The sequence below is a fragment of the Streptococcus troglodytae genome, assembly GCF_002355215.1.
Classification (GTDB): domain Bacteria; phylum Bacillota; class Bacilli; order Lactobacillales; family Streptococcaceae; genus Streptococcus; species Streptococcus troglodytae.
The window spans coordinates 1,845,483-2,076,168 of sequence record NZ_AP014612.1 but is presented as its reverse complement, the minus strand read 5'-3'; the positions used below and the strand labels follow the sequence as shown (position 1 = coordinate 2,076,168).

At 36.8% G+C, this 230,686-nt stretch carries 187 protein-coding genes, 15 tRNA genes, 3 rRNA genes, 1 other RNA gene and 35 pseudogenes (2 of these 241 only partly in view); 200 read left to right on the top strand and 41 right to left on the bottom strand.

All coding sequences use genetic code 11. The annotated features are described in order from the left end of the window. The 10 genes and pseudogenes from apf to rpsD form a co-directional block, all read left to right on the top strand. On the top strand, positions 1-600 hold the 3' portion of the coding sequence (apf, locus tag SRT_RS10155; protein WP_128833979.1) for an aggregation-promoting factor. It extends 273 nt beyond the left edge of the window; only the last 600 of its 873 coding nucleotides appear in the window; its start codon lies beyond the left edge, outside the window; its stop codon occupies positions 598-600. 157 nt (positions 601-757) lie between these two features. Next, positions 758-1,361: pseudogene (locus SRT_RS10150) on the top strand (transglycosylase SLT domain-containing protein). A gap of 372 nt (positions 1,362-1,733) precedes the next feature. Then, complete coding sequence (gene mnmA, locus SRT_RS10145) at positions 1,734-2,855, top strand: tRNA 2-thiouridine(34) synthase MnmA (protein WP_128833978.1); 1,122 nt, start codon at positions 1,734-1,736, stop codon at positions 2,853-2,855. A gap of 61 nt (positions 2,856-2,916) precedes the next feature. Beyond that, positions 2,917-3,549, top strand: coding sequence for an RpiB/LacA/LacB family sugar-phosphate isomerase (locus SRT_RS10140; RefSeq protein ID WP_128833977.1), 633 nt, complete (start codon positions 2,917-2,919; stop codon positions 3,547-3,549). A 126-nt stretch (positions 3,550-3,675) separates the two neighbouring features. After that, a complete protein-coding gene (mnmG, locus tag SRT_RS10135; RefSeq protein ID WP_128833976.1) occupies positions 3,676-5,571 on the top strand; it encodes a tRNA uridine-5-carboxymethylaminomethyl(34) synthesis enzyme MnmG in 1,896 nt (631 codons plus the stop codon). 79 nt (positions 5,572-5,650) lie between these two features. Beyond that, positions 5,651-7,624: a DHH family phosphoesterase gene (locus SRT_RS10130; RefSeq protein WP_128833975.1), complete on the top strand. Its 1,974-nt coding sequence runs from the start codon at positions 5,651-5,653 to the stop codon at positions 7,622-7,624. A 1-nt stretch (position 7,625) separates the two neighbouring features. Next, positions 7,626-8,078, top strand: coding sequence for a 50S ribosomal protein L9 (gene rplI, locus SRT_RS10125; RefSeq protein WP_128833974.1), 453 nt, complete (start codon positions 7,626-7,628; stop codon positions 8,076-8,078). A 32-nt stretch (positions 8,079-8,110) separates the two neighbouring features. Then, the gene (dnaB, locus tag SRT_RS10120) at positions 8,111-9,475 is read left to right on the top strand and encodes a replicative DNA helicase (RefSeq protein WP_128833973.1); all 1,365 of its coding nucleotides are present in this window, start codon (positions 8,111-8,113) and stop codon (positions 9,473-9,475) included. A 13-nt stretch (positions 9,476-9,488) separates the two neighbouring features. Continuing rightward, a pseudogene (sprV, locus tag SRT_RS10115) lies at positions 9,489-9,760 on the top strand (transcriptional regulator SprV). Between the two features lie 294 nt (positions 9,761-10,054). Continuing rightward, the gene (gene rpsD / locus SRT_RS10110; protein WP_128833972.1) at positions 10,055-10,666 is read left to right on the top strand and encodes a 30S ribosomal protein S4; all 612 of its coding nucleotides are present in this window, start codon (positions 10,055-10,057) and stop codon (positions 10,664-10,666) included. 40 nt (positions 10,667-10,706) lie between these two features. Here rpsD and SRT_RS10105 read toward each other — a convergent pair whose 3' ends face one another. Next, on the bottom strand, positions 10,707-11,213 hold the full coding sequence (locus SRT_RS10105; protein ID WP_128833971.1) for a TetR/AcrR family transcriptional regulator: 507 nt from the start codon (positions 11,211-11,213) through the stop codon (positions 10,707-10,709). Between the two features lie 177 nt (positions 11,214-11,390). On the opposite strand from SRT_RS10105, the gene SRT_RS10100 reads away from it, so the two are divergent. Together SRT_RS10100 and SRT_RS10090 are read left to right on the top strand one after the other, a co-directional pair. Then, complete coding sequence (locus tag SRT_RS10100; RefSeq protein WP_128833970.1) at positions 11,391-13,901, top strand: YhgE/Pip domain-containing protein; 2,511 nt, start codon at positions 11,391-11,393, stop codon at positions 13,899-13,901. Between the two features lie 319 nt (positions 13,902-14,220). Beyond that, positions 14,221-14,562, top strand: a complete 342-nt coding sequence (locus SRT_RS10090) for a metal-sulfur cluster assembly factor (RefSeq protein WP_002262432.1) — start codon at positions 14,221-14,223, stop codon at positions 14,560-14,562. Positions 14,563-14,679: 117 nt separating this feature from the next. Here SRT_RS10090 and ilvD read toward each other — a convergent pair whose 3' ends face one another. Then, positions 14,680-16,395: a dihydroxy-acid dehydratase gene (gene ilvD, locus SRT_RS10085; protein WP_128833968.1), complete on the bottom strand. Its 1,716-nt coding sequence runs from the start codon at positions 16,393-16,395 to the stop codon at positions 14,680-14,682. Positions 16,396-16,606: 211 nt separating this feature from the next. Next, positions 16,607-17,983, bottom strand: coding sequence for an NAD-dependent succinate-semialdehyde dehydrogenase (locus tag SRT_RS10080; protein ID WP_128833967.1), 1,377 nt, complete (start codon positions 17,981-17,983; stop codon positions 16,607-16,609). 184 nt (positions 17,984-18,167) lie between these two features. Between SRT_RS10080 and SRT_RS10075 the strand changes: the two genes are divergently transcribed. Next, positions 18,168-18,929, top strand: coding sequence for a nucleoside phosphorylase (locus tag SRT_RS10075; protein WP_128833966.1), 762 nt, complete (start codon positions 18,168-18,170; stop codon positions 18,927-18,929). A gap of 30 nt (positions 18,930-18,959) precedes the next feature. Here the strand turns inward: SRT_RS10075 and SRT_RS10070 are convergent. After that, positions 18,960-19,186: pseudogene (locus tag SRT_RS10070) on the bottom strand (winged helix-turn-helix transcriptional regulator). 290 nt (positions 19,187-19,476) lie between these two features. On the opposite strand from SRT_RS10070, the gene SRT_RS10065 reads away from it, so the two are divergent. Continuing rightward, positions 19,477-19,764: a YciI family protein gene (locus tag SRT_RS10065; RefSeq protein ID WP_128833965.1), complete on the top strand. Its 288-nt coding sequence runs from the start codon at positions 19,477-19,479 to the stop codon at positions 19,762-19,764. Positions 19,765-19,789: 25 nt separating this feature from the next. Further along, on the top strand, positions 19,790-20,368 hold the full coding sequence (locus tag SRT_RS10060; RefSeq protein WP_128833964.1) for a DNA-3-methyladenine glycosylase: 579 nt from the start codon (positions 19,790-19,792) through the stop codon (positions 20,366-20,368). An 80-nt stretch (positions 20,369-20,448) separates the two neighbouring features. On the opposite strand, the gene SRT_RS10055 is transcribed toward SRT_RS10060, so the two are convergent. The 5 genes from SRT_RS10055 to SRT_RS10035 form a co-directional block, all read right to left on the bottom strand. Further along, complete coding sequence (locus SRT_RS10055; RefSeq protein WP_161940057.1) at positions 20,449-21,114, bottom strand: ABC transporter permease; 666 nt, start codon at positions 21,112-21,114, stop codon at positions 20,449-20,451. Beyond that, a complete protein-coding gene (locus SRT_RS10050) occupies positions 21,114-22,049 on the bottom strand; it encodes an osmoprotectant ABC transporter substrate-binding protein (protein WP_128833963.1) in 936 nt (311 codons plus the stop codon). The genes SRT_RS10055 and SRT_RS10050 overlap by 1 nt, the downstream gene beginning before the upstream one ends. Position 22,050: 1 nt before the next feature. After that, positions 22,051-22,683, bottom strand: a complete 633-nt coding sequence (locus SRT_RS10045; RefSeq protein WP_128833962.1) for an ABC transporter permease — start codon at positions 22,681-22,683, stop codon at positions 22,051-22,053. After that, complete coding sequence (locus SRT_RS10040) at positions 22,680-23,831, bottom strand: betaine/proline/choline family ABC transporter ATP-binding protein (RefSeq protein WP_128833961.1); 1,152 nt, start codon at positions 23,829-23,831, stop codon at positions 22,680-22,682. The genes SRT_RS10045 and SRT_RS10040 overlap by 4 nt, the downstream gene beginning before the upstream one ends. A 461-nt stretch (positions 23,832-24,292) precedes the next feature. Beyond that, a complete protein-coding gene (locus SRT_RS10035) occupies positions 24,293-25,048 on the bottom strand; it encodes an SDR family NAD(P)-dependent oxidoreductase (protein ID WP_128833960.1) in 756 nt (251 codons plus the stop codon). Between the two features lie 78 nt (positions 25,049-25,126). On the opposite strand from SRT_RS10035, the gene SRT_RS10030 reads away from it, so the two are divergent. The 5 genes from SRT_RS10030 (at position 25,127) to SRT_RS10010 (ending at position 28,268) form a co-directional block, all read left to right on the top strand. Further along, positions 25,127-25,501, top strand: coding sequence for a MerR family transcriptional regulator (locus tag SRT_RS10030; RefSeq protein WP_128833959.1), 375 nt, complete (start codon positions 25,127-25,129; stop codon positions 25,499-25,501). Positions 25,502-25,601: 100 nt separating this feature from the next. Then, positions 25,602-26,132, top strand: coding sequence for a histidine phosphatase family protein (locus SRT_RS10025; RefSeq protein ID WP_128833958.1), 531 nt, complete (start codon positions 25,602-25,604; stop codon positions 26,130-26,132). Between the two features lie 324 nt (positions 26,133-26,456). Further along, a complete protein-coding gene (locus SRT_RS10020; protein WP_002270357.1) occupies positions 26,457-26,639 on the top strand; it encodes a hypothetical protein in 183 nt (60 codons plus the stop codon). 25 nt (positions 26,640-26,664) lie between these two features. Further along, the gene (locus SRT_RS10015; RefSeq protein ID WP_128833957.1) at positions 26,665-26,964 is read left to right on the top strand and encodes a DUF3884 family protein; all 300 of its coding nucleotides are present in this window, start codon (positions 26,665-26,667) and stop codon (positions 26,962-26,964) included. Between the two features lie 2 nt (positions 26,965-26,966). Continuing rightward, entirely contained in the window at positions 26,967-28,268 is a 1,302-nt protein-coding gene (locus SRT_RS10010) for a glycosyltransferase family 2 protein (protein ID WP_128833956.1), read from the top strand. Between the two features lie 117 nt (positions 28,269-28,385). Here the strand turns inward: SRT_RS10010 and SRT_RS11415 are convergent. Beyond that, positions 28,386-29,287 (bottom strand): annotated as a pseudogene (locus SRT_RS11415) (transposase). A 185-nt stretch (positions 29,288-29,472) separates the two neighbouring features. Here SRT_RS11415 and gbpA point away from each other — a divergent pair. From gbpA to SRT_RS09990, 3 genes are all read left to right on the top strand, one after another. Further along, the gene (gene gbpA, locus SRT_RS10000) at positions 29,473-31,212 is read left to right on the top strand and encodes a glucan-binding protein GbpA (protein WP_161940075.1); all 1,740 of its coding nucleotides are present in this window, start codon (positions 29,473-29,475) and stop codon (positions 31,210-31,212) included. Between the two features lie 367 nt (positions 31,213-31,579). Next, the gene (locus SRT_RS09995; RefSeq protein ID WP_193432419.1) at positions 31,580-32,143 is read left to right on the top strand and encodes a TetR/AcrR family transcriptional regulator; all 564 of its coding nucleotides are present in this window, start codon (positions 31,580-31,582) and stop codon (positions 32,141-32,143) included. A 122-nt stretch (positions 32,144-32,265) separates the two neighbouring features. Continuing rightward, positions 32,266-32,613 (top strand): hypothetical protein, encoded by a 348-nt coding sequence (locus tag SRT_RS09990; protein ID WP_128833954.1) that lies wholly within the window; start codon positions 32,266-32,268, stop codon positions 32,611-32,613. A 141-nt stretch (positions 32,614-32,754) separates the two neighbouring features. On the opposite strand, the pseudogene SRT_RS09980 reads toward SRT_RS09990, so the two are convergent. Further along, positions 32,755-34,114: pseudogene (locus SRT_RS09980) on the bottom strand (MFS transporter). A 93-nt stretch (positions 34,115-34,207) separates the two neighbouring features. Here SRT_RS09980 and SRT_RS09975 point away from each other — a divergent pair. The 3 genes and pseudogenes from SRT_RS09975 to SRT_RS09965 all read left to right on the top strand — a co-directional run bounded on the left by SRT_RS09975 (position 34,208) and on the right by SRT_RS09965 (position 35,922). Continuing rightward, positions 34,208-35,305: an ArsR/SmtB family transcription factor gene (locus tag SRT_RS09975; RefSeq protein ID WP_128833953.1), complete on the top strand. Its 1,098-nt coding sequence runs from the start codon at positions 34,208-34,210 to the stop codon at positions 35,303-35,305. A gap of 32 nt (positions 35,306-35,337) precedes the next feature. Next, positions 35,338-35,642, top strand: a pseudogene (locus SRT_RS09970) (hypothetical protein). Between the two features lie 22 nt (positions 35,643-35,664). Further along, positions 35,665-35,922, top strand: coding sequence for a transcriptional regulator (locus SRT_RS09965; protein ID WP_128833952.1), 258 nt, complete (start codon positions 35,665-35,667; stop codon positions 35,920-35,922). Between the two features lie 264 nt (positions 35,923-36,186). On the opposite strand, the pseudogene rpmG reads toward SRT_RS09965, so the two are convergent. From rpmG to kimA, 3 pseudogenes are all read right to left on the bottom strand, one after another. Then, positions 36,187-36,334: pseudogene (gene rpmG / locus SRT_RS09960) on the bottom strand (50S ribosomal protein L33). A 15-nt stretch (positions 36,335-36,349) separates the two neighbouring features. Further along, positions 36,350-36,531: pseudogene (gene rpmF / locus SRT_RS09955) on the bottom strand (50S ribosomal protein L32). A 125-nt stretch (positions 36,532-36,656) separates the two neighbouring features. Beyond that, positions 36,657-38,499 (bottom strand): annotated as a pseudogene (gene kimA, locus SRT_RS09950) (potassium transporter KimA). Positions 38,500-38,791: 292 nt separating this feature from the next. Here kimA and hisS point away from each other — a divergent pair. From hisS to SRT_RS09930, 4 genes and pseudogenes are all read left to right on the top strand, one after another. Next, complete coding sequence (hisS, locus tag SRT_RS09945; protein WP_128833951.1) at positions 38,792-40,102, top strand: histidine--tRNA ligase; 1,311 nt, start codon at positions 38,792-38,794, stop codon at positions 40,100-40,102. A 284-nt stretch (positions 40,103-40,386) separates the two neighbouring features. Further along, positions 40,387-42,156 (top strand): aspartate--tRNA ligase, encoded by a 1,770-nt coding sequence (gene aspS / locus SRT_RS09940; protein ID WP_128833950.1) that lies wholly within the window; start codon positions 40,387-40,389, stop codon positions 42,154-42,156. Continuing rightward, a complete protein-coding gene (locus SRT_RS09935; RefSeq protein ID WP_128833949.1) occupies positions 42,143-43,081 on the top strand; it encodes a YitT family protein in 939 nt (312 codons plus the stop codon). Before aspS ends, SRT_RS09935 begins: the two co-directional genes overlap by 14 nt. Before the next feature lie 30 nt (positions 43,082-43,111). Further along, a pseudogene (locus tag SRT_RS09930) lies at positions 43,112-43,992 on the top strand (YitT family protein). 48 nt (positions 43,993-44,040) lie between these two features. Here the strand turns inward: SRT_RS09930 and argS are convergent. Next, on the bottom strand, positions 44,041-45,732 hold the full coding sequence (argS, locus tag SRT_RS09925; protein WP_128833948.1) for an arginine--tRNA ligase: 1,692 nt from the start codon (positions 45,730-45,732) through the stop codon (positions 44,041-44,043). A gap of 171 nt (positions 45,733-45,903) precedes the next feature. On the opposite strand from argS, the gene argR reads away from it, so the two are divergent. The 11 genes and pseudogenes from argR to SRT_RS11295 all read left to right on the top strand — a co-directional run bounded on the left by argR (position 45,904) and on the right by SRT_RS11295 (position 56,765). Next, a complete protein-coding gene (gene argR / locus SRT_RS09920) occupies positions 45,904-46,341 on the top strand; it encodes an arginine repressor (protein ID WP_128833947.1) in 438 nt (145 codons plus the stop codon). Continuing rightward, positions 46,338-46,685: a YlbF family regulator gene (locus tag SRT_RS09915; protein ID WP_128833946.1), complete on the top strand. Its 348-nt coding sequence runs from the start codon at positions 46,338-46,340 to the stop codon at positions 46,683-46,685. Before argR ends, SRT_RS09915 begins: the two co-directional genes overlap by 4 nt. Further along, positions 46,678-49,227, top strand: coding sequence for a DNA mismatch repair protein MutS (gene mutS / locus SRT_RS09910; RefSeq protein WP_128833945.1), 2,550 nt, complete (start codon positions 46,678-46,680; stop codon positions 49,225-49,227). The genes SRT_RS09915 and mutS overlap by 8 nt, the downstream gene beginning before the upstream one ends. Before the next feature lie 73 nt (positions 49,228-49,300). Then, positions 49,301-51,256 carry a DNA mismatch repair endonuclease MutL gene (mutL, locus tag SRT_RS09905; protein ID WP_128833944.1) on the top strand — a complete coding sequence of 652 codons (1,956 nt, stop codon included), beginning with the start codon at positions 49,301-49,303 and terminating at the stop codon, positions 51,254-51,256. A 182-nt stretch (positions 51,257-51,438) separates the two neighbouring features. After that, positions 51,439-52,032: a Holliday junction branch migration protein RuvA gene (gene ruvA / locus SRT_RS09900; protein ID WP_128834076.1), complete on the top strand. Its 594-nt coding sequence runs from the start codon at positions 51,439-51,441 to the stop codon at positions 52,030-52,032. Between the two features lie 81 nt (positions 52,033-52,113). Continuing rightward, a complete protein-coding gene (locus SRT_RS09895; protein WP_128833943.1) occupies positions 52,114-52,674 on the top strand; it encodes a DNA-3-methyladenine glycosylase I in 561 nt (186 codons plus the stop codon). Positions 52,675-52,822: 148 nt separating this feature from the next. After that, entirely contained in the window at positions 52,823-54,079 is a 1,257-nt protein-coding gene (locus tag SRT_RS09890) for a competence/damage-inducible protein A (RefSeq protein WP_128833942.1), read from the top strand. A gap of 39 nt (positions 54,080-54,118) precedes the next feature. Then, positions 54,119-55,270 (top strand): recombinase RecA, encoded by a 1,152-nt coding sequence (gene recA, locus SRT_RS09885; RefSeq protein WP_128833941.1) that lies wholly within the window; start codon positions 54,119-54,121, stop codon positions 55,268-55,270. An 84-nt stretch (positions 55,271-55,354) separates the two neighbouring features. Further along, complete coding sequence (spx, locus tag SRT_RS09880; RefSeq protein WP_128833940.1) at positions 55,355-55,753, top strand: transcriptional regulator Spx; 399 nt, start codon at positions 55,355-55,357, stop codon at positions 55,751-55,753. A gap of 251 nt (positions 55,754-56,004) precedes the next feature. Continuing rightward, positions 56,005-56,430 carry a hypothetical protein gene (locus SRT_RS09875; RefSeq protein ID WP_128833939.1) on the top strand — a complete coding sequence of 142 codons (426 nt, stop codon included), beginning with the start codon at positions 56,005-56,007 and terminating at the stop codon, positions 56,428-56,430. 141 nt (positions 56,431-56,571) lie between these two features. Continuing rightward, positions 56,572-56,765 (top strand): annotated as a pseudogene (locus SRT_RS11295) (hypothetical protein). On the opposite strand, the gene brsM reads toward SRT_RS11295, so the two are convergent. After that, on the bottom strand, positions 56,756-57,202 hold the full coding sequence (gene brsM, locus SRT_RS09865; protein WP_128833938.1) for a bacteriocin genes regulator BrsM: 447 nt from the start codon (positions 57,200-57,202) through the stop codon (positions 56,756-56,758). The pseudogene SRT_RS11295 and the gene brsM sit on opposite strands and share 10 nt — an antisense overlap. A gap of 12 nt (positions 57,203-57,214) precedes the next feature. Beyond that, positions 57,215-57,650 (bottom strand): annotated as a pseudogene (gene brsR / locus SRT_RS09860) (bacteriocin genes transcriptional regulator BrsR). Between the two features lie 167 nt (positions 57,651-57,817). Here brsR and SRT_RS09855 point away from each other — a divergent pair. The 9 genes from SRT_RS09855 to nrdG all read left to right on the top strand — a co-directional run bounded on the left by SRT_RS09855 (position 57,818) and on the right by nrdG (position 64,361). Continuing rightward, positions 57,818-58,087, top strand: coding sequence for an IreB family regulatory phosphoprotein (locus SRT_RS09855; RefSeq protein ID WP_128833937.1), 270 nt, complete (start codon positions 57,818-57,820; stop codon positions 58,085-58,087). Beyond that, positions 58,084-58,503: a Holliday junction resolvase RuvX gene (gene ruvX, locus SRT_RS09850; protein WP_128833936.1), complete on the top strand. Its 420-nt coding sequence runs from the start codon at positions 58,084-58,086 to the stop codon at positions 58,501-58,503. Before SRT_RS09855 ends, ruvX begins: the two co-directional genes overlap by 4 nt. Before the next feature lie 80 nt (positions 58,504-58,583). Then, positions 58,584-58,883, top strand: a complete 300-nt coding sequence (locus tag SRT_RS09845; protein WP_128833935.1) for a DUF1292 domain-containing protein — start codon at positions 58,584-58,586, stop codon at positions 58,881-58,883. Positions 58,884-58,950: 67 nt separating this feature from the next. Further along, on the top strand, positions 58,951-59,079 hold the full coding sequence (locus SRT_RS11190) for a hypothetical protein (RefSeq protein WP_128833934.1): 129 nt from the start codon (positions 58,951-58,953) through the stop codon (positions 59,077-59,079). Between the two features lie 36 nt (positions 59,080-59,115). Beyond that, on the top strand, positions 59,116-60,687 hold the full coding sequence (locus tag SRT_RS09835) for a glycosyltransferase family protein (protein WP_128833933.1): 1,572 nt from the start codon (positions 59,116-59,118) through the stop codon (positions 60,685-60,687). A 98-nt stretch (positions 60,688-60,785) separates the two neighbouring features. Next, on the top strand, positions 60,786-62,990 hold the full coding sequence (nrdD, locus tag SRT_RS09830) for an anaerobic ribonucleoside-triphosphate reductase (RefSeq protein ID WP_128833932.1): 2,205 nt from the start codon (positions 60,786-60,788) through the stop codon (positions 62,988-62,990). A gap of 92 nt (positions 62,991-63,082) precedes the next feature. Next, positions 63,083-63,214: a hypothetical protein gene (locus tag SRT_RS11185; RefSeq protein ID WP_128833931.1), complete on the top strand. Its 132-nt coding sequence runs from the start codon at positions 63,083-63,085 to the stop codon at positions 63,212-63,214. A gap of 33 nt (positions 63,215-63,247) precedes the next feature. Further along, positions 63,248-63,796, top strand: coding sequence for a GNAT family N-acetyltransferase (locus SRT_RS09820; RefSeq protein ID WP_128833930.1), 549 nt, complete (start codon positions 63,248-63,250; stop codon positions 63,794-63,796). Beyond that, positions 63,756-64,361: an anaerobic ribonucleoside-triphosphate reductase activating protein gene (gene nrdG / locus SRT_RS09815; RefSeq protein WP_128833929.1), complete on the top strand. Its 606-nt coding sequence runs from the start codon at positions 63,756-63,758 to the stop codon at positions 64,359-64,361. The genes SRT_RS09820 and nrdG overlap by 41 nt, the downstream gene beginning before the upstream one ends. 97 nt (positions 64,362-64,458) lie before the next feature. On the opposite strand, the gene yaaA is transcribed toward nrdG, so the two are convergent. Next, entirely contained in the window at positions 64,459-65,187 is a 729-nt protein-coding gene (gene yaaA / locus SRT_RS09810; RefSeq protein ID WP_128834075.1) for a peroxide stress protein YaaA, read from the bottom strand. Positions 65,188-65,213: 26 nt separating this feature from the next. Then, on the bottom strand, positions 65,214-66,008 hold the full coding sequence (zupT, locus tag SRT_RS09805) for a zinc transporter ZupT (protein WP_128833928.1): 795 nt from the start codon (positions 66,006-66,008) through the stop codon (positions 65,214-65,216). A 605-nt stretch (positions 66,009-66,613) separates the two neighbouring features. Between zupT and pgfS the strand changes: the two genes are divergently transcribed. The 6 genes from pgfS to SRT_RS09775 all read left to right on the top strand — a co-directional run bounded on the left by pgfS (position 66,614) and on the right by SRT_RS09775 (position 76,771). After that, positions 66,614-67,573, top strand: a complete 960-nt coding sequence (gene pgfS / locus SRT_RS09800) for a glycosyltransferase PgfS (RefSeq protein WP_128833927.1) — start codon at positions 66,614-66,616, stop codon at positions 67,571-67,573. Next, positions 67,570-70,494 carry a glycosyltransferase PgfM1 gene (gene pgfM1, locus SRT_RS09795; protein WP_128833926.1) on the top strand — a complete coding sequence of 975 codons (2,925 nt, stop codon included), beginning with the start codon at positions 67,570-67,572 and terminating at the stop codon, positions 70,492-70,494. Before pgfS ends, pgfM1 begins: the two co-directional genes overlap by 4 nt. A 34-nt stretch (positions 70,495-70,528) precedes the next feature. Next, on the top strand, positions 70,529-71,545 hold the full coding sequence (pgfE, locus tag SRT_RS09790) for a UDP-4-glucose epimerase PgfE (RefSeq protein WP_128833925.1): 1,017 nt from the start codon (positions 70,529-70,531) through the stop codon (positions 71,543-71,545). A gap of 142 nt (positions 71,546-71,687) precedes the next feature. Beyond that, positions 71,688-74,498, top strand: a complete 2,811-nt coding sequence (pgfM2, locus tag SRT_RS09785) for a glycosyltransferase PgfM2 (protein ID WP_128833924.1) — start codon at positions 71,688-71,690, stop codon at positions 74,496-74,498. A 59-nt stretch (positions 74,499-74,557) separates the two neighbouring features. After that, positions 74,558-75,517 (top strand): ferrochelatase, encoded by a 960-nt coding sequence (gene hemH / locus SRT_RS09780; protein ID WP_128833923.1) that lies wholly within the window; start codon positions 74,558-74,560, stop codon positions 75,515-75,517. A gap of 228 nt (positions 75,518-75,745) precedes the next feature. Next, entirely contained in the window at positions 75,746-76,771 is a 1,026-nt protein-coding gene (locus SRT_RS09775; RefSeq protein ID WP_128833922.1) for a YeiH family protein, read from the top strand. A 169-nt stretch (positions 76,772-76,940) separates the two neighbouring features. Here the strand turns inward: SRT_RS09775 and SRT_RS09770 are convergent, their stop codons facing one another. Beyond that, positions 76,941-77,735 carry a MerR family transcriptional regulator gene (locus SRT_RS09770; RefSeq protein ID WP_128833921.1) on the bottom strand — a complete coding sequence of 265 codons (795 nt, stop codon included), beginning with the start codon at positions 77,733-77,735 and terminating at the stop codon, positions 76,941-76,943. Positions 77,736-78,426: 691 nt separating this feature from the next. On the opposite strand from SRT_RS09770, the gene SRT_RS09765 reads away from it, so the two are divergent. The 11 genes and pseudogenes from SRT_RS09765 to SRT_RS09715 all read left to right on the top strand — a co-directional run bounded on the left by SRT_RS09765 (position 78,427) and on the right by SRT_RS09715 (position 90,868). Beyond that, positions 78,427-79,185, top strand: coding sequence for an ABC transporter ATP-binding protein (locus SRT_RS09765; RefSeq protein WP_128833920.1), 759 nt, complete (start codon positions 78,427-78,429; stop codon positions 79,183-79,185). 1 nt (position 79,186) lies between these two features. Further along, positions 79,187-81,485: pseudogene (locus SRT_RS09760) on the top strand (ABC transporter permease). Positions 81,486-81,519: 34 nt separating this feature from the next. Next, positions 81,520-82,050: a thioesterase II family protein gene (locus SRT_RS09755; protein WP_223213956.1), complete on the top strand. Its 531-nt coding sequence runs from the start codon at positions 81,520-81,522 to the stop codon at positions 82,048-82,050. Beyond that, the gene (locus SRT_RS09750) at positions 82,040-83,344 is read left to right on the top strand and encodes an MFS transporter (RefSeq protein ID WP_128833919.1); all 1,305 of its coding nucleotides are present in this window, start codon (positions 82,040-82,042) and stop codon (positions 83,342-83,344) included. The genes SRT_RS09755 and SRT_RS09750 overlap by 11 nt, the downstream gene beginning before the upstream one ends. Positions 83,345-83,351: 7 nt before the next feature. Beyond that, a pseudogene (locus tag SRT_RS09745) lies at positions 83,352-85,666 on the top strand (FtsX-like permease family protein). 18 nt (positions 85,667-85,684) lie between these two features. After that, a pseudogene (locus tag SRT_RS09740) lies at positions 85,685-86,450 on the top strand (ABC transporter ATP-binding protein). A 21-nt stretch (positions 86,451-86,471) separates the two neighbouring features. Then, positions 86,472-86,786, top strand: a complete 315-nt coding sequence (locus SRT_RS09735; RefSeq protein ID WP_128833918.1) for a 3-hydroxyacyl-CoA dehydrogenase NAD-binding domain-containing protein — start codon at positions 86,472-86,474, stop codon at positions 86,784-86,786. Between the two features lie 108 nt (positions 86,787-86,894). Beyond that, positions 86,895-86,999 (top strand): annotated as a pseudogene (locus SRT_RS10960) (Rgg/GadR/MutR family transcriptional regulator); the annotation flags it as partial. Positions 87,000-87,622: 623 nt separating this feature from the next. Next, on the top strand, positions 87,623-88,324 hold the full coding sequence (locus tag SRT_RS09725; protein WP_002280270.1) for an ABC transporter ATP-binding protein: 702 nt from the start codon (positions 87,623-87,625) through the stop codon (positions 88,322-88,324). Between the two features lies 1 nt (position 88,325). Then, positions 88,326-90,032, top strand: coding sequence for an FtsX-like permease family protein (locus tag SRT_RS09720; protein ID WP_128833917.1), 1,707 nt, complete (start codon positions 88,326-88,328; stop codon positions 90,030-90,032). Positions 90,033-90,181: 149 nt separating this feature from the next. After that, entirely contained in the window at positions 90,182-90,868 is a 687-nt protein-coding gene (locus SRT_RS09715) for a 4'-phosphopantetheinyl transferase family protein (RefSeq protein ID WP_128833916.1), read from the top strand. A 721-nt stretch (positions 90,869-91,589) separates the two neighbouring features. Here the strand turns inward: SRT_RS09715 and SRT_RS09710 are convergent. Next, a pseudogene (locus SRT_RS09710) lies at positions 91,590-91,796 on the bottom strand (MerR family DNA-binding transcriptional regulator); the annotation flags it as partial. A 97-nt stretch (positions 91,797-91,893) separates the two neighbouring features. Here SRT_RS09710 and SRT_RS09705 point away from each other — a divergent pair. Then, positions 91,894-93,808 (top strand): annotated as a pseudogene (locus SRT_RS09705) (heavy metal translocating P-type ATPase). A 69-nt stretch (positions 93,809-93,877) separates the two neighbouring features. Here the strand turns inward: SRT_RS09705 and SRT_RS09700 are convergent. The 4 genes from SRT_RS09700 to SRT_RS09685 all read right to left on the bottom strand — a co-directional run bounded on the left by SRT_RS09700 (position 93,878) and on the right by SRT_RS09685 (position 95,959). Continuing rightward, a tRNA-Lys gene (locus SRT_RS09700) sits at positions 93,878-93,950 on the bottom strand. After that, a non-coding RNA gene (gene ssrS / locus SRT_RS09695) (6S RNA) lies at positions 93,950-94,143 on the bottom strand. The genes SRT_RS09700 and ssrS overlap by 1 nt, the downstream gene beginning before the upstream one ends. Positions 94,144-94,209: 66 nt before the next feature. Continuing rightward, positions 94,210-95,478 (bottom strand): replication-associated recombination protein A, encoded by a 1,269-nt coding sequence (locus SRT_RS09690; protein WP_161940056.1) that lies wholly within the window; start codon positions 95,476-95,478, stop codon positions 94,210-94,212. Then, entirely contained in the window at positions 95,468-95,959 is a 492-nt protein-coding gene (locus SRT_RS09685; protein ID WP_128833914.1) for a GNAT family N-acetyltransferase, read from the bottom strand. Before SRT_RS09685 ends, SRT_RS09690 begins: the two co-directional genes overlap by 11 nt. Before the next feature lie 147 nt (positions 95,960-96,106). On the opposite strand from SRT_RS09685, the gene SRT_RS09680 reads away from it, so the two are divergent. The 11 genes and pseudogenes from SRT_RS09680 to SRT_RS09635 all read left to right on the top strand — a co-directional run bounded on the left by SRT_RS09680 (position 96,107) and on the right by SRT_RS09635 (position 109,184). Further along, positions 96,107-96,577: a DUF3013 family protein gene (locus SRT_RS09680; RefSeq protein WP_128833913.1), complete on the top strand. Its 471-nt coding sequence runs from the start codon at positions 96,107-96,109 to the stop codon at positions 96,575-96,577. 71 nt (positions 96,578-96,648) lie between these two features. Further along, on the top strand, positions 96,649-97,140 hold the full coding sequence (locus tag SRT_RS11135; protein ID WP_252120206.1) for an Abi family protein: 492 nt from the start codon (positions 96,649-96,651) through the stop codon (positions 97,138-97,140). Further along, positions 97,137-97,547, top strand: a complete 411-nt coding sequence (locus SRT_RS11130) for a hypothetical protein (protein ID WP_465245928.1) — start codon at positions 97,137-97,139, stop codon at positions 97,545-97,547. Before SRT_RS11135 ends, SRT_RS11130 begins: the two co-directional genes overlap by 4 nt. 153 nt (positions 97,548-97,700) lie before the next feature. Beyond that, positions 97,701-98,654, top strand: coding sequence for a 50S ribosomal protein L11 methyltransferase (gene prmA, locus SRT_RS09670; RefSeq protein ID WP_128833912.1), 954 nt, complete (start codon positions 97,701-97,703; stop codon positions 98,652-98,654). Continuing rightward, positions 98,655-99,398, top strand: a complete 744-nt coding sequence (locus SRT_RS09665; RefSeq protein WP_128833911.1) for a 16S rRNA (uracil(1498)-N(3))-methyltransferase — start codon at positions 98,655-98,657, stop codon at positions 99,396-99,398. 61 nt (positions 99,399-99,459) lie between these two features. Continuing rightward, positions 99,460-99,534, top strand: coding sequence for a LacI family DNA-binding transcriptional regulator (locus SRT_RS11410; RefSeq protein WP_223214006.1), 75 nt, complete (start codon positions 99,460-99,462; stop codon positions 99,532-99,534). Positions 99,535-100,221: 687 nt separating this feature from the next. Next, positions 100,222-102,410: pseudogene (locus tag SRT_RS09655) on the top strand (PTS transporter subunit IIBC). 90 nt (positions 102,411-102,500) lie between these two features. Continuing rightward, positions 102,501-103,322: an endonuclease/exonuclease/phosphatase family protein gene (locus SRT_RS09650; protein WP_128833910.1), complete on the top strand. Its 822-nt coding sequence runs from the start codon at positions 102,501-102,503 to the stop codon at positions 103,320-103,322. 150 nt (positions 103,323-103,472) lie between these two features. Continuing rightward, a complete protein-coding gene (locus SRT_RS09645; RefSeq protein ID WP_128833909.1) occupies positions 103,473-105,695 on the top strand; it encodes a RelA/SpoT family protein in 2,223 nt (740 codons plus the stop codon). A gap of 6 nt (positions 105,696-105,701) precedes the next feature. Continuing rightward, positions 105,702-106,157 (top strand): D-aminoacyl-tRNA deacylase, encoded by a 456-nt coding sequence (gene dtd / locus SRT_RS09640; RefSeq protein WP_128833908.1) that lies wholly within the window; start codon positions 105,702-105,704, stop codon positions 106,155-106,157. A 321-nt stretch (positions 106,158-106,478) separates the two neighbouring features. Next, positions 106,479-109,184 (top strand): glycoside hydrolase family 66 protein, encoded by a 2,706-nt coding sequence (locus SRT_RS09635; protein WP_161940055.1) that lies wholly within the window; start codon positions 106,479-106,481, stop codon positions 109,182-109,184. 346 nt (positions 109,185-109,530) lie between these two features. Here the strand turns inward: SRT_RS09635 and treR are convergent. Then, positions 109,531-110,242: pseudogene (treR, locus tag SRT_RS09630) on the bottom strand (trehalose operon repressor). Between the two features lie 173 nt (positions 110,243-110,415). Between treR and treP the strand changes: the two are divergent. The 23 genes and pseudogenes from treP to SRT_RS09525 all read left to right on the top strand — a co-directional run bounded on the left by treP (position 110,416) and on the right by SRT_RS09525 (position 132,127). After that, complete coding sequence (gene treP / locus SRT_RS09625; protein WP_128833907.1) at positions 110,416-112,383, top strand: PTS system trehalose-specific EIIBC component; 1,968 nt, start codon at positions 110,416-110,418, stop codon at positions 112,381-112,383. A 25-nt stretch (positions 112,384-112,408) separates the two neighbouring features. Next, positions 112,409-114,037, top strand: coding sequence for an alpha,alpha-phosphotrehalase (gene treC / locus SRT_RS09620; RefSeq protein WP_128833906.1), 1,629 nt, complete (start codon positions 112,409-112,411; stop codon positions 114,035-114,037). 261 nt (positions 114,038-114,298) lie between these two features. Then, positions 114,299-115,177 (top strand): annotated as a pseudogene (locus tag SRT_RS09615) (XRE/MutR family transcriptional regulator). A gap of 382 nt (positions 115,178-115,559) precedes the next feature. After that, a complete protein-coding gene (locus tag SRT_RS09610) occupies positions 115,560-116,774 on the top strand; it encodes an ABC transporter transmembrane domain-containing protein (RefSeq protein ID WP_308417634.1) in 1,215 nt (404 codons plus the stop codon). Further along, positions 116,771-117,723: pseudogene (locus tag SRT_RS09605) on the top strand (DDE-type integrase/transposase/recombinase). Before SRT_RS09610 ends, SRT_RS09605 begins: the two are co-directional and overlap by 4 nt. Positions 117,724-117,772: 49 nt before the next feature. Further along, positions 117,773-118,204, top strand: a complete 432-nt coding sequence (locus tag SRT_RS09600) for an ATP-binding cassette domain-containing protein (RefSeq protein WP_223213955.1) — start codon at positions 117,773-117,775, stop codon at positions 118,202-118,204. 94 nt (positions 118,205-118,298) lie between these two features. Beyond that, positions 118,299-118,958 (top strand): ABC transporter ATP-binding protein, encoded by a 660-nt coding sequence (locus SRT_RS09595; RefSeq protein ID WP_223213954.1) that lies wholly within the window; start codon positions 118,299-118,301, stop codon positions 118,956-118,958. A gap of 14 nt (positions 118,959-118,972) precedes the next feature. After that, positions 118,973-119,185, top strand: a complete 213-nt coding sequence (locus SRT_RS09590) for a hypothetical protein (protein WP_128833902.1) — start codon at positions 118,973-118,975, stop codon at positions 119,183-119,185. After that, positions 119,182-120,312, top strand: coding sequence for an FtsX-like permease family protein (locus SRT_RS09585; RefSeq protein ID WP_145977439.1), 1,131 nt, complete (start codon positions 119,182-119,184; stop codon positions 120,310-120,312). Before SRT_RS09590 ends, SRT_RS09585 begins: the two co-directional genes overlap by 4 nt. 330 nt (positions 120,313-120,642) lie before the next feature. Next, a complete protein-coding gene (locus SRT_RS11180; protein ID WP_256376015.1) occupies positions 120,643-120,774 on the top strand; it encodes a hypothetical protein in 132 nt (43 codons plus the stop codon). A gap of 17 nt (positions 120,775-120,791) precedes the next feature. After that, positions 120,792-121,754 carry an FtsX-like permease family protein gene (locus SRT_RS09575; protein ID WP_223213953.1) on the top strand — a complete coding sequence of 321 codons (963 nt, stop codon included), beginning with the start codon at positions 120,792-120,794 and terminating at the stop codon, positions 121,752-121,754. 20 nt (positions 121,755-121,774) lie between these two features. Further along, positions 121,775-122,152, top strand: coding sequence for a hypothetical protein (locus SRT_RS10950; protein ID WP_223213952.1), 378 nt, complete (start codon positions 121,775-121,777; stop codon positions 122,150-122,152). A 371-nt stretch (positions 122,153-122,523) separates the two neighbouring features. Further along, positions 122,524-122,742: a hypothetical protein gene (locus SRT_RS10375; RefSeq protein WP_128833900.1), complete on the top strand. Its 219-nt coding sequence runs from the start codon at positions 122,524-122,526 to the stop codon at positions 122,740-122,742. Between the two features lie 213 nt (positions 122,743-122,955). Further along, the gene (locus SRT_RS09565; RefSeq protein ID WP_223213951.1) at positions 122,956-123,165 is read left to right on the top strand and encodes a hypothetical protein; all 210 of its coding nucleotides are present in this window, start codon (positions 122,956-122,958) and stop codon (positions 123,163-123,165) included. A 333-nt stretch (positions 123,166-123,498) separates the two neighbouring features. Further along, positions 123,499-124,182: an ATP-binding cassette domain-containing protein gene (locus tag SRT_RS09560; protein WP_128833899.1), complete on the top strand. Its 684-nt coding sequence runs from the start codon at positions 123,499-123,501 to the stop codon at positions 124,180-124,182. A gap of 347 nt (positions 124,183-124,529) precedes the next feature. After that, complete coding sequence (locus SRT_RS10945; RefSeq protein WP_223213950.1) at positions 124,530-124,901, top strand: hypothetical protein; 372 nt, start codon at positions 124,530-124,532, stop codon at positions 124,899-124,901. Then, a complete protein-coding gene (locus SRT_RS09550; protein WP_128833898.1) occupies positions 124,891-125,757 on the top strand; it encodes a DUF6895 family protein in 867 nt (288 codons plus the stop codon). The genes SRT_RS10945 and SRT_RS09550 overlap by 11 nt, the downstream gene beginning before the upstream one ends. Positions 125,758-125,764: 7 nt before the next feature. Beyond that, complete coding sequence (locus SRT_RS09545) at positions 125,765-126,334, top strand: hypothetical protein (protein WP_223213949.1); 570 nt, start codon at positions 125,765-125,767, stop codon at positions 126,332-126,334. Further along, positions 126,321-126,584: a hypothetical protein gene (locus SRT_RS10940; protein WP_223213948.1), complete on the top strand. Its 264-nt coding sequence runs from the start codon at positions 126,321-126,323 to the stop codon at positions 126,582-126,584. The genes SRT_RS09545 and SRT_RS10940 overlap by 14 nt, the downstream gene beginning before the upstream one ends. Then, a complete protein-coding gene (locus SRT_RS10935) occupies positions 126,581-126,994 on the top strand; it encodes a hypothetical protein (RefSeq protein WP_223213947.1) in 414 nt (137 codons plus the stop codon). The genes SRT_RS10940 and SRT_RS10935 overlap by 4 nt, the downstream gene beginning before the upstream one ends. 14 nt (positions 126,995-127,008) lie before the next feature. Beyond that, on the top strand, positions 127,009-128,484 hold the full coding sequence (locus tag SRT_RS09535; RefSeq protein ID WP_223213946.1) for an ABC transporter ATP-binding protein: 1,476 nt from the start codon (positions 127,009-127,011) through the stop codon (positions 128,482-128,484). A gap of 272 nt (positions 128,485-128,756) precedes the next feature. After that, entirely contained in the window at positions 128,757-130,145 is a 1,389-nt protein-coding gene (locus SRT_RS09530; protein ID WP_128833897.1) for a YqiA/YcfP family alpha/beta fold hydrolase, read from the top strand. A gap of 86 nt (positions 130,146-130,231) precedes the next feature. Next, on the top strand, positions 130,232-132,127 hold the full coding sequence (locus SRT_RS09525; protein WP_128833896.1) for a M13 family metallopeptidase: 1,896 nt from the start codon (positions 130,232-130,234) through the stop codon (positions 132,125-132,127). Between the two features lie 144 nt (positions 132,128-132,271). Here the strand turns inward: SRT_RS09525 and SRT_RS09520 are convergent, their stop codons facing one another. Both SRT_RS09520 and SRT_RS09515 read right to left on the bottom strand, forming a co-directional pair. After that, complete coding sequence (locus tag SRT_RS09520; RefSeq protein WP_128833895.1) at positions 132,272-133,228, bottom strand: S66 family peptidase; 957 nt, start codon at positions 133,226-133,228, stop codon at positions 132,272-132,274. A gap of 315 nt (positions 133,229-133,543) precedes the next feature. Beyond that, positions 133,544-133,614: transfer RNA gene (locus SRT_RS09515), tRNA-Cys, on the bottom strand. Positions 133,615-133,890: 276 nt separating this feature from the next. Between SRT_RS09515 and SRT_RS09510 the strand changes: the two genes are divergently transcribed. The 8 genes from SRT_RS09510 (at position 133,891) to SRT_RS09475 (ending at position 146,926) form a co-directional block, all read left to right on the top strand. Beyond that, positions 133,891-135,732, top strand: coding sequence for a putative glycosyltransferase family protein (locus SRT_RS09510; RefSeq protein ID WP_128833894.1), 1,842 nt, complete (start codon positions 133,891-133,893; stop codon positions 135,730-135,732). Between the two features lie 188 nt (positions 135,733-135,920). Beyond that, complete coding sequence (gene rpsB, locus SRT_RS09505; protein WP_002262347.1) at positions 135,921-136,706, top strand: 30S ribosomal protein S2; 786 nt, start codon at positions 135,921-135,923, stop codon at positions 136,704-136,706. Between the two features lie 66 nt (positions 136,707-136,772). After that, positions 136,773-137,819, top strand: a complete 1,047-nt coding sequence (gene tsf, locus SRT_RS09500; RefSeq protein ID WP_128833893.1) for a translation elongation factor Ts — start codon at positions 136,773-136,775, stop codon at positions 137,817-137,819. Between the two features lie 705 nt (positions 137,820-138,524). Continuing rightward, entirely contained in the window at positions 138,525-139,427 is a 903-nt protein-coding gene (locus tag SRT_RS09495) for a 3-oxoacyl-[acyl-carrier-protein] synthase III C-terminal domain-containing protein (protein WP_223213945.1), read from the top strand. Between the two features lie 14 nt (positions 139,428-139,441). Next, complete coding sequence (locus SRT_RS09490; RefSeq protein ID WP_128833892.1) at positions 139,442-140,653, top strand: thiolase family protein; 1,212 nt, start codon at positions 139,442-139,444, stop codon at positions 140,651-140,653. After that, positions 140,654-141,100, top strand: a complete 447-nt coding sequence (locus tag SRT_RS09485; RefSeq protein ID WP_002277496.1) for a Zn-ribbon domain-containing OB-fold protein — start codon at positions 140,654-140,656, stop codon at positions 141,098-141,100. Between the two features lie 6 nt (positions 141,101-141,106). Further along, on the top strand, positions 141,107-144,181 hold the full coding sequence (locus SRT_RS09480; protein WP_128833891.1) for a non-ribosomal peptide synthetase: 3,075 nt from the start codon (positions 141,107-141,109) through the stop codon (positions 144,179-144,181). Between the two features lie 3 nt (positions 144,182-144,184). Then, entirely contained in the window at positions 144,185-146,926 is a 2,742-nt protein-coding gene (locus tag SRT_RS09475) for a beta-ketoacyl synthase N-terminal-like domain-containing protein (protein WP_002283498.1), read from the top strand. A 188-nt stretch (positions 146,927-147,114) separates the two neighbouring features. Here the strand turns inward: SRT_RS09475 and SRT_RS09470 are convergent, their stop codons facing one another. Next, positions 147,115-147,618, bottom strand: coding sequence for an HXXEE domain-containing protein (locus tag SRT_RS09470; protein ID WP_003079801.1), 504 nt, complete (start codon positions 147,616-147,618; stop codon positions 147,115-147,117). A 129-nt stretch (positions 147,619-147,747) separates the two neighbouring features. Here SRT_RS09470 and SRT_RS09465 point away from each other — a divergent pair, with 129 nt between their 5' ends. Continuing rightward, the gene (locus tag SRT_RS09465) at positions 147,748-148,290 is read left to right on the top strand and encodes a TetR/AcrR family transcriptional regulator (RefSeq protein ID WP_128833890.1); all 543 of its coding nucleotides are present in this window, start codon (positions 147,748-147,750) and stop codon (positions 148,288-148,290) included. Between the two features lie 141 nt (positions 148,291-148,431). Here SRT_RS09465 and SRT_RS09460 read toward each other — a convergent pair whose 3' ends face one another. Further along, entirely contained in the window at positions 148,432-148,974 is a 543-nt protein-coding gene (locus tag SRT_RS09460) for a TetR/AcrR family transcriptional regulator (protein WP_002277501.1), read from the bottom strand. A gap of 178 nt (positions 148,975-149,152) precedes the next feature. Here SRT_RS09460 and SRT_RS09455 point away from each other — a divergent pair, with 178 nt between their 5' ends. After that, positions 149,153-150,949: a DHA2 family efflux MFS transporter permease subunit gene (locus SRT_RS09455; protein ID WP_128833889.1), complete on the top strand. Its 1,797-nt coding sequence runs from the start codon at positions 149,153-149,155 to the stop codon at positions 150,947-150,949. Between the two features lie 205 nt (positions 150,950-151,154). Here the strand turns inward: SRT_RS09455 and SRT_RS09450 are convergent. After that, a pseudogene (locus SRT_RS09450) lies at positions 151,155-151,614 on the bottom strand (COG2426 family protein). Between the two features lie 171 nt (positions 151,615-151,785). On the opposite strand from SRT_RS09450, the gene ctsR reads away from it, so the two are divergent. The 4 genes and pseudogenes from ctsR to SRT_RS09435 form a co-directional block, all read left to right on the top strand. Then, positions 151,786-152,250 carry a transcriptional regulator CtsR gene (gene ctsR / locus SRT_RS09445; RefSeq protein WP_128833888.1) on the top strand — a complete coding sequence of 155 codons (465 nt, stop codon included), beginning with the start codon at positions 151,786-151,788 and terminating at the stop codon, positions 152,248-152,250. Continuing rightward, complete coding sequence (locus SRT_RS09440; RefSeq protein ID WP_128833887.1) at positions 152,247-154,670, top strand: ATP-dependent Clp protease ATP-binding subunit; 2,424 nt, start codon at positions 152,247-152,249, stop codon at positions 154,668-154,670. The genes ctsR and SRT_RS09440 overlap by 4 nt, the downstream gene beginning before the upstream one ends. Positions 154,671-154,974: 304 nt before the next feature. After that, positions 154,975-155,022 (top strand): annotated as a pseudogene (locus SRT_RS11405) (KxYKxGKxW signal peptide domain-containing protein); the annotation flags it as partial. A gap of 9 nt (positions 155,023-155,031) precedes the next feature. Continuing rightward, positions 155,032-157,389, top strand: a pseudogene (locus SRT_RS09435) (glycoside hydrolase family 68 protein); the annotation flags it as partial. A 199-nt stretch (positions 157,390-157,588) separates the two neighbouring features. On the opposite strand, the pseudogene SRT_RS09430 reads toward SRT_RS09435, so the two are convergent. Beyond that, positions 157,589-158,274: pseudogene (locus tag SRT_RS09430) on the bottom strand (helix-turn-helix domain-containing protein). Positions 158,275-158,589: 315 nt separating this feature from the next. On the opposite strand from SRT_RS09430, the gene rpsJ reads away from it, so the two are divergent. The 47 genes and pseudogenes from rpsJ to SRT_RS11400 all read left to right on the top strand — a co-directional run. Then, positions 158,590-158,898: a 30S ribosomal protein S10 gene (rpsJ, locus tag SRT_RS09425; RefSeq protein ID WP_002262341.1), complete on the top strand. Its 309-nt coding sequence runs from the start codon at positions 158,590-158,592 to the stop codon at positions 158,896-158,898. Positions 158,899-159,128: 230 nt separating this feature from the next. Then, positions 159,129-159,753 (top strand): annotated as a pseudogene (gene rplC, locus SRT_RS09420) (50S ribosomal protein L3). 24 nt (positions 159,754-159,777) lie between these two features. Continuing rightward, the gene (gene rplD / locus SRT_RS09415) at positions 159,778-160,401 is read left to right on the top strand and encodes a 50S ribosomal protein L4 (protein WP_002262339.1); all 624 of its coding nucleotides are present in this window, start codon (positions 159,778-159,780) and stop codon (positions 160,399-160,401) included. After that, positions 160,401-160,700, top strand: a complete 300-nt coding sequence (locus SRT_RS09410; protein WP_002262338.1) for a 50S ribosomal protein L23 — start codon at positions 160,401-160,403, stop codon at positions 160,698-160,700. The genes rplD and SRT_RS09410 overlap by 1 nt, the downstream gene beginning before the upstream one ends. A 17-nt stretch (positions 160,701-160,717) precedes the next feature. After that, the gene (gene rplB / locus SRT_RS09405; RefSeq protein WP_128833885.1) at positions 160,718-161,551 is read left to right on the top strand and encodes a 50S ribosomal protein L2; all 834 of its coding nucleotides are present in this window, start codon (positions 160,718-160,720) and stop codon (positions 161,549-161,551) included. A gap of 100 nt (positions 161,552-161,651) precedes the next feature. Then, positions 161,652-161,930, top strand: coding sequence for a 30S ribosomal protein S19 (rpsS, locus tag SRT_RS09400; RefSeq protein WP_002262336.1), 279 nt, complete (start codon positions 161,652-161,654; stop codon positions 161,928-161,930). 16 nt (positions 161,931-161,946) lie between these two features. After that, a complete protein-coding gene (gene rplV / locus SRT_RS09395; RefSeq protein WP_002262335.1) occupies positions 161,947-162,291 on the top strand; it encodes a 50S ribosomal protein L22 in 345 nt (114 codons plus the stop codon). 12 nt (positions 162,292-162,303) lie between these two features. Next, positions 162,304-162,957 (top strand): 30S ribosomal protein S3, encoded by a 654-nt coding sequence (gene rpsC, locus SRT_RS09390; RefSeq protein ID WP_128833884.1) that lies wholly within the window; start codon positions 162,304-162,306, stop codon positions 162,955-162,957. Positions 162,958-162,960: 3 nt separating this feature from the next. Beyond that, complete coding sequence (gene rplP / locus SRT_RS09385; protein WP_002266285.1) at positions 162,961-163,374, top strand: 50S ribosomal protein L16; 414 nt, start codon at positions 162,961-162,963, stop codon at positions 163,372-163,374. A gap of 9 nt (positions 163,375-163,383) precedes the next feature. Further along, entirely contained in the window at positions 163,384-163,593 is a 210-nt protein-coding gene (rpmC, locus tag SRT_RS09380; protein WP_128833883.1) for a 50S ribosomal protein L29, read from the top strand. Between the two features lie 20 nt (positions 163,594-163,613). Continuing rightward, positions 163,614-163,874, top strand: a complete 261-nt coding sequence (gene rpsQ, locus SRT_RS09375; RefSeq protein ID WP_002266286.1) for a 30S ribosomal protein S17 — start codon at positions 163,614-163,616, stop codon at positions 163,872-163,874. A gap of 26 nt (positions 163,875-163,900) precedes the next feature. After that, positions 163,901-164,269 carry a 50S ribosomal protein L14 gene (gene rplN / locus SRT_RS09370; RefSeq protein ID WP_002262330.1) on the top strand — a complete coding sequence of 123 codons (369 nt, stop codon included), beginning with the start codon at positions 163,901-163,903 and terminating at the stop codon, positions 164,267-164,269. 136 nt (positions 164,270-164,405) lie between these two features. Next, positions 164,406-164,710, top strand: a pseudogene (rplX, locus tag SRT_RS09365) (50S ribosomal protein L24). Positions 164,711-164,733: 23 nt separating this feature from the next. After that, a complete protein-coding gene (rplE, locus tag SRT_RS09360) occupies positions 164,734-165,276 on the top strand; it encodes a 50S ribosomal protein L5 (RefSeq protein ID WP_002262328.1) in 543 nt (180 codons plus the stop codon). Between the two features lie 15 nt (positions 165,277-165,291). Further along, the gene (locus SRT_RS09355) at positions 165,292-165,477 is read left to right on the top strand and encodes a type Z 30S ribosomal protein S14 (protein WP_002262327.1); all 186 of its coding nucleotides are present in this window, start codon (positions 165,292-165,294) and stop codon (positions 165,475-165,477) included. 256 nt (positions 165,478-165,733) lie between these two features. Further along, positions 165,734-166,131: pseudogene (gene rpsH, locus SRT_RS09350) on the top strand (30S ribosomal protein S8). 296 nt (positions 166,132-166,427) lie between these two features. Beyond that, a complete protein-coding gene (rplF, locus tag SRT_RS09345; RefSeq protein WP_128833882.1) occupies positions 166,428-166,964 on the top strand; it encodes a 50S ribosomal protein L6 in 537 nt (178 codons plus the stop codon). An 89-nt stretch (positions 166,965-167,053) separates the two neighbouring features. Then, positions 167,054-167,410 carry a 50S ribosomal protein L18 gene (gene rplR / locus SRT_RS09340; protein ID WP_002262324.1) on the top strand — a complete coding sequence of 119 codons (357 nt, stop codon included), beginning with the start codon at positions 167,054-167,056 and terminating at the stop codon, positions 167,408-167,410. Positions 167,411-167,428: 18 nt separating this feature from the next. Further along, complete coding sequence (rpsE, locus tag SRT_RS09335) at positions 167,429-167,923, top strand: 30S ribosomal protein S5 (protein ID WP_002262323.1); 495 nt, start codon at positions 167,429-167,431, stop codon at positions 167,921-167,923. A gap of 13 nt (positions 167,924-167,936) precedes the next feature. After that, positions 167,937-168,119: a 50S ribosomal protein L30 gene (gene rpmD, locus SRT_RS09330; RefSeq protein WP_002262322.1), complete on the top strand. Its 183-nt coding sequence runs from the start codon at positions 167,937-167,939 to the stop codon at positions 168,117-168,119. A gap of 292 nt (positions 168,120-168,411) precedes the next feature. Continuing rightward, entirely contained in the window at positions 168,412-168,852 is a 441-nt protein-coding gene (gene rplO, locus SRT_RS09325; RefSeq protein WP_128833881.1) for a 50S ribosomal protein L15, read from the top strand. After that, positions 168,852-170,155, top strand: a pseudogene (gene secY, locus SRT_RS09320) (preprotein translocase subunit SecY). Before rplO ends, secY begins: the two are co-directional and overlap by 1 nt. Before the next feature lie 229 nt (positions 170,156-170,384). Beyond that, complete coding sequence (locus tag SRT_RS09315) at positions 170,385-171,023, top strand: adenylate kinase (RefSeq protein ID WP_128833880.1); 639 nt, start codon at positions 170,385-170,387, stop codon at positions 171,021-171,023. A gap of 118 nt (positions 171,024-171,141) precedes the next feature. Then, on the top strand, positions 171,142-171,360 hold the full coding sequence (gene infA / locus SRT_RS09310) for a translation initiation factor IF-1 (protein ID WP_002262318.1): 219 nt from the start codon (positions 171,142-171,144) through the stop codon (positions 171,358-171,360). 25 nt (positions 171,361-171,385) lie between these two features. Continuing rightward, entirely contained in the window at positions 171,386-171,502 is a 117-nt protein-coding gene (rpmJ, locus tag SRT_RS09305) for a 50S ribosomal protein L36 (protein ID WP_000868345.1), read from the top strand. Between the two features lie 17 nt (positions 171,503-171,519). Next, on the top strand, positions 171,520-171,888 hold the full coding sequence (gene rpsM, locus SRT_RS09300; RefSeq protein WP_128833879.1) for a 30S ribosomal protein S13: 369 nt from the start codon (positions 171,520-171,522) through the stop codon (positions 171,886-171,888). 12 nt (positions 171,889-171,900) lie between these two features. Further along, positions 171,901-172,284 carry a 30S ribosomal protein S11 gene (gene rpsK, locus SRT_RS09295; protein WP_002262316.1) on the top strand — a complete coding sequence of 128 codons (384 nt, stop codon included), beginning with the start codon at positions 171,901-171,903 and terminating at the stop codon, positions 172,282-172,284. Positions 172,285-172,329: 45 nt separating this feature from the next. Continuing rightward, a pseudogene (locus SRT_RS09290) lies at positions 172,330-173,267 on the top strand (DNA-directed RNA polymerase subunit alpha). An 18-nt stretch (positions 173,268-173,285) separates the two neighbouring features. Next, positions 173,286-173,672, top strand: coding sequence for a 50S ribosomal protein L17 (gene rplQ / locus SRT_RS09285; protein WP_128833878.1), 387 nt, complete (start codon positions 173,286-173,288; stop codon positions 173,670-173,672). Between the two features lie 225 nt (positions 173,673-173,897). Beyond that, positions 173,898-175,160 (top strand): glutamate-cysteine ligase family protein, encoded by a 1,263-nt coding sequence (locus tag SRT_RS09280; protein WP_128833877.1) that lies wholly within the window; start codon positions 173,898-173,900, stop codon positions 175,158-175,160. A 184-nt stretch (positions 175,161-175,344) separates the two neighbouring features. After that, positions 175,345-176,900, top strand: a 16S ribosomal RNA gene (locus SRT_RS09275). 58 nt (positions 176,901-176,958) lie between these two features. Continuing rightward, positions 176,959-177,031 (top strand) — tRNA-Ala (locus SRT_RS09270). Between the two features lie 183 nt (positions 177,032-177,214). Then, positions 177,215-180,116 (top strand): 23S ribosomal RNA (locus SRT_RS09265). A 186-nt stretch (positions 180,117-180,302) separates the two neighbouring features. Next, a 5S ribosomal RNA gene (gene rrf, locus SRT_RS09260) occupies positions 180,303-180,418 on the top strand. The 16S, 23S and 5S rRNA genes sit together here with 13 tRNA genes alongside, the layout of an rRNA operon. A 4-nt stretch (positions 180,419-180,422) precedes the next feature. Then, positions 180,423-180,495: transfer RNA gene (locus SRT_RS09255), tRNA-Val, on the top strand. Positions 180,496-180,500: 5 nt separating this feature from the next. After that, a tRNA-Gly gene (locus tag SRT_RS09250) sits at positions 180,501-180,571 on the top strand. 34 nt (positions 180,572-180,605) lie between these two features. Beyond that, positions 180,606-180,679, top strand: a tRNA-Ile gene (locus SRT_RS09245). A gap of 11 nt (positions 180,680-180,690) precedes the next feature. Beyond that, positions 180,691-180,762 (top strand) — tRNA-Glu (locus tag SRT_RS09240). A gap of 11 nt (positions 180,763-180,773) precedes the next feature. Then, positions 180,774-180,863: transfer RNA gene (locus tag SRT_RS09235), tRNA-Ser, on the top strand. A 12-nt stretch (positions 180,864-180,875) separates the two neighbouring features. Beyond that, a tRNA-Met gene (locus tag SRT_RS09230) sits at positions 180,876-180,949 on the top strand. Positions 180,950-180,960: 11 nt separating this feature from the next. Beyond that, positions 180,961-181,033 (top strand) — tRNA-Phe (locus SRT_RS09225). Positions 181,034-181,046: 13 nt separating this feature from the next. Further along, positions 181,047-181,127 (top strand) — tRNA-Tyr (locus SRT_RS09220). A gap of 6 nt (positions 181,128-181,133) precedes the next feature. Then, positions 181,134-181,204: transfer RNA gene (locus tag SRT_RS09215), tRNA-Trp, on the top strand. A 13-nt stretch (positions 181,205-181,217) separates the two neighbouring features. Beyond that, a tRNA-His gene (locus SRT_RS09210) sits at positions 181,218-181,290 on the top strand. An 11-nt stretch (positions 181,291-181,301) separates the two neighbouring features. After that, positions 181,302-181,373 (top strand) — tRNA-Gln (locus tag SRT_RS09205). 14 nt (positions 181,374-181,387) lie between these two features. Next, positions 181,388-181,471 (top strand) — tRNA-Leu (locus tag SRT_RS09200). A gap of 499 nt (positions 181,472-181,970) precedes the next feature. Further along, a pseudogene (locus tag SRT_RS11400) lies at positions 181,971-182,259 on the top strand (transposase); the annotation flags it as partial. Between the two features lie 278 nt (positions 182,260-182,537). On the opposite strand, the gene SRT_RS09190 reads toward SRT_RS11400, so the two are convergent. Further along, positions 182,538-183,101, bottom strand: coding sequence for a methyltransferase family protein (locus SRT_RS09190; protein ID WP_128833876.1), 564 nt, complete (start codon positions 183,099-183,101; stop codon positions 182,538-182,540). A gap of 395 nt (positions 183,102-183,496) precedes the next feature. Here SRT_RS09190 and SRT_RS09185 point away from each other — a divergent pair, with 395 nt between their 5' ends. From SRT_RS09185 to SRT_RS09155, 7 genes are all read left to right on the top strand, one after another. Next, complete coding sequence (locus SRT_RS09185; RefSeq protein ID WP_128833875.1) at positions 183,497-183,862, top strand: Asp23/Gls24 family envelope stress response protein; 366 nt, start codon at positions 183,497-183,499, stop codon at positions 183,860-183,862. Beyond that, the gene (gene fakA, locus SRT_RS09180; protein ID WP_128833874.1) at positions 183,862-185,529 is read left to right on the top strand and encodes a fatty acid kinase ATP-binding subunit FakA; all 1,668 of its coding nucleotides are present in this window, start codon (positions 183,862-183,864) and stop codon (positions 185,527-185,529) included. The genes SRT_RS09185 and fakA overlap by 1 nt, the downstream gene beginning before the upstream one ends. Before the next feature lie 165 nt (positions 185,530-185,694). Beyond that, the gene (locus SRT_RS09175; protein ID WP_128833873.1) at positions 185,695-187,398 is read left to right on the top strand and encodes an acetolactate synthase large subunit; all 1,704 of its coding nucleotides are present in this window, start codon (positions 185,695-185,697) and stop codon (positions 187,396-187,398) included. Beyond that, positions 187,391-187,873: an acetolactate synthase small subunit gene (gene ilvN, locus SRT_RS09170; RefSeq protein ID WP_002262761.1), complete on the top strand. Its 483-nt coding sequence runs from the start codon at positions 187,391-187,393 to the stop codon at positions 187,871-187,873. The genes SRT_RS09175 and ilvN overlap by 8 nt, the downstream gene beginning before the upstream one ends. Before the next feature lie 66 nt (positions 187,874-187,939). Then, a complete protein-coding gene (ilvC, locus tag SRT_RS09165; protein WP_128833872.1) occupies positions 187,940-188,962 on the top strand; it encodes a ketol-acid reductoisomerase in 1,023 nt (340 codons plus the stop codon). A gap of 240 nt (positions 188,963-189,202) precedes the next feature. Next, on the top strand, positions 189,203-190,453 hold the full coding sequence (ilvA, locus tag SRT_RS09160) for a threonine ammonia-lyase IlvA (RefSeq protein ID WP_128833871.1): 1,251 nt from the start codon (positions 189,203-189,205) through the stop codon (positions 190,451-190,453). 54 nt (positions 190,454-190,507) lie between these two features. Continuing rightward, positions 190,508-191,398, top strand: coding sequence for an SPFH domain-containing protein (locus tag SRT_RS09155; protein WP_128833870.1), 891 nt, complete (start codon positions 190,508-190,510; stop codon positions 191,396-191,398). 116 nt (positions 191,399-191,514) lie between these two features. On the opposite strand, the gene SRT_RS09150 is transcribed toward SRT_RS09155, so the two are convergent. The 6 genes and pseudogenes from SRT_RS09150 to SRT_RS09125 form a co-directional block, all read right to left on the bottom strand. After that, positions 191,515-192,150 (bottom strand): TetR/AcrR family transcriptional regulator, encoded by a 636-nt coding sequence (locus SRT_RS09150; protein ID WP_128833869.1) that lies wholly within the window; start codon positions 192,148-192,150, stop codon positions 191,515-191,517. 25 nt (positions 192,151-192,175) lie between these two features. Further along, on the bottom strand, positions 192,176-193,363 hold the full coding sequence (locus SRT_RS09145) for an ABC transporter permease (RefSeq protein ID WP_128833868.1): 1,188 nt from the start codon (positions 193,361-193,363) through the stop codon (positions 192,176-192,178). Continuing rightward, positions 193,360-194,082 (bottom strand): ABC transporter ATP-binding protein, encoded by a 723-nt coding sequence (locus SRT_RS09140; RefSeq protein WP_128833867.1) that lies wholly within the window; start codon positions 194,080-194,082, stop codon positions 193,360-193,362. Before SRT_RS09140 ends, SRT_RS09145 begins: the two co-directional genes overlap by 4 nt. Positions 194,083-194,277: 195 nt before the next feature. Further along, positions 194,278-194,867: pseudogene (locus tag SRT_RS09135) on the bottom strand (VanZ family protein). 300 nt (positions 194,868-195,167) lie between these two features. After that, the gene (locus SRT_RS09130) at positions 195,168-195,908 is read right to left on the bottom strand and encodes an amino acid ABC transporter ATP-binding protein (protein ID WP_128833866.1); all 741 of its coding nucleotides are present in this window, start codon (positions 195,906-195,908) and stop codon (positions 195,168-195,170) included. Next, positions 195,908-197,461, bottom strand: a complete 1,554-nt coding sequence (locus SRT_RS09125) for an ABC transporter substrate-binding protein/permease (protein ID WP_128833865.1) — start codon at positions 197,459-197,461, stop codon at positions 195,908-195,910. The genes SRT_RS09130 and SRT_RS09125 overlap by 1 nt, the downstream gene beginning before the upstream one ends. A 153-nt stretch (positions 197,462-197,614) precedes the next feature. On the opposite strand from SRT_RS09125, the gene SRT_RS09120 reads away from it, so the two are divergent. The 10 genes from SRT_RS09120 to SRT_RS09075 all read left to right on the top strand — a co-directional run bounded on the left by SRT_RS09120 (position 197,615) and on the right by SRT_RS09075 (position 208,700). Then, positions 197,615-199,516 (top strand): DUF2207 domain-containing protein, encoded by a 1,902-nt coding sequence (locus SRT_RS09120; protein ID WP_161940053.1) that lies wholly within the window; start codon positions 197,615-197,617, stop codon positions 199,514-199,516. 63 nt (positions 199,517-199,579) lie between these two features. Continuing rightward, on the top strand, positions 199,580-200,425 hold the full coding sequence (locus SRT_RS09115) for an undecaprenyl-diphosphate phosphatase (RefSeq protein WP_002262750.1): 846 nt from the start codon (positions 199,580-199,582) through the stop codon (positions 200,423-200,425). Between the two features lie 90 nt (positions 200,426-200,515). Continuing rightward, complete coding sequence (gene mecA / locus SRT_RS09110) at positions 200,516-201,238, top strand: adaptor protein MecA (RefSeq protein ID WP_128833864.1); 723 nt, start codon at positions 200,516-200,518, stop codon at positions 201,236-201,238. A gap of 5 nt (positions 201,239-201,243) precedes the next feature. Continuing rightward, the gene (rgpG, locus tag SRT_RS09105) at positions 201,244-202,404 is read left to right on the top strand and encodes a rhamnose-glucose polysaccharide biosynthesis protein RgpB (RefSeq protein WP_128833863.1); all 1,161 of its coding nucleotides are present in this window, start codon (positions 201,244-201,246) and stop codon (positions 202,402-202,404) included. A gap of 74 nt (positions 202,405-202,478) precedes the next feature. Beyond that, on the top strand, positions 202,479-203,249 hold the full coding sequence (gene sufC / locus SRT_RS09100; protein ID WP_128833862.1) for a Fe-S cluster assembly ATPase SufC: 771 nt from the start codon (positions 202,479-202,481) through the stop codon (positions 203,247-203,249). A gap of 37 nt (positions 203,250-203,286) precedes the next feature. After that, positions 203,287-204,549, top strand: coding sequence for a Fe-S cluster assembly protein SufD (sufD, locus tag SRT_RS09095; protein ID WP_128833861.1), 1,263 nt, complete (start codon positions 203,287-203,289; stop codon positions 204,547-204,549). A gap of 4 nt (positions 204,550-204,553) precedes the next feature. Next, a complete protein-coding gene (locus tag SRT_RS09090) occupies positions 204,554-205,783 on the top strand; it encodes a cysteine desulfurase (protein ID WP_128833860.1) in 1,230 nt (409 codons plus the stop codon). Next, a complete protein-coding gene (sufU, locus tag SRT_RS09085) occupies positions 205,770-206,213 on the top strand; it encodes a Fe-S cluster assembly sulfur transfer protein SufU (protein ID WP_128833859.1) in 444 nt (147 codons plus the stop codon). Before SRT_RS09090 ends, sufU begins: the two co-directional genes overlap by 14 nt. Positions 206,214-206,224: 11 nt before the next feature. Then, the gene (gene sufB, locus SRT_RS09080) at positions 206,225-207,640 is read left to right on the top strand and encodes a Fe-S cluster assembly protein SufB (protein WP_128833858.1); all 1,416 of its coding nucleotides are present in this window, start codon (positions 206,225-206,227) and stop codon (positions 207,638-207,640) included. Between the two features lie 286 nt (positions 207,641-207,926). Then, positions 207,927-208,700, top strand: a complete 774-nt coding sequence (locus tag SRT_RS09075; RefSeq protein WP_128833857.1) for a DUF6612 family protein — start codon at positions 207,927-207,929, stop codon at positions 208,698-208,700. A gap of 183 nt (positions 208,701-208,883) precedes the next feature. Here the strand turns inward: SRT_RS09075 and pbp3 are convergent, their stop codons facing one another. Beyond that, positions 208,884-210,125 (bottom strand): D-alanyl-D-alanine carboxypeptidase PBP3, encoded by a 1,242-nt coding sequence (gene pbp3 / locus SRT_RS09070; protein WP_167373735.1) that lies wholly within the window; start codon positions 210,123-210,125, stop codon positions 208,884-208,886. A gap of 290 nt (positions 210,126-210,415) precedes the next feature. On the opposite strand from pbp3, the gene SRT_RS09065 reads away from it, so the two are divergent. From SRT_RS09065 to SRT_RS09040, 6 genes are all read left to right on the top strand, one after another. After that, entirely contained in the window at positions 210,416-212,065 is a 1,650-nt protein-coding gene (locus tag SRT_RS09065; protein ID WP_128833855.1) for a peptide ABC transporter substrate-binding protein, read from the top strand. Positions 212,066-212,170: 105 nt separating this feature from the next. Further along, positions 212,171-213,085: an ABC transporter permease gene (locus SRT_RS09060; protein ID WP_128833854.1), complete on the top strand. Its 915-nt coding sequence runs from the start codon at positions 212,171-212,173 to the stop codon at positions 213,083-213,085. A 10-nt stretch (positions 213,086-213,095) separates the two neighbouring features. Next, entirely contained in the window at positions 213,096-214,127 is a 1,032-nt protein-coding gene (locus tag SRT_RS09055) for an ABC transporter permease (protein ID WP_128833853.1), read from the top strand. A gap of 9 nt (positions 214,128-214,136) precedes the next feature. After that, positions 214,137-215,189 carry an ABC transporter ATP-binding protein gene (locus tag SRT_RS09050; protein WP_128833852.1) on the top strand — a complete coding sequence of 351 codons (1,053 nt, stop codon included), beginning with the start codon at positions 214,137-214,139 and terminating at the stop codon, positions 215,187-215,189. Then, entirely contained in the window at positions 215,182-216,108 is a 927-nt protein-coding gene (locus SRT_RS09045) for an ABC transporter ATP-binding protein (protein WP_128834071.1), read from the top strand. Before SRT_RS09050 ends, SRT_RS09045 begins: the two co-directional genes overlap by 8 nt. Positions 216,109-216,757: 649 nt before the next feature. After that, a complete protein-coding gene (locus tag SRT_RS09040; protein WP_128833851.1) occupies positions 216,758-217,360 on the top strand; it encodes a nitroreductase family protein in 603 nt (200 codons plus the stop codon). A gap of 78 nt (positions 217,361-217,438) precedes the next feature. On the opposite strand, the gene gshAB is transcribed toward SRT_RS09040, so the two are convergent. After that, the gene (gene gshAB, locus SRT_RS09035; protein WP_193432418.1) at positions 217,439-219,760 is read right to left on the bottom strand and encodes a bifunctional glutamate--cysteine ligase GshA/glutathione synthetase GshB; all 2,322 of its coding nucleotides are present in this window, start codon (positions 219,758-219,760) and stop codon (positions 217,439-217,441) included. A 158-nt stretch (positions 219,761-219,918) separates the two neighbouring features. Here gshAB and SRT_RS09030 point away from each other — a divergent pair, with 158 nt between their 5' ends. The 14 genes and pseudogenes from SRT_RS09030 to SRT_RS08965 all read left to right on the top strand — a co-directional run. Continuing rightward, positions 219,919-221,208, top strand: a complete 1,290-nt coding sequence (locus SRT_RS09030) for an adenylosuccinate synthase (RefSeq protein ID WP_128833850.1) — start codon at positions 219,919-219,921, stop codon at positions 221,206-221,208. 339 nt (positions 221,209-221,547) lie between these two features. Then, a complete protein-coding gene (gene ulaA, locus SRT_RS09025) occupies positions 221,548-223,005 on the top strand; it encodes a PTS ascorbate transporter subunit IIC (protein ID WP_128833849.1) in 1,458 nt (485 codons plus the stop codon). 67 nt (positions 223,006-223,072) lie between these two features. Next, positions 223,073-223,354: a PTS sugar transporter subunit IIB gene (locus SRT_RS09020; RefSeq protein ID WP_002262726.1), complete on the top strand. Its 282-nt coding sequence runs from the start codon at positions 223,073-223,075 to the stop codon at positions 223,352-223,354. Positions 223,355-223,419: 65 nt separating this feature from the next. Continuing rightward, positions 223,420-223,905 (top strand): PTS sugar transporter subunit IIA, encoded by a 486-nt coding sequence (locus SRT_RS09015; protein WP_128833848.1) that lies wholly within the window; start codon positions 223,420-223,422, stop codon positions 223,903-223,905. Positions 223,906-223,943: 38 nt separating this feature from the next. After that, entirely contained in the window at positions 223,944-224,609 is a 666-nt protein-coding gene (locus SRT_RS09010) for a 3-keto-L-gulonate-6-phosphate decarboxylase UlaD (RefSeq protein WP_128833847.1), read from the top strand. 5 nt (positions 224,610-224,614) lie between these two features. Beyond that, on the top strand, positions 224,615-225,478 hold the full coding sequence (locus tag SRT_RS09005) for an L-ribulose-5-phosphate 3-epimerase (RefSeq protein WP_128833846.1): 864 nt from the start codon (positions 224,615-224,617) through the stop codon (positions 225,476-225,478). A 2-nt stretch (positions 225,479-225,480) separates the two neighbouring features. Further along, positions 225,481-226,191, top strand: coding sequence for an L-ribulose-5-phosphate 4-epimerase (locus tag SRT_RS09000; RefSeq protein WP_128833845.1), 711 nt, complete (start codon positions 225,481-225,483; stop codon positions 226,189-226,191). Between the two features lie 426 nt (positions 226,192-226,617). Continuing rightward, positions 226,618-226,752 (top strand): annotated as a pseudogene (locus tag SRT_RS11285) (bacteriocin); the annotation flags it as partial. A 471-nt stretch (positions 226,753-227,223) separates the two neighbouring features. After that, on the top strand, positions 227,224-227,433 hold the full coding sequence (locus tag SRT_RS08990) for a hypothetical protein (RefSeq protein ID WP_128833844.1): 210 nt from the start codon (positions 227,224-227,226) through the stop codon (positions 227,431-227,433). 715 nt (positions 227,434-228,148) lie between these two features. Then, positions 228,149-228,409, top strand: a complete 261-nt coding sequence (locus SRT_RS08985) for a hypothetical protein (RefSeq protein WP_128833843.1) — start codon at positions 228,149-228,151, stop codon at positions 228,407-228,409. Positions 228,410-228,814: 405 nt separating this feature from the next. Beyond that, entirely contained in the window at positions 228,815-228,961 is a 147-nt protein-coding gene (locus SRT_RS10365; protein WP_162604151.1) for a hypothetical protein, read from the top strand. A 24-nt stretch (positions 228,962-228,985) separates the two neighbouring features. Next, positions 228,986-229,416 (top strand): annotated as a pseudogene (locus SRT_RS08980) (hypothetical protein). A 426-nt stretch (positions 229,417-229,842) separates the two neighbouring features. Beyond that, positions 229,843-229,986, top strand: coding sequence for a hypothetical protein (locus SRT_RS10450; RefSeq protein ID WP_167373732.1), 144 nt, complete (start codon positions 229,843-229,845; stop codon positions 229,984-229,986). Positions 229,987-230,266: 280 nt separating this feature from the next. After that, positions 230,267-230,686, top strand: the beginning of a protein-coding gene (locus SRT_RS08965; protein WP_128833841.1) for a peptide cleavage/export ABC transporter. 1,860 nt of this gene lie beyond the right edge of the window; 420 of the gene's 2,280 nt are visible here — the first part of the coding sequence; its start codon is at positions 230,267-230,269; the stop codon falls past the right edge of the window.

Below are 230,686 nucleotides of genomic sequence, written 5' to 3'. Positions count from 1 at the left end.
GCAACGCCAGTACAAGAAAGTCAAATAAATGAAGCTGAAGCAGCAGCCCCAGTATCTGCTGAAACTAGTCAAGCGAGCGAAGTGACGACAACAGCCCCAGTACAAGAAAGCCAAACAAGTGAAGTTATAACTTCAGCGCCAGCTGAAACCAGTCAGGCAAGCGAAGTACCAACTGAAACCAACCAAAAAAATGAAGTAAGTTCAGCAGTATCGGTTGAAACCAGTCAAACGAGTGAGGCGACGACTTCAGCTCCAGCGGAGACTAGTCAAATAAGCGAAGCAACGACAGCGGAACCAACTGAGACCAGCCAAAAAAATGAAGTAGCAGCTTCAGCTGAAGAAAACCAAACAACAATGAATACTAGCGATTTAAGCACATCTGATGCAGCTGCAAAAGAATTCATCGCTCAAAAAGAATCAGGTGGTAATTATAATGCTAAAAATGGTCAATATTATGGACGTTATCAATTGAGTGATTCTTACTTGAATGGTGATTTATCAGAAGAAAATCAAGAACGTGTAGCAGATGCTTATGTATCAAGTCGCTACGGCTCATGGACTGCAGCTCAAGCTTTCTGGAATGCTAATGGTTGGTATTAAATTTTATAGATATAGATGCAAAATACTCAAAATTTTAATATTTTGGGTATTTTTATTTAATCTAAATGTAATTGTAATATTTTTAACATAAAAACAAAATCAAAGTAATATTTAATCGATATTATAGAAATCGAGGTAATGAAAGGAATTAAGTTTTATGTATAGTAGAGTCAAAAAATCGAAATTCAGAAAAATGCTGAAAAGTCAATTTTGGGTTTTACCATTTTTGTAGGGTTTGCCTCCTTTTTACAGGTGAATCAGTCAATACAGAAGCACATATTAAAAAATCAGAATCTGTTCTTGCTCACACTGCACAGGCTCAAGAAGTGAGCCAAGATCAACAGATAACTTCCGCTGAACTAACTTCCTCTCCTTCAGAAGAAGCCTCTTCAGAAGCAATAACAGAGGTTGCAGCAACTGAACCAACTGATAATGCGAATTATAATACTGCTTATGCCTCTCAGGCAGCTCAAGCAGCTAATGTCAATCATAATGGTAATCTTACTAATGGCAACACTGCTGGTGCAGCTGGTTCAGAAGCAGCGGCTCAAATGGCAGCAGCAACTGGAGTTTCTCAGTCAACTTGGGAATATATTATTGCACGAGAATCAAATGGCCAAGTCACTGCAGCTAATGGTTCAGGAGCTTCAGGTCTCTTTCAAACTATGCCTGGTTGGGGTTCAACTGCAACAGTTCAAGATCAGGTTAATTCAGCTATCAATGCTTATAAGGCCCAAGGTTTATCAGCTTGGGGTATGTAATTTAGAAAAAACACTTATTATCCTCTGCACCTCAAAAGTTAGATATAAAATCTGGCGAATGAGGTGCTTTTCTTATGGATAGATGATATTTGATTTTCATGAGGTGAAGACTAATATTATTTTTATTAAATGCTTGTTATACTTATGGCATTTTATTTTATGTTATAATATGATTTGCGCTGATGCGCATTCAAAATCGACCTTCAAATCGATATTTGAATAACTAGACCCTTCAAGTCTATGTTAAAAAATAATTGAGCTTGAGCTAAGTCTTCAGAAAAAAAGTCTAGAAAATCCTGATTTTTTGGTATTTTCCTATTTTTTTGTTGGATTTTATGCACAAGTATCTTACATTTGATGGGAGGATTATCAATGACAGATAATTCAAAAACACGTGTCGTTGTTGGCATGAGTGGTGGCGTTGATTCGTCGGTGACAGCTCTGCTTTTAAAAGAGCAAGGTTATGACGTGATTGGCGTTTTCATGAAAAACTGGGACGATACAGATGAATTTGGCGTTTGTACAGCTACTGAAGATTACAAAGATGTGGCTGCGGTAGCAGATCAGATTGGCATTCCTTACTACTCTGTCAACTTTGAAAAAGAGTATTGGGATCGTGTCTTTCAGTATTTCTTAGCGGAATATCGTGCAGGACGCACACCCAATCCAGATGTCATGTGTAACAAGGAAATCAAATTTAAAGCCTTTCTTGATTATGCTATGACCCTTGGTGCGGATTATGTGGCGACTGGACATTATGCGCAAGTGTCACGTGATGCAGATGGGACTGTCCATATGTTGCGCGGAGCGGATAACAACAAGGATCAAACTTACTTTTTGAGTCAGTTATCACAAGAACAGCTGCAAAAGGTAATGTTTCCTTTAGGACATTTGCAAAAGCCACAAGTTCGTGAAATTGCAGAAAAGGCAGGATTGGCAACAGCTAAGAAAAAAGACTCGACAGGAATATGCTTTATTGGTGAAAAGAATTTTAAAGAGTTTTTGAGTAACTATTTGCCAGCTCAAAAAGGTCGTATGATGACTATTGATGGTCGTGATATGGGAGAACATAATGGCTTAATGTACTATACCATTGGTCAACGTGGCGGCATGGGAATTGGTGGGCAAAAAGGTGGAGATAATGCACCTTGGTTTGTTGTAGGGAAAGATTTGTCTCAAAATATTCTCTACGTTGGGCAAGGTTTCTATCATGACGCACTTATGTCAACTAGCTTGACAGCTAGTCAGGTTCATTTTACACGAAATATGCCAGATAAGTTTACATTAAATTGCACAGCTAAGTTTCGTTATCGTCAACCAGATAGTAAAGTAACTGTCAAGGTAAACGGTGACAAAGCAGAAGTTTTTTTCGATGAACCCCAACGTGCTGTTACACCTGGTCAAGCAGTTGTTTTCTATAATGAAGATGAATGTCTTGGCGGTGGACTTATTGACAATGCCTATCAAGAAGAAAAAGTTTGCCAGTATATCTAATTTGACAATCTTGTCAATATGCTAAAAGTAGAGCTTATAAACAGATTGCTAGGAGTTTGAAATGAAAATTGGTGTTATTCAAGCGAGTACAAGGACAGACCTCAATCAACTTCTTTTTGAGGCGGTCAAACAGGCAGCTGGAAATCAGCATGAAATTGTCAATTTTGGAGTCTTTCCGCAAGAAACTGAAAATTATTCCTATGTTGAAGTGGCTATCATGATTAGTCTACTTATTGAAACTGGGGCTATTGATTTTATGGTTTCTGGTTGCTCGTCTGGTCAAGGAATGATGATGGCATGTAATAGTTTGCCTGGTTTACGAGCTGGTTTTGTTCAGACACCGCAGGATGCTTTTCTCTTTGGTCGTATCAATAATGGAAATGTTGCTTCACTTTCTCTGGGTTTAAATTTTGGTTGGGCTGGGGAGTTGAATTTGCAATATGTCTTAAATGAGTTATTTCATGGGGAATTCGGTATTGGTTATCCACCAGAAGTAGCTGAGCGAAAACGTGAAGAAGCACAACTTCTACTTACTTTAAATGATATAACTAAAAAATCATTTTTAGAAATTATTGATCAACTTGACGAAGCATTGCTTTTTAAGATTTTAAAAAGAAAAGATTTGACAGCTTATCTTTTTGAGCACGGGAGCAACTCTCTGCTATTAGAACGATTACAATTTTTTAGAAATTGATTTTTAAGATGAATTTGATAAAATAAATATAACAATAATCATGATGGTCAAAGCTCATGAGAATTGTTGGTCTTTTGACCTACAATTTTCGAGGGTTTTGACTATTTTTGTGTTTGGGAGATAGAAATGACACACGAATTTACTGAAAACTATGATGTTATTGTCATCGGCGCTGGTCATGCTGGTGTGGAAGCCAGTCTTGCTACTAGTCGTATGGGCTGTAAGACTTTACTGGCCACTATTAATTTGGAAATGTTGGCTTTTATGCCTTGTAATCCTTCAATTGGTGGTTCTGCTAAGGGGATTGTCGTTCGTGAGATTGATGCTCTTGGCGGTGAGATGGGAAAGAATATTGATAAGTCCTATATTCAAATGCGAATGCTCAATACGGGTAAGGGTCCGGCAGTACGTGCTCTACGTGCACAGGCTGATAAGGCACTTTATGCTCGCAACATGAAACATACGGTTGAACAACAGGAAAACTTAACCTTACGTCAATCTATGATTGATGAAATTTTGGTTGAAGATGGTAAAGTTATTGGTGTTAGGACGGCGACGAATCAGAAATACAGCGCTCAGGCTGTCATTGTGACAACTGGTACAGCATTGCGCGGTGAGATCATTTTAGGCGAATTAAAATATTCATCTGGTCCTAATAATAGTCTCGCTTCGGTAACTTTGGCAGATAATTTGAGAGATTTAGGTCTGGAAATTGGCCGCTTTAAAACGGGAACACCGCCACGAGTTAAGGCTAATTCTATTCATTATGATGAAACTGAAATTCAGCCCGGAGATGAGAAACCGAATCACTTCTCGTTTATGTCCAAAGATGAAGATTACCTTAAAGATCAGATTCCTTGTTGGCTGACCTATACCAATCAAAGTAGTCATGATATTATTAATAAAAATCTTTACAGAGCACCTATGTTTTCAGGTATTGTCAAGGGTGTGGGACCACGTTATTGTCCTTCTATTGAGGATAAGATTGTCCGTTTTGCTGACAAAGATCGTCATCAGCTTTTTTTAGAGCCTGAAGGACGTGAAACAGAAGAAGTCTACATTCAAGGTCTGTCAACGAGTTTGCCAGAAGATGTTCAAAAAGATTTGGTCCATTCGATTAAAGGACTGGAGAATGCTGAAATGATGCGGACTGGCTATGCTATTGAATATGATATTGTTCTGCCTCATCAATTGCGGGCAACTCTGGAAACCAAGAAAATCTCAGGGCTATTTACGGCTGGTCAAACAAATGGGACGTCTGGTTATGAAGAAGCCGCTGGTCAAGGAATTATCGCTGGTATCAATGCTGCCCTTAAAATTCAAGGAAAACCAGAATTGATCCTCAAGCGTAGCGATGCTTATATTGGTGTTATGATTGATGACTTGGTTACTAAAGGAACCCTTGAACCTTATCGTTTACTAACATCGCGTGCGGAGTATCGTCTGATCTTACGTCATGACAATGCAGATTTACGCTTGACAGAAATTGGCCATCAGATTGGTCTAGTGAATGATGAACACTATATGCGGTTCCAAATCCGTAAAAATCAATTTGACAATGAGTTGACAAGGTTGTCAAGTATAAAACTAAAACCAGTCGCTAAAACAAATAAACGTATTGAAGAACTTGGTTTTAAGCCCTTGACAGATGCTTTGACAGCAAAAGAATTTATGCGTCGACCAGAAATCAATTATGCCATTGCAACAAGTTTTGTCGGCCCTGCAGCGGAAAACTTAGATGATAAGGTCATTGAACTTCTAGAAACCGAAATCAAATACGAGGGCTACATTAACAAAGCCCTTGATCAAGTTGCAAAAATGAAGCGAATGGAAGAAAAGCGAATTCCTAAAAATATTGACTGGGACGCTGTTGATTCTATCGCGACAGAGGCTCGTCAGAAATTTAAGAAAATTAATCCAGAAACTATTGGTCAGGCCAGTCGCATTTCTGGAGTGAATCCAGCCGATATATCAATCCTTATGGTCTATCTTGAAGGAAAGAATAGAAGTCGTACAAGATAAAATGAAAGGAATTCCTCTTTGTCCCTTCTATATTTTATAAGAGTTTTATGATATAATTAGGGCTTAAGAGGTTTAGATAATGAAAAGATTTCGTTTTGCCACTAGCCATTTAATCATGATTGGAATGATTTTGTTTGGAATTTTGGCTATTAGTGCGCGTGTTTTTCCAGATTCACCACTGTTAATGTTTATTATTTTTTTGACCTGTGTAGCTGTAATCATACTGCTTTACTATCAAAAGAATATTTATGAAATTTCTGAATTAGAGCAGATTGAACTCTTAAATAGCCAAACTGAAGGTAAGCTGATTACTATGCTTGATCAGATGCCGGTAGGTGTTATTCAATTTGATCCTGAAACAGATAAAATTGAGTGGTTTAATCCTTTTGCAGAGTTAATTTTCACGAAGGAAGACGGTGAATTTGACGGTGAATTTATCAGCAGTGTCATTAAAAATAGAAAAGAAGGTTCTGTTGATCAAACGATGGAAGTTGGGGATAATAAATATTCTGTTGATATAGATTTAGACAATGGTATTTTTTATTTTTTCAATTTATCCAGAGAAAGTGAGGATCAAAGGCAAGGATTAGATTTACAACCTGTCATTGGTATTATATCTATTGATAATTATGATGATACGATTGAGTCTTTAGCAGATGCAGATGTTTCTCAAATTAATGGCTTTATTGCTAATTTTATTTCTGAATTTGCTCAAAGTAAGGAAATTTTTTATCGCCGTGTCAATATGGATCGTTTTTATTTCTTTACAGATTATAGTGTCTTAGATCAACTCATTCAAGATAAATTTGAGGTATTAGAGCAATTTAGAAAGGGGGCTCAAGAGCGCCAGCTTCCGTTAACTTTAAGTATGGGGATTTCCTATGGCAATGCAAATCATAGTCAAATTGGACAAATTGCTTTGAAGAATCTGAATATTGCTCTTGTCCGTGGTGGCGACCAAGCTGTTATCCGTGAAAATGACGAACATAAGAAACTGCTTTATTTTGGTGGAGGGACAGTCTCAACTATTAAGCGTTCACGTACTAGGACACGCGCTATGATGACTGCTATTTCTGATAAAATTAAAACAGTGGATAGTGTCTTTGTTGTAGGGCATAAAAATCTTGACATGGATGCTTTGGGAGCTTCTGTTGGAATGCAGGCTTTCGCAAACAATATCATTGAACATGCTGCTTATGCTGTCTATGATGAAGATAGTATGAGTCATGATGTAGCAAGAGCTGTCAATCGTTTAAAGGAAGATGGACATACTCAACTTTTAACAGTCAAAGAGGCTATAGAACAAGTAAGTGATAATTCTCTTCTTGTCATGGTGGATCATTCTAAATTGCAACTAACGTTGTCAAGAGAGCTTTACAATAAGTTTACAGAAGTTATTGTGATTGATCACCACAGAAGAGATGATGATTTTCCAGAAAATGCTATTTTAACCTTTATTGAAAGTGGAGCAAGCAGTGCTAGTGAATTAGTAACAGAGCTCTTACAGTTCCAAAATGGGAAATACCATCTCAGTAAAATTCAAGCTAGTATTGTTATGGCTGGGATTATGCTTGATACAAAAAGTTTCTCGACTCGTGTAACAAGCCGGACCTTTGATGTAGCCAGCTATTTACGTACGCTTGGCAGTGACAATGTTGAAATTCAAAATATTTCAGCTCTTGATTTTGATGAATACCGTTTAATTAATGAACTTATTTTACGTGGCGATCGTATTTTACCAAATTTTGTTGTTGCTACTGGAGAAGATGACATCAGTTATTCCAATGTTATTGCTAGCAAGGCTGCTGATACTATGTTAAATATGGCTGGGATTGAGGCTACCTTTGTTATTACTAGAAATGACGAAAGAACAGTTTGTATATCCGCGCGGAGCCGCAATAAAATTAATGTTCAACGGATTATGGAAGAAATGGGTGGCGGTGGCCATTTCAACTTAGCAGCCTGTCAATTAAAAGGTACAAGTGTTAAAGAAGCCCGCAAACTCTTATTAGAAAAGATAAAAGAAGAATTTACAGGAAACGAGGAAGCTTAAGATGAAAGTTATTTTTTTAACAGATGTCAAAGGTAAAGGTAAGAGAGGGGAAGTAAAAGAAGTTCCTACAGGCTATGCTCAGAATTTTTTAATTAAGAAAAATTTGGCTAAGGAAGCCACAAAGCAAGCTATTAATGAGTTAAAAGGAAAGCAAAAATCTGAAGAAAAAGCTCAAGCCGAACTTTTAGCTGAGGCTAAAGCCGTTAAAATTAAACTTGAACAAGAATCAACGCTTGTTCAATTCAGTGAAAAGGTTGGTCCAGACGGTCGTACTTTCGGTTCTATTACAGCCAAAAAAATTTCTGAAGAATTAAACAAACAATTTGGGATCAAACTGGATAAACGTCATATTAAATTAGATCATCCGATTCGAGCAATTGGTTTAATTGAAATTCCTGTAAAACTTCACAAAGATATTAATGGCATCATTAAACTTCAAATTAAAGAAGCTTAAATGAGAATGTAAATGGGTTAGGAGGTGAAATTGTGCCAGAGACTCCAGAATTACGAGTACAGCCTCAAGATTTAGTTGCGGAACAATCTGTTCTAGGTTCTGTTTTTATATCGCCAGAGAAATTGATTGCTGTTCGGGAATATATTGATCCTGAAGATTTTTACAAATATGCTCATCGTGTTATTTTTAAAGCGATGATTAGTCTTAGTGATCAAAACGATGCCATTGATGCGACAACCGTTCGTGCTATTCTTGATAATCAAGGAGATCTTCAGAATATTGGTGGGATTTCCTATCTGGTTGAATTGGTTAATAGTGTGCCAACCAGTGCTAATGCTGAGTATTATGCTAAAATTGTAGCTGAGAAAGCTATGCTTCGGCGGATTATTTCACGCTTGACAGAAGCTGTTAATCAAGCTTACGAAGGTGCAATAAACTCTGAAGATATTGTTTCAGGTGCGGAAAAAGCCCTGATTGATGTTAATGAGCGCAGTAATCGTAGTGGATTTCGTAAAATTTCAGATGTGCTTGCTGTCAACTATGAAAATTTAGAAGTTCGTTCTCAACAAACAACAGATGTTACAGGACTTGCTACTGGTTTTCGGGATCTTGATAAGATTACAACAGGTTTACACCCAGATCAACTTATTATTTTAGCTGCTAGGCCAGCGGTAGGTAAGACGGCTTTTGTTCTTAATATTGCCCAAAATGTTGGCACTAAAATGAATCGTCCAGTTGCTATTTTTTCTCTAGAAATGGGAGCTGAAAGTCTGGTTGATCGTATGCTGGCTTCAGAAGGAATGGTTGATGCCCATAATTTACGAACAGGTCAGTTAACCGAACAGGATTGGCAAAATATAACGCTTGCACAAGGGACTCTAGCTGATGCACCAATTTATATTGATGACACTCCGGGAATCAAGGTTACAGAGATTAAGGCACGTGCTCGAAAATTAGATCAGGAACTAGAGGAAGGATTAGGATTAATTGTCATTGACTACTTGCAATTAATCACAGGTACACGACCTGAAAATCGCCAACAAGAAGTTTCTGATATTTCGCGCCAGTTAAAAATTCTTGCTAAGGAACTTGGGGTTCCTGTCATTGCTCTTAGTCAGCTATCTCGTGGTGTTGAGCAGCGTCAAGATAAAAGACCTGTTCTTTCTGATATCCGTGAGTCGGGGTCTATAGAACAAGATGCTGATATTGTAGCCTTTCTTTATCGTGATGATTATTACGATAGAGGAGACAAGGATGAAGGGCAAGAACAATTGGTAGATAATACAATAGAGGTTATCTTGGAAAAAAATCGTGCTGGTGCTCGAGGAACAGTAAAATTAATGTTCCAAAAAGAATATAATAAATTTTCTAGTATTGCCCAATTTGAAGAGAGATAGGAGAAATGAAACAATGAGTGACGCATTTGCAGATGTTGCCAAAATGAAAAAAATAAAAGAAGAAATTAAGGCTCATGAAGGTCAAGAAGTTGAATTGACTCTTGAAAATGGTCGTAAGCGTGAAAAAATAAAATTGGTCGTTTAATTGAAGTCTATTCATCTTTATTTATTGTAGAATATAAGGATAAAGCTTCTGTTCCGGGTGAAATTGATAATACTTATGTAGAATCATACACTTATTCAGATATTCTGACTGAGAAAACATTAATACGTTATTTTGATTAATTCCAATAAATGAATAAAGTGTCTGACTTTGAAAAAGGAACAAGGAATAATGTATGACTATGTCTCGTTCTCAAAAACTGAGACACATACCGATGAAAAGTTTGGCTTTACAAAGCCTTTTTTCTATGTTACAATACTTTTTGTGTGAAATAGCAGCAGAAGAATATGGAGCTCGTCAACAGGTGTCTTAGGATAAAGTAACCTTAGCTGTTTAGGCGAAAGGCATCTGCACGAATCAGGATTCTTCAAGTGACTATTTCCTCAATTATATTATTTTTTATAGGAGGACATGATATGTCACGTTATACAGGACCATCATGGAAAAAATCACGTCGCCTTGGCTTGTCTCTTACAGGCACAGGTAAAGAATTAGCACGTCGTAACTATGTGCCAGGTCAACATGGACCAAATAACCGTAGCAAACTTTCAGAATATGGTTTGCAATTGGCTGAAAAACAAAAACTTCGTTTCTCATACGGTTTAGGTGAAAAACAATTCCGTAATCTCTTCGTTCAAGCAACTAAAATTAAAGGTGGAATCCTTGGTTACAACTTTATGCTTCTTCTTGAACGCCGTCTTGACAATGTTGTTTACCGTCTTGGTTTAGCAACAACTCGTCGTCAAGCTCGTCAATTTGTAAATCATGGTCACATCCTTGTTGATGGTAAACGTGTTGATATTCCATCATACCGCGTTGAAGTTGGTCAAGTGATTTCAGTTCGTGAAAAATCATCTAAAGTACCCGCCATTCTTGAAGCTGTTGAATCTGTAGTAGGACGTCCAGCATTCGTATCATTTGATGCTGATAAACTTGAAGGTTCATTGACACGTCTTCCAGAACGTGATGAAATCAACCCAGAAATTAACGAAGCACTTGTCGTTGAATTCTATAACAAGATGCTTTAATTCATTTATTTTATTCAAGAAGCCATTTCAAATGGCTTTTTTAATGCATCATTTTAATAATGAAATTGGTCATTTGTCTAGGACTTTCTATCTTTCCTCGAGCAATCCACATTTGGCAGACACCAAATAAAGCGTTAGTAACATACATCGTTCCATATTCTTTTTCGACATCTGTCAGTTTTTTATTGTGAAAGCTATTTTGAATAGTAATAGAAAGACCATATTGTAAATCTTGCGTAATTAGGATTTTAAATTTATTTTTAAGAAATTCTTGAATTTCTTTAGTGCCATTTTCTGAAAGTAAAGCAGCAAATAAGGGCTCTCGGTTAAGGAATTCAAATACTTCTAAAATAGCGCCTTCTTGGTTAGCTGAATTCTTATCAAAAATATATTCTAATTTACTAAAGAGTGTTTGTTGATAGATATCGATCATCTCATATTTATCTTTATAATGAGTATAAAAACCACTGCGACTGATATGAGCTGCTTTTGCTAGTTCAGTCGTTGTGATAGCATTAAAATTTTCTCTTTCTAATAAATGTGCCATGGCTTTTTCAAGAGCTTGCTTTGTTTTTCTTTTTTTGTGTTTTTCATCTCAAGGTCTCCTTTTGCACAAAATTATACACAGTGTCTAAAAATAGTTTTTTAATCTTGTCAAATAGATAATAACTAGTATAATTTATTATATCAAATATTTAGACAGAATGTATAAAAAAGGAGAAAAATGTTAACGGAATTAAAAGCGGTTTTAAAAAAGCCTATGCTTTGGATTACGATGGTAGGAGTAGCCCTTGTCCCTGCCTTATATAATATTATCTTTTTGAGCTCTATGTGGGATCCTTATGGCAAAGTATCAGATTTACCTGTTGCAGTTGTTAATAAAGATAAAACGGCAACTTATGAAGGAAAGAAGATGACTATCGGTAAAGATATGACTGATAATATGGTCCGTAATAAAAGTTTGGACTATCATTTTGTTGATAGCGAAAAAGCTCAAAAGGGACTTGAAAAAGGTGATTACTATATGATCATTACTTTACCAGAAGATCTTTCTCAAAATGCGGCTAGTGTTTTAACAGATGAACCTAAAAAGCTAACGATTCCTTACCAAACGTCTAAAGGACATAGTTTTGTTGCCTCTAAAATGAGTGAAACTGCTGCTAAGACTTTAAAAGAGTCTGTATCGAAAAACATTACAAGTTCTTACACCAAATCACTTTTTAAGAGTATGTCAACCTTAAAAACAGGTCTTGGCAGTGCGGCTAATGCTAGTCAAAAAATAGCGACTGGTTCAAAACAGTTAGCAAATGGCAGTCAAGTGATGACTGATAATCTGAATGTACTTTCAAATTCAAGTCAAACATTTGCTCAAGGGGCTAATACCTTATATTCGGGCTTAACAGCTTATACGGGAGGTGTCGGTCAGCTTTCTGCAGGTTTAAATAATTTAAACAATGGTTTGATAGCTTATACAAATGGGGTTGGTCAGTTAGCAAATGGCAGCAGCCAACTGAGCAATCAATCTCAGAAGCTTCTAGGAGGTGTTGCGCAATTAGCGAATGGTTCTGCTTCTATTCAACAATTGGTTAATGCTAGTAGTCAGTTGAATCAAGGACTTATTAAGCTGTCAACAGCAACAGGTCTTTCTGAAGAACAAGTTCAACAGTTTAGCTCATTGATTAATCAGTTGGGAACTTTGAATCAAAGTATTCAAAATTACAGTGATAATGGGACAGCAACGACTGCAAACAGTCCTGATCTTAGTACGTATTTATCTGCCATTACAACAGCAGCTCAAGCAATTGTTAATTCAGGAAATACGTCTCAGCAAACAACAACTAATCAGTCTAATGCATTGGCCGCAGTCCAAGCTACAGGTGCTTATCAAAGATTATCCGCTGAGGATCAATCAGAGATTGCTGCAGCTTTGGCCAACACTGGCAGTTCAACAACAACGACAACTACAGGTGCTGATGCAAATGCAGTGTCACAAGCCCAAGCTATCCTAAACAATGTCCAAAGTATTCAAAGTGCCTTATCTACTGTACAGACAACAACTGCTAATACGCCAACAAGTCCATCAGCCAGCTTGGCTCAAATTAAAAATATAGCTAATTCTGTATTACCTAGTGCGGCAACTTCTTTGACAACCTTGTCAAGTGGTTTGACACAAGCAAAAACAGTTCTTGATTCGCAAGTAGTCCCTGTCAGCACAGCTCTTGCTAATGGTACGGCTCAATTAGGCTCTACTTTTTCAACAGGCGCCAATTCCTTGATGACAGGAGTAGGCCAATACACTAATGCAGTTGATACTCTTAGTTCAGGAGCTAATACTTTGGCCGCTAAAAATAACCAGTTAACAGATGGTACAAGTCAATTGGTAAATGGTGCTGATCAATTAAATAGCAACTCTGGACAATTAACGAAAGGGACTGCACAGTTAGCAAATGGTGCTAATCAAATAGCGACAGGAGCTGGCAAATTGGCCTCAGGTGGGGAAAGTTTAACAGAGAGCTTGACAACTTTGTCAAGTGGTAGTGGAGAACTGTCGAAAGCTTTGTCAGGTGCTAAAAATAAATTATCATTAGTAGCAGTTGCCAATGATAATGCTAAGGCTTTGTCAAGCCCTGTCACTATCAAGCATACAGATAAAGATAATGTCAAAACAAATGGTGTTGGAATGGCTCCTTATATGATGTCAGCAGCTTTAATGGTCATGGCAATTTCAACCAATACTATCTTTAGAGCAGCACTTTCTGGTAAGCAAGCTAAAACCTTACGAGAATGGATAGATCAAAAGTTAGCAGTCAATGGCTTGATTGCTGTGGCTGGAGCTATTATTCTCTATTTTGGTGTTCATATTATTGGTTTATCGGCTAATTTTGAACTAAAAACCTTAGGATTAGTCATTCTTACCAGTATCACTTTTATGGCCTTAGTGACAACTTTGGTAACTTGGCATGATAAATTCGGCTCTTTTGCTGCTTTAATTTTACTTTTACTACAATTAGGGTCCAGTGCAGGAACCTATCCCTTAGCTGTTACAGATAAGTTTTTCCAAGTTGTCAATCCGTATTTACCAATGAGTTATTCGGTTTCTGGTTTACGAGAAACCATTTCTATGGCTGGTACAATTGGTAATCAACTACTAGCGCTGAGCTTATTTTTCCTTACTTTTGCTGCTTTAGGACTGTTAACCGCTCGAAGGAGGATTAGGTCTGTCAAAGTATCCTAAAAACTATTTTCTATTACTTTTGTTTTATTGGAGTCCTTCATCTCTATAGTAGGCAATATCTGCTGCAAAGATGATAGGACTTTTTCTTTCGTTTCTAACTAACACTAAGAAAAGAATCACAAAAAAGTTTATGCTTGGTTTGAGTTTAGGAGATTTTTCAGATTTTAAATGAAATGTCATTTTAATTTGAAAGAAGGTCCTCTTGTTTACGTAAAAAGAAACCATTTTTATAAAAATGATAATTATCGAGTATTAGGCATTGAAAAAAATGTCTATTTATGGGAAAATATAGCAAATGACTTTAGTAAAGGAGCAGGCAATGCGAGATGATATTAAAATAAATGACCGAGCAGCAGCGATTGGCGACCAACTGATCGAAAAACTTGAAAAAATTTATGATCCAGAGATTGAATTGGATATTTACAATCTTGGTTTGATTTATGAAATTGATTTAGATGAAGAAGGCTTCTGCAAGCTAGTTATTACATTTACTGAAGTCAATTGCGGTTGTGTTGATACCCTGCCTGCGGAAATTATTGATTCCCTGTCAGAGATTGAAGGGATTAATAAGGTTGGTGTTGAGGTTGTTTGGTCACCAGCTTGGAAGATGACACGGATTAGTCGATTTGGCAGAATAGCATTGGGAATCAGCCCTAAATAATAAATAAAAACTCTCAAAAAAACTGCAATATGCAATAACTGTTTTTTGAGAGCTTTTATTTTATCAAGCGAAAGAAAAAGATCGATTTAAGCGATCTTTTTAATATTTGAATTGATTTCATTTTTTGCCAGTTTCTTCAGGCTTCCAAAAGTCTGTTACGGCTCCCCTAGAAGCAGATGAAACGATGTGAGCGTATTTACCAAGGACACCGCGTGAATAGAGCGGTGGTAATTCAATGATCTCTTGGCGATGTTTTAATTCTTCATCGGAGATATCAAAGTGTAATTCCTTAGTGTCTTGGTCAATAGTGACTATGTCTCCTGTTTGCAGGTAGGCGATTGGACCGCCATCTTGTGCTTCAGGAGCGATATGACCAACGACAAGACCATAAGTACCACCTGAGAAGCGGCCATCTGTCAGAAGGGCAACTTTTTCACCTTGCCCTTTACCAACAATCATTGATGAAAGGGAAAGCATTTCAGGCATACCAGGACCGCCCTTTGGTCCTACAAAACGTACGACGACAACATCGCCATCAACAATATCATCATTCAAGACAGCTTCAATGGCTTCTTCTTCAGAATTAAAGACCTTAGCAGGACCGACATGACGACGCACCTTTACACCAGAAACTTTGGCAACGGCACCGTCTGGAGCCAAATTACCATGGAGAATAATGAGCGGACCATCTTCACGTTTAGGATTTTCAAGCGGCATAATAACCTTTTGACCAGGTGTTAAATCATCAAAAGCCTTCAAGTTTTCAGCGACTGTTTTGCCAGTACAAGTGATACGGTCACCATGAAGGAAGCCGTTTTTAAGGAGATATTTCATAACTGCTGGTACCCCTCCGACCTTGTAAAGGTCTTGGAAGACATATTGACCAGATGGTTTCAAATCAGCCAAATGAGGAACTTTTTCTTGGAAAGTATTAAAATCATCAAGTGTCAATTCCACATTAGCAGCATGGGCAATAGCTAAGAGGTGAAGGGTTGAGTTGGTTGAACCTCCTAGAGCCATGGTTACAGTAATGGCATCTTCAAAAGCTTCACGTGTTAAAATATCAGAAGGTTTTAAGCCCATTTTAAGCATTTTGACAACGGCGCGGCCAGCTTCTTCAATATCTGCTTTCTTTTCTGCGGATTCAGCAGGGTGAGAAGATGAGCCCGGAAGGCTAAGTCCTAAAACTTCAATAGCTGTCGCCATTGTGTTAGCCGTATACATACCACCGCAACCTCCAGGCCCGGGACAAGCATTACATTCTAAAGCTTTAACTTCTTCTTTGGTCATATCACCGTGGTTCCAATGGCCGACGCCTTCAAAGACAGAGACTAAATCGATATCTTTGCCATCTAAATTACCGGGTGCAATGGTTCCGCCGTAAGCAAAAATGGCTGGAATATCCATGTTAGCCATAGCGATAACAGAACCGGGCATATTTTTATCACAACCGCCAATAGCTACAAAAGCATCCGCATTATGACCTCCCATAGCTGCCTCAATAGAATCTGCAATGATATCACGAGATGTTAAGGAAAAACGCATTCCTTGGGTTCCCATGGCGATTCCATCAGAAACCGTGATTGTTCCAAACTGAACTGGCCAAGCACCAGCGTCCTTAACACCGACTTTGGCGAGTTTACCAAAGTCATGTAAGTGGATATTACAAGGTGTGTTTTCAGCCCAAGTTGAAATGACACCGACGATAGGTTTTTCAAAGTCTTCATCTTGCATACCAGTTGCACGCAGCATAGCACGATTAGGTGATTTAACCATTGAATCGTAGACAGAACTGCGATTTCTTAAGTCTTTAAGAGTTTTTTTGTCAGTCATTTGACCGCTTCCTTTCATCACATCATATAGTCATTCAATGTAGAAATTTTACACACCATCATTATAGCACAAATAATCGTTGTCATCATTATAATTATTGTAAAATTCTATCAATTTCTAATCATGATGGGAAATACCTATCAATGATAGCAAAATCTCCTAGACTCAATCAGAGTCTAGGAGATTAACAACTTAAAACTTTTTGATTAATTTATTGTTTGGGAATGAAAACTAAATGTTCATTGACAAAAGCATCAAATCCGAGATTGCTGAGTTCACGTCCGTAACCTGAGTTTTTGATACCCCCGAATGGAATTTCTGGGTGAGAAGTCCAGCCAGAATTAATAAAGGACATTCCTGTTTCGATTTTAGCAGCAACAGCTTTTGCGTGTTCAAGGTCTTTAGAGAAAACCGTTCCGCCAAGTCCGTAACTAGAATCATTGGCTAAGGCAATAGCTTCTTCTTCTGTATCAACTTTGTAAATGGAAGCTACTGGGCCAAAAATTTCTTGATTGTAGATTGGGTTTTTCTTAGTAATATCGGTCAAGACAGTTGGGAAAACAAAGTTTCCTGGATGGTTAATTGCTTCATTGCCATAAACCACACGAGCTCCGTTATCAGCAGCTAACTTGATTTGACCAAGAACTTCTTCCTTAGCTTCAACTGATGACAAAGGCGCAAGCGTTGTTTCAGGATCCATCGGGTCACCCCACTTGGCTGTTTTGAAGGTTTCAACAACCATATCAAGAAATTTCTTGTAGTTTTCTTCACCAACAACAATGAAACGTTTGGATGATGTACAAACTTGACCTGCATTGTAAAGGCGTGCAAAGAAAATAGTATCTTTTAAGAGATCAAAATCAGCATCTTCTAAAATGAGAAAGGCATCATTACCACCGAGTTCAAGAGCAGATTTCTTAAGGTTTGCTCCCGCTTCGGCAGCAATAGAAGCACCACCACGTTCAGAACCGGTTAAGGCTACCCCTTGAATACGAGGGTCAGCAATAGCCTTGTTAACTTGGTCATAAGTAAGGAAAAGATTCTTAAATGAACCTTCAGGAGCGCCTGCTTCTTTAACCAAATCTTCAAAAGCCTGAGCAGAAGCAGGACAGATAGAAGCATGTTTCAAAATAGTTGGGTTGCCAATCATAAAATTAGGAGCAAAAACACGCATAATTTGATAGAATGGGAAGTTCCATGGTTCAACCATAAAGAGCACACCAACTGCTTGCTTGATGTAGTAGGCATCACCATGAATAGGTTCAAATGCTTTTGGTTCTAAAAATTCTTCAGCCTTATCAGCAAAATAGTCAGCGATTTCTGCACACAGTTCAACCTCGCCTTTAGCTTCTGTAAAAAGTTTTCCCATGTCCTTGGTCATGACTTCGGCGTATTTATCCACATCGCGGCGAAGGATATCCGCAACTTTATGCAACTGAGCTTTACGTTCTGCTAAGCCACCTTCAGCACGCCATTTTTTGTAAAGCGCATGTCCAGTCGCCAATGCTTTTTCCAAATCGGCATCGCTATTATTCGCAAATTCCTTTAAAACTTCATTAGTATAGGGATAAGTTGTCTTATAAGCCATAATTTTTCCTCCATTTTTCAGTTAAATTAATTATAGCATTTTTGAAACCGATTTCAAGGATTAAACTTATTTCATCCCCTTTGCTTGCTTTGTTAAAGAGCTGTTTAACACTATTTATGCCATTGTAGCTAGTTATTAAGGCTATTTTATGATAGGATATTAAAAAGCCAGAATGGAGAAAACAATGATTTTAAGTAACTTTGATAATGCGAAAAAAGCGATTATTAATCCAGAAGATTTAATCGCAGCCATTCCGGATTTCCCTGAAATAGTAGTGTCTTGCTTTGCTAGAGCGACCTTCAAGCGCATGTTAAAACGTTATAAACATCGCCTATTGACAAAAACTTCTGTAGCTAATCTTGATATTCCTATCTATGAACTTGATTATCATGGTCGTAAATTAGCTGTTTTTAATGCTTATGTTGGTGCTGCTGGCTGTGTCGCCGTTTTGGAGGATCTAGTTGCCATGGGAATGAGGACACTGATTCTTTTTGGGACATGTGGCATTTTAGAGGAACAGGTTAAAGAAACGTCTATTATTGTTCCGACAGCTGCTGTACGCGATGAAGGAACCAGTTTTCATTATGCCCCAGCACAAAATGAAATTTCAGTTAATGATAAAACTTTAGCAAAATTTTTGACCTATTTACAAGCTGAAAATATCTCTTTTTCAAAGGGAAAAGTTTGGACAACCGATGGCATTTATCGTGAAACAGTTACTAAAATGAAGGCTCGTAAACAAGAAGGTTGTCTAGCAGTTGACATGGAATGTTCGGCTATTGCTGCTTGGGGACAATTTAGAAAAATTGCTGTCTGTCAATTCTTTTATGCTGCAGATCATCTATCAGAAGAAAGGTGGCATCCGAGGTCTTTAGGCAATGAAGCTGATTTAGATGAGAAAGATAAAATTGCTGAAATTGCTTTAAATTTTTCAACTTATCTTTGAGAAGTTTGAATTTTAAAGGAAGGATATGACCTATAAATAAAGCTTTCCCAACTGATTAAGTTGTTTTAAAGGGGCATGAGACTTTTGCCCTTGCTTGAGAGTTGATATTCGACATGTAGTGGTAGGGTTTGAAAATCTACTTTTTCAATTAGCTCGTTTGCGATTAAAATATCTAAGGAACGTGTTAGCATAATGATAGTGATTCCATTAACTTCCCTTTTTAATTGGTTAAAGCAAATGGCCTGGTATTTGTTAATAACTCAGAGAACATTTAAGCGCCACTTACCACCAACAACATTTATAACCTGTGACATTTTACAATTCCATCCTTTATTTGTGTTCTTTTTTTCTCCTTTGTCAGCTTTATCGTTGCTATATCATCTAAAATGTTAATTGACTAGTTACAAAAATGTGCCTACTATACAAGTCATTTTGTTAGTATTATACTATATATAATCGCTGGAATAAAATTTCAAGAATGTTGTGGAAGTCAAGTTTTCTCGTCTCAATTTTTTCAAGCAATTTTTATTTGTAAAAGGAGAAAATTATGTTTGTCATCAATCTTACCTATCAAAAGAATTTATCAGAAGTTGAAAAACACCTTGAAGCTCATATTCAATTTTTGGATAAATATTATGCTTCTGGTCATTTCATCGCTTCGGGAAGAAAAAATCCTCGAACAGGCGGTATCATCTTAGCAAAAGCTGCTGATTTGGCAGAAATTGAGAGAATTATTAGTGAAGATCCTTTTAAGATCAATGAGATTGCAAGCTATGATATCATAGAATTTTATCCGACGAAATTGTCAAAAGCTTTTGAAAAAGTCTTAAAGTAACCATATTCATGTTATAATAAAGATTATGCTATCAAAAGAATTTAAACAAGTTATGGAAACAGATACCATTGCAACAGCCAAGGCTTTATTAGGAATGCAATTGTGCTTGGATGGTAAGCCTTTAGGGAGAATTGTTGAAACAGAAGCCTATTTAGGGAGCAAAGACAGTGCTTGTCATAGCGCAAATGATCGCAGAACTCCTAAAAATGAAGCCATGTATTTAGCGGCAGGGCACTGGTATGTTTACCAAATTTATGGGCATCAGATGCTGAATTTAGTGACTAAGCCTCAAAATGTAGCAGAAGCCGTTTTGATTCGAGCCCTTGAAACAACTGACGGTCATTTACTGGCCAATGGACCTGGTAAATTGACTAAATTTGCGGGCATTGATAAAAGCTTTAATGGTGATTCTTTACAAGACTCTAGACTGACTTTACAAGAGGATTTATCACCACAGCGTATTGAAAAACGTTCTCGCATTGGTGTGACTTGTACTGATGAGTGGAAAGATGCGATGCTTTGTTTTTATGTTACAGGAAATCAACATGTTTCAAAGATAGCTAAAAAAAGCCTCTTAACGGATAAAGAGACTTGGAAATTTTAATAAGATTTAGTGGTTAGTTTTTAAAAATTGCCTGCAAAAATCTTCTGTCTCTTAAAAGGCAGAAGTTTTTAATATCCCTTTTATTGGTTAGTTGATATGCCTTTGGGTTCTAAATAGCGTTGGATAACACCAAGAATCAAATCAGAGACAACAGCCATAAAAGCAGTTGGTATAGAACCAGCCAAAATAATAGCACCACCGTTAGTGGCATTGGTACCACGGATAATGATATCTCCAAGACCACCACCACCAACAAAGGCGCCAATGGCTGTTATTCCTACAGCAACGACCAGAGCATTGCGAATGCCGGCCATAATAACTGACAAGGATAAAGGCAGCTCAACCATCAGTAATTGCTGTCTATTAGTCATTCCCATTCCTTTAGCAGCATCAACGAGATCACCATCAACACTTTTAATACCAGTATAGGTATTACCGATAATAGGAAGTAGAGAATACAAAAAGACCGTCGCAATCACTGTCTTAGTTCCTAAACCGAGACCAAGCATGATAATAGAAATCATGGCCAGAGAAGGAATCGTTTGAATGACATTAGCGGCTCCCATGACAGCCCCTTTGAGTTTTCCCCTTTTAGCGATTAGTATGCCCATTGGAATACCAATAAGAGCAGCAAGGAGGACACCATAAATGGATATTAAGAAATGCCGTAAAAATTGTGCCAAGACATAGGTACTGTTATGGTTGAAATAATAAATTAATTGCTGTGTCATACTCATATGACTCATTAGTTATCACCCTTTCGGAAATAATCATGTTTTTTCAGAAATTGATGAGCAACTACTGATGGTTCAAGTAATTGGTCATCAACTTGGTAGTTCAGTTTTTGCATGGTCTTAAGGTCAATCTTACCATCTAAACGGTGTAATAAGGTCTTTAGTTTTGGATATTTTCTTAAGATACGATTATTAACCACCATTGAGGCATCATAAGGAGGGAAGAAATGTTTATTATCTTCCAGTATCCTAAGATCGTAACTCTGAATACGACCATCTGTAGAATAGCCTAAAACGACCTGCATTTTATTATTTTCAACAGCATCATAGACAAGACCAATCTGCATGGGATAAATATGCTTAAATGAAAAACCATAAGTACGGCTGAAATCTTTATAACCATCACCGACACGTTTCATCCAAGTGCTGTCAACACCGGCTTTAGCTGTTGTTGATATCTTTTGTAAATCGGAAAAAGTCTTGAGGTGGTTTTGTTGAGCAAATTTGCTGGTGACCATGAAAGCATAGGTATCAGCAAAGCCATAACTTGGGAACCAAGTTTGGTTAAAGCGTTTGGCAAATGCCTTTTTGACAATTTTGGCAGCTTTAGTGTGATCCTTTTCAGCAGGTAAATTGAGCGTCCCTGTTAAATCAGTTCCTGTATAACGAGTAGCTGCAATGTCTGCATCATTTCGTATCAGAGCTTGATGCACAACATTTGTAGAACCCAGATTAGATACCAAGGTTGTTTTATAACCTAATTCGTGGTTGATTAATTCACTGATCATATTGGCCATAATACTGGATTCTGTTGTACTCATGGCCGCAATTTTAATGTTGCCTGAAGTATTAGTGTTAGTTTTGGCCTTATTATTAGAATGACAACTTGTGAGCATAAGTATAGGAATCATCAAAGTAATGATTAAAAAATAAGTTATTTTTTTCATCTTATAAACTCCTCTTTTGTCGTGGTGTTAAATAATTTTCAAGGCGTCCTAGAAAATAATCAACGATGAGAGAAAGGAGGATAACTGGAATTGTTCCACCGATAATAAGAGACGGTTGGAACAAGCTTAAGCCGCTAAAAATCAAGTCTCCAAGCCCACCTGCTCCAATATAAGAAGCCAAAGTTGCCCAAGCAATGACATAGATAGCTGATAATCTAATCCCTGTCATAATAACAGGTACTGCTAAGGGAAGCTCAACTTGAAAAATAGATTGGATTGGTTTCATTCCCATTCCCTTGGCACTGTCTTTTAAGATAGGATCCACATTGTTCATTCCGATATAGGTATTTCTCATGATTGGCAATAAAGAATAAACAAACAAAGCAATAATGGCTGGGGTTCTTCCGATGCCAAAAAAAGGAATCATGATAGCTAACAGAGCCAAACTAGGAATTGTCTGCAAGATACTGGCGATACCAATGAAAATTTTTGCTAATTTAGGGAATCTTGTCAAAGCCACTCCTATTGGAACAGCAACAATGATTCCCAGACAAAGTGCAATGGCGGAGATATAAATTTGCTCCCATGTTTTTATGAGCAGCTCACCACCATATTGTGCTAGAAATTCGCTCATAATGTTTCCTCCGTATCTTGGTTGCCCCAGATAATATCATAGAGCATATCTACCAGAGATGATCGCGTCACGATTCCCTTTAAATGCCATTCTTCATCAATAACCGGTACATATTTAAGTCCGCGTTTTAAGATACGATGGGCTGTATCGCGCAGCAGTTGATCTTCTTCCAAGTAGAAACTGACTTTATTTAAGATATCGGCAACGACAAGATTTTGTTTGTAGTTATTATTTAAGGATTCAACATCAATCATGCCGAGTAGTTTATTGTCCTTATCTGTAACTAAAAGAGAGTCAACACGTTTTTGACGCATGAGTGAGATAGCCTCATTGAGTGATTTATCAGGTGCAATGGAAACGGGATCTTTTAGCATAATAGTTTTAACCGGTGTTACATCAGCGCGTGCTTGAATGAGTCGGTCTTCACCAATCATCTTTTTAACAAATGCGGTTGCGGGGTGACGTAACAATTCGGTAGGACTGGCCTGTTGAACCATACGGCCTTTATCCATAACGACAATCTTAGTTGCTAACTTTAGAGCCTCGTCCATATCATGAGTGACCAGAACAATAGTTTTTCCTGTCTTTTCTTGTAAAGATTTCACTAAATCTTGAAGCCCCTCGCGGGTGATAGGATCTAAAGCACCAAAAGGTTCATCCATCAAAATAATGTCTTGATCAGCAGCTAGAGCTCTGACAACACCAATACGCTGTTGTTGGCCACCTGACAATTCGTAAGGGTAGCGATCCAAGAAATCTTCAGGCAATTCAACAAGCTTTATAAGCTCCTTGGCTTTCGCTTTTTTCTTATCTTCTGACCATTTTAATAACCTTGGAACCAGAGTAATATTCTCATAAATTGTCATATGTGGCATAAGACCAATATTTTGAATAACATAACCGATCTTACGTCTGAGCTGAACGGGGTTGAGATCAGAAATTTCTTCTCCTTTGATAAAAATTTGCCCATTGCTTGGTCTTAACATACGGTTGATCATGCGTAGAATTGTTGTTTTACCGGACCCGCTGGTACCAATCAAACAGACAAATTCACCTGCCGTAATTTTTAAATTAATATGCTTAACAGCAACATCATCCCCATAAATTTTGTTAACCTCTTTAAATTCGATAACTGGATCTTTATCCATACTTTCCTCCTCAACAAGCATTCAAGTCTATTTTAATCTAAATAATATATAAAACTTAGAAAATTCTCTATTGCTTAATAGTATATCAAGTTTATATTACAAAAATAAGACAACCGTAATCTTATCAAACAACAGACAGCTAGAAAGTGTACAAAAAAGCAATTATTATATTTAGCAAAGAGTTTCAGAAGTACTGGAGTACGGCAAAGCAGAGTCAACAACGTATAATCAAGAAAAGGCTGTCCGACTTTTTCCTATGGCAGACTCAAAGGGACTTTTTTTTGTGAAAAGACTGCTTTGATAAAACAACAGTAAATCATCAAGAAGAAAGCCTCACTAAGATGTTAGGTCGGATCCTAATGAGGGCTTTAAATGTTTGTTTTCATAGACACTGTCAAGCAAGGTAAGTGTAGGCTTATTTTGGACTGTCCGCAGATCAAACGCAGCTGTCGAAAAAAGAATCAGTGCTTAAAAAGCGGCTCACTCAATTTAAAGTTGAAATCATTGACATCCACTAATCCAACAATTTTATCACTATAGTATAATTCGATTAGAAAATCAGCCATTTCTTTACTAGTGTGATAGATGGTAAAATGTTTGTCATAATCATAACTATCTGTATCAGCGGCAACCTGTCCAAATTCGCTTTTTGTTGCAGCAGGAGCCAAAACTTTGGCTTTTAAAGGACAGTGATTGGCTGCCAATTCTAGAGCCAGTCCTTCTGTGAAGGCACTAACGTAGAATTTGCTGGCACAGTAAGTCACAGCATTTTCAACTAACATATAACCGCCTCTAGAAGAAAGATTAATTAACTGAGTACCTTCTACATTTTTATAGTCCTTTACATAAAGACTGGATAAAATGGTCAAGGCCTCGATATTGAGATGAAGCATTTTAGTGATTTTATCAAGGTTTTGATGATCCACACTATCATAATTACCAAAACCAGCATTATTAATCCAAGTTAAGATCTGGTAAGATTTTAACTCTTGATATAATTTAAAGACATTCTCGGAAATAGAAAGGTCAACTGATTTGACAACAATATCCAGCTTTGGGAAACTGGTAAGAAGCTCCTCTTTGAGTTTCTCTAATCGCTCCTGACGTCTGGCAATCAAAATAAGATTGCTTCCTAAACTTGCAAATGCTTTTGCAGTTTCTAAGCCAATACCAGAGCTCGCTCCAGTAATACAAACGTAATTTTTGTAATGCATCATATGTTCAAATACCTCCTTTTAAGATATAATGACTATAACATCTAGAGCAAACTAGAAGTCAAGCTTAAAGGAGAAAGTATGCATTATTCCATTGGAAAATTTTCAAAATTAACGCGTCTTAGCGTTCATACCTTGAGGTACTATGAAAATGAAGGCTTATTGAGACCTCAAAGAGATGGCAGCAATAGGAGATATTACAATGAAAATGATTATCAATGGCTGCTCTTCATCTTACGTTTGAAAGCTGTTGGTATGCCCATAAAAGAAATAAAACATTATTCAGATCTTCGAGAAAAAGGGGAAAGTACTTATTTGGAGAGACTAATCCTTTTAGAGCATCATTTGCAGGTTTTAGATAATAATATTGCTGATTTATTGGACAACAGAGAAAAATTAATTGAAAAGATACATTTTTACCAAGAGAAGTTATCTTTGAAAAAAGACTTAAATTGATACATATAATCAATTTGGGTCCATAAATTTTCAGTACATCGCAGTTTAAAAAGCTTGTATGTTATAATACATCATAAATAAAGTGTAAGGATATAATGCTATGAAATTCTATATCATTCGCCATGCAAAAGTTAATATGCAGTGGCCCAAAAGGTGTACTTCGGATGAATTTAATCAGGCCTGTAAAAAATATGATGAAGCAGATATTGTTGTTTTTCAAGGTACCTTGGGCTTCCCTGTCTCTAATATGTATACCAGTGAACTTATCCGAACCAAGCAAACAGCTCAGCAACTGTTTCCCTTGCAGTCTTATCAGATAGATAAAAGGCTCAATGAAGTTCCTTTAAAAGCAGCCTTTTCTTCTAAGATAAAGCTGCCCTTGATCTTTTGGAATGTCCTAGGAAGATTGCAGTGGCTCTTTAATTCTAGTAAACAAGAGGGAATCAAAGCCAGCAAGGAAAGAGCAGACGATTTTTGTGACGATTTAATTTATAAAGGTGAAGATGCTATCCTTATCACTCACGGCTTTTTTATGTTAACGTTATTAAAAGCATTGAAAAAGAGAGGGTTCATTGGAAAAGATAATGGCTTCAATTTTGACAATTTGCAAGTAATAGAAGTTGAAAAGTAATTGACAATTTGTTGGAATAGGAGTCAACTGACTAATCTTTTGTGACAAACTCATCTAATGTTGGACTGAGTCTGCTTAACCTTAAAATAAAGTCGAAAGGATATGGAAAGAGATTTCATGTCTTTTATTCTTGAGTGATAATTTGACGATTGAATATTTTATGAGTTTAAGCTTAATCAGCTTAGCACAATTATTGAAGTCAATTTGGATATTTTAATATACCAATAAAATTGGTAAAATTTGCTATTTCAAGTTAAATGACTTTACTAAATTAAAGAAAAGGCTTACAATGGTATTATCAAAATAAAAATTGGAGGTACTTATATGCAAAAAGCAACTGATTTTAAGGAGTTGTCAAAAGAATTGTTAGCAACGTATGAAGGTGGAGCTAGTACAGCTTGTAAGTGGGCTACTTTAACTTGTGCGCATGATATTGCTCTAGCTGGATATGGAACATCTGATCCTGGTAGTGCTTGTGCTTATATGAGAAGAGTTTGTAAAAAATGATTTACAAGCGAAAGTTGGTGAGAATATGTCTATATTTGGAGCTAAAAATTTTGTCAAAAAAATTATTTTTCCAGAAAACACTCATGAACAGGTCTATGTCGTTAATTTGGATAATCTTTCAAAAGAATTATCCTTTGTTAAGGGTTTGAAGCCATTAGGGAAATGGTATATTACAAATGGTAAACATTGGATTTGCCATTCAGAATTATCTTTTGAGGATTTTCAAGGAAATTTTTTAAACATATTAGGATTCAGTAAAGAAGATGCACAATCTATTGAATTCACTATTGATTATTTACCATTTTGTGAAATATTGGGATTATAGACATGAAAATTAATCCGATATTAAAAAAAGAATGGCTTGTAGAAAATCAAAAATACATCCAACAATCAAAAGCAGATTTTAAACTAATCTTAAAGCTTATAGAACTTATTAGCTCAAACGACTGGGAAATGTTTTATCCTGAAAGTTCTAATTTGTTGCATTGTAAACAAACGATAGAGTGTATCAATAAAGTTAACTTCAATAATCAGTCTACTGTCTCAGCGGTTTATATCGTTAAAAATGAAAGAGATACGCTTTTAAAAAGTTTAGAGAGTTTAAATGGTTTAGCTGATGAAATTATTATTGTTGATACGGGATCAACTGACGGAACACTTGAAATGTTAGCTACTCTTTCAAAGAATGATGATTCAATTAGTTTATACTCTTTTGAGTGGTGTGATGATTTTTCAAAAGCTAGAAATTTCGCAAATAGTAAAGCTAATGGTGATTGGATTATTTCTTTCGATGCTGATGAGAAAATTACTGATTTTGAATCTTTAAAGTTATTGCTAACCTATTTGAAAATTTTTGATGATTATCCTAAAACTGTATTTAATTTAAATATAGTTCGAGATGAAATTACTTATAAGACTGGAAAAATTATTCAAAATTTACCTTGTTTTTCATATAAAGGTAGAGTCCATGAAACATATTTTTCAGTTGTAGGTGATATTCATTATGCTAATATCAATATAGATATTATTAGTCAGAATAGGACGACTTCAGAGAAAGTTGAATATTATAATAGATTGCTTTTGTTGACTATTAAAGATGAGCCTTTGAATTTGAGGTGGCTCTATCTCTATTTGAGAGATAATTTTGACAGTATAAAGTATACACAAATGAAAGAATTAAGTCACAATTATTTTTTTAGTAACTCTTCAAATAGAAATAAAGAAAACTTTAAAGAGAATTATTATAATGTAAGAGTTATTCTTTTGCATATGTATAAGGCGCTTCAAAATGGAGAAATATCTGATTTTGAAAAATATCAACAAATGATAAGTGATGTTGCTTATAATCAAACTGATTATATTTTTTTGAAATTTACTCTCAAGCTATTAAGAATTCAAGAAAGAATAAGTAATGATTTAGAGGAAATGCTAATTGATTGTTGTGAAATTGAAACTGATGATAGCATTTTCTCTGTTAGTTACTTGAATTCTGTTTTGGCAACTTATTTATTACTAGATGGAAATCCTCAAAAGAGTAAAGAAATGTTTAGAAAATTATTTGGTGACAATAGCGATTTTCCTTGTTTTTTGACAAGTTCTATGAAAGAATTTTTACTTGGGAATAAGTAATAAGTTAAAGTCACATAGTCAAAAAGACAGGGATGAATTGAACTGCACCTCATAAGTTAGACGAAAAATTTAACGATTGGGTTTGGACTTGTCAAGAAAAAGTAGACAGAAAGTGAATTAGTGATTATTTTTTTCAAACTCTATTGGTGATTGATAACCCAAGGCCGAGTGGATACGTTTCGGATTGTAATAGGTTTCAATATATTTAAATATTTCAAGTTGGGCTTGTTCAATGGATGCAAAATATGCATCATCGTTGACAAGCTCTCTTTTTAAGGTCTTGTAAAGGGATTCCATGAGTGCATTATATGGATTACCTTAGGTATTTCTCTGTGATAAGCTTGATTAAAAGCATCTGTTACTAATTGTTTGAAAACACGGATTAATCAAATTTAGACGTCTCAATGAGAAACGCCGACGGTTATAGTGCTTGGGCTTCCTTTAGCATAGAGACAAAAATCACGAAGTAGTCTAGCAACACGTTTGCGATTGACCCTTATTCCCGTTGATAGCGTTCTTGAGTGATTCGGACGCTACCATAGTGTTCTTTATGTTCATAGAAAATAGTCTTAATGATTTCCTTTAACGTTTCATTGTCTATCTGTTTTGAAGATAGCTTACGCTTTAGATAGGCGTAGAAGCCAGAACGGGATACTTGAAGTGTTCGACAAGCATGATTAATAGTCAGGCTAGAACTGTTTTCCTTTAAAAATTGGAATTTTATTTTCAGTTTGGCTTCAAGAAGATCTGGAACCTTTTAGGAGAGCTAACTCTTCTTGTAATATCTTATTTTCTTTTTCGAGTTTTTAAACTCAAATTGGGCATGACGAAGAGCGTTCTCCTGTCTTGGGAACGCTCTTTCTCCATATTTTTCGTCTTCTTGAATCCAGCGATATAAACGATTTGGATGAGCCTCTAATCTCTAAAGTTGAACTAACCATCTTTACAGACTGTCCTTCCTCTAGAATGAGTTTAACTGCAGCTATTTTGAATGCTTTATCAAATACCTTTCTTGGCATCATTTTTTTCCTCGTTTTCACTTCACTTCCTGTCCACTTTGTTATACCAAGTCCAGTCCCAATTATGCCTTCCATATTTTAATTCTTGTCACTCATACCATCAACTTAAGTTAGCGTTTACATTGTTTTTAAAAAGTGCTATAGTGACAGTGTGGCCAATTAATACTTATTTAAGGAGGAAAATGATGAAAGAGAAAACAAGTTTTAAATTGCATAAGGTCAAAAAACATTGGGTGACTATTATTGGAACCGTTATTGCAGGACTTTCGCTGGTCAGTGCAGGGCAGGTATTGGCTGAAGAACAGGCTGGCAGTGCTGAAAGTGAGACAAGTCTGGCCTTAACTACAGAGACCGGCTCAGAACAGACAGATACGAAAGCTCCAGCAGCTGATTCATCTATAGAAAACAGCAGTGCTGACGCTGTTAAAAGTTCTGAAACAGCAGAGGCAGCTGAAGCATCCAATGGAGGCAGAGCCAGCCAATCTGATGCGCCATCAGACCAAGTAAAAGCTAAAGACAAACGGTCAGAGCAGCCGGTAGCAGCAACAGCAGCTTCTGATTCTAATGAGGCAGAAAAACAAGAGCAAAATGCTCCATCAGAAAATGCTGCCCATCAGAAAACGGCTAAAACCGAGCAAGCGACGCCTAATGCTAACAAAGCGGACAAACAGCTAGTGCCTGCTGAAGAAAATAATGACGCTGCCCTAACCAATAGCTTCTTTGAAAAAGATGGTAAATGGTACTACAAAAAGGCCGATGGACAGCTGGCAACTGGTTGGCAGACCATTGATGGGAAACAGCTCTATTTCAACCAAGACGGTAGTCAGGTCAAAGGAGAAATGCATGTGGAGACAGGGGATCAAATCATCTATCACCCTGTTTTCATAAGTGATTCACCTTCGGTTTTGAAAGTCAATAAGATTTACTACTTTGATCCTGATAGTGGTGAACTCTGGAAGGATTGTTTTGTCTATTCCAGTTATGCAGATCCCCTCCGTTATGACAATATGAAACGTGAAGGCTGGTTCTATCTTGGAGAAGATGGAAAGGCTGCTATCGGCTGGAGAACTATTGGCGGCAAAAAATACTATTTTGACACTAATGGTGTTCAAGTCAAAGGAAAGCTAATCAGTACAGATGGTAATTATAATCTAACTAGCCAGAAGTACGGTAAGAAATCTTTCCTAGATCCTGATACCGGTGAAGCTTGGACTAATCGTTTTGTCAATGCAAAGTATTATTTCTACAACTTTGCAGGATACGTCTCTACAACAGACTGGTTCTATATGGGAGCCGATGGTATCGGTGTGACCGGCTGGCAAAAGATCGACGGTATGGATTATTATTTCGAACCTTCCAGTGGTATTCAGGTTAAAGGCGACATTGCTGAGCGTGATGGCAAGGTCTATTATTTAGATGAAGACAGTGGACAAATTGTTAAGAATCGTTTTGGCACAACAACTGCTGAGCGTATCAGTACAGTTGAGGCCCGTTTTCCTAAAACCTATTATTTTGGAGCGGACGGCAGTCGCAAAGATCTGACTGGCTGGCAGATTATTGATGGTAAAACTTATTACTTTAAGGATGATCACAGCATAAAAGCAAAGTCAGGGTATAGTCAAATTGGTGGTTCTGTGCCTGATGACGGTTTTGCAGAGATTGATGGTGATGGTTACTTTTTTGATACTCAAGGTCAATTCGTAACGAATAGATTTGTCAGAAAATATGACTACAGTAATATTTGGTATTATTATGGAAGCGATGGCAAACGTGTATCAGGCTGGCAAACTATCGACGGTAAGCGCTACTACTTTAGCCAAGATGAAAAGACAAAGGGCCGTCAAATTAAAGGACAAACCATCACTATCGATGGTAAAGAATATACTTTTGACAAAGACAGCGGTGAAGTTATCAATAGTAACTAGTTGGTAAATCCCATGGCACACAAAAACGAGCAGATTTCATACTCTGTTCGTTTTTTTCAGCCTTAAACTCTATATTTATAAATCGCCAATAAAGTATTTACTTGAAAACGGTAAATATGTCAAGAGTTTGACTGTTATTCATTAATGGGAAAGTCTAACTCTTTTTAAGATTCAATAAATTTCTTAATTTTTATTGTATGTCATCGTATGGCACCTTATTTAACAATCAAAAAACGATTGCCTTCAAAGTTCCTCCACTGCAGATGTGCTAATATTTTTTCTTGACACCATTTAGAAAAAGGCATACAATATGAATGAATGCAAAATTACGTTCATTCATATTGTGAAAGTGAGGAGGTTGATCGCATTGGATAAAAAGCAGGCATTAAAGACAGCTGCCTATGATATCTTCTCTAAAAAAGGTTATAAGGCGACAGGAATTTCAGAAATTGCGAAGCAGGCTGGTGTGGCGGTTGGTTCTTTTTATAACTATTATGACAGTAAAGAAGCGATTTTTCTGGATGTTTATGTCGATGAAAATAACCATGTGCGTCAGTCTATGATGGATGAAATTGATTGGGAAGGAGACGCAGTTGAACTCATCGGGCAAATTTTTGAACGGTCACGTAGTCTCGTTTCGTCCAATAAAATTCTGACAGAATGGTATAACCCAGCCATTTCTGAGATGTTGCACAGCTATTATTCCTCGGAAAAAGGCAAAGTTGCCAATCCCTTTCATCAGTTTTTAGTGGAGACCTTTACCAATCGTATGCTGGCAGAAGGCTATTCTCAAGGAAAAATCCAAGAAGTGCTGCAGGTTTATCAGCTATTCTACTATATGGATACGCATATTACTGAAACGGATCTCCCTAATGTCAGTCAAACAATCGAAACCTTGGCAACTTATTTTGTCAAAGGACTTTTCAAATAAAGAATTGCTATTCTTTATTTTTTGAAAAAAATGAATGAATATAATTATTTGTTCATTCAAGAGTTTTTTCTGAATTGACTATTACACAATCACTCAAATTTTAAAATAAAAGGAGGAAAGGCATGAATACGAACGGAGGAAAACAAATGAACGGATTAACCATTAGTGGTCTTAGCCTAGCGGTAATCGGTATTTTAGTGATTATTTGGGGAATTACCAAAGTGTCTGTTAGTCTAGCAAATCCTGATTTTATGTCATTTGCGACTGGTGGTCTGATTTTGCTTGCAATAGGTCTCTGTCTGGTGCCTCAATTATCATTTATTTATCAAATTGTAGGAATTTGGTTGGCGGCAGTAGCTGTTATGGTTTACATTTACAGCCTGCCTAATATGGATTTTATTGTGATGGCAATAAGCTTCCTTGTGACTATTGCGCTAGCACTATGGATATCATTTAAATTTTGGAAATAAAAATCAAAGTTTTAAGGAGAAATCATGAAAGGACCTTCTAAAATGTTAATGATTATTGTATCAATCCTTGCTGTGGGCCTTCTTGGCTGTCTCATTACTTGGGGTGCAGTTCACATAAGTTTAACTGAAATCCCTTTTATTTTATTGTTTATTAGTCATTTTAAACGGCATTAGCTCTTTTAAGCTTAAGATAACTAAAACAAGTGTAATAAACCATCCAATACGAGTAGCTAGCAGTAGATTGCTTGACCAAAGATTTAAACAGGTAGACCCAACTGCTGAACCAGCTGAAATAGCAACATTTTGCACCATTCGCTGTAAAGCCCCCGTGCTTCCTTGCATTTCCATGGGACTTGCTTGCATAATACTAGCAATGTTAGCAGGCTGAAAGTATCCTCCGCCAATACCATAAATAAATAATCCTAAAGTTAAGAATAGATAAGGCCAGCTAGGAGTGAGAAGTAGGAGAAAAATTAAAGATAAAATAATAATACCTAAACCAAAATGGCTAAATGATTTATTTTTACTGCCATCATTGATTTTACCAGATATTCTTGAAAAAAGGACCAGACCTGCAGGTGCTCCTAGTACAAGAAAGCCTGTCTTCCCTACTCCTAAATGATATAATTGTTCAAAAATGAAAGGTGGAAGTAAGAATATCATTGCAGAGGCAAAACCAAAAGCGACTGTTTGAAAAAGATAGGAAATTACTCGTGGATTATTCTTTAAACCCTCAACATCAACGAGCGCATGTTTATTACTAAATTCAACATGGTAAAATATAATTCCGAGGAACAGGCTGGATATTATCAAAATAAGACTAACTACTAATAGATGAGATTTGCTTAGTAAGGACAGACCTAATAAAAGACAAACCAACATCAGAGCGTTTATAGTGATTCCAAGATTATCCAATGTTCGTTTGCTAGTCTCTTCGGAGAGCTTACTAAGAAGATAATGATTACATATTACTCCGAGGATTGTAAAGGGAACGTTTATCCAGAAAATGAAGCGCCAGAGATTTAAAGAAAGTAATATACCTCCTAAGGAAGGACCGTAGGACAGGTCCTAAGCCAATCATAACTCCTAAACTACTAATAGCACTGTTTTTCCGGTCTTCAGAAACTAAAGTAGTAATCAGAGCTGCTGAAGTGGCTTGCAAAGCTGCCGCTCCTATTCCTTGAATAATCCGGCCAGTAATGAGCCAACCAATACTATTAGCAAATCCACAAAATAAGGAGCTCAGTCCAAAAAGTATAAATCCTAAGTAAGAAATCTTTAACTTCCCAAATTTATCGCTTAATACACCTAAAGGTAAGATAGAGATAGCTAATGCTAAAGTATATCCAGTTATTGTAAAAGAAGCAATGTTAGTTGTGGTTTGAAATTGTCCCCTCAAAAAGGATAATGCCACATTGATAATACCTGTATCAAGAGTGGATAACAACATTCCCATACCTGAGATAATTGTTATTAAAAAATCTTGTAAATGTTTCGTCATTTTTATCCCTTCTTTCATTCATATTATGATACAATGAAAGGAATCAATAATCAATCAATCCTAAAAATATCGAATCGTTTGGAGGAATAATATTTGGCGATTACCATTCAATTTAGCAACTATGCTCTGAAAACAGATGAAACGTTGACGCAAAGAATACAGTTTGTATATTCTCCGTTAAATGAACTTTTTAGAAGCTTACATGTCTTATTGAACCCGCGTCATCATGGTACAAATATTGATTGGGGCATTGAGATACAAGACAGATTGACAGATGATTTCTATGAGAAACTTCACTATTTTCAACTTTTTTATGAGCTTGGTGTTTCTCCTATTTTACTTTGTAATTTTCGCTATCATGCGACAACGATTGAAGAAGAGATACAAAATCTAAAGAAATTTCTTGATGAGTTACCTACTACTCAGTTAATTGAGCATTTGGAAAAAGTGACCAGTGATCGAGAAAACTCTTTTATTCCAACATTAGCAAAAGGATTAGAATGGAAGGATTTTTCTTTGAATGAGGATAATCAGTTACTTATAGACTTGAGGAAGAATGCCTCTAGTGTTTATCAACATCTTTTTTCTTTTATTGATTGGTACCGCCAAGAAATATTTGATGAAACTTGGAAAAATAAAGGTATTCAACGAAAGCTCTTAACAGAAATCCAACATCAAGCTTCTTTTTTAAGGGAGAGTGGTTTTAAAGAGATGTTTAACCATCTGCAAATTGATCGCATTCATTGGCAAAAGGACAAGCTAGCCATCATTAAACCTTTTGACCAAGAAATCCAACTGCAAGATAGTGATTCTATTATGTTATTACCAAGTTATTTTATTTGGCCTCATCTGTTTGTTGAATCTTTCAACCAAGGAATTGCTATTACCTATGATATTACAGAGCAGCCAAGTTACTATAACGCCACACCGGAAAATTTGATTACTATTTTTAAAGCTTTGAGTGACCCTGTTCGTTTGCAAATTATGAATTATGTTATTGATAAACCCAGTACAACACAATCTTTGGCTCAAATTTTAATGATGAGTAACTCCAGTGTATCCAGACATCTGCAAATTTTAAAGGAAGCTAATTTATTAGCGACAACAAAAGCTAAAAAATTCGTTCTTTATGAGCCAACACAGCTCATTACACAACTTATGCCGAATTTCTACCATTTCTTTAAAAATTGAGGCTTTAGTCATTAAAAAGGTGGTGAACTACTATGTCAACGTCACAAATTATCACGGTTTTATCAGCTAACCGTTTTCTCACTCAAAATGAGATTGAAAGAACTTTAGGGTACTCCTTATCAAAAAGTGAAATTACTTTTTTAAAAACTAGTCCTGAAATAGTCTTATTTAACTTTTACGGGCGAATTTACTATAAATTAAATGATAATGTCCCCATCACAGCGCAAGGAAGACTAGCCATTGAAAAACTGTCTAGCCGCCTTCAAACAATTAAGCTTGGTGAAGCACGGACATGTTTGCACCATTTAGCAGGAAAAGCAGGAGTTTCAATATTTGAGTGGTTTATTCAAAATAAATTAATGAAACAAGAATCCCCTATCAACTACTCTTTAACTCAAGCGGGAAGTAATGCTATGCAGCAATGGTTGGGTTATCAGCCTAATCCTAATATCAAATTATGTTTAGATTTTTCTGAAAGAAAGTTTCATATTGGTGGGGTATTAGGAGAAAAGATATTAGAAAAGCTAATCCATGAGAGAAAATGTCAGTTAACTCAAGATAGGCAGGTTATTTTAAAAACGGATTTAAATAACTTAATGAAGGATTTTTGTAAGTAAATCTCAATCAATTTCTATTTGAATTTATAACCTATTGTGAAGGTATCGTGTTGTGCCAAGAAGTTATTCTTTGATTTTTAATCAGTAAAAAAACGCTCTAGTCAACCATAAAAACTAGAGCGTTTTATATTTGATTATCCGATTCAATTTTCTATCCTAAAAGGTAGAGATTCAATTGATTTTTACTGCAATCTACTGAAAGTTCTTTTTTCAGATATCGCAGTAAATCAAGGTTTTTCGTCTTAACTGACGTATATTGAATGCCTACTTTACTTCAGTAAAAATCACGTGTTTACGCAATTTTGGTGAGTATTTTTTAATTGAAGACGGTCTGGAGTGTTGCGTTTGTTTTTGAAGTAAGGTACAAGCGTTCACCAGATTCTTTATGTTCAAGTGTAATATTTACGCGCATGGTATCTCCCTTCTGTTATTTCGCAGCGTTAGCTTTGGCGATTTTACGTCCTTTATAGTATCCTTTGAGGGATACGCGGTGAGAACGTGAGTAATCTCCGGTGGTTTCGTCAAATTTCACAGTTGGAGCTGTCAAATTATAGTGTGTGCGACGTTTGTTTTTTTCGCTTTTGAAGTGCGACGTGCAGGTACTGCCATTTTTCTTTCCTCCGTAAGATATAAAGGGCTTTTTAGCCCGTATTCATTTTTGGGTTAATATGACTTGCGTCAACTTTAACAGTATATCAAAAGATTCTTGTAAAGTAAAGTTACTTGACAGATTTTTATTTCTTAAGATGGAAGGAATAGCTGGAAATGATGATATCTTGGTTCCATCTGAGATAATATTTGAGACGGAGATTCATTTGATTATGCAGCAGAGTTTGCCAAGGCTTACGCGGAACGAATTGTGGTATTAGCACGGTTAGAGTGCTGTTATGAGCTTTGGCTTTCTGACTGGCTGCATTAACATAATTAACTGTTGGCTTGATGATATCACGGTAATCAGAGTAAACATTGACAAAGGTGATATCTGGGAAAAACTGTTTAAACTCTTCTTCAACTTCATGATCTTTGCTAAGTGTTTCTGTTGTTGAGACATGCAAAGCGATAACATCTTTACTGAGGGAATGTGCATAATTAACAGCTCCGATAGTAGCCTGTGTCATATTGCCGACAAGCACTAGGACTTTATTGCCAGAATAGCAGACGGCTTTATTGTTATCAGTAATACGCAGCTGCTCTGCGACACTATTGTAATGGTTTTTTATTTTGTGGAACATGGCAATTAAAATGGCAATAATCGGGAAGAAAGGCCAAATATCATGCAGACGGAAGATCAAGAGAATCAAAATAATAGCATAGCAAATGATGGCACCAACGACATTTGCCAAAGCCTGTTTGAAAAAGTTTTTTCTTTAAGGTGTTTCCAATAAATGATCATTCCTGTCTGTGCTAATGCAAAAGGGATAAAAACTCCGATAGTATAAAGTGGTATCAAACGTTCAGTGGAACCGTTAAAATAAAGAGTAAGCAAATAGCACCAATAGCTAATGTTAAAATACCATTAGAATACCCTAGACGAGCTCCCTTTTCCAAATAAAGGTGAGGCATGTATTTGTTCTTTGCCATATTATAAGAAAGAATCGGAAAAGCTGAAAATCCAGTATTAGCAGCAACTGCTAAGATAAGGGCTGTTGCAATTTGGAAAAGATAAAAGAGTACTTGTCCGATAAAGCTATGGCCGAAAACTTTTTGAGCTATTTGTGCTAAGATAGTTACGTTATGATTAGGGATAATACCGAGCCAATAGTTGAGAAAAGTGATCCCGATAAACATAGCTCCGAGAATAGCAGACATCATGGTTAACGTTTTAACCGCATTTTTCGCTTTTGGTTTTTTAAAAAAAGGAACGGCATTTGAAATGGCTTCAACTCCGGTCAAAGAAGCAGAACCGCTAGTAAAAGCGCGCAGCAGCAAGACTAAAGTCAGGCCTGATATAGGCTGTCCAATATGAGCTGTTGCGGTATAAGTGAGATTTCCAGTAACGATTTGGAAAAGTCCACAGATCAGTAAAAAGAGAATGGATATAATGAAAAAATAAACAGGGACAAAAAGTGCTGTAGCTGATTCACGCAGACCGCGTAGATTCATAAGCATTAAAATAAGAACCAAAACAATTGAAATTTCAAGATTGCTATCTTTAAATGCTGGGAAGGCTGATGTGATAGCATCTGCTCCAGATGAGACTGACACGGCAACTGTCAGCATATAATCAATCAGCAGACTCCCGCCTGCCAAAAGCCCCATAGAAGGAGACAGATTGTCTGATGATACCATGTAAGCACCACCGCCATTAGGGTAGGCGTGAATAATCTGACTGTAAGAAATTGTTAAACTAATCAATAAAACAAGCACTCCAATGCCAATTGGCAAGGACCACCAAATAGCTCCTTCTGATAAAGCTATCAAAACTAAAATAACTTGCTCGGGTCCGTAAGCGATAGATGATAAAGCATCGCTTGACAGCATAGCCAATGCTTGCAATTTTGTTAATGCATGACTGTCCCCTTCTAATTCAGATTTTAAGGGTTCCCCTAGTAGAAAAGTTTTTAAAGTTTTAAACACTTTTTTCCTCCTGAAATTTTATCAATAAGGCATTATAGCTCTATTTCTAAGGAAAATCAATACATTAATTTATTTTTAATAGACATTTTATAAAAAAGAAAGTAAATCATTTTGGCTATCTGCTCTGTTGTTTTTGTGGTAAAATAGAACAGAAATAGAAGTCAGGAATATAAGAAAGGAATCAATTTGGCTTGAGATCTGTGCAAAAGGGTTCATTACTTTGTATATTAAAGATTATATAATTGTAATGATACCTTTGCTTTGACCATTAATAGCCTTTTTATATCATAATATGACATTACAAAAACCAAAAGGAACACAAGATATTCTGCCTCAAGAAACAGTTAAATGGCAGTATGTCGAAAACGTTGCGCGTAAAACTTTTAAAAAATATCATTACGGTGAAATTAGAACGCCCATGTTTGAACACTATGAGGTCATTAGTCGTTCTGTTGGTGATACGACAGATATTGTCACAAAGGAAATGTATGATTTCCATGATAAAGGAGACCGTCACATCACACTGCGCCCAGAAGGAACAGCTCCTGTTGTTCGTTCTTATGTGGAAAACAAACTTTTTGCGCCCGAAGTACAAAAACCTGTCAAAGTTTTTTATATTGGTTCTATGTTTCGCTATGAGCGGCCTCAAGCAGGGCGTTTACGTGAATTTCATCAGTTAGGAGTTGAATGTTTTGGCTCTAACAATCCTGCTATTGATGCAGAAACCATTGCCATGGCTTATCAGCTTTTCAATGAGCTAGGTATCAAAGATGTCACTTTGCATCTTAATAGTTTAGGAAATAAAGAGAGTCGCAAGGCTTATCGTCAGGCTTTGATTGATTACCTGACCCCCATGAAAGATAAACTATCCAAAGATTCACAGCGCCGCTTAGAAGAAAACCCTTTACGGGTACTAGATTCTAAAGAAAAAGAAGATAAAGCAGCTGTTGAAAATGCACCGTCTATCTTAGATTATTTGGATGATGACTCACAAGCGCATTTTCAGGCTGTACGTGATATGTTAGAGGCACTTGATATTCCTTATGTCATTGATACCAATATGGTTCGTGGTCTTGATTATTATAACCACACGATTTTTGAATTTATTACTCAAGTTGATAAAAGTGAATTAACGCTCTGTGCTGGCGGTCGGTATGACAGCCTTGTCGAATACTTTGGTGGTCCGGCGACAGCTGGATTCGGATTTGGTCTTGGTTTGGAGCGACTTTTATTAGTTATTGACAAGCAAAAGATTAATCTGCCAGTAGATAACAGTTTAGATGTCTATATAGCTGTACTTGGAGCAGCCACTAATAGTACGGCTTTAGAACTTATTCAAGCTATTCGTAAACAAGGTTTTTCAGCAGAACGTGATTATCTTGGTCGTAAAATTAAAGCACAATTTAAATCAGCAGATGCTTTTAACACTAAATTGATCATGACTTTAGGTGAGAGTGAAGTTGAAACTGGACAAGTTGCAGTTAAAAATAACTTCACACGCCAAGAAATTCTTGTTAGTTTTGAGGAACTTAAAACAGATTTTGCTAGAGTTTTTAAACAATTAGGTTCAGACAGACCATTGAGCAGTCCTGATCAACCTTAAAACGGACAGCTGAGGCTAGAATATAATATTGATAAACTCTTAAACTTGCTGTTGGGTCAGTATTTTTAAGAGTTTTTATTTTAGCTAGTTAAAAAGGTTGAAAATATACTTTAAGATGATCTGCTTCTGATTGGATACTGCACAGATTCTATGAGATTGTTTGGTTAAGGAAAAAAGCTTGAAATCCTTTAATTACGCTTACTATTTTTCAGTGAAGCCACTTTTATTTAATGGTTTTTGTGCTAAAATAGATAGGGAAATAAAGTTAGAGAAAGGGAGTTATTATGAAACGTTCTATGTATGCTGGTGCTGTACGTTCAGAACACATCGGACAAGAGTTAACCCTTAAAGGCTGGGTGGCTCGCCGGCGTGATTTAGGAGGTCTTATTTTTATTGATTTGCGCGATCGCGAAGGTATTGTGCAACTAGTCATTAATCCTAAAACTGCCAGTAATACTGTTGTTAAAAGTGCTGAAAGCCTGCGAAGTGAGTATGTTATTGAAGTGACAGGTCTGATTGTGGAGCGTGATCAAGCTAATGATAATTTACCAACGGGTCAGGTCGAAATGCAGGTGACGCAGTTAACGATTTTAAATGCTTCACAAACACCGCCCTTTGAAATCAAGGATAAAATTGAAGTCAATGATGACACACGTTTGCGCTATCGTTACCTCGATCTTCGTCGCCCGGAAATGCTGGAAAATTTTAAATTACGTGCTAAGGTAACACATACTATCCGCAATTATCTGGATGACTTGGATTTCATAGATGTTGAGACACCTATGCTTGCTAAGTCAACACCAGAAGGAGCGCGTGATTATTTAGTACCAAGCCGTATGAGTCAAGGGCATTTCTATGCTCTTCCTCAAAGTCCGCAGATTACTAAACAACTTTTAATGAATGCAGGTTTTGATCGTTATTACCAAATTGTCAAATGTTTTCGTGATGAAGACTTACGTGGAGATCGTCAACCTGAATTTACACAAGTTGATTTGGAAACGTCCTTTTTATCTGAACAAGAAATTCAAGAAATCACAGAAGGATTGATTGCATGTGTCATGAAGGAAGTCATGGGCATAGAGTTGCAATTACCACTTCCCCAAATATCTTATGATACAGCAATGAACAATTATGGTTCTGATAAACCAGATACACGTTTTGAAATGACTTTACAGGACTTGACAGATCTTGTAAAAAACACTGATTTTAAAGTATTTTCACAAGCTCCTGCTGTAAAAGCTATTGTTGCTAAAAATGCTGCAGATAGCTATTCTCGCAAAGCAATTGATAACTTGACAGATATTGTAAAGCCATTTGGTGCAAAAGGGCTTGCTTGGGTTAAATATAATGATGGCAAAATAGGTGGTCCTATTGCTAAGTTTTTGACAACTATTGAGGATGAGTTGACAGAACGTTTACAGCTTGAAGCAAATGATTTAGTATTTTTCGTAGCAGATGATCTTAAGATAGCAAATAGTAGTCTTGGTGCTCTGCGTAACCACTTGGCCAAAGAACTAAACCTTATAGACCATTCGAAATTTAATTTCTTATGGGTTGTGGATTGGCCAATGTTTGAATGGTCTGAAGAAGAAAATCGCTATATAAGTGCTCACCATCCTTTCACTTTACCGCAAGAAGATACGGTTGCTGAACTTGAAGGTGATCTCAGAAAAGTTCGTGCTGTTGCATATGACATTGTTCTTAATGGTTATGAACTTGGCGGAGGCAGTCTTCGTATCAATCAGAGAGAGATACAAGAACGTATGTTTAAGGCACTTGGATTTACAAAAGAAAGCGCTCGAAAACAATTTGGCTTCTTACTGGAAGCTATGGATTATGGTTTTCCGCCTCATGGAGGATTAGCGCTTGGATTGGATCGATTCATTATGCTTTTAGCAGGAAAAGAAAATATTCGTGAAGTGATTGCCTTTCCTAAGAATAATAAAGCTTCAGATCCAATGACACAAGCCCCAAGTTTAGTTTCTGATAAACAACTTGATGAGCTTTATTTGCAAGTAAACATGAATGCAGTAAAGAACAATGAACAAGAATAAATTTACCCTCATTTTTAAACATCGTATCAAGAATTTAGCGAAGCGCTATCAGGTCATTAATGTCCTGTCCTCTATTTCAAGAGAGAAATATGGTGAGCGTATTTCTGGTTCTATTATTTATGCTTTGTTGTCATCTATTGCTGTTAATTTTTCTTTTCAGCCTGGGAATGTCTATGCCAGTGGTGCTACAGGTTTAGCTCAGATTGTCTCGACTCTGTCTGTTAAGTATTTTGGTTTGACTATTCCTGTTTCGGTGACTTTTTATGCTATCAATATACCGCTTTTGATTATAGCTTGGTATATGATTGGTCATAAATTTACTGTTTTTACTTTTATTACAGTGACTTTGAGCTCTCTCTTTATTCAGTTTATTCCTCAAATGACTTTAACACCCGATCCGATGATGAATGCCATTTTTGGTGGTTTAGTTATGGGAACGGGAATAGGTTTTGCCCTTCGCAATAATGTGTCTAGTGGTGGTACTGATATTATCAGTCTTTTGGTTCGTAAGAAAACAGGCCGTAAAGTTGGCACAGTTTCTCTGATTGTCAATATTTTGATTATGATAATTGCAGGAATGACTTTTGGTTGGCAGTATGCTCTTTATTCTATGGTGACCATTTTTGTATCCAGTCAGATGACTGATGCTGTTTTTGTTAAACAAAAGAAAATGCAGGCAATGATTGTCACTAGCAGGCCTGATCGAGTGATTCGGATGATTCATCATAAATTACACCGTGGCGTTACCATTATCAATGATGCTGAAGGAACTTACAATCATGAACATAAAGCTATTCTTGTTACTATTATTACACGGGCTGAATTTAATGACTTCAAATATATTATGAAAAAGACGGATAAAAATGCTTTTGTTTCTGTAGCAGATAATGTTAATATTATTGGCCGTTTTGTTGAAGAAGATTAAATATTAATGTTGATAAGTTAAGGAGATACAATGAAAATAGATTATACTATTCGTCTAAAAAATTTTATTTTTATTGCCTTAGGTGTAGCCATTTATGCTTTTGGTTTTGTCAATTTTAATATGGCAAATCATATTGCTGAGGGAGGTATGGCCGGTTTAACTTTAGTTTTTCATGCCCTTTTTGGTATCAATCCAACTTATACTGGCTATCTATTTAACTTACCCTTACTGTTGTTTGGAATTTATTTTTTTGGTCGCAAAATGATGGTTTACACCATTTATGGAACAACGTTGATGTACTTTTTTGTTCTATATCTTTCAAAAATTCCCTCCTTTATATTGATTTACAGCATGATTATCTAGTCGTCGCTTTAGTAGCTGGTATCTGTGCAGGTATTGGTAATGGAATTGTCTTTCGTTATGGAGGAACTACCGGCGGTTCAGATATTATTGCTCGTGTTATGGAGGATAGGTATGGTATTCAATTGGGTCAGGCTTTATTAATTTTTGATATTTTTGTTATGCTCTTATCTTTGACTTATGTCTCCATTCCACAAATGATGTATGCTCTGATTGCTAGCTTTATGTTCAGTCAAGTGGTTATTTTAGTCCAAAATGGAGGTTATTCTGTTCGAGGTGTCTTGATCATTACTGATAAGCATGAAGAAGTGGCTGAAGCCATTCTTGAGGAACTCAATCGAGGCGTCACTTATTTAAAAGGTCAAGGTGCTTACTCAGGTAAAGAAAAAATAGTTCTATATGTTGCTTTAAATCCTACAGATGTCAGGTTATTAAAGGAAATGATGGAAAAACTTGATCCAGATGCCTTCATTTCAATTTTAAATGTTGAAGAAGTTATTAGTCCTGACTTTATTGTTAGTAAGCGTGAACGCAAACTAGCCTATAAATAGGGAAAAATAAGCTGTTGGATATGTATTCCAACAGCTTATTATAATTGCTTACATTTCATTAGGCGCCTCAACACCCAGAAGGGCTAAGGCTTCTTTAAGAACGGTTGCGGTGGCATAACTGAGTGCAAGACGACTTTCATGTTCAGGGCTGTCGTCAAGAATGCGTGTGTGTGCATAATATTTGTTAAAGCTTTGTGCTAAGTGAATAGCAAATCTAGCGATAAGGGAGGGCTCAAAATTATCAGCTGCTCTAACGATGGTATTTGGAAAGTCCTGAATGAGTTTAATAATTTCCCAACTTTCAGTGTCATTTAACTGATAGTTTTTTGTTGCTTGAGGCTGAAAATTAGCTTTTCTAAGGATAGATTGAATACGAGCATGGGCATATTGAACATAAGGACCTGTTTCCCCTTCAAAAGAGACCATAGCTTCAAGATCAAAATCATAGCCATTTGTTCGGTCTGTTTTAAGGTCATAGAATTTTATAGCTCCGACACCAACAGCATGGGCAACGGCTTCTTTATTAGCTAAATCAGGGTTTTTAGCATCAATTTGTGCTAAGGAGCGTTTGACAGCTTCAGCAATTGTTGGCTCAAGTAAGATAACATTTCCTTTGCGGGTAGATAATTTTTGTCCATTTTTAGTAACGAGGCCAAAAGAGACATGCTGGATATCTTTGCTCCAAGCATAGCCCATTTCAGCTAATACAGCTTTTAATTGCTTGAAATGAGCAGTTTGTTCCTGACCGACAACATAGATAGCTTTAGCAAAGTTATAGGTACGTTTGCGATAAATGGCTGCTGCCAAATCGCGGGTAATATAGAGAGTAGCACCATCAGATTTCTTAATAAGGGCAGGGTGTTCAATGTCATATTTTTCAAGGTTAACAACTTGAGCTCCCTTAGACTCTTCTAAAAGTCCCTTCTCGGCTAGTAATTGGACAACCTCTTCCATTTTATTATTGTAAAAAGCTTCACCATTGTAGCTATCAAAATTTACATCAAGCTCAGCATAAAGACGATTGAATTCCATTAAGCTTTCATCGCGGAACCATTGCCAGAGTGCAAGAGCTTCCTCATCATTGTTTTCAAGTTTGCGGAACCATTCGCGAGCTTCTTTATCAATTTCTGGATTTTTTTCGGCTTCAGCATTAATGCGGACATAGAGCTTTAAAAGTTCATCAATAGGATGGGTTCTAACCGCTTCTTCACTGCCCCATTTTTTATAGGCAACAATAAGCATGCCAAACTGTTTGCCCCAGTCACCCAAGTGATTGATTTTAACGGTTTCATAGCCTAATTTTTGGAAAATATTAGATAAAGCATCACCGATAACAGTGGAGCGTAGATGTCCAATAGAAAAAGGCTTAGCAATATTAGGACTAGAAAGATCAATAGCAATATTGCGGCCTTGGCCAATGGCTGCTTGAGCATAATCTTCCCTTTTTTCAATAACCTCTTTTAATACTTGAGCTGAGATTTCTGACTTATTAAGAAAAAAATTAATATAAGGGCCGACAGCTTCGATCTTCTCAAAATAGCTATTATCAATTTGACTGACAAGTTCACTGGCAATGATTTGTGGCGCCTTATGCATAATTTTAGCTAAAGTGAATGTAGGAAAGGCTAAGTCCCCCATATTAGATTTCTTAGGTTTTTCCAACAGATTCGCAATGCTATCGTTATCTAAATCGGGAATAACTTGAGCGAGTTTTTCTGTAACTAATTGTTTATTATCCATTTATATCTCCTCAAAAGTAATCATTCTATTTTAACATAAATTACTAGGCTTTTGCTGAAAATTGATAAAAATCTAAAATTGTTTTTAAACAATACCCGCTAAATTTGAAAAGATGAAAAAACTCTTAATTTTTGATATAATTTTAAAGATAATTAGACAACGAGGAAACGAATGAATAAGAAAAATCGTCAACAACAAATCAAACGTATTATTCAAACACATCATATTGGCACTCAGGAAGACATAAAAACCCAACTTCAAAAAGAAGGCATTTCAGTCACTCAAGCAACTCTTTCACGGGACCTGCGTGAAATCGGCTTGCTTAAATTACGAGATGATGCGGGAAAGTTGTATTACAGTCTTTCGGAAAGAAATTCTTCTTACTTCACTCCAGTTATTCTGAGTTATATTTTAAAAGTTACCCGTGCAGAATTTATGCTTGTTCTTCACACCAATTTAGGAGAGGCAGATGTTTTAGCCAATCTAATTGATGAGACTGACAGTTCTGAAATTCTTGGGACAGTTGCTGGTGCGGATACTCTTTTGGTTGTCTGTAAGAATGAAGAAATTGCTAGTCAGTTAGAAAATGATGTTTTATTAAGTCTATGAGTTCATTTGAAGAAGCCTTAAATCATTTAATAGAACTTATAGGAGAACATGACAGTGTGCGAGATTATCAAGCTATTGAAAAGAAAATTAAGTCTTTGCCAGAATTAAGTAAGCTAGCACATGATATGAAGGCTTATCAGCAAGATGCTGTCCTTTTTCAAAAGATTGAAAAGAAAAGGGCTCAAAAAGAAGCAGATCAAAAGGCGCAGCAAATGGGAGAAGATTTGGATAAGCTCCCCATTGTTCAAGATTATCGGGCTAAAATGCAGGATGCTAGTGATCTTTTACAATATGTAACCAAAACTCTGGAAGAGAAAATAAATGAGGCGTTAGGAAATGACTAAGGAAAAACTATCTCCAGCAATGCAGCAGTATTTGGATATCAAAGAAGATTATCCAGATGCTTTTTTGCTTTTCCGTATGGGAGATTTTTATGAACTGTTTTATGACGATGCTGTTAAGGCTGCTCAGATTTTAGAAATTAGTCTAACCAGTCGCAATAAAAATGCCGACAATCCTATTCCTATGGCTGGGGTTCCTTATCATTCGGCTCAACAGTATATTGATGTTTTAATTGATCTAGGTTATAAAGTTGCCATTGCGGAACAAATGGAAGATCCCAAAAAAGCTATCGGTGTTGTTAAACGTGAAGTGGTTCAAGTAATTACACCGGGTACCGTTGTTGACTCAACTAAACCAGACAGTGCCAATAACTTTTTGGTGGCTTTAGATACTGATGGTAATCAGTTCGGTCTTTCTTACATGGATTTATCTACTGGGGAATTTTATGCGACAACCTTAGCAGATTTGACAGCAGTGAGAAGCGAAGTCCTCAATCTCAAAGCACGTGAATTGGTCATTGGCTTTGATCTCAATGAGGATGAAGAACAACTTTTTCGTAAGCAAATGAATCTGCTCTTGTCTTTCGAAAAAACGGTTTATGATGATGTTCACTTGCTGGATAATCAACTAGAAATGATAGAACTGACTGCAGCTGGTAAACTTTTGCAATATGTGCATCAAACTCAAAAACGTGAGTTGAGTCACTTGCAAAAATTGGTGCATTATGAAATTAAAGATTACTTGCAGATGGCTTATGCTACAAAATCTAGTTTGGATCTGTTAGAAAATGCCAGAAGCGGGAAAAAACACGGCAGTCTCTACTGGCTGTTAGATGAGACAAAAACAGCTATGGGAACACGTCTTTTGCGAAATTGGATTGATCGTCCTTTAGTCAGTTCAAGCCTTATCAGTAAACGTCAAGATATTATTCAGACTTTTCTAGAACACTTTTTTGAGCGCAGCGATCTTAGTGACAGCCTAAAAGGTGTTTATGATATAGAACGCTTAGCTAGTCGTGTTTCATTTGGGAAAGCCAATCCTAAGGATTTATTGCAATTAGGTCAAACCTTGGCGCAAGTTCCTGTCATCAAGGTTATTCTTGAAAGCTTTGACAGTCCAAGTTTAGAAAAACTGATTCATCAGATTGACACTCTTCCAGAATTAGAAGAGCTGATTCGTTCGGCTATAGATCCTAATGCCCCCATGACCATTACGGAAGGTAATATAATTCGAGAAGGTTTTGATGATACCTTAGATAAATATCGGACGGTGATGCGTGAAGGAACAAGTTGGATTGCTGACATTGAGACTAAGGAACGTCAGAAAAGCGGCATCTCAACCTTGAAGATTGATTATAACAAAAAAGACGGTTATTATTTTCATGTCACCAACTCTAATTTGTCTTTAGTACCAGATCATTTCTTTAGAAAGGCGACACTCAAAAATTCTGAACGTTTTGGAACAGCAGAGCTTGCCAAAATTGAAGGTGAAATGTTAGAAGCGCGTGAAGAATCTGCCAATTTAGAATATGATATTTTCATGCGTATCAGAGCACAGGTTGAATCTTATATTGAGCGTCTTCAAAATCTGGCCAAGAGCCTAGCGACTGTTGATGTTTTGCAAAGTTTAGCAGTAGTGGCTGAGAATAATCATTATGTCAGACCGACTTTTAATCATCAGCAGGAAGTCAGTATTGAAAATGGCCGCCATGCTGTTGTTGAAAAAGTTATGGGAACTCAAGAATACATTCCTAATACTATCAATTTTGACCAAAAGACAAGTATTCAACTGATTACTGGGCCTAATATGAGCGGTAAGTCAACTTATATGCGGCAATTAGCTTTGACGGTTATTATGGCGCAATTAGGCTCTTTTGTAGCAGCTGATTCGGCTAATTTGCCGATTTTTGATGCCATTTTCACTCGTATCGGAGCAGCAGATGATTTAATTTCAGGGCAGTCAACCTTTATGGTAGAGATGATGGAAGCTAATCATGCTATCAAGGCAGCGACACCTGATTCGCTCATTTTATTTGATGAGTTAGGTCGTGGAACTGCAACTTATGATGGAATGGCTTTAGCACAGGCTATTATTGAGTATATTCATAATAAAGTTGGGGCTAAAACACTATTTGCTACCCATTATCATGAGTTGACAGAACTGTCAACTAGCTTGACAAGTCTTGTCAATGTACATGTTGCTACTCTTGAAAAAGATGGAGAAGTCACTTTTCTTCATAAAATTGCTGCTGGACCAGCTGATAAATCTTATGGAATCCATGTTGCTAAAATTGCCGGCCTGCCTAAAGATTTACTTGATCGCGCTGACTGCATATTAGTTGATTTAGAAAAGATGAGTGCAGCTGTCTCAGTTAATCTTAAAAATGAGACCAAGGAAAGCCAGCCTGTGGAAGAGCAGTTGTCACTTTTTGCTATTGATAATAATTATGAAGAATTAATCAAAAAATTAAAACAACTAGACGTTACCAATTTAACACCAAGGGAAGCCATGAATGCCTTATTTGATTTGAAGGATCTACTATAACTCAAGAGCAATCTCAATTAAGATTGCTCTTTTAATTTATGGTATAATAAACACAATTTTAGTGAGGTGACTTATGTCAAAAATTATTGAACTGCCAGAAGTTTTAGCCAATCAAATTGCTGCTGGAGAGGTTATTGAAAGACCAGCTAGTGTTGTAAAAGAACTAGTTGAGAATGCTATTGACGCTGATAGCAGCCAAATTACAATAGAAATTGAAGAATCAGGACTGAAAAAAATTCAAGTAACTGACAATGGTCAAGGAATAGCACAAGCGGATGTAATGATGAGCTTACGTCGCCATGCGACTAGTAAAATTAAAAACAAATCCGATCTTTTTAGAATTAGGACCTTAGGTTTTAGAGGTGAGGCCCTTCCATCAATTGCTTCTATTAGCAGACTAACATTAAAAACAGCAACAAAAGGGGAAATACACGGTACTTTATTAATCGCAAATGGTGGTAAAATTGAAAAAGAAGAAGCCATTAGTACCCCTATTGGAACCAAAGTCAGTGTTGAAAATCTTTTCTTCAATACCCCTGCTCGCCTTAAATATATGAAAAGTTTGCAGGCAGAGCTCGCTCATATTATTGATGTCATTAATCGTCTTAGCTTGGCGCATCCCGAAATTGCTTTCACGCTTATTAATGATGGTCGTGAATTAACAAAAACGGCAGGTAAAGGCGATTTGCGTCAAGCTTTAGCAGGTATTTATGGGGTAACCACTGCTAAAAAAATGGTCGAAATTTCAAATGCAGATCTTGATTTTGAGGTATCTGGTTATATTAGTTTGCCTGAATTAACGCGAGCTAATCGCAATTATATTACCATTCTTATTAACGGGCGTTATATAAAAAATTTTTTGCTCAATCGCGCTATTCTTGATGGTTATGGTTCAAAATTAATGGTGGGACGTTTTCCAATTGCTGTTATAGACATTCAAATTGACCCTTATTTAGCAGATGTTAATGTTCATCCAACTAAGCAGGAAGTTCGTATTTCTAAAGAAAAAGAGTTGATGAATCTCATTAGTTCGGCAATTGCAGACAGTTTAAGAGAACAAGACTTGATTCCTGATGCTTTGGAAAATCTTGCTAAAACTAGCACAAACAAGAAACAAAAGTTTGAACAAACACAGCTTCCTCTTAAACAATCAAATCTTTACTATGATAAGACTCAAAATGACTTCTTTCTCAAAGAAACAACAGTTTCAGAAGCATCAAGCGAGTTTACAAAGGTTGGCGAGGTTGTAAATAATGCTGATGAAACGCCAGAACATAATAGTGTAAAATATGCTGAGCGGCACACTCTGTCTTCTGAAAACAAAGTGCATCCAAGTATTACCATGACAGACAAAAAACAACAGCGTCAGCTTGATAAAATTGTTGAAAGTCTAGAAAATGAAGAAAAGTCAACTTTTCCTGAGTTAGAATATTTTGGTCAAATGCATGGGACTTACCTCTTTGCTCAAGGTGAAGGTGGGCTTTATATCATAGATCAACATGCTGCTCAAGAACGTGTTAAATATGAATACTATCGTGATAAAATTGGAGAAGTAGATAATAGTTTACAGCAGCTTTTAGTACCTTATCTTTTTGAATTTCCTGCTAACGATTTTATGACCTTACAAGAAAAAATGAGCATTCTAAATGAGGTGGGGATTCACTTAGAGAACTATGGAGAGAATACTTTCATTTTGAGAGAACATCCTATTTGGTTACAGGAAAAAGAAATTGAATCAGCCGTCTATGAGATGTGTGACATGTTGTTGTTGACAAATGAAGTCTCCATTAAGAAATATCGAGCAGAATTAGCTATTATGATGTCTTGCAAGCGCTCTATCAAGGCTAATCATACTTTGGATGATTATTCTGCCAGAAATCTCTTAATTCAATTATCACAGTGCAAAAATCCTTACAATTGTCCTCATGGACGTCCTGTGCTTGTGAATTTTACAAAAGCTGATATGGAAAAGATGTTTCGTCGCATTCAAGAAAACCATACTAGTTTGAGAGAATTAGGGAAATACTAAGATAAAGCTAAATTACTTATTTATGCTGTAAAGAATGTGTCAATATATTGTAAACTTTTTTGGGGGGGAGGTAATGGCAAGTTCTTTTTATTTTATTAGTAGACCAGCAAGTCAATATTTGTAACTGATTTTTCCTTTCGTTTTAATTTATGCTATACTATTATGCAATAAAAGGAGAAATGATGTACGATTATATTAAGGGTAATTTAACCAAAATTACAGCTAAATATATTGTTTTAGAAGCTGGCGGACTAGGTTATATAATTAATGTTGCCAATCCCTATAGTTTTTCTGAACAGATAAATCAAGCTATTCAAATTTATGTTCACCATGTTGTCCGTGAAGATGCCCATCTTCTTTATGGTTTTCACACTGAGGATGAAAAAGCGGTTTTTCTTAATCTTATCTCTGTTTCAGGAATCGGTCCAACTTCAGCACTAGCTATTATTGCGGCTGACGATAATGAAGGTTTGGTTAAAGCCATTGACCACAGTGATGTGAAATATTTGATGAAATTCCCTAAAATTGGGAAGAAAACAGCTCAACAAATGGTGCTTGATTTAGCAGGTAAATTTGTAGATATTAATGAAGTCTCAACTGATAAAAGCAAAGCGAGTATTACTAATAATAATCAAGAACTTGAAGAGGCAGTTGAAGCACTTTTGGCTCTCGGTTACAAAGCAAATGAACTTAAGAAGATTAAAAAATTTTTTGAAGGAACGACTGATACGGCAGAAAATTATATTAAATCTGCTCTAAAAATGTTGATGAAATAGTAGTTTTAAAGTACCTGTGTCAATATGCTCGTTTGAGAATAGGTAATTTATAAAAACTCTATGTATATGAAAGGAATAGTAATGAAGCGTTGCAGTTGGGTAAAAGAAAGCAATCCTTTGTATGTTATTTATCATGATAAAGAATGGGGGCAGCCATTGCATGATGAGCAAAGATTATTTGAATTACTGTGTTTAGAAACTTATCAAGCTGGACTTTCCTGGGAAACTATTCTCAACAAACGTGAGGCTTTTGAATCTGTTTTTCATCATTATGAAATTGATAAAGTAGCCGCTATGTCTGATGAAGCATTGGAAGAGATTTTGAAAAATCCGAAGGTTGTTCGTAATCGCAGAAAAATTTATGCAACGCGCCATAACGCACAAGCGTTTTTGGCTATACAGAAAACATTTGGAAGTTTTGATCATTATCTTTGGTCTTGGGTGAACTTTACACCAATTGACAATTTTGTCAAGGACTATCAAAGTATACCTGCTCAAACGAGTTTATCAGAAAGGATTGCTAAGGATTTAAAAAAGAAGGGCTTTAAGTTTGTTGGTCCTGTTTGCATTTATTCTTATTTACAGGCAGCAGGTTTAATTAATGATCACGAAGTTGATTGCGATTTTAACCCTAAAAAATAAGACATTTTCACTAAGAGGTTTAATTAGCTCAATTTATTTGTCAAACCAGTTCTGCTGTTCATTATTTGAAAACCCCTCTAAAAAATTTAGAGGGATTTGTGCTATAATATGGTCAATCTTTTACGAATATAATATTGAGGAGGTTAGAATGAAATCTGAGATCATTGCTGTTGGAACGGAAATTTTAACAGGACAAATTGTTAATACTAATAGCCAATTTTTATCAGAAAAATTCGCAGAATTAGGAATTGATGTTTATTTTCAAACAGCGGTTGGTGATAATGAAGAACGCCTTTTATCTGTTTTGAAAATTGCAAAGGAACGTAGTGATTTAATCGTACTTTGTGGTGGTTTGGGACCAACAGAAGATGATTTAACAAAACAAACCCTAGCAAAATTTTTGAAAAGAGAATTGGTGTTTGATAAAACAGCTCAGGAACGTCTAGATGAATTTTTTGCATCACGTCCGACATCTGCGCGTACGCCAAATAATGAATGTCAGGCGCAGATTATAGCAGGAAGCCAGCCTTTATCTAATGAAACAGGCTTAGCAGTTGGGGGGTTTTTGGAGGCAGATGGAGTGACTTATGTTGTGTTACCTGGTCCGCCTAGTGAATTGAAGCCGATGGTTAACAAAGAGTTACTCCCTTATTTATCAAAAACTTCTGAGAAGCTTTATTCTCGTGTCTTACGCTTTTTTGGCATTGGTGAGAGTCGTTTGGTGACCTTGTTGCATGACTTAATAGCGAAGCAAACAGATCCCACAATTGCTCCTTATGCTAAGACAGGTGAGGTAACAATACGTTTATCAACAAAAGCCCATAGGCAGAAAGAAGCAGATAGTAAGTTAGATAAGTTGGAAAAGAAAATTGTAGCTATTGATAACTTGGTTGATTATTTTTATGGTTATGGTGAAGAAAACTCATTACCACAGGTTGTATTTGATCTGCTTAAGGAAAGAGGTAAAACTATTACAGCAGCTGAAAGTTTAACAGCAGGCCTTTTTCAGGCAAGATTAGCAGATTTTGCAGGAGCATCTGATATCTTTAAGGGAGGTTTTATAACTTACAGTATAGAAGAGAAGGCTAGAATGCTAGGTATTCCTCTTGAAGCTCTCCAACTTCATGGTGTTGTTAGTGCTTTTACTGCTGAAAAGATGGCAGAGCGCTCGCGTCGGCTGACTCAATCAGATTTAGCTGTTTCTTTAACAGGAGTTGCAGGCCCGGATAGCTTAGAAAGTCAGCCGGCAGGGACAGTTTTTATCGGTTTGTCAAGTTCCAAAAGAACAATGGCAATCAAAGTGTTAATTGGCGGACGCAGTCGGTCTGATGTGCGTTATATCGCTGTTTTACATGCTTTTAATTTAGTACGTCAAACTTTATTATCTCATAAAAATTTAGTATAATAAAAAGACGGATTTAAAACATAGAATAGGAGAAAAAGATTGGCCAAAAGAACAAAAAAGACAGAAGAAATAACGAAAAAATTTGGTGATGAGCGTAAGAAAGCTCTTGATGATGCTTTGAAAAATATCGAAAAAGATTTTGGTAAAGGTGCAGTTATGCGCCTGGGTGAGCGTGCTGAACAAAAGGTTCAGGTTATGAGTTCAGGAAGTCTAGCCCTTGATATTGCTCTTGGAGCAGGCGGCTATCCAAAAGGACGTATCGTTGAGATTTACGGACCAGAATCTTCTGGTAAGACAACTGTTGCTCTTCATGCTGTTGCTCAGGCACAAAAAGATGGCGGTATTGCTGCTTTTATTGATGCAGAACATGCCCTTGATCCAGCCTATGCTGCTGCTCTTGGCGTTAATATTGATGAGCTTTTGCTTTCACAACCAGATTCAGGAGAACAGGGTCTTGAAATTGCAGGGAAATTGATTGATTCTGGTGCTGTTGATTTAGTTGTTGTTGACTCAGTAGCAGCTTTAGTACCACGTGCGGAGATTGACGGAGATATTGGTGATAGTCATGTTGGCTTACAAGCACGCATGATGAGTCAAGCTATGCGCAAATTATCAGCTTCAATCAATAAAACAAAAACCATTGCTATTTTTATTAATCAATTGCGGGAAAAAGTTGGTATTATGTTTGGTAATCCAGAAACAACTCCTGGCGGGCGTGCTTTGAAGTTTTATTCTTCTGTGCGTCTTGATGTCCGTGGCAATACTCAAATTAAAGGAACCGGGGAACAAAAAGACAGCAATATTGGTAAAGAGACCAAAATTAAAGTTGTTAAAAATAAAGTTGCTCCACCATTTAAAGAAGCTTTTGTAGAAATTATGTATGGTGAAGGCATTTCCCGTACAGGTGAATTAGTTAAGATTGCTAGTGATTTGGGAATTATCCAAAAAGCTGGAGCTTGGTACTCTTATAATGGTGAAAAAATTGGGCAAGGTTCTGAAAATGCTAAAAAATTCCTAGCTAATAATCCAGAAATTTTTGATGACATCGATCATAAAGTGCGTGTTCAATATGGTTTAATTGAGGAAGATAATACTGAAGAAAGACAGTCTTCTAAAGGAAAAGAAATTGATGAAAAAGCTGACCAAAACCTTGTTTTAGAGCTGGATGATGCAATTGAGCTTGAAGATTAAATAAAAATAGGTCCCAAGACCGACTCTTTATTTAATGACCTATGCTAAGATAATATTATCCTGTAAGGAAAGAGAGATTTAAACATGATTAAAATTTATACAATTTCAAGCTGTACAAGCTGTAAGAAAGCGAAAACATGGCTTAATGCTCATCAACTCCCTTATAAAGAACAAAACTTAGCAAAAGATCCTTTAAGTAAAGAAGAAATTTTAAATATCCTTTCAAAAACAGAAAATGGAATTGAGAGCATTGTATCCTCTAAAAACCGCTATGCTAAGGCTCTCCATTGCAATATTGATGATTTGAGTGTCAATGAAGTCATTGATCTCATCAAAGAAAATCCACGAATTTTAAAAAGTCCGATTTTAATTGATGACAAACGTCTTCAGATAGGTTATAAGGAAGATGATATTCGAGCTTTTTTACCGCGTTCTATTCGTAATGTTGAAAATACAGCAGCTCGTTTAAGGGCAGCTTTATAAGAATGTTTAAAGCAATGAAAAGTCATTTGTTTAACATCAAAATATTTCATTCGAAAAACTCTATGGATATTGCCATATTCCCCAATCGTTGTTAGATAGCTAAATCAGCAATTGGAGAATATGGCAATTTTATTGTTGCCGCATTTTGAGATGTTATGTGATGGCTAGACGTTTATCCTGTGATTAAGTTTTTCATTCCTTGCTTAGTTTTCCTTTAATATGCTATACTGAATAATAAGGAGAATAAGAATATGAAAAGAAGTGATAAGACAAAGATAGAAAAAAGGTTGGCTCCATTTTGGCTATATTTTAAACTTATAACAGCTTTAGGACTGATAATCTCTTTGATTGTGCTTTATCTGCATTCATCTCAATGGTTGTTCATTGTTCCCGTTGCTTATTTGTTTGGCCTTTTACTGTTGCTTTCACGAACAAAATTAGAGGGTTGGCCCTTGGTCTTACTCAGCTTTGTTAGATATGCTATTATCTTTTTTACTTTTACTTATGGTGCTTTTGTTATTCTAGATGTTAAACAAGGCGTTGGTATAAAAGAAGCATTAACGGCTCCTTATCGTTTGTCTCTTCTCGTTTTTGAACCTACGATGCCTTTTTCAGGTATTTTAGTTGGAATAGTTATACTTTTGCTCTTCCTTTTTGCTTATAGAAAAAGAAAGTAACTTAAACTTGTACTATAGTATGATGTTGAAAGAGGCTTGTCAGTCTGAATATGCAGATTCCTTAACTTACTAAGTTAAGGTGAGTAATTTTTTACGATTAACACGATAATCATTTAATCTTATGTTAAGCAGCGAAAGAGAGTGAAACGTTTTAATTTAAGGGAAGTCAAAGAGTTTAATCACCAAATAGATAATAATCCTGATATTCACAAACTAATAATACAATGCTTAGAAAAAATTCTGTGGGATTTCTCTTTGCTTAATGAGGAAACTGTTTGCCATCAAACTTGCCTCTACCTATATTAAAACTAAAACGATTCAAAGGTTATACTTGATGCAGCTTCTTGTTGATTTTTTGAATGTTTTTTTTATTTTCAAAATAGCAGAACAAGTAAATGAGGATATAAATAATAGAAACTAAAAGGAGGAAAAAAACTAAATATTTCCGAGTCATGTAAAACCAATGTAAATAAGATCCAGCTAAGATAAGTGGTAGGACAATGAATAAATAGTGAATCAAACTTGTAGTTAGTAGACTGAGTTTTTCATTTTTAAAGAGGCTGCTAGCCAATCCTTGTAAAACACCTAGAAGAGCAAAAATGAAAAGTTGAACTGCTGTTGCTTGTGAAACTGATGAAAAAAGTTTAACAAAGCTTGGAACGCCAAGTGGGCTACTATTTGGGAAAAAGAAGATGGCTATGAAATAATTCATTAAAGAACCGATTCCTATACCAATAAAACTGTAAGTAATAATCTGTTTGAGTATTTTCATGATATGCCTCCATTAAAGATTTAATTGTTCTTTGAAGCGTTTCAAACTTCGCCTAGCCACAAAACTGACTGTTCCATTTTTGAAAGTCACTTCAATGCTGCCTCGGATGGTCAAATTCAATTGTTTAATATATTTGATATTGATGATTTCACCTTGGGAAATACGAATAAAAGGTGTTCCTAATTCTTGCTCAAAAAAGTAGAGTCTTTGTTTAGCCAAATAGGTATCGGTTGGTGTTTGAATTAAGACCTGTTTGTTTTCCGTGAAAATACGAATCACTTTTTCTAGTGGGATAAACTCTAATCGTTTATTTTTGTAACCATAAATGATATTAGGCCTTGTTGAATAAAATCAATCACACCTTTTGCGTTTGTTTATCAATATGACGTGTATAGATTTGGAGTAAGGGTTTCTTAAAGTTTGAATCCTTGATAATTTCTAATTTCATCAGCAATCACCCTTTCTTGATTTTAGTATATAGAATTTTGTGGGGAGTAGCCAGACTTTTTGGATAAGTGGTGTTTAATTTAAGATAAGTAGTTCTTCTTCTTGTGAAAATACTTAAAATAAGATATAATGTAACATGATATTCCCTATGAGAAAGAAGGTGTTATTATGGGATTTACAGATGAAACGGTCCGTTTTAACCTTGACGATGGCAATAAGAAGGAAATTAGTGAAACCTTGACTCATGTCTATCGTTCTTTGGAAGAAAAAGGTTATAATCCAATCAATCAAATTGTAGGTTATGTCTTAAGTGGGGATCCTGCTTATGTGCCTCGCTATAATGACGCTCGAAATCAAATTCGAAAATATGAACGTGACGAAATTGTTGAAGAATTAGTGCGTTACTATTTGCAAGGGAATGGGATTGATTTAAGATGAGAATAATGGGACTGGATGTTGGTTCAAAAACAGTTGGTGTTGCTGTTAGTGACCCACTGGGGTTTACAGCACAGGGTCTTGAAATTATTCCTATTAATGAAGCTAAAGGAGAGTTTGGCTTTAATCGTCTGGCTGATTTGGTTAAGGACTACAAGGTTGAAAAGTTTGTAGTTGGTTTACCTAAAAATATGAATAATACAAGTGGTCCGCGTGTTGAGGCTAGTCAGGCTTATGGTGAGAAAATCAAAGAATTTTTCAATTTACCTGTTGAATATCAGGATGAACGTTTGACAACTGTTCAAGCTGAACGAATGCTAGTTGAGCAGGCTGATGTTAGTCGTGGTAAGCGAAAAAAGGTTATTGATAAGTTGGCTGCTCAGCTGATTTTACAAAATTATTTGGATCGTATGTTTTAAAGGGCTTTAAGTTATAAATTGTTGTATCTTATTGTCATAATTTTGAATATCCTATTAGAAAGTGCAAACAGGAGGCAACTATGTCACATAATCATGAACAAGAGCATGATCTTATCACGCTTGTTGATGAACAAGGAAATGAAGCTTTGTTCGAAGTTCTTTTGACTATTGATGGTAAAGAGGAATTTGGAAAAAATTATGTTCTCTTGGTCCCAGCGGGTGCTGAAGAAGATGCTGATGGTCAAATTGAAATTCAAGCCTATTCATTTACTGAAAATGAAGATGGAACAGAAGGGGATCTTCAACCTATTCCAGAAGATGCTGATGCTGAATGGATTATGATCGAAGAAGTCTTTAATAGTTTTTTAGATGAAGACTGATAGAAATGTCTGATAATCAGGCTTTTTCTTTTTGCCTTATTTACGAATAAATAAATGAGGTGATATCATGAAAACGAAAGAAAGCTTAACACAGCAAGAAAAGAAGTTTTTGAAAGCCTATGATAGGAAGACTTTGCATCATTTTAGAGACATTTTAACTTATTGCTTTATCTTGGATAAATTGACTAATAAGTAGATTTTGTTATACTTTTAATAGGAAATTTCAAGGAGAATGGGTTTGGATAAGAGACAAAACAATTATCGGAGAGAAACAACTAGAAAAATAAATGCGAATACTCACTTGAGTGCTAACCAACGCGAAGCTGAAGTGAGTTCTTTACATCGTTTTTATATCGTCATGTTTAGTATTTTTGTCAGTTTTTTTAGTGTGGCTATGCCCTTTTTTACTGATTTTAGCAATGCTGTTCAATCTCAAAATCTTTATACAGGTTTTATGATGACGCAAAATCATTTGCCCTATAGTGATATTTTTTCAACAGGCGGCTTTCTTTACTATGCGGTAATTGCACTTAGTTATCGTTTAGGAGGCAGTATTTGGCTGGTTTTAGTCCAGTTTGCTAGTTTTTACTTTTCGGGTATCTATCTTTATAAGATTGTTTATCATATGACTGGCAAAGAAGAGGTGACGATTAATACTATATTGCTCTTTTATTTGGCTAATTTTTCTCTGGGTTTTGGGGGGCTGTATCCTGTTCAATTTGCTATGCCTTTTGTGTTATTGTCCCTTTGGTTTTTAACTAAATATTTTGCAGGTTTGACAAGAGATGAAGGATTTATTGTTTATGGCTTGACAGGAGCATTAGCTTATTTAATCGAGCCACGGACTCTTTTCTTTTGGCTGGTGTCTTTAGTAATTATCTGTATCTATAATGTGAAGCATCATCAGCATGCTCGTGGATTCTATCAGTTTCTTTGTATTGTTTTTGGTGGTATCCTAGTATTTTATATTTTGGGCTATTTTATTTTAAATATGCAAATTCTGTCATCTTATATCGCCCAAGCTGGGACTTACTACTTTACTCATTTTGCTCTTGGGAAAGATGATATTTTACTGACAATTCTCTTTCAAATTTTTGTTCTCTTTGCTTCAGGCTTACTGATGGGTGCTTTAACTTTTTTCAATCATATCAAGCGTGAAAATGATCGTGATGACTTGATTAAATCTATTGTCTTTTTAAGTTTTGTTTTAAGTTTGATTTTTATTTTATTATCACAGAGTTTTGCAACTTATCAATTTTTGCTGCTTTTACCTTTTGGTCTTGTCTTGACTGGCCTTTATCTTGATGATGAATATAAGGAATCTTTAAAGCGTAAATCACGTCGGCGAAAACAACATAGACGTCTATCGCATAAAGTCTTTGATCTTTTTTTACTTAGGCATTTCTATCTTCCCTGTCTTTTATTTGCTTATGGTTTAGCTCAGCCTATTATTCACTACATTTCTTCTTATCACTTAAATCAGGAACGTGCTCAGATTGCAGATTATATTAGAGAAAATACAGATGAAAAAACAAGAATTTATTCATGGGATTCCAGTGCAAAAATTTACTTTGACGCTAATCGGCGCTCTAGTGCACAATTCCCTTTACCAATGGTTAATACGGCTAAACAATCAAATCGTAAAGCATTAGAAGATGAACTTTTGCAAAATGAAGCTACTTATGTTGCTGTTAATGAGAAATCGAAGCGATTGCCATCGGTTTTAAAACAGAATTTTTCAAATAATTATAAAGTTGTTTCCTTAAAGAATCGTTCAGATTTTACAGTTTATCAGAGAAAATAGGTTTTATATCAATATATTGTGTCTAAATTTTTTTTATCCACAATATATTGATTTTTTTCTTTCTTGTGTTATAATAGCTTCTGTAAGGAGAAAGACGTATGATTGCACTCGAGAAAGAAAATATTTTTGTAAAACCAGATGTCATCGTGATTAAACGTGATGGACGTCAAGTTGCCTTTGATAAGGATAAAATTTATCAGGCTATTGTCAGGGCAAGTAATCAAGTGACAGAATTAACACCCTTTATTGAAGCAAAATTATCAGGTATTGCTGATCGTGTTGTTGCTGAGATTTATGAACGTTTTACTGAAAATATTAAAATTTATGAAATTCAAAATATTGTAGAGCATGAGCTGCTGCAGGCTGGAGAGTACGTTATCGCTCAGGAGTATATTAATTACCGTGCGAAACGTGATTTTGAGCGCTCTCAGGCAACAGATATCAACTTTACCATTGATAAATTAATTAACAAGGATCAAGCTGTTGTTAACGAGAACGCCAACAAAGACAGTGATGTTTTCAATACACAGCGTGATTTAACGGCTGGTATTGTTGGGAAATCAATTGGGCTTAAAATGCTGCCAGAACATGTTGCCAATGCTCATCTTAAAGGAGATATTCATTTTCATGATTTGGACTACAGTCCTTATACACCAATGACTAACTGTTGCTTGATTGATTTTAAAGGTATGCTGCATTCGGGCTTTAAGATTGGTAATGCTGAGGTTGAAAGTCCTAAATCTATTCAAACAGCGACAGCTCAAATTTCACAAATTATTGCGAATGTCGCTTCCAGTCAGTATGGTGGCTGTTCAGCAGACCGTATTGATGAAACTTTAGCTCCTTATGCAGAATTAAATTATCAAAAGCATTTAAGGGATGCTGAAAAATGGGTCAGTGAAGATAAGCGTGAAGATTATGCGCGTGAAAAGACGAAAAAAGACATTTACGATGCTATGCAAAGTCTAGAGTATGAAATTAACACACTCTTCACATCAAATGGTCAAACACCTTTTACATCGCTTGGTTTTGGTCTTGGTAAGGATTGGTTTGAACGCGAGATTCAAAAAGCGATTCTTAACATCCGTATTACAGGATTGGGCAGTGAACATCGTACCGCAATTTTTCCTAAATTGATTTTTACGTTAAAGCGCGGATTGAACTTAGAGCCAGGAACGCCCAACTATGATATTAAGAAACTAGCGCTTGAATGTGCTACTAAGCGTATGTATCCTGACATGCTGTCTTACGAAAAAATTATTGAATTAACAGGGTCGTTCAAGGTTCCTATGGGTTGCCGTTCTTTCCTTCAAGGCTGGAAGGATGAAAATGGCGTTGAAGTTAATTCAGGTCGTATGAATCTTGGAGTTGTTACGGTTAACTTACCGCGTATTGCTCTTGAATCAAATGGTAATATTGAAAAGTTTTGGGATATCTTTAAGGAAAAAATGGCTATTGCTAAAGATGCCCTAGTTTATCGTGTTGAACGTGTCAAGGAAGCAACACCGGCTAATGCTCCAATTCTTTATCAGTATGGAGCTTTTGGTAAGCGTCTTGGCAAGGATGATTCTGTTGATGAACTCTTTAAAGAACGTCGTGCCACTGTTTCACTTGGATACATTGGACTTTATGAAGTAGCAACAGTTTTCTATGGCGGTGACTGGGAATCAAATCCTGTTGCTAAGGACTTTACTATTGATATTGTTCGTCAGATGAAAGATCTTTGTGGCAAGTGGTCAAATGAATACGATTATCATTTTTCGGTTTATTCAACACCATCTGAAAGTTTAACGGATCGTTTCTGCCGTTTAGATACTGAAAAGTTTGGTATCATCAAAGATATCACTGATAAAGAATATTATACGAATTCTTTCCACTATGATGTTCGCAAAAACCCAACACCGTTTGAAAAGTTAGATTTTGAAAAAGACTATCCGGATGCAGGTGCTACAGGTGGTTTCATTCATTACTGTGAATACCCTGTGCTTCAACAAAATCCAAAAGCACTTGAAGCGGTGTGGGATTATGCTTATGATCGTGTTGGTTATCTAGGAACAAATACACCAATTGATCATTGCTATAAGTGTGATTTCGAAGGCGATTTTACACCGACAGAACGTGGTTTTATGTGCCCAAATTGTGGCAATACAGACCCTAAGACTGCTGATGTTGTTAAGAGAACGTGTGGTTATCTTGGCAACCCACAGGCTCGTCCAATGGTGAATGGTCGCCATAAGGAAATCTCAGCACGTGTCAAACATATGAATGGGTCAACCATTAAAAATCCAGGGCACAAGGCATAATTGTCCTGAAGATAGCATTATCTTTTGAAGCGAAGTCCGGTTGCATTTCAACTGGACTTTTATCTCACTTACGTTTTTCAGAAGGAGCAACCATGGGAAAATATCAATTAGATTATAAGGGAATGCAGCAAATAGAAAGATTTCATGAGAAGCATTCTAATGTTAAGGATGATAAAAAAGCACGTATGCAGGCTTTGTTGAAAAAAGCTAGAAAGAAAAAATAGATTTTTCAACATAAAGAATTGAAAGGGATTCTTATGTTAACATTACGTAGACCAACTTTAGGAGATAAAAAAGCCATTTTAGGTATGATGGTGGAGTTTGAACAATTGCAATCAGCTCATGATGGTAGTTTTTGGAAAGGGACTAACTTTGATTATGATGAATGGTTGCAAGACAACCTAGATAAGGAGATGGGACTTCAGCTGCCTAAAAATTTTGTACCTGCGATTCAATTCGTGTCATTTGATGATAGTGGCAGGGCAATAGGTTTTTTGCATGTTCGTTTGCGTCTCAACAATTTTTTACTTAGTCAGGGTGGTCACATTGGTTATTCTATTCGTCCTTCGGCGCGTGGTAAAGGTTATGCTAAAGAACAGTTGTGCTTGGGCTTATTGGAAGCTAAAGCTAAGAATATTAAAAAAGTACTGATCACTTGTCATGATGATAATGCAGCTAGTCGCGCAGTTATTTTGGCTAATGGTGGTGTTTTAGAAGATATCAGAAATCAGATAGAGCGTTATTGGATAGATTTGGAGGAGAAGGATGACTTGGAACACACCGAAACCAGGAGAGTGGAAGAGTGAAGAACTAAGTAAGGGGCGTATTATTGATTATAAGGCCTTTAATTTTGTTGATGGAGAAGGCGTGCGTAATTCTCTTTATGTAGCAGGTTGCATGTTTCATTGTGAAGGCTGTTATAATGTTGCAACTTGGTCTTTTGATGCAGGAATTCCTTATACGCAGGAATTGGAAAAGCAGATTATGGAAGATTTAGCACAGCCTTATGTTCAAGGTTTAACGCTTTTAGGCGGAGAGCCCTTTTTGAATACGGGTATTCTTTTGCCTTTACTCAAAAGGATTCGTAAAGAGCTTCCGGAGAAAGATATTTGGTCTTGGACAGGCTATACTTGGGAAGAATTAATGCTGGAAACCCCTGATAAATTGGAAATGCTTAATTTGCTTGATATTTTGGTGGATGGGCGTTTTGATAAATCTAAGAAAAATCTAATGCTGCAATTCCGCGGTTCTTCCAATCAACGTATCATTGATGTGCCAAAATCGCTAGCTTCAGGTCAAGTTGTGATTTGGGATAAACTCAATGATGGGAAACAAACTTATGAACAAATTGATAGAGATGGACTGATATAGAAAGAAAAAGCCTTGCTGAACTAAGATTCCTTTTTGATCAAAGGAGTTGCAGTTTAGGAGGGCTTTATTTTGCTTATATGATGCTAGAATTTGACATTCATTTACTCTGTTTTATAAAAATCAATTTTAAGGGTCCTGATAGATTATCCTGATAATTAAAACCGTTAAAACTGATTTTTTTCAGATCATCTATTGTTTGTGTTTGTTGCTGAATGACTTGTGTTAAAAAGGCTCCACGTGCTTTTTTAGAAATAGTGGAATGGGATTTCAACTGACCGTTTTGATTTTCCAAAAATCTAAGAGTTATTAATTGATTTCGTACTTTTGGTGAAAAAACAGTTTCAAATTCACTAGATAACAGTGACACAGTACTAGGATTGTCTAAAGCAAAGTTATCATAAGTTTTACGCCAGTAGTTCTTTAGCGTTTCTCCTTTGATTTTTATTTTAGTATTGAAGTCAAGGCGATGGGGAACAAGGGGTTCCAAGGCAGGAATGATACCATAAAGTGCTGATGTGATAAAAACTTTCTCTTTAAGAAAGGTTTCTTCTTCTACAGTCAAATACCGGCGCTTGATGTGCCGATACATGAGTCCGTTAAATAAGTGAAGAGCAGGGTAGGCAAGAGCCTCCCCGTTTTTTATGTCTTGCCATTTTTGTAGCTCTGTTCGGGCTATTTGCGGACTGACCTTGTAACTCTTTTTGAGCTCTTCAATAGACAAGGCGTTCATATGATTAACAAGAATTTGACTTTTTCGAGATAAGTGCTGGGGATAAGGTTTGCTATCCTCTTTTATTTCTTTAGCAGTGGGAATTAAAAATTTCATCATTAAATGTCCTTATAAACGGTGTGTTAAATAAAAAGTAAAAGGCTAACAGCCATGATAAGCATACCAGAAATAACCCCATAGATTGCAAGGTGATGTTTACCATATTCTTCTGCTGCAGGCAATAACTCGTCTAGAGAAATAAAGACCATAATACCGGCAACAGCAGAAAAGATAGCCCCATAGACAATATTATTCATAATAGGCATAAGGAGAAACCAGCCAATAATAGCTCCTAAGGGTTCAGCTAGACCAGATAGAAAAGAATAAGTAAAGGCTTTTTTCTTAGAACCTGTTGCTTGATAAATCGGAACGGATACGGCAATTCCTTCAGGAATATTATGAATAGCAATGGCGATGACAATTGGAACAGCAACACTGGCATCTTGCAAACCAGAAATGAAAGTCGCCAGTCCTTCTGGAAAATTATGAATACCAATAGCAATGGCTGTCATCAGTCCCATACGCATTAGCTTAGCCGGCTTTTGGTCTTCTTCTTCAACAGTTTTAATCTCGTGAGGATTCTCTTCAGATGGAATCAATTTATCAATAATAGCAATTAAAAGCATACCTCCAAAAAAAGCTAAAACAGTTAACCAAGAGCCACTTTTTTTATCCAAGGCTTTAGTCAAAATGGTTTGAGCTGTTGGAAAAATCTCAATCATAGAAACATAAATCATGACACCGGCAGAAAATCCCAAACTAATAGCTAAAAAAGTTTTATTCGTATGTTTGGCAACAAAAGCAATTAAACTACCAATACCGGTTGAGAGACCAGCAAGAGCAGTAAGTATAAAGGCAGTAAATAAATGTTGAGACATCAATAATGGTTCCTTCTGATTTGTATTAATGTTTTTATTATAGTATGAATGCCCTTATTCATCAATGAAAATTATTGTTTGTATAAAGATAACCTTTAAGGTGCTGACTGACAAAGAGCTAAACGTTATTAATACTTTTCAGAAATCAAAGTGATAGGTTGTTGTACTGATGATACTAGCTTTGCTGCTTTTATTTCTAGCTCAAAAGTATGGGAGAGTTTTTGAGATTGCCTTGCCCCAATATGTCTGTAAGCGGTTGTGACGTGAGGAGGTGAAAGCGATATGTATTTTGTCAACGTACTAGTGTAAGGTCTTTAACCAAGTCTTCTTAGAATGTGATACAGAAAATTCAGTGTTGGCAGATTTTCTTAAGCTATTGCCTAATCTATTTTTGAGTATAAGAATGAACACTATTGTTAGCTTGTAAGTTCGTTAGTGATATTTGTGTTTGTAAATAGTCTAAAAGGTAGGTGAGAGATAGGTATTTTAAGGCAGAATTTTAAAAGCCTCGAAAAGTCTTTTAAATTGTGGTAAAATACAGTTGATTGCTGTCATTTTTGGCTTTAAGATAATTAATAAGCAGATAATTATTGGGAAGGATTTGTATGAAACTGTCAATCGTCGTCGCTTTTTATAATGAAGAAAAAATGATTGAGAAGACCCACAGTGAAATTTCCAAACAGCTGCAGTTAATGCAGCCAGATACTATTGATGATTATGAGTTGGTTTATATCAATGATGGTAGTAAGGATAAAACGTTAAGTTTAATGAAACAAATGGCTCAAAACGATCATCATATACGGTTCATCAGTTTTAGTCGTAACTTTGGACGTGAAGGAGCTATTTTATCAGGATTAAAGTATGCAACTGGTGATGCTGTTATGTTGATGGATGGCGATTTGCAGCATCCTCCTGCTCTCATTCCAAACTTTGTTGCAGCTTTTAAGGAAGGTTATGATGTTGTCAGCGGTCAGCGTGATCGTCAGGGAGAACCTAAGCAAAGCACTTTTTTTGCAAGACTATTTTACCGTTTTGCTAACCATTTGATGGACGTGCAGTTAACAGATGGTATTTCTGAGTTCAAGCTTTTTAGCCGTAAGGCGGTTGATACTATTTTGGCTTTACCTGAGTATAATCGTTTTTCTAAAGGAATTTTTTCATGGATTGGTTTCAAAGAAAAGATTATTCCTTATCAAAATCAAGTTCGTGAAGCAGGTGAAAGTAAATTTGGTTTTAGGCGTTCCATGAATTATGCTTTTCAAGGAATCATTTCTTTCAATGATAAACCTTTACGTATTTGTATTCAGTTTGGGCTGGCCTGTGTTGGTTTTGCCCTCTTATATCTTTTAGTGATGTTTATTGCTTATTTTGTGAAGCCAGAAATTTTAGTCAGTGGTTATTTTACAACTTTAGCAGCTATTATTCTTTTTAGTGGCGTACAGTTGATTTCCATAGGTGTTTTGGGTGAATATATTGGGAAAATTTATTATGAAGTGAAACGGCGGCCGCATTATATTGTGGATGAAACAAATATTAAGAAAGCGAAAGAGGATTTAGTGGGATGAGACATTCGAGAAAACAAGAAAACCAAAGATCATCTTTTAAGAAAACTGGAAAAGTTCAGGTTCTTCTAGCCAGTACCTTGCTTCCAATGTTGATTATGTTGGTTGTCTGGTATTTTATGGATACTTTTCCTTTTGGAAGAAATACTTTAATGGCAGTTGACTTTGGACAGCAGTATATCGGTCTTTATGGCTTTTTGAAAACAACGGTTTTAACAGGTGATTGGTCAGGACTCTTTTATTCTTTTTCTAAGTCTATTGGCGGTGCTATGATTGGGATTTGGGGTTTCAATTTAATTAGTCCTTTTAATCTTTTTTATATTTTACTTCCTTTGACGCAGTTTAAATGGGCAGTCTTTTTAACCATTTGGTTACGCTATGGAGCGATGGGGTTGAGTTTTGCTTACCTACTCGTAAAACGTTACAAGGCGCTCTCTTATAATCCTTGGTTAGTTCCTCTTATGGCAACGGCCTATGCTCTTTCAGGTATGATTGTCTCTTATCAGATGAATCCTATCTTTTATGATGCGATGATCATGCTTCCTTTAGTCATTCTTAATCTTGAAGAGCTGATAGATGGTAGGAAACCGTTTAAATACATTATAGTGTTGGCTCTGACCATGCTTTTGCATTTTTATATGGGCTACATGATTTGTTTGTTCGTTGCCCTTTATACTTGTTATTATGCAGCACCGAAGTTGGCAGAAACCGGTGATTGGAAGATCAAAATAACTGCTTTCTTTAAACCTGTTTTACGTGTGATCTGCTATTCTATTTTGGCAATCACTTCAGTGTTCTTCCTGCTCTATCCTATCTTTTTAAATCTGTTACGCAGTAAAGGTGCTTACGATAGTCCTTTAACTTTTAGCTTTGCTCTCCAAATTAATCCTTTTGACATCTTATCAAAATTGATGATAGGTGGTTTTGACAATGAATCCTCTTGGTCAGCGGGACCCAATTTACCTAATATTTATGTTGGGGCGCTTGCTTTGATCGGCTTTTTCCTTTATTTTGTTCAGGCTAAAGCGCACAAATACAGCAAGGTTGTTGCAGCTTTTATCAGTCTTCTTTTCTTTGTTTCTATTGTTAATGAATTTGCTAATAAAATTTGGCATATGGGACAAAATCCAGCAGGTTTCTTCTATCGTTTTTCATGGATTTTATCTTTCTTTATGGTTCTTTTGGCTTATCAAGCTCTGAGAGAAAGGAAGTATCTGGGCTGGAAGGGCCTTATAGTAGGGATTATCTTGAGCTTTGCTTCAGCTTATTATGTTATCAGTCATGATTATACCTATATCGCGAAAAAACAACCTAAGATAGTGACAGATTTTGTGACTTCACATGAAGTTTTCATACTTCTTTTAGTCTTTGTCTTTTTCGCTGGTCTCGCTGTTTATGCTTGGAAGCGGCTTGACCAATACAAAGAAGCTCGTTTGTGTGCGATTGCTGCTAGTTTATTAGCTATTCCAGTCTCGCTTTATTTGTTAAATAAGGGTCTCTTATTGACACAAGTTTGTCTTACTCTCTTAACTTGGCTTTTTGTTTTGATTTATCTGGCTCTTCGTCCTAAAAGCAAGTTTGTCTGGTCTCTTCTAGCCCTTGTGACAGTGCTTGAGTTGGGCTACAATGCCTACCTTTCTCAAGTGACTCTGGGCTATGCTGATGCTTATAAATTTACGGATGTGACCAAGAGTATGAAAGAATTATCAGATGTCATCAAGAAGAAAAATAAGGCGGGATTTTACCGTGTAGGCTCTAGTTTTCTCTATTCTAAAAACGATCCTTTCTTGGTTTCCTATCCCGGTTTAAGTACCTTTAGCTCCAATATGGAAAAATCAACCATTAATCTCTTTAACTCGATGGGAGATGTCGGTGGTAATGCAGCAACCTTTTATGCCAACGGAACGGCCTTAACAGATGCTCTTTACAGCGTTCGTTACTATATTGATCGTAAAGATTACAGTGCAACGGACATAGAAAAACACCCTAACTGGCAGTTCTTTAATCGAAATGCGACACGTTCAGACCTTAAAGAGTATTACAAACCTATTTATGAGAATAAACGCTTTATCATTTATGAAAATCCTGATGTCCTCTCACCAGCTTTTGGAACAAATACCTTGACACATAATATTAAGTTCGGGCTTAATAATCCTGTTTCTAATCAAAATATTATTCTCTCTTCAATGTCTGGCAAGAAGCAAAAGTATTTTGAATATGTTGGTATTCCTAAAATTGAGTTGATTAATATGCAGGAAGTGAATGAAAATGGGCACCGCATTTTCAAACGAATTGATAAAAAACAAGCCGGTACGATTAGGATTACCTTTACACCGCAAACGGATGATACTTATTATTTCCAAGCTCCTTATAGCTTACGCAAGTCAATGGGAAATGTTTCCATTATGCTCAATAATCAATGGTATCATTACTCACAAAGCTATGATCAAGTACAGCTTTGGAATTTAACCAGTAAGACACCAAATCAAGAAATGGTTTTACAGCTGCAAACTTCGCAAGATGATCAGCTTGACTTGACTAACATGGCTCTTGTCAGAGCTAATCAGACAGCTATTAAAAAAGTTATTGATGACCGCTTAAAACAAGATATGACAGTGACTAAGTGGACGAATACCTTAATTAAAGGACATGTTCGAATTACAGATGAAAGCAATGTCATGATGACCAGTATTCCTTATAATCCGGGTTGGACAGTGAAAGTGGACGGTGAAAAGGTCAAGACTGATGAGGCCTGGGGAAGTTTATTATCTTTCCCAATTACAAGCGGCAAACACCGTATTGAAATGTCCTTTATGCCCCAAGGTTTTGTTGTGGGAATTGCTGTTTCAGTGATTTCTATTGCCTTTATTATTTTGTTAAAGTGGCAGGATTCTAGGTCAGAAAAAAGAAGTTCTATTTCTTAAGAAGGGTTTTTACTAGAAAAGAGGAACTATTGTAATGACGAAAATTCTAGTAACAGGGGGAGCTGGCTATCTGGGTTCTCATACTTGTGTTGAATTATTAAACCAAGATTATCAGCTTGTTGTTGTGGATAATTTGCTGCATTCTAGTTTCAAAAGTTTAACAGCTATTAAAGAGATCACTGGCAAAGACTTTACTTTTTATCAGACAGATATTAGAGATAAGAAAAGTCTTGAAGCCATTTTTGAAAAGGAAGCCATTGCTGCGGTCATCCATTTCGCAGGACTTAAAATCGTGAATGAATCTACTTCTATTCCGCTTGATTATTATGCCAACAATCTTTCGGGAACCATTACACTCTTACAGGTTATGCAGCAGTTTTCCTGTAAAAATTTTATCTTTTCATCCTCAGCCAGCGTTTATGGAAACAAAGCACCTGCTCCAGTTTCAGAAGAGGCACCGCGCTCGGTGATGACCCCTTATGGTCGTACAAAAATGATGATTGAAGATGTGCTAATGGATGTGTCTGTTTCAGATAGTGCTTGGAATATCGTCATTTTGCGCTATTTTAATCCCATTGGTGCTCACAGTTCAGGTGAGTTAGGCGAAGATCCTCAAGGTTTGTCAACTAATCTTTTGCCTTATATAAGCCAAGTTGCTCTTGGAAAATTGGATAAGGTGCGCATTTTTGGCGGTGATTATGATACCAAAGATGGGACTGGTATTCGTGATTATATTCATGTTGTCGATCTTGCTAGAGGCCATGTTGCAGCTTTACAAAAACTAATTGCTGGTTCGGATCTTTCAATTTATAATCTAGGAACTGGAAAGGGAACTTCTGTTTTAGAGCTTATTCACGAAATGGAAGGAATTGTTGGGCATTCCATCCCTTATCAAATCGTTGGCAGGCGTGCAGGCGATATTGCTGTTTCTTATGCTGATGTTTCTAAAGCTAAGAAAGAGCTGAATTGGCAGGCGCAATATGATTTAAAACGGATGTGCCAAGACTCTTGGCGCTGGCAAGAAAAGCACCCTAATGGATTTAGAGAGTAAAAGAGTCGGGATAGGTAATGCTGATTTATCGGTAGCTATCCCGATTTTATGATATACAGAAACAGAGGTATTTTGTAACATTAACAAAGCTTTTGAATTATGTTACAATGAAAACGATTAGTGAAAGTAAACTGGAGATGTGATGGTATCAAGAGAAGAAAAAGAAAACAAGGCAGTAAATGAAGGAACTCAAGATATGAGGCAGGAACCTTTGGAACATTTAAGTCGCAGTCGTGCGCATCGTTCACAAATGCGTCATCGGGAGACTGTTGCTTCTGAAAAAGAAGAGGAGCAAAAGAATACAGAAAAAGCATCTTTTAAGAATGCCTTAGGATTTTTGGCTGCTTTCTGCCTGCCTATGTTAGTGATGGCAGTCGTTTTTGCTATCATGAAGCTTTATCCTTTTGGTAAGGAAACTTTGATGAGCGGTGATTATACTTTACAATACATCCCTCTTTATCGTGCTTTAGGACATGCTTTTAGACATATGGACATTGGTGCTCTCTTTTGGTCTTGGCACAAGGGGATTGGTGGTGTGATGCCATCTGTTTGGGGCTTCAACAGTCTCAGCCCCCTTAGTCTAGCTATTGGTTTGACACCTGCTAAATCTCTTAATTTCTCAGTTTTTCTGGTAACCTTGCTGCGTCAAGGTTTTTCAGGTCTTAGCTTCTATTATTTCCTTCACAAACGTTATGCAGCCCATCGTCACCGTTTATTGGCTGTCTGTACGGCTGCTATTTATGGCTTAAGTGGTTTTCTTATTGTTAATCAGGTCAATCCTAATTTCTTAGATAATATTATTCTTTTACCGCTTTTGCTGATTGGTGTGGAAAAAATTCTAGATGGCAAAGGCAGTATCAAGTATGCCTTGGTTTTGGCTCTTATGTTTGTGGTTCAATTTTACACGGCTTATATGGCCTGTATCTTTGTTATTTTCTACAGCTTTTATTATATCCTAGCTCAAAAATCAGCTTTTCTTTTTAAAGCAAAGCAGTTGCTGCGTTTGCTGCTCTATTCTCTTTTGGGAATAGGTTTGAGTGCGATTTGGCTTTTGCCGGTTTTTTATTCTCTCTTAGATACAAAGGCTGCAGGTGGAGAGGCTGATCCTTGGGCTTTTACGTTTCTTTATAATCCCATCAGACTTTTAATTAAGTTCTTTCCCGGTGCGGCCAGTGGTGAAGAATGGGGAGATTTTAATGCTCTGCCTAACTTTTATGTTGGCGTTCTTGGTTTTATTGGCTTGTTTAATTTCTTTTTTACTAAAGGTATCGCCTTACGTAAGAAAATCAGTGGTTTTTTATTATTAATCTTTCTCGTTTTAGCTTTTTCAAATGCAGCTGTTATCCGTTTTTGGCATATGGGACAAATGCCAGTTGGTTTTTACTATCGTAATGCTTGGCTGTTGAGTCCTGTTTTATTACTCTTGACCTATCAAGCTTTGCAAAAAGTCAAGTCATGGAGTCGTCTGCAAATGATTGCAACTTTCGTTCTAGCTCTTTTAGCCAATGTTTATGTTTATTTTGCTGTCAAGGAGAAAACTTACACTTTGGTCACCGTTTGGCAGGAATTGGCTATGCTTGTATTGCTAATCTTACTCTTGTTCTTGATTTGGTTCCAATTGTCTAAGTCCTGGCAGCTTGCTTTTGTTATTTTCGTAAGCATGGTTGATATGGGGATCAATGCTAAGATAACGATTGACAGAAATTTATGGCATAGCCCAAGTTCTGTTTTAACTGCTGAAAGTCAGCAGGAGGTTTTTTACAAAAACTTGAAGCTGCCTAAATCAGGTTTGGCACGTCTTGAAAAAAGCAGTGCCAATACTTGGAATGATTCTCTGACTTATAATTATTATGGTGTTAATCATTTTACATCTAGTGTTGAATATAAGAATTTAGAATTCTTAGGAAGACTTGGTCTGCCTTCTTCAACAGCTATTTCAATGTATGTTGGTGGAACACCTTTAACAGATGCTTTGGTTAATTTACGTTATTATGTGGATAATGCTACTTGGACTTACTCTGCCAGAAAAGATTTGTCTAATTATTATCATCCTATTCAAACTTTGGGAAATGCTAAACTGTTAGAAAATACTTCTGTTTTTGGTTTGGGTTTTTCGGGTGATGGTGCTATGCTAAGGGAAAAATTGGATAAGGAAGATGTTGTTGCCAATCAAAATCAGATTTATCATGGTCTTTCGGACAATGTTGAAAATCTTCTTGATCCTTATCAAGCAGTTACTCTGTCTTTAGACAATGTTGTTTTGGCTGATAATGCTAATGGACAGCAAATTTATAAACGTCAGTCTTCAGACCGTCCGGGTACTATCCGTCTGACTTGGACACCACAGGACAATAATTCATATTATTTGTATTCTTCACAAATTCATTCGACAGATTTAAATCATCTTAAATTTACTTTGAATGGGCAAGCTTACACGGTTTTTGATCGTTACCGTCACCCACAACTGTGGAGCCTTGCTTCCAATAGAAAAGATCAAGCACAGACCTTTGAAATCAGTTTAACAGATAATAGTTCTCTTAACTTAACAGGTCTGCAACTCTATCGTTTCAATGATGATAGTTTCAAAAATTTCGTGAAGCAGGGTCATATTGCTAAATGGAATCCTGAAAAAGTGACTTCACTATCTCTTTCAGGAGAAATAAAACAAGTTTCAGGTAAGGATTATTTATTTACTTCTATTCCTTATAATGCTGGTTGGCAGGTAAAAGTAGATGGCAAAACGGTCAAAACGCAGGAAGTTTGGAATGCTATGTTAGCCTTTAAGCTATCGTCAGGTAAACATCAGATAAAACTTTACTATATCCCACAAGGACTTATCTCTGGCAGTTTTATTAGCTTACTTTCTTTAATATTTGCCATTCGTATTTTAAGAAGAAGTCGTCACTTAAGAAAAAAACAGGAAGAGAACCTGTTTAAAAAGGAATCTTGGTAAAGGTGATGATTCATCAAAAATGCTCATTTTAGAAAATTCAAAGAAAGATAAACTCTCTTATGTCTCAACAAAAATTTGGCGTTTTATTGGTTAACTTAGGGACACCTGAGCATCCAACTGCGCCAGCTATTCGTAAATTTCTCAAACCCTTTTTAGCGGATTCCCGAGTTATTGACTATCCCAAATTTTTATGGAAGCCTATCTTGTATAGCTTTATCCTTCCCTTTCGTCCCGGAAAAGTAAAACCTCTTTACCAACATGTTTGGACGAACGAAGGCTCTCCCCTTTATGTCAATGCTATCAATCAAGAAAAAGCTCTACAGAATCATTTTGATCAGAGTGAACATGAGGTTTTAGTTAGGGCTGCCATGGCTTACAGTAAACCTTCTATTTCGGATGTGGTTGATGAATTTCTAAAGGAAAAAGTAGCTAAGATGATTGTTTTACCACTGTTTCCTCAATATTCTTCAACAACAACGGCTGCCATTTTTGATGCCTTTGCCCAATCTTTGAAAAAGAAAAAAGATATACCTCCTTTTGACTTTATTCATCACTATTATGAAAGACCTTCCTATATTCAAGCTCTGGCGCAGACCATACACTTACAGGAAAATGAGCATCTGCTCTTTTCCTTTCATGGCATTCCGCAAAGATATGTGACAGAAGGAGATTATTATACAGAGCATTGCCAGCAGACAGCTCAATTAATTGCGGTTGCTGCTAGTTTATCTGAGGAGCAATGGCAGGTATCCTATCAATCACGTTTTGGACCTGAGGAGTGGACACGTCCTTATACCGATGAAACCCTTATTCAGCTTCCTAAGCAAGGCAAGAAAAAGATTGCTGTTATTTGTCCGGGTTTTGCTGCTGATTGTTTGGAAACTTTGGAAGAAATTGATATAACCAATCGTAAGCATTTTATGGCTGCTGGAGGACAAGCTTATCGTTATATCCCAGCTTTAAACGACAGTCTTGCTCATATCCAGCTATTAGTGGAACTGATTTCAGAAAGATTATAATTAAAATCAAACTTGAAGTTTTGTTTTTTGGCTTTGGAGTGTCCTTTAGTGAGTGACTTTTGCTGGAATGTTATTCATATCAGTCTTGGTATGTAATTGACAAGCTACCGATATCAGAAGGAAAGGGTTAAACTCAGCAATTCATTATGCTATCATCATAAATCACCATTTTACATTAGGATTTAAAATCAGTATATAGGAAGATTATCTAGTGATAAGGAGATTGAAATGTCGTTTAAATTTCAAAAATTATCAGGACTTGTTCTCTGTTTTTTAATTGCTCTACCAGCTTGGTTTTTGGGGCAAAGTTTCCCTCTTGTTGGGGCACCGGTTTTTGCTATCTTTTTAGGAATGCTGCTTGCTATTTTTTATAAAAATCGTGAGCAGACAGAAGCTGGCATTGCTTTTACTTCTAAATATATTTTGCAATTTGCCGTTGTTTTACTTGGCTTTGGTTTGAATTTATCCCAGATTTTAACAGTCGGCAAAATCTCTCTGCCCATTATTGCGGCGACAATCAGTTCGTCCTTGCTTTTAGCCTTTTTATTACAAAAGTGGTTTAAACTGGATGTCAATACAGCAACTTTGGTTGGGGTCGGTTCTTCCATTTGTGGCGGCTCCGCTATTGCAGCAACGGCACCTGTTATTCAAGCGGATAGCGATGAAATTGCACAATCCATTTCAGTCATTTTTCTTTTTAATATTTTAGCTGCTTTAATTTTTCCAACCTTAGGGGATATGATTGGCTTGTCCAACAATGGCTTTGCTCTTTTCGCAGGAACAGCAGTCAATGATACTTCATCCGTTACTGCGACAGCAGCAGCTTGGGATGGCTTGCATCATTCGAACACATTGGATGGAGCAACCATTGTTAAATTAACACGAACATTGGCTATTATTCCTATTACCTTAGGTTTGTCTTTTTATCAAGTTTATAAAGCTAAAAAAGTAGGGAAAAATCAACAACATACAGTCAAATTAAAGAAAGTCTTTCCTATGTTTATTCTTTACTTTATTTTGGCTTCTATTATCACAACTATTTTAACGGCTTTAGGAGTCAATCCTATTTTCTTTACTCCTTTGAAAACTCTGTCTAAATTTTGTATTGTCATGGCCATGGGAGCTATTGGGCTAAATACCAATATTGTTAAGCTGGTTAAAACCGGTGGTCAGGCTATCGCGCTTGGCGCTTCCTGCTGGATAGTTATCACCTTGGCTAGTCTTGGAATGCAATATCTCTTAGGCATTTGGTGATGGATAAGTCAACTAAAACCCAAGTCTTGATCAGCATTTGGACAGCCCTTTACATTTTCATGTGAATAAATAAAAGCGACTGAGAAAACTATAAATTTAAAGATAAGAAAACCCTTCGTAAACCAGAAACGAAGGGTTTTCTCAAGTTCTATTATTGAGATTTGTATGTCTACCTTTTATTATCAACAACGTATTGCATTTCTAGATGCGGTTGTGATAATTGGTAAGGACTTTCAAAGGTTTCTAATATCAAAAATTCATTGATAGACTCCTTTTGATGCAGTTCTTTTATTATTGGTTGAATGCGGTCTTTGGTTAGGTGTTGAGCATGAATGTGGCGATGGTTTAAGCACAGGTTTAGAAAATTGGTCTTGTCTTCTTGGCATTCTTTGATTTTAATAGCAATAAAACGGTTTACTTGTTGGCCATCATATTTAAAATAACAGCCAACACGGTCATCAAAAGTCATTTGAGCGTTTTCAATATCAGCTAGAGCATGTCTGACAGCCTCATAATAATTGGCAGATAGCATTTCTCCTGTAAAAGGCAGTAAAAAATAGTCTTTATTTCCTTGTTCAATATGCAGATTTGTCGTTTTATCAAGCTTTTGGGAGAAGTTGATTTGCTCAGAAAAGAAGCGAAGATAGCGCTCATCAGACTGCAGCTGTCTTTCTTTTTCCTCAATTTTAAGCTGGGCTTCCTTTAAAATAGCATTCATATCAATGCTGCCATCATCTAAAATATAATGCGTAAATTGTTTTAAAGGCAGACCATAATTAGCACAAATTTTAATCATGTTCACATAAGGAATGTGAGCATAAGAGTAATAGCGATAGCCGTTTTGTTTATCTATAGCAGTCGGATTTAAAATTCCGATTTTTTCATAATAACGTAATGCTTTGACATGAAGACCAGAAAACTTAGCCAGTTGTCCAATTGTTAATAACTGTTGCGTTTTTTTCATAAATAGCTTGACCTTCCCTTTAAGGTATGGTTTATAGTTAAACTATAACAAGGTTTGCTAAAAAATGCAATAATTTCAGGAGCCTAGGGCAATCCATGTTAAGTTTAAAGTCTTAAATCTTCCGAGTGGCAGAAACATTAACGTTTCTGCCACTTTTTCACGGCGGGAAATCTCGTTTAGAGCTCGCTTCGCTTGCAAATAAGGAAAATTAAAATTGAAATTTGCAGAGCTTAAAAATTTTTACGTTGAAAAATAGATTTGTCTTCAGTCTGATCGATATTCTAATCTTTGTATTGAAAAAAGCTCATCATAATTAAACTATATCGTTATAGTTATATGACGAACTTCATTTTTATATTGCTTTTGCAATATTAACATTAACCTCCTAAACTTGAAGAGAATTTTAGCAGATAGGACGACTATTATAAAAAAGCAAAACGTTATTATCATTTTAAACTGCTGCTATTTTACGTAGCAAATGCTTTAAAATACCTAAGACAACGACATTTTGTTATCTATCATAATATTTTAATTTATCGCTTACCTTGCATTTCTATTACATCACTTAAAAGCACAAAATGTAACGGAAAGTAGCGAAAAATATTAGTAAAGTCAATAAAGTTTGACAGTTTACATCTTAATATAGTGTTATACTCGAAAAGCTATTATAAATTAAAGGTAGGTTTTTATTATGGATAAACAAACTATTATCTCAGCTCGACATTTAAAAAAATGTTTTGGGAAAGGCGCTAGTATGCAAACAATCTATTCCGACTTAGATATTAATATCTATAAAGGTGATTTTACAGTTATTATGGGATCCTCAGGAGCAGGTAAATCTACTCTAATGTACTCTCTTTCAGGTATGGATAAACCAGATTCCGGACAAATTATGTTTGATGGTGAGGATATAACACAATTAACAAGCGATCAACTTGCTAAATTTCGAAGAAAACAATGTGGGTTTGTCTTTCAGCAAATCTATTTAATGAATCAATTAAGTCTGATGGATAATGTCATTACGGCTGGAATACTGACAAGTAAACACCGCAAAGAGGTTGTTAAGAGGGCTGAAGAACTTTTTTCACTGGTTAATCTCCCTAAACAGACACAAGAAAAGCTGCCGTCTTTAATTTCGGGTGGTGAAGCACAGCGAGCCGGCATTGTTCGAGCACTCATCAATACTCCTAATGTACTATTTGCGGATGAACCAACAGGGGCTTTAAATTCAGCTAATTCAAAAGCTGTACTTGATGTTTTTTCTTCACTGCACAATAGAGGCCAGAGTATTGTAATGGTTACACATGATAAAGAGTCTGCTCTTCGAGGAAACCGCATTGTTTATGTAAAAGATGGTCAAATATCTGGTAAATGCAATCTTGATGATCATACTGACCCGCTTAAGCGTAAAGCAACATTTGAAACATTTCTTTTAGAAATGGGGTGGTAAAATGAGACTTGCTATTCAAAATCTTAGGAAACATAAAAAACAATATGTTTCTTTCGGAATTATGCTCTTTATTGCAGCATTTATTATCAATATTGCCCTTGTTCTTAATTCTCAAAGTTCAGATGCTTATGATAAACAATTCAAAAAGTTCAATACTGCAGATATCAACATTCTTATTCCACTTGCGCAGGATGATGACAATCTGTTAAACGAAATAGACAATTTAAAGGATGTTATTCTCACAGAAAGGCATGAGGGCCTGTATTCAAAAGCAACGATTCATGACTTTGCCGGAACAAACTTTGAAATGAACACTGTTTTTTACAGGATTACTGACAAAAGAGATATCAATCTGCTGAATGTATCCAATGCTGTTAAAAATTCTAAAGAGACTATTTATATCCCAGAATATGTATCAAAGCTGGGAGGATTCTCCACCGGTAATACGATGACTTATTCTATAGGTAAGCGAAACTATTCTTTTTCTGTTGGCGGCACTGTTAGCGAAATGGAATATGGGAACTATGGTACAAATCTAATTGGCGCTTACTTACCAAAGAAAGCTTATAAAACACTAGTTTCAAAACACAGATCCGATCTTGTTGCTGAATATTCTGTAAAATTAAAAATAACGCTAATTTAGATACTGTAAAAAAACGGATCAGTTCACTAATTTCTGATAAGAAAATAACGCTACTTACTATCAATAACCGCAAAACCACCAAACAAGCGCGGTCTATGATTTCCAATCTTTTAATTGCTATTTTTATTGCTATTGCATCTATTATCTTTTTAATCAGCTTATTTCTAAGCAGTTTCCGGATTCGAAATCATATCGAAAATGAACTGATTAATATGGGTGTCTTAAAAGCCACGGGATATACCAGTTCAAATATTATCATGTCAGAAATTATTCCTTACATACTGACAGCAGCCTTTGCCAGTATAGCTGGAACTCTCATTTCTTATACTGTTCTGCCATCAATTGCTGATTTCTTAGCAACCCAATCAGGTTTTCCTTTACGCCCGTTTTTGATTGGTCTGCTATTTTACTCAGCACAGGTATTATGATTATAGTCACCGGAGTTTGCACTTATTTTTGTGCTAGAAAAATCCGCAGGCTAGAGCCCATTAATGCTATCAGAGGAATTGATCACAAACGCACAGCTAAAAATCATTTCCCATTGGCAACGTCTAAATTCAGTGCTAAATTTTCACTTATATTGAAACAAATTTTTGCATCATTAGGGCAAAATATATTGCTTTTCATACTGACTTTGGGCATTATGACCTTATTGGCCTTTTCTGGGACCTTGCTTTATAATGTCAATTTTAAACCTGACAATTTTTTAAAAACTATTTCAGATGAGATGCCATCTGCAATCTTTACCGCTAGCACCCAAGATGACCTAAAGCAACTGAAAACCACTCTCCAAAATGATGATAAGATTAAAGAGGTTTTGGGTTATACTTCTGTTTCCTTAAATTATGCAAATGGTGCTATAACTTCTTTTGTATCTGAAGATTTTTCCCGTGTTAACAATAATATAGTATATCAGGGCAAAACCCCGTAAAAGCGATGAAGTTGCCGTTGGAAGTGCTCTATCTAAGCAATATAAAATTGGTAGTAAGATAAAAATTACCAAGGATAACCGGAGTTATAACTATACTGTGACAGGCTACATTCAAAGTATAAACAACCAAGGAATCGTTTGTGAGCTAACTGATGTTGGCTATCAAAAATTAGTCAAACGACGCCAAAAAGCCTTAATGTTTATCTGAAAAAAGGGACATCGGCGAAAGAGCTGATTAAAAAATACAAAAAGGAATTTCCAAATATGACATCGGTTAACTATGAACAGCTCTTAGCAAATAGCAGCAAAATGTATGCTGGTATTGTTTCGTCAGTCACTGTCATCATTTTCATTATCGCAGCTTTGGTCATATTATTAGTGATGTACATCATTATCAATGCTCTAATTACTACTCGAAAACAGGAATTTGGTATTTATAAAGCCTTAGGTTGGACAAATAGACAGCTCATTTTGCAATTAGCTCTTAGTTTCACTCCTATTATTTCAATAGCGGCAATCTTTTCTGCAATAATTGATCTTAATCTGGTGCCGATAATGAATAATGCAGTTTGGAGCATGCTAGGAGCCAATAAGAATCATTTTGAAGTATCATTGGCTGTCTTATTAGCTTTTGCTTTTATGCTTATTATCATTAGTTTTATTATCAGCGTTATTCTTGCAAGGCCAATAAGAAAAATCAATCCTTATTCTCTTTTGAAAGAATAAGTACGCTATAGATAATGAAAACCTCATCACTATTTTGAAAAAAGATAGTATACTTTTTGGTCATAGTATGGGTGGAACAATTGCATATTTTTTGGCTAAGAAAATAGCAGAGAAAAATCCTGAGTTGACTCCGAAGACATTGATATTTTCTGCGGCGGCAGTGCCGGATCATATGAAAAACAAACGATTGTCGGATAAGGAAAATGAGATTATCTTCAAAGAAATCAAGAGAATCGGAACCATGCCAGAAGAATTGACAGACAATCAGGAATTAGTGGATTACTTTGCGTCAATGCTGAGAGCCGACTATAAGATTCTTGAAGAAATATCAGAAATTGAAGTACAGAAAATTGATATTCCTACCTTTTTCATCATGTGCCATAAAGACAGCCTAACTTCATGTCAAACTATTTTGAAGTGGAAGGATTATCTTGATTCGAAAATAAGTTTTTACATGATGCCTGCTGATGCAGGGCATATGTATTTGAAAAAGTATAAAGAGGTAGTAGCCGACAAAATAGTGAGTTTTTTAGATTTAAATTCGGAGGAAGAAAATGATCAGTAAAAGTAGATTTAAGTATTTTTTAGTAATATGGGTAGGGCAATTAATTTCCAGTATCGGAAGCGGACTTACTTCTTTTGGCTTGAATGTTTACGTCTTTGAAAAAACAGGTAGTGCTTTATCCTGTTCCTTAGTCACTTTATGTGCATTCTTTCCCTTAGTTTTCTTTACTCCTATTTCGGGAACAATTGCTGATAAGTTTAGCAGGGCTAAATTAATGTTAATAGGAGATTTCTTTTCTGCTATGTGCTTAGGAGGCATGTTTATAATGATTAGCATGGGAATAAATAATATTCCTGTAATCTGTATCTGGGTATTTCTGAGTTCATGTTTTGCGGCTATACTTGATCCAGCCTATAAAGCGGTCGTGACAGATTTACTGACACCAGAAGAATACTCCAAAGCTGGCGGACTTGTTCAGCTAGCATCATCGGCTAAATTTCTTCTATCACCGATATTTGCTGGTTTGATTTATCAAATTTTTGGTATTTATCTAATATTAATAATAGATATGTGTACTTTCTTTACAACCTTATTTACCGTAGCCTATTCAGGCAAGGTGATGAATGAATGTCAAAAAATTAAAGATTCAAAAGTGCAAGTTATAAAAGACATTGTTGAAGGTTATAAAGAATTGACTCAGACTAAAGGAATAAAATTACTGCTAATCTTGTCTATTGTAATTACATTTTATGTAGGTATTATAGAGACGATGATAAAACCCATGTTATTGGAACTAACTGATTCTTCTACACTAGGTGTCATACTATCTCTCAGTGCCATTGGAATGCTCATTTCAAGCTTGGTGTTAGGTGTGAAGGGAATCAAAAAGAATTATCTTAAGGCCCTTTCATTATCATTTTTATTCATGGGCATCACGATAGCCGTTATTGGCTGCACGACGAATATCATATGGATAGCTGTTATTGCTTTTCTGTTCTTTTTAACAATTCCTGTCTCAAATGTATGTCTAGATGTATTAATGAGATGTAATATCAATAAAGATACTCAAGGGAGAGCTTGGGGTTTAATTTCCTTTATTTCTCAGCTTGGCTATATTATTGCATATGCTATTTCTGGAGTGTTGGCAGACTATGTTTTTAATCCCTTATTATATAAAAATGGAGCTTTAGCGGATTCAGTCGGGAAAATCCTAGGAACAGGATCTGAAAGAGGAATTGCGTTGATGCTTGTGATTTGCGGTATTTCCATGGTTATTCTAAGCCCTCTTCTTAAAAGCGGTAAGAGTTTAAAACAGATGGAAACAAACTGCCTTGACTATAATGTGGAGGACTAAAAGATATATGAAAAGAAGAATTATCTGGAAAGAACTACGAAAAGGTAAAATTATCTGCATCACACTGATTGTTTTCATTGCAATGGCTTCTGGACTATTTGCATCAGCAACAAATCTTTTATATTCACTAAATAACTCACTTAATACATTTAGTGCGACAGCAAAGACTTCACATCTCTTGCAGATGCATTCTGGAAATTTAGATGCGAATGCTGTCAAGAAATTTGCCAAAAATAATAACTCTGTTGAAAAATATGAGATTGTTAATATGTTAAATATTGCTGGCGAAGATTTGTACATTAACAGTAATGGAAGCAGTGAAAGCAGCAGTGTCATAGATTGCGCCTTGGTGACACAGAACAGTCAATTTGATTTTCTGCTAAATTCAAAAAACAAGGTCGCTTCTGTTAAAGAAGGCCAAGCGCTTGTTCCAGTATATTATAAGATTAAATACAATCTTAGAATTGGAGATCCTATTAAGATAAAAGTCGGAAGTGACTATATTACCTTTAAAATTGCAGATTTTGTCAAGGATTCCGAGATGAATTCCTCGTTTGTCTCATCAAAGCGTATATTGGTCAACCAGAAGGACTGGAACCAAGTGGCCCGTCAGACTGGAACGTTAGAATATTTAATAGAGTTTCGTGTAAAAGATACGAATGATATTGATGCTGTTGAAACAGCTTATCGGAACGCAAAATTGCCTTCCAGCGGAGCCACCATTACGTATTCCGAGATGAAACTTTTAAATGCTCTGACAGATATACTGACAGCCTCCCTGCTGATAGTAGTTGTAGTATTTCTGGTTATTATCTCAGTGCTTTGTGTGAGATTTGCAATGCTATCGAGTATCAATCAGGACTATATGGATATTGCTATCATGCAAGGGTTGGGAATTCCTAATAAGTATATAGAGAGTATTTACCTTATCAAGTACTCATTAATTACTGTGATTGGTTGTACCATTGGATATCTGTTATCTTTCAAATTAACTCCGGTAGTAGAACAGAACCTTGAACTATATATGGGGGTTGCCGATAAAGGAATTGTTGATTATGGTCTCCAAATATTAGCGATTGCCTGTATAGGCTGCGCTATTGTTCTATTATGCCGAAAGAGTATCAAAAGAATTGAGAAAGTTAATACTATCAAAGCGCTGCAAGATAATAATGAAATTTCCAGCGATAAAGTCATCAAGCGTCCGTCATTATTTGGAAGAGGAGGTGCTTGGGCTAATTTTAAACTAGGCATTAAATACCTGCTAAGTTATAAGAAGCCTTATATTGTTCTTCTTCTTATCTTTACGTCTCTAGCTTTTCTAGTTTTACTACCTGTTCAGATTACGAGCACTTTTAAATCAAATCAATTTACGTCTTATATGGGAGTAGCTTCATCTGATCTCAGAGTTGATTTTCAGCAAGGCGGGGTTGCTGAAAGCACTGTAAAGTCAGCTCTTGCTAATGATGATAATATTACTGATTATCAAATTTTCAATACCTACTTGGCTAAAACTGACAACTCTGATGGCAAACCAGTAACAGTAAATTTTGAAACGGGTGATTATTCAATTTTCTCTTTATCTTGTATAACGGGAAGCCTTCCGAAAGAGACAAATCAAGTAGCGGTCTCCTACTTGCTAGCCAACGATTTAGGCGTTAAAGTTGGTGATAAGATTACTTTCACAATATCAGATCATACATACACTTATAAAGTAAGTGGTATCTATCAAGATATTACAAACGGCGGGAAAAGTGCCAAGTCTATTGGCAGCATTTTAAATGCCGATGTCAGCAGAAGTGTTGTTAACGTTTCATCAGAAAAGAAAAACAGTCAGTAGAAGACAAATTAAAATCTGATTTTCAGGCTGGAAAAGTAACAGATATTTCTGAATATGTGAATCAAAGCATGGGAGATATCATTGCACAGTTTAGTCTAATTACCATGATAACTATCATCATTGCAATTTTGGTTACTATATTGACAATTACTATATTTATGAGAACTTTGATTGTCAGATACAAAGCAGATATTGCTGTTATGAAAGCTCTTGGATATAAAAACAATGATATCAGATCTCAGTACAGAACACGTATCATCATTCCGCTGATTATTGGATTAATCATTGGTTCTGTCTTGGTACTTATAGCAGGACAGCCTTTAGTAAGTGCATTTGCATCATCTTTGGGAGCTCCTCAGATAGTCTTTATCAGCAATCCGTTTATTGTTTATGGTTTGTTCCCGATAAGTATCTTAGTTGTAGCGATAGTTACTGTATATCTAGCTAGCAATCTGCTAAATGGCATAAAACTTATTCAAAAATAGTTGTAAAGGAAGATAATAATGAGAACAATATTAAGTGTTAAAAATTAAGGAAACAGTTTAATGATGGCAAGCAAAAGATAACAAATGTTCTTAATGATATCAGTTTTGATGTTGAAGAAGCAGATTTTATAGCAATTATGGGACCTTCTGGTTCAGGAAAGTCAACATTACTCTATAATATTAGCGGTATGGATCAGCCTTCAAGCGGTGATGTCATTCTTGAAGAAAAAATATCGGTGAGTTAAGTCAGGTAGAACTGGCAAATATAAGATTGCGTCAATTTGGCTACGTTTTCCAACAACCGCATTTAATCAATTCTTTAACAGTAAGAGAAAATATCATATTAGCAGCTTCTGTACTCAATAAGCAGGTAGATGCGACTATTGCTGATGAAGCAAATGAATTGATGGAACTAACTGGAATTATTGAATTAGCAGATAGGAATACGATGTCTTTATCTGGTGGGCAAGCACAAAGAGTCAGTATATGCCGTAGTTTTATGAATGATCCTAAACTAGTTTTTGCGGATGAACCCACGGGGTCACTAAACTCTAAGTCTTCAGAAGAAATCATGGATTTATTTGTAGACATTAATCATAAAGGAAGTACTATCATGCTTGTTACGCATGATCCCTTAGTAGCTGCAAAGGCTAATCAGGTCTGGTTTTTATTAGATGGAGTCATCTACCGAAAAGAGTTTCTCGGACCGTGGGACAAATCACAAACGTCTATTATTAATAGAAAAAATAAGATTAATGACATTATGTCCGAGATAGAGATTTAAACAGAACAGGAGGCGATAAGAATGAAGCCGAAAATAGGAATTATCGGTGCAGGTGTAATGGGAAAAGGTGTTGCGGAGCGCTTTGCTAACTATGGTTATCAGGTTATTCTCCTTGATAACGATGATAAAGTAGCAAGCAAGGTGATTTCCGATATTACAAGAAGTATAAAAATGAAAAAAATGTTCGATAAAACCTTGAATGAAGATGATATTGTAGCAAATATTAAAGTGGCAAGAGACTATTTCGACTTCAAAACGGTTGATTTTATAGTTGAAAATATCGTTGAACAAGAAGAAGCCAAGAAATCGGTTTATAAACAAGTAGACGAAGAATAAGATAGATTAAGGAACGAAGCCGGAGGTTTTGCTCTTTTCTCAAAAACTAAGCCATATACGAAACCATTATTAGAAAAAGGCGAGCTAATTGTCTTGAAAAATCTTAATATGCAAAAATCCATGGAGTTAGGAGAGCTTTATAGAGAACTGAGAATAGCCAGAGGTCTGAAAATCAAAGATGTTGTTAGGGTATTTTTATTCTGTTCAAAATTACCGGTTCTTATAGTCACATACAGTCGGCTAAAATTGATTATCGTCTTCCAGACTGTCTGAGGTAGAACAAGAAAGGATTTTCTTGTGATTCATCTAAATGAAAATTGTAAATTTGCAATTTAAAATAAGCTGCAGATTTGAAAAAACGAAAATAGCAAAAATATGGTGTAAAATAACAGCATCAACAACAAGATATAATGTTTTTTGATCATTTAGCTTAGATTATGCTACTATTGATACAGACATGTTTACAGGGATATGTCGCTAATACTCTTCAAAAATCAAATTCATACCATGTCAGCTTTAACAGTCTGGGGACTGTTAAGGGTTGCAGATGAAGAAAGCAAAGCTTTCGTCAAATAACCGTACTCTTGACACTTCCTACCGGAAGCTGTATCCACAACCTCAAAACCTCTACTGGAGCTTTTGAACAGTCTGCGACTTGCACCGACACCATCTTTCTTGGAACGATAATTTTCCAGAAAGATGGTTAGTGCGGGAGTTAGAGAAAATCCCGTGGGCTTTCTCGTGTCAGGACGAGCAGGTTCCTGCCGTCTTGGCTACTTCTACCTAGTCTGTTTTTTGATTTTAATTGAGTATAAATAAAATAAAAGGAGTGTGCCATGACAGAAGCGCTATTAGAAGCTAAATCAATCAGTAAAAAGTACGAGGACAGGTATGTCCTGCAGAATACAGACCTGAAAATCGATCATCAGCAGTTTGTAGCAATCTTGGGTCACAGCGGCTCAGGAAAGTCAACGATGCTTAATATCTTATCGTCTCTACTGAAACCAAGTTCTGGACAGGTCTTATACAAAGGAAAGGAAATAGGCCAGCTGAGCAAATCGGCAGTGGCCAAGTTTAGGAGAGAAGACATTGGTTTGGTCTTTCAGCACTATATGTTAATTCCTAATCTAACAGTGGAGGAGAACATTCAGATGGGTAGCAAGTATGCCCTTGAGGCAGCAGACCTAGAAGAATTGGTCTCTCTACTGGGAATTGAGAAACTTTTGAACAAATATCCTCATCAGCTGTCGGGCGGTGAGCAACAGAGGGTCTGCATTGCCAGAGCCGTTATCAAGAAACCGGCTGTCTTATTTTGTGATGAGGCGACGGGCGCTCTGGACAGCGAAAACAGTAAGAACATTATTGTTTTATTGCATGCTATCAAGCAAACCTACGGAACCAGTATCCTTTTTACGACACATAATCGAGAAATTGCGAGAACAGCTGACCGAATACTGCTCTTAGAAGATGGCCGTATTGTTAGGGACGACATGAATAGGGAGAAGCTGTCGCCGGATCAAATGAGTTGGGAGATTTAATATGGGGTTGCTATTTAAATATCTATCCAGGGACTTTTTGGCCAAGAGGACTATGGTGTCTATTCTATCTCTGATTATAATCTTCACTTCCTTTATGTACTTCTTCGTTCATTTCGCGATTGATACCAATTTACTTCGTTTAGGTGGAGAGCAATTATCAGGCAATAAGGCTAATTATTTCACAGCTTTGAAAAGTAATCAACTCTTAATCAGAAATATTACTGTCGCCATGGTAGCCATCTTCTCCCTAATTTTATTCTTATTCATCAGAGGGACGCTCCAAAGGAATCGAGTGCAGCTAGCCCAGCTGATGTCCCTTGGCTTTTCTTTCTCCAGTGTGCTGGCAATCTATGGTCTATTAATCAGCGGGTTGTCCTTGATCAGTTCGTTGCTTGGATTAGTCTTGGGTTTCTGGGGGTCCGACATCCTCCTTTCTGCGAATCACCAGACCTACCTAGTTCAAGGATTGAGTAAGGGGCTTTCTCTGCAGTCAGTTATAACGGGAACCCTCTTCCTAAGTCTTTTCCTAGGAGCTATTGCCTATCTGGCAGGACTGACAGTGAGAAAGACAGATGTTGCTCTAATGATGAAACAGACAGACGGTAAAACTATCCGTCCTGGTTTGATAGAGAAGAGCATTCAAAAGCTACCGATGAAGCATAAGTTTAAATTTAAGCTGACTCTAAATCATTTCAGCACCTTAGGTCTCTTGTTGATTGCTATCGTTACGTTTAGTATCATGTTTGTCTTAAGTCTGTCTCTAACCTTTAGCTCTTCTAAAATTCTTGAATCTCAGAAGAACGGCCGGCACTATTCTTATGATATCAGCTATGATAACTACCAAAAGGAAGAGGCTAACCTTGCTTCAAATTCTGTAACTTATCTTAAATATGATGTTGACCTAATGATTAAAGGCGAAGCTATAGCTTATCAAGCCCTTTCATTTACCAGTCAAAATGACTTATTTCAGCTGATTGACAGTAAGGGAGAAATGCTAGATCCCACCCAGGGGGTCTACGTAAACCCTGAGTTGCGGGAGAATTATGGCTTTAAAGTTGGGGATACTCTAGAGCTAAGAGTAAAGGGAAAGCGACATCAGATAAAGATAGCTGGATTTGCGGAGAATGCCGATTTAAAGACAATATATATTCCAAGAGATCAGGCATCAGCTATGGTAAATGAAACTGATGATCGTTTTAACGGCAGATTGACCAATAAGCCTCAAGAAAAAGGTGAAGGAAAAGTTCGCTCCCTAGAGGAAAAATTATCCGATGTCCAAAGAAGTCAGACTTCTAACAGAGCAAGCGCCATTATTAACCAAAGTATCGGGGTCATAACGGGTTGTTTATTGATTTATCTAGCCGTGTTTATCGGCTTGAATGGGAATATTCAGACCCTATTAATGTTCGATTTGCTAGGATATGAGGAGAGAGAGGTCTACCGTATCCTGCTTAACCCCTACATTGTGATAAGCAATCTGCTTTTCTTCCTCACTCTGCCTGTGGCTATCTATGCTGCAAGGAATATACAGATTATGACTTCTCTTCAGACAGGGGACTATATGCCATTCCAGCTCAACTGGATGACCTTTGTTTATATGTTTGCCATCTTAAATGCCCTCATTTTAGTCATCAGATTTTTATTTATTCGAAAGGTTAAAAAAATCAGGGATGATAGTCGACAGGCAGAATTCTTATCAGAATGGTGAGAAGCTGTATGAAGATTTTTAAGATAAGGAGCCGGAAGCCCTTGCCGTTCTTATTCTATCCGTTGTTTTTTCAGTAACTACCAACAAGGGACAGAACAAGTCTATTAAGGAAAATAAAAAGATAGATTCCTAAAAGGAGATAAAGAGCAATGTTTCAAAAAGCATTAATTCTGTGTGTAAATGTAGGTCAGATTAACAATGAGAAGTATGACTACCTTAAAAGAGCTGTCACTGAAGAACGGCGATATAAGGCTTCTAAGTATTTTCGTATAGAGGATAAAATCAGATGTGTCATAGCAGAAGTACTTCTCAAATATGCTGTCTATTTATATACTAGAAAAATAATAGATATTGATTATAGTTATAATAAATATGGTAAGCCATGTTTTAAAAATTGGCATAATTTAAAGTTTAATATTTCTCATTCAGGGGAATGGGTAGTGGTAGCTATCGGAAAGTCACCAATTGGAATAGATGTTGAAAATAGAAAGGAAGATTGGGATTTGATTGGCGAACGAGTTTTTTCTGAATCTGAAAAATACTGGAGTCAAAATAGTTATAAAAGAAAAGCTATCTTATGGACTATAAAAGAGGCTTATGTAAAATATCTAGGTATAGGTCTTAGCAAAAGTCTGAACTCTTTTTCAATAGATATGAAAAGGAGAATCATTACAGAAGTTCAAAAACCATTCCAAACTAGTTTTGATTACTTTGTTCTGGACAACGATTATGTCTGTTCAGAATGCGGATATGCTAAAGGTGCTTATTATAGCAGAAAAGTTTGTCAAGCTGAACTAGATACTTTTATTACATCAGTTTTAGATATTTCTTATTAAATTATCAAAAATGTATTCAAAATTTGCAAAATAATCAACTGTTTTTATCAATTAATCTTTGAAGGCTCAATCCGTTCATAATAAATTGGCTGACCTGCTACGTTACGTAGTTGGTGATAGGTTGTTAATTTCTGAATTTGTGGCAAAGTTATCTGTATATTGTGATTTGCATAGATAAATAGATTATAAGCAAATAGTTTTACAGAGAGATTGTTTTTCTTGTTAAATATATTTGTGATAATATAGGTTTCTAAATGGTAAATAGTTTCTTTTAGATTCTGGTACAGTTGGTTTATAGGAATTACATTTTACCTCCTATGATAAGTTTCTCTTACTAATTAATAGCAACATAATTCTACTCATAAAAAAATTCCCTGTTTTATTCAAAGAAATTCTGACTTTCTGAATTTAAGCAAAATAAAAAGCGTAGACATTTGAAACTACACACATTCAAATCTATTCAAATGCCTAATCATAAACCAGATTTTAAGAAAGCGCGTAAAGCTTAAAATATTAATCAATATGATTAGAACAATGTTTCAAGATATTCAAGAGTTATCTCTTGGATGTCTTTTTTGATTGAGTTTGAACAGTTTCACTGAGCATTTCCCTAATTTTTTCTGTTCCATTTATTACTAGGTTATAAGCAATTTCATCAGCTGTTAAAGTTGATTGTCTCAAGAATATTCATATATACTCTAGTACTCGTGGCACTAGTTAATTTTAAATATAGACCATAATTAGCACAAATTTTAATCATGTTCACATAAGGAATGTGAGCATAAGAGTAATAGCGATAGCCATTTTGTTTATCTATAGCAGTCGGATTTAAAATTCCGATTTTTTCATAATAACGTAATGCTTTGACATGAAGACCTGAAAACTTAGCCAGTTGTCCAATTGTTAATAACTGTTGCGTTTTTTTCATAAATAGCTTGACCTTCCCTTTAAGGTATGGTTTATAGTTAAACTATAACAAGGTTTGCTAAAAGTGCAATGATTTCTGTATTGGAAAGGAGCCAATCATGTCTACAGACGATAAACAAAAGAAAAGGCTTCAAAAAATAACTTGGCTTTCAATATGCCAATAACCTTTTCTTTTTAGGACTAATATTATTTATTGCGGGACTTTTGCCCAATTTTACTCCTGAGATCAAAAAAAGCCTAACTATCTTGGCCTTGCTGATTGCTGGTTATCATGTTATCTGGGAAGGTGTTGAAGACACTGTTGAGCAATCAAAAAAAGCCAACTGTTTTGTTCCTAACACGCATATCTTGATGGCGTTGGCAGCTTTAGGTGCTGTCTTATTGGGAGAAACAACAGAAGCAGCTCTTCTTATCTTCATCTTTGCTGGGGCACACTTTTTAGAAGAGTATGTTGAAGGTTGCAGTCAACGTGAAATCACAAAACTATTAGAGCTTAATCCAACAGAAGCTAGACGTTTGACAAATACCAATGAAATTGAAATGATTTCTGTTGATCAGCTTAAGATTGGAGACTGTGTTCAGGTTTTAAATGGCGGCCAGGTGCCAGCGGATGGAAAAATTCTAGAAGGGTACACTAGCATTGACGAATCAACAATTACTGGAGAATCCATTCCATGCGAAAAAACGGTTGGTGATGAAGTTTATGCCTCAACGATTAATGGCTCTGGAACGATTATTGTAGAAGTCAGCAAAGACAGTTCGCAGACTGTATTTGCCAAAATATTACAGTTAGTTGAGGCTTCTCAGGGGCATTATTCACCTGCTGCTAAGCGTCTTAATCGCTTTGAACCCATTTATGTTAGCCTTGTTCTCCTCACTTTTATTGGTTTACTTATTTTAGGCCCCTTATTTTGGAATTGGGCTTGGACAAAAATATTTTCGATTAGTTTGACTTTTTTAGTATCAGCTTCTCCTTGTGCTTTGGCAGTATCAGTCATCCCAGCAACATTAGCTGGCATTTCAAATTTAGCACGGCAAGGTGTCTTATTTAAGGGTGGCTGTTTCTTTTCTGATTTGACGGCCGTCAAAATGATTGCCTTTGATAAAACAGGGACTTTGACAGAAGGAAAACCAAAAGTGGTCACTAGTCAATTTCTTCTTTCTGATATTTCCAAAGAAAAATTCGAAGCAGTCTTAGTAGCCATGGAACGTCAATCCAATCATCCGTTGGCGACTGCTATCGTAAATTATTTCAATCTTGATCCCTCACAGAAAAGATTGAATATCAGTGTTGAGCACCACTTGGGGCAGGGACTTCTGACAACCTATGATGGTTTGTCGTTCAAGATTGGAAAACCTCAATTATTTCATCAAGTTGACAAGTACTGGTTAGAAAAAAAAGAAAAAGAAGAAGCTAGTGGGAGGACTGTCGTTTTTGTTGCCCTCAATGAAATAGTTGTTGGATTTATTTCCGTTCAAGACAGACCACAAGCTAATGCTGTGAAAGCTATTAATTATTTTAAAACTGCTGGTGTCAAAACACTGATGCTTACTGGTGATGCCAAGGCAGCAGGACAGGCAATTGGACGTGAATTAGGAATTGATGAGGTCGTCACTAATGTTTTGCCAGAACAAAAAGCAAAAATCATTACGAAATATCAAAATCAGTATGGACAGACCGCCATGCTGGGAGATGGTGTTAACGATACTCCTGCCTTAGCTACAGCGGATCTAGGAATTGCTATGGGAGATGGCAGCGATGTTGCTATAGAGACCGCTGATATCGTCCTGATGAAAAATGATTTAACCAAGTTAGTCAAAGCTCATAAACTGTCCAAACGTTTACAAATTATTACCCGACAAAATATCAGCTTTGCTTTGTTTGTGATTGTCTTTCTTATTAGTCTTACTTTTTTTGGCCATCTTTCAATGGTCACCAGCGTGACCCTGCATGAAGGTTCTACCTTAATTGTCTTGGTTAACAGCCTCAGACTTTTACTAGATCACCATTGAAATTATTAGCAGGAACGCATTCTAAAAGGAAAAAGCCCATCGTGTGAGCCTTTTCCTTTTTTATAGTTATCCTCCCTGTAGGGCTCGAACCTACGACCCATGGATTAAGAGTCCACTGCTCTACCAACTGAGCTAAGGAAGGCAAATGCTGTATTGGCACCGATGATTCACGTTTTGTATTGAACCCGCACGCTTAAGCAGGTGGGCAACTCGCTCTGACTTTAGTTGCTTCCGCGTGAAACGGCCTGCATACTGTCAGAAGACTTTTGTTTCCCGATAATACAAAAAAATAGTCGGTCAACACTTAGATGTGAATTCGTATGCCACAGCAATTCTTCTTTAATATAATATCATAATGTTAAAAAATTTCAAGTTAAAAATCTAAATTTTTATAAAGGATATTATTGGGAAAGCTGGTCAATCTTATCCTTGTTAGCTCCCAAAGCCCGTTCGTATTTACCTGTCCCATTAGCCCTAAAATAGTCAGCATTCTGGAGCTTATCTGGTAGATATTGCTGTTTAACCCACTTTTCTGGATAAGCATGAGGATAGAGATAATCTTGGGCATTGCCCAATTCCTTACTGCCTGTGTAATGACCGTCACGCAAGTGGCGAGGAATAGGGAGCGTGCCGCTCTTATGAAGATCTGCAATAGCCTTGTCCATAGCAACATAAGCAGAATTAGACTTGGGTGAGAGTGCTAAATCAATAACAACATTGGCAATTAAAATGCGGGCTTCAGGGAACCCAATTTTTTGAGCTGCTTCCAGCGCTGTCACTGTATGAATCTGCGCATCAGGATTGGCTAAGCCGATGTCTTCGTAAGCAATAACAGTTAAACGTCTAGCTAGACTTGGCAGATCACCAGCTTGGATTAATCTGGCAGCGTAGTGAAGGCTGGCATTGACATCTGAACCGCGAATAGATTTTTGTAAGGCGGATAGGACATCATAGTGGCCATCACCATCCTTGTCCATGGTAATGTAGCTGCGCTGCAGGCTGTTTTCAACAGTGTCTAAAGTGATGCGGCGACTACCATTGTCATCTGGCTGGGTGGACATGATGGCTAAATCAAGAGAATTATAGGCAGAGCGTAAGTCGCCATTGGTAGCTTGCGCAATGAAGTCAAGAGCATCATCAGCTAGTTTGACTTCAAAATCAAAGCCGCGCTCTTTATCCGTCAGAGCCACTTGCAAAGCTTTTTTGATATCCTCATTTGATAATGGCTCTAGCTCAAAAATCTGAACGCGCGAGCGAATGGCAGGTGTGACAGAGAAAAAGGGATTTTCAGTGGTTGCGCCAATCATGATAATTTGTCCGTTTTCCAACAAGGGGAGAAGAAAATCTTGCTTAGTTTTATCTAGACGATGAATTTCATCTAGGAGCAAGACCAAACCACCTGAAAATTTAGCTTCTTCAGCAATTTCCTGCAGGCGTTTTTTAGTGTCGGTTGTTGCATTGAAGGTACGAAAGGCAAATTTGGTCGTACCAGCGATGGCAGAAGCGATTGAGGTTTTTCCAATTCCGGGAGGACCATAAAGAATCATGGAAGACAGACGGTTAGCAGTGACCATTCGTGAAATAATCTTGCCTTGACCGACTAGATGCTTTTGTCCGATAACTTCAGAGATATCTCGAGGGCGCATACGAAGTGCGAGGTTATTTGGCATAGGCAGCCTCCAAATCATAACTGTAGATGAGGTCGTCAACATATTGTCCCTTGAGGAAAAATTGTTTTGTTAAACGTGCTTCTAAATCAAAACCTAATTTTTCATAAAAGAGGATAGCTTCTTGGTTGGAGCTTAAGACATGGATTAAAACCTTTTGATAGTCGCTTTTGACTTCATTTAAAAAGATTTGGACTAAAGCTCTCCCAATTCCTTTCTTACGCTCTTTCTCAGCAACAGCAATACCAAAGGTCACAATATGTTGACCGCTGGGAAAAGGGTAAAGAGGACTGTAGTCAAGAACACCAATAATTTTATTTTTTATTTTAGCAACTAAAAAATGAGTGTTGCTCTCAAACTTCTGAATGATTTGATCCTTACTAGCAACAGGTAGGGGGATTGGTGTATTTTGCTCGGACCAAGTCTTATTCTCCAGTTCAACAACTTGTTCAATGTCGCTTAGTAACATAGGGCTTATTTTCATTTTCTTTGCTCCTCTAAGTCTGTTAAGGTTATTGTAACACAAATTTGGCAAAAGTTTGCTAACAGGCATGTACATTGTGACAAGATGACTCGTCGCCTTGCGATGAAAATGCTATAATAGAAGAAAAAGATTTTAGGTAGGATGACTATGCCCAAGTATGGTTTTTTATCAGTGTTGCATGAAGAAATGGATAAGCATTTTCATTACGACTATGCTCTAGATTGGAATAAGAAAAATCATGCGGTGGAGTTAAGTTTTATCATTGAAGCGCAAAATGCTGCTGGTGTTGAAACAGTTGATGATACAGGACAAGTCGTTTCTGAAGATTTGGCTTTGGAAGAATTTGTCCTCTTTTATAATTCAAGCAAATCTCGTTTTAAGCAAGAGGATTATTTGGTTGCTTTGCCATTTGAAGCAAAAAAGGGTTATTCTAGGGAATTCTTAGCCTATTTTGCAGATTTTTTGAATGAAGTAGCCGACCAAGGTTTAAGTGACCTTATGGATTTCTTAGCGGACGAAGAAGCTGTAGAATTTGCTATGGTTTGGAATGAAGAAGCTTTTGAAAATGGCCGAGCAGGGTTGGAAGAGACAGAATTTTACCCTTATCCGAGGTACTGAGAGTAAAAATTTTAATTAAAAAGATGAGTTAATATAAGAGATTTATAGTATTATTTTATTGGAGAAGTTTGATGCGACAAGACAACAGTAAAGAATTACTTAGTTATAATAAGTTAATTGAAAAAATGGACGATATTGGTATCTTTTTTAAAGAGGTTGATGAAAGTACTGCAAAATCGATTTTAGCTGAAAAGAATTATTATTATAAAATTGCTAGTTTTCGTAAACTATTTCCAAAAAATAGTGTTGGAAAGTATAACATAGAATTTGCGCTTCTGTATGACTTATCAAGTATTGATATGCAAGTTAGGTATTTACTTTTAAAGATGTGTTTAGATATAGAGCATGGAATAAAAACTAAACTTATGGATGCATATGTTAAAAACTCAAAAATAAATGCTTATAATATAGTTGATGATTACAAAAAATTTTATCCACAAGGTTATGAACAAACTATAAATAATTTAAAGAACCATCCTTATCTCTCAGAAATGTATTCAAAAAGGAAAACAAAATTCCGATATGGGTACTTGTTGAAGTCATTAATTTTGGAGAATTATTGAACTTAGTCGAGAGATACTATCTTCAATATCCTAAGAAGAACAAACTCAAAAAGGCTTTTGAATTCGGTAAATATGCGAAAAATATAAGAAATACGTGTGCACACAGCAATGTATTTTTATTGGGATTAATGAAGACACATACTAAAGTAATGGCAAGCATAGTTTCTCTTGCAGAGCAGGTACACTTAAAGAGAAAAGAAATAAATTATCCTAAGCTACATGACTTGTTTTGTTTAATAGTGCTACATCATGAATATTGTAGTAATAGTGTTCAGAAGTACAGAAGAAAGGGAGCCATTAAATTGTTAGCCAGAGCAAATAGAAAAGGAGCATATTATTCGACCAATTCTGAACTTAAAAAATCTTTTAAAATAATCCGAAAAATGCTTGCACTACTTAACCATTAATGATATAATTTTTTATTGAAAAAGAAATCAGGAATGATTACACTGCTCTAGGCCTATATCTCTATGTAGGTAAGGGTTACCAATATGATTATGGCACCTAGACGTAGGTGTCTTTTTATATACTAGGATAAATTACCAAAAGGATTTTTAGATATGAACACATGGCAAGAATTAACCATCACAGTCAATCGTGAGGCAGAAGAAGCGGCTTCCAATATTTTAATCGAATGTGGCAGTCAAGGCGTAGCCATTGATGATAGTGCGGACTACCTTGGTAAGGTTGGTAAGTATGGCGAAGTTTTTCCAGAGGTGGAACAAGTGGCAATGGTTACCATTACTGCCTACTATCCTGAATCTGCTGATATGACAGTCATTACCGCACAGGTCAATGAGCGCTTAGTAGAATTAACCGATTTTGGTTTGCAAACAGGGCGTGTGCAGCTCTCTACGCAAGAATTGGTAGAAGAAGACTGGGCAGAAAATTGGAAGAAGTATTACGAACCTACTCGTGTCACCCATGACTTGACTATTGTGCCTTCTTGGTCTGATTATGAAGCCCAAGCAGGTGAGAAAATCATCAAACTTGACCCCGGCATGGCTTTCGGCACAGGGACCCATCCGACGACTAAGATGAGCCTCTTTGCCTTAGAGCAAGTACTGCGTGGCGGCGAGACGGTGCTTGATGTAGGAACCGGATCAGGGGTGCTCTCTATCGCCAGCTCACTTTTGGGGGTTAAAGACATTTTTGCTTATGACCTAGATGATGTAGCGGTGCGCGTGGCTCAAGAAAATATTGACCTCAATACTGGAACCGAAAACATCCATGTGGCGGCAGGTGATCTACTCAAGGGTGTTGAGATGGAAGCGGACGTTATTGTAGCTAACATTTTGGCAGATATTCTGGTCAATCTGACGGATGATGCCTACCGTCTCGTTAAGGACGAGGGTTACCTCATCATGTCCGGTATTATTTCAGAAAAATTGGATATGGTTCTTGAAGCGGCTCACAGCGCAGGCTTTTTCCTTGAAACCCATATGATTCAAGGCGAGTGGAACGCTCTTGTCTTCAAGAAAACCGACGATATTTCAGGCGTGATTGGAGGATAAATGCAGCAGTATTTTGTAAATGGCAAAGCTGACAAGCTGGTCACGATTACTGATAAGGATACTATCAAGCATATGTTTAACGTCATGCGCTTGACTGAGGGTGACGAAGTGGTGCTGGTTTTTGATGATGGGGTCAAACGTTTGGCGCGTGTGACTAATGTCCAAGAACACACTTTTGAAATTGTAGATGAGCTATTTGACAATGTGGAATTGCCTGTCCAAGTCGTTATCGCTTCAGGATTCCCCAAAGGAGATAAATTGGAATTTCTTGCCCAAAAGACGACTGAGTTGGGTGCGCATGCTCTCTGGGCCTTTCCAGCTGATTGGTCTGTCGTCAAATGGGATAGTAAAAAATTGACAAAAAAAGCCGATAAATTGGCTAAGATTGCCCAAGGCGCAGCCGAACAGTCCAAACGCAATGTCATTCCGCAAGTCAAGCTCTTTGAGAAAAAGACTGCCTTTCTGGCTCAACTGGCACATTTTGACAAAATTCTGGTTGCCTACGAAGAATCGGCTAAAGAGGGTGAAAGCGCGGCTCTAACGTTTGAACTAGCACAACTGAGCGCAGGACAAAAGATTCTTTTCATCTTCGGACCAGAAGGAGGCCTGTCGCCAGCAGAAATCAAAGCTTTTGAAGGAGTTGGGGCCATCACAGTCGGGCTTGGCCCTCGTATCATGCGAACAGAAACGGCTCCGTTATTTGCTCTAAGCAGTATTAGTTATGTTCTGGAATTAGCAAAATAGCTGGGAAATTGCTATTTGTTATATTATTCTTAAGGGTAAAGTTAAATAGGATGGAATTATAATGGCTGCAATAAAAGATGTTGCTAAATTAGCGGGAGTTTCACCTTCTACTATATCGCATGCTTTACATGATTAGTCAGACAACAAAGGAGCGCGTGCGTCAGGCAATAAAAGAACTTAATTTATTCTCCTAACTACTCCGATCAAAATGTGGTTAAAAGCCATCCAATACTGTTGGAATTATTCTGTCTGTCCGTGAAAGTCAAGAGTCTTGGCTCTCATAATCATTTCAGGAGAGAACTTCTGCTTAAGGTAAGGCAGGATTTGAATTTCTCCTGTGTTTCTTTATCACAGGTCACAGGCTTTACAGATTGCTTACAGCTAGTGTTATAGGAATGTTGAGCATAGTCAGCTTGGGACATCTTCTCAAACTTTCCGCTGTGTCTTTGTTGTGTGACCAAGCTACGCTTGATTTCGTTGTGAATCGTTTGCGGAGCTTTCTTAAAAGTTTAGCAATAGCACGATTGTTTTTCCAGTTTTAATTAAATGACGTTTCCGTTATTGCCAAGTATTTTCCTTTTGAGCTATAATGGTTTTTCATCTCAGAGTCTTTCTAATATGGTTGTGGTGAATAACATTATATCTCTCTGAGATGTTTTTTATACCTTCAAGTGGCTAACTTCATCTTAGAATTTTTAAATTGTCTATTTTTGTTTGTTTTCTTAATTTTTTTAAAAATGCTCTTTACAAAATAAAAAATCATGATATAATAGAACCATAAATGCAAACGTTTGCATGAAAAAATGTTTGCTGGGAGGTAAAAATGAAAAATTATAAACAACTTTTTAGCTTTGAATTTTGGCAAAAATTCGGAAAATGTTTAATGGTTGTTATTGCTGTTATGCCTGCAGCAGGTTTGATGGTTTCTATTGGGAATTCATTAGCCTTGATTGACCCTAAATCAACCCTTTTAGTGACTGTTGCTAATATCATTGCCCAAATTGGTTGGGGTGTTATTAACAACCTTCATATTTTATTTGCTGTGGCTATCGGGGGTAGCTGGGCTAAGGAACGTGCAGGCGGAGCTTTCGCTGCAACCCTTGCCTTTATTCTGATTAACCTTATTACTGGTAACTTTTATGGCATATCGCTTGAGATGATTGCGGATAAAACAAGTTACGTGCACAATATCTTTGGCGGTAAGATGCACGTTGCTGATTACTTTATCAATGTACTTGGCCAACCTGCCTTGAACATGGGAGTTTTCGTTGGTATTATCTCTGGTTTCGTCGGTGCGACAGCTTACAATAAATACTACAATTTCCGTAAACTTCCAGATGTTTTATCATTCTTTAACGGAAAACGCTTTGTACCTTTTGTTGTTATTGTTCGCTCAACAATTGTTGCTTTAGTTCTTTCTGTATTTTGGCCCGTTGTACAATCTGGTATTAATGGTTTTGGTATGTGGATTGCTTCTTCACAACATACTGCACCGTTTCTTGCACCATTCCTTTATGGTACTTTAGAACGTTTACTGCTGCCATTTGGTTTACACCATATGTTGACGATTCCAATGAATTATACCCAACTCGGTGGTACTTATGTTGTCTTGACAGGTGCTCAAGCAGGAAAACATGTGCTTGGACAAGATCCGCTTTGGTTAGCTTGGGTGCAAGACCTTATCCATCTTAAGGGTGCAGGTCATATGTCTCAATATCATCACTTATTGACAAGTGTCACACCTGCTCGTTTCAAGGTAGGACAAATGATTGGTTCATCAGGTATTCTTATGGGACTAACATTGGCAATGTACCGCAATGTTGATCCAGATAAAAAGAAAAATATAAAGGGATGTTCCTTTCAGCAGCTGTTGCCGTATTCTTAACAGGGGTAACAGAACCGCTTGAATACATGTTTATGTTTGCAGCTTTACCGCTCTACCTTGTTTACGCTGTCGTTCAAGGGTTGGCCTTTGCATCAGCCGATTTGATTCACCTTCGTGTGCATTCATTTGGTAATATTGAGTTTCTGACGAGAACACCAATGGCTATCAAAGCCGGTTTAGCTATGGATATTGTTAACTTTATCGTTGTTTCAGTCGTCTTTGGTGTTGCTATGTACTTCATTACTAACTTTATGATTAAGAAGTTTAATTTGGCAACTTCAGGACGCAATGGCAATTATGATACAGGTGATGATGCTTCTGATGAAACAGCTTCAAATAGTAATGCAGGAACAGCAAATGCTAATTCACAAATTGTAAAAATTATCAATCTTTTAGGCGGTAAAGAAAATATTTCTGATGTTGATGCTTGTATGACCCGTCTGCGTATTACGGTAGCAGATATTGCTAAAGTAGGCGATGAAGCTGCTTGGAAAAAAGCAGGAGCTATGGGCTTAATTGTCAAAGGAAATGGTGTTCAAGCCGTTTATGGTCCTAAGGCAGATGTCCTTAAATCTGATATTCAGGATTTATTAGATTCAGGAGTGGACATTCCTAAGACAGATGTTACAGCTCTAGAAGAAGATAAGACAGCGGATGTCAGCTTCAAGGGAGTTATAGAAGAAGTAGCAACTGTAGCTGATGGACAAGTCATTCCAATTACGCAGGTAAACGATCCGGTTTTCTCACAAAAAATGATGGGTGATGGTTTCGCTGTTGAGCCAGAAAATGGCAATATCTATTCTCCAGTAGCTGGTTTAGTAACCAGTGTCTTCCCAACCAAACATGCTCTTGGTCTTTTAACGGATGATGGACTTGAAGTTCTAGTTCATGTCGGTTTAGATACTGTTGCTCTTAATGGAGCTCCATTCTCTGCTAAGGTGAAAGACGGTCAGCGTGTGGAATTAGGAGATTTACTTCTAGTTGCTGATTTGGAAGCTATCAAATCTGCAGATCGTGAAACAACTGTTATTGTTGCCTTTACAAATACAGCAGAAGTTAAGTCTGTAACGCTTAAGAAAACAGGCCAACAAGCTGCTAAAACAGTTGTCGCCAAAGTAGAACTTTAAAAAGATTAAAAAGGAGTAGGATAGAATCTAAAAAGTCTTTGCTTGAGATTCTAGGTTCCGCTCCTTTTCTTGATTGATAAAGGAGGAACAATGGTTAAGTTATTAACAATCAATAGCCATAGTTGGATGGAAGAAGATCCACAAAAGAAATTAGAGATTTTAGGAAAAACAATTCTTGAAAATGATTATGATATTATTTGCGTTCAAGAGGTGAACCAGCTTTTGCATTCAGAACCTGCTAAAGATTTGCCTAATTATTGTCAGGTGACAGGAACTCCAACCATTCATAAGGACAATTATGCTCTACAGTTAGTGACTTTTTTATTGAAACAAGAGAGCGTTTATTATTGGTCTTGGGCTTATAATCATATCGGCTATGATCGTTTTCAAGAAGGCGTAGCTATTTTATCCAAAACACCGCTTGTCAGTCAGGGAATCCTCATCTCAGATGTGGATGATGAACATGACTATCATACGAGACGAGCCCTATTAGGAAAAACGAAAATTGTTCAGGAGGATATTGCTATTGTCAGCCTTCATATGTCTTGGTGGAACAAGGGCTTTCAAGGGGAATGGAACAAGTTGGAAAGAGCGTTGTCCAACCTCAAGCTTCCCTTAATTTTAATGGGAGATTTTAACAATCCTTATGAAAACGAAGGATATCAAGCGATTCTAAAAAGCTCACTGAAATTACAAGATAGTCACCAGTCAGCTAAGATTACTTATGGTCAAGCCACTATCCAAAAGGAGATTGATGGCTGGCAAGGCAATCAAGAAGCCCTCAAAGTTGATTATATTTTCTTGAGTTCAGATTGGCAGGTGGAAAAATCAGAAGTTGTTTTTGATGGGAAACATTACCCAATGATTAGTGATCACTGTGGTTTAGCCTGCCAAGCAAATTTGAACAAATAAGCAAAGACTCTTATCTGTCAAAGATAGGAGCTTTTCTTTTTTAGTGGTGTCTAAAAGTTTAGTTGCTAAGCGGATCATCAGGTATTCTCCCTTTTTCTTTTTGCCCTAAAGTGTTAGAATAGGAATAAGATATTTTTAGAGAGGCAAAAGATGGCGAAAGATGCAAATTTAACAGGTCAAGAGGTTATTGATATCTGCTCAATGTATATGAACAAAGCAGATGTTGCCTTTGTTCAAAAAGCTTTAGATTATGCCACGGAATGCCATAGCGGTCAATTTCGTAAGTCAGGAGAACCTTATATTATTCATCCTATTCAGGTTGCAGGAATTTTAGCGGACTTACATTTGGATGCTATTACAGTTTCCTGTGGCTTTTTGCATGATGTCATTGAAGATACCGAAGCAACTTTAGATCATTTAGAAGCTAAATTTGGCAGTGATGTTAAGAACATTGTTGATGGTGTCACAAAGCTAGGGAAAGTTGAGTATAAATCGCATGAAGAGCAGCTAGCAGAAAATCACCGTAAGATGTTGATGGCTATGTCCAAAGATATTCGTGTCATTCTGGTTAAATTAGCTGACCGTCTTCATAATATGCGGACGTTAAGGCATTTACGCAAGGATAAGCAAGAACGTATTTCACGTGAAACCATGGAAATTTATGCTCCTTTGGCGCATCGACTGGGGATTAGTCGCATCAAATGGGAATTAGAAGATTTAGCTTTTCGTTATCTTAATGAAGTTGAATTTTATAAAATTTCACATTTGATGAACGAAAAGCGTCGTGAACGTGAAGCATTAGTTGATGATATTGTTGATAAAATCAAAGCTTATACTGAAGAGCAAGGCTTACACGGTGAGATTTACGGACGCCCAAAACACATTTATTCCATTTATCGGAAGATGCGTGATAAGAAGAAACGTTTTGATCAGATTTATGATTTGATCGCTATTCGTTGTATTTTGGATACACAAAGTGATGTTTATGCCATGCTGGGTTATATTCATGAGCTTTGGCGCCCTATGCCCGGTCGATTTAAGGACTATATTGCTAACCCTAAAGCAAATGGTTACCAATCCATTCATACAACTGTTTATGGCCCCAAAGGGCCAATTGAAGTGCAAATTCGGACGCATGAAATGCATCAAGTGGCTGAATATGGGGTAGCAGCGCATTGGGCCTATAAAAAGGGAATCAAAGGCAAGGTTAACAGTCAAGAATCAGCTCTAGGAATGAACTGGATTAAGGAACTGGTTGAATTGCAAGACGCTTCCAATGGCAATGCGGTTGACTTTGTTGATTCTGTCAAAGAAGATATCTTTGCAGAGCGCATTTATGTTTTCACGCCTAATGGTGCTGTTCAAGAATTGCCTAAAGATTCTGGTCCTATTGACTTTGCCTATGCCATTCATACACAGGTCGGAGAAAAGGCAACAGGTGCTAAAGTGAATGGTCGCATGGTTCCCTTAACAGCTAAGCTTAAAACAGGTGATGTGGTTGAAATCATCACAAATTCTAATTCTTTTGGTCCCAGTCGTGACTGGATTAATATTGTTAAGACCAATAAAGCTCGTAATAAAATTCGTCAATTTTTTAAAAACCAAGATAAAGAACTCTCTATCACAAAAGGCCGTGATTTGCTGGTTGATTATTTTCAAGAGCAGGGCTATGTGGCCAATAAATATTTGGATAGGAAACATATGGAGGCTGTTTTAAATCGCCTTAACTACCGTAATGAAGGTGCCCTTTATGCGGCTGTCGGTTTTGGTGAATTGTCGCCCGTCACCGTTTTTAACAAATTGACTGAAAAAGAACGCCGTGAACAAGAACGTGCCAAGGCTAAGGCAGAAGCTGAGGAACTTATGAAAGGCGGCGAAGTCAAGCACGACAATAAAAAAGAAGTCCTTAAGGTTAAAAGTGAAGGCGGTGTTATTGTCCAAGGTTCTTCTGGTCTCTTGATGCGGATTGCTAAGTGCTGTAACCCTGTCCCAGGCGATCCTATTGAAGGCTATATTACCAAAGGTCGTGGCGTTGCTATTCATCGTGCTGATTGTCATAATATTAAGAGTCAGGAAGGCTATGAGGAACGGCTAATTGATGTCGAATGGGAAGATGATTATTCTACCAAAGAATATATGGCAGAAATTGATATTTATGGTCTCAATCGTGCCGGTCTCTTAAATGATGTTCTGCAAATCTTATCGAATCAAACAAAGAACATCTCAACAGTCAATGCCCAGCCAACTAAGGATATGAAATTTGCCAATATCCATGTGACTTTTGGCATCCCTAACTTAACCGTTTTAACAGCTGTTGTTGATAAAATCAAGGTCATTCCAGATGTTTATTCTGTTAAAAGGACTAACGGGTAAGTGCCGATGAAAATTGTCATTCAACGCGTTATGAAAGCCAGTCTGACTGTTGAAGGTAAGAGCAGAGCTTCCATTAACCAAGGCCTAGTTTTATTAGTCGGGATAGGACCAGATGATACTCAAGAAGACCTATCTTATGCTGTTTGGAAAATTGCTAATATGAGAATTTTTTCGGATGAAGAAGGGAAGATGAACCTTTCCGTTCGAGACATTAAGGGGGAGGTTCTTTCTGTGTCTCAATTTACTCTCTTTGCCAATACTAAGAAAGGCAATCGTCCTGCTTTTACGGGAGCTGCACAGCCAGATTTGGCCAGTCAATTATATGATCAATTTAACCAAGAACTGGCTCAGCTTGTTCCTATTCAAACGGGAATATTTGGTGCCGATATGCAAGTCTCTCTTACGAATGACGGACCTGTGACGATTGTATTGGATACAAAAAGAAAGAATAAACTTGTTTAGAAATAGCCGCTGCGTCAAACTGTTACGGCTATTTTATCTGATAATCTCAGGACTTCTTATCCGTAATCTTATAGATCGACACTATTTTGTGGATGATTGCACAGCAATCATAGAAGCTTATCCCACTTTCATTGGCCTTTAAAAGTCTTCCTACAGTGATCATTTGAGGCATTCAATCATTCTTATTATCAGTCTTATATGAAAAAGCTTGGAAATTTTTCATGAAACTCTCATTGAAATTTTGTAATATTTTTGATAAAATACAAATTTGTATTGTTAATATTAATATTATATGACAAAATTAATATTTGGAGTTAAAAAATGAAAAAGAATGAGCAAAAAATGATTAAGATGTTCTTATCTTCTGTTGTAACCGTACTGCTTTTTACAAATGGTATGGCAGTATTGGCCGATGATAGTTCAACAGATAGGACGGGTGTTGGTGATGTTATGCAGGAAACTCCTGCTGGAGATGAGGCAGGGCTGAAAGAGCCAATTGCTGGGGGAGCCAATAGATCAGCTGAGGGTCTAGAGTCAACGGTTTGCGCTGTTTCGGAAGTAGATCTTGGAGCGCAAGAGAAGGTTAATACTGCAGCTGTAGTACAGCCAGAACCGGCGTCAATAGATTCTAATGAACAAGGACAATCGGTTTCTGCAGATACTAATACACAACCTCAAGCGGAGAAACTTTCTAACAATTCCCATCAGGAGCCAATGCAAATGGTATCTGCTGCCAATAAAGAAAGAGCTGTGCTAGAAACTGCACAGAACCAAAAGAATAGCAACATGGTAATTCTGACAACAGATAAAGCAACCTATCAAGCAGGGGAAGCTGTTCATTTAAACCTTACTTTAAACAATACAACATCTTTAGCCCAAAACATTACAGCTACTGCTGAGGTTTATTTCCTTGAAAATAAATTAGATACACTTCGTTATACAAAATACCTTCTTCCCAATGAAAGTTATACCACTCAAAAAGGGGAGCTGACTGTTCCTGCCAGTCTTTTAACCAATAATCACGGATATCTTTTGAAGATTAACGTATCAGACAGCCAAAATAATATTTTAGAGCAGGGCAATCGGGCTATTGCGGTTGAGGATGACTGGCGTACTTTTCCGCGTTATGCTGCTATTGGAGGTTCTCAAAAAGACAATAACAGTGTCTTGACTAAGAACTTACCAGATTATTATCGCGAATTAGAGCAAATGAAAAATATGAATATTAATTCTTATTTCTTCTATGATGTTTATAAGTCTGCTACAAATCCCTTTCCTAATGTTCCTAAGTTTGATCAGTCTTGGAATTGGTGGAGTCATTCGCAGGTTGAAACGGATGCTGTTAAAGCCTTGGTCAATCGTGTCCATCAAACTGGTGCTGTTGCCATGCTCTATAATATGATTTTAGCACAGAATGCTAATGAAACGGCTGTTTTACCAGATACTGAGTACATCTATAATTATGAGACTGGCGGTTATGGTCAAAATGGTCAGGTCATGACTTACTCTATTGATGATAAGCCGCTGCAATATTATTACAATCCTTTGAGTCAAAGTTGGCAAAATTATATTTCTAATGCTATGGCTCAAGCCATGCAAAATGGTGGTTTTGACGGCTGGCAGGGAGATACAATTGGAGATAATCGTGTTCTTTCCCATAATCAAAAGGACAGTCGAGATATTGCTCATTCCTTTATGTTATCTGATGTCTATGCTGAATTTCTCAATAAAATGAAGGAAAAACTGCCTCAGTATTATTTAACACTCAATGATGTTAATGGTGAAAATATCGGCAAACTCGCCAGCAGCAAACAAGATGTGATTTACAATGAATTATGGCCTTTTGGAACTTCAGCTTTGGGGAACCGTCCTCAAGATAGTTATGGAGATCTGAAAGCTCGTGTTGATCAAGTTCGCCAAGCGACAGGGAAATCGTTGATTGTCGGAGCTTATATGGAAGAGCCTAAATTTGATGAGAATAGGGTTCCTCTCAATGGTGCAGCGCGTGACGTTTTAGCTTCAGCAACTTACCAAACAGATGCGGTTCTGCTGACAACTGCGGCCATTGCGGCAGCAGGGGGCTATCATATGTCTCTGGCTGCTCTGGCTAATCCTAATGATGGGGGTGGAGTTGGTGTCTTAGAAACGGCCTATTATCCAACACAAAGCCTCAAGGTTTCGAAAGAGCTCAATCGTAAAAACTATCATTACCAACAATTTATTACGGCTTATGAAAATCTTTTGCGTGATCAGGTTGAAAATGATTCTGCTGAACCTCAGACTTTCACTGCGAATGGTCAGCAGTTGTCACATGATGCTTTAGGGATCACTGGTGATCAAGTTTGGACTTATGCTAAAAAAGGAAAAGATTTCAGGACCATTCAATTGCTCAATCTTATGGGAATTACATCCGACTGGAAAAATGAAGATGGTTATGAAAATAATAAAACACCTGATGAGCAAACCAATTTATTGGTTACTTATCCTTTAACTGGTATGTCTATGACAGAGGCTGAACGAATAGCTAAACAAGTCTATCTGACGTCACCAGATGATTGGCTGCAATCTAGTATGATTTCTCTAGCGACTCAGGTAAAAACGAATGAGAATGGCGATCCTGTTCTTTATATTCAAGTGCCAAGACTGACGCTTTGGGATATGATTTATATTAATGAAACCATTAAACCAGAAACGCCTAAAGTTCCAGAACAGCCCCAACATCCTGCTAAGACACTTGAACCAGCAATTCCGCAAACTCCAGAAGCACTCACCCCTCTCCCAACAGCTAATAAGCAGGCAGAAGATGGAAATAAAAATGAGACTGTTTCAGTCTTAACCGATGAAGAAAATGACTTACAGCTGCCAACTCTTTCCAAGCGATCATTATCAGTCTCTCAAGCAGAGTTACCGCAGACAGGAGATAACAGTAAAACGCGCTCCAATCTCCTCAAAGTGGTAGGTGCTGGTGCGCTTCTAATCGGCGCTGCAGGATTGTTAAGCTTGATAAAGGGCAGGAAAAATGATTGATTACAATAGTGCGATAGTTTCATTGTAAGTTTTATTATGTGGCAAGAAACCTCAGATACAATTATCTGAGGTTTCTTGCATATCACAATTTAATCACTCGATTATTCTCTTTTAGAAAACGCACAATATTAACTTTCAACTCTTTAAAATCATCTTGAAAAGCAGCAACTTTAATCGTTTTTTCTATCCCACTTCAAATGAGGTGTCCGACTGATAGCCATTCATAGGCAGAAAAAGATGCAATGCGAGCAGTGCTGTGCCCTTGTTAGCATTGTGAAATAGGGGCTTTTTGATAATTATTTATCCAGATGATAGCCTCTTTTTCTTTTGTGCTTTCCTTGTTGTCTTAATCACGATGCCGTCTGGCAAAGTCAACAAAACGGAACTTTTCCAGTTTGTGCCGGCTTTCAGTGAATTGAAATTGCTGCTGATTACTGAGGTAAACTTTAGATTTAACCGAAACGACATGATTTTCAGAATCCAAATCAAGCAAAATTTTATCTTTTTGCGATACTTGATCTATGGTAATAATCTTTTGAGCATAGGCAATGTCCAGCTTTAGTTTATTTTCAAGATAATCATAGATAGAGTGTTCAGCGATTTCTCTGGTCATATGAGGAATCAGTGCTTTATCCAAATAATCCGTATCTAAAATGGAAGCAACACCGTCTATGACGCGCTGTCTTGTGATGCGCCAGACAAGCCCTTTACTTTCAAAACCGGTTAGTTTAGTGAGTTTCTCATCAACAATCAGTTTATCAATAGCAATAACATTGGTCTTGACATTCATCTGCAATTGTTCAACCAATTCCTGATAGCTGGTTAGTTGAGAAACAGGAAAGTTAATGCGTTCACGCTTGATAATTTGGGATCCTCTTCCCTGTACTGTTTTAATAAAACCTGCTTTAGTCAAGAGCTGTAAAGCCTTTCTAACAGTATCTCGGCTGCTGGCATAGGTCTGGCTAAGTTCCATTTCAGGAGGAAGATAGTCACCCATTTGATAATGCCCTTTGAGAATGTCTTCTTCTAGTTTTTAAAATAATTTCATATTTTTTCATAAGCAATTCAATCCAATTTGTCTAAAAAAATGCATACAACTAACTTTATTTTAACAAAAATTGCGCTTTTTTCCTATGAACAACTTGCCAACAAATTTGTAATCGTTTACAATAAAAAGTAAACATACTTGTTATCATATTAAAGGAGGACTAGGTTAACCTAGGAAAAGTTTATGGGAAAATTTGAAAAAGACGCCAAGGTATTACTAGATGCCATTGGTGGCAAAGAAAATGTTTCTGCTGTCACACATTGTGCAACACGTATGCGCTTTGTTTTAAATGATGAAAGTAAAGCCGATGTTAAGACAATTGAAGCTATTCCGGCTGTAAAGGGAACTTTTACTAATGCGGGGCAATTCCAAATTATTATTGGAAATGATGTTCCTTTGTTTTACAATGATTTTACAGCTGTTTCAGGTATTGAAGGGGTTTCTAAGGAAACCGCCAAGTCGGCTGCTAAAAGCCATCAGAATCCTATTCAGCGCGTGATGACTCTGTTAGCAGAAATTTTCACCCCTATTATCCCAGCTATCATTGTTGGGGGGCTGATTCTTGGATTTCGTAATGTCATCGATCAGGTTCAATGGGGATTTCTAGACGGACAAACAATCGCACAGCATTCACAATTTTGGAGTGGTATCAGTTCATTTCTATGGCTGCCGGGCGAAGCCATCTTCCAATTTTTACCTGTAGGTATTGTTTGGTCTGTCAGCCGTAAGATGGGAACGAGTCAAATTTTAGGTATTGTACTTGGAATTTGTTTGGTTTCACCGCAGCTGCTGAATGCCTACAATGTAGCTAGTACTCCCGCAGCTGAAATCGCTAAAAAATGGGTTTGGGATTTTGGTTTCTTTACGGTGAGACGTATTGGTTATCAAGGGCAAGTTATCCCAGCTTTGCTGGCTGGACTTTCCCTTTCGTATCTTGAGATCTTTTGGCGCAAGAAAATTCCAGAAGTGGTTTCTATGATTTTTGTGCCCTTTTTATCTCTTATCCCAGCATTGATTTTAGCTCATACTGTTTTGGGGCCAATCGGTTGGACTATTGGACAATGGATTTCAACAATCGTATATGCAGGCTTAACCGGTCCTGTTAAATGGCTTTTTGGAGCGATCTTTGGAGCTCTCTATGCGCCATTTGTTATTACTGGTCTACATCATATGACTAATGCTATTGATACACAATTAGTAGCAGATACAGGAGGCACAGGACTATGGCCAATGATTGCTCTTTCTAATATTGCCCAAGGCTCAGCGGTATTTGCTTATTATCTGATGAACCGTCATGAAGAACGTGAAGCACAAGTCTCACTTCCAGCCACTATCTCAGCTTATCTTGGTGTGACAGAACCAGCACTTTTTGGGGTGAATATCAAATATGTTTATCCTCTTGTAGCTGGAATGATTGGCTCTTCTATTGCTGGCTTCCTTTCAGTTACCTTTAATGTAACGGCTAACGCTATTGGTATTGGCGGTCTTCCGGGAATTTTATCTATCAAAGTTAAATACATGCTTCCATTTTTCATCATTATGTTAGTGGCTATCGCAGTTCCTATGATTTTAACGGTTTTCTTCCGTAGGATTAACTTTCTTACTAAATCTGAAGATGAAGCTCACCAAGAAGAAACAGAAAACACAGAGGCATCAGCATTACAAGCTACTAATGAGCCTGCTGTCGGAACAATTTTTGAGATTAAAAGTCCTTTAAAGGGGCAAGCTAAACCTTTATCTGAAGCAGTTGATCCCGTTTTTGCTCAGGGTGTCATGGGACAAGGTGCTTTGATTGAACCAAGCGAAGGCCTCTTAACCTCTCCTGTTGATGGGGTCGTCTCTGTGCTTTTCCCGACAAAACATGCTATTGGTCTTGTAACAGATCAAGGACTCGAATTATTAATCCATATTGGTATGGATACAGTCAACCTTGAAGGGAAAGGCTTTGAAACGCAGGTCAAACAGGGAGATAAGGTTAAGGTTGGAGATCAATTGATTCGTTTTGACATTGAAGCTATCCATCAGGCAGGCTATACAACAGAAACACCGGTTATTGTCACCAATCAGAATGATTATCAACCTGATGTCGTTGGAAGTCTTCCTCGTGAAATTGAACGCGGTGAGGCTCTCCTAACAGCAAGCAAAATATAGAATTATTTATTATAAGGAGAAGACTATGACCTTAGACAAAAGAAAGGTTGTCTATCAAATTTATCCCAAATCGTATAAAGATACAAGTGGAAATGGGGTCGGGGATCTTCAGGGAATTATTGAAAAATTACCTTATTTAGAAGAATTGGGAATTGATGTTATCTGGCTCAATCCATTCTATCCCAGTCCCCAGCGTGACAATGGCTACGATGTTTCTGATTATACTGCTGTGAATCCTTTATTTGGGAGTATGGCAGATTTTGAAGAATTAGTACGTAAAGGAAAAGAGCATGGCGTTGAGATCATGCTGGACATGGTACTCAATCACTGTTCCACCGAACATGAATGGTTTCAAAAAGCTTTGGCTGGCGATCCCTATTATCAGGATTTCTTTATTTTAAGAGATAAGCCTACTGATTGGCTTTCTAAATTCGGGGGCAATGCTTGGGCACCTTTTGGAGAGACAGGGAAGTATTACCTGCATCTGTATGATGTCACGCAGGCTGATTTAAACTGGCGCAATCCTCACGTTCGTGAAGAACTGTTTAAGGTGGTCAATTTCTGGCGTAGCAAAGGGGTCAAGGGCTTTCGCTTTGATGTCATCAATGTGATTGGTAAGGATGAGATTCTCAAAGATAATCCCGATTTTGATGGCAAGCCTGAGTATACAGACCGTCCCATTAATCATGATTATTTAAAAATGCTCAATAAAGCCAGCTTTGGTCAGGATGAAAATGGTATGACTGTTGGCGAGATGAGTTTTACAGATATTCCTAACTGCATACAATACAGCAATCCTAACAATCATGAGTTGGATATGGTCTTTAATTTTCATCATTTGAAAGTGGATTATCAAGATGGTCAAAAATGGACGCGCAAAACGTTTGATTTTGAAGAGCTGAAACATCTCTTTCATACTTGGGGTGAAGGGATGAGTCAAGGTAATGGCTGGTCTGCTCTCTTTTGGAATAATCACGATCAGCCACGAGCGCTTAATCGCTTTGTTGATATTAAGCAGTTTCGCAATGAAGGAGCGACCATGCTTGCAGCTTCTATTCATTTATCTCGTGGCACACCCTATATTTATATGGGGGAAGAAATTGGCATGATTGATCCAGACTATGATTCTATGGCTGATTATGTTGATGTGGAAAGCCTGAATGCCTATCAAGAATTAATGGATAAAGGCAAATCTTCTGAGGAAGCCTTTCACATTATTCAAGCCAAATCGCGTGATAATGCACGTACCCCCATGCAATGGGATGCTAGTAAGAATGCAGGTTTTTCAACTGGCAGGCCGTGGCTGAAGGTTGGAAAGAGCTATCCGCAAATCAATGTGGCTAATGAAAAACAAGGTAAGATCTTTCCTTTTTATCAAAAATTGATTCGTTTGCGAAAAGAAATGCCGCTAATTGCTCAAGGCAGTTATCAGGCAGCTTTAACAGACAGCGATAAAATCTATGCCTTTGAACGAGAGTACGAAGGCCAAAAGCTGCTGGTTCTCAATAATTTCTTTGCTGAAACAGTTGAACTAGACTTGCCTTCCCTTTATCAAGCAGGGACTGTTCTCATTAGTAATTACGAGAAAGTCGACCTGACAGATAAAATTCTTTTAAAACCCTATCAGACAGTAGCTATATTGGCCAAGACTTGATAAATTAAAATCTACTATTATAAGAAGGAAGCGAAATGGATTCTGACAGCTTTATTTCGCTTCCTTTTCGATTTGATTAAAAAAAGATTAAGCACTAGGAAACGATAGTTTGAATAAAATTTTTTGATAGAATAAAAGAAGGTTCTACTCAAAAGAGACTGACGAAAGGATAAAAACTGTTCACAAGCTTGGTCAAATGAGACGATTGAAAGAAACTATTGATTTTATAAATAAGTGATTTAATGAAAGGGGGGGCAATTTATGAGAATGAATCGTTCTATGGAACTAGGAGAACTCTACCGAGAGTTGCGAATCGCTAGGGGGCTTAAACTAAAAGATGTGGCAAATGATAATTTATCAGTTTCGCAGTTATCTCGATTTGAAAATGGGCAGACCATGTTAGCTGCTGATAAATTGCTCTTAGCTATTGAAGGAATCCATATGACTTTTTCAGAGTTTAGCCATGCCTTAAACAATTATAAAGACAATGATTTTTTAAATTAGGAAATAAGATCGTAGAACTTCAGTCAAAACGAGATATTAAAGGCTTAAAGAAGATTTTAGACGCTTATGGGGATTATGAAAGTTCTGATACTTATAACCGTTTGAATAGATTGATTATCAATGTAGCTATCCATACTTTAGATCCTGATTATACCATATCAGATGAAGATAAAGACTTTCTCACAGCTTATCTTTACAGTATTGAAGAATGGACCGAGTATGAACTCAATCTTTTTGGAAATACTATGATTATCTTATCAGTTGATGATTTAATTTTTTTTAGGTAAAGCCTTTATAGAACGAAATAAATTATATATTTCTATTCCCGCTAATAAGAAAAATGCACAAATTGCTCTTTTAAATTTAATCATGATTCTGATTGAAAGAAGAGAATTTTACCATGCAATTTATTTTATAAAACATTTAGAAAAACTCTTGATTTATCAAGATATGTTTATCATTGTTTCTTTAAATTTCTTAAAACAAATAATTGCTTATCTGCAAGGAGAAATAACTGAGAAGTCTAAATTGGAACGTTACATTGAAATGGTTGAAGAGTTGGGAAATCCAACAACGGCCATGTTTCTCCGAACAAATTTAGAACAACTTTTATTGGAGTCTAATTCTAAAAATTGAATTTACTTCACTAATCAATAAGTTAATAGATGGTTTGATGACTTCTATAAGTCCTACAGCCAGTTAATGCTTAAAGTTATGAGATGAACTAAAATCGTATAAAATATAAAGAACCATTCAGAAAAATTCTAATGGTTCTTTTTTGGAGTTATTGTATGAAAAAGTGTTTCTTATTACCCATTATATGAGTGAGCATAAGAAAAATGGAAATATAAGAACAAATAGAATGATTCTTTTAACCATAATTATCTCCTCCTTTAAGTCTTATTATAATAGATAAATAGACAATATTTCTTTTTTGTAAATATGAAATTTTTTGTCAATATTTTTCTATATTTGCAAATTCTAAAAAATGATAGTATTTAATGATAAAATGTAAAATATTTTACAAACTATTTTATCAAGCTTTTTTCATATTATTTTATTTGGTAGTACCAGCTTGTTTTGTTGGATCTTAATATACATAGCAATGTATTTATTTGAAGTTACACAAGCTTCAATTGTAAAAACCATTAATATAAAGTTAAAGTCAGAATATTTTAATTCAGAGTACCTAAGTTCATATGAAGTAAAAGATTATTCTAAAATAATCTCTGTAATTTCTAATGATTTGAAATTAATCGAAACTAATTATTTAGATCAAATTTTTGCAATATTATCTAGAGTGTTATTATTTGTAGTATCTTTATGTTATATGCTGTATTTAAATTTCTTTATATCGTTAATATTTGTATGTTTTTCGATATTACCTATTATTGTTCCTAAAATTATGCAAAGTAAATTAAAAGAAACAGCCAATGTTTTTTCTGAAAAAAATGCTGATTATTCTAAAGTTATTAAAGAAGTATTTAATGGTTTTTATACTTTAAGATCTTATTCTGTTATTAAAGAGATTATTACACTATCTAATAAGAAACTTAATAATTTAGAAGCCTCAGCATTTAAATTAAAACAATCATCATGGACTACTCAATTAATCTCTGCAATTATTTCTGGATTTTGTTTCATTGTACCTTTTGTTGTTGGATGTTACTTTGTGATATATCAGCATAATTTATCTTTTAGCGCTTTGATAGGAATTTTTTTAGCTAATGATGCAATTATTGGACCTATTCAAGAAATTGCTGCAGCTTTAGGTATAATGAATACTACTACGGATTTAAGAAAAAAATATTTAAAATACTTAAAACAATCTGATGAACAATCAAAAGTTACTGACCGTTATCCCTCTACTTTTTCTACTAATACAGTAGAGGAAATAAATATAAATAAAGTACAGTATAAACTTGGAAATGGAAATAATTTAACTCTAAATATGTCTTTGCGTACCCCTTTTCGTGTATTATTAATAGGACCGTCTGGCAGTGGTAAAACGACAATAGTTAATCTAATTAATGGAATCTTGTCTCCATATAAGGGGAATATTATTTTTAAAAGTAAAGATAAATTGCTTTGTAAAAATAAAGTTAACATATCTACTATAGATCAGAGTCCTTATTGTAGCCTTACAATAGATGTGAGACCTAGCTCCCAAAAAAGAAGAAACCTTGATATGATAAGAGTACCACCCACTCATCAAAAAGGAATCTTCTCATGACTAGTATACCACAACCCCTTCGTTATTTGCCACACACCCTTGATACTCGCTACCATGCTGTCAAAACCTATCGTGGTGGCGCTTCTGTTGCTTTCATCTGCCGACGCTATAAGGTCTCTAAAGCTTCCCTTATGAGGTGGAACAAACGATTTGACGGAACCAAAGCCTCTCTTCAAGACAAATCTCACAGACCTCTGACACCCCATCCCAAGGCTCATACAGAACAAGAAATAGCCTGGATAAAAAACTGTATTCGAAGAAACCCCCATGCCACTCTCATTGAAATCTTCTACAAGCTCAAATTAAATAAGGGCTATGACAGGCATCCCTGCTCACTCTTTCGGGTCTTGAGAAAACTAGACTTCTTCAAACCTGCTAAAACAAAACCAAACCCTATATTCCAAAGCCTTACGATACACCAACAAAACTCGGTATCAAGTGGCAGATGGCTGTCAAATACGTGCCAAAAGACTGCTATACTGGGGCAATGCCTGATAAATTCTACCAATACACCATCATTGACGAGGCCAGTCGAGAACGCTTCATCTTCCCTTTCAAGGAACAATCTTCTCATTCCACCATCCAATTTGTCAAAATGGCCATCCGACACTTTGGCTACAAGCCGAAAATCATACAAACGGACAATGGCTTCGAGTTTACCCATTTCAAGGAAAATAAACACGTTCACCCTCTGGATTTTCTCTGTCGTGAACTAAGCATTGAACACAAACTCATCCGACCTAGAACTCCCAGACACAACGGTAAGGTTGAACGAAGCCACAGAAACGACAATAGACGATTCTACCAGCACTTACAATTTTATTCTTATGACGACCTCATCAAACAGATGAAACGCTACCTCTACACTTCAAACAGACTACCCATGCAGACTCTGGGCTGGAAATCTCCTATCGACATGCGAAAAATCCTATCAGGAGCTAGCTCCTGATAGGCTAGCAAAAAGCTAGTCAGGTTTTATCTTTTTTGGTCTCACATCATTGACAAATGTTCAATCTACTGTAGATCAGAGTCCTTATATATTTGACACGACAGTTCGAAATAATATTACATTATTTCAAAATGATAATTTTGATGAAAGTATTTTAATAGATATTTTGAAAAAAGTAAATTTATATGATGAATTCCTTTCAAACGGATTGCTAGAATATCAATGTGGGGATAATGGATGTAATCTATCAGGTGGTCAAAAGCAAAAGATAGCTTTAGCACGAGCGTTAATTAGAAAATATAAGATATACTTATTAGATGAAATATCGGCTAATTTGGATCACAAAAACTCACAGCAATTACATAATTTGTTGTTTAATCTAAATATTTCTTTTATTGAAATATCTCATCATTTTGATATGAAAGATAGTAGATATACAGCAGTTTATAGGTTAAACAGGACTGGTAACTTAGAAAAATAAAATAATGAACGGAGTAAATGATGACAAATCAAACAGCTATAACCGCAACCAATCTCTCTAAAAGTTTTCATTTAGAAAAAATAAAATTTTATCTGTGTTAAAAGATGTTTCTCTAATAGCTAATTATGGGGAATTTATCTCTATTCTCGGTATCAGCGGCTCAGGTAAATCCACACTTTTAAAATGTTTGTCTAGTTTGTCAGAACCAACTAACGGAAAAGTCTCTATTAATGGTTTTGATCCTTATTGTTTGAGTGACACCAAGTTAGCTCAACTTAGGCGACAGGACATTGCTTTTGTTTTTCAATCCTATAATTTAGTTCCTGCTTTACCAGTTATTGAGAATATTGCTTTACCGTTACGGTTATCCCATAAAAAAGTAGATAAGCAAAAGATTTCAAATTTATTGAGACAAATGAGATTTAAAGCTGATATCAATGACTTTGTTAGTACTTTATCGGGTGGAGAACAACAGAAAGTGGCTATTGCTCGAGCTATTTTATCAGACAGTCAGATTATTTTTGCAGATGAACCGACTGGTGCTTTAGATAGCGTATCAAGGCAAGTGATTTTTAACATGCTAAAAGATTTAGCTAAGCAAGGTAAGTGTGTTCTTATGGTGACACATGACATTGAATTAGCTGTTCATACGGATAGAGCTCTGGTTTTAAAGGATGGTCAGATTTATCAAGAGCTGCCTCATCCTTCATCTGTAGCTCTCTATCAAGCACTTGAAGTAGAAACGGACAGTTAATAGGGAGATGAAAAATGTTACAGCTTATTTGGTACCAATTTAATTACAGTAAAAAACAATGGTTAGGAACGATTCCAGTCTTTTTTATGTCTAGTTTGTTGACTGGTGCTTGTTTAACTGTTGCATTTAGTGTGAAGACTAATGCTCATGTTTTTAGTAAAGTGGGTATGCCTACTCCTTTATTTACATTTCCAGTATTTTTTGGAGGACTAACACTACTTTTTTGACTTCTAGTTTGATTCAGTTATTATTTGCTCTCTTTAAAGAAGATTATCAACTTTGGACTGTTCTTGGAGCTAGTCGTTTGCAATTATCGTTTCTTATCGGATGTCAGTTATCTGTTATTGCTTTTCTCGCTAGTCTCGTCGGAAGTACTTTATCAGTCTTCTTTGCTCGAAGTTATTATATCCTTGTGCAAGGTTTGGCTGGGAAAACAATGCTTCCTACTATTCCTATATCTTTTAGTTTTATAGCTTTCAGCCTATCTATCTTTATTATTTCTGTTATTGCTTTTCTTGGGGGTTTTTATTATGCTTATAAACTTTTAAAACGAACAGCAATTTTTGATGAAACAGTTTCCTTTAAAAAACGGTTATTCTTAAGGTTGTTTAAATTCTCTTGCTTGGTTTTCTTATTATCTCAGTGGATAATATTAATTAAGTCTTATATTTCTCCAGTTTCTTCCATGTCAAAGAGTGATATTATAGATGTCCAATCAGATATTGCATTTGAACTTCTTATTCTTCATGTTATTATTCTTCAGTTAGTATCTCCTCAGTTACAAATTATTATTACTAAGATATTATTCAAATTGAACTCCAGTTACGGCTTTATAATGGCTAAATGGCATATTTTGCAGGAGCGCTTTTATTTAAAATCTTTAACGACTTCTATCATAACTGGTGTCACTCTTATTTCTGGTTTTTTACTGTATTCTTTTAATGTATTATATGCTGATAGAACAGATAAATTAAATAAGATACATGAAACAAATGCTTTATTATTATTTTTAGTTGCTCCCATTTTAATTATTTTAGCTAATGTTATATCAATCACTATTTTATCTTCTAATCAAGAGAAAGGAATTATCCAGCAATGGAAAATTCAGGGGATATCAGAAAAACAAAAATCTATTATTCGTCTGTGTGAAGCCTTCATTTATACTTTCCTAGTGATTATTATCTCATTAGGATTTAATCTCATTATCTTTTTTTTAACTATTAATTCTGCTAAACTTATGGGATATATTGTTACAGATTATAATGATATTTATTTGCCATTACTCATTGTTTCAGTGATTCTATTTATGTTTATATTTATCACAAAAACACTCACTGATCTTAGAGTAAGATAGATAATAGATGTTTAGATTTTTGAATTTTATAAATAAGATTAATGATAAAAGTTCTATACGTAAAGATATCAGTTTTAAATTTCAATTGATTTATAGTGATGCTTTATATGAGTTATTTGCTATCTTTCATTATAAGTCACATGGAACTTGTTGCTTAATCAAAAAAGTACAGTAATTATTGGATTTTATCCACTAGAAATATTATAGAACTATTTATCAGACAGTCAGATTATTTTTGCAGAGGAGCTGCCTGATGCTTTAGATAGTTTATCTCGCCAAGTTATTTTTGATTTATTACGGCAATTAGCCAATCAGGGAAAGTGTATCTTAATGGTGACCCACGATATCGAATTGGCTAGTCAGACCGATCGCTCTCTGATTTTAAAGGATGGCGTCATTCATCAAGAACTCTTAAAGCCCACAGCACAATCCTTATATCAAGCTCTTGAAGCAGAAACATAAAATAAAGGGGACTGATTATGCTAAGACTCATTTACTATCAATTCAACTACAGTAAGAAGCAGTGGTTAGGGACTCTGCCAATTTTATTGGTTTCTAGTCTGATTATTGGAACTTCAGTGAGTGGGATTTTCAATATCATGAATAATACTGAGATTTTTAAACATTTAGCAGATCCGACACCGCTTTTTGAAATGATCATTTTCTTTGGTGGGCTGACATTATTTTTACTCATTTCAGGTTTAATACATTTTTTAATTTCAATTTTTAAGGAAGATTATCAACTTTGGACTGTTTTAGGTGCCAATCGTTCGCAGCTTTCGTTATTGATTGGCGGGCAATTATTTTTAGTGGCCTTTATCTGCAGTGTCGTAACAACTATTCTCTCGACTTATTTAGCTGGCGGATATTATTCCTTCATACAGTCTTTTGTCGGCGAAAAGAACCTTCCTAATATTCCTTTTTCTTTTGATTGGCGGGCATCCTTGCTTAGTCTACTCATAGTGCCCTTGATTGCTGGGACCAGTGGATACTACTATTCGAGAAAAATTTTAAAAATTGGAGATTTTAGTCCTAAAAAAACGAGAGTCAAAAGAATTAGCCTTCATTTAATAACTAAGGGGAGTTTTGCTCTTCTTGTTCTGGGGCTGTGGCTAAATTGTATCTATCTTTTATATTCAGCCTCCTTCACTAGCTCTTTCAATGTTAGATTTGATAGGCTCAGTTCAATTTTTTTAATGCTTTTGCTACATTTGCTCATTATTTATTTGCTGACTCCCTATCTTCAAATTTTTCAACTAAAATTCTTATCTAAAGTTTTAGCGAAATCTAATTACGCAATGATTCTAGCCAAATGGACTATTTTGTACAAACCCTCCTACTTAAAATCCTTGCAGAGTTCAGTAGCCATGGGGATTACTTTAATTTCTGGTTTTTATTGCTATCTCAGAACATATCTGCTAGGTTCCAAACGGATAGTGTAACAGAGACTAAGGTTAGCTTTTTGGCTTTTCTTGCAGCTCCTATAGTAGTTATACTGGCTAATGTTGTTTCTGTCACTATTTTATCTTCCAATCAAGATTCAAAAGATGTTAGACAGTTAAGTATTTTAGGGGTATCAAAGCAAAATCATCTCTGGATTCTACTAGCTTATAGCTTGATTCACTCTCTTATTGTTTTCCTCACTTCGCTTTTGTTTAATCTCGTTATACTTGTTATGGTTATGTTTGGCGTCCATTTATTTAACTATCCGATGGTAGACTATACCCCTGTTTTTACCATTGATTTACTGGTATCAGTTTTACTATTTGTTTTTATATTTGTAACTAAATTCATCAGTATACTGTATGCAAATGGTCTTGATATAACAAAAAATGAGTAATATTTAGCTTGTCTAATATCATTTCAAGATTCCACAGAAAAATCTCATAATTCAGAAATCAAAAATATAGAAATAGATAAAAGTATTTCTAAAATTACCAAATTAAAAGATTTTGTCCATTCAAACATTAATAAATGAGTATTTCCATTTTTTAAGAATCAGTTTTTAGAGGTGTCTATAAGTATCTCAATAGACTAACGCAGTTTATATCAAGTTGAGCTGTTTAAGAAATAAAAATTATTTTGAGGTCATGCACGGCCTTCCTCTCAATAATATAAAATAGGTGATGGAAAACAATTGAGCGGAAAAAATCAGGCAGACCAGAAATACTTTAAGTTTTAACCTATGATTCATTAAGGAAGAAATATTTTATGAACATCACACATTACAAATTACGTAAAGTCAAAAAACGATGGATGCCTGTTGTGGTTGGCGCTTTATCAAGTCTGTCGCTGTTGACACTGGGAGATTCTGGTGTCAGCGCAGATACCTCTGTTTCGCTTACTGATCGTACAGCAGTTGTTAGTATAAATCAAGAGCAAGTGTCTCCAAATCAAGAACATGATAGTTCAGCTGAAGTAGCTGTTTAGGCAGAAGGACCAGCGCCATCTGCAGATTCTTCATCCGAAGAAGCCACTGTTGTTGAAGATTAATTATAGGTATTCCCATATTTGCGAATTTCTAAATAAATATTTTCATATTCGCGAATTTCTAAAAATGATAGTATTTAATGATAAAATGAAAACGTAAAATATTAAGGTAATATTTTACGTTTTGTGCTATATAGATTTTGATTGTTATTGATGAAAGAAGGTATTGTTATGTTGAAAAATATTAAAGAAAATAAAAATATCGTTATTCCAATCGCACCACATAATGATTCTGCACAAATACAAGCATCAGGAGTCCTTGCTTGGAGCTTTTGGGCAGTTGTAGGTAATGGCTATAAAAATACCTCTACTCTTAAAAATATGGTAACAAGCTTCAGTTTAATTGAAGCTCCTAATGCTTAAAACTTAAGTTTATTAGTCTATTATTTATATACATTTATTATTATACTTAATTCGGAATCTATATAGCATTTTATTTAGATACAATAGTCACTTTATCAATTTATTTTCTATACTCAATATAAATAAAAATAGACTAGGTGACAATTAGCAGACAGTATTAGGATATAATAAGATGAAGTCAATAATGTCTCGTTTTGATGTTTGAAGACTATTAGGTGATAGACCTTAAAGGTTTTCATATAGAAGATTGAATAATAATCTGTTGCTAAAATCCATAATTTTAAGGTTTATTTTTTGACTAAAGAGATTATAGATTTTAGGAGGAGTTTGGTTATGTTATTTATTAATGATTTATCTTTTGCTTATACACGCTCTAAAATTTTAAAGTCTATTTCTTTGACGATTGACAATAAGGATCAAATAATTGCTTTGTTGGGGCCAAATGGGGCAGGGAAGACTACTTTACTTAATGTCATAGCTAATTATTATCAAAAACATACTGGACATATCACAAGAGAGGATTATAAAGTTTTTATGCTGCCGGATATGGCTTATATTCCCCAAGATATGACGGTTAACAGTTGTTTGAGAGATTTTCAAGAACTCTATCAATATTTTAACAGAGAAAGAGCTGAGCAAATGCTTAATTATTTGAATTTGGATTTCAGCAAGAAAATTTCTGATTATTCGAAAGGAATGAAAGAGCAACTACATCTCGTTTTTGCTTTGGCTCAAGATGTTGATTATTATCTGTTGGATGAACCTTTGGCGGCTGTGGATCCTTTGACGCGAGATATTCTTATAGACCTTATCAAAAGATATCGACGGCCTAAAAGTGTTGTAATCATCAGTACTCATCTTGTTCAGGATATGGAAGATCTTTTTGATGAAATTGTCATGATTAATAATGGTCAGGTAATTTTATACAAGACGACTGAGGAGTTAACAAGAGAATACTCAGGTATGGATTTGGATAGTATCTATAAGGAGGTCAATCGTCATGTTAACGCTCGTTAAGCGCATTTTTAAAGATAATATAGGTATTTTTGTATATGTTTATCTCATTCAGATTGTTTTACGTATACTTAAATCAATAGTTGATGATGCGGTCATCTTAAAGACTGTCTATGGCCTTTGGATTATGATCGTAGCAACACTTCTCGTTTTTATTCAACTTATAATTTATATAGACTTGTTTATACTCGGCAAAACTTTTTCTATTACACGCTGAAATATAGTCTTAGTCAAGTGTTATTAGTAGCTGCCAGTGTTCAATTAGTTTTTAATTTTATTTTTACCTGACATACTGTGAGGCTAATCTAACAGAGGTAGGCGGGAAATTTCTTTCTTTAGCTTCTTATTTTATGTTGGTAACATTGCTGTTATATGTCACAAGAGCTTTTAAATATAAAAAAGTTGGCAGAAATGTTTTCTTACTGTCTTTAGTCTTTCTCTTAGGCTCTTATGCAACCTTTTACTATAATATCATCAAGGATAGAGTAGGTGACAGAGCTTTTGGTATCGGCTTTACGACGGATTCTGTGAAAGACGGTATTGATCATGTCTACATGAATATTATTCCTACCTATCTAGTCAATATTAAAGAGCAAGATCTTAACTTTTTAATGACATCAACGAATGTGATTAATATTTTTATTATTATTATGGGATTATTAATGTATATCGCCATTAGAAAAATAAAATTAATTGGTAAGTGTGAAAAGTATGGAAACTAGTATTGTGAAAGCAGTTGATTATTTGAGAAGGAATATAGACTATTTCCTTGTTGAAGAACACTTGAAATATAATAGTGAAAGTGAAATGAAATCTTTTATTGAATTAGCTTTCTTATATAATTTCTGGACCGACTCAATGAAAGAAAGATATAATCTTTATTTTATAAGAGATTATATCTTATCTAAAATTGAGACAAACGACTTTGAAGAGGAGTCTTATAAGAATATCATTACTTTTAGTGGCATAGCTACGATGGAAGAGTTTTTATTATCTGAAGGAGTCAGTAAATATAATCATTTTTTAAAAGAAATGGTTAATGAAAAAAAATTAGATGTACTAACCGAAAGAACCCCCTTTAGGGTTATGGATGTTAAATATTCTTTAAATAAAGCTAATATTAAAGATAATCTTCCATCTTATGAAAAATTATTCAAAAAAACAGTATTAGGTAAAGGTTTGCCTTTTTATTATATGACTCCCACTACACTGTACAGCATTACTCATACTTTGTTTTATATCACTGACATGGGACGTAGTTATTGCCTTGAGTATCCTATCAATAATATAGCTTTTATTCTTAGAGTTTTAATGGGAGAACGTATTATAGAGAAAGATTTAGATATTCTTGGAGAACTGGTCTTGGATAATATTTTTTTAGACATTAGAGAAACTTCAAATGTAACATTAGTAGATTATGCTATCCACAAACTGATAGACAATCAAATGGAGAATGGCCTATTTCCGGCTCCACAACCTCTGAAAACTAGGAATGGCTACAAGGAGTTTAGATATCATTATCATACAACTTTAGTGTGTTTAGGAGCTTTATTATGTTATCAAGAATGGAAAAAATAGGAAAAAGTTGAATAGAATTCCGCTTGATATTGAATTTTATATTAACTTTTGTGAGATACTTATTATTTTTAATGATTTAAAGTATTTTTATCAAGAAGATTTGGAGAATACTCTCGTTAATAAGTTATTAACTAATATTTCATACTCCTTACTTCAAAGGATTTCTATAGATGGACTATTAAAGTTTTATCCTGTATATGTTAAAGAGCATATTCATTTCTTTATCTATACGAGTGGAAAAAAATTTAATCTAAATCCAAGAATTCTATATGACTATTTCAATAGCGATATTATTCAAAAAAATGAGTGGGAAGAACACAATTTTGGTTATCTGGTTAATCAGATTAATTTTATGAGGGGGATTTCTTCGTATGAATTAGATACCACTCAAGTAAATATGTTTAAAAATCATGATAAGACGATTGATAACTTATCTAGTGTGAAATTTATTAGTCTATCTTTAAAGGAATATCTATCAGAAATAAGAATACAGATTAACCAGTTAAAAAATGAAAATTCGACTTTTTCTGAAATTAAGGTTTTGTTGTTAGAGGAGGCCAAAAGTGTATCATACTAAGTTAATTAATTGGTTACAAACCGTTGAAAACATCAATGCGAGATTGCTGTTGTTATTTATGGGGGATTTAAGTGGTTTAACTAATGATGAGTTAAAATATATTGATATGGTTTTCCCTGAGATATTAGTTGAATTAGATGATAAAGATACAATCGTTAAACAGTTTAAAGTTGAATTGGTGAAAGAATTGAATGAAATTGATACCACAAAATCAACTGATTTCATCTTTACTTATTTAAAGAAAAATTGAAAGGGTTAGTACTTAGTAATAGAGCGGAATTTAAAATAGATTATTCACTTCTTAATCACCAATTAAAAATGGATGATTTATATTGGTTATTTTATTTAAGTTGTTGTAGTCAGCAAAGCAATGAAGATAAAAGTTGTTTTTGTAATGTTTTAGCATCATATGCTGTCTTTTTTGCTAGGCAGTATCAGTTACGAGAATTTGCTCTATGTATCATAATAGCAACAAATTATCCAGAATTCTTTCCAAAAATGTTTTATAGAGATAGCTGGAATTTTTTAATCAGCAATCAAACTCAAGAGGGAAGTTTTGGCTACAGTGATCCTTTTGTTTCTGAAGTTAAAACAGATAAAGAAAAACTTCTAGATAGTTTTTATTGTTATTATGCTTTGTCAGAGTTAGAAAAGTTGTAGGGAGTGAGTGCTAGATGAAAGCAATAATTATTCCTAAAAATCTTAGATCACAATTGTTTTTGTTGTTTGGGACTATGTTCAGTATAGCAGCCTCAGTGGCCTATTTATTGATTCCTCAAGTATTAGAATGGCTTATTGATCATAAAAGGTTCGTTACCCAAACAATAGTGAATTTAGGCTTATTATTTATAATGAACTTATTATTTAATTTTCTCTCTTCATTTCTACTACTAAAATACGCTGAGCATCAAATTAAAGAATCTCGGTATCGTTCAGTTTTAAAATTATTAAAAACTGATATTTCTTTTTTTGATAATTCTCTGAGCGGAGAATTATCTAGCAGAATTATTAACGACACAGAAGCTGTCAGGAAATTCCTAAGTGAAGTCATTCCAAATGCAATTAGCTCTATAATATTAATTTTATTGACTTTTATTGTCTTATTAAGATTAGATATTGGTTTATCTACTTGTATTTTTCTGGGGCTATTGCTTATGGTTGTTTTTTTAACACCTCTCTCAGCCGTTAGTCGAAAATATGCGCAAAAAAAGCAGAATCAATTGAATAATTTATCAGGCTATTTAACTGAAATTTTTCAAAGGGTTAAGTTAATTAAGTTAAATCAAGGTTATGGAGTAATCAAAAAACAGTATAGCCAAAAATTATCTGATACCTCTGAAAGTTCTTTTAAATATAGCTTAGTAGATTCATTTATTGGACCGATTGTCTATGTAGTTTTATTTATTATACTAAGTTTTATTTTTGCTTACGGAGGCTATAGAGTTAGTGAAGGAACATTAACTATTGGAACATTAATTGCATTTCTAATTTATTTATTTCAATTACTGACACCCTTTAGTAATGTTGGACAGTTTGCTAATCAATTTGCAAAAACAAAGCAATATGTGAGTATAATAGATTCTTATAGAAATTTACCTGATGAGAATAAAGGTGACTTAATCGTTAATCCTGGTAATTTTTTATTGCTTGAATTTAGAAATGTAGAATTTTCATACGATGATTACATTGTTTTACAGGATATTAATTTAAAAATAGATAAAGGGGAGAAAGTTGCTTTTGTAGGACCTTCGGGTTCGGGAAAAACAACTGTTATTAATCTTCTATTAAAGTTATACAGTCCAGTAAATGGTGAAATTATAGTTAATTCAAATAATCTAGAAGCAATCAATACTGAAAGTTGGAGGAAGAAAATATCCCTTATTTCACAAAATTTCGAATTATTATCAGGAACCATATATGATAACTTAACTTTTGGATTAGATATATTACCAGATGATGAAACAGTAAGAGAGGCATTAGAAAAAGTAAATTTATCACATGATATTGAAAAGTTTGAACAAGGTCTAAATACTCCTATTGGAGAACAAGGCTTAAAATTATCTGGCGGACAAAAACAGCGACTTCAATTAGCAAGAGGGTTTCTAAAAATGCAGATATTTTTATTCTTGATGAGGCAACTTCAAATTTAGATAGTGTTTCCGAGTCAGTTGTACTTTCTTCTATAGAGCGAACATTGAAAGAAAAACTGTAATTTTTGTTACTCATAAACTAGCTACAATTAAAGGTGTTGATAAAATCTTTTTATTGATAATGGACATATTATTGAGGAAGGAACACATGAAGATTTGTTAAAAAATCATCAAAAATATAAGTTGTTTTTAACAAAACAAACGGATAACGATAGGTCTTAAAATGTTTTATTCAGTACTTAATGCATGAAAGGATTAAAGGAAAAAGATTTATGAAAAACATCGCACAGCATAAAATTTATAGCATTCCAAAAAGATGGATAGTAATCTTGTTTGCCGTTATAACGGTAAATACAGTCATGTTAGTTGGAACAACTTCATCTGTCAATGCTGATACACAAGCTTCTACTACTGATAAAACGGCAGTTATCACTGAAAATCAAGAACAAGTAATTTCAACACAAGAAGGGGTTGAAAGTTCTGTGGCTCCTATTCAAGCAGAGGAGACTGTTCCGTCTGCAGCGTTTTCATCAGATAAGCAGACTACCGAGGAAAACAATAAAATAACTGAGTCAGAAAAAGGAGCAGATATGGTACCAAATTCTGATAATTCCATAACTGCTGAAGATATAGATAGCCAAAATCAAGCTGGACGGTCTTCAAGTCAAGCGACTGTTAGGGCAACCGATATTGCAGCTAATCCGATAACGCCGGCTACAGATGGAACCACTGTCTATTCTAAAACTAAACAAGCATCCGTTACAGTTCAAACTGATGCTCAAAAATCTGAGATATTGAGCAAAAATAATCGAGAAGAGCAGGCACTTAATCAACAAGATTTTGTTTCTGGTCAACAAAGGGTTACTATTAATAGAATTCTTGATAACAAAACCTCTGGAATTTCTACTTTAGATGCAGCAGCTCTAACCTATGAATTTGAAAAGGCTCGATTAAAGGGAGCAACTGATGCAACCATTATAACAGAGATTCAAAAAACTGGGAAAATCATTCCTTCTAATTTGGCCTATATCAGTGATTTTTATGATAATCAAACTGGTACAAGCGGGACAGCCTTTAAAGACAAAACTAGCAATAAGATCATTATTGCTTATACTGGAACAAACAATGAAGGCAATCAATGGCAAGATGCTCTAGGAGCGGACATTATGGGGATTGGTTTAGCTCGTGGGCAGCATTATCAACCTGCTTATGATTTTTACGATAAAATTGCTAGTCAGTATGGAGTACAAAATATTGTGATAACGGGTCACTCTTTAGGTGGAAATGTTGCTCAAAGAGTTGCTTTAAAGAAAAATAGCCCTACTACAGTCGTTTATAATTCAGCTCCGCTTTATATTCCTGCTATTGCTTATCTTGGCAACAAAGTTTATGAATCTCTTCGTAAAAATTTTGATTTGCCCCCAAATAAAGAAGAAGCCAAGAAAACGATAGCAGATATTAAGAATGATCAAAGGCAATTTACGGGAAACGTCATTAGAATTACAACACAAAAAGATTGGCTAAACAACACTACTCGTAATTTAGGTGCAGTTTATTTAGGCAAAGAACATATTATTATCAATTCTGGGGGTCATGATTTGCAGGGTATTGTAAATGATATGAAGCAAGTTGCTAATGTGAAGGCATTGGTTAGTATCTAGCAAAGAAAAAACTTCAAAGTCCGATACTGCTTAAATCGGACTTTTTTGTTACAATAGAAAGCGTATAGAAATGGAGAATATTATTTATGGTACGTTTACAAGATGATTTTTATAACGCAGTCAATGGCCAGTGGGAAGAGACAGCGGTCATTCCTGATGATAAACCACGGACGGGTGGTTTTTCGGACTTGGCTGATGACATTGAAGATTTAATGTTAGAGACCACTGACAAGTGGCTAGATGGGAAAGATGTTCCTAATGATAGTATTTTACAAAATTTTGTGAAGTTTCACCGTCAGGTGGCGAACTATGCTGCGCGTGAAGAGGCGGGTGTTGAGCCCGTGTTGCCTCTCATTGAAGAATATAAGAGTCTAACTTCTTTTGCTGATTTTGCTTCCAAAATAGCCACTTATGAAATGGCTGGTAAGCCTAATAAGCTTCCTTTTGGTGTGGCACCGGATTTTATGAATGCACAAATGAATGTGCTTTGGGCCGAGGCTCCAAATCTTATTTTACCAGATACCACTTATTATGCTGAAGGTAATGACAAAGGTAAGGAACTGCTTGCTAAGTGGCGTGCAATGCAAGAGGAACTTTTGCCTAAGTTTGGTTTTGAAGAAGCAGAAATTAAAGATCTTCTAGATAAGGTGCTTACTTTAGATGCCAAATTGGCTCAATATGTTCTTTCCAGTGAGGAATCATCAGAATATGTGAAGCTTTATCATCCTTATGATTGGGCTGATTTTACCAAATTAACACCAGAACTGCCTTTAGATGCGATTTTTACACAGATTTTAGGTCAAAAACCTGATAAAGTTATCGTTCCTGAAGAGCGTTTTTGGACAAATTTTGCAGCTGAATTTTATTCAGAAAAAAATTGGCCTTTCTTAAAAGCTGCCTTAGTATTAGCTGCAGCAAGCTCTTACAATTCTTACCTGACAGATGATATTCGTATCCTTTCAGGAAGCTATAATCGTGCTCTTTCAGGAACACCTCAAGCTATGGATAAGAAAAAAGCCGCTTTTTATCTGGCTCAGGGCCCTTATACTCAAGCGCTCGGTCTTTGGTACGCTGGCGAGAAATTTTCTCCTGAGGCAAAGAAAGATGTGGAAGCTAAAGTGGCAACTATGATTGAGGTTTATAAAGAACGTTTGCATAAGACGGACTGGTTGGCTCAAGAAACGCGTAATAAGGCTATTACCAAACTCAATGTCATAACGCCTCATATTGGTTATCCAGAACAATTACCCAAGACCTATGCTCAAAAGATTATTGACGACAATCTCAGTCTAGTGGAAAATGCTCAAAATTTGGCTAAAATCTCAATTGCCTATAATTGGAGCAAGTGGAATCAACCAGTTGATCGCAGTGAATGGCATATGCCAGCTCACATGGTTAATGCTTACTATGATCCGCAGCAAAATCAAATTGTCTTTCCAGCGGCTATTTTGCAGGCACCATTTTATTCATTGGAGCAATCTTCATCTGCTAATTACGGTGGCATTGGTGCTGTCATTGCCCATGAAATCTCTCACGCTTTTGATACGAATGGCGCTTCCTTTGATGAAAATGGCAGTCTTAACAACTGGTGGACTGATGAAGATTATGCGGCTTTTAAAAAGCGTACAGACAGAGTTGTTGAACAGTTTGAAGGACTTGATTCTTATGGTGCTAAGGTCAACGGTCAGCTAACTGTTTCGGAAAATGTGGCTGATCTTGGTGGCCTTGCCTGTGCTCTTGAAGCTGCCAAACGTGAAGCAGATTTTTCTGTCCGTGATTTCTTTATTAATTTTGCAACGATCTGGCGCATGAAAGCACGCGACGAATATATGCAAATGCTAGCAAGTATTGACGTTCATGCTCCAGCTAAATGGCGGACCAATGTTACAGTTACCAACTTTGACGAATTCCACCAAGAATTTGCGGTTAAAGAAGATGATGGCATGTGGCGTGATGAAGATAAACGTGTTATTATTTGGTAGATATCTAGTTTATATTTTATGATGTGTTAACTCGCTTTATTATATTAAAAAATCTAAAACAAAACGCTTGAATTAAAATTTTCAAGCGTTTTTTCATTGACTAGATAACCGATTAGACAAAATTTGTTCTAATTCAATCTCAATTTATGTTGTTTTAAATTGAATAGCTCTGGAAATGGTATCAATAGTGACCTTAGCGCCAATAGTAAAGGTAAACAAAGGCTGTGTATGAGCAAAATCAAGGTCATACATGACTGGAATTTGTTTTAGAACAGGATGTTTATCAAGGATGAAATGCCAAATTTTCTCGGTCATTTGACACTCTTTTGGAAAACGTCCAAACATCACAGCTTGAGGATTAGGATAGGTTTGTAGGACAGCGGCTAAATGACGAGAAATTTCGGTAGGCTTTTCTTCTTCAGAACCCTCTAAGAAAAGGATATAATTTTCAGGATTAGGAGCAAATTCAGTTCCACGTAGAAGTCCAAAGGTGGCTAAATGGCCGCCGATAGCTATCCCTTCAGCCTTGCCATTATTATAAATTTTCCATTCTGTAGGCATAAAATGACGTGGTTGGTTAGGATCGTACCAAGGGTCGCTGGACCATTTATCACTAGGGACTAAGTTGTAAACGTGTCTAGTAACGGCATTTAGCCACATTCTGCTTTGATAGTCCTGACCTTCTTCCATCTTAAAACTAGAGTAAGACGGTCCCATATAAGTTTCCACTCCAGTTTTGGCATAAATCGCATTTAAAAGAGCCGTTGTATCTGAATAACCACAAATAATTTTAGGATGATCCATGATGAGCTCATAGTCTAAATAAGGTAGGATTTCATTGGCATTAAAACCACCGATTGTTGAAAGAATGGCATTGACATGTTCTTCTCTGAAAGCGTCATGGATATCAGAAACACGACTGGCGATAGAACTGGAATTGAGCAGATCATTTTCCATATAGTTATTAGAAAAAGAAACTGTAAAGCCTAACTTTTCAAGTCTTCTCTTAGCTGATAAATTGGCATTAAAACCACCCAAACTTTCAATAGAATGAGATGGGCTAAGAATCCTAATATGATCACCATATGTTAATTTTTTCATTCATCTTTCCTCCCCATAAGCAATCCCTAAAATGTGACATTTTTTCTAGGTTATTGTTAGCAATGTTTTTCAATAGTATTAAAAGGTCTTTATACAGAATTGAAGAAAATCTTCTTTTAAGGCTCATTCCGTTCGCTAATAAAAGAAATAATCTTGAATTCTGTAGAGCTTAAAATAGGCTTGTTTACAGCAACATCTTTCTATTACTTATTTTATCATTTTGATTACTGTTTGAGGACAAAAATAACAATTATTTTAAAATATTTCATTTTGATACAAAAAATCCCCTAGTTGAACTAGGAGATTGTTTACAAAAGGCGGTAGACGGATTTGAACCGACGATCAAGCTTTTGCAGAGCCGTGCCTTACCACTTGGCTATACCGCCATAACATTCCCTATTTTACCTTAAAAAATCAGTCAGGTCAAGTTTTTCCTATCATTACCGTCTAATTGCTGATAGGGTAAATGCTGTTATAATTATACAGGTAAAAAACCAAATAAAATCGAAAATAAGCATTTTAATTTTTATAATATGTTATAATATTAGAAGTTAATTCTTGAACAAAGTGCGGATAAGGAATCATTGATTGAAAAGTTGGCAATCATCTGCATAAAAATATAAAGTTATGAAGAGAGTGTTCCAGCGATCTAATAGAGAAAAATGATAAAAGATTTTCGGTTATGTTTTTTAGATAATTTAAAAAGCAATAAAGAAATTAAAAATTCAGATGACGATTCTTTAATGCTTAGCAGTTATTTATCATATAGTATTGTTTTTTTAATCTATGCCATAATAATAACTTACATATCATATATTTCTATAAACCGCGGTAGCTGGATGTATGATTATTCGTTTCATATGTCTAGAATAGTCGGCTTGGCTCAATCTCTAAAAAATGGAGACTGGCTCCCTAATCTAAATTATGTAGTAGCTAATAACTCTGGCTATGCTGTAACCATGTTTTATGGAAATTGGCAGCTTTATATTCCGGCCCTTGTATTTTTAGCAACAAAAACGGCCACGTTTGCATACTCAGTGTATGCTTTTCTGCTCATCTACGGTTCCTCTCTGACAGGTTTTTATTCCTTATATCAGATGAGTAAAAGTAGAAAGCGAGCCTTTATTTTTGCCTTGATACTGCCTATTACCATACCATTTTTTGGCTATGGGATGGTGGCTGTTATTCCTTTGATACCATTATTATTTTATAGCCTGTATAGGGTCATATATAGTGAACGCTACAATCCTATGTTGCTAGCGGCAGTTATATCTTTGCTCATTCAAACACATGTGATATCAACAATAGTACTAGGAATTACTTCTGCTATATTTGTATTGTTAAATAGTAACCAGCTAACACGACAAAAACTTTTTTCATTCTCCCTGTCTTTAGTTATAGGTCTTATTATGACTAGTGGCTATATTTTTCAATATGTAGAGCAAACTCAATCTCAAACTTTTTTTGTATCTTGGATAATAAGAGATTTTCCATTTCCAGCTAAGATTTTAATGCTTCCAAATAGTGTTGAAGATGCTATTATCAACTATCAATTTCCAATTGCCATAGTTATTATTGTTATAGGATTGGTATCTAGTTTTTGGATAAAAAGCGTTTCTCGAAAGCTTATTTTGATGTCACTCTTATTGCTTTTCTCAACCACAGCATTAATTCCGTGGAAAATATTAAAGTACAGTTTTTTGGGTGTTTTTCAATATACAAATAGATTGGTGTATTTTCTTCCAATATACGTCTTGATGGCAGCGTGTATTTCTTTTAATAAATACCTTGTTATTTCAATCTGTATCTTTCAATTTGGTTATTATATAGTAACACAGCCTTATAAATATAGTTATGAAGAACATCGAGAAAGTATAGAATATTTAAAAAACACCAATACCTTTGCTGTAAAGGCATTTGAAAATCCGCTTCAGCTATCTTATGATACTAGTGGAGATGAATATCTCAACCTTTCTGTCAATCATGATGATATGCGAAATGGTTTAAGCCTCAATCAGTTTATTTATAATCAGCAGGAGGTAGCTATTGAGAATGTTCGACAAAAATATAATGATTTAGAATTTGATGTTTCGCTTAAAAGCAATCAACCTCAGACAATTGTTGTACCGAGAATTTGGTATAAGGGTTATAAAGCGTACTATAGAGACGATGCTGTCGGAACACAGCCTAAAATAATCTATCAAAAATTATCGAAAGAAGAGCTAGCTCAATATTCTAAGGCCAAAAAACCTAAGGTGACAGAAAAAGCCTTATATAATGGTTTTGCTGCAATTTCTGTATCACATTCAGGACATGTTCAAATAGCCTACAAAAAGACATTTGTACAGTGTATTGGATACACTATAGAAATTCTAGCATGGCTTCCTAGGAAGGTTCGACAGCAATTATGGATGGTTTTATCTAAAATAGGAGAAACTATCATCCTATGTTCGAAGAAAATCAGACAGTATGTTGATGAAAGTCTAAAGCGAAAAATAAGCTAATAAAAAAGTATTTAATCTGTATGCAGTAATAACAAACGGACTTGTCAAAATCCCATTTTTTGTTATGCTAATAGAGCTGTGTAAGCAGCAAATACTCATCTTAGATGAATTGTGATCTTGTTGCCTTTTAGGTTAGATTGCAAGTCGAAGTCTGAGAGAGGCAAAAAAACATAAAAGGAGAAATACTCATGGCAGTTATTTCAATGAAACAACTCCTCGAGGCTGGTGTGCACTTCGGTCACCAAACGCGTCGTTGGAACCCAAAGATGGCTAAGTACATCTTTACAGAACGTAACGGAATTCACGTTATTGATCTTCAACAAACTGTAAAATTAGCTGATCAAGCTTATGACTTCGTTCGTGATGCTGCAGCAAATGATGCCGTTATCTTGTTTGTTGGTACGAAAAAACAAGCTTCTGAAGCGATTAAAGAAGAGGCAGAACGTGCTGGTCAATACTATATCAACCACCGCTGGTTGGGTGGAACTTTGACAAACTGGGATACGATTCAAAAACGTATCGCACGTTTGAAAGAAATCAAACAAATGGAAGTTGATGGTATTTTTGATGTTCTTCCTAAGAAAGAAGTTGCTCTTCTTAACAAGCAACGTGCACGTCTTGAAAAATTCTTGGGTGGTATCGAAGATATGCCTCGTATTCCAGATATTATCTACATCGTTGACCCGCACAAAGAACAAATTGCAGTTAAAGAAGCTAAGAAACTTGGTATTCCAGTTGTCGCTATGGTCGATACTAATGCTGATCCAGATGATATTGATGTTATCATCCCAGCAAATGACGATGCGATCCGTGCCGTTAAATTGATTACCAGCAAATTGGCTGATGCTGTGATTGAAGGTCGTCAAGGTGAAGACAGCGTTGAAGCTGTTGAAGCAGAACTTGCAGCTGGAGAAACACAGGCAGATTCAATCGAAGAAATTGTTGAAGTTGTTGAAGGCGCAAACGAAAATTAATGATTGAAAAAATTCTAAAGGGCAGGGCCAAGCCCTCCCTTTTTATTAAAATTTGGAGGAATTATCATGGCAAATATTACTGCAGCTCTTGTTAAGGAATTGCGTGAAAAAACTAGTGCTGGTGTCATGGACGCCAAAAAAGCCTTGGTTGAAGTTGAAGGCGATATGGAAAAAGCAGTTGAACTTCTTCGCGAAAAGGGTATGGCCAAAGCAGCTAAAAAAGCTGATCGTGTTGCCGCTGAAGGTTTAACAGGTGTTTATGTTGATGGCAATGTTGCTGCTATTGTAGAAGTTAATGCCGAAACAGATTTTGTTGCTAAAAATGCTCAATTTGTTGACTTGGTTAATGAAACAGCTAAAGTCATCGCTGAAGGTAAACCTGCTAACAATGAGGAAGCTCTTGCTTTAAAAACAGCAGCTGGAGATACTTTAGAGGCTGCTTATGTCAATGCAACAGCAACCATTGGAGAAAAAATTTCTTTCCGCCGTTTTGCTCTTGTTGAGAAAGCTGATAATCAAGTTTTCGGTGCCTACCAGCATAATGGTGGTAAGATTGGCGTTATCACAGTTCTTGAAGGTGAAAATACGGATGAAGCTCTTGCCAAACAACTTGCCATGCATGTTGCTGCAATGAACCCAACTGTTCTTTCATACAAAGAATTGAGCGAAGAATTTATTCATGATGAATTGGCTCAAATGAACCATAAAATTGAACAAGATAATGAAAGCCGTGCTATGGTTAATAAACCAGCTCTTCCGCTTCTTAAATACGGTTCAAAAGGTCAATTAACTGATGAAGTCATTGCTCAAGCTGAAGAAGATATCAAGGCAGAGCTTAAAGCTGAAGGCAAACCTGAAAAGATTTGGGATAAAATCATTCCTGGTAAAATGGCTCGCTTCTTCTTGGACAATACGAAGGTTGACCAGCAATATACTTTATTATCACAAGTTTACATTATGGATGACAGTAAGACCGTTGAAGCTTATATGGAGTCCGTAAATGGGAAAGTGATTAGCTTTGTTCGTTTTGAGGTCGGCGAAGGTATTGAAAAAGCAGCTAACGATTTTGAAAATGAAGTTGCCGCTACAATGGCAGCCGCTTTAAATAACTAACTAAACCAACTAATAAAAGAGAAGTGGGATAGATAGTCCCACAGGATTGCGGTGCAATTACCCCTAAAAGAGTAAAATAAAGTACAGGAGCTTGGTACAAAAATAGTCCCAAGCTCTTATTGTTGTTTATGGCTGTTTGCAGTTTTTTAAAAGGAGGTAGAAGGATTTTTTAAGTTCTTCTTCAATCTGCTGACGGTATTCCAGAAGATCTCTTTCAGAGTTTTCAACTCTTCCTACTACTGAAACTAGTGCACCAATTGCTGTGCCTAATATATTTGAAAAGAGGCAGGACTTCTATCCTTGGCCTCTTTTTGCATGTCAAAATAGGCCCCTCTGCTATCTGTAAAAGAGAAGACTTTAGTATTTTTTTACATAGTTTCAATAATTATCAATTGAATTACTTGATTTTTTGGATCATTATTTAGACAGATTACTAACATTTGTTATAGTGTTTTTTGAAAAAACTTGATAGTCTAATAATGTTATTAAAGTAATTTTTTAATAATAATTCATTTATTTTGGAGGGGACATGGGCAATAAACAGATCGGTATAAAATCTTATGGCGTATCAATTCCATATTTTCGTCTTCCGGTGGAAGAAACAATAAAGGTTTGGAACAACAATAATGTTGATTATATAAAAATAAAATAGGCGTAAAGCGACGAACAGTAGTATCTTCTGATGAGGACACGCTGACGCTAGCTATGGAAGCTGGTCAAGAAGCGGTTTTACATTTTAAGGAAGATGTTGCAAAAATTGATAGTGTATTACTTGGTAGTTGTACTACACCAGATATTTTTAAAAGTAATGCTAATCAACTGATGTCATTTTTATTAAATAAAAATGACTATTTTGGATGTGATATTAGAGCCTCTGAGAACTCAGGGGCTGCCTCTTTAGTTTTAGGGTATTCTTTAGTAAGTTCTGGTTTAAGCAATACAAGTTTAATATTTAGTGCTGATACATTAAGTAAAAATATATTTCCAAGTGAACTAAGAGAGCCGTACATTGGCTCAGGAGCAGCTAGTATTATATTAGGTAAAGGTGAAGATATATTAGCTGAAATTATTGGTATAGGAAATTCAAATGCTTCTTTTCCTGAGCAAGGAAGAACAGAGGATAATAGATATTTGCGAGTCCTCGCTAATTTGAATTATTCTGTTGTAAAGGAAGGAAGAATTAAAAGAAGTTTGGAATCTATAAATAATGCTTTAGAAAATGCTTCTTTAAAAGCTGAAGACATCAAATATTTTGTTTTTCAAGATGGCACGGAGCAGACTTATAAAGAATTTTCTCATTTCTTCCATTTTGATAATGTGATAAATCAAGATATTTTCAAAAATCTAGGTTATATCGGTTCTGCTTCTCCTATTATTTCTATGTTAGCAGCTCTTGAAAGTGCTGAAGTAGGAGATATTATTTTAATGTGTGGATATGGACATAGTTCAGGTTCTACTACGGTTATTTTTAGAGTAACTGAGGAAATAACATTCAAAAATAAAATAATAGATAAGTTAAAAAATTATAAAGATATCAATTACTCTGAGGCGATGAAGCATGAATTTAAATACAGTCAGCCTGAGATATCTCTAGGGACATTTATTTAGTAAGGAGAATAAGTATGGGGATAAAAATTCAAGTAAGTGGAGTAGGTTGTACTAATGCTCCTGGCTTACCGCATATTAATAAATCCTTTAAAGAACTATTAGTAGAAGCTGTTTATAAAGCATTAGATGATGCTTTTCTTTCCCCTCATTTAATTGATGGCGCTAGTTTTTCTTATGCTGGAGAGGGAGAAATTGGACATGGGGGGATTGTTCCTACATTAGTGGATGCTTTAGGTTTAGCGCCTCTGGAAGGTTACATTAATATTGGAAATTGTGCAAGTTCTCATATGGCTCTTTTACAAGGATGTGAAATGATTGAAAGCGGACGCTATAGGCATGTTTTAGTAGCAGGTTTTGATAAGATGACGGACATCCTTCCTTTTGAAAACTATATGCTAATGTCAACAGATAGTTTGTATGATTATAACTTAGGCTTTTCGCATATTGATGCTTTTTTATTGCAGCAGGAGTACATCAGTAAATATGGAATCCAGCCGATAAAACTAAAGGAAGCTTTGTTAAAGTTTTCAACATTAATGAAGAAGTATGGTGCAGTCAACAAAGTTTCTTCAAATTTTGGTAAAGAGCTTCCAACCCCAAAAGAACTTGAAAACCAACCTTTTTTTGGGAATGCTATGAGTGCTGGGGAAGGAGCCAGTGCTGTCATATTATCCGCTATGGAAACTAATAATAAAAATAGTAGTCAAGAGAAAGTGATTATAGCAGGTCGAGGGTATACTAACACATCGCATTATATTCCTCATAGATATAAGGAAAAGTTACTTCATCATAAAAATAAGGATTCAAATGATGAAGTAGGAATGTTTAATGGGATACCTTTGGAGTTATCCATAAATCAAGCGTATTCAGAAGCGAAAATAAGTTCAAAAGATCTAAATATTCTAGAATTGTATGATCAAGGTCTCAATAGTTTTATTTCTATGGAAGCCGCAGGTATTTGCCCGAAAGGAGAAGCCATAGAATATATTTGTAATGGGGGAGGAACTATTGATAGTTCAGTGGCAATAAATACAGATGGTGGTAATATTGCTCGAGGTCATGCAGGAGGAGGAGCTAGTTTATATCAAATTATTGAAATTGTAAAACAGCTTCAAGGAAGAGCTTCTGGTATGCAAATAAAGAAGCGGCAATATGGTTTATCAACTGTGATAGGCGGAGCATATGCGACAGCTGCTGCTATTGTTTTAAAAAATGAGGAGTATTAAATGTTTTCTAATGAACAAATATCAAATCCTACTATTGAATCATCTCTTAAAGACTGGAGAGAGCAAGGAGGCTTAACTCGGTTAGAAGGAAGTAAATGTCCTCACTGTGACGAATTATTTTATCCAAGAAGATTTGTCTGCCCTTATTGCTTTTGTAGATCTTTAAAGACCTACAAATTTTCTGGTATGGGGAAGATAAAAAATATTGAAATAAATTCAATTTCGCAAGTTGCTGTTATCGGTTATAGAGAGATTAGTCCCAGATATTTATCAGTAATAGAATTAGCAGAAGGAGTAGATGTATTAGGAGAAATAATAGAATGTTCAGAGATTGAAAGTATTCATAGTCTGATTGGCCGTGAAGTTATGTCAGTTGTTAGAAAACAATCACGTTCCGGAAATACTAGTTGGAAATACGGATATAAATTTAAATTGAAAGAAGGATAAATAAGAATGAATAAAGAACTATCTAGTTTACAACAATCAATTATTTTGAATCAGCAACTACAGCCTGATAATGCTTCTTACAATTTACCTTATCTTTGGAAACTGACAGGTCAAGTAAAAGTTAATAAATTATATGCTTCGCTGATGAATACATTCAATAATCATGCTGTCTACCATTCTTTTTTGAAAGATGGTGAATTAGTATATGATAGTAATACAAAATTTAGACCCAAAATAATCGAAATGACTTATCCTACTGATGAAGAATTTGAAATTGCTGTTATGGAACAAGCAAAAATATATGCTAATACTCCATTCAACAATAGCGTTTGGCCATTACAGCAAGCTATTATTTTTATTAATACTCGTGATTTTTCTGAAGAATATTTTCTTTTTATTAATGTGAGTCATTTGATTTGTGATATTTATAGTGCCTATGAAATAATAAATGAAATTAGTGATAGATATAATAATAAGGTAACTACCTTACTTGAGGAAAAGAAACCACTTTCTGTTAATAAAATAAGTGAAAAACGGGAACAACGAGCTAAGGATTACTTTAGTTCAAGGTTACCGTTAATAAGTTCATTAGAACAGCCTTCTTTGACAATCGAACATACATCTAATAGAAGAAACATTGATATAACTGTTTCCCGAAATGTTGTTACAAAGCTAATGAATTTGTCTAAGAAAACAGAATTTGAGGTATTACTTACTGCCTATACTATCTTACTTTCTAGTATAACATCACAACAAATTGTAACAATTGGCATTCCGCTTGCTAATAGACATCCTGAAGAAAGGCATTCTCATGGTTGCTTTGTTAATAATCTTCCATTGATTATTAATGTCGGAGAATCGGAACAGCTTCATGACTTATTACAAGATGTTAGCTTTAATTTGCATAATCTTTTAAGATTTCAGTCTTTTGATCTTCAATCTCATTTAAAAGAGTTAGTTGACAGTAGAGAAAACTATAAATTTATGAATAATTCAGTGACTCTCTATAAATATGAAGTTAATTTTGATTTTGATCATATAGCTTGTGAAAATATTATAGTTGAACAGACAAGCCCAATGTTTCCTTTAGCAATGGAGTTTGAAAATAGTAATGATAAAGTTATTGTTCATATTCAAACCAGTGGCCAGTATAGCCCTTACTTTATTGGTCGATATTTTAAAGATATTCTTTTAAGTATGGACTCTCTAACTAAAAGTATTCAAGATGATTTTGCGATGGGAAAAGAACTGAAAAATGAATTGATTGCATTAGAGAATGATAAAATAGAAGCTATCTTACCAGAAGATATTAATCGGTCTGTACTTGAACTATTTCATGATGAATGCACTTTACATCCTGACTCTCTTGCTGTTAGATATAAAGAAACTGAACTCACTTATAAAGAACTTGACGTTTTATCTACCAAAATAGCAAACAAACTGAGGACGATTGATTTAGAAAAAATCGTAGTATCAATGGAATCAGATTCTCGCTTAATTGCCATTATTTTAGGAGTATTTAAATCTGGGAAAATTTATGTGCCATTAGATAAGAATATGCCTGAACAGCGGAAAACTGTCATATTAGAGCAATTAGATAATTTTTTGGTCTTAACAGATTACAACAGTCCTATTTTTAATAGGCAAGCAAACTTAAATATAGACGATTTATTAGAAGATATTGAACACTACACTAATATAACAGAAGCCTCTATTAAAAATAATGAGGTTGCTTATATTATTTTTACATCTGGTTCAACGGGAGTACCCAAGGGTGTTGAAGTTAAACATAGTTCCTTATTTACTTTAATGAGTGACTGCAAAAAGAAATTAAAGAATCCTTTTGGGAAAAACTGGATTCTATTCCATTCATATGGGTTTGATTACTCTATTTTTGAAATTATGGCACCTGTCACTTCAGGAGGAACATTAAATATTGTTCCTACAAATATCAGAAAATTTCCTGATCGTTTTCGTAACCTTTTAATTGAGAATGATATTAATATTCTAACACAAACTCCATCAGCCTTTTTATCTTTACAAAAGGTTGATACATCTCTAGATAATTTCATTGAATCTTTAGAATATATCTTCATTGGTGGGGAAGATGTTAAATTTGCAGATTTATCTTTATGGTTTGATAAGTACGGCTATAAGCACCCAAAAGTATTTAATCTTTATGGTTTAACAGAAACAACGATTATTTCGACAGCCCATCAAATTTCGCAATATGATGTGGATAATAAAAAAAGAAATAATATTGGGAAATCCATTGATAATACTTTAGTTTATGTTAAAAATAAAAATAATAAGATGGTGTTACCAGGATTTGAAGGAGAACTAATTATTTCTGGTCCAGCTGTATCAAAAGGCTATTATAAGAATGAAGTAAAAACCAAAGAAGTATTTGATAAAAAGACAAATTCATTTAAAACAGGTGATTTAGTTAAAGTATTATTAAATGGAGAGTTACAATATATTAGCAGAATTGATAAACAGGTACAAGTCAGTGGACACAGAATAGAATTAGGCGAGATTGAAAGTGCCATTAATAGTTGTCAAAGTTGTGAAGAATCTTATGTCATGGCTCAAGATTTTGCTGCTGGAGATAGAAGATTAGTTGGTTATTATAGACTGTCCTCATATGGAAAGATAGAGGCAGATCTCATACGAAAAGAAATTAAAACAAAATTACCAGATTATATGGTCCCATCATTTTTTATAGAGGTTGAAGAATTTCCACTTAATACCAGCGGGAAGATAGATAGTTCAAAATTACCTCCAGTAAATGTAAAGAAAACACCAGAGCAACAAAAATCAGTTCCCTTTGTTGTTGACGAGGAAACAACTGTTTTAGCAAGTGTCAAAAATATTTGGAGTGATGTGCTAGGAACTAAAATAAATGGAGATGATAACTTTTTTGAAGTTGGAGGGACATCAGTTTTAATTACAGAAATATATTATAGGATGTTAAAAGAGTTTGAACTTTCAGAGAATGATATGACCATGATTGATTTATTTGATTATGTCACTCCAAGTGAAGTATCAAAATTTATTGAGAATATATTAAAGGAGAAATAAACAATGAAAAAATATGCAATTATTGGAATGGCAGGACGTTTCCCAGATGCTAATACTCCGACTCAATTTTTTGATAATTTGTTAAATGGTAAGTCGTCATTTCGAAAATTAAGTAATAAAGAAGTAGAAGAAAGTCCCTATTCTCAAGATGAACATTTTATTCCAGTGACTTCAACAATAGATAATGTTTATGATTTTGATATTGATCTCTTTAAAATGACTGCTGCCGAAGCAAGATTAACAGATCCTCAACAGCGTATTTTTTTAAAATGCTGTTATGAGGCTTTAGAAGATGCTTCGCAAGTAAATAGTAAAGACAGAATTGGTGTATTTGCTTCATCTGCACAAAGCTCTTATCTAATATCTAATATCTTTAGGAGTAAAGGCTTAAATATCAGATTTGACTACTCTACTTATATTGGAAATGAAACAGACTTTAATGCTACTCGTGTATCCTATAAGTTAAATTTAACAGGACCGTCTATGTCTGTGCAAAGTGGCTGTTCTTCAGCCCTTGTTGCACTAAATGAAGCCTGTCGCAATATGGATTCAGATACTTGTGATTTAGCCTTGGTAGGAGGCATTAGTATCACTTTTCCATTAGCTAGTGGCTATAGTTATAAAGAAGGAACCACTTTTTCTAGAAGCGGGCAACTCAGGGCTTTTGACAAAGATGCTGATGGTATGATTAAGGGAGATGGATGCGGAGTAGTTGTTATAAAACCTTATGACCGTGCATTATTGGATAATGATAATATTTATGCAGTGATTTCTGGTATTGGAATTAGCAATGATGGCAATAGTAAAGTTGGGTATACGGCTCCATCCATTCGTGGAGAACGTGCAGCTATCAAAGATGCTATTGCTTCTTCTAAAGTTGATCCTGAGTGTATTGATTATATAGAGGCTCACGGGACAGGAACCAAAATTGGAGATCCAATTGAAGTTAGAGCGTTGTCGCAAGCCTATCATTTCCAAAAGCCTCATAAAATAGGTTCGGTAAAATCTAATATTGGTCATCTAGATACAGCATCAGGAATTGTAGGATTGATTAAAGGAGCTCTAATACTAAAAAATAGTATTGTTCCAAAAAGTATTGGATTTACCTCAGAAAATCCTCAAGCTAATTTAGAAAGTTCTCATTTATTTGTAGACCCGCAAAACAACACTGAGCTTCCAAAAGATAAGAAAAACTATGTAGGTGTCTCCTCATTTGGTATAGGGGGTACAAATGTACATGTCATTTTAGAAAGTGATTTATCTGTGGAAAATGATAAAAAAGAAGAATTCAAAGAGTATGTCATTCAGATATCTGCTAAAAGTAAAAATAGTCTGGATAACTATAGGAATAAATTGGCCTCATTTCTAGAAGAGCACTCTGAACTTAACTTAATTGATGTTGTACGAACTTTAAATGAAGGTCGAAAACATTTTGAAAATAAGTATAATTTTGAAGCAGCTAGCATCCCAGAGTTAATTGAGAAATTATTTAATGGTGAAACTACCGATAAAAGTCCTAGCACTGTGCAAGAAGGAAGATTTATTTCACTGCCAACATACGCGTTTAATGAACAAAATTATTCCTTAATTCCGAATGGATCTTTGTTGAAAAAGACAAATAGCACTAGTGCTACGAAACCGAAAAATAGAGGCTTGACTGAGTCGGATATTATTTCTGACATTTGTAGTATTTGGGAAGACGAACTTGGAGAAGAGATTCTAGAGACAAGTGATTTCTTTGAATTAAATGGAGACTCACTAATTGCTGTAGGTTTAATTGATAGAATCAATAAAAAATTTGATGTTAAATTGGGTACAGATACTCTTCTGGATTACCCAACTCCAAGGGAATTAGCAGCTCATATTTTAAATGATTTCCAATACTCTGATCAATCTAATATTGATTTATCAAATGTATATTGCTTAAATAAAGGGCAAAAAGGATCGAAAAATTTATTTTTAATACATCCTGCAGGGGGCAGTATTTTTTGCTTTAAAGAATTATTTAAACATATTGACTTAGATTTTTTTAATATTTATGCTATTTCTTTCCCTCAAACTATTGACAGCAGGCTAAATATTACAGAACTCTCTAAAATATATATCCAACAAATAAGAAGTATACAACCTACAGGAAAATATCTTTTAGGAGGATACTCATTTGGAGGGAATGTAGCAATTGAAATGGCTAGAATATTGGAAAAAGATGGTTTTGAAGTTAAAAGAATTTACATGATAGATAGCTTAGTGCCAGAAGCATATCCTAAGAAGCAGCCTTCTGGAGATTCTTATTTAAAAATATTTCCTTTGGCATTAAGCTTTATGTCTGCTAAAACGACAGACTCTAATGTGGATTTAAGCTATATTGAGGATTACTCAAGTATTGAAGCTATAATCAATAGTATGAAAGAAAATAATGCTTTACCTAAGAGCTTTGATACGAATTATCTAAAAGATATCTTTGGTATTTGGGAAGCCAATCATATTGCTTTATTAAATCAATCAAAAGAAGTAGTGAACTCTGATATAACTGTATTTTCAGCAAAAGAAAATATGCCTGAAGAAATGTATATTAATATGAATATGAAGAAAACTGATGCTAAAGATTGGCAGAACTATACCTCGGGTCATGTAAATGTGATTAAAGTTTCGGGAAATCATTTTACAAGTATGAGTAATAGTGACAATTTAACTCGTTTAGCAGATATTTTCGAAAGCAACTTAGAGGAAATAATATCATTTTAGGGGTATGAGACTATTTTATATAAAATTACTGAACAAGCTTTAGAAGAGACCTTTGAATGTCTATCATTCTGCTTGGAGGTAGTAATTAGTGTTAACGGATAATAAAAGGCTGAAATAAAGAGAATTTGAACAAATTAAAAGCTCGCATCTTTAGGTCTGGATGTGAGCTGGTTATGGTTTCTACATTTTTAGCCTTTAAATAAGTTTAACAGCCAATGCTGTAGAGAGGGCATGATTTTATGCATGATGTAAAGATTTATGTATGATAAAAGCATGATTGGTATCAAATAGAAAATGAAAAAAATGTCTACTTTCCAGTAATGTAAAATAATGATGACCATAATTGGAATTTGAAGGATAACGGTATATATTCCTGGGACATATCCTTTATACTGAATACACATTCTAAAGTGAATCAAAAAGTGATAGGCATAGGCAATACAAAAACCTAGATAGAGTTCAGTGTTATGAGTTGCTTGGCAAATAGCTGAAATGATAAGCAATATAACGAATTCTTCTAATACTCCTATTGAAAAGGCAGAGCCATTATTAACTCGTCCAAAAAATTTCGCCGTTTTGTTTAAAGACTGAACTTTCTTACTATTCTTCCATAAAGGAACAAATATCATTTCTTCGAAATCGTGTAAGATAAAAAGTATCGGTAACATGAAATAATTAGATAATAGATTCATTTTTAACCCTCTTTCATTATTATTTTAAATCTAAAAGCATTATATACCTTCATATTTGTATTATCAAGCAGCTATCGCTATATGTTACAAATTAATGATTATGTCTCATTTATAAGCAGGAGGAAAGTAATGACAAGTAGAGTTTATGCTTCAAAAAAGGTAATTGCTGATACTTTTTTTAAAAAGCTTGAAAAAGATAATTTTAATGCAATAACCATTTCTGAAATAGTCGGAGAAGCTAATCTATCTAGAAGTACATTTTATCGCTACTTTAAAAATAAATATTCTATCGTCCAGTTTTTTATAGAAGATCTATTAGATGCTTATCTATTGGCTGTTGATGAAAGGGAAATAGAGGATTTTACCAGTTTATTGGTTATTTATTTTGAATTTTGGAAAAAGAATAAATACTATTTGGAGTTATTTAAAAGGCATAATTTATTGGACTTTGCTCTTGATATAGAGAGAAAGAAATTTCTTAAAGTATTGCCGTATTCTGATTTGCCATGGCATCATAACTCAAGTGAAAATGAGCTGTTTGCTGATTTGACAGTTATTGGCGGAGTGTGGAATATTTCCTTATATTGGTTAGAAAATGATTTTCAGCTAGAACCGGCAGATCTCGCAGAGGAAATTGTCAAAAGCTTATCCTCTTATAAAATTTTTATATAAAAAATTCAATAAAATAACGATAGAACTGGGATTGCTTCTGCTTCATTACTGTTTTGAAAAATATAAGGAAGATAAGAAGGACTACAAATGAAAAATGCTAATCTCTTATTAAGCGAGATTAGCATTTTTTAGTTTCATTTCTTATTTCCAAAAGATATCTTCAATTTTCATAATCGTATCAGCCACTTCTGAAGGGCTCTCTTTTAAACTGTTTTTGATCCAAGTTGAAATGATGGTTTCAAATGAAGCACAAAAAACTTGAATAATAATATCATTATCAACTCTAGTGTGCTCTTTTATTCTCTTTTTTAAAGCAGGATTATTATTGATTATATTTTTTATGAGATCCTGAACTTTTTTGGAAAAATGAACATGAGAAGCTTGAGAGATAGCTTTAAAGTGTTTAAAATCCAATTGGATATGTTCTAAAGCTTCTATAACTTTTTCTCTTTTGTCTAAGTTCCTTTGAGCAAGGATATTCCAAAATCTTTGTAAGGTTTCTTCACCAATAGTATAAGCTAAATCATCCTTATCAAGAAAGTGCTGATAAAAAGTACCACGGCTAACCCTTGCTTTCTTAGTAATATTGCCAACAGTTATTTTATGATATTCTTTTTCTAATAGTAAATCAATCAACGCTTCTTTTAAATGATCAATGCTGTGTGTCTGTCTTGTTTTACTCATTTTTCCCTTAATTTAACAACTTGTTCAATTTTGTTATGGCTATTTTGCCTATAATGTTATATTCTTTTTTATGAATTGTCAATAATATTATTAATAATTCTTTAAGAATAACTTTACAACCTATTAACGTTAAAGCTATTCATCTTGACATATTTTAATAAGAAAGGAAGACATCTTAATGTCAAATACAAGAAAAACTGTAGGTTTTATTGGTCTCATCTTGGCGATGTTTATGGGAGCTTTGGATGCGACTATTGTTAACATTGCTATCCCAGATATCATGGATGATTTGCATACAGGCTTGACGGATACTAGTTGGGTTGCTACCATTTACGTTTTAGCCATGTCAGTCTTTATTATTACGGTATCTAAGTTAGCAGATATTTATGGCCGTAAATTAGTCATGTTAATCGGGGTTGTTCTGTTTGGAGGCTTTTCATTTGCCTGTATGACTGCCAACTCTTTACTGCCTCTGATTATTTATCGTTTTTTCCAAGGGCTAGGCGGTGCCATTTTAACTCCGATTGTTTTACCAATGGGAATTGAATTATTTGGAAAGGAAAAAACAAGTCGTATTACAGCTGTTATGGGAGCCTTTGGGGCGCTGGCAGCAGCTGGTGGTCCGGTTATTGGCGGTGTTATCATTAATTGGACTAGTTATCGTTGGATTTTTGGTATCAATATTCCAATAGCGATTTTAGCATTCTTACTTATTTTAATTGGAACCAAGGAATCCTATGATAAGACTATTTCAAAAAGTATTGATTGGCTAGGAATGATTTTTTTGACGATCACATTAGGCGGTCTCGTTTTCGGGCTATTAGAAGGTAGAGAATATGGCTGGAGTTCTCAGATGATTGTATCAAGCTTTGTATCAAGTTTGATAGGTTTGATTCTTCTTATTTTCACTGAGAGAAAGGTTAAATCACCAATCATTGAGCTGACTTTATTTAAAGAAAAGACATTTACAGCATCTAGCATTGTTTATATGATTTTTGGCTTTGCCATTATTGTTCCGTCATTTGTTGTCAATTATTTCTTGCAAAATGTTCGCAATTACTCAGCTTTGCATTCGGCTTATTTAATAGTTCCAGCATCTTTAGCTATCGCAGTAAGCATGCCTTTAGCAACAAAAATGTATCAAAAAATTAGTGCCAAATTATTAATTGGTATTGGAATAGTTGTTACAGCAGGCGGTTTATTTATGCTGGGACTTGTTGAGTATGACACCCCTAAGAGCATTATCATTTGCTGCAATATTATTATCGGACTTGGACTTGGTTTTATGGCCATGTCACTGACCTCCTCAGTAAAATACTTACCCGTTACTAAAACAGGAATAGGTTCTGGTATTGTTAATGCTTCTAGATATATTGGACAAGCTCTAGGCATAGCCTTGCTGGTAACTATTTTAAATGGAAATATTAATACAGCAAAAACGAATATTAAAGATACGGCCTATCACCAAATTGACAGACATGTTTTATCATCAAAAGTAAAAAAAGTTGCACGTGAAGAGATTAAAGTTACTTTTAAAACGTCTAAAGATAGCACTAAGGTATCTGGTAAGCAACGCCACATGATTAAAAGAATTAAGAAGGCTGCGCGTGATACCAGTCAACTGCCTCAACCTAAAAAAGGAAGTGACTATCGTAAACTTTATAATGCCAATAAATTGTTAGTCAATGGTTCTGAAAAGCTTATCGCAACTATTCCGATTCCGCAAATCAAATTAGGCCTAACTACTTTGAGTGCAGGTCAAAAGAAAATGAGTTCAGCTATACAGTTATTAGCTCAGAAAAAAGAACTAACGGATTCCTTGCATGCTATTACTCAATCAAAAAATGATGAATTAAGCAAGGCCTTTGATCAAGTCTTTAATATTGGCGGTATTATTGTTTTAGTATGTATACCGCTTGCCTTTTTAACGGAAAGGAAGAGATCCGATGCATCAATCGAAAAGCAAGCTATTTAGCTTTTTGGCTAAAATATGATGTGCGCAACTAAGAGGACTTTAAGACTTTATCACTTTTTATCACTTTTTATATTGATAAAATAGTGAATATGATATCCTTTTTCTCTTCTAAAAACTCAAATATTCTTTTTCCTTATATCAAACGAGGCTGGGACAAGAGTCCATGGCCTCGTTTGATTTTTCTGAGTTAAATTAAAAAAAGCTTTTAAATAAAAGCCTTTAAACCGATAGTTGTCAGGACTGCCATAATGATTCCGGCTAAGATAACGCCTAAAACAACAGCCACTGGTTTTAAATTTCCAGTCCAGGACGCTGGCAGCGAGTGTTCCTGTCCAAGCTCCTGTCCCTGGAATAGGGATGCCCACAAAAAGCATAAGGGCAAGGAAAACACCTCTTTCTCCTGCTACCTTTTCTAATTTAGCACCGCCGCTGTGACCTTTTTTTAGACACCAAGTAAAAAACTTGCCAATAATTGGCTTGTCGGCTCCCCACTCTAAGACACGACGGGCAAAGAAAAAGATGATCGGAACAGGGAGCATATTTCCAATAACACCAATGGAGATCGCTTGCCACATAGGAATACCAGTAGTGATAGCGTAAGGGACAGCCCCTCTAAGCTCGATTAGCGGTACCATGGAAATAATAAATGTAATGAGATAATTCATTCAATCTAAGACCTCTCTTTTGTATTACAGTTCATTTTAGCTTATCTTTGGCAGAAAGACAAGCTGTAATATTCAAAAAAGTTTAGACTGTGCTTTTCATTTAAAAATAACCAAGATTTTGATATAATAAAAGTCAGTTATAGTCAAAGTGACTGGGAAGGAGTTGGAAGCATGACGTCAAAAAATACTTCAGACAGTATTGAAGAATATATTAAAAAAATCTTAGCTCAGTCAGGTTTTGCGGAAATCAAAAGAAGTGTTCTGGCAGATAATTTTAGTGTTGTTCCCAGTCAGATTAATTATGTCATTAAAACGCGTTTTACAGAAAGCCGTGGTTATGCCGTTGAAAGTAAACGTGGTGGTGGCGGTTATATTAGAATTGCTAAAATCCGTTTTTCAGACCAACATCAGATGCTTAATGATTTAGAAGCGACTATTGGTGAACAAATTAGCCAACAGGTTTTTACAGATATTATTCAGCTTCTCTTTGATGAGAACATTATTAGTGAGCGTGAAGGGAATATTATTTTGGCGAGTTCAGGAGAAGATGTTCTTGGGGATGAAAGTCCTAAAATTCGTGCCCGTATGCTTCACAAAATATTACAACGTTTAGATAGAAAAGGATACCATCTATGATTGATTACTCATTAAAAATGCAGGAAGTCTTTCGATTGGCGCAGTTTGAAGCGGCTCGTTTTGAAAGTTCCTATTTAGAAAGCTGGCATGTCCTTCTTGCAATGGTAGAAATTGATTCTTCAGTGGCTGGTCTGAGTTTTGCAGAGTTTGAAGCAGATGTTCGTTTTAAAGATTATCAGGCTGCTGCTATTTTGGCTATTGGTAAAAGACCCAAGACCCCAAGTCATGATATTAATCTTTTAGAACAATCGCATGCTTTACAACGAACTTTGGCTGAAGCCGCTGCTATTAGTCAGGTGACACATGCTAAAGAAGTTGGAACAGAACATGTTTTATTTGCCATGTTACTTAATCCTAATCTTTTAGCAACTCGTATCTTAGAGCTAGTTGGTTTTCAGGCCAAAGATGATGGAGAGTCCATCCGTCTTTTGGGTCTGCGAAAAGTGATTGAACGTTATGCTGGCTTTTCCAAAGAGGACATTAAGGCCATCTTTGAAATGCGTAAACCTAAAAAGGTCAAAAATAGCAGCAGCTTTTCTGATTTAATGAAGCCACCTAGCGTTACAGGTGAACTAGCTGATTTTACAAGGGATTTGACGGAGTTGGCAAGACAAGGTCGTTTAGAACCTGTTATTGGTCGTGAACAAGAAATCTCACGGATAGTTCAAATTTTAAGCCGTAAGACAAAAAATAACCCTGTTTTAGTTGGTGATGCTGGTGTTGGAAAGACTGCTTTGGCTTACGGCCTTGCTCAACGCATTGTGGATAGTGCTGTTCCTTTTGAATTGGCAGATATGAAAGTGCTAGAGCTCGACATGATGAGTGTTGTTGCAGGGACTCGTTTTCGTGGTGATTTTGAGGAACGAATGAATCAAATTATTGCAGACATTGAAGCTGATGGTCACATTGTTCTCTTCATTGATGAACTGCATACCATTATGGGTTCAGGCAGTGGTATTGACAGTACGTTGGATGCTGCTAATATTCTTAAACCAGCTTTAGCGCGCGGCAGTCTTAGAACGATTGGAGCGACTACTCAAGAGGAGTATCAAAAGCATATTGAAAAAGATGCCGCTCTTTCTCGTCGTTTTGCTAAGGTAACTATTGAAGAGCCAAGTGAAGAAGAAGCTTATCAGATCTTGCTTGGTTTAAAGAAAAGTTATGAAACTTATCATCATGTTATTATTTCTGATGCAGCCGTAATGGCGGCAGTCAAAGGAGCACATCGTTATTTAAGTGGTAAGAATTTACCTGATTCGGCTATCGATCTTTTAGATGAAGCCAGTGCAACTGTTCAAGGCTTAGTGAAAAAACAGGCACCAGCTTATTTGACAGATTTAGATCATGCTCTTATCAATAACGATTACCAATTAGCTAAGCGTTTGTTGAAAAAGGAGAAGAAGCCTCTGCTTAAGAAACGAGTTGAAGTCAAAGAAGAAGATATCCTAGCAACTCTCAGCAGACTTTCAGGCATTCCTGTCAGCAAACTCACACAGGCTGATAGTAAAAAATATCTTAATCTTGAAAGAGAATTGCATAAGCGTGTGATTGGTCAAGATGATGCGGTATCCAGCATTAGTCGTGCTATTCGCCGCAATCAATCTGGAATTCGGGTAGGCAAACGTCCCATTGGCTCTTTCATGTTTTTGGGACCGACAGGTGTTGGTAAAACAGAACTTGCTAAGGCTTTGGCAGAAGTGCTTTTTGATGATGAGTCGGCTCTTATTCGTTTTGATATGAGCGAATATATGGAAAAATTTGCAGCTTCTCGCCTTAATGGAGCTCCTCCGGGTTACGTGGGGTATGAAGAAGGCGGTGAGTTGACAGAAAAGGTTCGTAACAAACCTTACTCTGTACTTCTTTTTGATGAGGTGGAGAAAGCTCATCCAGATATTTTTAATATCTTACTTCAAGTACTTGATGATGGTGTTTTGACAGATAGCCGTGGTCGTAACGTTGATTTTTCAAATACGATTATTATCATGACCTCTAATTTGGGTGCGACTGCGCTTCGTGATGACAAAACCGTTGGTTTTGGAGCTAAAAGCTTTTCTCAGGATTATAAGGCTATGGAAAGTCGTATTTTAGAAGAATTGAAAAAGACTTATCGACCTGAATTCATTAATCGTATTGATGAAAAAGTTGTCTTTCATAATCTTGGTCAAGAAGACATACGCCATATTGTTAAAATTATGGTCGCTCCATTGATTGCCCATTTGGCTGAACAGGGAATTACACTTAAGTTTCAGCCTTCAGCATTGAAACATTTAGCTCTGGCAGGTTATGATGCTGAAATGGGGGCACGTCCTTTGCGTCGGACACTTCAGACAGAAGTGGAAGATAAGTTAGCAGAGCTTATTCTCTCAGGAAAACTAGCCAGTGGACAGACTCTGAAAATTGGTATCCAAAAAGAAAATTAAAATTTGATATTGTATAATCATCTAGTGCAGTTTTTCATAAATTTGTTAGCTCGCTTTATTCTACTTTAGTATCCCCAATATTAAAAGATTATAGAAAAATATCTCTTGTTTCTTTTGATTCAAGAGATATTTTTAATTTCAGCTTAATTTAATATGTGAATATATTTTCATGTCATGAAAATGAGATGAAATTTATGAAAAAGTGTTTTTTATTTAAATAAAGTTTCTAAAAATTAACAAAAATGATACAGTGTTTGTTATAAATTAGAATTATAATGTAATAATAACAAAGGAGGTTGTACTAATGGAAAATAAAGTTAGAAAAAAGATGTATAAGAAAGGGAAGTTTTGGGTTGTTGCTACTGTCACAACAGTTATGCTGACTGGAATTAGTCTTTCTTCAGTTCATGCGGATGAAGTCAGTTCGACGCAATCTTCTTCTGAATTGATTGAGGGCAATCAAACTCAAGAAAGTAAAATCACTACTTCATCGGCAGCAGAAAACCAGGTTCAGAGTGACGTCCAAGCAAGTCATTCTGTTCAGGAGACATCAGCAACAGATACAGTTGCAGCAATTGAAGATAGCACTCAAACGGCTGCAGTTGTAACAGCTAACAATGCTGACAAAGCAGAAGAAGGTAAATCTCAAGGACAGGTGTCTACAGCCGCTGCCTCTGATAAGACATCGGCTAGTACATCGGAAGTAGGTCAAACAAATGACAAAGCCAAAGCAAGTAAAGAAATCACTGCGACTACACCAGAGAACACAGTAGATGAATACGGTCTGACAGAACAAGCCCATAAAATTGCGACTGAAGCTGGTGTTGATTTAAGTAGTTTGACGCAACGGCAAATTGAAGCCCTCAATAAAGTTAAATTAACGAGTGATGCTCAAACCGGTCATCAAATGACTTACCAAGAGTTTGACAAGATAGCTCAAACGTTGATAGCTCAAGATGAACGCTATGCTATCCCTTATTTTAATGCAAAAGCGATAAAAAACATGAAAGCAGCTACAACACGTGATGCCCAAACGGGTCAAATAGCTGATTTGGATGTTTGGGATTCTTGGCCAGTTCAGGATGCTAAGACTGGTGAGGTCATTAATTGGAATGGTTATCAGCTTGTTGTCGCTATGATGGGGATTCCAAATACTAATGATAATCACATTTATCTTCTTTACAATAAATATGGGGATAATAACTTTGATCATTGGAAAAATGCAGGTTCTATCTTTGGTTATAATGAAACACCCCTAACTCAAGAATGGTCAGGTTCAGCTACCGTAAATGAAGATGGAAGTTTGCAGCTATTCTACACCAAGGTTGATACTAGTGATCAAAATAGTAATAATCAACGTTTAGCAACAGCGACTGTAAACCTTGGCTTTGATGACCAAGATGTTAGAATTCTGTCTGTTGAAAATGATAAAGTTTTGACGCCTGAAGGTGGAGATGGCTATCATTATCAAAGTTATCAACAATGGCGTTCAACCTTTACAGGGGCTGATAACATTGCTATGCGTGATCCACATGTCATTGAAGATGAGAAGGGAGATCGCTATCTTGTCTTTGAGGCAAGCACAGGTACAGAGAACTATCAAGGTGAAGATCAGATTTACAACTTTACTAACTATGGCGGCAGCTCTGCTTATAATGTTAAAAGTCTTTTTAGATTTTTAGATGATCAAGATATGTATAACCGTGCAAGTTGGGCCAATGCAGCTATTGGCATTTTAAAACTTAAGGGTGATAAAAAAACACCTGAGGTAGATCAATTTTACACGCCTTTACTAAGTTCAACAATGGTTTCGGATGAACTCGAACGACCAAATGTGGTTAAATTAGGAGATAAGTACTATCTTTTTACAGCTTCACGTCTTAATCACGGAAGTAACAACGATGCTTGGAATAAAGCAAATGAAGTTGTTGGTGATAATGTCGTTATGCTAGGTTATGTTTCTGATCAATTGACTAACGGCTACAAACCCTTAAATAATAGTGGTGTGGTTTTAACAGCTTCAGTTCCAGCAGATTGGCGAACGGCGACTTACTCTTATTATGCTGTTCCAGTAACTGGATCATCTGATACCCTGTTAATGACGGCTTATATGACCAATCGTAATGAAGTCGCAGGTAAAGGTAAGAATTCAACCTGGGCACCTAGTTTCCTCATTCAGGTCTTGCCAGATGGAACGACAAAAGTTTTAGCAGAAATGACGCAACAAGGAGATTGGATTTGGGATGAATCGAGTCGCACGACAGACACTGTTGGCACGCTGGATACAGCCTATCTTCCAGGTGAAAATGATGGTTATATTGATTGGAATGTTATTGGCGGCTACGGCTTGAAACCACATACACCGGGGCAATATCAACCAACCGTTCCATCAACACCAAATCATGTAGATGATGTTATTTCTTTTGAAGTCTCTTTTGACGGCCATCTCGTTATTAAATCTGTCAAAGTAAATAATAACGACTCCGCCGGTCAAAATGGTCAATCAGGAAATTCAAACGGGTCTCTTAATGTTTCCTTTAATGTCTCTGCGGGCGGAAATATTTCTGTCAAATCTACTCAAAAATCAATTAATAAAACGAAAGAAACAAAGAAAGCTCATCATGTTTCAACAAAAAAGAAACAGAAAAAAGGAAATTCTTTCTTTACAGCTTTATTAGCTCTTTTCAGTGCTTTCTGCGTAAGCATTGGTTTTAAATAAAGCACTTCTCTTCTTTCTCTCTAATACATATAACAAAAGACTTTATAATATCTATAGTGGGTGAATTCCCTCTGAGGATTTATAGGGTCTTTTTGATTGCATGCAAAAACCCTCATAGGTTAGACCTTTTATCTAACTTGTGAGGTGCAGCTCAGTAAATTCTTTTGTACTTTTAATTATTCAAGTTTACGCAGAGTCGCTAACCTTCAAGGGGCATAAAATTTCCTACAATTAATCCAATGATTCGAGGATTTTCATCATAAGGGGCAAATTTATCGGCGTATTTCTTGTTGAGGGAAACAAGGCGAAGCCCTTTTTCTTCACGGTAGACTTTTTTTATATAGGTTTGCCCATCCCAATCAATCGCATAAATGGCGCCATCATAATCAAATCCTGTTTGTTTGATAAGGGCAACTTCACCATTGAGAAAAATAGGTTCCATTGAATCTCCAAAGATCCAAGACGCAAAATCGTGATCGATTTCTTCATCATAAAAAACGGTATCAAAATTGCCGTCACCAAAATAGGAATAGCCTGTACCTGCTGATAATTTTTCGTAAACTCTGTAGGGATAACGTTTATTTTTCATTAGATTCCTTTCCTTATCTTGTTGTTCGAGTAAATGCTGTGAGTATTTTAAGGTTTTTGTTTTATTGTTTTCATTTAAGCGGGTATAAACTTCGACAATATCGTGCTGTGATAAAAAGTAAGCAGAATCCACCTCTAATAATTGAGCTAATTTATTTAAGTTTTTTGATTTGGTTTTGTTTTGCCAATTTCCCAGTTAAAATAAGAAGGTCGGCTAATTCCTAATTTGTCAGCTGTTTGTGCTTGCGAAAGACCAAGTTTTTTTCGTCGTTCTTTTAATTTTTGACTTGAAAACATATACTCTCCTTAATTAGTTTATAAACTAATTATGAGTTTATCATTTTTAACTAGTAAAAGCAAGTATGAGTTTCATTTGTATCATTGTTTTGCCTAATTAACACTTTAAATTGAAATTCAGAGCTTTTTTATAAAAAACTTCGAAATAACCTTGCAATAAAAAGGTTTATTTGTTATACTGATTTGGTGCTGTAAAAATCAGCTTTTAGCTTTGATACAAGAGGTTGCGACACGCTCGGTTGCATTGCCACGCAAAAGCTTGTCGGTTTTCTTGTGGAGCTAGCCTATTATTTTAAATAGACGAGAGGAGAAAAGATGGCAAACAAAAAAATCCGTATCCGTTTGAAAGCTTACGAACACCGTACACTTGACACAGCGGCAGAAAAAATCGTGGAAACAGCGACTCGTACAGGTGCAAGCGTTGCTGGTCCTGTGCCACTTCCAACTGAACGCAGTCTTTACACAGTTATTCGTGCGACTCATAAATACAAAGATTCTCGCGAACAATTTGAGATGCGTACTCACAAACGTCTGATTGATATTGTGAATCCAACGCAAAAAACAGTTGATGCGCTTATGAAGCTTGATCTTCCAAGTGGTGTAAACGTAGAGATTAAACTTTAATCAGATATTAAGAACCAGTTCAAGCGGAATTGAACACGGGCTAAACTCTACGTAAAAAGATAAAATCGCTTAGGCTCGTCGAGTCGTCATCGATTTTCCTATGTTTACATTGAGTTTGACGCCCTTAGTATCTTAATTTTGAGCACAAAAACGCTCGTTAAAAACTTTTTGAGCCTAAAAAACGCTCATAAAAAACTTTTTAAATAATTAAGTAAAGGAAATATTTTCTCATGACAAAAGGAATCTTAGGGAAAAAAGTGGGAATGACTCAAATCTTCACTGAATCTGGTGAATTTATCCCTGTTACTGTCATCGAAGCAACTCCAAATGTTGTGCTTCAAGTTAAGACTCTTGAAACAGACGGTTACGAAGCAGTTCAAGTTGGTTTTGATGATAAACGTGAAGTGCTGAGCAACAAACCTGCCAAAGGCCATGTGGCAAAAGCCGACACAGCTCCTAAGCGCTTCATTCGTGAATTTAAAAACATTGAAGGTTTAGAAGTTGGACAAGAAATTACAGTCGAACAATTCGAGGCTGGTGATGTTGTTGATGTTACTGGTACAACTAAAGGTAAAGGTTTCCAAGGTGCTATTAAACGCCATGGTCAATCACGTGGTCCTATGGCTCACGGTTCTCGTTATCATCGCCGTCCAGGTTCAATGGGACCTGTAGCACCTAACCGTGTATTCAAAGGTAAAACCTTGCTGGACGTATGGGGGGTAACCGCGTGACGATTCAAAACCTTGAAGTCGTTCAAGTTGTTCCAGAAAAAATGTTATCCTTATCAAGGGTAATGTGCCAGGTGCTAAGAAGTCTCTTATCATCATCAAATCAGCAGTTAAAGCTGCTAAATAATAAAGAAAGGGGAAATCAGTTAACATGGCAAACGTAAAACTATTTGACCAAACTGGTAAAGAAGCTGGTGAAGTAACACTTAACGACGCTATCTTCGGTATCGAACCAAATGAATCAGTAGTATTTGATGTTATTATTAGTCAACGTGCTAATCTTCGCCAAGGTACTCACGCGGTTAAAAATCGTTCAGCAGTATCAGGTGGTGGACGTAAACCATGGCGTCAAAAAGGAACTGGACGTGCACGTCAAGGTTCTATCCGCGCACCGCAATGGCGTGGTGGTGGTGTTGTTTTTGGACCAACTCCACGTTCATATGGCTATAAACTTCCACAAAAAGTTCGCCGCCTCGCCTTAAAGTCAGTTTATTCAGCAAAAGTTGCTGATGAAAAATTTGTAGCTGTAGATGCTCTTTCTTTTGAAGCTCCAAAAACCAAAGAATTTGCTACAGTACTTGCTGCACTTAATGTTGATTCAAAAGTACTTGTTATTCTTGAAGAAGGCAATCAAGCTGCTGAGTTGTCAGCTCGTAATCTTCCAAATGTAAAAGTTGCTACCGCAGCAACTGCAAGTGTTCTTGATATCGTAAACAGCGACAAACTTCTTGTTACTAAAGAAGCAATCTCTAATATCGAGGAGGTTCTTGCATAATGAATTTGTACGATGTAATCAAAAAACCTGTTGTTACTGAAAAATCAATGCATGCTCTTGAAGAAGGTAAGTATACATTTGAGGTTGACACTCGTGCTCATAAACTTTTAATTAAACAAGCTGTTGAAGCAGCTTTTGATGGTGTCAAAGTGGCGAGTGTCCGTACAGTAAACGTAAAACCAAAGCAAAAGCGTGTTGGTCGTTATACAGGTTTCACAAGTAAAACGAAAAAAGCTATCATCACTCTTACAGCTGATTCTAAGACAATTGACTTGTTTGCAGCTGCTGAGGCAGAATAATCTAAGGAGGAAATAACGTGGGTATTAAAGTTTACAAACCAACGACAAATGGCCGTCGTAATATGACTTCTTTGGATTTCGCTGAAATTACTACAAGCACACCTGAGAAATCGTTGCTTGTTTCATTGAAAAACAAGGCTGGTCGTAACAATAACGGTCGCATTACTGTTCGTCATCAAGGCGGCGGACACAAGCGTCATTACCGTCTGATTGATTTCAAGCGTAATAAAGATGGCGTTGAAGCAGTCGTTAAGACTATTGAATACGATCCAAATCGCTCAGCTAACATTGCGCTTATTCACTATACTGATGGTGTCAAATCTTATATTGTTGCTCCAAAAGGTCTTGAAGTAGGCCAACGTATCATTTCGGGCCCTGAAGCTGATATCAAAGTGGGGAATGCTCTTCCGCTTGCTAATATTCCAGTTGGTACATTTATACATAATATCGAATTGAAACCAGGTAAAGGTGCTGAACTTATCCGCGCAGCTGGAGCTTCTGCTCAAGTGCTTGGACAAGAAGGAAAGTACATTCTTGTTCGTCTGCAATCAGGTGAAGTTCGTATGGTTCTTGGTACTTGTCGTGCTACAGTTGGTGTTGTTGGAAATGAACAACATGGACTCGTTAATCTTGGGAAAGCAGGACGCAGCCGTTGGAAGGGTATTCGTCCAACAGTCCGTGGTTCTGTAATGAACCCTAACGATCACCCACACGGTGGTGGTGAAGGCAAGGCACCGGTTGGACGTAAAGCGCCATCTACTCCTTGGGGTAAACCTGCGCTTGGTCTTAAAACACGTAACAAGAAAGCTAAATCTAACAAACTTATTATTCGTCGTCGTAACGAAAAATAGATTAATCACTTAAAAACTTAAACATCCGCCAGCTCGGTAATCTGTATTTTTAATACAGATAGGTCGCTGTGGTACTATATTTAAAGGAGAAAATTACAAAATGGGACGTAGTCTTAAAAAAGGCCCTTTCGTCGATGAGCATTTGATGAAAAAAATCGAGGCTCAAGCTAATGACGAAAAGAAAAAAGTAATTAAAACTTGGTCACGTCGTTCAACGATTTTCCCAAGTTTCATTGGATACACAATCGCAGTTTATGACGGACGTAAACATGTTCCTGTTTACATTCAAGAGGACATGGTAGGTCACAAGCTTGGTGAATTTGCACCGACTCGTACTTACAAAGGTCACGCAACTGATGATAAGAAAACACGTCGTTAATTAGGAGGAGGACACAATGGCAGAAATTACTTCAGCTAAAGCAATGGCTCGTACAGTCCGTGTTTCACCTCGTAAAACACGTCTTGTGCTTGATCTTATTCGTGGTAAGAACGTTGCTGACGCAATCGCAATCTTGAAATTCACTCCAAACAAAGCTGCTCGTATTGTTGAGAAAACTCTTAACTCTGCTGTCGCAAATGCAGAAAATAACTTTGGTTTGGAAAAAGCTAATTTGGTCGTATCTGAAACATTCGCAAACGAAGGACCAACGATGAAACGTTTCCGTCCGCGTGCGAAGGGTTCAGCTTCACCAATCAATAAACGTACAACTCACGTTACTGTAGTTGTAGAAGAAAAATAAGGAGGTAAAATCGTGGGTCAAAAAGTACATCCAATTGGTATGCGTGTCGGTATCATTCGTGATTGGGATGCAAAATGGTATGCTGAAAAAGAATACGCGGATTACCTTCATGAAGATCTCGCAATCCGTAAATTCATTCAAAAAGAGTTGGCTGACGCTGCAGTTTCAACTATTGAAATTGAACGTGCAGTCAATAAGGTAAATGTTTCCCTTCATACTGCAAAACCTGGTATGGTTATCGGTAAAGGCGGAGCAAATGTTGATGCTCTTCGTACTCAACTTAACAAATTGACTGGAAAACAAGTTCACATTAATATTGTTGAGATCAAATCTCCAGATCTTGATGCTCACCTTGTTGGTGAAAATATTGCTCGTCAGCTTGAGCAACGTGTTGCTTTCCGTCGTGCTCAAAAACAAGCAATCCAACGCACTATGCGTGCAGGAGCTAAAGGAATTAAAACTCAAGTATCGGGTCGTTTAAATGGTGCGGACATCGCACGTAGCGAAGGATATTCAGAAGGAACTGTTCCACTTCACACACTTCGTGCGGATATCGATTATGCTTGGGAAGAAGCTGATACGACTTATGGTAAGCTTGGTGTTAAAGTTTGGATTTACCGTGGCGAAATTCTTCCAGCTCGTAAAAACACTAAAGGAGGGAAATAACAAATGTTAGTACCTAAACGTGTTAAGCACCGTCGTGAATTCCGTGGAAAAATGCGTGGTGAAGCTAAAGGTGGTAAGAAAGTAGCTTTTGGAGAATATGGTCTGCAAGCTACAACTAGCCACTGGATTACTAATCGTCAAATTGAGGCTGCTCGTATCGCTATGACGCGTTACATGAAACGTGGTGGTAAAGTTTGGATTAAAATCTTTCCTCATAAGTCCTACACTGCTAAGGCTATCGGTGTACGTATGGGATCTGGGAAAGGTGCTCCAGAAGGCTGGGTTGCACCAGTTAAACGTGGAAAAATCATGTTTGAAATTGCTGATGTTCCAGAAGAAGTTGCCCGTGAAGCTCTTCGCCTTGCAAGCCACAAATTACCAGTTAAAACTAAATTCGTAAAACGTGAAGCAGAATAAGGAGAAAACATGAAACTTCAAGAAATTAAAGATTTTGTTAAAGAGCTTCGTGGTCTTTCTCAAGAAGAACTTGCTAAGAAAGAAAACGAACTTAAGAAAGAACTTTTCGATCTTCGTTTCCAAGCTGCAGCAGGTCAACTTGATCAAACTGCCCGTTTGAACGAAGTGAAAAAGCAAATTGCCCGTGTTAAAACCGTGCAAGCAGAAATGAAAGAATAGATTGGGAAAGGAGAAATCTAATGGAACGTAAACAACGTAGAACGCTAGTTGGTCGTGTTGTGTCTGATAAAATGGACAAAACAATCACAGTTGTAGTTGAAACCAAACGTAACCACCCAGTCTATGGTAAACGTATTAACTACTCTAAGAAATATAAGGCTCATGATGAAAACAATACTGCAAAAGCAGGCGATATTGTTCGTATCATGGAAACTCGTCCGCTTTCAGCAACAAAACGTTTTCGTCTTGTTGAAGTGGTTGAAGAAGCTGTCATTATTTAATTAAGCCTGAAAGGAGAAAAACTTAAATGATTCAATCAGAAAGTCGTTTAAAAGTCGCTGACAACAGTGGTGCCCGCGAAATCCTGACTATCAAAGTTCTTGGCGGTTCAGGTCGTAAGTTCGCGAACATCGGTGATGTCATCGTTGCTTCAGTAAAACAAGCTACTCCTGGTGGTGCGGTTAAAAAAGGTGATGTGGTGAAAGCCGTTATTGTTCGTACTAAATCAGGTGCTCGTCGTGCTGATGGTTCATACATCAAATTTGATGAGAATGCAGCTGTTATTATCCGTGATGATAAAACACCTCGCGGAACTCGTATCTTTGGTCCTGTTGCTCGTGAATTGCGTGAAGGTAACTTCATGAAGATCGTGTCATTGGCGCCAGAAGTACTTTAATTTAAAACTCACAAACAAATAGTACTCAAAAAAATCAAAGTTAGACAATAAGAAGCTCTAACGATAGATAATGAGTATAGTCCCCTGATTTTGTCAGGGTGCCTCAGGGCGTAAGAAAGAATAGGAGAAAATCTTAATGTTTGTAAAAAAAGGCGATAAAGTTCGCGTTATTGCTGGAAAGGACAAAGGTGTTGAAGCTGTAGTTCTTAAAGCTTTTCCAAAAATTAATAAAGTTGTTGTTGAAGGTGTAGCCATTGTTAAAAAACACCAAAAACCTAACAATGAGAACCCTCAAGGTGCTATCGTGGAAAAGGAAGCGCCTATCCATGTATCAAACGTACAAGTTCTTGATAAAAATGGAGTTGCGGGTCGTGTTGGCTATAAATTTGTTGATGGTAAAAAATTCGTTACAACAAAAAATCAGGCGAAGTACTTGATTAATCACGAAGGAAAGGAGAAGTATAATGGCAAATCGCTTAAAAGAAAAATATCTTAATGAAGTAGTTCCTGCATTGACAGAAAAATTTAATTACACATCTGTAATGGCCGTTCCTAAGGTTGATAAAATCGTCCTTAACATGGGTGTTGGTGATGCTGTGTCAAATGCAAAAAATCTTGAAAAAGCAGCTGCTGAATTGGCGCTTATTTCAGGTCAAAAACCACTTATTACTAAAGCTAAGAAATCAATCGCCGGCTTCCGTCTTCGTGAAGGTGTTGCTATCGGTGCGAAAGTTACTCTTCGCGGTCAACGCATGTATGAATTCTTAGATAAATTGGTGACAGTTTCACTTCCACGTGTCCGTGACTTCCACGGAGTTCCGACAAAATCGTTTGATGGACGCGGTAATTACACACTTGGTGTGAAAGAACAATTGATTTTCCCAGAAATTAACTTTGATAATGTTGATAAAGTTCGTGGTCTTGATATTGTTATCGTTACAACTGCTAATACTGATGAAGAATCGCGTGAATTGCTTACAGGCCTTGGAATGCCTTTCGCAAAATAATTAAGGAGGTTTAAATTGGCTAAAAAATCTATGGTTGCTAAGAGCAAACGCCCTGCAAAATTTTCTACGCAAGCTTACACTCGTTGTGAAAAATGTGGTCGACCACACTCTGTTTACCGCAAATTTAAACTTTGTCGTGTTTGCTTCCGTGAATTAGCATACAAAGGACAAATTCCGGGCGTAACAAAAGCTTCTTGGTAGTTTGAAAAGAGCTTTCAGCTTTTTTCAAACTTATCGGCGAACATTAGCGAGCCAAGACTGATACTTTTCGTTAGGGTGAAAAGATTGATAAGTGGTTAGCTTATCAATCAAAGAAAGTTTTGAGGTTATAGGTTCAAAACCTAGTCATGAAACGCTGTAGGCGGTTGCTGATATCTTTTATCATTCTAAAAAAGTATCAAAAGAAAAATAACTAGCAAGTGAATGATTCAAACTACTAGTAAAAGGAGAAAAATTAATGGTTATGACTGATCCGATTGCAGACTTCTTAACTCGTATTCGTAATGCTAATCAAGCAAATCACAGCGTAGTTGAAGCTCCTGCATCAAATATCAAAAAAGGAATTGCTGAAATCCTTAAGCATGAAGGTTTTGTAAAAAATGTTGAAGTTATTGAAGATGACAAACAGGGTATCATCCGTATCTTTCTTAAATATGGTCAAAATGGTGAAAAAGTTATCACTGGCTTAAAACGTATTTCAAAACCAGGTCTTCGTGTCTATACAAAACGCGAAGATGTTCCAAAAGTTCTCAATGGACTTGGAATTGCAATTATTTCAACTTCTGAAGGTCTTTTGACTGATAGAGAAGCCCGACAAAAAATATTGGCGGAGAAGTTATTGCTTACGTTTGGTAATATTAAGATACAAAGCTTGTAAAGGACAAAGCAAATTAGTAAGTTGGAGCAGTTTGTTTACAAAAAAGCCAACTTATCTATTTTGCACAGTATCTTGAAAACGTAATGGATAAACAACTATACTCATTTGAACATAGGCTAAAGCCTGTGTGAAAAAGACAAACTTTCCTAGGAACCTGTGTTTCTTTGTTAAGTTACCTATTTTCACCTTAGCTTTTGACGCCCTTTGTATCATGAGTACCCCGTGAAAACTAGTCGCTCAGGCGGCTTGATAATTTAACAGGAGAAAAATAAATATGTCACGTATTGGTAATAAAGTAATTACGTTGCCTGCTGGTGTAGAAGTCACTAATAAAGATAATGTTGTTACTGTAAAAGGCCCTAAAGGAGAGCTTACACGTGAGTTCCCGAAAGTTATTGAAATTAAAATTGAAGGAACAGAAGTAACACTTCATCGTCCAAATGATTCCAAAGAAATGAAAACAATCCATGGTACAGCTCGTGCTAACTTAAACAACATGGTTGTTGGCGTTTCTGAAGGGTTCAAAAAGGAACTTGAAATGCGCGGGGTTGGTTACCGTGCTCAACTTCAAGGGAAGAAGCTTGTTCTTTCAGTCGGTAAATCTCATCCAGATGAAGTTGAGGCTCCAGAAGGTATTACGTTTGAAGTACCAACTGCTACAGCCATCGTTGTTAATGGAATTAATAAAGAGGTTGTTGGTCAGACAGCAGCTTATATTCGTGGTCTTCGTGTTCCAGAACCTTATAAAGGTAAAGGAATTCGTTACGCTGGTGAGTATGTACGCCGTAAAGAAGGTAAAACAGGTAAATAAGATTGATCTAATAGTGTTTGTCTATTTTACAAACACTATTAGATCATCCTTGTCAATTTGACAATTATAAAATTTAAGAGGTGAAAATTGTGATTTCGAAACCAGATAAAAATAAAATCCGCCAAAAACGCCATCGTCGTGTTCGCGGAAAACTCTCTGGAACTGCTGATCGCCCACGTTTGAACATTTTCCGTTCTAATACAGGCATCTACGCTCAAGTGATTGATGACGTAGCGGGTGTAACGCTCGCAAGTGCTTCAACTCTTGACAAAGAAGTTTCAAAAGGGACTAAAACTGAACAAGCCGTTGTTGTTGGTAAACTCGTTGCTGAACGCGCAGTAGCTAAAGGTATTTCTGAAGTGGTGTTTGACCGCGGTGGATATCTCTATCACGGACGTGTTAAGGCCTTGGCTGATGCAGCTCGTGAAAACGGATTGAAATTCTAATAGGGAGGACACTTAATAATGGCATTTAAAGATAATGCAGTAGAACTTGAAGAACGCGTTGTTGCGATTAACCGTGTTACAAAAGTTGTTAAGGGTGGACGTCGTCTTCGCTTTGCTGCTCTTGTAGTTGTTGGTGATCGTAATGGCCGTGTTGGTTTTGGTACTGGTAAAGCTCAAGAAGTACCAGAAGCTATTCGTAAAGCGGTAGAAGCTGCTAAGAAAAACATGATTGAGGTACCAATGGTTGGCACAACGATTCCTCACGAAGTTCGTTCAGAATTTGGTGGTGCTCGTGTCTTGTTGAAGCCAGCAGTAGAAGGTGCTGGTGTTGCTGCTGGCGGTGCTGTTCGTGCTGTTGTTGAATTAGCCGGTGTAGCAGATATTACATCAAAATCACTAGGTTCAAATACTCCAATCAACATTGTTCGTGCAACTGTTGAAGGATTGAAACAGCTTAAACGTGCTGAAGAAGTTGCTTCACTTCGCGGTGTTTCAGTCTCTGATTTAGCATAAGAAAGGAGAAGTCATGGCACAGATTAAAATTACTTTGACTAAGTCTCCAATCGGTCGCATTCCTGCACAACGTAAAACAGTTGTTGCCCTTGGACTTGGTAAATTAAATAGCTCAGTTATCAAAGAAGATAACGCTGCCATTCGTGGTATGGTTAATGCAGTTTCACATTTGGTAACTGTAGAAGATGTCAAGTAAGCAGAAAGTTAATTGAGTCTTGCAAGTAAGATAGGTTGATAGGAGCTTGAGCGAATAAGCTCTTTGCAAATCCTGAAAGCTTGATTTTTGACACAGTTGCTTTCTTGAAAGGTAGGCAAGTCTGATTTAATCAGTAGATAATCAGTGACTTGTATCTTATAGGTTTAAGTCGCTTTGTGTCTGACACTTGGCGGCTTAAAAGCAATAAACATTCGTATAGGCGAGTTTTTATAGGGAACACCTTCTCCCCTATAAAGGCGCTAGCATTTTACAAATAAGGAGAAACTATAAAATGAAACTTCATGAACTTAAACCTGCTCAAGGTTCTCGTAAAGCTCGTAACCGTGTGGGTCGTGGCTCATCTTCTGGTAATGGTAAGACTGCAGGTCGTGGACAAAAAGGGCAAAAAGCTCGTAGTGGAGGTAATATCCGTCCGGGCTTTGAAGGTGGACAAACGCCACTCTTCCGTCGTCTTCCAAAACGTGGTTTTACTAATATCAATGCTAAAGAGTATGCATTGGTTAATCTTGATCAGTTAAATGTCTTTGAAGATGGTGCAGAAGTAACGCCAGTTGTTCTTGTTGAAGCTGGTATCGTAAAAGCTGAAAAATCAGGAGTTAAAATTCTTGGTAATGGCGAATTAACTAAAAAATTAACTGTTAAGGCAGCTAAGTTCTCAAAATCTGCTGAAGCAGCCATCATTGCTAAAGGTGGTTCAATCGAGGTGATCTAATGTTTTTTAGACTTTTAAAAGACGCCCTAAAGGTGAAAAGTGTTAGAAAAAAGATTTTCTTTACTATTTTTATCATCTTTGTATTTCGTGTTGGTACACACATTACCGTACCAGGCATCAATGCTAAAAGTCTTGAACAACTAAGTGATCTACCATTTTTAAATATGCTTAACCTTGTTAGTGGTAATGCTATGAGTAACTTTTCCGTTTTTTCCATGGGGGTTAGTCCTTATATTACCGCTTCCATTGTTGTTCAACTTTTACAAATGGATATATTACCTAAGTTTGTTGAATGGGGAAAACAAGGGGAAGTCGGGCGTCGTAAGCTGAATCAAGCAACACGCTATATTTCACTGGTCCTTGCCTTTTTTCAATCTATTGGTATTACAGCAGGATTTAGTGCTCTATCAAGTGTTTCTCTTGTGAAGACACCAAATGTCCAGACATTTCTTTTAATTGGTGCTATTTTAACCGCAGGAAGTGTGATTGTGACTTGGCTAGGAGATCAGATTTCGGATAAAGGTTTTGGTAATGGTGTTTCAATGATTATCTTTGCAGGAATTATTTCATCTATACCAGGGACCATCAAATCCGTTTATGAAGATTATTTTGTCAATATCCGTTCAAGCGAAATGAAAAATTCCTTTATTTTGTGGGACTTTTGATTTTAGCTAGTCTCATCATTATTTTCTTTACAACTTTTGTCCAACAAGCAGAATATAAGATTCCAATCCAATATACTAAGTTGGCGCAAGGTGCTCCGACGAATTCTTATCTTCCTTTGAAGATAAATCCAGCTGGAGTTATTCCTGTTATTTTTGCAAGTTCTATTACAACTATTCCAAGTACTATTTTGCCATTTTTCCAACATGGTCGTGATATTCCTTGGATGACAACCTTGCAAGAATGGCTTTCTTATACCAATCCAACAGGAATGGCAGTCTATGCTGTTCTCATTGTACTTTTCTCATTCTTTTATACTTTTGTGCAAGTCAACCCTGAAAAGACAGCAGAGAATTTACAAAAAAATGCTTCGTATATTCCTAGTGTTCGACCCGGTCGTGAAACAGAGGAATACCTTTCATCACTTCTGAAAAAATTGGCAACGATTGGTTCCATTTTCTTGGCTTTTGTTGCTTTGAGTCCAATTGTAGCTCAACAACAATTTGATTTGTCATCAAGTGTTGCTTTAGGAGGTACCAGTCTTTTGATTGTTATTTCTACAGGCATTGAAGGAATGAAGCAATTGGAAGGTTATCTGTTGAAGAGAAAATATGTTGGTTTTATGAATGTTACAGAATAGAATATAAAGCGATAGAATTTCTTAAACTTTGTAGCAAGGCGTTATCAAGCGCAGAAGTCATTGTTTTGATAAGAAGGAATTTCTATAAAAGTAATGGCTATGCGGGGGTAGGACAGTAAATTCAATGATTTGATTTCTTTGGATTTTGGTCTTACTCCCTTCTATTTTGTTTTTTGATAAGTTTGCCAATCTGGTAGATTTATTTAAAAATAAAATTAAGGAGAATATCATGAATCTTTTAATCATGGGGTTGCCAGGTGCTGGCAAAGGAACTCAGGCGGCTAAGATTGTTGAAAAGTTTGGTCTTGCTCATATTTCAACAGGAGATATGTTTCGTGCAGCTATAGCTAACCAAACAGAAATGGGAACCTTGGCAAAGAGTTTTATTGATAAGGGAGAGCTTGTTCCTAATGAAGTAACCAATGGTATTGTTAAAGAGCGTCTTTCAGAATCAGATATTACTGAAAAAGGTTTCTTGCTGGATGGTTATCCACGTACTATTGAACAAGCTCATGCTTTGGATGAGATTTTATCAAAACTTAATCTTAAGCTAGATGGCGTTATCAATATTGATGTTGATCCAGCTTGTTTGGTGGAGCGTTTAAGTGGTCGTATTATCAACCGTAAAACAGGTGAAACTTATCATAAAGTCTTTAACCCACCAGCAGATTATAATGAAGATGATTATTATCAACGTGAAGATGATAAACCAGAAACAGTAAAACGTCGCTTAGATGTCAACATTGCTCAAGGACAGCCAATCATTGAACACTATCGTAATAAAGGCCTTGTTTATGATATTGAAGGAAATCAAGATATCAATTTAGTTTTTGAGACAATTGCTAAAGTTTTAGCAAATTTGTCATAAATTCCTGTCATCGTGCTTGATTTTTATTGCAAAGAGTGATAGAATAAGCTAGTCTGGCTTATAATTGTTACCTCTGTGCTCAGAGGACATCAAATCGAAATTTAGGGGGTACTTTTGCGTGGCAAAAGAAGATGTGATTGAAATTGAAGGTAAAGTTGTCGAAACAATGCCAAATGCAATGTTTACAGTTGAATTGGAAAATGGGCACCAAATTTTGGCAACCGTATCTGGAAAAATTCGGAAAAACTATATTCGTATTTTAGTAGGAGATAAGGTTACTGTCGAAATGAGTCCGTATGATTTAACACGTGGACGTATCACATACCGCTTTAAATAATCGAAATAAATGGAGGGATTAAAACATGAAGGTAAGACCATCTGTTAAACCAATTTGCGAATATTGCAAAGTTATTCGTCGTAACGGTCGTGTTATGGTAATTTGTCCTACAAATCCAAAACACAAACAACGTCAAGGATAAAAGTAGAAAGGAGAAAAATGGCTCGTATTGCTGGAGTTGATATTCCAAATGACAAACGTGTAGTCGTATCACTTACTTATGTATATGGTATCGGTTTGCCAACTTCTAAAAAAATTCTTGCAGCAGCAGGTGTTTCTGAGGATATCCGTGTCAAAGATTTAACATCTGATCAAGAAGATGCTATTCGTCGTGAAGTTGATGCAATCAAGGTTGAAGGTGACCTTCGCCGTGAAGTTAACTTGAATATTAAACGGTTGATGGAAATTGGTTCATATCGCGGAATCCGTCATCGTCGTGGACTTCCTGTCCGTGGACAAAATACCAAAAACAATGCTCGCACTCGCAAGGGTAAGGCTGTAGCGATTGCAGGTAAGAAAAATAAATAGGAGGTAAAAAAATTGGCTAAACCAACACGTAAACGTCGTGTCAAGAAAAATATTGAATCTGGTATTGCCCATATTCACGCAACATTTAATAACACTATTGTTATGATTACAGATGTGCATGGTAACGCTCTTGCATGGTCATCAGCTGGCGCTCTTGGATTCAAAGGTTCACGTAAATCTACTCCATTTGCTGCTCAAATGGCTGCAGAAGCCGCTGCTAAATCTGCACAAGAACACGGTCTTAAAACAGTTGAAGTTACTGTAAAAGGTCCAGGTTCAGGTCGTGAGTCTGCTATTCGTGCGCTTGCCGCTGCTGGTCTTGAAGTAACGTCAATTCGTGATGTGACTCCTGTACCGCATAATGGTGCTCGTCCTCCAAAACGTCGTCGTGTATAATCATAAGTTAATAGTACACAGGATTGTTTTAGAGGGGTAAAATAGATGATTGAGTTTGAAAAACCAATAATAACAAAAATTGATGAAAATAAAGATTACGGCAGATTTGTCATCGAACCACTTGAACGTGGCTATGGTACAACTCTAGGGAATTCCCTTCGTCGTGTGCTGTTGTCTTCACTTCCGGGTGCAGCTGTTACATCAATTAAGATTGATGGAGTACTACACGAATTTGATACTATCCCAGGTGTACGCGAGGATGTTATGCAAATCATCCTTAATATAAAAGGACTTGCTGTAAAATCTTATGTTGAAGAAGAAAAGATTGTTGAATTGGATGTTGAAGGACCTGCAGAAATTACTGCTGGAGATATTTTAACAGACAGTGATATTGAAATAGTTAATTCTGATCATTATCTCTTTACTATTGCTGAAGGTGCTAATTTAAAAGCAACCATGACTGTTGCAACTAATCGTGGTTATGTTCCAGCAGAAAAAAATAAAAGAGATGATGCACCAGTTGGGACGCTCGCGATAGATTCTATCTATACGCCAGTTAAAAAGTTAATTATCAAGTTGAGCCAGCTCGTGTGGGCAGCAATGATAACTTTGATAAATTAACAATTGAAATTATGACCAATGGCACAATTATTCCTGAGGATGCTCTTGGATTATCTGCTCGTGTTTTGATTGAGCATTTAAATCTTTTTACTGATTTAACCGAGGTAGCCAAGGCGACTGATGTTATGAAAGAAACAGAACAAGTTTCTGATGAGAAAGTACTTGATCGTACGATTGAGGAACTTGATTTATCAGTGCGTTCTTATAACTGTCTTAAACGTGCTGGTATTAATACAGTCTATGATTTGACTGAAAAGACTGAATCTGAAATGATGAAAGTTAGAAATCTTGGACGTAAGAGTCTTGAAGAAGTTAAAGTAAAGCTTGCAGATCTTGGTTTAGGCTTGAAAAATGATAAATAATGATATAGGGAGGAAATAATGGCTTACCGTAAACTAGGACGTACTAGCTCGCAGCGTAAAGCAATGTTTCGTGATCTAACGACTGATCTTATTATCAACGAATCTATTGTGACAACAGAAGCTCGTGCAAAGGAAATCCGTAAAACAGTTGAAAAAATGATTACTCTTGGTAAACGTGGCGATCTTCATGCTCGTCGTCAAGCAGCAGCATTTGTTCGTAACGAAATTGCATCTGAAAGTTATGATGAAGCTAAAGATGAATATACATCAACAACTGCTCTTCAAAAGCTTTTTTCAGAAATTGCACCGCGTTATGCAGAACGTAATGGTGGTTATACACGTATTCTTAAAACTGAACCGCGTCGTGGTGATGCTGCTCCAATGGCAATTATTGAATTAGTATAAGATCATCAATTTTGTTGAGTGTTATGATGTTGGAATTATAATAATTCTTAGTCTAGCTCTGGTCTACCACTAGGAGTCTCTCCTAGTGGAACACTCATCATGTTGAAAAAGACAGCGTTTATTTAGGAAATACTTTTAGCAGTAGAAGCATTTCCTAAATAAACGCTTTTTGATTTTTTTACAAAATTTGCTATAATTGTTTCAAATATTTTAGGAGAAAAGGGTATGACTAAAGCAATAGACTTATTAAAAAGGCGTTATCTTGATAGTATTCAAGATAAACCAGAGTCTTATATAGGAGTTGAATTAGAGTTTCCAATAGTTAATTTGAACCGTCAGGCAACTGATATAACAGTCACAAAATCTGTAATGTCTCATCTTAAGGAATCCTTGTTTTTTGAAGTGGAAAGATGTGATCAGGATGGTTGCCCTGTGCAATTGATTGATAGAAAATCAGAGGATAGAATTCTTTTTGAAGTTTCTTATAATACAATAGAATTTGCTTTTGGGAAGGCAAAAAAGATTCAGGATATTGAAGAACGCTTTAATCAATATATGAAAGCCATACAAGCCTTTCTCAAGCCTTACAACCATGCTATACAGGGATTTGGAGTGCATCCTTATTGGTATTTAAATGATAATAGAGCTGTTAAATTACCTCGTTATCAAATGCTTCTAAATTTCTTGGCTTTGTCGGAAAATAAAAAAGATTCTTTTTTTCATGGTTTTCCTCAATATGGTTCTTTTATTTGTAGCAATCAGGTACAATTAGATGTCAGCAAGAGCAATTATTTAAGAGTTATCAACGCTTTTAATAAGATTGAAGCTGTGAAAGCTTACCTTTTTGCTAACTCAGAATTTTGGGGACAAAATTGGTCAACTAAAATTTCACGAGATATTTTTTGGGAAAATTCTATGCATGGGGTTTTTGAAGAGAATGTTGGTGTTAATAAGGTATCTTTTGAAACAGAAGAAGATTTTTTTAATTATCTTGCCAATTCAGCTCTTTTTACAGCCGAAAGAGAAACAGAAATCCTCTATTTTGAACCTATTCGTGTAAAAGATTATTTGGGGCAGGAAGAAATCTCAGCTTGGGATTTAAGTGGTCAACAGCATTATATTCTTCCAGATGAGGCAGATTTTGCTAATCATAGAAGCTACCAATATCAAGATTTAACAAAACGAGGGACTGTTGAGTTTAGAAGCGTCTGTACGCAACCATTAGAGAAAACATTTGCTCCTATTGCCTTTCATGTTGGACTTTTGGAGAACTTAGATGAATTAGAGAAGCTTCTTGAAAAAAGTGATTTTCTGCAATTCTATAATCATGATTATAAATTCATCAGGCGGCAATTCTCGCAAAAAGTTATCACTCAAGAAGCCAAGAGGCTCATCAGTGTATTTTCGAAGGCAGTTCTGGACTGTTGCGAAAGCGGTTTAAAACGGCGAGGTTTTGGGGAAGAGAGGTATATAAAGGAATTAAAATAGAAAAAAGGAAAAAGCTATTGACAAAGGGGCGAAGAGCTGATAGAATAAAGAAGTTGTCTCAGAAAGAGGCAGAGCCCTTTGAAAACTGAACAAGAAGACGAACCAAACAAGTGCAGGGTTACGAAAGTAACCTGTCAATAAGAAAAAAACTGTCAGAGTGCAGAGATGAGTGAAGAGACGAACTAATAATGAGAGTTTGATCCTGGCTCAGGACGAACGCTGGCGGCGTGCCTAATACATGCAAGTGGGACGCACTGATTTCACGGGAGCTTGCTCCACGAGGTCAGTGAGTCGCGAACGGGTGAGTAACGCGTAGGTAACCTGCCTACTAGCGGGGGATAACTATTGGAAACGATAGCTAATACCGCATGCTAGCTTTTAGCGCATGCTAGGAGCTTAAAAGATGCAACTGCATCACTAGTAGATGGACCTGCGTTGTATTAGCTAGTTGGTAAGGTAAGAGCTTACCAAGGCGACGATACATAGCCGACCTGAGAGGGTGAACGGCCACACTGGGACTGAGACACGGCCCAGACTCCTACGGGAGGCAGCAGTAGGGAATCTTCGGCAATGGACGAAAGTCTGACCGAGCAACGCCGCGTGAGTGAAGAAGGTTTTCGGATCGTAAAGCTCTGTTGTAAGCGAAGAACGGGTGTAAGAGTGGAAAGCTTAGACTGTGACGGTAGCTTACCAGAAAGGGACGGCTAACTACGTGCCAGCAGCCGCGGTAATACGTAGGTCCCGAGCGTTGTCCGGATTTATTGGGCGTAAAGGGAGCGCAGGCGGTTAGGAAAGTCTGGAGTAAAAGGCTATGGCTCAACCATAGTGTGCTCTGGAAACTGTCTGACTTGAGTGCAGAAGGGGAGAGTGGAATTCCATGTGTAGCGGTGAAATGCGTAGATATATGGAGGAACACCAGTGGCGAAAGCGGCTCTCTGGTCTGTCACTGACGCTGAGGCTCGAAAGCGTGGGTAGCGAACAGGATTAGATACCCTGGTAGTCCACGCCGTAAACGCTGAGTGCTAGGTGTTAGGCCCTTTCCGGGGCTTAGTGCCGGAGCTAACGCAATAAGCACTCCGCCTGGGGAGTACGACCGCAAGGTTGAAACTCAAAGGAATTGACGGGGGCCCGCACAAGCGGTGGAGCATGTGGTTTAATTCGAAGCAACGCGAAGAACCTTACCAGGTCTTGACATCCCGATGTTATTCTTAGAGATAAGAAGTTACTTCGGTACATCGGAGACAGGTGGTGCATGGTTGTCGTCAGCTCGTGTCGTGAGATGTTGGGTTAAGTCCCGCAACGAGCGCAACCCTTATTGTTAGTTGCCATCATTAAGTTGGGCACTCTAGCGAGACTGCCGGTAATAAACCGGAGGAAGGTGGGGATGACGTCAAATCATCATGCCCCTTATGACCTGGGCTACACACGTGCTACAATGGTCGGTACAACGAGTTGCGAGCCGGTGACGGCAAGCTAATCTCTGAAAGCCGATCTCAGTTCGGATTGGAGGCTGCAACTCGCCTCCATGAAGTCGGAATCGCTAGTAATCGCGGATCAGCACGCCGCGGTGAATACGTTCCCGGGCCTTGTACACACCGCCCGTCACACCACGAGAGTTTGTAACACCCGAAGTCGGTGAGGTAACCGTTAAGGGGCCAGCCGCCTAAGGTGGGATGGATGATTGGGGTGAAGTCGTAACAAGGTAGCCGTATCGGAAGGTGCGGCTGGATCACCTCCTTTCTAAGGAAAAAGGAAAGCACGATAGGGGAGCTTCTTGTTTAGTTTTGAGAGGGTAAGTGGGGCCTTAGCTCAGCTGGGAGAGCGCCTGCTTTGCACGCAGGAGGTCAGCGGTTCGATCCCGCTAGGCTCCATTAAAACAGGATACTAAAGAAGTAAGTCTAGAGTTCAACTTAATATCTTGTTTAAGACAAGGAAGTCTATAAAATACGATGGTTCATTGACAATTGAATAGCTAGAAAGAGCCCTATAGCGCAGCTATAGGGACAACACGAAAGAAACCGAGACGCTGCAAAGCCAAAGAAACGAGAAAATAAGGTTAAGTTAATAAGGGCGCACGGTGGATGCCTAGGCACTAGGAGCCGAAGAAGGACGTGACGAACGACGACATGCTTTGGGGAGCTGTAAGTAAGCCTTGATCCAGAGATATCCGAATGGGGGAACCCGGCAGGTTAAGCCTGTCACTCATTACTGTTAAGGTAATGCAGAGGAAGACGCAGTGAACTGAAACATCTCAGTAGCTGCAGGAAGAGAAAGCAAGAGCGATTGCCCCAGTAGCGGCGAGCGAAGAGGCAAGAGGGCAAACCAGAGTGTTTACACTCTGGGGTTGTAGGACTGCACAAAAGCAGCCAAGGGAATAGAAGAAGACTCTGGGAAGAGTCGCCAGAGAGAGTAAGAGCCTCGTATTTGAAATTCACTTGATGCCAAGCAGGATCCTGAGTACGGCGGGACACGAGGAATCCCGTCGGAATCTGGGAGGTCCATCTCCCAACCCTAAATACTCCCTAGTGACCGATAGTGAACCAGTACCGTGAGGGAAAGGTGAAAAGTACCCCGGAAGGGGAGTGAAAGAGAACCTGAAACCGTGTGCTTACAAGAAGTTCGAGCCCGTTAATGGGTGAGAGCGTGCCTTTTGTAGAATGAACCGGCGAGTTATGTTTACGTGCGAGGTTAAGTTGAAGAGACGGAGCCGTAGGGAAACCGAGTCTGAAAAGGGCGGCAGAGTACGTAGATGTAGACCCGAAACCAAGTGACCTACCCATGAGCAGGTTGAAGGTGCGGTAAAACGCACTGGAGGACCGAACCAGGACACGTTGAAAAGTGTTTGGATGACTTGTGGGTAGCGGAGAAATTCCAAACGAACTTGGAGATAGCTGGTTCTCTCCGAAATAGCTTTAGGGCTAGCGTCGGTCGTGAGACTCTTGGAGGTAGAGCACTGTTTGATTGAGGGGTCCATCCCGGATTACCAATCTCAGATAAACTCCGAATGCCAACGAGTTAAGACCGGCAGTCAGACTGCGAGTGCTAAGATCCGTAGTCGAAAGGGAAACAGCCCAGACCACCAGCTAAGGTCCCCAAATAATTGTTAAGTGGAAAAGGATGTGGGGTTGCACAGACAACTAGGATGTTAGCTTAGAAGCAGCTATTCATTCAAAGAGTGCGTAATAGCTCACTAGTCGAGTGACCCTGCGCCGAAAATGTACCGGGGCTGAAACAATTTACCGAAGCTGTGGATCCCTTAGGGGATGGTAGGAGAGCGTTCTATGTGCGCAGAAGGTGTACCGCAAGGAGCGCTGGAGTGCATAGAAGTGAGAATGCCGGTATGAGTAGCGCAAGACAGGTGAGAATCCTGTCCACCGTAAGACTAAGGATTCCAGGGGAAGGCTCGTCCGCCCTGGGTTAGTCGGGACCTAAGGAGAGACCGAAAGGTGTATCCGATGGGCAACAGGTTGATATTCCTGTACTAGAGTATTGAGTGAAGGAGGGACGCAGGAGGCTAACTAAACCAGACGATTGGAAATGTCTGGTCAAGCAGTGAGGTGTGATATGAGTCAAATGCTTATATCTATAACATTGAGCTGTGATGGGGAGCGAAGTTTAGTAGCGAAGTTAGTGATGTCACACTGCCAAGAAAAGCTTCTAGCGTTAATGAATACTCTACCCGTACCGCAAACCGACACAGGTAGTCGAGGCGAGTAGCCTCAGGTGAGCGAGCGAACTCTCGTTAAGGAACTCGGCAAAATGGCCCCGTAACTTCGGGAGAAGGGGCGCTGGCTATAAGGTCAGCCGCAGTGAAAAGGCCCAAGCAACTGTTTATCAAAAACACAGCTCTCTGCGAAATCGCAAGATGAAGTATAGGGGGTGACGCCTGCCCGGTGCTGGAAGGTTAAGAGGAGCGCTTAGACATTTGTCGAAGGTGTGAATTGAAGCCCCAGTAAACGGCGGCCGTAACTATAACGGTCCTAAGGTAGCGAAATTCCTTGTCGGGTAAGTTCCGACCCGCACGAAAGGCGTAATGATTTGGGCACTGTCTCAACGAGAGACTCGGTGAAATTTTAGTACCTGTGAAGATGCAGGTTACCCGCGACAGGACGGAAAGACCCCATGGAGCTTTACTGCAGTTTGATATTGCGTATCTGTTACACATGTACAGGATAGGTAGGAGCCAAGGAAGAGTGAACGCTAGTTTACTTGGAGGCGCTGTTGGGATACTACCCTTGTGTGATGGCTACTCTAACCCGGTAGGTTGATCATCTACGGAGACAGTGTCTGACGGGCAGTTTGACTGGGGCGGTCGCCTCCTAAAGCGTAACGGAGGCGCCCAAAGGTTCCCTCAGACTGGTTGGAAATCAGTCGCAGAGTGTAAAGGTATAAGGGAGCTTGACTGCGAGACGGACAGGTCGAGCAGGGACGAAAGTCGGGCTTAGTGATCCGGTGGTACCGCATGGAAGGGCCATCGCTCAACGGATAAAAGCTACCCTGGGGATAACAGGCTTATCTCCCCCAAGAGTTCACATCGACGGGGAGGTTTGGCACCTCGATGTCGGCTCGTCGCATCCTGGGGCTGTAGTCGGTCCCAAGGGTTGGGCTGTTCGCCCATTAAAGCGGCACGCGAGCTGGGTTCAGAACGTCGTGAGACAGTTCGGTCCCTATCCGTCGCGGGCGAAGGAAATTTGAGAGGATCTGCTCCTAGTACGAGAGGACCAGAGTGGACTTACCGCTGGTGTACCAGTTGTTCTGCCAAGAGCATGGCTGGGTAGCTAAGTAGGGAGGGGATAAACGCTGAAAGCATCTAAGTGTGAAGCCCCCCTCAAGATGAGATTTCCCATAACATCAAGTTAGTAAGAGCCCTGAGAGAAGAACAGGTAGATAGGTTGGGAGTGGAAGCGTTGTGAGACGTGAAGCGGACCAATACTAATCGCTCGAGGACTTATCCAAAAATAAGTTACTAAAGGCGTAAAATCCGCCTGAAAAATAGGAAATGGGTGCAGTGTTCGATGAACACCAGACCATTTCTCTTTTTTCCAAGGATTTAGCCCGAGTACAATTCCTTAAGTAAAGGAAGCAGGCGCAGCGTTGGTTTTAGTGGCTAGCTATTCAATCGTGAGTGAGCGATCACGCTTGTTAAGTGATGATAGCCTAGGGGAGACACCTGTATCCATGCCGAACACAGCAGTTAAGCCCTAGCACGCCTGAAGTAGTTGGGGGTTGCCCCCTGTGAGATAGGGTCGTCGCTTAGCAAGAGGGAGTTTAGCTCAGTTGGGAGAGCATCTGCCTTACAAGCAGAGGGTCAGCGGTTCGAGCCCGTTAACTCCCATCTAAGCGGGTGTAGTTTAGTGGTAAAACTACAGCCTTCCAAGCTGTTGTCGCGAGTTCGATTCTCGTCACCCGCTTTTCTTTTATAAAAGATAAACCAAGCATAGGCTTGGGCGCGTAGCTCAGCTGGTTAGAGCGCACGCCTGATAAGCGTGAGGTCGGTGGTTCGAGTCCACTCGTGCCCATATAATATATTGGTCCGTTGGTCAAGGGGTTAAGACACCGCCTTTTCACGGCGGTAACACGGGTTCGAATCCCGTACGGACTATTATATTTATTGGAGGATTACCCAAGTCCGGCTGAAGGGAACGGTCTTGAAAACCGTCAGGCGTGTAAAAGCGTGCGTGGGTTCGAATCCCACATCCTCCTTTATAGACATATCGCGGGATGGAGCAGTTAGGTAGCTCGTCGGGCTCATAACCCGAAGGTCGTAGGTTCAAATCCTGCTCCCGCAATATAAGAGGAAGGCTCGGTAGCTCAGTTGGTAGAGCAATGGATTGAAGCTCCATGTGTCGGCGGTTCGATTCCGTCTCGCGCCATCATATATACATTGGAAGGGTAGCGAAGAGGCTAAACGCGGCGGACTGTAAATCCGCTCCTTCGGGTTCGGGGGTTCGAATCCCTCCCCTTCCATACCTTACGGGCATAGTTTAAAGGTAGAACTAAGGTCTCCAAAACCTTCAGTGTGGGTTCAATTCCTACTGCCCGTGTTAATATATTTTGGCGGGTGTGGTGAAGTGGTTAACACACCAGATTGTGGCTCTGGCATGCGTGGGTTCGATCCCCATCACTCGCCTATTATATTATTGGGGTATAGCCAAGCGGTAAGGCAAGGGACTTTGACTCCCTCATGCGTTGGTTCGAATCCAGCTACCCCAGTTGTTATTATATTAGCCGGCGTGGCGGAATTGGCAGACGCGCTGGACTCAAAATCCAGTGTCCGCGAGGACGTGCCGGTTCGACCCCGGCCGCCGGTATCGTACGAGCTCAGTAGAATGCTTATTCTATTGAGCTTTTTTAGGGTTCTATCTTAATTTTTTCCCAAATGATTGTTTGCAAGTCTGCTTCTTTATAGTCAAAAACGGACTAGATAGAGAGCGGCGGACAGTATTGGAATACGACGAGGAGAAGTTAACGACATAAGGTTTTGAATTTCAAAGAGTATTAAATATCTTATCAGTTCTTCTGTAAGAGTTGGATCAATGTTTTAATTGAATTTTTATGAAAGATGGAGTAATATGAGTGGGGATCGTTATAACGATAAGGAATAAGAGCTAGTTCAGTTAACGCTTCTTTTTCTAAATGTAACAAGCTCCATAATCTCTAAAGAGTCATTGCTCACTACAGAGATTATAGAGCTTGTTTTATGTGACTTTCAGTTCTTCAGTTCATCTCGCTCCGTTAGGAGCGAGATGAATAAATTACCCGCTATGCGGGTGCTCAGCGAAAGTCCAAAAGTGATACAATAAAAGTGTTGGTATTGAGATTATCAAGGGACATTTGAGGTCTGACCATGTTCGTATGCTAGTCAGTATTCCACCTAGAATTGGCGTATCAAGTTTCATGGGTTATTTAAAAGAAGAGTGTTCTTATGATGTTTAATAAACACGCCAATCTCAAATACACATTTGGTAATCTCCTTTTTAAGAGGTATGTGACGAGTCAAGAGCAGCATAGGTGCTGGCTGGTGATATGGGCTTATAGTCCTTGTCCAAAACACCCGTTAGATGGGTGGTCAGGATTAACTATTGTGTCCAATACTTAGATAAAAGCTCCCTGTGCTTTTATTTTTAAAACTTGTTAAGAGCATTATCTTATAGCAATGATATTTATGATAATATGATGTTGGTTATTATCTGGAATGACTACTTTTGTAAAGATAAGTACAAATTTAATAACTCATAAAGCTCTTTTTGGTGACTTCTCTTATCATTTTTAACCTACAATTTAGTGTTAAACTCACCCTTTGATTCAGTTGAATCAAATTCTTTTGCTGTGTTTGTAGCTGAAATTTTGGACAATTCTATATATATTATAATAATATTACCAAATAAATGGGAAAAGGCGATATTTAACCTTTTGACAATAGTCTTGATATACCTTACCGAAATGTTGCTCGAGAACCTCTTCTTCTGTTCGGATGCGAATAGCATAACCACTACTTAAAATGATAAAAACTATTAGAATATTAAAAATATTTAAGGTTATAAAGGCTAAACCAAGAATCGAAATAATAGTACCAGTATAAGCAGGGTTGCGGACAATACTATAAGGTCCGCTGCTGATTAATTTCTGATTGTTGGTAGCTTGAACAGTTAGTGTAAATGCCTTACCAAGATAATTGATAGCATATGCCCTAAAAATAATACCAAGGCTCATTAACAAAACGCCTAGATAAATTCCCCATTCTGGCAGAAGTATATTAATGTTAAAAGGGTTATTTAACATAGCTATGGAAAGCACAACACTGGCAATAATAACATATCTTGTTCCTTTATCTTGAGAATTGTTAGAGACATTCTTTTTGGTCCTGCTTTTAATAAACCATTCTGTTAATCCCCAAAGAACTAATAAACAGTAGATGATGATACTTTGATGATGGATCATTCTAAACCTCCTACTTTTATCATTTTACAAGAATTTAAGGTAAAAATCCAACTCTGTTTTGAAAGTAGGTGTAAATAAAATTTAAATTGTACGTCTACATCAGTTTCATTATGTTTTAATGTCATTAACCATTTCTGATTGGAATTTTTGTCTTTTAGTCTTTAACTTTTAACAGTCCACCTAGATCGGTTAAAATATTTCTTGTTAAGTAAGTTGTAGACACCTTATTTCAATGTGAAGAAAACTGATTTGACAATAGTGGGTCAAATGACTTGTTACACAAGATAAACAAGCTATCTCTTGATATTTAGGAAAGATAATCTATATACCTATATTTTTACAAGGTTTCTATATTATGGTAAAATAAACTGATAAAAACTTTTTGAGGTAGCAAAATGACGGTAAAAATTAATACAAAAGATGGTCAAATTGAATTGTCTGATGATGTGATCGCGACAGTCGTTGGCGGTTCAGCTAATGAAATCTTTGGAGTTGTTGGCATGGCAAGTAAAAGTGCCCTCAAGGATAATTTTCAAGCACTTCTGCGTAAGGAAAACTATTCTAAAGGTGTTGTCATAAAGTCGACAGATGCCGGTATTTCAGTTGATGTTTATACTGTGATGAGTTATGGTGTCAAAATTAGCGAAGTGTCAAAGAATATTCAAGAACGTGTTAAGTTTAACCTTGAAAATCAGTTAGGCATTACGGCTGATATGGTTAATGTTTATGTACAAAATATTAAAGTTGTGGGAGAAGATTAGTGGCTAATATTACAACAAGTTTATTCCAAGGAATGGTTCAGGCAGCTGCAACCCGTCTTGGTAAACAAGCAGAGTATGTCAATTCACTGAATGTCTTTCCTGTCCCAGATGGTGATACAGGTACTAATATGGGCATGACCATGGATAACGGTGCTAAGGAAGTTTCAGATAAGCCAGCTTCTACGGTGGGTGAAGTTGGACAAATTCTTTCCAAAGGTCTTTTAATGGGGGCACGGGGAAATTCAGGTGTTATCACTTCTCAGCTTTTCCGCGGTTTTGGTCAAAGCATAAAAAATAAGGAAGAATTAACGGGTAAAGATTTAGCGCAGGCTCTACAAGTCGGTGTTGAAGTAGCTTATAAAGCAGTCATGAAGCCGGTTGAAGGGACCATCTTAACTGTATCGCGTGGTGCTGCGACGGCAGCTATTAAAAAATCTGAAAATACAGATGATGCGATTGAAGTGATGCAGGCGGCATTGGATGGAGCTAAAGCAGCACTGGCTAAGACACCGGATTTGCTTCCGGTTTTAAGGGAAGTTGGTGTTGTTGATTCAGGAGGTCAAGGTCTCGTATTCATTTATGAAGGCTTCCTATCAGCCTTGACAGGTGATTATATTATCTCAGAAGATTTTCAAGCGACACCTGCTAATATGACAGAAATGATTAATGCCGAACATCATAAATCTGTTGCCAGCCATGTTGCAACAGAAGATATTACTTTTGGTTACTGTACAGAAATTATGGTAGCGCTAAAACAGGGTCCTACCTATGTTAAAGATTTTAATTACGAAGATTTTCGAAATTATTTAAATAATTTAGGAGATTCTCTTTTAGTTGTCAATGATGATGAAATTGTTAAGGTTCATGTTCATACCGAAGATCCCGGACTTGTCATGCAAGAAGGACTTAAGTATGGTGCCTTGGTCAAAGTTAAAGTGGATAACATGCGAAATCAACACGATGCTCAGGTGCAAAAGGAAAATACCACTGCTGATTTACCGCGAGAAACGAAGAAATTTGGTATTATTGCAGTTGTCGCCGGTGAAGGTTTGGCAAAAATCTTTAAGGCACAAGGTGTTGATTATATCATCTCAGGTGGTCAGACAATGAACCCTTCTACAGAAGATGTTGTTAAAGCGATTGAATCTGTTAAGGCTGAAAATATCATTATTTTACCGAATAATAAAAATATTTTTATGGCTGCGCAGAGTGCAGCAGATGTTGTTGATGTTCCTGCAGCAGTTGTTGAGACCCGAACCATTCCACAAGGATTAACAAGTCTCTTGGCCTTTAATGCCGCAAATTCTCTTGAAGATAATCTTGTGGCTATGACAGAAAGTTTGACTGATGTTGTCAGTGGTAGTGTTACTAGGGCTGTTCGTGATACGACGATTGATGGTCTTGATATTCATAAAGATGATATTTTAGGTATGGTCAATGGAAAAATCCTCGTATCAAATCCAGATATGGATCAGGCCTTACATCAACTGCTTGAAAAAATGATTGCTGAAGACAGTGAAATTGTCACCATTTATGTTGGCGAAGAAGGTAGTCAAGAACAAGCTCAAAAATTAGCTGAAGATTTTGAAAATCAGCATGAAGAAATGGAAGTCGAAATTCATCAAGGAGATCAACCCGTCTATCCTTATTTGATGAGTGTAGAATAAGAAATCAAGTCGTTTGCTGGCGGCTTTTTTTCTTTTGGAAAAAGTAATGAAAATTAGGGGGATAATTGCCAAATTGACTTGCAAAATTTTTCAAAAGTGTTATGATATAAACTAAGTGATTTGAATTTTTTGAAAATTTGAACAATAATTGAAAAGGAGGTTTCTGTGGAAAAAATATCTCTTGAAAATCCTAAATCAGGCTCAGAACTTCTTCTTGATACTTTGGCAAATTTAGGAGTAGAAACTATTTTTGGCTATCCTGGTGGCGCTGTCTTACCACTTTATGATGCTATTTATAAACAAGACAACATTCGTCATATTTTAGCGCGTCATGAACAAGGAGCAGTGCATGAAGCGGAAGGATTTGCAAAGTCAACAGGGAAACTTGGTGTAGCTATTGTTACCAGTGGTCCTGGAGCGACTAATGCCATTACCGGGATTGCCGATGCTATGAGTGATAGTGTCCCAATGTTGGTTTTTACTGGGCAGGTTGCAACTCCGGGTATTGGTAAAGATGCCTTTCAAGAAGCTGATATTATTGGTGTTACGATGCCAATTACTAAATATAATTATCAGGTTCGCGAAACAGCCGATATCCCAAGAATTGTAACAGAGGCTGTTCATATTGCGACAACAGGACGTCCTGGGCCAGTCGTTATTGATTTACCTAAAGATGTTTCTGAGAAAAAAGTAAGTTCTTTTAATGAAACGACAATTAAAATTCCGGGTTATCAACCAACCATTGAGCCAAATAATTTACAAATCAAGAAAATCTTGAGCCAATTAAAAAAGGCAAAAAAACCTTTGATTCTAGCAGGTGGCGGTGTCAATTATTCAGGAGCTTCTGCAGAACTTATTGCTTTTGCAGAACGTTATCAGATTCCTGTTGTCTCAACGCTTTTGAGTTTGGGAGTTATGCCAATTGACCATCCGTTATCATTAGGGATGGGAGGGATGCATGGTTCTTATGCTTCCAATATGGCTTTGACGGAATGCGATTTTCTCATTAATTTTGGTTCGCGATTTGCGGATCGTTTGACAGGAAACCCTAAGACTTTTGCCCAAAAGGCTGTTGTGGCTCATGTTGATATAGATCCTGCTGAAATTGGTAAGGTCGTTAAGACGGCTATTCCAGTTGTTGGAGATGCCAAGAAAACCTTAAAACAGCTCTTAGAGTCTGATAAAGTATCCACAAGACACAGAGAATGGACGGATAAGGTCTTGCAAAATAAGGCTAAGGCTCCATTTAGTTATAAGTTTGACCAAGAAGTTATCAAACCACAGCACGTTATTGAAACAATTGGTAAATTAACAAAAGGTGATGCCGTTATTATTACGGATGTTGGTCAGCATCAAATGTGGGCAGCTCAATTTTATCCTTATAAAAATGAGCGTCAGATTATCACATCAGGCGGCCTAGGAACAATGGGATTTGGTATTCCTGCAGCTGTGGGAGCCAAATTAGCTAATCCTGATAAAGAGGTTGTTCTTTTTGTTGGTGATGGCGGTTTTCAAATGACTAATCAAGAGTTGGCTATTTTAAATGGTTACGGCGTTCCAATTAAGCTTGTCTTAATTAATAATCATTCTTTAGGAATGGTTCGTCAGTGGCAGGAATCTTTTTATGATGAGCGTCGCAGTGAGTCAACCTTTGATGATGAACCTAATTTCCAACTTTTAGCTGAATCTTATGGGATCAGCCATTATAAATTGGACAATCCTTTGACTTTAGAAAAAGATTTGGAAGTTATTTTGGAAAACAAGCCTATGTTGATAGAAGTTGATATTTCTAATCGTGAGCATGTTTATCCAATGGTACCATCAGGAAAGAGCAATGCGGAAATGTTGGGGGTGACTTTTAATGCGTAGAATGTTAACAGCCAAACTTCAAAATTCCACAGGAGTCCTGAATCGTTTTACAGGAGTTCTTTCTCGTCGTCAAGTTAATATTGAGTCTATCTCAGTAGGTCATACTGAAATCCCCAATATTTCAAGAATTACCATTATTATTGATGTTGACTCCTTGGAGGAAGTTGAACAGATTATGAAGCAGCTTAATCGTCTAATTGATGTTGTTCGTGTTCGAGATATTACAGATAAACCTCACTTGGAACGCGAAGTCATCTTGATTAAGGTTGCTGCCCCAACTAGTAAGCGTGCGGAGATTTTGGCGATTATTCAGCCTTTTCGTGCCAGTGTTATTGATGTCGCACCAAAGTCTATTACTATTCAAATGACTGGTGATGCAGATAAGATTGAAGCTCTTATTCGAGTCATTCAGCCTTACGGGGTGAAAAATATCGCTCGTACGGGAGCGACAGGCTTTACTAGAGATTTATCCTAATACTTTAATTTTGTTAACCTTTGCCCTAATGGCAATAAAAAATATTTTAGAAAAGAGATTTTAATTATGGCAGTAGAAATGTTATATGAAGCAGATGTAAAAGTAGCAGCACTTGATGGCAAGAAGATTGCTGTTATTGGTTATGGATCACAAGGACATGCGCATGCCCAAAACTTGCGAGATTCAGGTCATGATGTTATCATCGGTGTGCGTCATGGGAAATCATTTGACAAAGCAAAAGAAGATGGTTTTGATACTTATGAAGTTGGTGAAGCTACTAAATTGGCTGACATTATCATGGTTTTAGCACCAGATGAAATTCAAAAAGATATCTATAAAGATGAAATTGCTCCTAACTTAAGTGCTGGTAAGGCTCTTGGTTTCGCTCATGGTTTTAATATCCATTTTGGTTATATTAAGGCACCAGAAGATGTAGATGTTTTCATGGTTGCTCCTAAGGGACCAGGACATTTGGTACGCCGTACTTATACAGAAGGGTTTGGGGTACCTGCTTTGTATGCTGTTTATCAAAATCCAACTGGTAATGCTGAAAATATTGCAATGGATTGGGCTAAAGGAATCGGTTCTGCACGTGTAGGTCTCCTCGTAACAACTTTCAAAGAAGAAACGGAAGAAGACCTTTTTGGGGAACAAGCGGTTCTTATGGGTGGTTTAACTCACCTTATTGAAGCTGGTTTTGAAGTTCTTACTGAAGCAGGGTATGCTCCACAATTGGCTTATTTTGAAGTGCTTCATGAAATGAAATTGATTGTAGACCTTATCTATGAAGGTGGTTTCAAGAAAATGCGTCAATCATGTTCAAATACCGCTGAATTTGGTGACTTTGTGACAGGCCCACGTGTTATCGGTCCAGAAGTAAAAGAAAGCATGAAAGCTGCTCTTGCTGATATTCAATCAGGTAAATTTGCCCGTGAATTCGTGGAAGATCATGATGCTGGCTTCCCACGTTTGAAAGCTTTCCGTAAAGAAGCTGAAGGACTCGAAATTGAAAAAATTGGTGCAGAACTTCGTAAAGCAATGCCATTTGTTAATCAAAACGATGACGATGCTTTCAAAATCTATAACTAAAATAAATGACATGAAAAGTTGGATGTTTTCCAGCTTTTTTATGTTTTTAAAGAATGCCAGCAATGGCATTTGAAGTCTCCTTATCAATTTTTGGGTTTGCAGTTTGTTCCTGTTTCGTATAAAATACTTAATATTGCTTGTTAAGTGTTTTTGTTGTCAAACGGACAGATTCCGATATATCATTTTAGCGATTTTTTTGTTATAATAAATAGACTGAATATTTTGAAAAAGAGGACTATTATGATTTCAGCTAAAGATGTGGTTGCTGCTAACAAAATCTTAAAAGATGTTGTTGTTCGAACACCACTTGATTTTGATCGCTATTTGTCAGAAAAATATGGAGCGACAATTTATTTAAAACGTGAAAATATGCAAAAGGTGCGTTCTTTTAAAATTCGTGGCGCTTATTATGCTATTTCACAATTATCAGATGAAGAAAAGGCTAGGGGAGTTGTTTGTGCTTCTGCCGGAAATCACGCTCAAGGAGTTGCTTATACCTGTAATGAAATGAAAATACCTGCAACTATTTTTATGCCTGTAACAACCCCTCATCAAAAAATTGGTCAGGTACAATTTTTTGGAGGCACCTTTGTAACGATCAAATTGGTAGGTGATACTTTTGATGCTTCTGCTCAGGCAGCCCAAGATTATACGAAAGCTGAAGGTATGACCTTTATCGATCCCTTTGATAATGACATGGTACAAGCGGGTCAAGGAACAATTGCTTATGAAATTTATGATCAGGCTCAAGAAGATGGCTTAAGCTTTGATGCTATTTTAGTACCTGTTGGCGGCGGCGGTCTTATTTCAGGTGTATCAGCCTATATTAAAGATGTAGCTCCTGAAATTGAGGTTATTGGCGTTGAGGCAATGGGAGCTCGCAGCATGCGGGCAGCTTTTGATAAGGGACATCCTGTTAAATTAGAGCATATTGATAAGTTCGCAGATGGTATAGCTGTTCAAAAGGTTGGACGTTCTACCTATGATGTTGCTAGGAAGTATGTTGATCGTTTGATTGGTGTGGATGAAGGCCTCATTTCTGAAGCCTTGATTGATATGTATTCTAAACAAGGTATTATTGCAGAACCAGCTGGAGCAGCTTCTATTGCAGCTCTAGAAGAAATGAAAGATGATATTAAGGGCAAAACCATTGTCTGTATTATTTCCGGTGGGAATAACGATATTAACCGTATGCAGGAAATGGAAGAGAGGGCACTCATCTATGATGGCGTCAAGCATTACTTTGTTGTTAATTTCCCGCAGCGCCCAGGAGCTCTACGTGAATTTGTTAATGATATTTTAGGACCAAATGATGATATCACCCGTTTTGAATATATTAAACGTGCCAATAAAGGGACAGGTCCAGTCCTAATCGGCATTACTTTAGCGGATAAAAATGATTATCAGGCTCTAATTGATCGTTTGAGTGCTTTTGACCCGGGTTATATCAATCTTCATGGGAATGAAAGTCTGTATAATATGCTCGTCTGACTATTCTTATCAAAAAATTTGAAATAGTCTATAATATGAAAAAAGGAGATTATCATGGGAGTTTTTATTTTTTTATGTTTCATACTGTTTTTGGTCATCCTTTTGATTGCCAGTGGACTTTATGTTGTTCGCCAACAAACAGTTGCTATTATTGAACGCTTTGGTAAATATCAATTGACTTCCGCTAGTGGGATTCATTTACGTTTACCTTTTGGAATTGATAAAATTGCTGCGCGTATCCAATTACGTCTGCTTCAATCGGAAATTATTGTCGAAACTAAGACAAAGGACAACGTTTTTGTGACGCTTAATGTTGCTACGCAATATAGGGTTAATGAGCAAAATGTTATTGACGCTTATTACAAACTCATGAGACCAGAAGCGCAAATACAATCTTATATTGAAGATGCGCTGCGTTCGTCTGTTCCTAAATTAACTTTAGATGAATTATTTGAGAAAAAAGATGAAATTGCTCTTGAAGTACAGCATCAAGTTGCCGAAGAAATGTCAACTTACGGTTATATCATTGTTAAAACCCTGATTACTAAGGTTGAACCTGATGCCGAAGTTAAACAATCCATGAATGAGATTAACGCTGCACAGCGTAAGCGCGTTGCTGCGCAAGAATTGGCAAATGCTGATAAAATTAAAATTGTCACTGCTGCAGAAGCTGAGGCTGAAAAAGACCGTCTCCATGGTGTTGGTATTGCCCAACAGCGTAAGGCGATTGTTGATGGTTTAGCTGAGTCTATCATGGAATTAAAAGGTACTAATGTATCATTGACAGAAGAGCAAATCATGTCTATTCTTTTGACCAATCAATACCTTGATTCTCTTAATACCTTTGCGCAACATGGCAATAGCTCCATTTTTTTACCTGCTAATCCTGAAGGAGCAGAAGACATTCGGACACAAGTCATGTCTGCTTTGAAAGCAAGATTGTAATAATTATAAAAATTCTAGCTCATCATAATGATGAGCTAGAATTTTTGCTTTTATGACTTTAGTTCACTACGTTTTGTAAGTGCGGTACAATAGCGATTAGTCAAGATTTTGAGCTTTTATTTTAGTGTTAAAAGAGATAAAATTTGTTTTTCAATTAAGTCCAAATCATCTGCTTCTGAGAGTGTTGGTATATTTAAAATAAAACGCTGTGTGAAGTAAGCAAAGAGTAAGCCAACGTTGGTTCTGATAACCTCAATACCACTGAGGTTAGGATTAATTTGAGGATTAATCTGTTTTAACGTTTGCCAATAAGCCATAAAATCTTTTGAAATTGTAAGTTGAATATTGGTTAACAGTGTTTTTCGTAATTTTATATTGACAAGAGCTTCTTGGATAAGAATTTTGATAAGGTCAGCATTCTGAGTCAAAAATTGAAAACGATCCTGAACAATAAAGTGAACAACTTCTTCAAGTTTAGTATAAGCTTGTAATTTTGGGAAAAAATCTCTTTTTAGTTCAGGAATCATAGGCTGCATAATTTCTGATAGGAGGTCACTTTTGGTTTTAAAATATTTAAAAATCGTTGCTTGGCTAATTCCAGCCTTTTCTGCAATTTGGGCAGTTGAAGTCCCATTATAGCCTTGCTGAGAAAAGAGCTCAATAGCAGCGACTAGTGTTTTCTTTTTCCCCGCAGGCATTTTGTGATGCTCTAGCCAATCCTGATAGTTGTGTAAAATCGTGTTGTTTTCCATAATTACCTCACTCTTATTTCTTTTATTATACCTTGCGGTAGCGTTTTAGTCCAATAACATTAAGCGCCGTTAAAATAGTTAAGAAGATAAGAAGGGCAAACAAGTCAGGTTCAAGATCAAAAATACTAGTACCATTTAAAATAATTTTTGATAGAGCATGTCCAGTGTAATAGAGAGGTAAAATTTTACCGAGAGATTGTACCCAGTCTGCCATGGAATCTAGTGAAATAATGCCTGAAAAAAAGATTTGTGGAACAATAACAATAGGAATAAATTGCATCATTTGGAATTCTGATTGGGCTAAGGTGGATAGCAAAAGACCAAAGGATAGGGCAACGAGAGCAAAGAGAATATTAACAACAATAACATCTCCTATATTACCAAGAACTTCTAAGTCTAGAAGCCAGATAGTTGACAAAACAATAACCGTTGTTTGCAATGCTGCAATGAGACTATAAGACAGCATATAACCAAAGACGATATCAGAGCGTTTAACTGGTGTAGCTAAAAGACGGTCAAGTGTACCTGTCGTGCGTTCTTTAAGAAGAGCCATACCTGAGATGAGGAACACGAAGAAGAAGACAAAGAAGCCCATAAGAATTGGTGTCATTTTAGTAAAGAAAGTAGTGTCCTTATCCCCATAAATGTAGTTTTCAGACAAATCAAATTTGGTTTGTTTGGTATTGACTTTAGTTTGCTTATCTCCAGTGTTATTTGCAGCTTGTGCTTGCGTTCCGTTATTAATTTCGGACTGTACAGAATTACCTTGAGCTTGAGCAGCTTTGGCCTGTGCTTCCTGCGCTTTTTTGAGATTTTGAACCAATTTTTGGACCTGTGTCTGTTTTAGAGTATTTTTAATAGCTTGTCGCGTTAAACTAGTTTTGCTAGGGTCAGTGTTGGCATAGGTCATCTCATAATTTTCCTTGTCTTTGTAAACAAGTATGGCATCGACTTTTTCATCTTTTAAAGCCTTTTTAGCAGCTTTTTCTGTCTTATAATCCTTGCTACTAATATGTTTGATATCATCTAATGCTTTTGTGACAGTATCAGAGACATTAACAGAAGCTATCTTAACATGGGTATCTGTACTGGCAGAAAAGGCGGCATTCATCAGCCACATGATGAAAATGGGTGCTAAAAACAAGAGTGCCAGAGATCGTTTATCACGTAATAATTCTATGAGTACTTTTTTTGAAATGGCTAAAATTCTCATCGTAATTCTCCTTCTGCCTTCAAGAAAACATCTTCAATAGTATCAACAGCATAAGTAGATTTTAAATTGGCAGGACTATCAAAGGCCATAATTTTGCCATCCAATAATAAACCAACCTTATCCGTTAATTCGGCTTCATCCATAACGTGTGTTGTAACTAAAATACCAACACCATCTTTTTTTAATTGGCGTAGCTCTTTCCAGACCTTGCGGCGCAATGCGGGATCAATCCCAACAGTTGGTTCGTCAAGGATAAGGAGTCTGGGATTTCCTAGAAGGGCAATGGCTAAAGATAGACGGCGCTTCATTCCTCCAGAATAACCTGCAACTGACTTATTAAGGTGCTCAGACAAATCAACAACTTGGGCAGCATGGTCAATGGCTTGGGGAATCTCTATTCTAGTTAAGCCCTTCATTTGGGCAAAAAATGCCATATTTTCCAAACCAGAAAGTGTTTCGTAAAGCGCATCGGATTGTGCCATATAGCCGATTTCTCCCAAAATATGTCGATTTGGCATATGATGGTTGAAAACGAGTGCATCCCCTTCATCTGCCTTTTCCATACCAAGCATGGTTTTTATCATGGTTGATTTTCCGGCACCTGACGGACCAATCAAACCAACAATTTCACCAGCAGCTAAACTGAAATTAATATTGTTAAGGACAACTTGATGACCAAAATTTTTTCGAATAGCTTGTAAATCTAGCAATTTTTCCATAAAGACTTCTTTCTAAAAAATAAAGTGAGTGAGTGCTTACTTATGCACTTAACTCATTATAGTAAGTGTTCACTCACTTGTCAAGAAAAATTAACTCATTTTACAAAAATTTTTAAACGAAACAAAAATACAAGAGTAAGGCGATAATAGCTCTTCTTACTCTTGTAGTATTTTAAAAACAGAATTTTCTTAAATTTAATTGCTTCTATAATTTTTTATCCATTTTTGTAACTGGAAATGAAAGGTATTACCAATAGCAATGCTAAGAAGGTTTAAGGTGACATCACCCAAATCAAGTGTTCCCAAATGAAACATATATTGACAACTTTCTATTAATAAAAGTCCCAACAAAGAGAAAGATAAATTGGTTTTTGACAGAGGAAACAGAAGACCTAAGGGGATGAACATAAGTAGATTCATGACGGGGACAAATTTACTGCCATTAGCTATGTCGGTAATAAAGGAAAGAGGATTAAGCGAGAGTCCTTGAGCACCAATGTCTTTTAGAAAGATAACATAAATGAGCATCAAAATGTAAATTAAGTAACAGATCATGATGCTTGTGTTTCGGATTTGCTGTGTCTGGCAAAACTTTAGAAAAACAAAAGTAAAATAAGTTAAGATAAGAGTAATGATGATATTAAGTCTCAAAGCAAAACTCATACCATAGTTAGAAATGTAGTGAGCATAAGAAATGAGAAAGTGATCGTAAATCCATTTTGATATCACAAAGGAAAAAAGAAAAGAGGTAAATTTTGCAATCCATTTTTTTGTGAAGTTATCATAGTTAGACCTCCTTTTTGATTCTCCGTTAATACTCACTAAAGAAAAGTTTGTTCCTATCTTAAAGAGTATCAATTCAAATGAAACCCATTAAGTCTTTTCTTTTGACTTTGGTATATTTCGTTTGAATTTGCTTGACTATGATTATAAAGATATAATCTTAATCTTTCTTTAAGTGGGTTATTATGTGTTTCAACAGCTGGTTGATGATGTCTATTTAATAAGGCAGTTTCTTAATTATTACGGCGAAAGTTGTAAAACTAAAAAACCTGCTAAGTTTGCCTAGCAGATTTTAGATAAGTTTACTTCAAAAAACGCTGTAAGAAAACTTTAGTGCGTTCTTCTTGAGGATTTTCAAAGATTTGTTTAGGTTTTCCGCTTTCTGCAATGACACCTTGATCCATAAAGATAACGCGGTCTGATACATCGCGGGCGAAGTCCATTTCGTGAGTAACAATCAGCATAGTCAGGCCTGATTTGGCTAGATCTTTGATTGTTTTTAAAACTTCACCGACCATTTCAGGATCAAGAGCAGATGTCGGTTCGTCAAAGAGAATGGCCTCTGGATTTACGGACAGGGCACGCGCGATAGCAACCCGCTGTTTTTGCCCGCCTGAAAGCTGACTGGGTTTTGCCTTCCAATACTGTTCAGTCATACCAACTTTGTTGAGGTTGTCTTTAGCGATTTTTTCTGCTTCTGTACGATTGCGCTTGAGGACGGTTGTTTGGGCAACTATGGCATTTTCAAGAACATTAAGATTGTTGAAGAGATTGAAAGATTGGAACACCATCCCTAAATTCTCACGATATTTGGTTAAGTCATAATTTTTTTCAAGCACATTTTGTCCGCGATAGAGAATCTTACCGCCAGTAGGTTTTTCAAGGAGGTTAATAGAGCGTAAAAATGTTGATTTACCAGAACCTGAGGAACCAATAATGGAAATGACTTCTCCCTTTTTGACTGTTAGAGAAATGTCTTTGAGAACTTCATTTTTTCCGAAGGATTTTTTTAAATGGTTAATTTCTAAAATAGTATCAGTCATTAGTGTGTTTCTCCTTCAATTTTAGTGTAATTGTCTTGGTCCATTTTTCTTTCAATCAAACGGAGAATACGTGTCACTGTAAAGGTTAAAATAAAGTAGATAACAGCGATAATAAAGAAGGTTTGGAAATATTGATAAGTTTGGGTTGCAACGGTATTACCTGAGAAATAGAGTTCCACAACAGAAATGACATTCAAAACAGAGGTATCCTTGATATTAATGACAAATTCATTACCTGTCGCAGGGAGAATATTGCGGACAACTTGTGGAAGAACAATCTTTCTCATGGTTTGTCTGTGAGTGAAGCCAAGTGCTGTTGCTGCTTCAAACTGTCCTTTGTCAACGGCGAAGATACCGCCACGAACGATTTCACTCATATAAGCACCTGTATTAATAGAAACAATAAAGATAGCAGCCAGTGTACGATCAAGAGAGACTCCAAAAGCTTGAGCCGTTCCGTAGTATATCACCATGGCTTGTACAATCATAGGTGTTCCTCGGAAGACTTCAATATAAACTGTGAGTAACCATCCAAAAATTTTTTGTAACCAAGCTAAGATGAGATTGGACGCTTTTGGAGCAGTACGATAAACACCAATAAGAAGGCCGATAATCAATCCAGCAATCGTACCAATAATTGAAATGAGTAAAGTAACACCTGTCCCGCGGAGGAGAGCTTTCCAGTTATTTTGGATAATTTTGCTGACTTGATTGAAAAAGCTCGTTTTAGTTTTAGTCTTATCAGTTTCATTTTGGCTAGGTTGCAAAGGAATAATCTTATCCATTAGAGCAATTTGATCTTTTAAGGGAAAGTGAGCCAAAGCAGCATTGACTTGTTCTATCCGAGGGTCGCCTTTGCGCATGCCAACAGCAATAGCCACATCGGATTCACTAACTTTGAAGCCGTTTTTTAAAGAGACCATTTTAAAGTTAGCATTTGCCTTAGTAGATGACAGGGCTTCAGGGCGTTCTGAAACATAGGCATCAATAACATTGGAAGCTAAGGCTTGCCGCATTTGTGAAAAATCTCCCATAGCTGTTTCCCGAGATACTTTAGGAATCTGATTAATCAAATTATAGAGATAAACACCTTGTTGGGAGGTCACCTTTGCGCCTGAGAAGTCATTGAGATTTTTGGCTTTAGCATATTTACTGTCTTTGCGTACAACAAGAACAGGCTCGCTAGTATAGTAGCTGTTAGAAAAGGCAATTTCTTTTTTTCGTTCTTTGGTTGGACTCATTCCAGCAATAATCAGGTCAATTTTGCCGGATGTTAGGGCTGGTACAAGTCCTTCCCATTTTGTTTTAACAATGAGTGGTTTTTTGCCCAGAGCTTTAGCAATTTTTTTAGCTGTTTGAACATCGTAGCCGTTTGCGTATTGCTTTGTTCCTTCAATAGGGACAGCCCCATTGTTGCTATTGTCTTGGGTCCAGTTGAAAGGCGCATAGGCTGCTTCCATTCCAACACGTAGGTAGTTGTCTGCCTGAGCATTTGTCACACCAATAAACAGCATGAAAAAGGCAGCCAGACAGCTCAAAATTGTCTTTTTCATTCAGAAGACTCCTGTATAAAATTTTTTACTTTATCATTTTACAGCAAAAAGTAGCGTATTTCAATATCACTATCTGAAAATAGAAGGTTTATCTTTGACTGGGTTTTATGATAAAATAAGAAAAAGAATTCTTGATATTACTGAGGTTTATAAATGAAGAAATTACTGCTTTTTTTAGCAACCTGTTTATCTTTGATAACGACTAGCCTTGTTTCAGCTAAGGATGTTGATTATAATATCAGACTTTATTGGGGAAAGCTGACACTTAATAAAGATAATACAGCGACTTTTCAACAGGATCTTGTTTATGATTTTGCTTCATCCTATAATGGCCAATACGTTACCTTGGGTTCAGCAGGGAATGTACCTAAGGGATTTAAAATTAATAGCCATCCTGAAGTGAAAGCCTATGAGGTTAATAAGCAGGGAAAATTGATAAAACGCCCGATAAAGACCAAAATAGAACAGCTATCAGACGGTTATCGCGCTAAAGTCTATAATGGTGGACATAGCGGTGATCGTGTTGTCCTTTCTTTAAAGTGGAAACTTCACCATGTCACAACTATTTATTCTGATATTGCTGAACTTAATTGGACACCAATCAGTGATTGGGATGCTCCTTTAGATAAGGTCGTCCTGACGGTTAAGGGACCTTCAAATTTGCTGGCTGTAAGCAGGTTCCATGCTCATACAGGCTACTTTAAAAAGCAGCCTAAAGTCACTCAAAAAAATGGAAACTATGAAGTTAATATTGAGGGTCTTGGCAAGAATAAAAAGTTGGAACTACATGCTTATTGGGATCGTTCGGATTTTGCTGTTGCCACCGACAAGTCAAGCAAGAGATTATCAAAGTTTCAAGCTCTTGAATCTAAAATTGCCATACGTCAGAAATTTTATCCTCTTTTAGTCGGCTGGCTGTTTCCAATGGTTAGCGCCATCCTTATCCTTATTTCTACTGTTCTTTATGCGACTTGGAAAGTGGTATTGGGACAGAGAAAAGCAGCAAGACATATGCATTTATTCAGTCCGCCGGCTGACTTATCCCCTTTGATTCTTTCTCGTTATGTTTATGATTTAGAAATTCAAGAGTTATCTCCTTTGAAAACTAAACGGAAGCGATATGATTTAGGTTTTAAAGAGCTGATTCAAGCTAGCCTCTTAGACTTGATTGATCAAGGGAAATTAGTCATTGCAGATGATCATAAATCTTTTTTTGTTCCTGATTGGAATAGAGTAGAAAATTATGAAAAAAATTTTCTTATTTTTGTTTATGGTGATAATAAAAAGACCATGCCTATTGATGGTGCTTTTGCTGATTATAAAATTGACAAAAGCATTTTCAAGGGCAGCAATGAGACAGAAATTCGCAGACGGGGTGGTGAGATTCTCCATTTGTTTGAAAATCGCATGGAGAAGTTAGATAAGGCTGTTAAAAATAAAATAAGGGCTTTGAGTTTGAGTGATATTCATCGCGAGAGAACGGACGAAGAAAAGACTCAGCTTATTTTGGTTTATTTCTTTGCTTCAGCTGCCTTGCTGTTTGCCTTTTTTGTAGGAGCTTTTGCTCTTATCAAGGGTTATTGGCTGGGGCTTGGGACCAATCTGCTATTGCTTATTGTAGCCAGTCTTTTTTTGATTTTTTATCGTCGAAAAGATGATTATTATAGTGTTTCAAGTCTTCTTACGCAAGAAGGTCTTACTATCAAACAGGGTTGGGATTCTTTTGAGAATATGATTCGTGACATTAAGAAATTTGATGATGTCGAACTTGAAGGGGTTATTATCTGGAATCGCATTTTGGTCTATGCCACCCTTTACGGATATGCTGAACGTGTTCAAAATTATTTGAAAGTTAACAATATTCATTTGCAGAACTCACAAATGAATGCTTATCTTGAGATCAACCCGAGTTACTATGTGGGACGGTCAACCGCAGATTTATCAACCTATACCTCAACTGCTACGAGTGCTTCAAACTTTTCGGTATCATCTGGCAGCTCAGGTGGCGGTGGTTTCTCCGGAGGCGGAGGCGGTGGAGGCGGCGGAGCCTTCTAATTTAGTAAACAAGTCAAATAGAGTCAGTTATGACTCATATGAAGTAAATAAAAGGGAGAAAAGATATTGTTTTTTGAAATCATTAAGGCTATTATTTTTGGGATTGTGGAGGGGATTACCGAGTGGCTTCCTATCTCAAGTACTGGGCATTTGATTTTAGTGGAAGAATTTATTCACTTTAATAATGCCAATGCAGCTTTTACCAATATGTTTAATGTGGTGATACAGCTCGGTGCTATTTTAGCGGTTGTTGTTATTTATTTTGATCGTTTAAATCCTTTTAAAAGCGGTAAAACAGCGCGTGAAGTGCAGATTACTTGGCAGCTTTGGGCAAAGGTTATTTTATCAGCTTTGCCAGCAGCTGTGATTGGCCTCATATTTGATGACTGGCTGGATGCACATTTCCAAAATTTCTTTAGCGTTGCTTTGATGCTGATTCTTTATGGTATTGCCTTTATCTACGTTGAAAGACGCCATCAAGGTGTTGAACCGCAGGTAACTCATTTGGTAAGTTTGCCTTATAAAACAGCCTTTTTCATTGGTCTGTTTCAGGTGCTGTCATTAATTCCGGGAACAAGCCGATCAGGTGCAACTATTTTAGGTGGTATTTTGCTGGGAACCAGTCGGCAAGTCGCAACGGAATTCACTTTCTTTCTCGGAATACCGATTATGTTTGGTGCTAGCCTTGTAAAGGTGCTTAAATTTATTGTATCGGGAACAATTCTAACTGGCAGTCAACTTTTCATTTTACTGGTGGCTATGTTAGTTGCCTTTGCAGTCAGCCTTTACGTTATTCGCTTCTTAACAGATTACGTTAAAAACCATGATTTTACTTTCTTTGGGAAATACCGTATCGGTTTAGGGATACTTCTTTTATTTTACGGCTTAATGAAGGTCTTATTTGGTTGAAAATTTGCTTGTCATTTTTCCCTGCTCTAAAATTGAAAAAAATGGGCTTTTCTTGTATAATGAAATGACTACTCGTATGAGGTAAAGACTATGGAAATGAAACAAATCAGCGAAACAACGCTAAAAATTACCATCAGTATGGAAGATTTAGAAGAAAGAGGTATGGAATTAAAAGATTTCTTGATTCCGCAGGAAAAAACGGAAGAATTTTTCTATACTGTTATGGATGAGCTGGACCTGCCTGAAAATTTCAAGGACAGTGGAATGCTGAGCTTTCGCGTAACACCAAGGAATGATCGCATTGATGTTTTTGTCACTAAATCAGAAATCAATAAAAATCTTAATTTAGAGGATTTGTCTGATTTTGATGATATTTCAAAAATGTCCCCAGAGGATTTCTTTAAGACCTTGGAGGAAACCATGCGTGAAAAGGGGGATGCTGCAGCTCTGGATAAATTGGCTGAAATTGAGAAAAGAGAAGAAGAGAAGACTCAGCAAGAACAAGGTGAAACTAAGGAAAAGAGGGACTACGTTCACTTTGTGCTGGACTTTCCTAATATTCAGCAAGCCATAAGTTTTGCCAAGACAGTTGACTATGATGTAGAGGCTTCAGAACTTTTTAAGGAGTCTGACGCTTATCACATGACTGTTCTGCTTAATCTCAAAGATAAACCTGATTATTATGCTGATCTTATGTTTGCAAGAATGTTGGAGCATGCTGGTAGAGGAACAAAGACACGTGCTTATCTATTAGAACATGGCATTCAGCTTATTAGGGCAGATGCTCTGCAAGAATTACAGATGATTGGATGAGTTAGATGATGCCAATTACCTTAAAATTTGTTCTTGTACTCATTGGGACACTTTTGATTTCACTTGTTTTAACTCCTTTAGTTAGATTTTTCGCTTTTAGAGTGGGTGCAGTCGATAATCCTAATGCGAGACGGATTAATAAAGTCCCTATGCCCAGTGCAGGAGGATTAGCCATTGTTATTTCATTTGTGATTGCAACACTAGTTCTCATGCCCATGATTTTAAAAACACAAATCGGGGGAAAATCTTATTTTGAATATATCTTACCAGTTGTTCTTGGTGCCTTAGTGATTGCCTTGACAGGTTTTATTGATGATGTTTATGAACTGTCAGCTAAACTAAAATTCTTAGGGACTTTGCTTGGTGCTGTTATTATTTGGATTTTTACAGACTTTCGATTTGATAGTTTTAAGATTCCTTTTGGTGGTCCCATGCTCCATTTTAGTCCTTTGTTAAGTTTCTTTTTAACAATTTTGTGGGTTGTAGCGATTACCAATGCTGTTAATCTGATTGATGGTTTGGATGGTTTGGTTAGTGGTGTTTCAATCATTAGTCTCACCACTATGGGTTTAGTATCTTATTTTTTTCTTTATGATACGGATATCTTTTTAACCTTTACCATCTTTGTTTTAATCTTTGCTATCGCTGGTTTTTTCCCTTATAATTATCATCCTGCCATTATTTATCTTGGTGATACAGGAGCCTTGTTTATTGGTTTTATGATTTCGGTTCTGTCTCTCCAGGGTTTAAAAAATGCAACTGCGGTCGCTGTTGTTACTCCTATTATTGTTTTGGGTGTCCCTATTGTCGATACGACAGTTGCCATTATCAGACGAACCTTATCAGGTCAGAAATTTTATGAAGCTGATAATATGCACTTACATCATAGATTGCTTGCTATGGGATTCACTCATCGTGGAGCTGTTTTAGTCGTCTATGGCATTGCCATGTTCTTCTCTTTAGTATCTCTGCTTTTAAATGTATCCAGTCGTCTGGGAGGTATCCTTCTTATGATTGGTGTTGCCTTTGCCTTGGAAATTTTCATCGAAGGTTTAGAATTTTGGGGACCTAAAAGAACACCGCTCTTCAAACTTTTGGCTTTTATTGGCAATAGTGATTATCGTCAAGAAGTAGTAGCTAAATATCGCCGCAAGAAGAAAAAATAATTTTTAGACAAGAAGAAAGTCCAATTGGACTTTTTTTGCTATAATGAATAATGATAAGATGAAAGGAGTGTACAATGTCTGTACTAGAAATAAAAGATCTTCATGTCTCCATTGAAGATAAAGAAATTTTGAAGGGTGTCAATTTGACCTTAAAAACAGGTGAAATTGCAGCTATTATGGGTCCAAATGGGACTGGGAAATCAACGCTTTCAGCAGCTATTATGGGTAATCCTGTCTTTGAAGTCACACAAGGAGAGGTTTTACTTGATGGTGAAAATATTTTGGAAATGGAAGTGGATGAACGAGCCCGTTTAGGACTTTTTCTTGCCATGCAATACCCATCTGAAATTCCTGGCATCACCAATGCAGAATTTATTCGCGCAGCGATGAATGCTGGTAAGAAAGATGATGAGAAGATTTCTGTTCGTGATTTCATCATGAAACTGGATGAAAAAATGGAATTGCTGGGTATGAAAGAAGAAATGGCAGAGCGCTACCTTAACGAAGGCTTTTCTGGTGGTGAGAAAAAACGTAATGAAATTCTCCAGCTTCTCATGTTAGAGCCTAAATTTGCCCTTCTCGATGAAATTGACTCTGGTCTTGATATTGATGCCCTTAAGGTCGTTTCTAAGGGAGTTAATGCCATGCGTGGTGAAGGCTTTGGTGCTATGATTATTACCCACTACCAACGTCTGCTTAATTACATCACACCAGATATTGTTCATGTTATGATGGATGGTCGTGTTGTATTATCTGGCGGACCAGAGCTGGCAGCTCGACTCGAAAAAGAAGGTTATGCCCAAATCGCTGAAGAACTCGGTCTTGAATACAGCGAAGAAGTCTAATTTGTAACTTCTTAACAAGAAAGAAAGGGAGTAACAAATGACAAAAGAATCTATTTTAACATTTTCACAATCTAAGGCAGAGCCTGCTTGGCTACAAGAAAAACGCTTAGCGGCCTTTGATAAGATTGATGATTTAGAGCTTCCAAGAATTGAACGTGTTAAATTTAAACGTTGGAATCTTGGAGATGGCACGATTGCTGAAAGTCCAATTTCCGCTAATGTTCCAGACTTCACTTCTTTTGGAGAGAATCCTAAGTTGGTTCAGATCGGCACACAAACGGTTTTAGAAAGTTTGCCAGCAAAGCTTGTAGAACAGGGGGTCGTTTTTGCAGACTTCTATTCAGCTTTAGAGGAAATCCCGCAAGTGATTGAAAAGCACTTTGCAACTGCTCTTAAATTTGATGAAGATAAGTTATCGGCCTATCATACAGCTTATTTTAACAGTGGAGCCGTTCTTTATGTGCCTGATAATGTTGAGATTGACCTGCCTTTGGAAGGCATTTTCCTACAAGATAGTACTAGCGATGTGCCACTGAACAAGCATATTTTAATCATTGCTGGACGCCATGCCAAGGTTAATTATTTGGAGCGTTTTGAGACGATTGGAGATAGTGATGTAAAGGCCACCGCCAATATTGCAGTTGAGGTTTTAGCACAGGCAGGCAGTCAAGTGAAATTTGCTGCTATTGATCGTTTGGGCAATAATATAACGACTTATATCAGCCGTCGCGGGCGTCTTGATAATGATGCCAGCATTGATTGGGCACTTGGTGTCATGAATGAAGGCAATGTTATTGCTGATTTTGACAGCGATCTTATTGGTAATGGCAGTCATGCTGAGTTGAAAGTTGTTGCGGCGTCAAGTGGTCGTCAAATTCAAGGAATTGACACTCGAGTGACCAACTACGGCAATAACTCTATTGGGCATATTCTCCAACATGGGGTTATCTTGGAACGTGGAACGCTAACTTTCAATGGTATTGGTCATATTATCAAGGGAGCTAAAGGAGCAGATGCTCAGCAAGAAAGTCGTGTCCTCATGCTTTCTGATAAGGCCAGAAGCGATGCCAATCCAATCTTGCTCATTGATGAAAATGAGGTGACAGCAGGACATGCCGCTTCTATTGGACAAGTTGACCCAGAAGATATGTATTATCTAATGAGTCGCGGCATTGACAAAGAGACAGCAGAACGTTTAGTTATTCGCGGTTTCCTTGGAACAGTTATTACTGAGATTCCTGTCAAGGCAGTTCGTGATGAAATGATTGCTGTTTTGGATGAAAAATTGGATAAGAGATAAAATCATGACATTAGATACTCAAAAGATGAAACAGGATTTTCCCATTTTAAAACAAATTGTCAATGATGAACCCTTGGTTTATCTTGACAATGCAGCTACAACTCAAAAGCCAAAACAGGTTTTAGCTTGTTTGAATGATTATTACCATCAGGATAATGCTAATGTCCACCGTGGAGTCCATACTTTAGCTGAAAGAGCAACAGCTGCTTATGAAGCTGCTCGTGAAAAAGTCCGTCGTTTTATCAATGCTGACTCAACTAAAGAAATTCTCTTTACGAGGGGGACAACAACAGGTTTGAATTGGGTTGCTCGTTTTGCTGAGGAAGTGTTACAAGCAGATGACGAAGTTCTTATTTCTGTCATGGAACATCATTCTAATATCGTTCCATGGCAGGAAGCTTGCCGAAAAACGGGTGCTAAGTTGGTTTATGCTTATTTAAAAGATGGACAGCTTGATTTAGAGGATCTTAAAAATAAAGTTTCTGCTAAAACAAGATTTATTAGTTTAACCCATATTTCTAATGTGCTGGGCTGTATCAATCCTGTTAAGGAAATCGCTCAGCTGGCTCATCAGTATAATGCTTACATGGTTGTTGATGGGGCACAGTCGGCGCCTCATATGACCATAGATGTTCAGGAGTTGGATTGTGACTTTTTTGCTTTTTCAGGTCATAAGATGCTAGGACCTACTGGTATAGGTGTTCTTTATGGTAAGGAAGACATTCTTAAGCAAATGAGCCCTGTTGAATTTGGTGGTGAGATGATTGATTTTGTTTATGAACAACAGACCACTTGGAAGGACTTGCCTTGGAAGTTTGAAGCAGGAACACCAAATATTGCGGGAGCTATTGCTCTTGGTGCAGCTCTTGATTACTTAGAAAAATTGGGAATGGAACAGGTACAGGCTCATGAGCAAGAATTAGTGGCTTATGTTTTGCCTAAGTTGCAAGCTATTGAAGGGTTGACGGTTTATGGACCTGAGAATCCTGCAAAGCATATCGGGGTCATTGCCTTTAATCTTGAGGGTCTTCATCCTCATGATGTAGCAACAGCACTTGATTATGAAGGTGTTGCTGTTCGAGCCGGACATCATTGTGCACAGCCACTGATCAATTATTTAGGCCTTCATTCAGCAGCGCGTGCAAGTTTTTATATTTATAATACAAAAGAAGACTGTGACAAACTAATAGAAGCGATTCTTAAAACAAAGGAGTTCTTTAATGGCACTCTCTAGATTAGATAGTCTTTATATGGCAGTTGTCGGGGATCATTCGAAAAATCCTCATCATCATGGTTTTTTAGAAGATGTGGAACAGGTTAATCTTAATAATCCCACTTGCGGTGATGTCATCAGTTTATCGGTTAAATTTGATGGCGATAAAATATCAGATATTGCCTTTGCAGGTGATGGCTGTACGATTTCAACCGCCTCATCCAGTATGATGACAGACGCTGTTATTGGCAAGACTAAAAAAGAAGCCCTTGAATTAGCAGATATCTTTTCTAAAATGGTTCAAGGGGAAAAAGATGATAGACAAAAGGAATTGGGAGATGCAGCATTTCTTGCGGGTGTTTCCAAATTTCCTCAACGTATCAAATGCTCAACCTTGGCATGGAATGCCCTTAAGAAAGCTATTGAGCGACAAGAAAAATTAAAGAATTAAGAAAGGGTATTATGCCGGAAAACGAAAGAGTAGAACCAAAGCCAATTGACATAGGAGACTATCAATTTGGCTTTCATGATGATGTTAAGCCGATTGCATCGACTGGAAAAGGTCCGACGAAAGAGGCTGTTCGAGAAATATCCCGTATCAAAGGTGAACCAGAATGGATGTTGGACTTCCGTCTTAAATCGCTGGAGATATTTCATAAAATGCCTATGCAAGAATGGGGTCCTGACTTAACAGGTATTGATTTTGATGATATTATTTACTATCAAAAACCAACTGATAAACCAGCACGTTCATGGGAGGAAGTTCCAGAAAAAATCAAAGATACTTTTGAAAAGATTGGTATTCCTGAAGCGGAACGTGCTTATTTAGCCGGAGCTTCAGCTCAATATGAATCAGAAGTGGTTTATCATAATATGAAAGAAGAATATGATAAACTTGGTATTGTCTTTACGGATACTGATTCAGCTCTTAAAGAATATCCCGAACTTTTCAAAAAATATTTTGCAAAATTGGTGCCGCCAACTGATAATAAATTAGCAGCCTTAAATTCAGCGTTTTGGTCGGGTGGAACCTTTATCTATGTGCCAAAAGGTGTTAAAGTAGATATTCCATTGCAGACTTACTTCCGTATCAATAATGAAGGAACGGGACAATTTGAACGAACCTTGATTATTGTTGATGAGGGTGCCAGCGTGCATTATGTGGAGGGATGTACAGCACCGACTTATTCAACAGCTAGTCTGCATGCTGCTATTGTTGAAATTTTTGCCCTTGATGGTGCTTATATGCGTTATTCAACCATTCAAAACTGGTCAGATAATGTTTACAATTTGGTCACTAAACGAGCCAAAGCTATGACAAACGCAACGGTAGAATGGATTGATGGTAATCTGGGTGCCCATACAACCATGAAATACCCATCTGTTTATCTTGACGGAGAAGGCGCGCGTGGTACTATGCTATCCATTGCTTTTGCCAATCGTGGTCAGCATCAGGATACAGGAGCTAAGATGATTCATAATGCTCCCCATACCAGTTCTTCTATTGTCTCCAAATCTATTGCTAAAGGTGGAGGAAAGGTAGACTATCGTGGGCAAGTGTCTTTCAATAAGTCATCTCAAAAATCTGTTAGTCATATTGAATGTGACACTATTATTATGGACGATATTTCAGCATCTGATACTATTCCTTTTAATGAAATCCACAATTCACAAGTTGCTCTGGAACATGAAGCTAAGGTGTCAAAAATTTCAGAAGAGCAGCTTTATTATCTCATGAGTCGTGGTTTAACGGAGTCAGAGGCTACTGAAATGATTGTTATGGGCTTTGTTGAGCCTTTTACCAAAGAACTTCCTATGGAATATGCGATTGAGCTTAATCGTTTGATTTCCTATGAAATGGAGGGTTCAGTCGGTTAATTAACACGTTATAATTAAGTTTTAGAAACAAGGAGCTATTATTGTTTCTAAAGCTTTTTTATTTATATTAAAATAAACTTTAAATCAAGTAGGAAGCCAGCAGACTGGTAAAATAACTAAAGAGGCAGATGAATGGTAGCTTCAAAATTTTGTTCTGCAATCATTAACGAATCAATCTATTGTCTCATTAAACTCAAAAAGGAGAGACAGTGGATTTGAAAGGGGTTTCAAAAAATGTTAGAATAACTGAAATAAGAATTTATGTTTAGTTGTGAAAGGAGAAGAGATGAAAAGAAAGTTTATCATTCTTATAGGCCTCTTTGTTAGTCTTTTGATAGTGACAGCTTGTGATCTTCAAAATGTTAATCAGTCCGTTAAAAAAGCGCAACAAGCAGTGAACAAACGTGATGATAAGATGACTGTCAGCGATTTCTTTAAGAAGGTCAAAAGAGCCAATCGTTCTGTAGAAACGGTGCATTTCGATATGACGACTGACGTAGAGTCACGTACGCGAAAACATCAGACCATGACAGCTGATATTGGTTATGATTCTTATGCTGCTAGTATTAATAGAGCTAACATTATTATTGAAGAAACAACTAATGGTGTGGATAGTTATCAAGAGTTAGTTGGTAACCAAAATAGTTCTCAATCACGGACTTCTAAAGACGGCAATTGGACTAAGTCAAACTCTGCAGGTAGTTATCGGGTTTATCCTAGTTATTTTAATTTTTTAAAAGTACTATATACCATGAAAGACGATTTGGTTCTTAAGCAAAGCGGCAATGTCTATAGGCTTAGCTTACGCAGTCAGAATGTAGATATCGTTTCTTTGTTTCAGGAAGAGTTGAATCTCTATTTGAGGGGAGTTAGTCAGTCAGAGTTGAAGAAGAGATTTGAAGTTACCTTTGATAAGAAAACTTTTCATTTGAAAACATTTAAATTGAGCTTATCTTATACTGGTAGCAGGGGACAGCTTGATATGATGGTCAAGGGTGAATTTTCGAAATGGAATAAGCTTTCAGATTCTCAATTTTCTGTATCCGATTCGGATGCTTAGATAATTTGTTCGTCTTACTGATTGAGCTTTAGGTTTTGTAAAATAAAACTTCTCAGCTTATTTTAGCAGAAATCAGAGAATAGAACAGAAGAACTATAATCCACACATAAGCCAGCGTTTTTAGACGCTGGCTTTACTTGTTTAAGTCTCACTGCTTTTGATTTATCACCGGACTCTTTTTCACTATAACTTCTCATTGACGTATCTGACAAAATGATTCCACCATACTTTAAGAAAGAAGCTGCGCTTCACTTCTTTTTTAGCAACTAATGGGATACTCGGTGGTGTCTCTAGATAGCCTTGACCAACGGGATTGTCATCTTTAAAAGTAGCCTTTCCGACTAGTTGTCCTTTTTTAATAACTGCTGTATAACCATTTTTTTTAGAAGTGATGGAGACAGTATTTTTTTTATGAGATAGTTTATTTTGAATGACGGTAAAATTCTTTTTAGCGACAGCAGGAACAGTTGCTCTTTTACCATCAATCACCTTGACCTTGCTTCCCTGATAAGTCTGACCTTTGTGAATAAGTGTGATGGGTTCATAGGTATTATTGACATAGTTTAACAAATTATTAGTAGCTTGAAAACGTGCGGCATCATCATCACTATCAGACTTGTCGGCATTTAAAATGACAGAAATCAGACGCATACCATTTTCCTTTGAAGTCGCTACAAAGCAAGCACCTGCTAATTCGGTTGTCCCTGTTTTTAGACCATCAACACCTTCACGCGCATAAGGCATATTTGGCAGCATATAATTATAGGTTTCCATTTTATTTCCTGAAAAATCACTGTTTGTTTTTTCCGTGATTTTTAGAACTTGTGGAAATTCTTTGATTAAGTGATGAGCGACGATAGCAACATCTCTGGCACTCATCATGTTTTCATCTTCAGAGCTGGAGTCGGGATAGATATGATCGCCCAAAGTTTTATTGTTAAGACCAGAAGCGTTAACTAACTTGGCATCTGTAATTCCCCATTCTTGTAGTTGCTTTTTCATCATATCAACAAATTTAGGCTCAGTACCGCCAATTTTTTCAGCCAAAGCGATAGCAGCACTATTGGCACTAGCAATCATAGAAGCTTCGACTAATTCTTTTACTGTATATTCTCTAGCATCCATGGGGACATTGCTGGCGCTGTAATCCCTTGTCAAACCATAAGGATAGTCAGAAATCTTAACCTTGCTAGACCAGGTGAGATCACCAGATTTGATTTCTTTATAAACCAAATAAACAGTCAGCATTTTGGTAATAGAAGCAATACCTGCAGTGGTATCGGCATCCTTTTCATAGAGAATCTTTCCTGTGTTAGCTTCAACAGCAATGGCATGCTTAGCAGAGACATCAAAGTTCTCTTCAGCCTTTACCCCAAAGCCGATTAGGGATATTAAAATGAATAGCAAGCATACAATCTTTTTCATCATAAACTTAATTATAGCATAATTTTAAGAGCGCATACGCTTTTCCTAAAAAACTTAATGCCTTTAAATAAAAAAGAGAAATTAGACTATCTTTTAGGAGTAAGACGATAAAAGTCATTTCTAAAAAAGTGCGATTGTGTTCTAAATTTATTTATGCTTCGTCCATAAAATGGGAGATTTAAAACCAATTTTTTCCTTGACAGAAACTTGCTAAAAGGGAGGAAATGCGCTAAAATAAGAATGATATTAGTTTCAATTTTCAAATTATTGAAAAGTAAAGAGGAGACATTATGACAGCAATAAAGAAAAGTCCATGGAAACGTGTTAGTTTAGGGTTGGTAACTGCTACTTCAGTAGCTATTTTAGCAGCCTGTGGAAATGGGAACCAGCAATCTTCCAAAAATGAAATTAACTGGTATACACCAACGGAAATCAATTCGCTGGATATCTCAAAAAGTACAGATACCTATTCTGGTATCGCTATTGGAAATTCAGGAAGTAATCTATTGCGTGTTGATGACCAAGGTAAACCAGTTCCTGACCTTGCTAAAAAAGTGGAAGTGTCAAAAGATGGCTTAACTTACACAGCAACATTGCGCAAGGGCATCAAATGGTCTGATGGTAGTGCCATTACAGCTAAAGATTTTGTTTATTCATGGCAGCGTATTGTTAATCCGAAAACAGCTTCAGAATATTCAGGTCTTGCTGTTGAATCCCATGTTAAGAATGCCAAAGCCATTAATAGTGGTAAAATCACTGACCTCAATGAACTTGGAGTCAAGTCTGATGGCAATAAAGTTATCTTCACCTTAGAATCACCGACTCCTCAGATGAAATATCTGCTTGCTTTCACAAGCTTTATGCCACAAAAACAATCCTTTGTTGATAAAGTTGGTAGTAAATATGGCACCAATGCCAAGAGTCAAATTTATTCAGGACCTTACACTTTAAGTGGCTGGAATGGCACTAACGGCAGTTTTAAACTGAAAAAGAATAAATATTACTGGAATGCTGACAAGGTTAAAATTGATACCATTAATTTCCAAACCGTTAAAAAACCTGAGACAGCTGTTCAAATGTATAAACGTGGTGAATTAGATACAGCTAATATTTCAAATACACCAGCTCTTTTCAAAGCTAACAAGGGCAATAAAGATGTCGTCGATGTCTTTGAAGCAACAACTGCTTATCTGCAATATAATCAAACAGGAACTAATAAAGCTCTTGCTAATAAGAAAATTCGCCAAGCCCTTAATTATGCCACAAATCGTAAAGCTCTTGTCGAAAGTGCAATACCGACAGGTTCACGTGCAGCAACTGGAGTAGCTCCTTATAGATTAGCTAAAGTGGATGGCAAGGATCTTTCCAAGTATGTAGCACCGGGCTATAGTTATAATGCCGCCAAGGCAAAACAACTCTTTAAGGAAGGTTTGCAAGAGATTGGCGAAACATCAGTGAAATTTACAGTGACTTCTGATGCTGATACGCCTGTATCTAAAGCCAGTCTTGACTTTCTCAAGGGAGCTTGGGAAAAAGCACTTCCAGGTTTGACAATTGAAGAAAAATTCGTGCCGTTCAAACAGCGTATTCAAGATACACAAAATCAAAACTTTGAGATTGTCATGTCTCTTTGGGGTGGCGACTATCCAGAAGGTTCGACCTTCTACAGTAATTTCACGACAAGTTCACCTTATAATGGTGGAAAATTCGTAAATTCTACTTATGATCAGGCTTATGAAAAAGCAATTACAACAGATGCCTTAAATCCTACAAAGGCAGTTGAAGATTATAAAGCAGCAGAAAAAGCTTTATTTGATGAAGCAAACGTTAATCCAATTTACTTCCGCAGCACGAAGTCATTGCAAAATCCAAGTATCAAGGGTCTGATTCGCAGTTCTACAGGTTTGAATGTGGACTTCACCTATACTTATAAGAAATAACTTTTAAGATAACAACACTTTTACACATGGCAAGGATTGGCTTGATGCCAGTTCTTGTTTTTATTGGAGAGCTTTCGCCGATAAAAACAAAGAAAAGGAATCATTATGCTCAAATATATTCTTAAACGTTTGGGAATTCTTTTGCTGACCTTATTTATAGTTGTCACTATTACTTTCTTTCTCATGAAAGCGATGAAAGGAACTCCCTTTAACAATCCCAAATTAAGTCCGGATGCTATTGCCGCTTTGAACGTTCAATATGGTCTAGATAAACCTCAATGGCAACAATATTTGCTCTATCTGAAAAATGTCTTCACAGGTGACTTAGGAACTAGTTTTCAATATACCAATCAATCTGTAACGACACTTATTGTTCAAAGGCTAGGTATTTCTGCCCAGCTTGGTTTACAAGCACTTGTCTTAGGTGTTGGAATGGGTTTGATTGTAGGTGCTCTTTCTGCGCGCCATCAAAATGATAAAATAGATGGCCTCCTAAGTGTCATTTCAACACTTGGTTATTCTGTTCCTTCTTTCATTTTGGCCGTTTTCTTGCTCAATACATTTGGCTATCGTCTGCAATTCTTACCTGTATCTGGTTGGGGCTCTTTCGCTCAGACTATTCTGCCAACTCTGGCACTGTCATTTAATCCTTTTGCTGTAACAACGCGTTTTGTTAGAAGTGAGATGATTGAAGCTTTGAACTCGGATTACATTCAACTGGCGCGTGCTAAAGGTTTGACAGAACGTCAGGTTGCCAATCACCATGCCTATCGCAATTCAATGATTCCTGTTTTGACCTTAGTGGGTCCTATGGCTGCTAATCTTTTAACAGGTTCTGTGTTGATTGAGAGAATTTTTTCTATTCCGGGTATCGGGGAACAATTTGTGAATTCCATCCCTTCCAATGACTATCCTGTTATTATGGGAACGACAATTGTTTATGCTGTTATGTTGATGAGTATGATCTTATTGACAGATATCATTACCAGCATTGTTGATCCGCGCGTTCGTTTGCAGTAAGGAGAGTGACATGGCAGATAAAAATAGAAAGTTTGTGCTCATTGGAGCAGGAAGCACCAAAGCGCAAGAAAAAATTGAAAAGCCGGCTCTATCTTTCTTACAAGATGCTTGGCGACGGTTAAAGAAAAATAAGTTAGCAGTTGTTTCACTTTGGTTTTTAACCGTATTAATCGCTTTTTCTTTGGTCTCTCCTTTGTTTGTATCACAAAAAGATGCTAATAGTTTTGATTCGGACAAGGTATCAACTTATAGTAATTTACCGCCTAATAGCGGTCTTGGTATTCCGGGTTGGAATGGTGTTTTTCAGATGCCGGGCTCTAGCAAGGCATCCAATGTCTATGAAGATCAAGCCGTTCCAAAGGGGAAAACATTCCTTTTGGGAACAGATAGTTTAGGACGTAGTCTAGGCAAACGGATTATTGTTGGTGTTCGTATTTCGCTTTTAGTAGCAGTCGCTGCTACCTGCATTGACTTACTTATCGGAGTTGTTTATGGTCTGACCTCTGGTTATGTTGGCGGTGCTGTTGATACCATTATGCAGCGGATTATTGAGATTATTTCTTCTGTTCCAAATCTAATTATCGTAACCATGTTAGGGCTTTTATTAGGGAATGGGATTGTTGCCATTATCTTGTCCATTGCTTTAACGGGTTGGACTTCAATGGCAAGGCAGGTTCGAAACATGACCTTATCATATAAGGAAAGGGATTTTGTTTTAGCTGCCAGAACTTTAGGTGAAAGCAGTCCTAAAATTGCTTTCAAACATATTTTACCCAATATTTCTGGTGTTATTATTGTGCAAATTATGATGACAATTCCTTCTGCCATTATGTATGAAGCTATTCTTTCGGCTATCAATTTAGGAGTGAAACCACCAACGTCTTCTTTGGGCTCTCTTATTTCTGATGCTCAAGAAAATTTACAATATTACCCTTATCAAATCATCTTGCCGGCTCTTGCTTTGGTCTTTATTTCCTTAGCGTTTATTTTACTTGGAGATGGTTTACGTGATGCATTTGATCCAAAATCAGGACAAGACTAGGAGGAAAATATGAGTAAGGAAAAAATTTTACAAGTCAATAACCTCCATGTCAATTTTCATACCTATGCAGGTGAAGTAAAAGCTATTCGCGATGTTAGTTTTTATTTAGAAAAAGGAGAAACGCTGGCTATTGTTGGCGAATCTGGTTCTGGGAAGTCGGTGACCACACGAACTTTAATGGGCCTGTCAGCAAAGAATGCTGAGATTTTCGGAGATATTGAGTTTAAAGGACGTAATCTAAATGATTTGAAGGAAGAAGATTGGGTTCATATTCGCGGAAATGATATTTCCATGATTTTCCAAGATCCTATGACAAGTTTGGATCCAACCATGCGTATTGGCCTTCAAATTGCTGAACCCATTATCAAACATGAAAAAGTTACTAAAAATGAGGCTCTTAAGCGGGCTCTTGATATGATGGAAAAGGTTGGTATTCCTAATGCGCAAGAGCACATCAACGATTATCCTCATCAGTGGTCAGGCGGCATGCGCCAACGCGCTGTTATAGCCATTGCTTTGGCGACTAATCCTGAAATTCTTATTGCAGATGAACCAACGACGGCTCTTGATGTTACCATTCAAGCACAAATTCTTCATTTAATGGAAGAAATTCAAAAGAATACTGACTCTTCCATTATCTTTATTACTCATGATTTGGGTGTCGTTGCAGGTATGGCGGACCGTGTTGCTGTTATGTATGCAGGCAAGATTGTGGAATATGGTACAGTAGATGAAGTTTTTTACAACCCACAGCATCCCTATACTTGGGGGCTGCTCAATTCGATGCCTACAACTCATACGGCTTCAGGCAGTTTGCATTCAATTCCCGGAACACCGCCTGACTTGTTGCAGCCCCCTCAAGGGGATGCTTTTGCTCCAAGAAATGAATTCGCTCTTGATATTGATCTTGAGGAGGAGCCGCCATTTTTTAAAGTCAGTGATTCACATTATGCTGCCACTTGGCTGTTAGATGATCGCGCTCCTAAGATTACTCCGCCGGAAAGAATTTTACAGCGTTGGAAAAAATGGAAGAATTTACAGGGAGAAAAGCATGATGACTGAAAATCGAAAAAAGCTAGTCGAAGTCAAAAATGTTTCTTTGACATTCAATAAAGGAAAAGCCAACCAAGTAAAAGCAATAGATAATGTCAGCTTTGATATCTATGAAGGAGAAGTTTTTGGACTTGTTGGGGAATCTGGTTCAGGTAAGACGACAATTGGCCGTGCTATTTTAAAACTTTACAATATTGATAAAGGAGAAATTGATTTCGAAGGCGAAACGATTTCAAAACTAAAGGGGAAATCATTATTTCATTTTCGTAAGAAAGCGCAAATGATTTTCCAAGATCCTCAAGCCAGCTTGAATAGTCGCATGAAAGTTAGGGATATTATTGCTGAAGGACTTGATGTTCATAAATTGGTCAAAAATAAGGCAGACCGTGACGCAAAAGTTCAGGATTTACTGGATCTGGTTGGGTTAAATAAGGATCATTTAACACGTTATCCGCATGAATTTTCAGGCGGTCAGCGTCAACGGATTGGGATTGCTCGTGCTTTGGCGGTTGAGCCTAAATTCATTATTGCTGATGAGCCCATCTCTGCTTTGGATGTCTCTATCCAAGCTCAGGTCGTTAATCTCATGCAAAAACTGCAGCATGAACAGGGACTAACGTACCTGTTCATTGCTCATGATTTATCAATGGTTAAGTATATTTCGGATCGCATTGGTGTGATGCATTGGGGAAAAATCGTGGAAATTGGACCATCTGATGAGGTTTACCATCACCCCATTCATCCTTATACTCAAAGTCTCTTATCAGCTGTTCCTGAGCCCGATCCAGTTTTAGAACGCCAACGTATTCATAAAGTTTATGACCCAGTTGATGAGTTAGACGGGCAGGAACGGGAAATGAGAGAAATTACACCGGAACATTTTGTCTTAGCAACAGAAGAAGAGGCAAAAGCCTATAAAGAAAAATAAAGCTGAGCTGAAAGCTCTATTTTAACTGAACTAATGACAAAATCTCATTTTTGAAATAACTAAATTAATTCATTTGTCACAGCGTGTTTTCTTGTTTTTAAGTGATATCTAATACCAGACCATTTTAATCTTAATAATAATTTATTTTTAATGTTTGGTGGCATCGTAACTTTTAGAATTTGTATTCCTAACTCTTTTGACAATTTTCTTGAGTAGTTAGGGAACCTGTCAATATTCTTTTTACGACAGCAGAAATTATTTTTATATTAAGAGTGGACCAAAATCGGTAATTGTAATGAATTGCAATTTCGATTTTGTCGTTCCACTCTTTTTTACTAAGCTAGCGTTTATCTTATAAATAAAATGGTTTATTGTTGACTTTTGAGATAATGTATAAAGGAAATCATTATATGTCATTTAGCGAAAACTAATGGTATCTGCTTTTTGTTTCTTTGTAAATGTTAATGAGAAGATAAAACATGCTCATAATTTGCCTAGTACATTTTTTGTTGAGTATGAAACCTTTTAGAAATCATACCTATTGTTTCTTTCATTTATTTTAGAATTTTTAATAAAATAAGCAAAATATTTGTCACTAATTAGTAGTAATGTTATTATATTAGCATAATGACAATGGAGGTAATCATTTATGTCAAGTTTTTTAGATTTACAAAAACAACGTCGCAGTATTTATGCCTTGGGCAAAACTGTTGATTTATCAAAGGGTGAATTAGTTGCATTAATTCAAAACGCCATTAAGCAGGCGCCGTCAGCTTTTAATTCGCAAACCAGCCGTGCTCTCATTCTTTTCGGGCAGGATTCTCAAGATTTTTGGAATAAAATAGCTTACAGCGAATTGGAAAAAGTAACACCATCAGAAGCCTTTGCGGGGACAAAAGCGAAGTTAGAAAGTTTTGCGGCTGGAGTTGGAACCATTCTGCTATTTGAAGATCAAGCTGTTGTCAAAAATTTGGAAGAAAACTTTCCGCTTTATGCAGAGAATTTCCAGCCTTGGTCTGAACAAGCACACGGTATTGCTCTTTATGCTATCTGGTTAGCACTAGCTGAACAAAATATTGGTATGAGTGTTCAGCACTACAATCCGCTTGTTGATGCTCAAGTTGCTGAAAAATATGATTTACCAGCTAACTGGAAACTGCGTGCACAAATACCTTTTGGTTCAATTGAAGTACCTGCTGGTGAGAAAGAATTCATGGCAGATCAAGACCGGTTCAAAGTTTTTGGTGACTAGCCATTAAAAATTTTGTTTAAATAATCAATAAGATAAGACGAAAAAAAGCGCCCTCATAAAGGGAACTTTTTTATTGTTTTAATGATGGTTGCTGCTAGTTAAATGAATGGGAACTTCAGGAAAGAGTTTAGCTAGAATTTTTCCTGTAATGACTTGTCCTGGCCCTTGATAACAGTAAGTGTGCATATACATAGAAGGATTGAAATTGAGTTCAATACAGGTGCAGTTTGGCTTTTCCTTGCTTGCTTTTAAGTGGGTGTCTGGAATGATCAAATCAACACCGCAGGCCCAAGCTCCCATTGCTGTCGCCATATCAGCTGCTAGTTTTTTGTAGCTAGGATCCATGGTTTCTGTCACATCAATCGAATCGCCGCCAGTTGAAACATTGGAATTCCCGCGGAGATTGACTTTTCTGTCTTTAGGTAAGATATCATCTGGTGTATAGCCTTCTTGCTGCAGCATTAGCATTTCAATATCGCCTAAATTAATGATTTCAAGAGGCGAACGATGGTCTCGGCCGCGAAGAGGATCCTTGTTTTTTTGTGCTGCGAGCTGACGAACAGTACTATAGCCATCTCCAACGACATTGGCCGCAACCCGTAAGAGAACGGCCTCGCATTTGCCGTCCAGAATGAAGAAACGGTATTCTGTTCCTGCTATAAATTCTTCCACAAGGACCGAAGAGTCTTCAATAAAGGCAATGTCAAGTGCTTTTTCGTAATCATTGTGACTGGCTGCTGTTTCAAAAATAGAAATACCAAGTCCGAAATTGGTTGTCTTAGGTTTAATAACAATAGGTTTATTTTTAATTTGGGAATAATAGCGGAGGGCCTCGTCTTTATTGTCAAATTCAGCTCCTGCTGGGACAGGGTAGCCGTTTTCCCTTAAGATTTTCTTGGTAACGACTTTATTGGCCATGGCTAGGGGGATAACGTAGTTATCTTTAGAAGTCATGTTGCCATTTTTGACATATTCAATATGGTCATTATGCCATAGTTTGAGAAATTGATCATTTTCATCTAAAATTTCAAAATGGACTCCTTTTTGGATAGCATCAAAGAGCAGCATTTGTGTTGACAATTCCATGTTTTCATAACCCTTGAGGGCATAATAATCTTGCCAAGCGTAGTTATGATAATCTTGCCCTTTTTGCTGTCCAAAATGCTCCAATGAAGCATGCTTAATATGCTCAAAGAGACGGCCGCTTAGAGTTAACTTAGGATTTTCAACTTGTTTTTTGATAGCAGTTAGTAAATCATCATAGTAACTTGGTAATTTAAAGTGCTTAATTAAGGCTTCCATTGCCTCAAGAATAAGGGCAACAGGTGCTTCTTTTGGTAGTTTTGTCAAAGGATGGCTTAAAGCAATTTTTTCATTAAGCTCTTGAGCCTTATCAAGTGCTTGGTTCAGCTTTTTTGGTGTGTCAAGCCAGAGCATGGCCAAGATAAAGAGATGGACACTGTCAATGGTTTCTTGCGTAATGCCGCGATTGTTAAAGGGATTAAGATCAAAACAGCGAAATTCTAAATAAGTGATTCCTTTAGTAAGATAGTCACGGTTATGCTTGCTGCCACGTAAACGAACGGCTGAATAAAACTCTTTTTCAGCTGACAAAGCACCCGTTTCGACATGACGCTCAATACTTGTCACATAATTTTCAAGACTGTCAAAAGGAACTTTGACATCATCAGTATTGACATAGCCTAAATGACTGTTTCGGATGGAGCGAACAGCTTGGCTAAGCTCTTCATTTAAAAATCCTTTTTCAGCTATGGGACTAGCTCCATAAAGATAAGTCAAAAACCAACGATAATTTAAAAAGTTTTGAGCTACTTTTAAGTAAAGGTCATTTTTAAAGTCAATGAAAGACTGATAACCGCTAAGTTCAAAAAGTTCATTCATTAAATCAGCACCTAGCTCCATGTTATAATGAATGCCAGATATGGATTGCAGGATTTTTCCATATTTTTTAGCTAAATACTGACGATAGGAAAATTCAAAGTTATCTTCTAACTGGGCAATTTCAATTTCGTCTTCTGTGATTTGAGGCGGCATAGATAAAGGCCAAAGGTATTGATTCTGGTCAATACTGCGTTCTGCGACATCAGTAATAGCCCCTAAAAAACGAAGGACTTCCTTGCTGGATTGAGCGACAGGCGTGATTAGTTCCATCTGGGACTCACTGTAATCTGTTTGAATATAAGGATGAAACTGGCGAGAACCTAGTGCTGTTGGATGAGGTGTCTGAGCCAGACAGTGGTTTGTTTTATTGATACGGAGACTTTCTCTTTCTAAACCAAAATTAGCTTGAAGAAGGGGTAAGTCAGAATTTGCATGCTGTAATAATTGATTGATGTGCATAGGCTGCCTCGCTTCATTGTAGATAGTAATAGTGTACAATAAATTTCCTCCTTCTGACAATTCTTTGCTACGTTTCTTGAAAAATAATCAGAAATTTCATATACTTTATAAGTAAGATATTCTTGCGGGTGAAACTCCTGCCATGTCTATTGAGAAAGGATGTGGAGCTGTTTATTGACAGCTCAGTATCAAGAATTATGACTTCAGTTGTTGTTGTTGGAACCCAGTGGGGAGATGAAGGTAAAGGAAAAATTACCGATTTTTTATCTGCTGATGCGGAAGTGATTGCACGTTATCAGGGCGGAGACAATGCAGGGCATACCATTGTTATTGATGGAAAAAAATTTAAACTGCATTTAATTCCGTCAGGAATTTTCTTTCCTGAAAAGGTTTCCGTTATTGGTAATGGGATGGTTGTCAATCCCAAATCATTGGTTGAAGAATTAGATTATCTTCATCAAGAAGGTATTGCAACAGATAATCTTCGTATTTCTGATCGTGCCCATATTATTTTGCCTTATCATATTAAACTTGACCAATTACAAGAGGCGTCCAAGGGAGATAATAAAATTGGGACTACTAATAAAGGAATCGGCCCTGCCTATATGGATAAGGCTGCACGCGTCGGTATTCGGATTGCTGACTTGCTTGATAAGGATATTTTTGCAGAACGCTTAAAAGCAAATTTGGCAGAAAAAAATCGCCTTTTTGAAAAAATGTATGAGTCAGCTCCGGTAACCTTTGACACTATTTTTGATGAGTACTATGCTTATGGTCAAAAGATTAAAGATTATGTCACTGATACCTCTGTTATCCTAAATAAGGCCCTTGATAAAGGAAAACGGGTTCTCTTTGAAGGAGCTCAAGGAGTTATGCTTGATATTGACCAAGGAACCTATCCATTTGTAACCTCATCAAATCCAGTCGCGGGTGGCGTTACCATCGGATCTGGTGTTGGACCAAGTAAAATCAATAAGGTTGTTGGTGTCTGCAAAGCCTATACCAGCCGTGTAGGTGATGGTCCTTTCCCCACAGAACTTTTTGACCAAGTGGGAGATCGCATTCGTGAAGTTGGGCATGAATATGGGACAACAACAGGCCGTCCGCGCCGAGTTGGTTGGTTTGACTCAGTTGTCATGCGTCATAGCCGTCGTGTATCAGGCATTACCAATTTGTCTCTTAACTGTATTGATGTGCTTTCAGGTCTTGATATCGTAAAAATCTGTGTTGCCTATGATTTGGATGGAAAACGGATTGATCACTACCCTGCCAGTCTCGAACAACTCAAACGCTGTAAACCTATTTATGAAGAATTGCCGGGCTGGTCTGAAAATATCACAGGGGTTCGCAGTTTAGAAGATCTTCCTGAAAATGCTCGTAATTATGTCCGCCGTGTAAGTGAATTGGTTGGTGTTCGTATTTCTACTTTCTCGGTTGGTCCAGATCGTGATCAGACCAATATTTTGGAAAGTGTCTGGGGATTGTAAAGTTAATCATTTTTATGCTATAAAAAAGAAGTCGCTTGATGTGACTTCTTTTTCATTTGGTACGATTTTAGCCAGCTGTCTCTATATAATTGCAAATACAGTCAATTTTTAAATTTGTCTTCTATGTTAAAACCCAAGAAGTCTTCTTTTAATGTTTAAAATCTAATTGGCATAAAAATTAAGAATGCCTTCTAAATTTCGACTCATTTAAAAAGCAGAAAATTATAGTCCAATTGTGAACACTTGTATGTGTGATTATTGGTCTTGTTGTTAGCGTTTTCAAGAATTATAATAAAACTATAAAAAAACTTCAAATCTTTTTAGAAAAGAGGAAAACATATGAATATTCTTATTAATATTCTAACTTGGTTCTCGCAAAATATTTTGCAAAAACCGGCCTTTTTTGTAGGTATCTTAGTATTAATTGGATACTTGCTCCTCAAAAAACCATTACACGATGTATTTGCTGGTTTCATTAAGGCAACTGTTGGATATATGATTCTGGATGTTGGTGCTGGTGGTCTAGTGACAACCTTCCGTCCCATCTTAGCAGCACTTAATTATAAATTCAAAATTGGTGCGGCGGTTATTGACCCATATTTTGGGCTGACAGCAGCAAATGAAAAGATTGCTCAAGAGTTCCCTAGATTTATTGGTACAGCAACAACAGCGCTCTTGATTGGCTTCTTTTTCAATATTCTTCTGGTTGCCCTTCGTAAGATTACTAAGATTCGTACCTTGTTCATTACAGGTCACATCATGGTACAGCAAGCTGCAACAGTCACTTTGATGGTTATCCTTTTAATTCCAGCTTTTCGCAATCAGTTCTGGGGAACTTTAGCTGTAGGGATCATCTGTGGTCTTTATTGGGCGGTTAGTTCTAATATGACTGTTGAGCCAACACAGCGCTTAACTGGCGGCGGTGGTTTTGCTATCGGACACCAGCAGCAATTTGCTATTTGGTTTACGGATAAGATTGCTCCAAAACTTGGTAAAAAAGAAGAAAATTTGGACAACTTGAAATTGCCAGCTTTCTTAAATATTTTTCATGATACAGTTGTTGCCTCAGCAACCTTGATGCTCGTCTTCTTTGGTGCTATCTTGGCTATCCTTGGTCCGGATATCATGTCTAATCCAAAAGTGATTACAACGGGTACCTTGTTTGATCCAACCAAACAAGCCTTCTTTATGTACGTTGTTCAAACAGCCTTTACATTCTCTGTTTATCTTTTTGTCTTGATGCAAGGTGTACGGATGTTTGTCGGTGAATTAACCAATGCCTTCCAAGGTATCTCTAACAAGCTTCTCCCTGGTTCTTTCCCAGCAGTTGACGTTGCGGCGTCCTATGGTTTTGGATCACCTAGTGCAGTCCTCTTTGGTTTTGCAACTGGACTTATTGGACAATTAATTACAATCGTGTTATTGATTGTCTTTAAGAATCCAGTCTTGATTATCACAGGTTTCGTTCCAGTATTCTTTGATAATGCTGCGATTGCTGTTTATGCTGACAAACGTGGAGGTTGGAAAGCAGCAGTTGTTCTGTCATTCTTATCAGGTGTGCTTCAAGTGGCACTTGGTGCAGTTGCAGTTGCCCTTCTAGGTCTGGCAGGATTTGGCGGTTATCATGGCAACATTGACTTTGAAATTCCATGGGTGCCATTTGCTTATCTTTTCAAATATGCAGGAGTTATCGGTTATGCTATTGTGGCAGTCTTCTTACTTGCTATCCCGCAAATTCAATTTGCTAAAGCAAAAGATAAGGAAGCCTACTATCGCGGAGATGCTCAAGCAGAATAAACAGCTAATATGAATTTAGCCTATCATTGTGTTATAATAGGCACGATCATTTATAGGAGGAAAAATTATGGTTAAAGTTCTTACAGCATGCGGAAATGGCATGGGCTCATCAATGGTTATTAAAATGAAGGTTGAAAATGCTTTACGTCAATTAGGTGTATCAGATATTGAGTCAGCATCATGTTCAGTTGGTGAAGCCAAAGGTTTAGCTTCAAATTACGATATTGTTGTCGCTTCAAACCATCTCATTCATGAATTGGACGGCCGTACGAATGGTAAATTAATTGGTCTTGATAATTTAATGGATGATAATGAAATTAAGACAAAATTGGAAGAAGCATTGAAATAAAAAGCGTAGTGGGTGTCTTCAATTTTGCTGAAGGCACCCATAGTTTTTAAGAAAGGAAGGATACAATGAACTTAGCACAAGCCTTTAAAGAAAATCATTCAATCCGATTAGGGTTAACAGCAAAAGATTGGAAAGAAGCTGTTAAACTATCTGTTGCTCCTCTTATTGAAAGCGGTGCAGTAAAGCCTGAATACTATAATGCTATTATTGAGTCAACTGAAAGTTATGGACCTTATTATATCTTAATGCCGGGTATGGCTATGCCTCATGCTCGTCCTGAAGCAGGCGTACAGCGCGATGCCTTTTCATTAGTGACATTGACAGAACCTGTTACCTTTACAGATGGTAAAGAAGTGCAAGTTCTCCTTGCTCTTGCAGCGACTAGCTCAAAAATTCATACATCAGTAGCTATTCCGCAAATTATTGCACTTTTTGAATTAGATCATTCCATTGAACGCCTTGTTAATTGCAAAACGCCAGAAGAAGTGCTTGCTATGGTAGAAGAATCTAAAAGCAGTCCTTATCTTGAGGGGCTTGACCTTGATTCATAAGAAGAAATGAGTTAGTACATAGAAAGAAGGAGATATAAATGACAAAACGATTACCAAATTTACAGGTTGCACTGGACCATTCTAACTTGAAAGGCGCTATTACAGCAGCGGTTTCTGTAGGAAATGAAGTAGATGTTATTGAAGCGGGAACCGTCTGTCTCCTTCAAGTTGGCAGCGAATTGGTAGAAGTCTTACGCAGTCTTTTTCCAGATAAAATCATCGTTGCCGATACAAAGTGCGCTGATGCTGGCGGTACAGTTGCTAAAAATAATGCTGTGCGTGGCGCTAACTGGATGACCTGTATCTGTTCAGCTACTATTCCAACCATGAAAGCAGCCCGCAAAGCCATTGAAGACGTTAATCCTGATAAAGGTGAGATTCAGGTTGAACTCTATGGTGATTGGACCTATGATCAGGCCCAACAGTGGTTAGATGCCGGTATATCACAAGCAATCTATCACCAATCACGCGATGCTCTGCTTGCAGGTGAAACTTGGGGAGAAAAAGATCTTAACAAGGTTAAAAAACTCATTGAAATGGGTTTTCGTGTTTCAGTAACTGGCGGTCTTAATGTTGATACCTTGAAACTCTTTAAAGGAGTTGATGTTTTCACCTTTATCGCAGGACGTGGGATCACTGAGGCAGAAAATCCTGCTGGGGCAGCGCGTGCATTTAAAGATGAAATCAAACGAATCTGGGGGTAAAGCCTATGGCACGTCCAATTGGTATTTATGAAAAGGCAACGCCTAAACACTTTACTTGGCTGGAACGTCTCAACTTTGCCAAGGAACTTGGTTTTGATTTTGTCGAGTTGTCCATTGATGAGAGCGACGAACGTTTGGCACGTTTGGATTGGTCCAAGGAAGAACGTCTAGAATTGGTTAAAGCTATTTTTGAGACAGGTGTGCGGATTCCCACCATTACTTTTAGCGGACATCGCCGTTATCCACTGGGTTCCAACGATCCCAAGAAAGAAGCGCGTGCTCTTGAAATGATGGAAAAATGTATCGAGTTTGCACAGGACATTGGTATTCGTAACATCCAGCTGGCTGGTTACGATGTTTACTACGAAGAGAAGTCTCCTAAAACACGTGCACGCTTCCTTAAAAATTTACGTCAAGCCTGTACTTGGGCTGAAGAAGCGCAAGTTATCCTATCAATTGAAATCATGGATGATCCTTTTATCAATTCGATTGAAAAATATCTAGCTGTCGAAAAAGAAATTGACTCTCCTTACCTCTTTGTCTATCCTGATACAGGAAATGTCTCAGCTTGGGGCAATGATCTTTGGAGTGAATTCTACATTGGGCACAAATCTATCGCAGCCCTTCACTTAAAAGATACTTATGCTGTTACAGAAAGTTCGAAAGGTCAATTTCGTGATGTGCCATTTGGTCAGGGCTGTGTAGATTGGGAAGCCATGTTTGATGTTTTGAAGAAAACAAATTATAATGGCCCATTTTTAATTGAAATGTGGTCTGAAAATTGTGAAACGGTAGAAGAAACGCGTGCAGCTATTAAAGAAGCACAAGAGTTCCTCTATCCTTTAATTGAGAAAGCGGGGTTACGTTAAATATGTTAGTACCTGAACTGCGCGAACGCGTCTACAAAGCTAATATGGAACTGCCAGAACATAGTCTGGTTAAGTTTACTTGGGGCAACGTCTCGGCTGTTGATCGTGAAGGCGGCTATATTGCCATTAAACCATCTGGAGTTGCTTATGACAAATTATCGGCGGAAAATATGGTCATTACAGACCTTGATGGAAATATCCTTGAAGGAGACTTGAATCCTTCGTCAGATTTGCCAACGCATGTCGAATTGTACAAAGCTTTCCCGGAAGTTGGCGGTATTGTCCATACACACTCAACTGAAGGCGTGTCTTGGGCACAGGCCGGCCGTGATATTCCTTGTTACGGAACAACACATGCAGATACCTTCTATGGGGCAATTCCATGTGCGCGTGCTTTGACGCCGGAAGAAATCAATGGTGAATATGAAAAAGAAACCGGAAAAGTTATCATTGAAGAATTTAAAAAACGCGGACTTGACCCTTTAGCTGTTTCTGGTGTCACTGTCCGCAATCACGGACCATTTGCTTGGGGAAAAGACGAAAAGTCAGCTGTATACAATGCAGTTGTCTTAGAAGAAGCAGCTCGCATGGCGAGATACACAGAAAGTATCAATCCAGAAGTGCAAGAAGTGCCGCAAGCACTCAAAGATAAACATTATCTCCGTAAGCATGGTAAGAATGCTTACTATGGGCAAAAAGACGATAGTCATTAAAAAGAGGAATGATTGTTTCAGATTGAAGACAAACCTTTCGAGGTTTAGTCTTTTTTACTTTCAGAGAGATCAATGAACAAAACACCTTTTCCTTTTTGTGAATAAATCTGTGTCAGATTAATAAAGTGAAAAAATTTTAGAAAGCATAGAGAAACATAATATAACAATATAAAAGATAAAGGCTTTGTTTATATAAAAAGCCCTTCTTGTCAATATTAATAAAAGTTTTATAAGAACCATTAATAACATTAAGAAATTCTAATTTACCAGAAAAATTTCTGTTACTTTTCACTTTATTGTTCTTGATATTAAAATTCTGGAATATTATTGTACCTGTCATTTTAAAATGTTAAAATGACATTAGAACATATAGAAAAGGGGAATTTGGGGAATTTTATGAATTCATTAGCATTTGAAGAGTTTGAAGCAGTAGGAGCAGTAAGAACAGTTACTCTTCCAATTGTTGGTAGTGTAGCAGGAGCTACAGCAGGGGCTTATGGCGGTGCTGCAACTGGTTTTGTGGCTGGTGCTGCTGTTAATACTTGGGGACCTTGGATTTAAGCTCTATCAGGAGGACTACCATATGTTGTCACCGAAATTAGGAAGAGCTGTTCTTTTTAGTTATCCTATCTTATTGCTCATTTCCTTATTATTACCAATTAAAAATATTAAACTGATTGTATTTATGATATTTATGATAGAGAATATTTTAGTATTAATATTTTATTGGAAAAGTAAACATCTCTCATAAGTGATATGATAGAGACTATTAAAATGAATCAATAGCCTAATTCTTGTAAGAATTAGGCTATTTGAGTAAAAATAGGTTTCATATGAATAGAAATCGAAAATAAATTGTTGGCTCCTTAGCAGGCCTGAAGGCAATTCCTGTTGCTTCTCTAGCTATAGGTGCAACCTTTGGTGGATTATGTGGAGCCGTTGGCGGAGGATTCACCGGTGGTGTTACTGGTTATGAGAAGCTTTCATTTTAGTTACAGTCATTTTATTTCTCATAATTGAAGGGAAAATTTTATGTTTTCAAAGAAATCTATCATTGTTAGTTATACTTATATGTTGGCTATACCTATTTGTCTTATGCTGTATGCCATCTTTCCAAGTATAAGAGATTTTGTTTCCACTATATATCTAATAGGGACGATGTTAGTTATCGTTTTTTGCTGGAAAGATTTTTTCAAACTGATGCAACTGCTAAGAGAGTATTGGAAAAATAAAAAAGGATGATTTCATGTTCTTACATGAAGCTTTTAGATAGTGTACCTTTTATATTAATGATTTCAATCATATTTCTCTTTAAATATGGGATAGACAATATTTCGAAATGCCAATAAAATAATAATTATCAGAAAATTTGCACCTGTTTTTTCATTTTATTTCCATCAAAGTTAAAAACTAGAAACATTATTGAACCTGTTATTTAAAAATGCTAAAATGACAGCAATATTTAGAAAAGGTGATATTGGTTTATGCACATAATTCAGTCAATTTTAGTGTTACTTGTTCTTTGTGTTTTAGCACTTATTTCTTACCGTAGTAAAAACATTATTATTTCATTTATATGTGTCATCATTTTGCTTGCTTTATTTGTTTATTATCTTTTGCATTAGTGAAAGCAAAAGTATTTTCAAATTTAAATTTAGTCAAGTTAATGACTTGTGGTGCTAGTTTAGTAGCCTAGTTCTAAAAGATGAAACTATCATACAATTATTAATTTACTCTTAATCAATAAAAGTTCAAATTATTGATTATATGATGGTTTTATGATATGAAAGGTTTCAGTTATGATAAGTACGGAATTTAGATTAAAAAAATGTTAGGAGCTTGATATAAAAGTTTCGGTACATACTATAATAATTTGTCTGTTGTATTGTAATCAGTATGAGCATTTTAGTGTTTATTCCAAAAAGGAATTTTTGGAAACACAGCAACTTTAGACTCAATGGCATTTGATCATTTTGATGCAACGGCTAGAGATTATCTATCTGCTACAGATGGCTCGGGAATTATATCTGGTTTATTTGGTGCTGCAGTTAATGGTAGTACAGAAGCAATTGAATGGGGATTTGCAGGTGCAGGAGTTGGAACTTTAGGATTGGAAGTTCCTATCGTGGGCGAGATCACTGTTGCGGGTGGTGCTGCTATTGGTGCAACTGCAGGTTTTATTCATGGTGCGTATAATGGATTTGTAACAGGTTATTAATATGTTAGATTTTAAGAAAATCTTGGTGGTTGCAATGACAGCAACGATTATCTCAGGGATTTTAGCCAGGATTAGTGCGACTAGCGGAAATAATACGACAAAATATTGTTGTCTTACTTTGCTAATTTTGGTGGATCTGATTTCACTAATCGTTATCGGTGTTAGTTATTTTAAGACTAAGTAACAAGTAATCAAATTCAGACTTTAAAGCTGTAAAATTCACCGTAGTTCTATCATATTTTAGTTTCTCTTTAATCATTTTCTTTTGTCAAATTATATTTTGTTAATAGTGAGTTTTATGATACTACCGCTTATATCACACTATAGTAAAAGTTCATTTGTTAGGATCGCTTGTTTTATTATTTTTCTGTTTGAATATATTTGGCTCTTTGTCAACTGTAGTGGGTGGCATTTCTGGCTTTGGAGCTGGCCTCGGAGCAAGCATTGCATTGGCGCGAGTGTCTCTTCCTATGGCAGCAGAAAGCAGTTCCTTGGCTAATTGGAGTTGCAACTATTACAGGTGCTGCAGCTATTTATTATGGCGCTAATTAATGTTAATGATTGGAATACACCAATATGATAATAAAAGATGAAAAAACACGAAGGATAATTTTTTACTGTCTTGGCTTTTGCTTGCCACAGGCCTTGCTTTGGTTGAGTGGTCGCATTCAAAAATCATAGCAATAGTACTATTTACTGTACTCACAGCTACGGCTGTTTTCAGTTTTTTTAGCAAGAAGAAAGTTCAAAAGAAGAATAATGAAAGCGCCTCCGAAGCAAATGATTCAGTTGACAGCAATATGATGGCGAATCGAACACGAAAGATAATTTATGTGCTGTCTTGGTTTATATTTGCGATAGTCACTGCTGTCATTATATGGCGTTATTCAAAAATTATAGCAGCATTGGTATTTATTGCTATAACAGCTGTGAGCATTTTCAGCTTTTTTAGCATAATAAAAGTTGAAGGGAAAAACAATAAAAATTTTAAATTATCTCCTCACTGAAACTATAGGAGCTGATTATAGTCTATGAGTAAACGTCTATTTCAAAATAGCTTGCTGACGGTTTTTGTAATAATGGGATTACTAGCTACACACCGATAAGATCCCTTAAGTACATTCTTGTTGGTTTAATGGCCTTAGAAGGACTTTCTCTCATTGTGATTGATGGCGCAAAACTATTAAAAAGGATTAGGCATTAGAAATGTTGAAATCTTTAAAAGAGTTGAGATGATCGACTCACTTTATTTGAGTACCTCAATCTAGCTTGGGTCAGATCATTTTGGAATGCTAACAATAGCAGCTATCAGAAAAGTTGTAAGATTCTTTCTTTTTATTATCATCTGTATTAAAGTTCTGGAATATTATTGTATATGCTGTTTTAAAATGTTAAAATGATGATAACTTGGAGAATTAGAGAAGGAGAAGTTTATGAATACATTAATTTTGGATTCAGTGGCATTTGATCATTTTGAAACAGCAGGAGAAAATTACCTTGCTGTAATCGAAGGAGAAGGACTAGGTCTTGGTATCTGTCTTGGATTTGTTGGTTTTGCAGCTGGTTATAGCCTATGATTAAGCGTCTATTTCAGAATAGTTTGCTGCCGATTTTTGTAATAATGGGGTTAATGGCTGTATACACACCGATAAGACCCCTTAAGTACATTCTTGTTGGGTTAATGGCCTTAGAAGGACTTTTTCTCATTGTGACTGATGGCGCAAAACTATTAAAAAGGATTAAACATTAAAAATGTTAAAATATTTAAAAGAGTTGAGATGATCAACTCACTCTATTTAAGATAACTCAACCTAGTTTGAGTTATTTTTCTGAATATAAACAAGAGAGATTATTTTTATGGAACAAGTTATTTATGTTGTTTTAATCGTCATAGCTGTTAACATTCTCTTAGAGGTTATCAAAAGAGTAACGAAAAGAGGGACAGTTTCGTCATCTAATCCTTTACCAGATGGGCAGTCTAAGTTGTTTTGGCGCAGACATTATAAGCTGGTACCTCAGATTGATACCAGAGACTGTGGGCCGGCAGTGCTGGCATCTGTTGCAAAGCATTACGGTTCTAACTACTCTATTGCTCATCTGCGGGAACTTTCAAAGACTAACAAGCAAGGAACGACAGCTCTTGGCATCGTTGAAGCTGCTAAAAAGTTAGGTTTTGAAACGCGCTCTATCAAGGCGGATATGACGCTTTTTGATTATGATGATTTGACCTATCCTTTTATCGTCCATGTGATTAAAGGAAAACGACTGCAGCATTAT

Bases quoted from the DNA above. Each gene is read 5' to 3' on its own strand.
- mnmA (WP_128833978.1), top strand. From the start codon at position 1,734: ATGACAGATAATTCAAAAACACGTGTCGTTGTTGGCATGAGTGGTGGC.
- SRT_RS10140 (WP_128833977.1), top strand. From the start codon at position 2,917: ATGAAAATTGGTGTTATTCAAGCGAGTACAAGGACAGACCTCAATCAA.
- mnmG (WP_128833976.1), top strand. From the start codon at position 3,676: ATGACACACGAATTTACTGAAAACTATGATGTTATTGTCATCGGCGCT.
- SRT_RS10130 (WP_128833975.1), top strand. From the start codon at position 5,651: ATGAAAAGATTTCGTTTTGCCACTAGCCATTTAATCATGATTGGAATG.
- rplI (WP_128833974.1), top strand. From the start codon at position 7,626: ATGAAAGTTATTTTTTTAACAGATGTCAAAGGTAAAGGTAAGAGAGGG.
- rpsD (WP_128833972.1), top strand. From the start codon at position 10,055: ATGTCACGTTATACAGGACCATCATGGAAAAAATCACGTCGCCTTGGC.
- SRT_RS10105 (WP_128833971.1), bottom strand. From the start codon at position 11,213: ATGGCACATTTATTAGAAAGAGAAAATTTTAATGCTATCACAACGACT.
- SRT_RS10100 (WP_128833970.1), top strand. From the start codon at position 11,391: ATGTTAACGGAATTAAAAGCGGTTTTAAAAAAGCCTATGCTTTGGATT.
- SRT_RS10090 (WP_002262432.1), top strand. From the start codon at position 14,221: ATGCGAGATGATATTAAAATAAATGACCGAGCAGCAGCGATTGGCGAC.
- ilvD (WP_128833968.1), bottom strand. From the start codon at position 16,395: ATGACTGACAAAAAAACTCTTAAAGACTTAAGAAATCGCAGTTCTGTC.
- SRT_RS10080 (WP_128833967.1), bottom strand. From the start codon at position 17,983: ATGGCTTATAAGACAACTTATCCCTATACTAATGAAGTTTTAAAGGAA.
- SRT_RS10075 (WP_128833966.1), top strand. From the start codon at position 18,168: ATGATTTTAAGTAACTTTGATAATGCGAAAAAAGCGATTATTAATCCA.
- SRT_RS10065 (WP_128833965.1), top strand. From the start codon at position 19,477: ATGTTTGTCATCAATCTTACCTATCAAAAGAATTTATCAGAAGTTGAA.
- SRT_RS10060 (WP_128833964.1), top strand. From the start codon at position 19,790: ATGCTATCAAAAGAATTTAAACAAGTTATGGAAACAGATACCATTGCA.
- SRT_RS10055 (WP_161940057.1), bottom strand. From the start codon at position 21,114: ATGAGTCATATGAGTATGACACAGCAATTAATTTATTATTTCAACCAT.
- SRT_RS10050 (WP_128833963.1), bottom strand. From the start codon at position 22,049: ATGAAAAAAATAACTTATTTTTTAATCATTACTTTGATGATTCCTATA.
- SRT_RS10045 (WP_128833962.1), bottom strand. From the start codon at position 22,683: ATGAGCGAATTTCTAGCACAATATGGTGGTGAGCTGCTCATAAAAACA.
- SRT_RS10040 (WP_128833961.1), bottom strand. From the start codon at position 23,831: ATGGATAAAGATCCAGTTATCGAATTTAAAGAGGTTAACAAAATTTAT.
- SRT_RS10035 (WP_128833960.1), bottom strand. From the start codon at position 25,048: ATGATGCATTACAAAAATTACGTTTGTATTACTGGAGCGAGCTCTGGT.
- SRT_RS10030 (WP_128833959.1), top strand. From the start codon at position 25,127: ATGCATTATTCCATTGGAAAATTTTCAAAATTAACGCGTCTTAGCGTT.
- SRT_RS10025 (WP_128833958.1), top strand. From the start codon at position 25,602: ATGAAATTCTATATCATTCGCCATGCAAAAGTTAATATGCAGTGGCCC.
- SRT_RS10020 (WP_002270357.1), top strand. From the start codon at position 26,457: ATGCAAAAAGCAACTGATTTTAAGGAGTTGTCAAAAGAATTGTTAGCA.
- SRT_RS10015 (WP_128833957.1), top strand. From the start codon at position 26,665: ATGTCTATATTTGGAGCTAAAAATTTTGTCAAAAAAATTATTTTTCCA.
- SRT_RS10010 (WP_128833956.1), top strand. From the start codon at position 26,967: ATGAAAATTAATCCGATATTAAAAAAAGAATGGCTTGTAGAAAATCAA.
- gbpA (WP_161940075.1), top strand. From the start codon at position 29,473: ATGAAAGAGAAAACAAGTTTTAAATTGCATAAGGTCAAAAAACATTGG.
- SRT_RS09990 (WP_128833954.1), top strand. From the start codon at position 32,266: ATGAATACGAACGGAGGAAAACAAATGAACGGATTAACCATTAGTGGT.
- SRT_RS09965 (WP_128833952.1), top strand. From the start codon at position 35,665: ATGAAACAAGAATCCCCTATCAACTACTCTTTAACTCAAGCGGGAAGT.
- hisS (WP_128833951.1), top strand. From the start codon at position 38,792: ATGACATTACAAAAACCAAAAGGAACACAAGATATTCTGCCTCAAGAA.
- aspS (WP_128833950.1), top strand. From the start codon at position 40,387: ATGAAACGTTCTATGTATGCTGGTGCTGTACGTTCAGAACACATCGGA.
- SRT_RS09935 (WP_128833949.1), top strand. From the start codon at position 42,143: ATGAACAAGAATAAATTTACCCTCATTTTTAAACATCGTATCAAGAAT.
- argS (WP_128833948.1), bottom strand. From the start codon at position 45,732: ATGGATAATAAACAATTAGTTACAGAAAAACTCGCTCAAGTTATTCCC.
- argR (WP_128833947.1), top strand. From the start codon at position 45,904: ATGAATAAGAAAAATCGTCAACAACAAATCAAACGTATTATTCAAACA.
- SRT_RS09915 (WP_128833946.1), top strand. From the start codon at position 46,338: ATGAGTTCATTTGAAGAAGCCTTAAATCATTTAATAGAACTTATAGGA.
- mutS (WP_128833945.1), top strand. From the start codon at position 46,678: ATGACTAAGGAAAAACTATCTCCAGCAATGCAGCAGTATTTGGATATC.
- mutL (WP_128833944.1), top strand. From the start codon at position 49,301: ATGTCAAAAATTATTGAACTGCCAGAAGTTTTAGCCAATCAAATTGCT.
- ruvA (WP_128834076.1), top strand. From the start codon at position 51,439: ATGTACGATTATATTAAGGGTAATTTAACCAAAATTACAGCTAAATAT.
- SRT_RS09895 (WP_128833943.1), top strand. From the start codon at position 52,114: ATGAAGCGTTGCAGTTGGGTAAAAGAAAGCAATCCTTTGTATGTTATT.
- SRT_RS09890 (WP_128833942.1), top strand. From the start codon at position 52,823: ATGAAATCTGAGATCATTGCTGTTGGAACGGAAATTTTAACAGGACAA.
- spx (WP_128833940.1), top strand. From the start codon at position 55,355: ATGATTAAAATTTATACAATTTCAAGCTGTACAAGCTGTAAGAAAGCG.
- SRT_RS09875 (WP_128833939.1), top strand. From the start codon at position 56,005: ATGAAAAGAAGTGATAAGACAAAGATAGAAAAAAGGTTGGCTCCATTT.
- brsM (WP_128833938.1), bottom strand. From the start codon at position 57,202: ATGAAAATACTCAAACAGATTATTACTTACAGTTTTATTGGTATAGGA.
- SRT_RS09855 (WP_128833937.1), top strand. From the start codon at position 57,818: ATGGGATTTACAGATGAAACGGTCCGTTTTAACCTTGACGATGGCAAT.
- ruvX (WP_128833936.1), top strand. From the start codon at position 58,084: ATGAGAATAATGGGACTGGATGTTGGTTCAAAAACAGTTGGTGTTGCT.
- SRT_RS09845 (WP_128833935.1), top strand. From the start codon at position 58,584: ATGTCACATAATCATGAACAAGAGCATGATCTTATCACGCTTGTTGAT.
- SRT_RS11190 (WP_128833934.1), top strand. From the start codon at position 58,951: ATGAAAACGAAAGAAAGCTTAACACAGCAAGAAAAGAAGTTTTTGAAA.
- SRT_RS09835 (WP_128833933.1), top strand. From the start codon at position 59,116: ATGGGTTTGGATAAGAGACAAAACAATTATCGGAGAGAAACAACTAGA.
- nrdD (WP_128833932.1), top strand. From the start codon at position 60,786: ATGATTGCACTCGAGAAAGAAAATATTTTTGTAAAACCAGATGTCATC.
- SRT_RS11185 (WP_128833931.1), top strand. From the start codon at position 63,083: ATGGGAAAATATCAATTAGATTATAAGGGAATGCAGCAAATAGAAAGA.
- SRT_RS09820 (WP_128833930.1), top strand. From the start codon at position 63,248: ATGTTAACATTACGTAGACCAACTTTAGGAGATAAAAAAGCCATTTTA.
- nrdG (WP_128833929.1), top strand. From the start codon at position 63,756: ATGACTTGGAACACACCGAAACCAGGAGAGTGGAAGAGTGAAGAACTA.
- yaaA (WP_128834075.1), bottom strand. From the start codon at position 65,187: ATGAAATTTTTAATTCCCACTGCTAAAGAAATAAAAGAGGATAGCAAA.
- zupT (WP_128833928.1), bottom strand. From the start codon at position 66,008: ATGTCTCAACATTTATTTACTGCCTTTATACTTACTGCTCTTGCTGGT.
- pgfS (WP_128833927.1), top strand. From the start codon at position 66,614: ATGAAACTGTCAATCGTCGTCGCTTTTTATAATGAAGAAAAAATGATT.
- pgfM1 (WP_128833926.1), top strand. From the start codon at position 67,570: ATGAGACATTCGAGAAAACAAGAAAACCAAAGATCATCTTTTAAGAAA.
- pgfE (WP_128833925.1), top strand. From the start codon at position 70,529: ATGACGAAAATTCTAGTAACAGGGGGAGCTGGCTATCTGGGTTCTCAT.
- pgfM2 (WP_128833924.1), top strand. From the start codon at position 71,688: ATGGTATCAAGAGAAGAAAAAGAAAACAAGGCAGTAAATGAAGGAACT.
- hemH (WP_128833923.1), top strand. From the start codon at position 74,558: ATGTCTCAACAAAAATTTGGCGTTTTATTGGTTAACTTAGGGACACCT.
- SRT_RS09775 (WP_128833922.1), top strand. From the start codon at position 75,746: ATGTCGTTTAAATTTCAAAAATTATCAGGACTTGTTCTCTGTTTTTTA.
- SRT_RS09770 (WP_128833921.1), bottom strand. From the start codon at position 77,735: ATGAAAAAAACGCAACAGTTATTAACAATTGGACAACTGGCTAAGTTT.
- SRT_RS09765 (WP_128833920.1), top strand. From the start codon at position 78,427: ATGGATAAACAAACTATTATCTCAGCTCGACATTTAAAAAAATGTTTT.
- SRT_RS09750 (WP_128833919.1), top strand. From the start codon at position 82,040: ATGATCAGTAAAAGTAGATTTAAGTATTTTTTAGTAATATGGGTAGGG.
- SRT_RS09735 (WP_128833918.1), top strand. From the start codon at position 86,472: ATGAAGCCGAAAATAGGAATTATCGGTGCAGGTGTAATGGGAAAAGGT.
- SRT_RS09725 (WP_002280270.1), top strand. From the start codon at position 87,623: ATGACAGAAGCGCTATTAGAAGCTAAATCAATCAGTAAAAAGTACGAG.
- SRT_RS09720 (WP_128833917.1), top strand. From the start codon at position 88,326: ATGGGGTTGCTATTTAAATATCTATCCAGGGACTTTTTGGCCAAGAGG.
- SRT_RS09715 (WP_128833916.1), top strand. From the start codon at position 90,182: ATGTTTCAAAAAGCATTAATTCTGTGTGTAAATGTAGGTCAGATTAAC.
- SRT_RS09690 (WP_161940056.1), bottom strand. From the start codon at position 95,478: ATGCCAAATAACCTCGCACTTCGTATGCGCCCTCGAGATATCTCTGAA.
- SRT_RS09685 (WP_128833914.1), bottom strand. From the start codon at position 95,959: ATGAAAATAAGCCCTATGTTACTAAGCGACATTGAACAAGTTGTTGAA.
- SRT_RS09680 (WP_128833913.1), top strand. From the start codon at position 96,107: ATGCCCAAGTATGGTTTTTTATCAGTGTTGCATGAAGAAATGGATAAG.
- SRT_RS11135 (WP_252120206.1), top strand. From the start codon at position 96,649: ATGCGACAAGACAACAGTAAAGAATTACTTAGTTATAATAAGTTAATT.
- prmA (WP_128833912.1), top strand. From the start codon at position 97,701: ATGAACACATGGCAAGAATTAACCATCACAGTCAATCGTGAGGCAGAA.
- SRT_RS09665 (WP_128833911.1), top strand. From the start codon at position 98,655: ATGCAGCAGTATTTTGTAAATGGCAAAGCTGACAAGCTGGTCACGATT.
- SRT_RS09650 (WP_128833910.1), top strand. From the start codon at position 102,501: ATGGTTAAGTTATTAACAATCAATAGCCATAGTTGGATGGAAGAAGAT.
- SRT_RS09645 (WP_128833909.1), top strand. From the start codon at position 103,473: ATGGCGAAAGATGCAAATTTAACAGGTCAAGAGGTTATTGATATCTGC.
- dtd (WP_128833908.1), top strand. From the start codon at position 105,702: ATGAAAATTGTCATTCAACGCGTTATGAAAGCCAGTCTGACTGTTGAA.
- SRT_RS09635 (WP_161940055.1), top strand. From the start codon at position 106,479: ATGAAAAAGAATGAGCAAAAAATGATTAAGATGTTCTTATCTTCTGTT.
- treP (WP_128833907.1), top strand. From the start codon at position 110,416: ATGGGAAAATTTGAAAAAGACGCCAAGGTATTACTAGATGCCATTGGT.
- treC (WP_128833906.1), top strand. From the start codon at position 112,409: ATGACCTTAGACAAAAGAAAGGTTGTCTATCAAATTTATCCCAAATCG.
- SRT_RS09590 (WP_128833902.1), top strand. From the start codon at position 118,973: ATGTTACAGCTTATTTGGTACCAATTTAATTACAGTAAAAAACAATGG.
- SRT_RS11180 (WP_256376015.1), top strand. From the start codon at position 120,643: ATGGTGACCCACGATATCGAATTGGCTAGTCAGACCGATCGCTCTCTG.
- SRT_RS09575 (WP_223213953.1), top strand. From the start codon at position 120,792: ATGCTAAGACTCATTTACTATCAATTCAACTACAGTAAGAAGCAGTGG.
- SRT_RS10375 (WP_128833900.1), top strand. From the start codon at position 122,524: ATGAACATCACACATTACAAATTACGTAAAGTCAAAAAACGATGGATG.
- SRT_RS09565 (WP_223213951.1), top strand. From the start codon at position 122,956: ATGAAAGAAGGTATTGTTATGTTGAAAAATATTAAAGAAAATAAAAAT.
- SRT_RS09560 (WP_128833899.1), top strand. From the start codon at position 123,499: ATGTTATTTATTAATGATTTATCTTTTGCTTATACACGCTCTAAAATT.
- SRT_RS10945 (WP_223213950.1), top strand. From the start codon at position 124,530: ATGTTGGTAACATTGCTGTTATATGTCACAAGAGCTTTTAAATATAAA.
- SRT_RS09550 (WP_128833898.1), top strand. From the start codon at position 124,891: ATGGAAACTAGTATTGTGAAAGCAGTTGATTATTTGAGAAGGAATATA.
- SRT_RS09535 (WP_223213946.1), top strand. From the start codon at position 127,009: ATGAAAGCAATAATTATTCCTAAAAATCTTAGATCACAATTGTTTTTG.
- SRT_RS09530 (WP_128833897.1), top strand. From the start codon at position 128,757: ATGAAAAACATCGCACAGCATAAAATTTATAGCATTCCAAAAAGATGG.
- SRT_RS09525 (WP_128833896.1), top strand. From the start codon at position 130,232: ATGGTACGTTTACAAGATGATTTTTATAACGCAGTCAATGGCCAGTGG.
- SRT_RS09520 (WP_128833895.1), bottom strand. From the start codon at position 133,228: ATGAAAAAATTAACATATGGTGATCATATTAGGATTCTTAGCCCATCT.
- SRT_RS09510 (WP_128833894.1), top strand. From the start codon at position 133,891: ATGATAAAAGATTTTCGGTTATGTTTTTTAGATAATTTAAAAAGCAAT.
- rpsB (WP_002262347.1), top strand. From the start codon at position 135,921: ATGGCAGTTATTTCAATGAAACAACTCCTCGAGGCTGGTGTGCACTTC.
- tsf (WP_128833893.1), top strand. From the start codon at position 136,773: ATGGCAAATATTACTGCAGCTCTTGTTAAGGAATTGCGTGAAAAAACT.
- SRT_RS09495 (WP_223213945.1), top strand. From the start codon at position 138,525: ATGGAAGCTGGTCAAGAAGCGGTTTTACATTTTAAGGAAGATGTTGCA.
- SRT_RS09490 (WP_128833892.1), top strand. From the start codon at position 139,442: ATGGGGATAAAAATTCAAGTAAGTGGAGTAGGTTGTACTAATGCTCCT.
- SRT_RS09485 (WP_002277496.1), top strand. From the start codon at position 140,654: ATGTTTTCTAATGAACAAATATCAAATCCTACTATTGAATCATCTCTT.
- SRT_RS09480 (WP_128833891.1), top strand. From the start codon at position 141,107: ATGAATAAAGAACTATCTAGTTTACAACAATCAATTATTTTGAATCAG.
- SRT_RS09475 (WP_002283498.1), top strand. From the start codon at position 144,185: ATGAAAAAATATGCAATTATTGGAATGGCAGGACGTTTCCCAGATGCT.
- SRT_RS09470 (WP_003079801.1), bottom strand. From the start codon at position 147,618: ATGAATCTATTATCTAATTATTTCATGTTACCGATACTTTTTATCTTA.
- SRT_RS09465 (WP_128833890.1), top strand. From the start codon at position 147,748: ATGACAAGTAGAGTTTATGCTTCAAAAAAGGTAATTGCTGATACTTTT.
- SRT_RS09460 (WP_002277501.1), bottom strand. From the start codon at position 148,974: ATGAGTAAAACAAGACAGACACACAGCATTGATCATTTAAAAGAAGCG.
- SRT_RS09455 (WP_128833889.1), top strand. From the start codon at position 149,153: ATGTCAAATACAAGAAAAACTGTAGGTTTTATTGGTCTCATCTTGGCG.
- ctsR (WP_128833888.1), top strand. From the start codon at position 151,786: ATGACGTCAAAAAATACTTCAGACAGTATTGAAGAATATATTAAAAAA.
- SRT_RS09440 (WP_128833887.1), top strand. From the start codon at position 152,247: ATGATTGATTACTCATTAAAAATGCAGGAAGTCTTTCGATTGGCGCAG.
- rpsJ (WP_002262341.1), top strand. From the start codon at position 158,590: ATGGCAAACAAAAAAATCCGTATCCGTTTGAAAGCTTACGAACACCGT.
- rplD (WP_002262339.1), top strand. From the start codon at position 159,778: ATGGCAAACGTAAAACTATTTGACCAAACTGGTAAAGAAGCTGGTGAA.
- SRT_RS09410 (WP_002262338.1), top strand. From the start codon at position 160,401: ATGAATTTGTACGATGTAATCAAAAAACCTGTTGTTACTGAAAAATCA.
- rpsS (WP_002262336.1), top strand. From the start codon at position 161,652: ATGGGACGTAGTCTTAAAAAAGGCCCTTTCGTCGATGAGCATTTGATG.
- rplV (WP_002262335.1), top strand. From the start codon at position 161,947: ATGGCAGAAATTACTTCAGCTAAAGCAATGGCTCGTACAGTCCGTGTT.
- rplP (WP_002266285.1), top strand. From the start codon at position 162,961: ATGTTAGTACCTAAACGTGTTAAGCACCGTCGTGAATTCCGTGGAAAA.
- rpmC (WP_128833883.1), top strand. From the start codon at position 163,384: ATGAAACTTCAAGAAATTAAAGATTTTGTTAAAGAGCTTCGTGGTCTT.
- rpsQ (WP_002266286.1), top strand. From the start codon at position 163,614: ATGGAACGTAAACAACGTAGAACGCTAGTTGGTCGTGTTGTGTCTGAT.
- rplN (WP_002262330.1), top strand. From the start codon at position 163,901: ATGATTCAATCAGAAAGTCGTTTAAAAGTCGCTGACAACAGTGGTGCC.
- rplE (WP_002262328.1), top strand. From the start codon at position 164,734: ATGGCAAATCGCTTAAAAGAAAAATATCTTAATGAAGTAGTTCCTGCA.
- rplF (WP_128833882.1), top strand. From the start codon at position 166,428: ATGTCACGTATTGGTAATAAAGTAATTACGTTGCCTGCTGGTGTAGAA.
- rpsE (WP_002262323.1), top strand. From the start codon at position 167,429: ATGGCATTTAAAGATAATGCAGTAGAACTTGAAGAACGCGTTGTTGCG.
- rpmD (WP_002262322.1), top strand. From the start codon at position 167,937: ATGGCACAGATTAAAATTACTTTGACTAAGTCTCCAATCGGTCGCATT.
- rplO (WP_128833881.1), top strand. From the start codon at position 168,412: ATGAAACTTCATGAACTTAAACCTGCTCAAGGTTCTCGTAAAGCTCGT.
- SRT_RS09315 (WP_128833880.1), top strand. From the start codon at position 170,385: ATGAATCTTTTAATCATGGGGTTGCCAGGTGCTGGCAAAGGAACTCAG.
- rpmJ (WP_000868345.1), top strand. From the start codon at position 171,386: ATGAAGGTAAGACCATCTGTTAAACCAATTTGCGAATATTGCAAAGTT.
- rpsM (WP_128833879.1), top strand. From the start codon at position 171,520: ATGGCTCGTATTGCTGGAGTTGATATTCCAAATGACAAACGTGTAGTC.
- rplQ (WP_128833878.1), top strand. From the start codon at position 173,286: ATGGCTTACCGTAAACTAGGACGTACTAGCTCGCAGCGTAAAGCAATG.
- SRT_RS09280 (WP_128833877.1), top strand. From the start codon at position 173,898: ATGACTAAAGCAATAGACTTATTAAAAAGGCGTTATCTTGATAGTATT.
- SRT_RS09190 (WP_128833876.1), bottom strand. From the start codon at position 183,101: ATGATCCATCATCAAAGTATCATCATCTACTGTTTATTAGTTCTTTGG.
- SRT_RS09185 (WP_128833875.1), top strand. From the start codon at position 183,497: ATGACGGTAAAAATTAATACAAAAGATGGTCAAATTGAATTGTCTGAT.
- ilvN (WP_002262761.1), top strand. From the start codon at position 187,391: ATGCGTAGAATGTTAACAGCCAAACTTCAAAATTCCACAGGAGTCCTG.
- ilvC (WP_128833872.1), top strand. From the start codon at position 187,940: ATGGCAGTAGAAATGTTATATGAAGCAGATGTAAAAGTAGCAGCACTT.
- ilvA (WP_128833871.1), top strand. From the start codon at position 189,203: ATGATTTCAGCTAAAGATGTGGTTGCTGCTAACAAAATCTTAAAAGAT.
- SRT_RS09155 (WP_128833870.1), top strand. From the start codon at position 190,508: ATGGGAGTTTTTATTTTTTTATGTTTCATACTGTTTTTGGTCATCCTT.
- SRT_RS09150 (WP_128833869.1), bottom strand. From the start codon at position 192,150: ATGGAAAACAACACGATTTTACACAACTATCAGGATTGGCTAGAGCAT.
- SRT_RS09145 (WP_128833868.1), bottom strand. From the start codon at position 193,363: ATGAGAATTTTAGCCATTTCAAAAAAAGTACTCATAGAATTATTACGT.
- SRT_RS09140 (WP_128833867.1), bottom strand. From the start codon at position 194,082: ATGGAAAAATTGCTAGATTTACAAGCTATTCGAAAAAATTTTGGTCAT.
- SRT_RS09130 (WP_128833866.1), bottom strand. From the start codon at position 195,908: ATGACTGATACTATTTTAGAAATTAACCATTTAAAAAAATCCTTCGGA.
- SRT_RS09125 (WP_128833865.1), bottom strand. From the start codon at position 197,461: ATGAAAAAGACAATTTTGAGCTGTCTGGCTGCCTTTTTCATGCTGTTT.
- SRT_RS09120 (WP_161940053.1), top strand. From the start codon at position 197,615: ATGAAGAAATTACTGCTTTTTTTAGCAACCTGTTTATCTTTGATAACG.
- mecA (WP_128833864.1), top strand. From the start codon at position 200,516: ATGGAAATGAAACAAATCAGCGAAACAACGCTAAAAATTACCATCAGT.
- rgpG (WP_128833863.1), top strand. From the start codon at position 201,244: ATGATGCCAATTACCTTAAAATTTGTTCTTGTACTCATTGGGACACTT.
- sufC (WP_128833862.1), top strand. From the start codon at position 202,479: ATGTCTGTACTAGAAATAAAAGATCTTCATGTCTCCATTGAAGATAAA.
- sufD (WP_128833861.1), top strand. From the start codon at position 203,287: ATGACAAAAGAATCTATTTTAACATTTTCACAATCTAAGGCAGAGCCT.
- SRT_RS09090 (WP_128833860.1), top strand. From the start codon at position 204,554: ATGACATTAGATACTCAAAAGATGAAACAGGATTTTCCCATTTTAAAA.
- sufU (WP_128833859.1), top strand. From the start codon at position 205,770: ATGGCACTCTCTAGATTAGATAGTCTTTATATGGCAGTTGTCGGGGAT.
- sufB (WP_128833858.1), top strand. From the start codon at position 206,225: ATGCCGGAAAACGAAAGAGTAGAACCAAAGCCAATTGACATAGGAGAC.
- SRT_RS09075 (WP_128833857.1), top strand. From the start codon at position 207,927: ATGAAAAGAAAGTTTATCATTCTTATAGGCCTCTTTGTTAGTCTTTTG.
- pbp3 (WP_167373735.1), bottom strand. From the start codon at position 210,125: ATGAAAAAGATTGTATGCTTGCTATTCATTTTAATATCCCTAATCGGC.
- SRT_RS09065 (WP_128833855.1), top strand. From the start codon at position 210,416: ATGACAGCAATAAAGAAAAGTCCATGGAAACGTGTTAGTTTAGGGTTG.
- SRT_RS09060 (WP_128833854.1), top strand. From the start codon at position 212,171: ATGCTCAAATATATTCTTAAACGTTTGGGAATTCTTTTGCTGACCTTA.
- SRT_RS09055 (WP_128833853.1), top strand. From the start codon at position 213,096: ATGGCAGATAAAAATAGAAAGTTTGTGCTCATTGGAGCAGGAAGCACC.
- SRT_RS09050 (WP_128833852.1), top strand. From the start codon at position 214,137: ATGAGTAAGGAAAAAATTTTACAAGTCAATAACCTCCATGTCAATTTT.
- SRT_RS09045 (WP_128834071.1), top strand. From the start codon at position 215,182: ATGACTGAAAATCGAAAAAAGCTAGTCGAAGTCAAAAATGTTTCTTTG.
- SRT_RS09040 (WP_128833851.1), top strand. From the start codon at position 216,758: ATGTCAAGTTTTTTAGATTTACAAAAACAACGTCGCAGTATTTATGCC.
- SRT_RS09030 (WP_128833850.1), top strand. From the start codon at position 219,919: ATGACTTCAGTTGTTGTTGTTGGAACCCAGTGGGGAGATGAAGGTAAA.
- ulaA (WP_128833849.1), top strand. From the start codon at position 221,548: ATGAATATTCTTATTAATATTCTAACTTGGTTCTCGCAAAATATTTTG.
- SRT_RS09020 (WP_002262726.1), top strand. From the start codon at position 223,073: ATGGTTAAAGTTCTTACAGCATGCGGAAATGGCATGGGCTCATCAATG.
- SRT_RS09015 (WP_128833848.1), top strand. From the start codon at position 223,420: ATGAACTTAGCACAAGCCTTTAAAGAAAATCATTCAATCCGATTAGGG.
- SRT_RS09010 (WP_128833847.1), top strand. From the start codon at position 223,944: ATGACAAAACGATTACCAAATTTACAGGTTGCACTGGACCATTCTAAC.
- SRT_RS09005 (WP_128833846.1), top strand. From the start codon at position 224,615: ATGGCACGTCCAATTGGTATTTATGAAAAGGCAACGCCTAAACACTTT.
- SRT_RS09000 (WP_128833845.1), top strand. From the start codon at position 225,481: ATGTTAGTACCTGAACTGCGCGAACGCGTCTACAAAGCTAATATGGAA.
- SRT_RS08990 (WP_128833844.1), top strand. From the start codon at position 227,224: ATGTTTTCAAAGAAATCTATCATTGTTAGTTATACTTATATGTTGGCT.
- SRT_RS08985 (WP_128833843.1), top strand. From the start codon at position 228,149: ATGGCATTTGATCATTTTGATGCAACGGCTAGAGATTATCTATCTGCT.
- SRT_RS10450 (WP_167373732.1), top strand. From the start codon at position 229,843: ATGAATACATTAATTTTGGATTCAGTGGCATTTGATCATTTTGAAACA.